Here is a 225913-nt window from a genome sequence, read left to right as displayed (position 1 = left end):
GCGGATCAGAGAAATAGTTCGGCGAGATCGCGGCATGCGCCATCGGATCGGCCGACTTGAGTGTGACTTGGCCCCGGCTGTAGGGCGCGCCATGGTTGAGCAACAGCGTGAAGCCATGTTCCCGCGGCAGGATACCGAGCACCCCAGGGCCACGGCGGATCACTGTGGCCGGTGCCATGCAGACCTGGATTTCGCTGCCGGGATCGCCCTCGACGGCGTGGAAATAGCCTGATGTTGGAAACAGCCCGCGGCTCAGCACGCCACGACGCTGGAACACATATTGCGCGCCGGCCTTCAATGCGCCCCAAGGCTTGACGTGACTGTAGGCGCTGACCGGCTTGGTCGTCGTGTACATCAACCGGTACATCGGGTGGTTCTGCAGGTTCTGTCCGACCTCGGGCCTGTCTGCGTTTACCTTGATGCCGAGACGCTGCAGGCTGCCCGCGTCGCCCACGCCCGACAGCATCAACAATTGCGGCGAGTTGACTGCGCCGCCGCTGAGGATCACTTCCTTTACCGCGCGCGCCACGCGTGGCCGGCCCTCATGGGCAAACACCACACCGGTGGCGATTCCCGCCTCGATCACTACCCGCTTGACCGGGGCGTTGACGATCAGCGTCAGGTTCGGCCGCTTCAGCGCCGGGTGCAGGAAGGCCGCCGCCGTGCTTGAACGCTTGCCCTTGCCAATGGTCAGGTCGACATGACCGAAGGCTTGGGCCGCGTCCTTGTTGAGGTCGTCGGTCAGCGGCAAGCCTTCGCCGGCCGCCGCATCGAGGAACATGTCGCAGACGGGGGCAGTGCCCTGCCCCTTCGACACCTGCATCGGCCCGCTGCCGCCATGAATGTCGTTGGCGCCACGCTCGTTGGTCTCGGATTTCTTGAAATAGGGCAGAACATCGTCATAACCCCAACCGTCATTGCCCAGCGCCTTCCAGTTGTCGTAGTCGCGCCGGTGGCCGCGCATGTACATCATGCCGTTGATCGAACTGGAGCCGCCGACGAGCTTGCCCTGGGCCCAATAGAGCTTGCGGCCGCCCAGCGCCTGCACCGGTTCGCTCTCGTAGCTCCAGTTGTAGGCCGGATGCGTGCCGGTCACGACATTGGCGCCCGGAATACGGATCAACATGTCCTTGTCCAGCCCGCCGGCCTCTATGACGGCAACCCGCACATTGGGGTTCTCGGAGAGGCGTGCGGCGAGCACGCAGCCGGCCGAACCTGCGCCGACGACAACATAGTCGAATTCGAGGTCGCTGAACGTCACGTCCTTGCCCTGAAGTCTCGCCGCGCCACGCCCTTGGGCCACGGCAGGCGCGCGTGCTCCTGGGCAAGCCTTGTCAGCGGATCGGCCACGGCAGCCTCGACGATCCTGGCTGCCTTGCGCAGGCGCAGGTCGACATGGATCGACAGGCCTTCGACCGTCGCGGCGCGGTAATTCTGGTCGACATTCCACAATTCGTGGAAGTGGTGGACGCGCTTCAGGTCGGTCCACAGCACGACGCTGCGGGCTTCCAGCTTTGCATCCGGCATCAACTCCCGTTCGTAGCGAACGCTTTTTTCCAGCCGAAAGAAGCTGTAGCTGGTGCGCCTGATGTAGTCGTCATGGATACCAAAGACCTCGAACAGGTCGCTTTCGGCGATATCGAACACGTGGTCGTACCAGGACACGTTCATGTGCCGGTTGACGTCGAGCCAGCGCGGCTCGACCTGCCCCCGGAAACTGATATAGGCACGCGGCCCGTTTTCAGGGTCTCCGGCATTCGCGCCCGAAACTTGGTCCCCGACCGCGCCCTCGTCGTTCATCAGCCCTTACTCCGCCGCGACAGCCGGAGCGTTCAGCTTCTCGTCCAGTTCGGAGGCGAGGCACGAAAACTTCACCTGGCCGCGCTCGATGATCATGGCGCGGTCGGCATAGGGCGCGGTTACCGCGAGATGCTGCTCGACGATGACCACTGCCGTGCCCGTCTGCGCCCAGCGGCGCAGGAAGGCGAGGATCGGTGGCAGCAGCGCCTGGGCGAGGCCCATCGACGGTTCGTCGCAGAGCAGCACCTTGGGCTGGGCGATGAATGCCTGTCCCAAGGCCAGCATCTGCTGCTGCCCGCCCGACAAATCGCGGGCGTAGAGCTTCTGCTTTTCCTTCAGGATCGGGAAGACCGAGTAAATCTCCTCGACCGCATTGTTGAAGCCGGCGCGATCGCCGCGACGCGCCGCAGCGCCCATGCGCAGATTGTCGAACACGCTGAGCTCGGGAAACACGCGGTGCCCGTCGAGTACCAGCCGCAGGCCCGACTGCGCCACCTTTTCTGGCGCGACCCCGCCGATCGGCCTGCCGTCGAGCAGGATGTCGCCGCTGTCGGGCTTGTTGAAGCCGGCGATCGCCCGCATCAGCGTCGATTTGCCGGCGCCGTTCTCGCCGCCGATGAGCAGGATTTCACCCGCCTTTGCGGTCAGCGACACATCTCGCAGCACCGGAATGGTGCCATAGCCTGCGACCAGATTCTTGACCTCAAGCATGGCGCGACCCCACGAACATATGCTGCACAGCCGGGTCCTTGGCGACTACGTCCGGCTTGCCTGAAGAAACCACCCGGCCCTGTTCCAGCACAGTGATGGTGTCGGCAATGCCCCACACCAAGTCGAGATCGTGCTCGACCAGGATGACGGTCTTGCCCATCTGGCGGCTCAGGAATTTGACGAGATTGGCGAAGTTGGTGCGCTCGCTCTGCGACAGGCCGGCAGCCGGCTCGTCGAACAGCACGATGGTTGCTTCCTTGAGCACCGTGCGCATTACCTCCACCAGGCGGCGCTGTCCGTGCGACAGCAGCGTCGCACTATCCTGGCCGAAGCTTTCTTCCATCGCCTGGGCGAGCGCCGTGATGTCCGTGCTGGCCGGACCCACACGTGCATCGATGCCGATCTTCAGATTGTCCCACAGCGACATCTGGCTGAAGATCCGCGGTGCCTGGAACGTACGGCCCAGGCTCATATTGGCGATGCGGTCGGCAGCCATATTGGTTGCATCGATGCCGTTGATCATGAACGAGCCGGTGTTCAGGCGCGACAGGCCACTCAGCACGTTGAGCAGGCTGGTCTTGCCCGAGCCGTTGGCGCCGATCAGGCCATGCACCTCGCCCTTGCGAACCTTGAGGTCGACGGCACTGACGGCCACCACCTCGCCGAACTTCTTGGTGCCGTTGCGCACCTCGACGGCGATCTCGTCACTCGGCTCGCGGACCGTCTTGCCGGCCTGCAGGTCGGCGAGAAACCCGTCGATGCGGAAGGCCTGCTCGCCGCCGCCTGATTGCTTGCGCTTGGCGCGCAGGCGCTCGACGGAGCCGACGATGCCATCGGGGAAAGCCATCACAGCGAGAAGCGTCAGGCAGCCATACATCAGCAGGCGGTATTCGACGAAACCGGCCAGCAGGATGTTCGGCAGGATGTAGACGATCCAGATGCCGATGATCGGCCCGAGCATCTGTCCGCGGCCGCCGACAACGACGGCGAAGAAGAAGACGAAGGACAGTTCGATGTTGAAGCCCTGGGGGCTGACGAAAGCCACCGTCGGCAGATAGAGGATGCCGCAGATGCCGGTACCAATAGAGGCGACGATGAAGGCAAGAAAGCGCATCACGCCCGGCTTGATGCCGAGTGAACGCGCCGCTTCCGGGCTCAGCGCCGCCACGAACATGCTGCGGCCGAGCTTCGAGCGGCGGATCCCGTAGTGCACGAACAGCGCGATCATCGGGAACACAGCGACGGCGATCGCCAGGGGAGACATGCTGCCCACGATGGGATTGGTCAGCGCCGGTACCGTGACGCTGATGCCGTTGATGCCGTTGGTCCACTTGTCCAGCGTCACCAGAAGCTGCGGGAAGACGATCGCCGCACTCATGGTAACGAAGCCGAGGTGGAAGCCCTGCACCCGCAAAGCCGGCAGCGCAAACAGCAGCCCGCCGAGGATTGCAGCAATCAGGCCGCCCATGGAGGCTGCGGCAAATGACCAGCCATGCAGGCCGAACAGGATTGCCGTCACATAGGCGGCCAAACCAAGGATGGCACCTTGGCCGAACGACTTCTGGCCGGCATCGACGAACAGCATGTTCTGGAAGATGGCGGCGGCAATATAGATGTTCACCAGCTGGAAGGTGTGGATCCAGTAGGAGTTGCCGGCAATCACCGGGCCGAAACCGGTGATTGCGATCAGCGCAACGCCGATCCAGACCTGCGTCAGGTCGGAGTTGAAGCGGCCTTTCGGCTTGGTTTCAGCCATGGAAACGGGTCCGGTTTGTACGTTTGCGGTCGCCTGCATGGTCACACCCGCCTTGCGCCGACGCGCCCGAACAGGCCTTGCGGCCGGAACATCAGGATGAGCACCAGAACCAGCAGCGATGCGAGGTCCTGATAGGCGCCGCCGACCTTGTAGGCCGTCAGCATCGCCACCACGCCCACAAGAGGCCCACCGATCAGCGTGCCGGCATTGGAGCCGATGCCGCCGACGACGGCAGCGACGAAGCCGTTGAGCACATATTTCAGGCCGGCATCGGGGCTGACCGAGATAACGGGCGCCACGAGGAAGCCGACGGTGCCGACCATCAGGCCGCTGATTGCAAAGGAGATGAGCTGCAGCCGGCGCACCGGCAGGCCGGCAGCACGCGCGGCGTCGAAATCCTGCGACAGCGCGCTGATGGCGAGACCGATGAAGGTGCGGCGCAGGAAGTAGCGCAATGCGAAGAACCAGAAGAACATCGCCGCGATCGCCAGCGCATAGGCACCTGGCGTGCGCGTCCCGAGGACACGGAAGCTCGGCACGATGCTCTGTACCGAATAGGCGAACGGCCCTTGCGTGATCATCAGCAATGCAGCGACGATGACCGACACCGACACAGTGGAGATCAGCCAGCTGTCCTGCTCGACCGACGAGCGCAGCGGCAAAAGCGTGATGTAGCCCTGGACGGCGACGACTGCGGCGATGCCCAAGCCAGTCAGCAGCAGCATCAGACTCCACTGGCCGAGCCCGACCTGGTTGGCCAGGAAATAGGCGGCGAAGCCGCCGAGGATGAACATGTTGCCTTGGGCGAAGTTGAAGATGTTGGTCGCGCCATGGACGATATTGAAGCTCATCGCGATGGTGGCAAAGATCGACCCGATGGCCATCCCGCGTATCACGATGATCAGTATTTCGCTGAGCATAAGCTCGCCTCCCTGACCTCACTTATGAACCCGCCCTGCCTGCACCGCGGGCAAGCCCGGAACGCTGACGAGGAAGGCGTATTTTGAGGTCAGCTTATGCGTGCCAGCGACGCCCGCAACATCGTTCGAACGGACTAACGACAATTGCAGGAAAACGGTGCGGTCGGTCGCCCCGTGCAAGGTCCGGACGCGGTTGTTCAGACGCCGACTTTGTCGACGTCATCCATGGCCGCAACCCTTTGGCCCCAATGGTCAGGAAAAGCAGTTCCGCGCCGCGTCGAACGAAATTTTCGCCGCCTCATTCAGGTCGAGAGCCGCGAGTTCGGGCGAAATCACCTCGACGCTGAACGGCGCGGCAACGCCCATGTCATCCAGCGTCGCCGCGAAGGCGGAAAGATCGAATGCGCCCTGCCCGCACAGGCTGCGGTTCATGGTCTCGGCCGAGCGCTGGCCGACCGGCACCTTGCCGGCATCGTTCACCTGCACGCACAGGATCCTGTTCGCGGCAATCCGCCTGAGATCCGCCAACGGCACGCCGGCGCGGAAGACATGCCACGAATCGATGACCAGCCCGGCATTGGGAATGTCGCCGATGATCGCCAGCGCCGTGTCTACGTCCCGTACATTGCCCCAGGCCACCAGTTCCAGCGCGATCGAAAACCCATGTTCGACCGCCCGGCCGCAGAGGTCGCGGAATTTCCGCTGCATCGTCTCGAGCGATATGCCACGTTCGCCAAGATCGGGCCCGACATTGATGACCTTGGCGCCGAACGCGGCCGCCGCCCGGAACGCCGTCTCTTCGTTGCGGCGGGAAACATGCCCCGCCTCGCCGTCCATGAACCAGTCGGTCAGAAACTCGACCGACACATGCTTCATGCCATGTGCATCGAGAATGGCGCGAAGCTCGCCATCGCCAAACCCACGCGCCCGCTGCTCGGCATAGTCGCGGAAATGCAGGCACATGCCGGAATAACCAGCCACCCCACAGGCCTCGATACGCTCGGCAAAGCCATGGCGCGAGGCAACCGGGCTTCCGGGCATCACCCCGCTGATGGTGTGCGAGCTGCAGATGAATTCGCGTGTCGTCATGATCGTCCCGGGGCTGGCTGCAATCGGCCCAAAATGTCCCTGCGGCATCAGGGATACAGGTCCATTCGGACTAGGCGCCAGCGGCTTGACGCTTGAGACAAGAAAGCCCCCGGGGTGACCAGGGGCTTTCCTTGGACCGCGAGACGTCCCGCAGCCGATACCGCTCCGCTTACTGCGGCAGCTTGTCGTCCACGCCCTTGACGTAGAAGTTCATGCCGAGCAGCACGCCGTCCTCGGCCACTTCGCCGGCCTTCAGCCATTCCGTGCCGTCCTGCTTGGTTACGGGACCGGTGTATGGGTTGAAGGCACCCGACTTGATCTTGGCTTCGGTTTCCTCGGCCAGCTTCTTGGTCTCGTCCGACATGTTGGCATAGGCCGCCATCACGACGTGACCTTCCTTCATGCCGCCCCAGATATCGCTCTGCTTCCAGGTGCCGTCGATGACTTCCTTGATGCGCTCGATGTAGTACGGGCCCCAGTCGTCGACGATCGAGGTCAGCTGCGTGGTCGGGCCGAACTTGATCATGTCGGAAGCCTGGCCGAACGCCTTGATGCCGCGCTCGGTCGCAACCTGCATCGGCGCGGTCGAATCCGTGTGCTGGGTGATGATGTCGACGCCCTGGTCGATCAGAGCCTTGGCGGCGTCGGCTTCCTTGCCGGCGTCGAACCAGGTGTTGGCCCACACCACCTTGACCTTGAAGTCGGGGTTGACCGACTGCGCGCCGAGCATGAACGAGTTGATGCCCATCACCACTTCCGGAATCGGGAAGGAGGCGATGTAGCCGGCAACACCGGTCTTTGATTCCTTGGCGGCGATCACGCCCTGGATGTAGCGGCCTTCATGGAATTTCGAGTTGTAGGTCGCGACATTCGGGTGCTCGCGCTTGTAGCCGGTGGCATGCTCGAACTTCACGTCGGGGAACTTGCCGGCGACCTTGTTGAGTGGATCCATGTAGCCGAAGGACGTCGCAAAGATGATGTTGCAGCCCGAACGCGCGAAACGTTCAATGGCACGCTCGGCGTCGGCACCTTCCGGCACGCTTTCGAGATAGGCGGTTTCGAGTTCGTCGCCGAACTTGGCCTTGGCTTCCAGCAGGCCCTGATGGTGCTGGTAAGAGTAACCGAAGTCACCGATCGGACCGACATAGATCCAGCAGGCCTTCACCTTGGCCTCGGCCGCCACGGTGCCGAACGACATGACGGCGGCAGCCGCTGCCAACGACAAAATTGTCTTCTTCATACTTTTGTTCCTCTAGTGGTTGCCCGGGGCACTATCCCATCCTTTTATAGTCCCACAGACATGATCTTTACTTCAAACCGCCATGCAGGTTCGAGTCGAAATCATGTCCTTAGCGATCTGGCACAAACGGCCGCCCCAATGAAGCCGGAGTGTTCACCATCGTCAGTCGCCTGTTGCGCGAAATCAGCACAAGGACAACGACAGTCGCCAGATAGGGTAGCGAAGAAAGCAGTTGCGACGGCACGCCGATGCCCAGTGCCTGGGCATGCAGCTGGCCGATCGAAACCGCCCCGAAAAGATAGGCGCCAGCAAGCACCCGCCATGGCCGCCAGGAGGCGAAGACGACAAGCGCCAGCGCGATCCAGCCCCGCCCGGCCGTCATGTTCTCGTTCCATTGCGGCGTGTAGACCAGCGACAGGTAGGCGCCGGCGAGACCGGCGCAGGCGCCGCCGAACATCACCGCCATGTAGCGGATGGCAATCACCTTGATGCCGAGCGCATGCGCCGAGCTATGGTTGTCGCCGATCGAACGCAGGGTCAGGCCGGCGCGGGTGCGGAACAGGAAGTAGGCCACGCCGGCGGTCAGCGCGATCGAGACGTAGAACAGCGGATCCTGGCCGAACAGAAGCTTGCCCACCACGGGCAGGTCGCTGAGGCCGGGAATGTAGAGATAGCTCATCTTGATGCCGGGCAGGCCGACGAAACTCTCGCCTAGCATGCCGGCAAGGCCGAGACCGAGCAGCGTCAGCGCGAGGCCGGTCGCCACCTGGTTGGTCACCAGCGTCAGCGTCAAGAAGCCGAACAGCAGCGAAAACAGCGCGCCGACGATGATGGCGGCGAGAACGCCGAGCCATGGACACTCAGTGGCGAGCGCCACGCCGAAGCCGGTCACCGCCCCCATCACCATCATGCCCTCGACGCCGAGATTGAGCACGCCTGAGCGCTCGACCACCACTTCGCCGACGGCTGCGATCAAGAGCGGGGTTGCCGCCGTCGCAATCGTTATCAGGATATCTTCAAACATTTTGCCTGGCCTCCACGGTCTTTGCAGCAGAGGCGCCAACAAAGCGGATGCGGTAAAGAATGAGCGTGTCGCAAGCGAGAACGAAGAACAGCAGCATGCCCTGGAAGGCGCGAACCACCTTGTCCGACACGCCGATCGATATCTGCGCCGCCTCGCCGCCCAGATAAGACAGCGCCAACACCAGGCCAGCGGCGATGATGCCGAGCGGGTTCAGGCGTCCGAGGAAGGCAACGATGATCGCGGCAAAGCCGTAGCCGGGCGAAATAGTCGGCCGGAGCTGGCCGATGGCGCCGGAGACTTCCGAGATGCCGGCAAGGCCTGCAAGGCCGCCAGAGACCAGGAAGGCGAAGAACACCATGCGCGATTGCGAGAAGCCGGCAAAACGTCCCGCACGAGGGCTCTGCCCGAGCACCAGCACCTCAAAGCCTTTCAAGGTACGCGACAGCATGAACCAAAGCGCGATAGCCGCGACGATGGCGAAGACAAAACCCCAGTTGGCACGGCCAGATGCCGACAAGATCTCGGGCAGCACGGCACTTGGGCTGAAGGTGCGCGTCTCCGGGAAGTTCATGCCTGCCGGGTTGCGCCAGGGTCCGCGAACCATCCAGTCGAGGAACAGCTGCGCGACATAGACAAGCATCAGGCTGGTGAGGATCTCGTTGGTGTTGAAGCGCACCTTGAGATAGGCCGGAATAGCGCCATAGGCGGCACCGCCGGCGACACCCATCAACAGCATCAGCGGCAGCACGATCCACGACTGGAAATCGGGGAACATGACCGGCAGAATCGAGCCTGTGATGGCACCGATGATGAACTGGCCCTCGGCGCCGATGTTCCAGTTGTTGGAGAGGTAGCAGATCGACAGGCCAACCGCGATCAGGATCAGCGGTGCCGCCTTGACCGCCAGCTCATGCAGCGACCAGACCTCACGCAGCGGATCGATGAAATAATAATAGAGCGCTTCGACCGGGTTCTTGCCGAGCAGCGAGAACATGATCGCGCCGGCGATCAGCGTCAGCCCGAGCGCGATGAAGGGTGAAAGTGCCGCGAACAACTTGGAGCGTTCGGGACGCTTGACGAGTTCGATACGCATCACGCCACCTCCTTCGCAGGGTCGAGGTGACCTGGTTCGGCGCCGCCCATCAACAGACCGATACGTTCTAGCGTGGCCTCCGCGATCGGGATCGGCTTGGACAGCTCGCCATTGTGCATGACAGCGATGGCATCGGAGATTTCAAACAGCTCGTCGAGATCCTGGCTGATCACCAGCACTGCCGAACCATTGCGGGCGAGTTCGATCAGTGCCTGGCGGATGCGCGCCGCAGCACCGGCATCGACGCCCCAGGTCGGCTGGTTGACCACCATCACCGACGGATGGCGATCGAGCTCGCGGCCGATAATGAATTTCTGCAGGTTGCCGCCTGAAAGGGCTGCGGCCTCCGGATCGGGCGCGCTCTTGCGCACGTCCATAACCTCGATGATGCGCTGTGCCGCCTTCTGGATAGCACCAGACTTGACCATTCCGCCGGTACCGACAAACGCCTTGCCGTCCGTGCTGTGGCGCGACAGCAGGAGATTGTCAGACAGCCGCATGCGCGGCGCAGCACCATGACCGAGGCGCTCCTCCGGGACAAAAGCCGCCCCCAGCAGACGCCGCGCCGAGATGCCCATGCGCCCGGCCGACTTGCCGCGAATGCGGACGGCGTCTGCGCTTTCCTGCAGCGCCTCGCCCGAAATCGCCTCGAACAGTTCTCCCTGGCCGTTGCCCGCGACACCGGCAATGCCGATGACCTCACCGCCGGCGACGCTCAGCCAGATGTTCTTGAGCGGCATCGAGAACGGCCCGGCTGGCTTGCGGCTCATGCCGCAGATGCTGAGCAGTTCCTCGCCGCGCACCGATGCCGTGGTGCGCTCGGCGTTCTTGACCTCGGTGCCGACCATCATGCGAGCCAGCGAGGACGGTGTTTCGACCCGGGGATTGCAGTGGCCCACAACCTTGCCGTGCCGCATGATCGTGGCGCTGTCGCAAAGCCGGCGGACTTCATCGAGCCGGTGTGAGATGTAGAGGATCGACTTGCCCTCGGAGCGCAGGCGCTCCAGCGTCTCGAACAGCTTGTCGGCTTCCTGTGGCGTCAGCACGGAAGTCGGCTCGTCGAGAATGATCAGGTCGGGTGTCTGCAGCAGGCAGCGGATGATCTCGATGCGCTGGCGCTCACCGACCGAGAGATCACCGACAAGCGAGTCCGGATCAAGCGGCAGGCCGTAGCTGTAGGACAGTGCACGCGCTTTGGCAGCAATGGTGCTGATCGGCGTGTCGTCGGCCAGCGATAGCGCGATGTTCTCGGCGGCCGTCAGCGCCTCGAACAGCGAAAAATGCTGGAAAACCATACCGATGCCGAGTTTCTTGGCGACGCCTGGGCTGGTGATCCTGACAGGCTGTCCGTTCCAGGCAATTTCGCCGGCATTTGGCTCGAGCGAGCCGAACAGCATCTTTACCAGTGTCGACTTGCCGGCGCCGTTTTCACCGAGCAGGGCATGGATTTCGCCCTTGGCGATGGTCAGGTCGACCTGGTCGCACGCCTTCAACGTGCCGAATATCTTCGTCAGGCCGCGAACCTCAAGCAGGTTCCGACCATTGGCTAAAGGGGTTGTGTCCACAACGCCTCCCATGTCAGTTCTTTTTTATGTTCCCAGGAGCATGGTAGGCGCGTCCTGCTCCCGGCGCAAAGCATGTCAGAAGTTGAAAGAGCTTCAAGAATTCTAGCGAAAACTCAAGGGATAAGAACCGTCGTCCCCGTCGTCTTGCGGCCTTCCAAATCGGCATGAGCCTGTGCCACGTCGCGTAGCGCATAACGCTGGTTGATCCTGATTTCGACGGCGCCGCTCAGCACCACATCGAACAATGCGTCAGCCGACCTTACCATATCTTCGCGCAGCGCATTGTAGACAAACAGCGTCGGCCGGGTGGCAAACAGCGAGCCCTTCTGGGCCAGGAGCGAAATGCTGAACGGCGGGATCGGCCCCGAGGACTGGCCGAAGCTGACGAATGTGCCGAGCGGCCTGAGGCAGTCGAGCGAGCCGGGAAAGGTGTCGTTGCCGACGGAATCGTAGACGACGTCGCATTTCTTGCCGCCGGTGATGGCAGCCACCTCGGCGACGAAATCCTGGCTGCGATAGTTGATGACGTGGTCGAAGCCATGCGCCTTGGCAAGCTCGCCCTTGTCGTCCGAGCCTACGGTGCCGATGACTGTCGCGCCGAGGTGCTTTGCCCACTGGCCGAGGATCAGGCCGACGCCGCCGGCGGCCGCGTGGTAAAGAACCGTATCGCCGGGCTTCACTTTGAAGGTACGCAGCAGCAGGTATTCGGCGGTCATGCCCTTCAGCATCATCGCCGCCGCCTGCTCGTCGCTGATGCCGTCGGGCAGCTTGACCAGCTTGTCGGCGGCAATCACGCGCTGCTCGCAATAGGCGCCCGTCGGAATGGAATAGGCGACGCGGTCGCCGACAGAGAGCCAGTTCACGCCCTCGCCGAGTTCGAGCACCACGCCGGCCGCTTCGCCGCCAGGCGTCAACGGCATGCCAGCGGGTGCAGGATAAAGCCCGGTGCGGAAATAGACGTCGATGAAGTTCAGGCCGATCGCGGTATGGCGGATGAGCGCTTGGCCAGGCCCCGGTCGGGCGATCTCAACCTCTTCATAGACAAGCGCTTCGGGGCCGCCGTGGGCGTGAACGCGTATGGCTTTGGGCACGTCGTCAGTCTTTCTCTGTCTCGATTGCCGGCTCGCCGCCGAGTTTGGGGAAAAATTGCATAACGCCACCGATGAAGAACAGGTAGATGCCGCTGATGGCGATGCCGATCTTGACCCATTCGCTGGCATCCATGGCCTGCCACAGCGCGACACCGCCAAACGCGCACCAGATCAGCGTCATCGGCAGGTTGATGTTGCGAAGCCTGACGACCCGCACCGGATGCAGGAAGTTCATCGGAACGAAGGTCAGTATGCCGGCGATGACCACCACTGCGAACGACACCCATTGCCCCGGCTCGATGACGAACAGCGTGAACACCACCATGTTCCACACCACCGGGAAGCCCTTGAAGAAGTTCTCCTTCGTCTTCATCCCGGTGTCGGCATAATAGATCGCGCTCGACACCACGATGATCGCGCCCGACAGGAACGACAGCCCCTCTCCCATGAAGCCGCTCTGGTAGAGCGCGAAGGCAGGGATCAGGACGTAGGTGACGTAGTCAATGATGTTGTCGAGCAGTTCGCCCGACCATGTCGGCAGGATCTCCTTGACCTCGAGCTTGCGCGCGATCGGTCCGTCGATACCGTCGACGAAAAGAGCGAGACCCAGCCACCAGAACATCGCCGTCCAGCGCTCCTCACTCGCCGCAACCAGCGACAGGAAGGCAAGGAACGAACCCGATGCGGTGAGAAGATGGACCGAAAAGGCCCGCGCCTGCGGCCATGTGACTTTCTTAGGCTTCACGTTTCCCGCCGATCATTTTGCAGAATTGAGCCGAGTGGATGAACATGACCAAGCATATGGAGCAAATCTGTTGCGGCATGATTGCACGAATTCTCTAGTCATCGTGCCTCCTGTTTGCCATCGGTAGTCTCCCTTGCCATTCCGGCACTTAATAGCAGCGTCGCTTTCCAGACAAGACGAAAGCCAAACCGAAAATGCCTTGTCACGGCGCCAACACTGCTTCATCCACTTCGGCGTGATGAGCCGGCAAGTTATCAGGCTGGCTGAAATTGCGCCGGGATCGACTGTTGCGACCGAATGGGATGAATCGCCGCGTTGATCAATGGCTTAGGCCTGCAATATACCGGGAAAACCGAGGTGCTGAGACAGCACTGGAACAGCATGGGCTGCCGATGAGCGTCGACACGAGAATTCTGGTGGCAGGCACCGGGCCCGTGGGGTTGATATCAGCCCTCGCCTTTGCCAAGGCCGGCTTCGACGTCGTGCTTGCCGGACCGTCGGCCCGGACCGACGATGGCCGCACCACAGCTCTGATGGTGCCGGCGCTGAAGTTCCTGGCCACGCTCGGCATGCTCGATTCGCTCGAGCCAGATGCTGCTCCCCTCAAGGTGATGCGCATCATCGACGGCACGTCGCGGCTGATCCGCAGTCCGATGGTCACCTTCCGCGCCGGCGAGATCGGCGAAGAGCATTTTGGGCTGAACTTCCAGAACCGCGTCTTCAATGCAGTCCTGGAAAAGGCGGTCGAAGCCCATTCGGGTATCGAGTGGCGCCGCGCCATGGTCGACAACTGGTCCCTTGAGCCCAGCAAGGTGATTGCCGCGCTTTCGGACGGCACGTTGGTTGAAGCGCCATTGGCGGTTGCCGCCGATGGCAGGAATTCACCGGCCCGCCAGGCCGCCGGCATTTCGGCCTCGGCGCAGTCGCTGCCACAGGCCGCTCTTGTGCTGAACTTCGTCCACAGTCGTGACCACGCCTTCACTTCGACCGAATTCCACACCGAAACCGGGCCATTCACCCAAGTGCCGCTACCCGGCCGCCGCTCCAGCCTTGTCTGGGTGCTCAGACCCGAGACCGCCAAGGAATTCGCCAGCGTCGGCGACGATGCGCTGTCGCAACGTGTCGAGCAGCAGATGCAGTCGATGCTCGGCCGCGTCACGGTCGAGGGCGGACGCCAGATCTACCCTTTGTCGACATCCTTGCCGCGGCGCTTCGCGCAGAACCGCATCGCCTTGGTCGGCGAAGCAGCGCATGTGTTTCCGCCGATCGGCGCGCAAGGGCTCAATCTCGGCATCAGGGATGTCGACCAGCTCGTTGAAACGGCAGCCAAACATCGCGACGATTCCGGGGCTCCAGAAGCGCTGGCAGCCTATGATGCCGCACGGCGTCCCGACATTGTTGCCCGCACCAGCGCGGTGAACCTGCTCAACAGGTCGCTGTTGTCCGACATGCTGCCGGCGCAGCTGGCGCGCAGCGCCGGCCTCAACGTTCTCGGCGGCTTCTCGCCACTCCGTGCCTTCTTCATGCGCGAAGGCCTGCGCCCGGGTAGCGGCTTTTCCTCGGCCGTCGCCGGGCTTCGTTCGCCGCGCCGCGGCGGCGACGCTGCCACCGACTGAGCTTACGGAAAGAGATCCGGCGGCAAAATGCCGTGCTGGATCGCGTAAAGCAGCCCGGTCACCGTCAAGACAGACAGACAGGTGGTAACCAGCACGCTGGCCGAAGCCCGCTCAACCCAGACGCCATATTGCTGGGCGATGACGAAGACATTGGTCGCCGTCGGCAATGCCGCCATGAGCATGGCCGAGAACAGCCAGACCGGCTCGAAATTGCCAACCCAACTCAGCACGACGTAGCACAGCAGCGGATGCAGGATCAGCTTGAGCAGCGCGATCGGCACCATCTCATGCGGCACCCGCTTCAACGGCCGCAAGGCCAGCGTCACGCCCATGGCAAACAATGCGCAGGGTGCTGCCGCGCGCGATAGATATTCAAGGAAGCGTTCGACAGGCAGGGGCGGCCGGAATTCGACATAGGCCGCGAGCACGCCGATCGCCGTTGCAATGATGAACGGATGAAAGGCGATCTTCTTGACCACGTCCAGAGCAACGCTCATCGGCGAGCGCGGCTCGTCGCCGGCCAGCGCCATCATCATTGGTGCTACGGTGAAATGCATGATGTTTTCGAAACAGAAGATCAGTGCGACCGGAACCGCCGCCTCCTCGCCGAAGGCCAGCAGCGCCAGACCTGGGCCCATATAGCCGATATTGCCATAGGCCGACGCCAGCCCCTTGATCGTCGATTCGGCGATCTCGCCCCGCCCTCGGATGCAGGAGGCCGTAAACATCAGCATGAAGATGACGAAGGTCGAGAACACAGCGCCTGAAATGTAGCTCCATTCGGTCAGCCGCTCGAACGGCGTCTTGGCCAGCAGTTGGAAAAACAGCGCCGGCAGGGCGACATAAACGATGAAGGTCGTCATCCAGCCGAGCGCTTCCAGCGGCTGCCGGGTGATCCGGGCAACGACGAAACCCATGAAAATCAGCCCGAAAAAGGGCAAGACCAGACCGATCACCTCAGACATCGGCGCTTTCCCGCTTCGCGTGCTGGAAAAGGCGCGTTCGCCGCCAAACGGCAACGGACGCGCGATGGAGCATTGCTGTCAGCCGGTATCGTGCCGCCGGACCGGCCGTCAAGCCGCTATGCCATTGAAATGGCTGCCTTGCTGCGCCAAATAGGAACTTGGAAGGGCGCAATCTCAGGGGCCGAACGGAAAGATCGACCTCGACTGTGTCCTAAGCGATTGAAAGCGCGTGTGAATTGGCAACTCTCACGCGGTGCAGGTGATCCATGAAGACGGCAAAATTCTCGATCGGACAGGTGGTGCGCCACCGGGTCTTCCCGTTCCGGGGCGTGATCTTCGATGTCGACCCCGAATTCGCCAACACCGAGGAGTGGTACGACGCGATCCCCGCTGCCGTGCGCCCGCGGCGTGACCAGCCCTTCTATCACCTCCTCGCAGAGAATGCGGAGACCGAATACGTCGCCTATGTCTCCGAGCAGAACCTGCTTGAGGACAGCTCCGGCGAGCCGGTGCGGCATCCGCAGGTCGGTGAGTTTTTCGACAAGACAGCGGATGGTCACTACGCCCCCAAGGCGCGTAGCAGCCACTAGACGCAACCAGTTGATATGCAACAAAAAAGCGGGGCCGAAACCCCGCTTTTTTCAATTCGATATGGTCAGGTCGATCAGTTGGCCGTCTTGGCCTTGTCCTGTTCTTCCTTGAGCTTCTTGGCGAAGTCCTCGTTGTTCTTCGACACGAACTCCTGGAGCTTCTTCTGGCGGTCTTCCAGGTCCGACTGCTTCAGCGGCTCGCCATCGAAGGCGCCGGTGAAGCCCGACAGCGAAACCTTGATCGGGTTCGGCTGGTTCTGGAAGTTGATCGAGGTCAGGGTCAGGTCGGTGCCCTTCTTGAACGAGCCGACGAGCGCGTCGGTCAGGGCGATCTCGGCCACGCAGCGGTCCGGGAAGCAGATCACGTATTCCAGCTTCTGGGCCTTGGCGCCATCGACCTGCAGGCCGATTCCCGGAGGGATGAGGCGGCCGCTCGGCACGGTGACCTGGAACACCTTGCGGTTGACCTTGCCCTTGAGCTCGATCATCGAGATGCCGGTGACCAGCTGGCCGTTGCTCGCGGTCAGGATGTTCTGCACGTTGCAGATATCGACGTCAGCCTGCTTGGAACAGGCCTTGAACCAGCCCTGCGGCACCTGCTGCTGCTGCGCAGCGGCCGGCGCGAGGCCCGACGCCAGCAGACCGGCAACGCCAGCCGCCAAGGCCGACAGGCGGAGACCGTCGAATTTCTGGCTCGTCATCTTCATGAATTCCTCTCAAACAATCCCGGAACCGGCCCTAGCCGTGTGTCGACGCTACCTGTTGGGCAAATGAGGCAACAGCATGACTTCGCCGCGCGTGTTACACTGCCGCGAGCCGCGAATCCAGCCTGTTTCCATGCATTTCTTGTGCCTTGAGCCAGCAATGGACGGGCCACATACGCCTGAGCTACGCTTCGAATCATCAAAGCTTCCCCGAATTCGTGGAGAATCGTCGTGAGACGCACTCTTTCGCTGCTGGTTGCCACTGCCGCCATCGCAATTCTGGCGCCGCGCGCCGCCCTGGCCGAGCCCGTTCATGGCCTTTCCATGCATGGCACGCCTGCCCTGCCCGCCGATTTCAAGAACTTTCCCTACGCCAATCCCGACGCCCCCAAGGGCGGCAAGATCACCTACTGCGTCATCGGCAGCTTCGACAATCTCAACCCGTTCATCATCAAGAGCCTGCGCACCACCGCGCGCGGCATGATAGATACGATCTACGGCAATCTCGTCTTCGAATCGCTGATGCAGCGCAGTGCCGACGAGGCCTTCAGCATCTACGGCCTGACTGCCAAGTCGGTCGACATCGACCCAGAGCGCAAATGGATCGAGTTCCACCTCGACCCCAACGCCAAGTGGTCGGACGGCCAGCAGATCACGCCCGACGATGTCATCTTCGCCTATGAGGTCTTCACCGAAAAGGGACGCCCGCCCTACAGCGACCGCATGGCCAAGATCGAGAAGATCGAAAAGACCGGGGACAACAGCGTCCGCTTCACCTTCAATGACAAGGCCGACCGCGAATTCCCGCTGATCATCGCGCTGACGCCGATCGTGCCCAAACACGCCTTCTCCAAGGACACGTTCGACCAGACCACGCTGAAACCGCTCGTCGGCAGCGGCCCCTATACGGTTGCTGAAGTGAAGCCCGGCGAGCGCATCGTCTTCAAGCGCAATCCCGAATATTGGGCACGCGACATCCCGTCCAAGCGCGGCTTCGACAATTACGACCAGATCACCATCGAGTATTTCCTCAACGCCGCGGCCCAGTTCGAGGCGTTCAAGAAGGGCATCTGCGACACCTTCACCGAAGCCGATCCGGTCAAGCGCGAGCGTGGCTTCGATTTCCCTGCCTTCAAGAACGGCGACATCGTCGCCGAGACCTTCAAGAGCGGCCTTCCGCCTGTCGTCACCGGCTTCGTGTTCAACACCCGGCTGCCGAAATTTGCCAACCCTGAGGTTCGCCAGGCGCTCGGCATGCTTTACGACTTCGAATGGGCCAACCGAAACCTGTTCGCCGGCAAATATGAGCGCACCGTCAGCTATTGGCAGGGTTCGGAGCTTTCCGCCTTTGGCGTGCCGGCCAACGACAAGGAAAAGGCGCTGCTGGCGCCCTTCCCAGATGCGGTGCGCCCCGACATCATGGACGGCACATGGCGTCCACCTGTCACCGACGGCTCCGGCCAGGACCGCAAGGTGATGAAACAGGCATTCGAGCTGTTCAAGGCCGCCGGCTACACCTTGCAGGGGGGCAAGATGCTCGATGCACAAGGCGCGCCCTTCGCCTTCGAGATCCTGACTTCGTCCGAGGCCGAGCAGCGGCTCGCCGCGCTTTACCAGCGCACGCTGGAAAAGCTCGGTATCGCGGTCACCATCCGCGCGCTCGAAGCCGACCAGATTCAGTCACGCAAGCAGGCTTTCGAATTCGACGCGCTGATCGGCGTCACAGGCTTCACCGGCACCCTGTCGCCGGGCATCGAACAGATCGGGCGCTGGGGCTCGTCGTCGGCCCAGAAGCCTGGCTCATTCAATCTTGCCGGCGTTTCCAGCCCCGCCGTCGACGCGATGATCGACGCAATGCTCAAGGCGCGCGAGAAGGAAGATTTCGTGGCTGCGGTGCGTGCCCTCGACCGTCTCTTGATCTCCGGCAACTACATGGTGCCGTTCCAACACAACTCCGAGCAGTGGATCGCATTTGCGAAGAGACTAAAACATCCGGAAAAAACACCCATATTTGGCTATCAGTTGCCGGTCTGGTGGAGTCAGGGCGGTTAATCGCACTGCTTGAGCTAAGGACTTTTCCATGACTGAACAGAACCGGATCACCATCGACGTCGTCTCGGATGTTGTCTGCCCGTGGTGTTTTCTTGGCATGAAGCGCCTCGAAAACGCGCTCGTCAGCCTGCCCGACATCAAGGCCGAGGTGCATTGGCGCCCGTTCCAGCTCGACCCGACGATCCCGCCCGAGGGCAAGGAACGCAAGGCCTACATGCTGGCGAAATTCTCGGACGAGAACCGGCTGAAACAGGTCCACGCCAATCTGGTCTCGCTGGGTGCTGTCGAAGGCATCTCGTTCGACTTCGACGCCATCACGGTTGCGCCGAACACGCTCGACGCCCACCGCCTCATCCGCTGGGCAGCGGCTTCGGGAGACGGCGTGCAGGACAAGCTCGCGCGTTTGCTGTTCAGCCTCTATTTCGAGCAGGGCAAGAACATCGGCGACCACGCCGTGCTGGTCGAAGCAGCGCGTGAAGCCGGCATGGATACGGCGGTCGTCGAATCGCTGCTCGCCACCGACGCCGACCGCGACGACGTCACCAACGAGATCGTCACCGCCTCGCGCATGGGGATCACAGGCGTGCCCTGCTTCCTGCTCGACGGCAAATACGCGGTCATGGGCGCCCAGGACTCGGCCACCCTTGCCGATGCCATTCGCCAGGTGGCAGCCGAAAAGGCTGCCGGCGAGCCGACGCTCAACTAAGCCCGCCCGGCCGCTGCGCCGGTCAGTGTGATACAATGTATCCAAAGCCCCCTTCGCTTCTGCGATCGGGGCTTTTTTTTGTGTTGGCGATGAGCAGTGCCAGAGATGGAGCATCAGTGCCCGTTGGGGCCGACATCGGGGGTTGATGGCTTCATCAACGCCACGGCATGGAGCGGCCAAGGGCCTTGTGTGAATTCGCGACGACGCGTGAGCGTGACACCCCTCGCCTGCTCAGGCCACTCTTGGCCAGAAACAGCAATTGGGCTACGCAAGTAACCGCGATCGTTCGAGGCAATTTCCGCAATGAAAGACATAACGTCCCGGCCCTACGTGGCCGAAGACTTTGCCGCCTGTCTGGCGATATTCGACAGCAACGTGCCGACCTTCTCTGCACCGGAAGAGCGCGCGGACTTTTGCCAATTTCTGGAAAGCATCGATACCGAAGGTTGGCCCTATCTGGTGCTCGCACGCAATGGGTCGGTCATCGCCTGTGGCGGGCTGGCAGTCGAGCCAGAACGCAAACGCGCCAGCTTGGCATGGGGAATGGTCGACAGGGTGTTTCACGGAAAGGGTCTGGGGACCAGACTGACGCAGGCCAGATTGGCGCAGGCACGCGCTATCCCTGGCATCGCAGAACTGATCCTGGACACCAGCCAACACACCCATGGCTTCTATGAGAAATTCGGCTTCACCGCCTCGAGAGTCACGCCCGATGGTTTCGCACCAGGGCTGGACCGCTGGAACATGACGTTGCGCCTTACGGACACCTGATCCAATCCAGCGGCTGCTCCGGCATCGCGCCCCTGGCGATGCCGGTCCCTATCCCAGGCGCACGGCGTCTCAAGCCGCCTGTTCGGCCAACTTCGCCAGTTGCGTCATGATGACGGCCGAGCCGGCCAGGCGCTTTTCAGGGTTCGGCCAGTCGCGGGCGAACACCACCGAGTGATCCGGCCTGATCTTGGCCAGCGAACCCTGCTCGGCGATGTAGCGCACCAGACCCGCCGGGTTGGCAAACTCCTTCTTGCGGAACTGCACCACCACGCCCTTCGGCCCGGCATCCAGCTTTTCGACATTGGCCTTGCGGCACAAAGCCTTGATGAAGACGATCTTGAGCAGGTGCTTGACCTCCTCCGGCAACGGCCCGAAGCGGTCGATGAGCTCGGCGCCAAAACCGTCGATCTCCTCGGTGTTTTCGAGATCGCCAAGTCGACGGTAGAGCGCCAGTCTGAGCTGCAGGTCGGGCACATAGCCTTCCGGGATCATGACAGCCGTGCCGACAGCGATCAGCGGCGACCAGCCGGTGTCGATCGCCTCACCGCTGCCGCGCAGCTCGGCCACTGCCTCTTCCAGCATCTGCTGGTAGAGCTCGAAGCCGACTTCCTTGATGTGGCCCGACTGCTCCTCGCCGAGGAGGTTGCCGGCGCCACGGATGTCGAGGTCGTGGCTGGCGAGCTGGAAGCCGGCGCCCAGAGTATCGAGCGACTGCAGCACCTTGAGCCTGCGGTCGGCGGTGGCAGTCAGCGTCCGGTTGGCGGGCAGCGTGAACAACGCATAGGCGCGCACCTTCGAGCGCCCGACGCGCCCACGCAGCTGATAGAGCTGCGCCAAGCCGAACATGTCGGCGCGGTGCACGATCAGCGTGTTGGCGGTCGGGATGTCGAGGCCCGATTCGACGATGGTCGTCGACAGCAGCACGTCGTACTGGCCGTCATAGAAGGCGTTCATGATGTCATCGAGCTCGCCCGGCGGCATTTGGCCGTGCGCCACCGCGACCTTCAGCTCCGGCACCGATTCCTGCAGGAACTGGTGGATTTCGGCGAGATCGGCGATGCGCGGCACGACATAGAAGCTGTGGCCGCCGCGATAGCGCTCGCGCAGCAGCGTCTCGCGAATGACCAGCGGGTCGAAGGGCGAGATGAAGCTTCGCACCGCCATGCGGTCGACCGGGGGTGTGGCGATCAGCGACAACTCGCGCACACCGGTCAGCGCCAGCTGCAGCGTGCGCGGGATCGGCGTCGCCGACAACGTCAGCACGTGCACGTCGCTCTTCAGCTCCTTGAGCCGCTCCTTGTGCTTGACGCCGAAATGCTGCTCCTCGTCGATGATCAGCAGCCCGAGGTTCTTGAACTGTATCGACGAGCCGAGCAGTGCATGTGTGCCGACGACGATGTCGACAGTACCGTCTGATATGCCTTGCTTGGTCTCGGCGAGTTCCTTGCTGCCGACGAGCCTGGAGGCCTGCCGCACCTTGACCGGCAGGCCGGCGAAACGCTGCGAGAAGGTCTTGAAATGCTGGCGCGACAACAAGGTCGTCGGCACCACGACCGCCACCTGGAAACCTTCCATGGCGGCAATGAAGGCCGCGCGGAGGGCAACCTCGGTTTTTCCAAAGCCGACGTCGCCGCAGATCAGGCGGTCCATCGGCTTACCGGCACCCAGGTCCTCCATCACTGAATCGATGGCGCTCTGCTGGTCGTCGGTCTCCTCATAGGGGAACCGCGCCGCGAATTCGCCATAGACGCCGTCAGGCGGGTTCATCGCGGGTGCTTCGCGCATATGCCGTTCGGCGGCAAGCTTGATCAGTTGCCCTGCCATCTCCAGCAGGCGCCGCTTGAGCTTGGCCTTGCGCGACTGCCAGGCGCCGCCGCCGAGCTTGTCGAGTTGGGCCTCGGCCGAGTCCGAGCCATAGCGCGACAGAAGCTCGATGTTTTCGACCGGCAGGAACAGCCGGCCGTCCGAGGCGTAGTGGATTTCGAGGCAGTCATGCGGCGCGCCGGCCGCCTCGATTGTCTTGAGGCCGACAAAGCGGCCGATGCCGTGGTCGGCATGGACGACGATGTCGCCCGACGACAGCGACGCTGCCTCGGCGATGAAGTCGGCAGCGCGCTTGCGCTTCTTCGAGCGCCGGATCAGCCGGTCGCCGAGAATGTCTTGCTCGGCAACGACGACCAGGTCGCCTGACTCGAAGCCGGCCTCGATCGGCAGCACCGCGAGGCCGGCTTCGCCCGGCTTCAGCGCCTCGACCTCGGCCATGTTCGCCACACGCTTGAGGTTGCCGAGCTCGTGCTCGTCGAGGATCTGCGTCAGCCGGTCGAGCGAGCCTTCGGTCCAGCCGGCGACAACGACGCGGCGCTTGGCCGCCCGCTGGTCGGCGATGTGCCGGGCCACCACGTCGAAGACGTTGGCGTTCGGGTCGGCGCGCTCCTCGGCAAAGCTGCGGCCGGCATGCGAACCGGCATGCAGCACCTTGCGTCCGCTCGAAAACGGCGTGTCGAACGGCGTAAGCTCAGCGTTGACCTGGTCGGCGAGCGCGGTGAACACCTCTTCGGGCGACAGATACATCTGATCTGGCGCCACAGGCTTGTAGGGCACGGCATCCTTGAGCCCCTTGCCCTCGCCCTGCTTGCGGCGGGCCTCGTAGTGATCAAGGATGAGCGCATGGCGCTCGCCCAAAGCCTCGCGCGCCAGATGGTCGAACACCACAGGCGCGTCGGGCAGGTAGTCAAAGATCGTTTCGAGATGCGAATAATAGAACGGCAGCCAGTGCTCCATGCCAGCAAAGCGCCTGCCTTCGCTGACCGCGGCGTACAGAGCATCGTCGCGCGACGGCGCGCCAAAGGCTTCGATGTAGCTGCGGCGGAACTTGCTGATCGTCTCCGGCGTCAGCGCCACCTCGCTCATCGCCTGCAGTACCACCTGATTGCGGCTGCCCGTCGTGCGCTGGCTGGCGACGTCGAAGGCACGGATCGTCTCCAGCGTGTCGCCGAAGAAGTCGAGGCGCAGCGCATCCGCGGCACCCGGCGCATAAAGGTCGAGGATGCCGCCACGCACGGCGAATTCACCGACGCCGCGCACCGTCGGCACACGCTCGAAGCCGGCCCGTTCGAGCCGCGCCACCAGTTGGTTCATCTCGACCTGGTTGCCCGGCTTGGCGCGAAATTCCTGCGCTTCGAGCGCAGCCGACGGCGGCATGCGCTGCAGAAGCGCATTGGCCGTCGTCAGCACGATTGCCCGGTGCGGCTCTTTCCTCAATGCGATCATCGCCGCCAGCGCATCAAGCCGGCGCGCTGCCGTATCCGACCCCGGCGACACGCGGTCGTAGGGCAGGCAGTCCCAGGCCGGCAGTTCGAGCACCGGCAGGTCGGGCGCGACGAAAGCCAGCGCCTCGACGATCTGCGGCAGCCGCTGTCCGTCGCGCGCGACAAACAGCAGCGGCTTGTCAGGCGCCGTCTCGGCGGCGGCAATGGCGAGCGCGAAGGCCTCGTAGCCGTCGGCGACGCCGTCGACGATGAACTGTCCGGCGCGACCCTTGGGCAGGCCGATTGCTTTGGTCAGGCTCATGATTTCACTCAGGCTGTGAATGCGCCGCGCGACGCCACGATCTGGCGATAGACGTCATGGTCGACAGCTTCCGGCACCGGGTGCTCGCCGATGATCCAGGACAGCAGCTCCTTGTCGGTGATGTCGAGTAGCACCTCGTAGAGGTCGAGCTCCGCATCGCTCAGCCTGTCGATGTTGGCGTCGGCGAAACTGCCGAGGATCAGGTCCATCTCGCGCATGCCGCGATGCCAGGAGCGGAACAAAAGCTTGCGCCTGCGCGTATCAAGCCCTTCGCTCGAGCGTGTCGATCCGGTCATGTCAGCAATCCTCTGATGTCGAGGCGCATATAGCGTGGATAGCCGGCCATGTCAGCCTTTGCCCGGGCTGCAGCAGCGCATAAGCTGACACGATGCGTCCATCCGTTCTCGATCCCCTGTTCTCCCCCATCACTTCGCTCACCGGCATCGGACCGAAGGTTGCCGTGCTGATCGAGAAGGTCGTGCCTGCCGATCTCGGCGACCGGTCCGCCCGCGTCGGCGACCTCGCTTTCATATTGCCCAACAGCGTCATCGACCGCCGCAACCGACCTGGTATCGCGCTCGCCGCCGAAGGTGCCATCGTCACGCTGGAGGTCCGCATCGACCGCCACCAGCCGGCGCCGCGCGGCAACCGCTCGGCGCCCTACCGCGTCTTTGCCCATGACGACACAGGTGAGATCACGCTGACCTTCTTCCATGCGCATGCCGCCTATCTCGAAAAGGCGATGCCCGAGGGCGAGAAAGTCATCGTCTCGGGCCGCATGGAGTGGTTCAACGGCCGCCCCTCGATGGTTCATCCCGACCACATCGCGCTTGCCAGCGAGGCCGACAAGCTGCCGCTGGTCGAACCTGTCTATCCGCTGACGGCGGGCCTGTCGGCCAAGGTATTGCGCCGCGCCATCGGCCAGTCGCTCGAACGGGTGCCGGAGATGCCCGAGTGGCTCGACGCCGATGTCATGCGCCGGCAGAGTTTTCCCGCTTTCGCGGCGTCGCTGCAACGCGTCCACAATCCGGCCGATCCGATCGACGCCTCGCCCGAAAATGCCGCCTGGCGCCGCCTCGCCTATGACGAGTTGCTTGCCGGCCAGGTGTCGCTCGCCCTCGTCCGCGCCCGCGTGCGCAAGCTGCATGGCCGGCCGCTGACCGGCGACGGCCACCTCGTCAACGCGCTCCGCGCGGCACTGCCTTATCAACTGACTGGCTCGCAACAGGCCGCACTGGAAGAGATCGATGCCGACCTCGCCAAGCCGGAACGCATGCTGCGCCTGCTTCAGGGCGACGTCGGCTCGGGCAAGACGGTGGTCGCACTTCTGGCCATGGCTCGAGCCGTCGAGGCGGGAGGCCAGGCGGCACTGATGGCGCCGACGGAAATCCTTGCCCGCCAGCATCTGGCGACAATCGCGCCCTTGGCCGAACGAGTCGGCATGCGCGTGGCGATCCTGACCGGCCGCGAAAAGGGCCGCGACCGCGCCCAGACGCTGGCGGGGCTCGAAAGCGGCGAGATCGACATCGTAATCGGCACCCACGCCTTGTTCCAGGATACAGTCACCTTCCGCGACATGGCGCTGGCCGTCATCGATGAGCAGCACCGCTTCGGCGTGCACCAGCGCCTTGCCATGAACGCCAAGGGCCAGGCGCCCGACATGCTGGTCATGACCGCGACGCCGATCCCGCGCACGCTGGTGCTCACCGCCTTCGGCGACATGGATGTGTCGCGCCTGACCGAAAAGCCGGCCGGCCGACAGCCGATCCGCACTGTCACCATGCCGCTCGAGCGCTTGGAGGAACTCGTCGGCCGCATGCGCGACGCCGTCGCCGAAGGCCAGAAGGTCTACTGGATCTGCCCGCTGGTCGAGGAATCCGAAGAGATCAAGCTGATGTCTGCCGAGGATCGTTTCGCCTCGCTGCAGCCGGTCTTCGGTAGCAGAATCGGTCTCGTCCACGGTCGTATGAAAGGTGCCGAGAAAGACGAAGCGATGCGCGCCTTCAAGGAAGGCGAGACGCGGGTGCTGATCGCCACCACCGTCATCGAGGTCGGCGTCGACGTGCCCGACGCCACCATCATCGTCATCGAGCACGCCGAGCGCTTCGGCCTCGCCCAGTTGCACCAGCTGCGCGGTCGCGTCGGCCGCGGTTCGAAACCATCTTCCTGCGTGCTGCTCTACAAGGATCCGCTTGGCGAAACCGCCAAGCGCCGGCTGTCGGTCATGCGTGAAACCGAGGACGGCTTCCTCATCGCCGAGGAAGACCTCAAACTGCGCGGCGAAGGCGAGTTGCTGGGCACGCGCCAATCCGGCACGCCAGGCTTCCAGATCGCGCGCATCGAAGCGCACGCCGACCTCCTGGAGGTCGCCCGCGACGACGCGCGCCTGATCCTTGCTCGTGATCCAGAGCTCGTTTCACCGCGTGGCGAAGCGCTGCGCCTCTTGCTTTACGTGTTCGGCAGGGACGAGGCGGTACGCTTGCTGAGGGCCGGCTGAGGCAGCGTGCCCGCAGACGGATTGCCGATCAGGCCTTCGATCGCCTTGCCCTTGGCTGCCGCGCTCGGCAGTTCAGGAACGACAAGACCAGCCGAGACGATCAGCTTGGCGCCGTCCTCGATACTCATATCGAGCAGCACGACCTCGGAGCGGTGCACATACATAAGGAAGCCGGTGGTCGGATTTGGCGTACACGGCATGAAGACGGCGATCAGCGGATCGCCTTCCTTGTCGAGCTTGTCATTGATCTCGGTCCGCTTTTCATTGCCGACGAAAACGATCGACCACACACCCTTGCGCGGATACTCGACCATGCCAACGGTGCGGAACATATCGCTCTTGTTCGACAGCGCCGTCTCGAACAGCTGCTTCAGCGTCTTATACAGCCCGCGCACCAGCGGCGTCCTGTTCAACAGCCGCTCGCCAAAACCCACAATCGCGCGGCCGATAAAGTTGGCGGTCAGAAAGCCGATCAGCGTGATCAGCACCAGTGCCACGATCAGGCCGAATCCCGGCACCCGAATGGCGAGGTAGTTGTCCGGATTGTAGGTCGAGGGAATGTAAGGTTTCACCCACGAATCGGCCCAGCCAATGAACGACCAGACGATGTAGATGGTCAGCACCAGCGGTGCGGAAACGACAAAGCCGGTAAGGAAATAATTCCTCAGCCGTGCAATCGCTGAAGGTCTGTGGCCGTCCGACATCATTCACCGCCGCATATTTGCAGCGCAACATTAGTCAAGCACGCGACGCTTTGGAACACAGATCTTGGTAGGGGGGTGTCAGCCCTACTCCACTGTCACCGACTTTGCCAGGTTGCGCGGCTGGTCGACGTCGGTGCCCATGAACACGGCCGTGAAATAGGCCAGCATCTGGATCGGCAGGGCATATATGATCGGCGCGATGAACTCGGGCACATCGGGCAGCACGATGGTTTCCAGCGTCTTCACCGTCGCCTGCGCCGCACCCTTCTGGTCGGTTATCAGGATGATCTTGCCGCCCCGCGCCGCCACTTCCTGCATGTTCGACACCGTCTTTTCGAAGATGCGGTCATGCGGGGCGATGACGATGACGGGCATGTTCTCGTCGATCAGCGCGATTGGCCCGTGCTTCAGCTCGCCGGCGGCATAACCCTCAGCATGGATGTAGGAAATCTCCTTGAGCTTGAGCGCGCCTTCCATGGCGAGCGGGAAATTGGTGTCGCGGCCGAGATAGAGCACGTGCTTGTAGGAAGCCAGCTCACGCGAAACCTTCTCGATCTGCTTGTCGAGCTTGAGCACCTGGGCTGCATAGCGCGGCGTCTCCGACAGGCTGCGTACCAACGCCTTTTCTTCTTCCGCCGTAATCGTCCCGCGTTGCGAGGCCGCCCGTATGGTCAAAGCCGCCAGCACCGAAAGCTGACAGGTGAAGGCCTTGGTCGAGGCAACGCCGATCTCGGGGCCGGCAAGCGTCGGCATCACGACGTCGGATTCGCGCGCCATCGTCGACTCGCGCACGTTGACGATCGCGCCGATCGGCACGCCTTCCTTACGGCAGTAGCGCAGCGAGGCCAGCGTGTCGGCGGTCTCGCCCGACTGCGAGACGAAGAACGCAGCACTCTTCCTGGAGATCGGCATCTCGCGGTAGCGGAACTCCGAGGCGACATCGATGTCGACCGGCAGCCGTGCGTGGCGCTCGAACCAGTATTTGCCGACTAGCCCGGCAAGATAGGCCGTGCCGCAGGCCGAAACCGCGAGGCGGTCGATGTCGGCGAAGTTGAACGGCAGGTCGAGCGGCTTCGACGTTCCTTGCGTGAAGTCGAGATAATGCGCCAGCGTGTGCGAGATCACCTCCGGCTGCTCATGGATTTCCTTTTCCATGAAATGGCGGTGATTGCCCTTGTCGACGAGATAGCTGGTGCCGACCGACTGGCGCCGCTGGCGCTCCACCGGCACACGATCCATCGTGTAGATCTGAAATTCGTTGCGGCGCACCACCGCCCAGTCGCCGTCTTCAAGGTAAGTGACCGAGTTGGTGAAGGGCGCAAGCGCAATCGCATCCGAGCCCAAAAACATCTCGCCTTCGCCATGGCCGACAGCCAGCGGTGGCCCATTGCGGGCGCCGACGATCAGGTCCTCATCGCCCTTGAACATGATGGCGAGCGCGAAGGCGCCGTTGAGGCGCTTCAGCGCCGCATGCGCTGCATCAATAGGCTTGGTGCCACGCGCCAGTTCACGCGCAATCAGATGCGCCACGACCTCGGTGTCGGTCTGCGACGTGAACTCATAGCCATCGGCCATGAGTTCCTGACGCAGCTCGGCAAAATTCTCGATAATGCCATTGTGGACGATCGCCACGCCGTTGGAAAAATGCGGGTGCGCATTGGTCTCGTTCGGCACGCCGTGCGTCGCCCAGCGTGTGTGGCCGATGCCAATATTGCCATCCAGGGGCTCGGCCTTGAGCCGGCGCTCGAGATTGACAAGCTTACCCTCGGCGCGGCGGCGCGCCAGTTCGCCATTCTCGATCGTGGCGACACCGGCGGAATCATAACCGCGGTATTCCAGCCGCTTCAGCGCATCCACGATCAGCGGCGCAACCGGCGTCTGGCCGACGATACCAACGATTCCGCACATGATTTTGCCCCGTCCAATCCCTCAAAACCCTGTCGGCCTTTTAGGCAGCACAGCAGCCAAGCGGAAGTCACATTCCATTTCGCAACGTATCAGCCGCCCGACCGGGCAAGAAGGACCATCCATGGCACAGCAGGATTGAAATGCCGTTACTTTGCACCCGCCTTTCTCGCGGCGGCGGCAGAAGCGAAGCGTTCGCGCAATTCCTTGCCCTTGCCCGGCAAGGTCTTCTGGCGCGCCCGACCAAAGGCCAGTGCATCCCCGGGCACTTCCTCTGTTATGACGCTGCCCGAGGCGACATAGGCGCCGGCCCCGATGACAATCGGCGCCACCAGCGACGAGTTCGAGCCGATGAATGCGCCCTCGCCGATGTCGGTGAAGAACTTGGAATAGCCGTCATAGTTGCAGGTGATGGAGCCCGCCCCGATATTGGCGCCGGCGCCGACGCGCGCGTCGCCGACATAGGTCAGGTGGTTGATCTTGGCGCCCTTCTCGACCGTCGCCTTCTTGACCTCGCAGAAATTGCCGACCTTGGCTTTCTCATGCAGCTCCGCACCAGGGCGCAGCCGGGCATATGGCCCGACCTCGGCATGGGGGCCGACATCGGCGCCTTCGAGATGGCTGAACGCATGGATGACGGCGCCGTCGGCAACCTTCACATCAGGACCGAACCAGACGTTCGGTTCGACCAGCACGTCGGCGCCGATCTCCGTATCATGCGAAAAATAGACGGTTTCGGGCGCAATCAGCGTCGCACCGTCAAGCATGGCCTGCCGGCGGCGGCGCTTTTGCCAGATCGCCTCGGCTTCGGCGAGTTCCGCCCGGTTGTTGATGCCAAGCACGCTTTCGAAGCTCGCCTCGGTGGCAACAACCATGAGACTGGCCTTGTCGGCGATCTCGACGATGTCGGTAAGGTAGAACTCGCCCTTGGCGTTTGAATTGCCGACTTGATCGAGCAGCCTCAGCGCATCCTTGCCCGCAATTGCCATCAGCCCGGCATTGCAGAATCCGATCTTGCGTTCTTCGTCGGTGCAATCCTTGTCCTCGCGGATGGCGACCAGGCGCCCATCCTTCTCCAACAGGCGGCCATAACCTGCCGGGTTCGGCGGCCGGAAACCGATGACGACCACGGCAGCCCCCTCGGCAAGCTTCTGACGCGCCAAGGCAAGCGAATCGGCCTCGACCAGCGGCGTGTCGCCGAACATCACCAGAATGTCGTCATAGCCCTTGGCGATTGCCGTCCGTGCCGCCAGCACCGCATGAGCCGTACCCAACCGCTCAGCCTGGACGAATGCATCCGCCTTTGGCGCGAACGCCTCCGCTGCCTTCTTCACCGCGTCGCCGCCATGCCCCACCACCAGCGCGACTGCGTCGGCGCCTGCGCTCTCGGCGGCCCTGGCGACATGCGCCACCATCGGCAGATTGGCAATCTGGTGCAGCACCTTGGGTGTCGCGCTCTTCATCCGAGTGCCCTCGCCGGCGGCAAGGATGATCGACAGGCAGGTTCTCGAGGTCATGGCGTCGTCCGGATTGGCAAGAAGCGGCGGGATTCGCCCGCCTTTCTAGCATTGCTGGCAATCGCCTCCAATGCACAGGCTATCAGGACGTTTTTGGAGCTAGCCGAGCTGGCCGAGCACCGGAAAGCGCTCCAGCAACCAGTAGGATGCGGTCTGCACGCCACCGGTCAGGAACAGCACGCCTGCAACCACCAGAAGCGCACCGATGGCCTTTTCGACCTTGCCGAGATGGACGCGGAACTTCTGCAGGAACCGCATGAAAGCGCCCGAAAACAGCGCCGCGATCAGGAACGGAATGCCAAGGCCGAGCGAATAGACAGCCAGCAGGGCAGCGCCCTCTCCCACCGTCTCGCGGCCGCCGGCCAGCGTCAGGATCGGCCCCAGCACCGGTCCGATGCACGGCGTCCAGCCAAAGGCAAAGGCTAGGCCCATCAGATAGGCGGCGAGATTGCTCGCCGGCTTGCCCTGCGACTGGAAGCGCGCCTCGCGCGAAAACAGCGGAATGCGCAGGATGCCGAGGAAATTCAGGCCCATCAGGATGATCAGCACGCCAGCCGCCATCGCCAGCGGTTCCTGCCAGGTTCGCAACAGCTGCCCGATCGTCGAGGCGCCAGCACCCAGCGCCACGAAGACGGTGGAAAAACCGAGCACGAAGCAGGCCGACGCGGTCAAAAGCGCGCCGCGGGCGCGGGAAACGGTTGCGGCCCCGCCCTCGGCCCGGAAGTCGTCGACCGAAACGCCCGCCATGTAGCAGAGGTAAGGCGGCACCAGCGGCAGCACGCAAGGCGACAGGAACGACAGGGCGCCCGCCCCCAATGCGCTGAGATAACCGACGTCCAATGCCATTCAATGCCGCTCCACAATGTGCAGGGCCGCTATAGCGGCAGCGGCAATCAGGTACCAATCACCATTTTGTGGCAGACGGGCCGGTTGCTTCCGGCCCGGTGCGGTTTTCTTCGGCGTTCCTGCGACGTGCATTGCCGATAGCCACTCTATTCGAGGTTCGGCGCAAAAGGTGCCGAATCTGTTCCCGGCGTGACCAGCCCGGGCTTGCTCGAAGCCAGCCCTATTCGTGGATCGTGTATTCGCCGAGTTCGCAGAGGTTCTGCTTGTCCTCGGTGGTGTCGAGGTCTGAGCCTTCCTCGAATTCGAAGCGCATGTCGTATTCGCAGACGCTGCGGCCATCGGCGATGGTGATCTGCATGCTTTCGCCTGCGCCCAGCGTGTCGCGGCCGAAGATGTCGTCTTCCCACTGGTCAACGCCAACCGGCGAGGCGTAGAAATTCGTCAGCACCGATTTCGTGCCGTTCTTGAGCGTGAAGACGAGGTCTTCTGACTGTGCGACGGCGGGAATGACGGAAGTTGCGAAAACGGAAGCAACGGCGAGTTTCAAAAGAATACGCATCTATCAAATGTCCAAAACGATAAGCCCGATATTGGGCCTCCGATGTCTAGCAGCGCTGCCGGATGCCAGCAATATCACCAAGAGGTAATATTACGCGCGTGAGCGGTTGCCAGGAAATGCCGAGCGAGTTGAGTTGCAGGGTCGAGAGCCAATTGCCGGTCGCCATTCGACAGCCTGTTTGCAATGATGTTTTTCCGGTTGACCCGCCGGGACACTCTCCCTATGTTCCGCCGCAATTTCGGGGTCGCCAAACGGCCTCCGGGAGCGCGTAGCTCAGCCGGTAGAGCAACTGACTTTTAATCAGTAGGTCCAGGGTTCGAATCCCTGCGCGCTCACCATTTTGCCTCACAGCATCTTCCCGCCGAACTGCCAAAGCCGCTGCGACGTCTGGCCGCTCGCAGGAACAATTTTCCCGGCGCATCGTTATGCTCGTGAAGGAACGATCCGTCCTACGAGGAGAAGACAATGAACAAGATGATTTCAGGCTTGATGGCCACGGCTATCGCGGCATCGTTTGCGATAATGCCGGTGGCCGAGGCAGGCGCGGCCTCAGCTTACATGCCCAAGGCTCCGCAGGCCGACACGGCCATGCAGCAGGTCCAGTATGACGGCTATTGGAAGAAACGCCGAGTGATGCGCAGCGACAGCGCCAGCCATTTCCGCGCACCGCGCAGCGGTTTCTATCGCGAACGTGGCGACGTGGTGTATTTCAACGGTCATCGCGGTTATCGCGACTACCGACCCGGCTATCGTCGCCACAACAACTTCTGGTTCCCGGCAGGCGCCTTCATAGCGGGTGCGATCATCGGCGGCGCAATCGCCAACCAGCCGCAGCCGCGCTACGTCCAGCCGAGCCGCTATGGCAATGCGCATGTGCAGTGGTGCTACGACCGTTACCGTTCGTATCGCGCGTCCGACAACACCTTCCAGCCCTATAACGGGCCGCGCCAGCAGTGCTATTCGCCCTACTGATTCCGGGCTCTACTCAGTCTGTATTGATAAGGTCGGTGACCCGCGCTCATGGCGCGGGTCTTTTCGTTTCGACGAGCTGCACGTCCGATTCCGCACAGATCTTGCGGATGCTCGGAATATCGCAATGGTCGGTGATGAAGGTGTCCATCTGTGACAGATGCGCGATGCGCACCGGTGCGGTGCGCTCGAACTTGGTCTGGTCCGACACCAGGATGACGTGGCGCGCATTGGCGATGATCGCCTGCGCCACCTTGACCTCACGGAAGTCGAAGTCGAGAAGCGCGCCATCGTGATCGATAGCCGAGGCGCCGATCACCGCATAGTCGACCTTGAACTGGCGGATGAAGTCGACCGCCGCCTCACCGACGATACCGCCATCCGATCCGCGCACCACACCACCGGCGATTACCACTTCCATATCAGGATAGACGCGCATCCTGTTGGCAACATTGATGTTGTTGGTGATGACCATCAGCCCCTTATGGTCGAGCAGCGCCTTGCCGACGGCCTCCGTGGTGGTGCCGATATTGACGAACAAAGAGGCGTTGTCGGGAATGATGCGCGCCGCCGCCTGGCCGATCGCGTCCTTCTCGTCGGCGGCGATCTTGCGCCGCGCCTCGTACTCCAGGTTCTCGATGCCAGAGGGGAACAGCGCCCCGCCATGGATGCGGCTCAACAGCCGCTGGTCGCAGAGATCGTTGAGATCCTTGCGGATCGTCTGCGGCGTCACCTGGAAATGGCTCGCCAGGTCGTCGACCAGCACGCGGCCATTGTCCTTGGCAAGCTGGATGATCTCGGACTGGCGCGGCGACAGATACATTGTGAGCGTTCCCCAGAATTTCGTTTTGAGCAACGATAGGCCAAAACGAAAGCAGTGAAAAGGCACTTGAAAGTCACATCGAAGCCGCAATCGCAGATTATCCGGCAATATGCCGGATGGGGAACAATTGCTGTTTCGACCTTGAAATCCGCGCCGCGATCGATTAGGAACCTGCCACCCAGGCCGGGCCCCTCTGGCAGCCACCATGGCTGCGATGTCGGACTGGAGTTTCCAATCCGGCGGCCTGGCTCAAATGTACTCACCGATCAGCACGTCCTGATTCTAGCCCACGCGGAACCACCCCGCCACGGCAGATCATGTCTGCAAGCCTTGCCGCCCTTGCTGAAAGCAAAGGGTGCCATATGACAGAATTCTTTACTCCCGAGGCCTTAACCGCCCTCTTCCAGGTCATCATGATCGATCTGGTGCTGGCCGGAGACAATGCCATAGTCATCGGCCTTGCCGCGGCGGGCCTTCCGAAAGACCAGCGTACCAAGGCGATCGTCGTCGGCATCATCGCTGCGACGGTGCTGCGCATCGGCTTTGCCGCCGCCACGACCCAGCTCCTTCAGATCGTCGGCCTGTTGCTCGCCGGCGGCGTCCTGCTGCTCTGGGTGTGCTGGAAGATGTGGTACGAACTGCGCGCCAACCACGCTCAGGAAACCCAAGCCGTCGAAGCGCTGAGCGAGACGGACATCGACAAGGACGGCAAGGTCGCGGGCACTGCGCCGACCAAGACCTTCCGCCAGGCTGCGTGGCAAATCCTCATCGCCGACGTCTCGATGTCACTCGACAACGTGCTGGCGGTTGCCGGCGCCGCGCGCGACCACCCGAACGTCCTGATCTTCGGTCTGGTGCTGTCGATCGCGCTGATGGGCGTCGCCGCGAGCTTCATTGCCAACCTGCTGCAGAAGCACCGCTGGATCGCCTATGTCGGCCTGGTCATCATCCTCTATGTCGCCGGCGAGATGATCTATCGCGGCACGATCGAGGTGCTGCCCCACATCCAGGGCGCCTGACACATCGCCTGAACAATAAAGCCAGCCGGAACGTCCTGTTCCGGCTGGTCTTTCCTACGATTGATGCCTATCCCGCAGCCCGTGCGATCTCGACGATCACCTCGAAAGCCGTGTCGACATCGGCTTCCGTCGCCTCGAACTGCCCGGCCTGGAAGCGGATTACGGCGCGCCCGTCAAGCCGCGTCTGCGTCAGGTAAATGCGTCCGTCGCGATTGATCGCCTCGACAAGCGCCAGATTGTGGTCGTCGAGATCGCCAACGCCGGGCGGCGTATGGCGGAACGAAAACAGCGACAGCATCGGCTCGCTGGTGATCTCGAATTCGGGCTCGTCGCGCAGCCGCTGCACCAGCTTGCCGCTCCACGAAACGTGATTGCGGATCATCATGCGCAGGCCTTCCAACCCATGCGCGCGCAGCAGAAACCACAATTTCAGCGCCCGGAAGCGTCGGCCAAGCGGCACCGACCATTCCGAATAATTGGTGATGCCGTCGCGGCCATGCGTCTTCAGGAACTCCGGCCGGATCGCCAGCGTGCGTACGAGGCTTTCCGGATCGCGGATGAACTGGATCGAACAGTCGAACTGCGCCCCCAGCCATTTATGCGGATTGAAGACGATGGAATCCGCGCCCTCGACACCTGCCCAGAAATGGCGGAACTCCGGGCAGATCATCGCCGAGCCAGCCCAGGCGGCGTCGACATGAACGTAGAGGCCGTGGAGCTTGGCAACCTCCACGACCGCCGCCACGTCGTCAGTGCCGCCCACGCTGGTGCCGCCGACACAGGCAATGATGCCAGCCGGCAGCAAGCCATTGTTGCGGTCCTCGACGATTGCTGCATCCAGTGCCTCGGGCGACATGGCACGAAAGCGCCCCTCGCTCGGAATGCGTACCAGATTGTCATCGCCAATGCCTGATATCCAGATGGCGCGATCAATCGACGTGTGCACGTGCTCCGAGCAGTAGACGCGGATCCGGGGCGCAGCCGACAGACCAGACTTGTTTCCCTGCCAGTCGAGTGCGCGTTCGCGCATCGTCAGCACGGCGGCAAGCGTCGCCGACGAGGCCGAATCCTGGATCACACCGGTAAAGCTTTCAGGCAGGCCGAGGGCCTGGCGCATCCAGTCGACGACGCGGGTCTCGAGTTCGGTCGCCGCGGGCGAGGTCTGCCACAGCATGCATTGCGCGGCCATTGCGCTCACCAGATACTCCGCCACCACAGACACCGGTGCCGCATTGGCCGGAAAATAGGCGAAAAAGCGCGGATGCTGCCAATGCGTCATGCCCGGCACGATCTTGGCCTCGAAGTCGGCGAAGATCTCGTCCATCGGCTCGGCGGTCTCAGGCGGGCTGGCGGCAATCGTGTTCAGCACCTGGCCCGGCTCGAGGCGCGGTCGTACCGGCAGGTCGCGCAGGCCGTCGCGATAGTCGGCGCCCCATTCGGCGGCCTTCTGCGACCAATGGCGAAACGCCTCGCTATCCATGGCAATTCTCCCTCCGCCATCAGCCTCAGGACCGGCCAGGCATTCGATTATTCGATGAAATCGGGCAAGCTCTGGAACGCGGCCTTCAAGGCATCCGACCAGCCTTCGGACACACTCCGGTAATAGGGATCGTCGGGGCCGATGCGCCTCTTCAGCCCGATCTTGAAACTGTCCTTCTCGTAGAACGCCAGATCGAGCGGCAGGCCGACCGACAGGTTCGATTTCAGCGTCGAATCGAACGACACCATCAAAAGCTTCACGGTTTCAGCAAAGCTCATTGCGCGGTCATAGGCGCGCACGATGATCGGCTTGCCATATTTGGTCTCGCCGATCTGGAAGAACGGCGTGTCTTCACTGCATTCGACGAAATTGCCTTCGGGATAGATCATGAACAGTCGGGGTTCGCTGCCTTTGACCTGGCCGCCGAGAATGAAGGAGGCGTTGAAGGCCGCATCCGCCGTCTGGCCGGCCGGGGCCGACTGGGCGATCACTTCCTTGACCGTGTCGCCGACGATGCGTGCGATCTGGAACATCGAAGGCGCTTCGAGCAGCGTCGGCGCCCGCTCGGCGGCAGCCTTGGTACGCTCGTCGAGCAGGCTGACCACGGCCTGCGTGGTGGCCAGATTACCGGCCGACATCAAGACGACCGCGCGCTCGCCCGGTTGCTCCCAGATGCGCATCTTGCGAAAGGTAGAGATATTGTCGACCCCGGCATTGGTCCGCGTGTCCGACATGAACACCAGGCCACGGTCAATTTTCATGCCGACGCAATAGGTCATCGATTCCAGTTCCGGCGAATGTTCTTATGCCGGATTACTGCTCTACCGTGATGTGGACTGCAAGCCGTTCCTGCGCATGCCCGATCAGAATGCCGGCTATCGGCATCGCCTCGCGATAGTCGCGGCCGACAGCCACGCGCACATAACGTTCGTCGGGCGACATGCCGTTGGCTGCATCGAAGCCGACCCAGCCGAGGTCGCTGACATAGGCCTCCGCCCAGGCGTGCGTAGCAACCTGGTCGACCCGGTCGTTCATCATCAGGTAGCCGCTGACATAGCGCGCGGGAAATCCAAGCAGCCGGGCCGAAGCGGCAAATACATGTGAGTGGTCCTGGCAGACGCCGGTCCCTTTCACCAGTGCTTCCTCGGCGGTCGTGCGCGAGTCAGTCGTGCCGGTGACATAAGCTATCCGCTGCTGGATGAGCGCCATCAACCCGTGCAGCCGCTGCAGGTCGCCGCCATCGCCGACGCTAGCCGCCAGATCGCGGATCGCTGTGCCGGGCGCCGTCAGCGGCGTCTGGTGTTCGAAGAGCCAGAGCGGCGCAAAACCGCGATGCGGTCCCGAAACACCAGCCGTATCGTTGGTCTCTATCTCACCTTCAGCCACCACGCTGATCGTATGCGGATCTCCATCGATGGACAGAAGCCGCGTGTCGTTGCCGAACTGATCGAGGAAACGCACCTCTTCCCGCGCGCCTTCGATGTGCAGCGCCCAGGTCAGCATCGTCTGTGCCGGTCCGCTCGCCGGCCACAGCCTCAGCCGCTGCAGGCCGTAGCGGATCGGCTCGTCATAGCTGTATTCGGTGCGGTGGCTGACCTTGAGCCGCATCATCCTATCCGATCAATAAAAGCCGAAATCCTGGGCGACCTGATCGCCCAGCCGGTTATTGTCCCTGATGAAGTCGGCCAGGAACTCGTGCAGACCGGTTTCGAAGATGTCCTTGATTTCGGTGCCACGCAGACGGGCATAGATCCGCTCGGCAATCTCCTGCGCCGGATGCCGGGCGCCATAGTCCTCGCCGAGGAACTTCAGATGCTCGGCAAGGAAGCGATAGCTGAACGACAGCGAACGCGGCATGCGCGCATTGAGGATCAGATACTCGGCGATGTTGGTCGGCTTGTATTCGGCCTCGTAGACCCAGCGATAGGACCGGTGCGCCGCAACCGACCGCAAGATCGATTCCCACTGGTAGTTGTCGAGCGACGAGCCAACCCAGGAGACCGAAGGCAAAAGCACGTAATACTTGACGTCGAGGATACGCGCGGTGTTGTCGGCGCGTTCCATGTAGGTGCCGAGCTGGGCGAAATCGAAGATCTCGTTGCGTAGCATCGTTCCATAGAACGAACCGCGGATCAGCGCGGTTTCGCGCTTAATGGCGTCGAGCACGCCGGGCAATTCGCGCTGATCGATCGGAGACGCCAGCATGCGCTTCAGCGCCATCCACGCTTCGTTGATGCTCTCCCAGGTCTCCCGCGTCAAAGCCGTGCGCACCATGCGCGCATTGTTGCGCGCGGTCTCCATCGCCGCCACGGCACTCGACGGGTTCGACATGTCGCGCAGCAGGAAATCGGCAACGTTTTCTGCCGTGTAGTCTGAGTGTTTCTCGGCAAAAGAGCTGGCAGCACCGGCGGAGAGCAGCACCGATTTCCATTCCTCGGAGGCATCCTGGCTGCGGGTCAGCGCGATGCGCAGGCCGGCATCGATCAGCCTTGCCATGTTCTCGGTCCGCTCGATATAGCGGTTCATCCAGTAAAGGCCGTTGGCGGTGCGTCCCAGAAGCATGAAAAATCAACGTCCCCCTAGTCGTCCAGAACCCAGGTATCCTTGGTCCCGCCGCCTTGCGATGAATTCACCACCAACGACCCCTCCTTGAGGGCCACACGCGTCAACCCGCCCGGCACAATGCGGATACGGTCGGAGACCAGCACGAACGGCCTGAGGTCGACATGCCTGGGGGCAAGCCCCTTCTCGGTCAGGATCGGGCAGGTCGACAGCGACAGCGTCGGTTGGGCGATGTAGTTCGACGGCCGGGCAGCGAGCTTCTTGGAAAACTCCTCGCGCTCCTTCCTGGTGGCGGCAGGGCCGACCAGCATGCCGTAGCCGCCCGAGCCGTGCACTTCCTTGACCACCAGCTCGGCCAGATGCTCCTGGACATATTTCAGGCTGTCTGCTTCCGAGCAGCGCCAGGTCGGGATGTTGCCGAGGATCGGCTTGCGGCCGGTGTAGAACTCGATGATCTCGGGCATGTAGGAATAGATCGCCTTGTCGTCGGCGATACCGGTGCCTGGGGCATTGGCAATCGTGATGTTGCCGGCGCGGTAGACGTCCATGATGCCGGGCACGCCGAGTGCCGAATCCGGCTTGAAAGTCAGCGGGTCGAGATAGGCGTCGTCGACACGGCGGTAGAGCACGTCGATCTGCTTGTAGCCCTCGGTCGTGCGCATCGCGACATGGCCGTCGACGACGCGCAGATCCTGTCCCTCGACAAGCTGCACGCCCATCTGGTCGGCCAAAAACGCATGCTCGAAATAGGCCGAGTTGAAGCTGCCCGGCGTCAGCACGGCAATTGTCGGCGCACCGTTCACACCGTTCGGCTTCACCGCCGCCAGCGACTGCCTGAGCAACTGCGGATAGTTCTCGACCGGATGCACCTTGATGCGCTGGAACAGCTCGGGAAAGAGCTGCAGCATCGTCTCGCGGTTCTCCAGCATGTAGGAGACGCCCGAGGGCGTGCGCGCATTGTCCTCGAGCACGTAGAACTCGTTTTCGGCGATGCGTACGATGTCGACGCCGATGATGTGGGTGTAGACGCCTGCCGGCGGCCTGACCCCGATCATCTCCGGCAGGAAGGCCTCATTGGTGGCGATCAGCTCGCGTGGCACGCGCCCTGCCCTGAGGATCTCCTGGCGATGATAGATGTCATCGAGAAAAGCGTTGAGCGCCTGAACGCGCTGCTCGATGCCCTGCGTCAGCCGGCGCCATTCATTGCCTGAAATGATGCGGGGGACGATGTCGAACGGGATCAGCCGTTCCGATGCTTCTTGCTCGCCATAGACGGCAAAGGTGATGCCGGTCTTGCGAAAAACGCGCTCGGCATCGCGCATCTTTTCAGTAAGTCGGGCGGGGTCCTGGTTTTTCAGCCAGCCGTCATAGGCCTCATAGGGTCTTCTCAAACCGGCTTCTGCCGGCAGCATTTCATCGAACGCAACCAATGGCAAACTCCCCTCTTGGCCAGTGAAATGACCTCGGGAGAGAAAATCAAGCGCAATCGCCGGTTTTGGCGACAGCCGGCTTATTTATCGGAAAATTGCCTGTATTTTCGGCAGTATGCAGGCGATATGAGCAGATCCCTGCCCTTGTCCCGCTCAGAACGCGCGGAACGTCACCGTGGTGAAGGTATCCTTGATGTTGCCGATGGCATGGACTCGTTCGTTGACGAAGTGGCCGATGTCCTCTTCGTCATCGACGTAGAATTTGACCAGCAGGTCGTAGTTGCCGGCAGTCGAATAGATCTCCGAGGCGATTTCGGCGTCCGCCAATGCGCTCGCCACCTCATAGGCCTTGCCGAGCTCACATTTGATCTGCACGAAAAAGGTCTTCATCGCTTCGTCCGTTCCATCGTTGCCCGTCTTGTCGCAGAACGGACCATGCCTTTCAAGCGACAGCTGCGTTGTGACCACGGCAAAGAGATTTGATTACAGATGCGACGACTGTCCCGAACCTGCGAACGGAGCTGCAGCCTGTCCTCCCAACAGCACCGGAATGCCAGATGCGCAACCGGCTGATCCGAAAAACTCCTTGCCAATGCAACCATTTTGCGCGAACCAGCGTGTCTGCTGGCATCGCCCATGGTTGGCGACCGGAGAACCTCATGCGCCGCGCCGCCCTTTTTGCCTGCCTGCTCATGTCCCTCCCGGCCTATGCCGGTGAGGCCGAAATCAAGGCAGCACAAGACAGCATTTCGGGCCAGCTCCATGCCTTCCGCTCGGGCAACGACGCCACTGCCTACAGCTACGCCGCCCCCAATGTGAAGCGCATTTTCCCGACCCTCGACACGTTCATGAGCATGGTCACGGGCGCGTACAAGCCAGTGCACAAGCCGCAGAGCTTCTCCTTCGGAAAATTCCAGGAAACGAGCCCGACATCGATCGTCCAGCAGGTGATCATCGTCGGTGCCGACGGAAAGGACTACGAAGCCGTCTACACGCTCGAACTCCAGCCCGACGGCGTCTGGCGCATCACCGGCGTCAGCCTGCGTGCCTCAAACTCGCTCAGCACCTGATCAGGGCCGCGACCGACGATCGCCCGAACGCATCCGGCTCCTGTCAGCCAAGTTCGACCCGCCTGGTGATCCCGATCGCCTCGAGGAATGCCTGGTCGTGGCTGACCACCAGCAGTGCCCCGTCATAGGCACGCAATCCGGCCTCCACTGCCTCGATGGCGTCGATATCAAGATGATTGGTCGGCTCGTCGAGGATCAGCAACGCTGGCGGCGCCTTGCCGCCGAGCACGCAGGCGAGCCCGGCCCGCAGCAACTGGCCGCCGCTCAGGCTGCCCGCGACCTGCAACGCCGCATCGGCACGGAACATGAAGCGCGCCAGCGCCGCACGGCAGGCATTTTCGTCAGCCTCGGGATTGATGCGGCGGAAGTTGTCGCGGATCGAAGCCTTGGCGTCGAGCAAGCCGACCTGCTGGTCGAGCATGGCATAGGCGGTCAGTATGGAGACACTGCCCGCCCATGGCTCGAGTTCACCCGAGATCGCCTTGAGCAGCGTTGTCTTGCCGCTGCCGTTCCCTCCCACCAGCGCGACACGCTCCGGCCCGGTCACATCGAGGAAAAAGTCCGAAATGACCGGCCTTCCCGGCTCGTAGCCAGCCGTCAGCCGATCAACGCGCAGCACCGACTTCGTGGGCGGCAGGCCCGTCGACGGCAATTTCAGCGAGATGGGCTGCAGCACCTCGATCCGCTCGCGGGCGGCGGCGGCATCTGCTTCCGTCTGGGCGCGCCGGCGCTCGGCCAGGCGGATGTTTTCGCCTGATGTGTTCTCGGCGCGGTTCTTCAGCCCGCCTATCAGGATGCGCGGCATGTCACCCTTGGCCGCTTTGCGTTTGCCGGCCCCGTCTTTGCGTGCCTTGCGCTCGGCCGTCGCCTGGCCTTTCACGGCAACCTCCGACACACGTCGTTCGGCGTCGAGCAGATCGTGCTCGGCCGCGGCCAGTTCGATCGCCTTGCGCTCGCGATAGAGACTCCAGTTGCCGCCATGACGCGTGGCTCCCAGCGGCGTCAGCTCAACGATGGCGTCCATCGTGTCCAGCAACTCTCGGTCGTGGCTGACGACGATAGCCCCGGTGCGCCAGCCGGCCAGCAAGTCGATCACCGCGCTCCGCCCATCCCGGTCGAGATTGTTGGTCGGCTCGTCGAGCAGGATGAAATCGGGCTCGCCAAAGACCAGCGCGGCGAGCCCCGCACGCGTACGCTGGCCGCCCGACAGGGCATCGAGCGCCGTGGCAGGCTCCGCGCTCAACCCGACGCGGGCGAGTGCAACCTCGATGCGTGCCTCCAGCGTCCAGTCGGCATTGGCCAATTCCTCGACACTGGCAAGTCCGGCCTCAGCACGCCGCAGCAGGTCGAGCCCCTCAGATGCCCCGAACAGGTCGGCCACGGTTTCGCCTGGCGAGATCTGCGCCGCCTGGCGCAGTAGTCCTAGCGTGCCAGCAACGGATACCTTGCCGGTCTCCGGTAGCAAGGAGCGCGATATCAGATGCAGAAGCGTCGACTTGCCAACGCCATTGCGTCCGACAAGCCCCGAACGGCCTGCTTCGAAGTTCAGCGATAGATTGGAAAAGAGCGTCCGGCCGTCAGGCGTGGACCAGGCAATATTCGACAGAGAGATTGATGCAGGCATGGAATTCCCCAATGGCAAGGCGGTTCGGCGTTGCTGTCGGGCAAAAATCCATTGAGGCACACATCCTGTTGAAATTACTGATGGCGGCTAGATAGTCGAGCTGCCGCCTTGGTTCAAGCTATTGATTTCATTCCGGCCGGCGCGCCTCGACGCTGATCGTCTCGCAGCCAGTGGCTGGCGCCTGGCCGTAACGATAGTCACCAGAGGCGACGACGTCGACGAAACCCGTTTCACGCAGCGCCATGGCAAATTCCTCGACGCCCCACCAACGCAGGCTGAACAGCTCCAGTTCGGTGTCGACGAGCTTGGTGTCCTTCCACAGTTCGTAGCGCAGATGCGTCACGGTGGTCTGCGCGACATAGTCGGTTGAAACGCGCGCATCGGTCAGCGTCATCAGATCGCCGTCCCAGGTGGTCCAACTCCGCACCCGGCCGCCCTCACCCAGGAAGCCGCCGATGGCGTCCAGGTCGATCATCAGCCGCCCGCCCGGCGCCAGATGATCGAAGAACCGCCGCAGAACGGCCTTCGCCACAGCCATGTCGGTGATCAGCTGGAACGAGCCAAGCGGCACGACGATTGCCGCAAAGCGGCGATCGTAGGCAAAGGTCTCGAACGTCCCATGGCTGATCCGCCCCTCGTCGAGCGAGCGCTCCGCACAGGCCCTGCGACAATAGCCAAGCATCTCGTTCGAGGGGTCGAAGCCGCTGATGTCGAAACCGGCTTCCAGCATCGGCACGAAAAAGCGACCATTGCCGACAGCAGGCTCCAGGATGGAGCCGGCACAATCCGCAAGACGCCCACGATAATATTCGATGTCTCCGAAAGAGCGCCCAACCGGCTTGTCGAGATTGTAGACCCAGGAGGCGAGCGTTCCGTATCTGTTGTTCATGCGCGCCTGCCCCGTCTGATCTACAGCAATTTCCGCTGACCTTCGCGCGGCCAAGCATGTCCGCGCCATAGGACGGACTTGCTTGCCGCGTCCAGCCACTAAATCTTCGGGAACGAGCGTTGCGTGGTCGCTGTGGCGCGGACACAACGCCTTCAGGCGGAGAGTTGCGCGCCACAGGCTCAGGTCAGACGTCAGGCGTCGGCGAAGAACCCACTCAATGCCTTCAAGTCGACATTGCCGCCGCTGAGCACGATACCGACGCGTTTGCCCGCACAGCCGACGACGCCGTTGAGCGCTGCCGCCGCCGCCAGACAGCCGGTCGGTTCGACAATCAGCTTCATGCGTTCGGCAAAGAAGCGCATCGTCGCCACCAGTTGCGCATCGCTGACCGTGACGATGCCGTCGACCTTGGCCTGCAGGATCGGAAAATTGTGGTCGCCGACATAGGTGGTCAGCGCCCCATCGGCGATCGACTTCGGCGGCGCGATGCGAACCACCTCACCCCTCTGCAGCGACTGCTGTCCGTCATTGCCGGCCTCCGGCTCGACGCCGATGACGCGACAGCCAGGCGCCAGTGCCTTGGCGCTCAGCGCACAGCCGGCAAGCAGGCCGCCGCCTCCGAGCGGCGCGATGAGGATGTCGAGCTGTCCAACCTCGTCGATCAGTTCAAGTGCCGCCGTGCCCTGGCCGGCAATGATGTCGGGGTGATCAAAGGGCGGGATGACGGTCATGCCGCGTTCCTCGGAAATCCCGCGCGCCATCGCCTCGCGATCATCCTTGTAGCGGTCGAAGAACACCACCTCGGCGCCATAGCCACGGGTCGCCGCAACTTTGATCTCGGGAGCGTCCTTAGGCATCACGATAACAGACGGCGCGTCGAGCAGCGTCGCCGCATAGGCGAGCGCCTGAGCGTGGTTGCCGGAGGAAAAGGCGACGACGCCCTTCTGCCTGGCTTCCGGCGACAGCGCGGAAACGGCGTTGTAGGCACCGCGGAACTTGAAAGCACCGGCGCGCTGCAAATTCTCGGCCTTGAAGAACAGCTCGCCGCCAATCTTGGCATTGGCAGCGCGCGAGGTCAGCACCGGGGTCCTATGCGCCTCGCCAGCGATGCGCGAAGCCGCAACCTTGACGTCTTCAAATGTTGGAACGCGCAGCGAAACAGTCATGGGATTCTCCTTGGATTGCGGCACCATAGTCGACGCCAGCGATTTCCATAAGCCCGCACCGGACGCCACCGCTTGCGCCAGCGCGCTTGACTTTTCGCATGTATGTTCCCTTTATGTTCTAAACACTCTCGACAGATCGCCTCTATGGAAAGCGCAGCCACCATCCTGCATGCCGACCTCGACGCCTTCTATGCGTCGGTCGAACAGTTGCTCGACCCGAGCCTGCGCGGACAGCCCATCGCCGTCGGCGGCGGGGTGGTGCTCGCTGCGTCCTACGAAGCCAAGGCGTTCGGCGTCCATGGCGGCATGCCAGGCCGGCGCGCCCGCGAACTGTGCCCCGGCCTCATCTTCGTCGGTGGCAATTTCAGGGAGTACCAGCGTCTGGGTGACGCAGCGATCGCGGTGCTCGGCGATTTCACGCCGCTGGTCGAGCGCATCTCCATCGACGAGGCTTTCGCCGACGTCGCCGGCTGCACCCACCTGTTCGGTTCGCCCGAGGAGATCGCGCAAAAGATCAGGAACAGGGTCCGGACCGAACTCGGCCTGCCGATATCAGTCGGCGTCGCCCGCACCAAGCACCTCGCCAAAATCGCCTCGCAGGTCGCCAAGCCCGACGGCATCGTCGTGGTCGACGACAGTGCGGAAATCGCATTCCTGCACGGCCTGCCCGTCGGCCTGATGTGGGGTGTAGGCCCAGCGACCGAAACGCGCCTGGCGGACGCCGGCATCACCACCATCGGCCAACTGGCCAACGCCAACCGGCATGTGCTCGAACGCCTGCTCGGTCACGCATCAGGCGAAAAGCTGGCGGCACTTGCCTGGAACCGCGATCCACGCCGCCTCCAGCCGCATCGCCGCTCCCATTCCGCCGGCGCGCAGTCCGCGCTCGGTATGAAACCGGCGCGGCCCGATATCTACGTGCCTGCCCTGCGCCACCTCGCCGACCGCGTCGCTTCGCGCCTCCGGGCCAAATCACGCCCCGGTCGCACCATCACCGCCCGCGTCCGCTTTGCCGACCTGCGTTCGGTGACGCGGTCAATCACACTCGACGCGCCGATCTCGGCCACCGCAATGATCACGGAAGTCGCCGAAGAACTGGTGCGCGGCGTGCTCGCCCAGTACCCGAGCGAACGCGCCATATCGCTTCTGGCAATCTCTGTCTCGCATCTCGAGGAACATTCCGGCCTGCAGCTCGAACTGCCGCTTGGCCTCGCCGACGAAAAACACCGGCCAGGCACGCGAAAAGGCCAGGCGCGCTGGGGCGCTGACCGTGCCATGGACGCGATCCGCGAACGTTTCGGCTGGGGAGCGGTCGGCTACGCCTCGGTCACGCTCGGGCACGCGGGGTCCGTGCCCGATACCTTCCGCGAACTGGCCGAGAAAGAGCTGTGAGCGGCTGACCTCAGCCCTTGTGCAGCGGGATGTCGCCGCGCGCCCATCCTTCGCTGATCTCGGCGGTACGGTCGGCAAAACGCCCGGCCTCGATCGAGGCACGGATCTCGCTCATCAAGTGCTGGTAATAGGACAGGTTGTTCCAGGTCAAAAGCATCGCGCCCAGCGCCTCGCCCGAGCGCACCAGGTGGTGCAGGTAGGCGCGGCTGTAGTCGCGCGCCGCCGGGCAATCGCTCTCTTCGTCCAGCGGCCGCGGATCATCGGCGTGGCGGGCGTTGCGCAGATTGACCTTGCCGCGCCGGGTATAGGCGAGACCGTGGCGGCCGGCGCGCGTCGGCATCACGCAATCGAACATGTCGATGCCCCGCGCCACCGACTTGATGATGTCGTCTGGCGTGCCGACACCCATCAGGTAGCGCGGCTTCTCCTGAGGCAGTTCCGGACAGGTAATGTCGAGCATGTCGAGCATCACCTCCTGCGGCTCGCCGACGGCGAGGCCGCCGACGGCATAACCCTTGAGCTCCAGCGCCTTCAGCGCCTGCGCCGAGCGCACACGCATGTCAGGAATATCGCCGCCCTGGACGATACCGAACATGGCCTTGCCCGGCTGGTCGCCGAAGGCGGTCTTGCAGCGTTCGGCCCAGCGCAGCGACATTTCCATGGCGCGCTGGATTTCCTTCGGCGTCGACGGCAGCGCCGTGCATTCGTCGAGCTGCATCTGTATGTCGGAATCGAGCAGCCCCTGGATCTCGATCGAGCGCTCCGGCGACATCTCGTAGGGCGCGCCATCGATATGCGAGCGGAAGGTCACGCCCTTTTCGCTGATCTTGCGCAGCTTCGACAGCGACATCACCTGGAAGCCGCCGGAATCGGTCAGGATCGGATGCGGCCAGCGGGCAAAGTCGTGCAGGCCGCCGAGCTTGGCCACCCGTTCCGCGCCGGGACGCAGCATCAGATGATAGGTGTTGCCCAGGATGATGTCGGCGCCGACGCCGCGCACCTGATCCATATACATCGCCTTGACAGTGCCGCCGGTGCCGACAGGCATGAAGGCCGGCGTACGGATGGTGCCGCGCGGCATGGTGATTTCGCCGCGCCGCGCCTTGCCGTCGGTCGCGAGCAGCTTGAAGGTGAACTCAGAACTCATCGGTCGTCCCTGAACAGCAGGCTTGAATCGCCGTAGGAATAGAAGCGGTAGCCGCTCGTAATGGCATGCGCATAGACATCGCGCATGCGCTCCAGTCCGGCAAAGGCCGAAACCAGCATGAACAGCGTCGAGCGCGGCAGGTGGAAATTGGTCATCAGCGCATCGACGAATTTGAAGCGGTAGCCGGGTGTGATGAAGATGTCGGTCGGGCCTGACCAGGCGGCCAAGGTACCGTCTTCGCGCGCGGCACTCTCCATCAGGCGCAGCGACGTGGTGCCGACGGCAACCACCTTGTTGCCCCGCGCCCGCGCCGCATTCAGCACGGTTGCAGTCTCGGCCGAAACGTATCCGATCTCCGAATGCATCTTGTGGTCGGCGGTGTCATCGGCCTTTACGGGCAAAAAAGTGCCGGCGCCGACATGCAGCGTCACGAACTGCTTTTCGATGCCGCGCGCCTCGAGCGCCGCAAACAATTCCGGCGTGAAATGCAGGCCGGCGGTGGGCGCAGCGACAGCCCCCTCTTCGCGGGCATAAACGGTCTGGTAGTCCTTGCGGTCGCGCTCATCATCCGGGCGCTTCGAAGCGATATAGGGCGGCAGCGGAATGTGGCCGACGGCATGCAGCGCCTCGTCCAGCGCCGGCCCGGCGAGGTCGAATGCCAAAAGCGCCTCGCCGCCCTCGCCCTTCTCCAGCACCGTGGCGTCGAGTTGGCCAAGCATGCAGGCCTCCGCATCATGGCCGAACCGGATGCGGTCGCCTATGGCAACCCGCTTGCCTGGCCGCATGAAGGCAAGCCAGCGGTCGGGTGCGGTGCGCATGTGCAGTGTCGCATCGACATGCGCCACGGCCTCGCCACGCACCCGAACACCCTTGAGCTGAGCCGGAATGACACGCGTGTCGTTGAGCACCAGCACATCGCCGGGCTCGAGCAGCGTCGGCAGGTCGCGCACCGACAGATCGGCCAATTCCGCGCCCGGGCGAACGGTCAGCAGCCGCGCCGTGTCGCGCGGCTCTGCCGGACGCAGCGCAATGTTCGCCTCCGGCAGGTCGAAATCGAAAAGGTCTACACGCATCAGTAGATACGGATCATCAGCGCGCCGGCGAGCAGCAGCACGGCACCGACGATACGGCCCATGGAGATCTCGCGCACGGCAACACCCAAAATGCCGGCCTTGTCGACAAGCATGCCGGCCAGAAGCTGACCCGCCACCAGGAAGGCCATCAAGGCGGCGGCACCGATGCGTGGGGTCAGCAGCACCGTGGAGGTGACATAGACCGCTCCCAGCACGCCACCGGCCACGAACAGCCACGGCGCCGGCGCCTTCCAGTCGATGACCAGCCCTTGCGTGCGGGTGGCTAGGAAGGTGATCACGCCGAGCACGATCGCGCCAGACAGAAACGAAATAGCAGCCGCCGCGACGGGCACGCCGAGCCCGCGCGCCAGCTGCGCATTTATCGGAGCCTGAATGGCAATGAAGGCGCCCGCCAGAACGCCGAGAAGCGACCAGAGAGCGCCAGCCATTGTCAGTTATTCCGCGACGTCGGCCGCAACCTTCAGCGACACGATCTTGTCGGGATCCTGCACCGGCTCGCCGCGCTTGATCTTGTCGACATTGTCCATGCCTTCGATGACCTGGCCCCAGACCGTGTACTGGCGGTTCAGGAAGCCGGCGTCCTCGAAGCAGATGAAGAACTGCGAGTTGGCCGAGTTCGGGTTCTGGGCGCGCGCCATCGAGCAGGTGCCGCGGGCGTGGTTCATGTTGTTGAACTCGGCCTTCAGGTCCGGCTTGTCCGAACCGCCCATGCCGGCACGGCCCGGGTTGAAGTCCTTGCCGCCCGACTTGCCGAACTTGACGTCTCCGGTCTGGGCCATGAAGCCGTCGATGACGCGGTGGAACACCACGCCGTCATAGGCGCCTTCGCGCGCCAGTTCCTTGATGCGGCCGACATGGCCGGGCGCCAGGTCCGGGAACAGCTCGATGACCACATTGCCCTTGGTCGTTTCCATGATCAGCGCGTTTTCGCGATCCTTGATCTCGGCCATGATGAAATTCCTTCTCTTCGTTTTCGTTTACTTGGCGTCCGCGGCGATGCGGACCTTGATCATGCGGTCGGGGTCGCTGACCGACCCGTTATTGGCCGCGTCACCCTTCTTGATGGCGTCGACCAGTTCCATGCCGCTCTCGACGTCGCCGACGATGGTGTACTGGCCGTCGAGTGAGGAGGCGGTGTCGAACATGATGAAGAACTGCGAATTCGCCGAATTCGGGTCCTGCGAGCGTGCCATGCCGACGACGCCGCGCTTGAAGTTTTCCTGTGAGAACTCGGCCTGGATGTCGGGCAGCTTCGAGCCGCCCATGCCGGCGCGGTTGGGATCAAAGCCATCCTTCATGTCGCCGAACTCGACGTCGCCGGTCTGGGCCATGAAGCCGCCGATGACGCGATGGAACGCGACGTTGTCATAGGCGCCTTCGCGCACCAGCGTCTTGATCTGGGCGACGTGCTTGGGCGCGAGGTCGGGACGCAGCGCGATGGTCACGTCGCCACCCTTCAGCGTGATGACCATCGTGTTCTCGGGCTCGGCAGCAATGGCTGCAGCCGATCCGGCCAAAAGGCCGGCGAGGACGACGAAGGACGAGGCAAGCTTCCTGAGCTGCATGTTTCGATACTCCGGAGAAATTATTTCGCGAATTTGGCGTTGAGCGCGCCGGCAACCGCCGCCGGCACGAACGGACGTATGTCGCCGCCCATCGAGGCTATCTGGCGGACAAGTGTGGCGGTAATGGTGCGAACCGAAGGGCTCGCCGGCAGGAAAACGGTCTGCAGTTCGGGCGCCATGGTCTCGTTCATGCCGGCCATCTGCATCTCGTAGTCGAGGTCGGTGCCGTCGCGCAGGCCGCGGATCATGATCGAAGCGCCTTCCTTGCGCGCCGCGTCGATCACCAGCCCGTCAAAGGCCACCACCTTGATGCGTCCGCCATCAGCGCCGAATTCCGCCTGCGTCGCTTCCTCGATAAGCGTCACACGCTCTTCGAAGGAAAACAGAGGCTTCTTGCCGGGATGAATGCCGATAGCGGCATAGACGACGTCGGCAACGGCCAGCGACGCCTTGAGCACGTCGAGATGGCCGTTTGTGAGCGGGTCGAACGACCCGGCATAGATGGCGATGCGATCAGTCATGGGCTGCTTCTAGAACATCGGCGCCAAAGGTGGAAGCGCGCATTGCCGCCAACCCGCCCCGTGTCCGACCGGAAATTGGTTTACGAGATGAATGCGAGATGAACGGCAATCTCAGGATCAGTTCAAGCGGATGTGAATAGAACGTCATTATAGTGGGTGAAACCAAACAGCGTCTCGTCCGTTGTTTCCAGCAGGAGAACAGCGCCATGATGATCTACATGCTCGCCGCGGCCATGACTCTGGCCATGCTCGTCGCCACCGCCTTCAGCCTCCACCAGGAGGCTCACCGCGTCCGCACCAAGGTCCAGACCGCCCGCGTGCAGCTTCCGGGCTGGCGCAATCCGCGCGCCCCGCGCTGAACAGTTTCTGCCCCTCCAGGCAAAAGCGGCGCCACGGCGTCGCTTCTTTCTCTTCCTGATTGTCTGATCTCAAGCTCTTGAACAGACGCTATTTTCAGGCGCCCGCAAAGATCAGCCCTGTTCACCCTCGGGTGCAGGGTCTGCGCTCAGTGCTTCGCCGGCAGCGCCGTCGCCGTTGACCGCCTCGTCGGCCTCATCCTCGCCCTGCGGCTCGGAAATCCGCTCGACCGACACCACCTTCTCGCCGTCGGCGGTGTTGAAGATCGTCACGCCCTTGGTGGCGCGGCTGGCCGTGCGGATGCCGTCGACAGGCACACGGATGACCTGGCCGCCGTCGGAGACGAGCATGATCTGGTCGTCATTGCCGACCGGGAAGGTCGCCACCAGCTTGCCGATCTCCGCCACCTTCGACACGTCGGTTGCGCGGATACCCTTGCCGCCGCGGTTTGTCAGGCGGAAATCATAGGACGACGAACGCTTGCCATAGCCATATTCGGTGACCGTCAACACGAACTGCTCGTGCTCGCCAAGGAACTGGTAGCGCTCCTCGGTGATGTCGGCTTCCTCGCCGACATCCTCGTTGGTCAACGCGATATCCTCGTCCTCGCCGGCGGCGACTCCGGCGGCCAGTCGCCGCTCGGCGACCGAGCGCTTGAGATAGGCGGCACGCTCGGCCGGGCTTGCCTCGACATGCTCGATGATCGCCATCGAGATGACGCGGTCGCCGTCAGCCATGCTGATGCCGCGCACGCCGACCGAGTTGCGGCTCTGGAACACGCGCACGTCGTCGACGCGGAAGCGGATGCACTGGCCGGAATCGGCGGTCAGCAGCACGTCGTCATTGTCGGTGCAGGTCTCGACGCCGAGGATCTCGTCGCCTTCCTCCTCCAGCTTCATGGCGATCTTGCCATTACGCTTGACGTCGACGAAGTCGCTCAGCTTGTTGCGGCGCACGGTGCCGCGCGTGGTGGCGAACATCACGTCGAGCTCGCTCCAGCTTGCCTCGTCCTCGGGCAAAGGCATGATCGTGGTGATGCGCTCGCCCTGCTGCAGCGGCAACAGGTTGATCAGAGCCTTGCCACGCGACTGAGGATTGCCGATCGGCAGGCGCCAGACCTTTTCCTTGTAGACGATGCCGCGCGACGAGAAGAACAGCACCGGCGTGTGCGTGTTGACGACGAACAGGCGGGTGACGAAATCCTCGTCCTTCGTCGACATGCCGGAGCGGCCCTTGCCGCCGCGACGCTGTGCCCGGTAGAGCGACAGCGGCACGCGCTTGATGTAGCCGGAGTGGCTGACGGTGACGACCATATCCTCGCGTGGGATAAGGTCCTCGTCTTCCATGTCGGAGCCGGCGTCTGTGATCTCGGTGCGGCGCGGCACGCCAAACTCGTCACGCACGGCAACCAGTTCGTCCTTGACGATCTGCTGAATGCGGGCCCGCGACGACAGGATGTCGAGATAGTCAGTGATCTCGGCGCCGATCTTGTTCAGTTCGTCGGCGATTTCGTCGCGGCCAAGTGCCGTCAGGCGCTGCAGGCGCAGTTCGAGGATGGCGCGGGCCTGCTCTTCCGACAGGTTGTAGGTGCCGTCATCGTTGATGCGGTGGCGCGGATCGTCGATCAGGCGGATCAAGGATTCGACGTCGGATGCAGGCCAGCGCCGCGTCATCAACTGGTCGCGCGCCGTCTGCGGATCGGGCGCGGTACGGATCAGCTTGATGACCTCGTCGATATTGGCAACCGCGATCGCCAAGCCGACCAAGATGTGGGCTCGGTCGCGCACCTTCTTGAGCAGGTACTTGGTGCGACGGCTGATCACCTCTTCACGGAAGGCGACGAACGCCTTCAGCATGTCGAGCAGCGTCAGCACCTCGGGCTTGCCGCCGTTGAGCGCCACCATGTTGGCGCCGAACGACGTCTGCAGCGGCGTGAAACGGTAGAGCTGGTTGAGGATGACCTCGGCATTGGCATCGCGCTTGAGCTCGATGACAACGCGGTAGCCCTGGCGGTCGGATTCGTCGCGAATGTCGGAGATGCCTTCGATGCGCTTGTCGCGCACCAGTTCGGCCATCTTCTCGATCATCGTCGCCTTGTTCACCTGGAAGGGAACTTCGGTGATGATGATCGCCTCGCGGTCGCCGCGGCTTTGCTCGATATTGACCCTGCCGCGCATCATGACCGAGCCACGGCCGGTCGAATAGGCGTTGTAGATGCCCGAACGCCCGAGGATCAGGCCACCGGTCGGGAAATCCGGGCCGGGAATGATCTCCATCAGGTCAGGCAGGTCGATCGCAGGGTTTTCCATGACGGCGATGGCGCCGTTGCAGACTTCGACGAGATTGTGCGGCGGAATGTTGGTCGCCATGCCGACGGCGATGCCGCCGGCGCCATTGACCAGCAACGCCGGGAAACGCGCCGGCAGCACACGCGGCTCCTGGCCCGACGCGTCGTAAGTATCCTGGAAGTCGACAGTGTCCTTGTCGATATCCTCGAGTAGCTCATGGGCGACCTTGGTCAGGCGCGCTTCGGTGTAGCGCATCGCCGCGGGCGGATCCCCGTCGATCGAACCGAAATTGCCTTGCCCATCGATCAGCGGCACGCTCATCGACCAGTCCTGCGCCATACGCACCAAGGCGTCATAGATCGAGGCGTCGCCGTGCGGGTGATATTTACCCATCACGTCGGCGACCGGACGCGCCGACTTCACATATTTGCGGTTCCAGTGGTAGCCGCTCTCATGCGAGGCGAAGAGAATGCGGCGATGCACCGGCTTCATGCCGTCGCGCACGTCTGGCAGCGCGCGACTCACGATCACGCTCATCGCGTAATCGAGGTAGGAGCGCTGCATCTCCTCGATGATGGAAATCGGCTCGATGCCGGAGGGACCGTCAGGTCCACGCGGTGATTTCTGGTCGGTCAACTCGGATCACGCATGTTGGGAATCATTTACCTTATATATAGGAACGGTCGTCGAAAGACCAATTTCGGCCTCGCTTTTCCAATGCTGATTTGGGACGCGATTTCAAAAGGATAGCTTATCCTTCCAACATTGCGGCGAGATGTCCTGCCTGTTCTTGCCGCCCTTGCACCCGGCGACTCCACGATCCGGCAGCGGCAACTGCCGGCCATGGCCAAATGACGGCCGCTCGATCTGATTTTGCCACTGGCGCGGCAACTGTCGTCAGGTTAGCCTGCATTCGCCGGGGAGATGCCTGATGCCGCTTTTCGACACTGTTTTCAATGCCTTCGTCACCATCCTCGTAACCATCGACCCGCCGGGCCTGGCGCCGCTGTTCCTTGCGGTGACGCGCGGCATGAACCGCGAACAGCGCCTGCAAGTGTCGGTGCGCGCCAGCGTCATAGCCTTTGTCGTGCTGGCGGTCTTCGCCGTTGCCGGTGCGGCCATCCTCACAGTTTTCGGCATCACCCTGCCCGCCTTCCGCGTCGCCGGCGGCTTCCTGCTGTTCTTCATCGCCTTCGAGATGGTTTTCGAGAAGCGCCAGGACCGCAAGGAGAAGATTTCTGATGTCGCGATCACCCGCGACCACATCCACAACATCGCCGCCTTCCCGCTCGCCATTCCACTGATCGCCGGTCCCGGCGCGATCTCGGCGACGGTACTGCTCTCCGGCTCATTTCAGGGCTGGGCCGGCCAACTGGCGCTGGTCCTGATCATCCTCGCCTGCCTCGCCGCCACCTATCTGGTCTTCGTGCTCGCCGAACGCATCGACCAGTTCCTCGGCCAAACCGGCCGCTCGATCCTGACTCGCCTCCTCGGTGTGATCCTGGCAGCCCTCGCCGTGCAATTCGTCGCCGACGGCATCAAGGCACTGATGGCGGCTTAAGGCGCGAGAGCCCACTAGGCCGCTCTGACCCCGTCGATCCAGACCACCGGTCTTCGTCACCTGCGCAACCGGCTGCAGGGGCCTGAAGTCAGCCGTTCGTCGCACGAAGCGGCCTTGACCCGGGCCTCGATACGGTTAAGGCAGCGCAAAAGGACAGCCCCGCATGAAACAGCCCGATGCGCCGGACCATGACGCGTGGTGCGCCTGGCATCCAACCGAGTTGGCACGTCGCCTGACCGGCGTCTCCGTGCCATGGTGCGTCGCCGGCGGATGGGCGCTCGACCTCTGGCACGGCCATCAAACACGCGAGCACGAAGACCTCGAATTCACGGTCCTGCGCAGCGACGTACCCGTCTTCCGCCGCGCACTGGCCGACATGGAATTCCACACTGCCGGAGACGGCATCGTTAAACACCTGCCCGCGCAAAGTGCTCCGCCTGCTGAAATCTCCCAGGTCTGGTGCCTGGACGTTGTGCAACATTGCTGGCGGGTCGACATGATGATCGAGGAGGGGTCGCCGGATCTGTGGGTTTACAAGCGAAACCCCGCCATATCAGTGCCGCGCGCAGACATTGTCGCCACGACACCGGCCGGCATCTCCTACCTCAAGCCGGCAGCCGTCCTGCTGTTCAAGGCGAAACACGGGCGCCCCAAGGACGAAGTAGATTTCGCCAACGCCCTGCCGAAGCTGCAGCAATCGGAACGCAGCTGGCTGAAGGACTGCCTCGACCTATGCCACCAGGGACATCGATGGGCGGAAAGGCTGTAACCTCGTCCATCTCGAATTTTCGTGCCAGCACGCCCGACCTATTGCTTGAAGCAATGCTCGCGATGCCAGTGCAGGAAGTGTGGATGAGGACGATCGGACAGACGCTGGGGGCCGATTGCTCGGCCGCTGCTATTGACGATGCCCTTAATACCATCGGGATCGTTTGCCTGGCGGGAAATCAGGATCTCAAGATCATCCGATAGGCTGACAAGGCCGCGATCAAACATCCAGTGGGCTGTTCCGGATAACGCGATGCCGTTGCTGACGACGTCCGGTCCGTCGGTCTCGACAGGGCGAATATGTGCCGCCGCAACTTCCGCCCTTCCGCCACCATTGATGAGCTTCAATCCCGTGATCGCACAGCGCTCGTCATAGGCACGCAGGACGATCTTTCGGAAGACGCGGTCACGCACGATGCGGGATGTCAGGAACTGCGTACGCTCTCGGCTCTCCTCAAACACAAAAGGCGCCTGGTCTTCGAAGAAGCCGCCGGCTGGCGCCACCGGATCGACCCTCGGAAGCGTAGATTCTGCCTGATCCAGCCCCAACGTTACGATGCGACTGAAATCGGTTGGAGAAAGCGGCCTTACCGCCGCCTGGGCGCGCCCGGAAATTCGCCCGTCGTCGTTGAGAAGCCCGCGCTCGATCACACCGTCAGCATCACTGAAGGGAACTGGATTGGCAAAATCGAGATAGCTGCCTGGTTCGATAAGCGCGAGAAACATGCCCTTCGCGCTGGGATCCGGGATGACCTGCTGCACCTTGGCAACTGCGAAGTATCCCTTGGTGTCGGCTACCTTACGTGGCTCGTAGTAGACGATCCAATCGCCGACACACGCCTGCACCCGGCCGAAATATTGCGGCGGGAACTGATACCGTTCGGCAGGACTGTCGTCGTAGATCGAATCCGATCGGTGAATGAAGACCCCGTACCCCATTCACCTTAGTAACGCGAAGCAGAAAGATTCGCGAGAACAGTCATTCACGAATCCAGCAACCAACTCTTGCCTTGTCGCAGGCCGTCAGCGTGCAACTGCAAAGCCAGCCTGCCCATGTAGTCCTGCCGACGCCGCGCATCGCTTTCGCAACGGCGTTGGCACAGCAGTTTTGTAATGGCCTTGACGCAGAAAGGCTTTCACCTCACGGCCCGCGTCGCCCAGGCAGACGATCAACGACCTCGATCGCTCGCCTCCTTGGCTACACTCAGAACGGGATTTCGTCGTCGAGGTCGCGCGAACCGCCACCGCCCATGCCGCCACCGCCGCCCTGGCCGCCGCGATTGCCACCGCCGCCGCCACCAAAGCCGCCGCGGTTGCCGCCGCCATAGCTGTCGGTCGGGCTCGACTGACCGAAGTCAGAACGGCCGCCGCCGCCATAGCCGCCACCCTGACCGCCGCCGTAACCGACCTGGCCGCCACCGCCGCTATAGCCTGCGTCACCGCCCTGGCCACGCGCGTCGAGCATCTGCAGTTCGCCGCGGAATTTCTGCAGCACGATTTCGGTGGTGTAACGCTCGATGCCGTCCTTCTCCCATTTGCGGGTCTGGAGCTGGCCCTCGATGTAAACCTTCATACCCTTCTTCAGGTACTGCTCGGCAACCTTGGCGAGGTTGTCATTGAAGATGACGACCTGATGCCACTCGGTCTTTTCCTTGCGTTCGCCCGAATTCTTGTCGCGCCAGCTTTCCGAAGTCGCGATCCTCAGATTGACGACTGGCTCGCCCGAATTGAGCCGGCGGATCTCAGGGTCAGCGCCCAGATTGCCGACCAGAATGACCTTATTGACGCTACCTGCCATGACACCGCTCCGCGCTCGTCCGAAACCAAATTCCAAGAAAATGTGAGGGCGCACACTAGCCCATTGCACCCTCCGCCCGCGCCCCCTGGCAGCGGAAAAGCTGGTGCCGTCCACAAGTCATTTATGTTCTTATTTTGTTCTATCGCCAACAATTGAAAATGGCAAGAGGCATCGTGCCGAATGCCAGCGGGCCGCCCTTCCGGACGGCTCGCCAGCTTATCGGTGTCAGGAACAGGATTACGCTTCGCCCTGCATCCGTTCCTTGAAGAAGTCGAGATGCTTGCGCTGCGCCTCGATCATCTTTTCGCGGTAGAGGCCGTAGATCACGTCGGTATCGTGCAACGTCACGCCTTCGATTGTCGGCGAGGCAAAGGTCGGCAGCTCGATGCCGCGGTCGGCAAGCTTTTGCGCCGTGCGCGCGATCAGCTCATGCGTCATGATCATTGCGAGCACCGTCGACGAGCCGGCCACAGGGCGGCTCCAGCCCTTCACCGGCACGATGGCGTCCTCGATCGGTGAAGTCGTGTCGATGACGACGTCGGCGGCATCGGCCAGGCGCTTGCCGGAGGAATGGCTCGCCGGCTTGTCCAGATTGTTCTTGCTGGTGATGGCGACGACGAACAGCCCGCGCTTCTTGGCGTAGAGCGCGGTGTCGATGCCCGACGCGTTGCGGCCGCTATGGCCATAGATGATGATGGAATCTCCAGGGTTGAGCGGCTGGTGGTCGAGGAATTTTTCCGCGTAGTTCTCGGTGCGTTCGAGCCACAGGAGTTCGCGCACGCCGCCCGAACCCAGCACGTTGTGCCACATCACACGCGGGTCGGTCAGCGGATTGAAGCCGACATAGGAGCCGTAGCGCGGAAACGCCTCCTGGCACGGCAGCACCGAATGGCCCGAGCCGTAGAGATGCACCAGCCCCTTGTTGGCAAGCGTCTCGGCCAGCCGTGCCGAGACGGTCTCGAACGCGGCCTCGTTGGCGCTTGCGGCCCCGTCGATGAGCTTGGCCAGCCGGCTGATGTAGGAAGTCGTCATGGGAAAGAACCTTTCAGATGGTCAGAGATGGAGAACGGAACGGATTTCGTAGCGGTCGCCGCGCATGGTCGAGACCGTGAATTCGAACGGGCCAGAGCGGTCGAAGGCGATGCGTTCGACCATGAAGGCGGAGCTGCCGGCCTTTAGCTGGATCAGCTCGGCATCCTCCGGCTTGACCTCGCCGATGCGGTAGATTTCGCGTGCCTCCTGGGGCACGATGCCGTAGCTCGCCTTCAGCGTCTCATAGAGCGAGGAGACGCTTGCCGCCGTTTCCAGCAGGCCCGGCACGCGCGCCGCCGGCAGATGCGCGGTCTGGATACCGATCGGCTGGTCGTTGCCAAGCCGAAGGCGGCGCAACCGGAGTACCGGCGTGCCTTCCTCGATCTCCAGCGCGCCGGCCACCTGAGCGTCGGCGGCAATGATCCGGGCGTCGAGCAGCCTGGTGCCCAGATTGAGCCCGAGATTGGCCATCTCCTGGGTGAAGCTGGTCAGGCCGCGCACGCCGGCAATGACGGTCGGGCTGCGCACGAAGGTGCCGCGCCCGTGTTCGCGGCTGAGCAGGCCGGAATCCTCGAGGTTGCGCAGGGCATGGCGCACGGTGATGCGGCTGACTCCCAATAGGTCGCACAGGCGCTCCTCATTGGGGATCTGCGCGCCGGTGGCCCACTCGCCGGACGAAATCAGCGTCCGCATCGCCTGCTCGGCCTGGTGCCACAGCGGCTCCGGCCGATTGCGGTTGGGTTTTGCAAAGATTCCGCTCATCGGATTTCGTCCCATTGTTGGCCGCGCGCGCCGGCGAATGCCGCCCCCACAAGGCTGGCGCCCTTGCCGAAGCTGCCGGCCTCGATGCGCACGCGTCTCAGATGCGGCGGCAATTGCTTCTCCATCGCGGCTCGCACCATCGGCACCAGCACGTCGGCCGCCTCGGCCATGCCACCGGCCAGGATCACTATTTGCGGGTCGAGCAGCGCCACGGCGGTTGCCAGGCTCACGCCCAGCGCCTTCGCCGGCCGCGCCAATGCATCAATCGCAGTCGCATTGCCCGCACGCGCCGCTGCCACCAGCCCGCGACCGTCACTGAAGCCGGCCTGCCGCCCGATAGCATCGAACGCCCGACCCGATGCCTGCCGCTCCAACCAGCCGTCGCGGTCGTGGCCTTCATCGTCCAGATCGGCGCAGGCCCAGCCGAAGGAACAGGCAGCTCCCTGCCCGCCACGCATGATACGCGAACCCGACAGCACGGCGGAACCGATGCCGGTGCCGATCGCCACCAGCATCGCGTCCGACAGCCCCTTGGCCGCACCAGCTGACACCTCAGCCAGCAGCGCCAGCTGCGCATCCTGGCCGAGTCCGATCAAGAGATTGGGGAACAGCCCGGCGAGATCGACGCCGTCGAGCCAGGGCAGATTGGGGATCCATAGGCAGCGCGTTCCGCGCGCCGTGCCTGGCACCGACACACCGATCCGCTCGGCACCATGGTCGTGCGTCATCCGGGCGATCGCCTCGCGGAAACCGTCGATCCCCTTGGGCGCCGGCCAGGCGCCAATGTGCTCGACGGCGGCAGGCGCTGTGGCAGCGCAAAGCCCTGCCCTGAGCAGCGTGCCGCCAAGGTCGACGGCCAGAACCTTGCTCATCCCTTCACTCCGGAGCTTACGATGGAATCGACGAAGAAGCGCTGCAGGAACACGAACAGCACCAGCGGCGGCAAAACGGCCAGCGTCGCACCCGCCATGACCAGGTTGGTGTTCATCGCCCCCCTGTTGTAGCTCAACAGCCGGCTGAGGCTGATGACGATCGGGTATTGGTCGGCGTTGCCCTGCAGCACCGTCAGCGGCCAGAGATAGCTGTTCCAATGATAGACGAAGGCAAACAGCGCGAGAGCTGCCACCGCCGGCGTCACCAGCGGAGCCACGATGACGAACAGGATGCGCATCTCCGAAGCGCCGTCCATGCGCGCCGCATCGATCAAGTCGTCGGGCACGCCGGCAATGAACTGCCGCATCAGGAAGATGCCGAAGGCATTGGCCAGGTTGGGCAGGACCACGCCTGCCAGGCTGCCGTCGAGCCCGATGGTGCCGATCATCCGGTAGAGCGGGATCAACGTCACGATCGGCGGCAGGAACATGGTCGCGATCAGCAGCGCAAACAGTGCATTGCGACCATGGAAGCGGTGCTTGGCAAAGGCGTAACCTGCCATCAGGCTGGTTACGATGATGCCGGCTGTGGTGATGGCGGCGATGACGGCCGAATTCAGCATCGAGCGGCCGACATTGATGACGCCAGACACCTTGCCGAAGGCCTCCAGGCTCGGGCTCTCGGGTAGCCACACCGGCGGCACCTGCATGGTTTCGGCCGGCGTCTTCAGGCTCGACAGTACCATCCACACCAGCGGAAAGGCCGAGGCAACGGCGACCACAAGCATCAGCGTTGCCACGATATAGTCGCCGCTGGTTGGGCGTGACCTGAAGAAAAACAAGCCGCGGCGCGGCCGCCATTCGCCAGCCGCGCTCATTCGTCGTCCCCCTTCCGAGCGAAAGCGAACAAAGCCAAGATCACGACGATCAGCGACAACATCAGCGTCACCGCCATGGCGGAGCCCAGGCCACCCTGGGCGCGTTCGATGCCGACACGCCTTATGTGATAGGTCAACACGTTGGTCGAGCCCACCGGCCCGCCCTGCGTAATCAGCGCCACCGGCTCGAACACCTGCACGGCATTGATGATGGCAATGACGGCGCTGAACAGCAGCGTCCGCTTCAGCAGCGGCAGGGTGATCGCCGTGAACTGCTGGCGCCCGTCCGCGCCGTCGATTGTCGCGGCCTCGTAGAGGCTGGTCGGGATCTGGGTCAGCCCGGCCACGACAAGCACGGTGAAATAGCCGACCTGCTGCCAGACATTGAGAACAACGATTGATACCAGCGCGGTGCTGGGCGACGACAGCCAAGGCTGCGGGCCGATACCCAGCCAGCTGAGCATCTGGTTGATCGGCCCCTCACTCGGCGAATAGAGTTTCGACCACACCAGCGCCACTGCGATCATCGGCACCATGTAGGTCGAAAACAGGATGGTCCTGAGCGCGTTGCCGCCGGCGACATTACGCTGGTAGACGAGCAGCCCGAGGCCAACCGAAACAGGCAAGATCAGCGCCACCGACATCAGCGTGTAGAGCGCCGTATTGACCAACGCGCCCTTGAAGTCGCGCCCCACCGAGGTTGCGCCAAAAATCTCGCGGAAATTGTCGAGCCCGACGAATTCGGCCGTCTGGAAACCGGTCTGCGTCGACCAGTGCTGCAGCGACAGCCACACCGTCAGCACCATCGGCACGACGATGAAGGCGCCGATCAGCGAGACGGCCGGCGTCAGCATCATCCAGACGGAATGTTGGTGGGTTCTGGTCATGAGATGGATCAGTTACAGTCAAGGGTGCGCGAGACGGTGACACTGCGTGCTTCTCCCCGTTCACGGGGAGAAGATGCCGGCAGGCAGATGAGGGGCAGAGCTTACCTCTCCGAACTCGGAGCCGCCCCTCATCCGGCCCTTCAGACCACCTTCTCCCCGTGAACGGGGAGAAGGAAGTGAGCCGCTACTTCGCAGCTTTCTCCAGGATCGCAGCCGCGTCGGCCTGCGCATCGGTCTGCGCCTCGGTGGCTGAAACCTTGCCATATTGCAGCGCCTCGATGGTCTGCTGCAGCGACTCCGAGAACTCCTGGCCGCCGAGAACGACCGGGAACGGTTTTGCATCGTCCAGCACGCTGACATAACCAGACAGGAATTCCGAACCAAGCTTGTCCTTGAAGGCATCGACGTCGGAACTGCGCGACGGCAGGATGCCCATCGACATCAGGATGTTGGCCATGGCCGAAGCGCCGTTCGGGCCCGACTTCGGGCTGTTCAGCCAGGCGAGGAAATCCCACGCCGCCTTCTGCTCGGCCTCCGCCGCGCCCGCATTCACCACGGTCATCCACGAATAGGAGATCGAGCGCGGCTTGTCGCCTGAGGGCCCGACAGGGATCGGCGCCGTGGCGATATCGGCGAACTTGTCGCCCATGCCTGCCTTAAGCGCACTCTCCCACCAGTTGGCCATGATGATCATGCCGGTCTTGCCGGAGACGAAATTGTCGAGGAACGGCCCTGTCGTGTTAGCGTCGGCCGTGCCCATGGCCGGATCGCTGGAGCCCGACCTGATCAGCTCCTCATAGAGCTGGAAGGTCTCGCCGGCGTTCTTGCTGTCCAGCACCGGCTTGCCGCCGGTCACCAGTTCGCCGCCATTGGACACCAGCAGCGACGAAAACGGATGCACCACGCCCGCCGCCCAGCTGTTGATCATGCCAAACCCCTGCTGTCCCGCATCCTTCTTGGTCAGCTTGGCGGCGGCGTCCTTCAGCTCGTCCCAGGTTTTGGGCGCCGCTTCGATGCCCGCCTCCTTGAACAGCGCCTTGTTGTAGTTCAGCGCATAAACATCGATCTCGTTGGGCACGCCGTAGAGCACCCCACCGACGCTCGCCGCCGTCACCACGCCTGCCGGCCAGGCACTTTTGACCTCGCCGGCAACGGTCTCGGGTGCAGGGGCAACGAGCTTGTCGCGCGCCAGTTCCGGCAGCCACAGATCGTAGATGCCGGCGATGGTGGCAGCCTGCCCGCCGCCCTGCGAGCGCAGCGTCGTCAAAAGGTCGCCGAACGGCACGGCGCGCACTGTTACCGCCACGTCGGGATGGTCCTTGGCAAAATCCTTGGCCGCCTGTTCCAGCAGCGCCACCGTTTCCGGTGACCAGTGGGTCAGGTAGGAAATATTGACTGACTGCGCCCATAAAGCGCTCGGCAACAGGGCGATGCCGGCGGCCAGCGCGCCCTTGATCCACGCGAGTTTCATAAAATCGTCCTCCACATGCGGGGTCACGTTCCCGGCTTGGCCCGCGCCAATAGGTTATAACGTCATACTGACCTGTCAAGCAGGCAAACTTCAACTTCAGGGGGCATGCACAAGGCTGTCCCGGGGCGATATGTCAGGAGACCTGCCGCCTCAGCTTGCGGTACCTGCCATCGTTCGCGACAACTGCCCTCGGCAACGATACCCTTGGGGAGAATCCGTTGATCGCCGCCTATATCGACGAGTTCATCATGCTCTGTGCCGGCGCCTGGATGACGGCCGTCGGCTTCGGCTATGTTGACTTTCCGGCGCGGCCCGATCAGCCATGGCTTGGCAACCTGGTCCGTCAGTTCAAATGGATGGGACCGCTGCTGATGTTGATCGCCGTCGTCCTCGCTGTCGCGGCTCCGTCCTGAACGCACCGCCATGCGCATCATCGAAATCCGCGAAGCCTCGATCCCGATCTCGCGTTATGCCGACCCGGCCATCGCCTCAGGCGGCCTGACGACGAGCATCGTCGCAGTCGTCCCCGATGTCCTGCGCTCCGGCAGGCCGGTTATCGACTGGGGTTACGCTCAGTTGGACGCTTCGCCCAAGGCGGACTGATCCGCGAACAGGCATCGGCTTCGAGCCCAACGCAGCAACCCGCGCTGTTCAAGGCAAAGCTCGGCGTGCCGTGATCGCGCACCTCCGGCTTGCCACCCCCGCGCCCGCCTGCTCTTATTTGCAGCGGGAAACGGAGAGAGGCAGGGCATGGGTTTCATCAAGGTCACCGCGGTTTCGCCCTCGGGGGCAACATCCTACATCCGCATCGCCGACATCGTCGGCGTGGCCGCCGGCACGAGCAGTCCGAACACCGGCAAGGCAGTGGTGCAGGTCCGCTCCGGCGGCGACAGGCCCTACCCCTGGCAGGTCATGGAGACGCCCGACGAGGTGATGGCCCTTATCGCGGCCGGATCGTAACAGCAGCGACGGTACAGCCGGAACTCCACGCCCTGCCCAGCAGGCATGGCGGTGCGCGGCGGCGCTGGCCTAATACTCCTGCTGCCCCTTCGACACGTTCATTCCGGTGATGTTGAAGCGGCGCGGCGCACCGAGCGCCCAGAACAGATCCCCTCCAGCGGACGGCGCCGTCTTAACGTCGAGATCCACCGCGGTGAAAGTGCCGGTGGTCGCGACCGCCTCTCCCGAGACGAACACCTGCGCCGCACCTGCAGGCAGCGTGAACGCCGTGGGTGAGCGCAGGTCTGTAATCTCACCGATGGTAACCGTCTCGATCTTGCCGTCCTTCTTGACCTCCGCCGTAACCGGCAGCGACACCCTGGCCGGTATCCCGCCGCTCACCGAAGGCGAGACGACGAGCGCCCATTGCTTTGCCGCATCAAGCCCGCCCGTATTGACCTGGATGTCTTCGGCATGGGCCGACAGCCCGAACATCGCCGCTGCCTTTTCCACTCCGGACTGGCTGGTGGCCCCGGCGACGATATTCAACAGGATTGCCGGTGCCGCAACCCCGGCGAAGATGGCTTGCCTGGCCTCATAACTGGTATTCGTCAGCGCCACCCCACCGCCAACCACCGCCCATAACAATAAGCCGAGGTAAATCCCGTATTCCGGCATCGGAGTCGCCGGCACTGAAACATAGGTACTTGCCATGTTGGCAAGTGTCGGCAGTACGCCGCCAAACCCGCCGAATGCGAATGCTGCCGTTCTGCTGTCCATGGACATGTCCCCCGCCCGTTGAAGCCGCGGATGATAGCACATCGGAAACATCTAAGTTTAGCGATCTTCCTTGACACCTCGGCAACTGGGCGGGTTGACGACGCACGGCGCCACATGCTCGGTCGTCCCGTCCCCGACCGCCTTCAGACGGCGCTGCCGAACTCTCTCGGCCTCGATCAACGCCAGGTATGCCTCCCACAGCACATTGCCGTACCGCGCCTGGCAGATCGCCTCCGATCGCTCCTCGCTGTCGGTTGCCGAGCGCCCAGACGCTCCCTCACCCCGCCAGTGCCAGCTCCACCGCCGCCTCGGCATGCAGCTTGACCACGTCGAATGCCGGCATCGGATAGGCATCCACGCCGAGCAGCAGCGGCAGCTCGGTGCAGGCGACGACGGCGGCTTCTGCCCCGCGCGCGCCGAGATCGCCGGCCAGTTGCTGCAGCACGGCAGCCGACACCGGCTTCACCACGCCGAGGGTCAGCTCGTCGATGATGATCCGGTGGAGCGCGGTGCGCTGTTCCTCAGGAGGCACGATCACCTCGATGCCGAAGCGCTGTTTCAGCCGCTCGGCGAAGAACCCAAGTTCCATCGTGTAGCGCGTGCCCAGAAGCCCAACGCGCCGGATCCCCGCAGCGCGGATCGCCTCACCGGTTGGGTCGGCGATGTGCAGCAGCGGAATACCGATCGCCTCTTCCACCTGGTCGGCCACGGTATGCACCGTCACCGCGGTCAGCATGGCGAAGGCGGCACCAGCCTGTTCCAGGCCGCGCGCCGCCTCAGAGATTACCGCGGCGACGCGAACCCAGTCACCTGCAGCGGCGAGCCGGTTGAGTTCGTCGAAATCGAGCGTGAACATCAAAGAGCGCGCATTGTGATGCCCGCCCATTCTGGCATGCGCCGCCTCGTTGATCAGCCGGTAGTAGAGCGCACTAGACTCCCAGCTCATTCCGCCCAAAAGCCCAATCAGCCTGGTTTGATCAACAGTCACAATCGTCTCCCCCGTTCGGCCGTGCCTGCAGCCCCTCGACGCTAGGTCGGAACGATCTGGCTGTAATGCAAGGGCAAACGAGATGGCGTTTCCGGCAATCTGCTTCGCCATGGAAGGAATCCGGAGGCAGCAAGCAAGGACGGAGTATTGGCGGCAATCGGCCACACGCAAAAATATGGCCCCGCCGCTCCCAGGAGCGCACGGGGCCTGTTGTCGGGTTATACCCTTGCCTGCCGGGAATGGTTTACCGGCTTTTCTCTCTCGGATGCTTCGTGGCTTACGGCCAACGATCCGACCATGGTCTCAAATTGTCTGAGGGAACAACAGGTCGGGGTTTGCGTGAGGCTTTTCGCTAGGGGAAAGCCAGGCACCTGCGCCTGCTGTGGTTCCGTCCTGTTAGCGGAACCCTTTGGGACTGTCCGGTGGAGTCATGCTCTGCTCCTACGTCAGTTGCGCCATGTGTTCGCCTGCTGCTCAACTCGCGTGTCTGCGGCGTCTCGCAGACCGACCGTAGCATGGTGAGGAGCCCTCAAGGAGGCTCGGCTTCAGGCGACATATGCACTCTGCATCCCTGATTCGGCCGCGTCAACCACAACATTGTTAGTCGGGAAAAATGTGATCGAAGGCCGGTTTCGCGGCCCCGGATTCGCGTGATGCTCCTGCCATAACGTTGTCAGGAGCGCGTTCAGCCTTTGTTCTTTCCACTTGCCCCTGCGCGCCAAAGGCGCTTAAACGCATTTGGTTGCCGCACCTCTCGACCGGGCGGCGAAATTACCTACATGAGGGGATGGTTGGGCTCGCCCGCCACTCCAGGCAATTCCAGATTTGAGGCGGCGGCGCGGCAATGGCCGATCACAAGTACATTTCCATTCGCGGTGCGCGCGAACACAATCTCAAGAACGTCGATCTCGACCTGCCGCGCGACAAGCTGATTGTCATGACCGGCCTGTCCGGCTCGGGCAAATCCTCGCTCGCCTTCGACACCATCTATGCCGAGGGGCAGCGCCGCTATGTCGAGAGCCTGTCGGCCTATGCCCGCCAGTTCCTCGAGATGATGCAGAAGCCCGACGTCGACCAGATCGACGGTCTGTCACCGGCGATCTCGATCGAGCAGAAGACGACGTCGAAGAATCCGCGCTCGACGGTCGGCACGGTCACCGAGATATACGACTACATGCGCCTCTTGTTCGCGCGCGTCGGCGTGCCCTATTCGCCGGCGACCGGCCTGCCGATCGAGAGCCAGACTGTCAGCCAGATGGTCGACCGCGTGCTGACGGTCGACGAAGGCACCCGACTGTTCATCCTGGCGCCCATCGTCCGCGGCCGTAAGGGCGAGTACAAGAAGGAACTCGCCGAGCTCCAGAAGAAGGGTTTCCAGCGCGTCAAGATCGACGGCGCCTTCTACGAGATCGCCGAGGCGCCTGTTCTCGACAAGAAGTACAAGCACGACATCGAGGTCGTCGTCGACCGCATCGTCGTCCGCCCCGACCTCGCCACGCGTCTCGCCGACTCGATCGAAACCGCGCTCAAGCTGGCCGAAGGCCTGGCGGTTGCTGAATTCGCCGACAAGCCGCTCGACGCCAGCCAGACCGGCGCGGACGCGATCAACAAGTCCGCCAACGAAACCCACGAACGCATTCTGTTCTCGGAGAAATTCGCCTGTCCGGTGTCGGGCTTCACCATCCCCGAAATCGAGCCGCGTCTGTTCTCCTTCAACAACCCGTTCGGCGCCTGCCCGGCCTGCGACGGACTCGGCAACCAGCGCGCTATCGACCCGGCACTCGTCGTGCCGGAAGAGCATGTTTCACTGCGCGAGGGTGCGGTTGCGCCCTGGGCCAAGTCGACCTCGCCCTACTACACCCAGACGCTGGAAGCGCTCGGCAAGGTCTATGGCTTCAAGATCGGCGACCGTTGGCGCGACCTTTCGACGGAGGCGCAGGAGGCCATCCTGCGCGGCACAGGCTCGAAGGAAATCACCTTCAATTATGACGACGGCCTGCGCTCCTACAAGACGACCAAGACCTTCGAGGGCGTGATCCCCAATCTCGAGCGCCGCTGGAAGGAAACCGAATCCGCCTGGATGCGCGAGGAGATCGAGCGCTTCATGTCGGCCACGCCCTGCCCGACCTGCGCCGGCTACCGCCTCAAGCCGGAAGCATTGGCGGTCAAGGTCGGCGGCAAGCACATCGGCGAAGTCACCGAGCAGTCGATCCGCAAGGCCAATGCCTGGTTCGAGGAATTGCCGGCCCTGCTCAACGACAAGCAGAACGAGATCGCCGTCCGCGTGCTCAAGGAAATCCGCGAACGCCTGCGCTTCCTCAACGACGTTGGCCTCGAATATCTGACGCTGTCGCGCAATTCCGGCACGCTGTCGGGCGGCGAAAGCCAGCGCATCAGGCTGGCCTCGCAGATCGGCTCGGGGCTGACCGGCGTGCTCTACGTGCTCGACGAGCCGTCCATCGGCCTGCACCAGCGCGACAATGCCCGCCTGCTCGACACGCTGCGTCACCTCAGGGACATCGGCAACACCGTCATCGTCGTCGAGCATGACGAGGACGCGGTGCTGACCGCCGACTATGTCGTCGACATGGGCCCGGCCGCCGGCATCCATGGCGGCCAGATCATCGCCGAAGGCACGCCGCAGCAGGTCATGGCCAACCCCAACTCGATCACCGGCAAGTATCTGTCGGGCGAACTCGAGATCGCGGTTCCGGCGCAGCGCCGCGAATTGAAGAAAAACAGGCGCATCAAGGTCGTCGGCGCGCGTGGCAACAATCTCAAGAATGTCAGCGCCGAGATCCCGCTGGGCACCTTCACCGCCGTGACCGGCGTGTCGGGCGGCGGCAAGTCGACCTTCCTGATCGAGACCCTGTTCAAGGCAGCGTCGCGCCGCATCATGGGCTCGCGCGAGCATCCAGCAGAGCACGACCGCATCGAGGGCCTCGAATTCCTCGACAAGGTCATCGACATCGACCAGTCGCCCATCGGCCGCACCCCACGCTCCAACCCGGCCACCTACACAGGAGCCTTCACGCCGATCCGCGACTGGTTCGCCGGCCTGCCGGAAGCCAAGGCGCGCGGATACCAGCCCGGCCGCTTTTCGTTCAACGTCAAGGGTGGCCGCTGCGAAGCCTGCCAGGGCGACGGCGTCATCAAGATCGAGATGCACTTCCTGCCCGACGTCTATGTCACCTGCGACGTCTGCCACGGCAAGCGCTACAACCGCGAAACCCTCGACGTGTTGTTCAAGGGCAAGTCGATCGCCGACGTGCTCGACATGACGGTCGAGGAAGGTGTCGAATTCTTCGCTGCCGTTCCCGTGGTGCGTGACAAGCTGATGACGCTCAACCAGGTCGGCCTCGGCTACATCCACATCGGCCAGCAGGCAAACACGCTGTCCGGCGGCGAAGCCCAGCGCATCAAACTGGCCAAGGAGCTGTCGCGCAAGGCAACCGGCAAGACGCTCTACATCCTGGACGAACCGACCACCGGCCTGCACTTCCACGATGTCGCCAAGCTGCTCGAGGTGCTGCACGAGCTCGTCGACCAGGGCAACACTGTGATCGTCATCGAGCACAATCTCGAGGTGATCAAGACCGCCGACTGGGTGCTCGACCTTGGCCCTGAAGGCGGCGACGGCGGCGGCGAACTGGTCGCCTCGGGCCGCCCCGAAGACATCGTCGCCGAACCGCGCAGCTACACCGGCCAGTTCCTCAAGGAACTCCTGGAACGCCGCCCGCGCGGCAAGCAGGAGGCGGCGGAGTAGTCCGCCGCCGTGGCAACGAGCGAGCCACCTGGGTCAGCGGCAGCACGAAGCGACGCCTTCGTGGAGATACCGGGTGCTCGTGAGCTGGTCGGTTGGTTTGGTTTCGTGCCACATTTCCACGATGCCGAGATATTCGACATCGACCTGTCCTCCAGCCGGTCCGGATACCTCAAGATCCGCGCGTTTCGGATGACCGATGAGGTTGATGACCTGGGCTATTTTGTCCTTGATCGTCATGTTGTCGTGACACTGACACTTGAAACGATCAGCGAAATCTCGCTGTCCGACTTTCACCTACCAGGCTGGAGACCTCGTGGTCGTGCGATCCGGCAACAAGTTTCGAGTTGAGTGGGACTCGTCCTATGGCGTGGCCGGCCACGTCGCGGCGGCAAGGATGCGCTTCTATTTCGAAGTGTGACTTCTCGAACCAACATCATTGACCGCCATGCATCCAGCCTGGGCGCCAGGCCCGGGCAGGTCGACAGACTATCAAGCCTGCGTGGCTCGCCGCCTACCCCGCCACGGCCTGCCGCCGCAGCAACCACAGGCCATAGACCAGGATGACGCAGGCGATCAGGAACTCGCGGATTTCCGACAGCTCGTAGCCGTCGGCCATCCTGTGCCCGCCGAAGACGAAGAGCAGTTGCGATGCGGGCAAAATCGCGGCGATGACAATTCCCGCCGCGCGATACGCCGCAGGCGCCTGCCGCAGTTCGATCGCCAGCCGCAACGCGATCACCACGCCCATGAAAAACCACAGCTGGTAGGGCACGATGTTCCACTCCTCATAGAGCAGCCCGGCAAGCGGCAAGGCCGCAAGCGCAAACAGCCGCGGCGGAACGAACGGCCGGACCGGCCGCAGCCAGGCTGCGACATGCAACGGCCAGGCGACCGGCAGCACGACGAACAGCAGAAACGCCGCTGAATAGTAGACCGCCTCGAACCTGTGGGTGGCGAAATTGTGCAGATTGGTCTCGTTCTGGACGTTGCCGGCAAACATCGGCCCGGCCGTCCAGCCGACCCAGTGCTGGCCCCAGGACATCTCCTCCATCAGGATGAGGAAGGTCACCAGCATCAGTGTCGCATGCATGGCCCAGCGCGGCAGGCCGAGCACGCTTGTGCGGTTGCTGCGGTCGCGCCAGGCGGCAGTGCCAAGTGCTGCCAGCGCGCCCATGAAAACCGCCTCGGTCAGGATGCTCAGCACCTGCCCTTCCCGCACCGTCTCGTTGAGGATCGTCGGCACCAGGGCCACCGCCGCCGCCGCTGCCAGCAGCGCACCAGCCATCAGATAGGCCGCCCTGAGCAGCAGCAGCGCCTGGCCGTCATCCGCAAGCGTGCGGCCAGGCGCGGGCTGGAATAGTGCCGCGGCCAGCAGGCAGGCCGAGACCAGGGCAAAAAATGGCCTGACCAGCCCGAACATGGTCCAGTCGACCCGATCCTTGGCCAAAAGGTCACGGTCGTTGATCGCGAAGTCATAAGCGATCAGCGATACGATGATAGTGCCGGCAGCAGCCATCATGCCCATCCGCACCGCCCCGAATGGCAAATCCGCCCGCGTCCCTGGAACCGTCGACATCAAGCCCACACACATGTTTGCATTTGTATGAGCTTCGCTAGCCGTCTACCCGCCAACAAACAGTAAATCCGGCGCCAGTCTGATGCGATATATTGCCGTCCATCTCCGCTGTCGGTCAGTTTGCTGTCAGGATGCTTCCGCCTGAATTCGTTCGCGGCTTTGACGCTCCTGCACCTTCGGCTAGAAAAGACCGCACTGACGCAGCAAGGGATAGAGCGATGAGTGGAAACATCCGGGCAGGCATGGGCGGCTGGACGTTCGAGCCCTGGGAAGGCACGTTCTATCCGGAAAAGCTCGCCAAGGCGAAGCAGCTGCAATTCGCCAGCAGCCACGTGCCGACCATCGAGGTCAACGGCACCTATTATTCATCCTTCAAGGAACCGACCTTCCTGAAATGGGCCAGCGAGGCCCCTGATGGTTTCGTCTACGCGCTCAAGGGCAACCGCTTCGTCACCAACCGCCGCGTACTTGGTGAGGCTGGCGAATCGATGATGCGGTTTCTCGGCTCCGGCGTTGCCGCGCTCGGCGACAAGCTCGGACCGATCCTCTGGCAATTTGCGCCGACAAAGAAATTTGACGAGGCCGACTTCGGCGCCTTCCTCAAGCTTTTGCCCGAAAAGCAGGATGGCGTGAAACTGCGCCACGCGGTCGAGGTGCGCCATGATTCCTTCATCGTGCCCGAGTTCGCCGCGCTGGCCCGGAAGCACGAAGTCGCCATCGTTTATGCCGACCACGCCAAATATCCGGCAATTGCCGACATCACCGGCGATTTTGTCTATGCGCGGCTGCAGACCGGCAGCGACGACAATCACGATTGCTACACATCGGAGGCACTTGATGCGTGGGCCGAACGCGCCAAGGTCTGGGCTGACGGCGGCACACCCGCCGACCTGCCCCGCGCAAATCCCGGCACCGAGGCGGAGGTCAAGCCGCGCGACGTGTTCGTCTACTTCATCACCGAGGGCAAGGTCCGCGCGCCCTTCGGCGCCATGGCCTTCATGAACAGGATCAACGGGTAAAGCAATTCCAGGAAAACCGTGCTGCGGTTTTCCGTCCGGAATTGCGCAAGAAGGCCTATCAGGCGCGGGCGCCGCGTTCGGCGCCTGCCGTCAGCGCCCCCCACGCAGCTATCGCCCCGTCGGCTACCGCCAGCAGCGCCTCACGCGAGGCACCGTCGCGTGCCTGCACCGACATGCCTTGCTGAACGGCGAGGTAAAACGCAGCGATGGCGTCGCAATCGGCAGAGGCAGGCAGCTCCCCCTCGGCGACGGCCTGTTTCAACCGGCCGGCCATATCGCGCGCGCTCGACATGCGGCGTTCGCTGAGATCGCGGAACACCTCGACATTGGTTTCGCTGACATTGAGCGCACCCAGCACGATCAGGCAGCCCCTGGGGTCACCCGGCTCGCTAAAAGCGCGTGCCGAAGCGCGCAGGAAAGCGGCGATCGCCTCCTTGGCGCTGCCTGGCCGCTCGAATGCGCCCCAGATCTCGAAACCTTCGGTTGCCCCGTAGAGATCGACTGCCTCGCGAAACAATGCCTCCTTGCTGCCAAAGGCGGCATAGAGGCTGGGAGAGTTGATGCCCATCGCCGTCGTCAGCTCCGCCAGCGACGCCCCGTCATAACCCTTTTTCCAGAACACCCGCATCGCCTGCCGCAACGCCGCATCGCGGTCGAAGCTGCGCGGACGACCCTTCTGAGACATCACAAACCTTTCTGTTATGATCGATACATAATGCCCTTGACGCCTCCAGGCAAGGCTGCCATCTATTTTGTATCGTTCAATACAGAAAGATAAATCATGTCCTCCCTCAGCGATACGAAACAACACTCCGGGCTCAGACTGTCCGGACTGGAGCTGGCCGGCAAGGTCGCCCTCGTCACTGGCGGCAGCCGCGGCATCGGTGCTGCCATCGCCATCCAGCTCGCCGCGTCAGGCGCCGACGTTGCCCTGACCTATGTCCGCTCGATGGAGAAGGCCGAAGCCGTCGTCGCGCAGGTCGAGGCGCTTGGCCGACGCGGCCTGGCGATCCAGGCCGACAATGCCGACGCCGCGGCCGTCGAGGCGGCAGTCGCGGCCACCATCTCGGCGTTCGGTCGTCTCGACATCCTGGTCAACAGCGCCGGCATCTGGCACCACGGCCCCATCGACATGGTTTCGCTGGAACAGCTCGACGAGGTTATGTCGGTCAATTTTCGCGCTCCCTTCATCGCCTCGAAGGCAGCCGCAGGCATCATGCATGAAGGTGGCCGGATCATCTCGATCGGCAGCAACCTCGCCGACCGTGTTCCCTTCGAGGGCATCGCGCTTTATTCGGCCAGCAAGGCCGCGCTTGTCGGCCTGACAAAGGGCCTCGCGCGCGACCTCGGCCCGCGCGGCATCACCGTCAATGTCGTCCATCCCGGCTCGACCGAAACCGACATGAACCCCGCCGAGGGCGATGTCGCCGACTACCAGCGCAGCCTGATGGCGATCCCGCAATTCGGCTCGCCCGACGACATCGCCAGCCTGGTAACCTGGTTGGCCGGCCCGCAATCGCGCTTCGTCACCGGCGCTGCACTTACCATCGACGGCGGCACCAACGCCTGAGCACGTCCCACGCCTTCTGCCTTGCACCAGCGCTGCGCTGGCAGCGGAGCGTGGAGAGCTTGGCCCTTGGCAGCATTCGTGGTTTGTCGCGGCGCCGATGAAAGCGGGATCTCCCTCCTTGTGGGGGAGATGGCCGGCAGGCCAGAGGGGGGTGCGCGGGATCACGTGACGTCACGGTTGGCTTCGTAACGAGCCGGCAGTCCCGCCACCATCCATCACCGCCCAGCCCGATTGCCCAAGCTCTTACCCCGACGCGGAGCAGGCACACAGCCTTACCCACTCAACCGCGCCACCACCTCCCGCAACGCCAGCGGCAGGTCTTCGGCGATCAGGCCCGGTCCGATGTGCCGTGCCGCCTCGGCGTGCATCCAGACGGCAGCGCATGCCGCCTCGAAAACCGGCATCCGCTGCGCCAGGAGGGCTGCGACGATGCCCGACAGCACGTCGCCCGACCCGGCGGTCGCCAGCAGCGGCGTGCCATTGGCATTGATCGCAGCACGTCCATCGGGTGCGGCAATCACGGTATCGGGCCCCTTGTAGATGATGACGGCATTGGCTCTTGCCGCCGCTGCCCGCGCCCGCTCCAGCTTGGACAACGACGCATCGGCCACAATGTCGGGGAACAGCCGGCCGAACTCGCCGTGATGCGGTGTCAGCACAAGCTCCGGTTGCGACCGCTTTCGTGCCTCGAAGAAGGCGGCGCGGCGATGCGAAAGCGAAGTAATGCCGTCGGCATCGAGCACAAGTGCTGCGAAGCGGCCCTCGGCGACAGACATCAGCTCCAGCGCAAAACGCCCGATTTCAGGCTCGGAGCCAAGGCCGGGCCCATAGACCAGCGCCTCGGGCCTGCGCGCGTCGAAGAAAGCCAGCGCGTCCTGGAGCGTGTCTGCACGCCTCAGGATGATCGAGGTCAGGTGCGCCGCATTGGCAGCCAGTGCCGCTCCGGGCGACAACACCGTCACTGCACCAGCCCCAGCCCGGGCGGCTGCCATCGCCGACAACCGTGCCGCACCGGTGGCCGCTGGCCCGCCCGAAAAGACCCCGACATGGCCGCGGCTGTATTTGTGGGCGTCGTTCGCCGGCGACGGAAAATACTGCTGCCACCACGCCGGTTCGTTCTCGAAGCAGCGAGCGGACGTCGCGGCGACGGTGGCATCGCGGATGCCGATGTCGGCAACGACCACCTCGCCGCACTGCAACCGTCCGGGAAAGAGCAGATGACCGGGCTTCTTGCGGGCAAAGGTCACTGTCACCGTCGCCCGGAAGGCGCTGCCCAGAATCTCGCCGGAAGCACCCGACACGCCGGAGGGCAGATCGACTGCAACCACCGGAACTCCGGCCGCCGCCGTTCGCTCGATCGCCTGACCAATCTCGCCGTCGAGCGGCCTGGACAACCCGGCGCCATAGAGCGCATCGACGACGACGGCATCTGCCTGGGGAGCAAAAACGGCCAAGGGCTCAACCACGACGGGGCATTCGGCAACAGCCAGCGCCGCATCGCCGCCGCTGCGCGGCGCAGCGGTCGCGAAAAGCCTGACGGCAACGCCGCTTTCGGCAAGCAGGCGCGCCGCGACATAACCGTCGCCGCCATTATTGCCCGGACCACACAGCACATGGACAGACTTCGCGCCGGGAAACCGCTGGAGCACCACATCGGCAACTGAGCCGCCCGCCCGCCGCATCAGGCCGATGCCGTCCACTGGCCCGGCAGCGATTGTCAGCCTGTCGGCCTCAGCCATCTCGCTGGGGGTCAGCAGTTCAAATGCCATGGCAGTCATCCCGGATGAATCCTGCTACCGAGTTAGCACGCCGCAGCCACTCGGCCCAAACGGCATGCCTTAATTCAACCACGCACAAATCGAAGGCATGTTGCCGCATTTTTGTGCACCACCAACTTCGCCAAAACGATGAATTTTTGTGCGCATCTCGACCGAACGCTGGAAATCGGTTCCAATCGCCCACGTCTTCGGCTGCCTCCTGGGCAATCCGAACAAAGTTGCCGCACCCACTCGACTTGGCACGCTTCGTGCTTGAAGTTGCGCGAGTGGGTGCATCACCCCTGAGTTACGGCAGTGGAGGCCATATCCGCATGAAAAAAATCGAAGCGATCATCAAGCCGTTCAAGCTCGACGAAGTGAAGGAAGCGCTCCAGGAAGCCGGGCTGCAGGGCATCACCGTCACCGAGGCCAAGGGTTTCGGCCGCCAGAAGGGCCATACCGAGCTCTATCGCGGCGCCGAATATGTCGTCGACTTCCTGCCCAAGGTGAAGATCGAAGTCGTTCTCGGCGACGAATCGGTCGAGGCGGCCATCGAGGCGATCCGCAAGGCGGCCCAGACCGGCCGCATCGGCGACGGCAAGATCTTCGTCTCCAACATCGAGGAAGTCGTTCGCATCCGCACCGGCGAGACCGGCGTCGACGCCATCTGACCTCGCAAAGAATTCTCGTTTCAACGTCATCAAGACAGGAAAACCCCACATGACGACAGCCAAAGACGTAATGAAGCAGATAAAGGACAACGACGTTAAGTTCGTTGACCTGCGCTTCACCGACCCCAAGGGCAAGCTCCAGCACGTCACCATGGACATCGCCGAGGTCGAGGAAGAGATGTTCGCCGACGGCGTCATGTTCGACGGCTCGTCGATCGCCGGCTGGAAGGCCATCAACGAGTCCGACATGGTGCTGATGCCCGACCTGGACACGGTCCACATGGACCCGTTCTTCGCCCAGTCGACCATGGTCATCCTGTGCGACATCCTCGATCCGGTTTCGGGCGAAGCCTACAACCGCGACCCGCGCGGCATCGCCAAGAAGGCCGAAGCCTACCTCAAGGCCGAAGGCATCGGCGACACCGTCTATGTCGGCCCGGAAGCCGAATTCTTCGTCTTCGACGACGTCAAGTACAAGGCCGATCCCTACAACACCGGCTTCAAGCTCGACTCGACCGAACTGCCGTCGAACGACGACACCGACTACGAGACCGGCAACCTCGGTCACCGTCCGCGCGTCAAGGGCGGCTACTTCCCGGTCCCGCCGATCGACAGCTGCCAGGACATGCGTTCGGAAATGCTGACCGTGCTGACAGAGATGGGCGTGCGTGTTGAAAAGCACCACCACGAAGTCGCTGCCGCCCAGCACGAGCTCGGCGTCAAGTTCGACACACTGGTCCGCAACGCCGACAAGATGCTGATCTATAAGTACGTTGTGCACCAGGTCGCCAACGCCTATGGCAAGACGGCAACCTTCATGCCGAAGCCGATCTTCGGCGACAACGGCTCGGGCATGCACGTCCACCTGTCGATCTGGAAGGGTGGCAAGCCGACCTTCGCCGGCAACGAATATGCCGGTCTGTCGGAAAGCTGCCTCTATTTCATCGGCGGCGTCATCAAGCACGCCAAGGCGATCAATGCCTTCACCAACCCGCTGACCAACTCCTACAAGCGGCTGGTCCCCGGCTATGAAGCCCCCGTCCTGCTCGCCTATTCCGCGCGCAACCGCTCGGCCTCCTGCCGCATTCCATTCGGCAATTCGCCGAAGTCCAAGCGCGTCGAAGTCCGCTTCCCCGACCCGGGCGCGAACCCCTACCTCGCTTTCGCGGCCCTGCTGATGGCCGGCCTCGACGGCATCAAGAACAAGATCCATCCCGGCCAGCCGATGGACAAGGATCTGTACGACCTGCCGGCCAAGGAGCTCAAGAAGATCCCGACCGTCTGCGGCTCGCTGCGCGAAGCGCTCCAGAGCCTCGACAAGGACCGCGGCTTCCTGAAGGCCGGTGGCGTCTTCGACGACGACCAGATCGACTCGTACATCGAGCTCAAGATGGCCGAGGTCATGCGCTACGACATGACCCCGCACCCGGTCGAATACGACATGTACTACTCGGTGTAAGAGACGGATTATAATAGAAAAAGCCCCGGATCGCTCCGGGGCTTTTTTGTTTGGCGGGAAAGCCGTCGGCAGGTCGACGACGACTGCGGAGGATGCGCCGCCAAACGATCAGATGCTCTTCGCGCTCATCTGTTCGGCGATGTAGTCGGCCTGGCGGATGGCCAGGGTGACGATCGTCAGCGTCGGGTTCTCGGCAGCGCCGGTGGTGAACTGGCTGCCGTCGGAGACAAACAGGTTCTTGATGTCGTGTGTCTGGCCCCATTTGTTGACCACGCCATCGGACGCCTTCTCGCTCATCCGGTTGGTGCCGAGATTATGGGTCGAGGGATAAGGCGGCGTCGGGAAGGTCCTGGTTGCGCCGACGGCGTCATACATCGCCATGCCCTGCTTATAGGCATGGTTGCGCATGGCGACGTCGTTGGGATGGTCGGTGAACCAGACGTCGGGGATCGGCATGCCGTATTTGTCCTTGAGCTCGCCATGCAATTTCACCGCATTCTGCTCCTGCGGCATGTCCTCGCCGACGATCCACATGCCGGCCATCTTGTCGTAGTGGTCGAGTGCCGTGGTGAACGAACGGCCCCAGCCGCCGGGATCGAGGAACGCCGCCATGAATGGCAGGCCGAGCGCCAGGGTTTCGAGCTCGTAGCCACCGACGAAACCGCGTGTCGGATCGTGCTTCGCCTCGTCCCTGACGATTCCGGCCATGGTCGTGCCGCGCCAGAAATGCACCGGCTTGTCGAACACCGCATAGACCGAGCCGGTGGTGTGGCGCATGTAGTTCTTGCCGACCTGCCCTGACGAATTGGCCAAGCCGTCAGGGAATTTCGACGATGCCGAATTGAGCAGAATCCGCGGGCTTTCGATCGAATTGCCGGCGACGCAGACGATGCGCGCCTTCTGGCTCTGCAGCTTGCCGTCCTTGTCGGCATAGACCACTGCCGTCGCCTTGCCGCTGTCGTCGTGCTCGATCTTGAGCACGTGGCTGTTTGCCCTGACTTCCAGCTTGCCGGTCGCCTCGCCCTTGGGGATTTCGGTGTAGAGCGTCGACCATTTGGCGCCCCACTTGCAGCCCTGGAAGCAGAAGCCGGTCTGCTGGCAGCCCATGCGGCCGTCGCGGTCGGCGGAATTGATGGCCATCCGCCCGGTGTGGCACTCCTTGTAGCCGAGCTTGTCGGCGCCGGCCTTGAACACCTTGAAGTTGTTGTTGCCGGGCAGGCCCTCGATGCCGTTGGTGCGGGTCACGCCCATCTTGTCTTCGGCCTTGGCGTAGTAGGGATCAAGGTCGGCCAACGTGATCGGCCAGTCGAGCAGATTGGCGCCTTCGACCTTGCCGTAGTTGGTCAGCGCCTTGAACTCATGCTCCTGGAAGCGCAGCGATGCGCCGGCCCAGTGCGTGGTGGTGCCACCGACCGCCTTGACGATCCAGGCCGGAAGGTTGGGAAAATCCTTGTGCACGCGCCAGCCGCCGCCTGTCGTGCGGTTGTCGAGCCAGGCGAGCTGGCTGAAAGAATCCCATTCGTCGTTGATGAAGTCCTCATATTCGATGCGCGGGCCGGCTTCGAGAATGACGACGTCGATGCCCTTCTGGGCGAGTTCGTTGCCGAGCGTGCCGCCACCGGCTCCGGAGCCGATGATGACGACGACGCTGTCGTCGTTGAGACCATATGGTGCAGGCATGTTTTCCTCCCGGGGAATGCTGAAAAGGCTGGGTTCGCGACAGGGCCGGTCAGAGCCACTCGATGTCGTCGAAGCCGCGCGCGATGTATCCGCCCTTGGAGTAGGACTCGCCTTCATAGCCAAAGATCGGCCACAGCTCCTTCTGGTTGTAGAGCCCAACGACAAGCCCGCCGCGGATTGCCTGGAAGAACGGAGTGCTTTCGATCTGCCGGAGAATGGCGACACGCTGGTCTTCCCAACCGAGGCCGGCATAGCCGCCGGCACCCGCCTTCTGGTCGAGATCGGCGATGCCTTTCTCGATCAGCTCCTTGTGGGCCGGATCCTTGCCGGCGAGCTCGTCATGGCTCTTGATGGCAATGGCGTAGAACTTGTCCGGCACCTGGTCGTGCGGATAGACATCGCGCGCCATCTGGATCAGCGTCGCCACGGTTTCGGGCTTCAGCGCCGTGCTCTCGAGCCCCCAAGCCTCGCCCGTGCTGAGTACGGCAGAGCCACTGATGATGAGCAGCGCGCCGGCGGCTGTGCCGCGCTTGAGCAGCTCACGCCGCGACAGGCCAGGCCTGCCTTGATAGATCGTCACCATGATTTCCTCCCTTGCTTGCTATGCGCGCTGGGCGCTTGGCTGGCGCGGCGCTCCTCCGCCGCGGCATGTCACTTGAAACGGCCGCTCCTCTGCAAAACCTCGATCTTGTAGCCGTCAGGATCCTCGATGAAGAAGAAACGGGCCAATGGCGTACCGCCCGGCGCGAAGTCGACGATGTCCTTGGGGGTGAGCCCGGCGGCAACCATGCGGGCGCGCTCGGCGTCGAGATCGGCCACCGACACGGCGAGATGGCCGTAGCCGTCGCCGAGAGAATAGGGCTCGGCCCTGCCCTTGTTGACCGTCAGCTCGACTTCGAACTCGGTCTCGGGATTGCTGAGATAGATCAGCGTGAAGGTCTCGAAGTCGAGCCTGTCGGCGATCTCGAGGCCGAAAGCCGCGCGATAGAATGACAGCGAGCGCGCTTCATCGAGCACACGCACCATGGAATGGATTGCCTTGGCCATTCGCCCTCCTGGCAGTTGGAACAGGACGATTATGAATCCGTGCAAAGCCAAGTGGTGGCAGCCCGTTACCACGCTTGCCTAGGCATAGTTTGCTACCCAGGAACGAATGCATGGTTGCGATGGCGTGCTGTTGGGTCGATGATGGCGTTCAAGAGCCAGCACCGGCGCAATCGGCCGGGGCAAGCCATCGGGAGGATTGATATGTGCAAGGTATTTGCCGGACAGGATCCGAAGGGCTATCGCCAGATCAACCGGTCGATTCGGATCGCCGGACATTCTACCAGTATCCAGTTAGAGGCGACGTTCTGGGACCTGCTCGACGAGATCGCGTCCTCGCAGGGCCTGACGACGCCGAAATTCATCTCGAAGCTTTATGACGAGGCGATCGAGATCAACGGCGAAATCCCCAACTTCGCTTCGATGCTGCGCACCACCTGCGCGCTCTATCTGCGCGGCCACAAGCCGGCCGCTGACGAAGTCGGCGCGCTGAAGCGCTACGCAGCGTGACCTTCATCAGCTTCCATCGATAACGCTTAGAAAACACAAACAAAAAAAACCCGGGGTCGCCCCCGGGTTTTTGATTTGTGACCCATATGTTGCCTAGAAACTAGGCAGCAGCCCTGGTCTCGACGCTGGTCGGCACCGAATTGATGGTCTTCAGGATCTGCGAGGCGATCTGGTAGGGGTCGCCCTGCGAGTTCGGGCGGCGATCTTCGAGATAGCCGCGGTAGTCGTTGCGCACGAAGCTGTGCGGCACGCGCACCGAAGCGCCACGATCGGCAACGCCCCAGGTGAAGACATCGATCGAAGCCGTCTCGTGCTTGCCGGTCAGGCGCAGGTGGTTGTCGGGACCGTAGACGGCAATGTGCTCTTCGCGGGCATCGGCGAAGGCCTCCATGAGCGCTTCGAAGTACGCCTTGCCGCCGACGTCGCGCAAGTAGTCGGTCGAGAAGTTGGCGTGCATGCCCGAGCCGTTCCAGTCGGTGTCACCAAGCGGCTTGCAGTGATACTCGATGTCGATCTCGTACTTCTCGGTCAGTCGCTGCAGCAGGTAACGGGCAAGCCACATCTCGTCGGCAGCCTTCTTCGAGCCCTTGCCGAAAATCTGGAATTCCCACTGGCCCTTGGCCACTTCGGCATTGATGCCTTCATGGTTGATGCCGGCCTCAAGGCAGAGGTCGAGATGCTCTTCGACGATCTGGCGGGCGATGCTGCCGACATTCTTGTAGCCGACGCCGGTGTAGTACTCACCCTGCGGCGCCGGGAAACCGTTTTCCGGGAAGCCGAGCGGGCGGCCGTCCTTGTAGAAGAAATATTCCTGCTCGAAGCCGAACCAGGCGCCCTCGTCGTCGAGGACGGTGGCGCGGGTGTTGGACGGATGCGGGGTGATGCCATCGGGCATCATCACTTCGCACATCACCAGCACGCCGTTCTTGCGGGCGGGATCGGGATAGACAGCGACGGGCTTCAGCACGCAATCCGAGCTCTTGCCTTCGGCCTGGCGGGTCGAGCTGCCGTCAAAACCCCAGAGCGGAAGCTGCTCGAGCTTCGGGAACTCCGCGAATTCCTTGATCTGGGTCTTGCCGCGGAGATTGGCTGCCGGGGCGTAACCGTCCAGCCAGATGTACTCGAGCTTGTACTTCGTCATGCTATCCTCTCAGTGTCGTGCCTGCCGGCCCTGGGATGGCCGGCGCGTCACAAGAGAGAAAGCAAGCCCCGTGCCAACTCGAAAATCCCACATTCTTAGCAGGGAAGGCAGTTGTACGGAAAAGCCACTGCTCAAAAAATAGGCAGACTACGGCAGCATGGCTGACATTTTGCCCAAGACTCGGGCTGATCTGCCTTGCCGGCTGACTAAGCTGCCTTGAGCGCCTCAAGCAGGGCGACAGCAGCGAGCATGTCGCGCTTGCGGGCGGCGCGGCGCGCAACGGCCTCGGAGTCCTGGCCCCAATGCTCGATCTGCCAGTCTTCGTCGACATGCGCTGCCGCCCAGGAGTCCTCGACAGACATTTCGCCGGTCTCGACGGCGAGGGCCAGAAGCGCCGAACCGGTCAGCGTGGTCATCACATGGAGCGCGGCAAGCTTCATCGGCTCCGCGCGTTGCGACAGGTGCACACCGAGCGCTGCGATCGCCTCACGCGGCTGTTCGACATGCATTACACCCTCGGCCAGCACGAAGCGCGCGCCGAGCGAGGCGCGTGCCCAGTCCAGCACCGGATCCCAGGCTTCGGCCTGGCGCTCGACGAGCTTTTCCGGGCTGTCGACGCGGTAGCAGAGCAGGTCGCTGGACGAGAAGCGCAGGATATCCTCGAGAACGGCCTGCGGATCGGTGGCGACGCCGTCGATTGCCGTGTTGACGAGACGCAGCACCGGCATGGTGAAAGGATCGATGACTTCGACCTGGGCTGCGAACTCGTCGGCAACCAACTGTGCCGCAGCAGCCGTCGGCAGCGCGAGCAGGGCCCTGCCCGGCGTTCGCACCGACTTGCCGTCGAGCAGAACGGCGTGGCCTTCTTCGAACGCAGCTATCGTTGCAGCTTGGTAAAACCGCTTGGGCAGTTGCTTGCGCAGCGTGCTTTGCGCGCGACGGATCGGATCTGGATCAGACAGGCCGTCGCTGTTTTCGAGGTCGCTCAGGATTTCTCGCATCTTTACTCCGCTCCGGCCGTACGTCTGCGCGATGGCCGGTTTACAATGATCAGCCCGGTCGCGATGAGACCGAGCGCCAGAAAAATGTTCCAGGTCAGGGCTTCGCCAAGCACCAGCCAGCCGCATATCACGCTGAATGCCGGCGACAGGAAGGCAAAGCTGGAGAGGCCCGCCGCAGGATAGCGCCGCATCAGCCAGAACCACAGAATATAGGTGAAGGCGACGACATATACAGCCTGAAACAGCAACGCTCCGGTGGCGACCGTCGATACGTCGCGGAATGCCGGACCGGCGAGAGAGACGAGCGGGATCGCCATGAGCGCTGAGACGACAAGCTGGTAGAGCAGCACCTTCTCGGCCCCGGCGCTGGCAAGCTTGGTGCCCTTGATTGCCAACGTGGTCAGCGCCCAGAGCAGTCCGGCGACGAGTGCGAGAAGATCGCCGAACAGCGTCGGACCGCCGGCATCGCCGAGCTTGTCGGCAAAGACCACCGCAACGCCGCCGAAAGCCAGGATCAGGCCGAACAGCTTTTGCAGCGACATACGCTCGCCAAGCCAGAAATGCGCGCCGATCAGAACCCAGAACGGCATCGTGTTGACCAGGAGCGAGTTGCGCGCAACCGTCGTGTGTTCAAGGCTGACGAAAACCAGAATGAACTCGGTGCCGAACAGAAGCCCGGCCAGGATGCCGGCCCACAAGGTGCCGTCGCGGGTAAACAGCGGAACACGGCGGTAGAGGCACCAGAGATAGACCAGCACGCAGGCAATGCCCGAACGCGCGACATTGAGGAAGATCGGGTTGTAGCCCGACGTCGCCAGCTTGGCCGCCACACCGTTCATGCCCCAGGACATGGTCAGCATGAGCATGAACACGACGGCTGCCGTATCGATCGCGTCGCGACGTTCCAATGGCTGTGTGACGGCTGTCATGAATTCCTCCACGCTCACCGAGCGCGATGCTGATGGACAAGGGCTGGCCGGACCGCATTGCGAGGCAGGCTGGCAACGTGGCACGAACAAGAACCCGGCGGCGGTGCGTGGGCCGCAACCTAACGCACGACGCTTGCCGCCACTTGGGCCAGCTAGTCGATAAGAGGTAGCAATTCGCCAGGTCTGTCGATGACAGCGTGCGCGCCGGTGGCAAACAGGCCCTCGCGATTGTGGTACCCCCAGGCCACGCCTATGGCACGGGCACCGGCACTGCGTGCCATCTGCATGTCGTAGATGGCGTCACCAATGACGAAGGTCGACGCCGGATCGACACCCATCTCGGCGCAGCACTCCAGCACCATCGCCGGGTGCGGCTTGGACGGGCAGTCGTCGGCGGTACGGATGGTCACGAAATGGCCAGCAAAGCCGTGCGTTTCCATCACCCGCTCGACGCCACGGCGCGATTTGCCGGTGACCATGCCGATCAACACGTCATCGCGGCGCGCGAGCGCTTCGATCAATTCGGCGATGCCGTCATAGAGCGGCTCCTTGAAGCTCGGCAGGTGCCGCGAGGCGATGAAGTGTTCCTTGTACCGTCCCGCAAGCCTTGTGCTTTCGGCGTCCGGGGCGCGCTTCAGCAAGGTCGCGATGGCAATGTCGAGCGTGAGCCCGATGATGCCCTTGGTCGCTGCCTTGTCGGGCTCCGCCAGGCTCGCCTCACGGAACGTCGCCACCATCGAGGCATGAATGATGTCGGCGCTGTCGACCAGCGTGCCGTCGCAATCGAAAAGAACGAGCTTCAGGGCGCCTGCATCGCGCCCCGACGATGCAACAGATGTCACGCCGGCTCCCCGCTCTCGTCGTCGAAGCCGATCAGGTTCCAGCTCTGGCGCATATGCGGCGGCATTGGCGCGGTGACATCGATAACGCCCTGGTCGGGATGCGGAATGACGATACGGCGGGCATGCAGATGCAGCTTGTTCTGCAGGCCACCGGGAAATTCCCAGTTGGTGTCATGCTCGAAATACTTGGGGTCACCAATGATCGGGCAGCCAATATAGGCGGCGTGCACGCGCAGCTGGTGGGTACGGCCGGTATAGGGCTCCATTTCCAGCCAGGTCATGGTCTGGGCGGCCTGCTCCAGCACGCGGTAATAGGAAACGGCGTGGTCGGCACCCTTTTCGCCATGCTTGGCGACACGCATGCGGTCGCCGTCGGGTGTCTGCTCCTTGATCAGCCAGGTCGAAATCTTGTCTTCGCGCTTGGGCGGCGCGCCCTTGACTAGGGCCCAATAGGTCTTCTTGGTCTCGCGGGCACGGAAAGCCTCGGCGAGTTTCATTGCTGCCAGGCGCGTACGCGCAACGACCAGCACGCCCGAGGTGTCGCGGTCGAGCCGATGCACCAGACGCGGCTTCTCGCCCTTCTTGTTGCGCCAGGCTTCGAGCATGTCATCCAGATGACGCACCACGCCCGAACCGCCCTGGACGGCAAGGCCGGCCGGTTTGTTAAAGACGAAGACCTTGGAGTCTTCATAGATCAGCATCCTGGCCAGCACGTCGCCATCGTCCTGATCGCGCATGGTGCGGGCGGTCAACGGACCGTCGTTCTTCTTGTCGACTTCAAGTGGCGGGATGCGGATGACCTGGCCCGGCTCGACGCGCGTGTCGGCCTTGACGCGGCCGCCATCGACACGGATCTGGCCCGAGCGCAGCAACTTTTGCAGGTGGCCGAAGCCGAGCCCCGGATAATGGGACTTGAACCAGCGGTCGAGCCTCATGCCCGTTTCGCCGGCTTCCACCGTGATCTGTTCAACGCCTGCCATTGTTCAATCGTCCTTTTCGAAGCGGCCCAATAGCATCAGCCGATGCTTCTTGCGAGCCACATTCCCAGGAACAGCGCCAGTATGGCTGATATGACGCTGGCAAAAGCATAGCCGAAGGCCGAAATTGTCGCTCCACGCTCCCACAGAGTGGCGAAATCGAGCGAAAATGCCGAAAAGGTGGTGAAGCCGCCGAGGATGCCGGTGGCAACGAACAGCCTGAGTTCGGTCGAGCCGCCGAACCGGCGGGCCAGCAGTCCAACGAACAGCCCCATCGCCAGCGATCCCAGCACATTGATTGCCAGCGTGCCCCAGGGAAAGTTCGGCCCGACCAGCCTGAGCGCCAGAAGATTGGCGAGATGGCGCAGCGCAGCTCCAATGGCGCCGCCGATTGCAACGAGTAACAAGTGCAGCATGTACAAGCCCTGTCTGCGCGCGAATGTCCGGTCAATAGCACGGAACCGCCGGCGGACCGCGCGGTGGTCGGCTGCTGCCGCCGAATTGGTTGTGGACAAGGCTAGCCGGCAGCAGGCCATTGTTGGGAGGGCGGCAACGGGGCTATAGCATCGCCCCATGCAACCTTCCAAAGACATCGCCCGCCTGATCGAGATCATGGCCGCCCTGCGCGAGCCGGAAACCGGCTGCCCCTGGGACATCGAGCAGAATTTCGCGACGATCGCACCCTATACGATCGAGGAGGCCTATGAGGTCGCCGACGCGATTGCCCGCAACGACATCGACCACCTCAAGGAAGAGCTCGGCGATCTCCTGCTGCAGGTGGTGTACCACGCCCGGATGGCTGAAGAGACCGGTGAATTTGCCTTCGGCGACGTGGTGCAAGGCATCACCACAAAGATGATCCGCCGACATCCGCATGTATTCGGCGATGCCAAGGCGCGCGAGGCCCGATCGGCCAAGGGCATGTGGGAAAAGATCAAGGCCGAAGAGAAGGCGGAGAAGCGCGCCGCGCGCATTGCCCGCGGGCTCGACCCCGAGGATCACGGCAAGGGGTTTCTGGACAGCGTGCCGGTGGCGTTGCCGGCGCTGACGCGGGCACTGAAGCTGCAGGAAAAAGCCGCGCGCGTCGGCTTCGACTGGGGCGAGGCAGCGCCGATCCTCGACAAGATCGAGGAAGAGATAGGCGAATTGCGCGAGGCGATGGCCAAGGGCGACCAGGCGGCCGTCAAGGACGAGTTCGGCGACATGCTGTTTGCGCTGGTCAATCTCGGTCGCCACCTGGAACTGGACTCGGAGGCGGCGCTGGGCGGTACCAATGACAAGTTCCGCACACGTTTCCACTATGTCGAAAAGGCGCTCGATGACGCCGGCCACAGCCTGGAAGCGGCGACGCTCGATGAGATGGAAACGCTGTGGCAGCAGGCCAAGACGGCGAAGTAAGCCGTCTTAGCCCTTGTTCTTGCGCAATATTTTCGCTGCAATCTCGTCACGGGCGGAGGCGGTTGCCTTGAGCGTCATCGACACGCTGCCATCGTCATTGTCGGTTCGCGAAACGACGTCGCCATTGCGGTAGAGCCAGTCCATCTGGCCGAGTTGGCTCGGCTCCAGAGTGACGTCGATGCTCTCCAGTTCGCCCGAAACCCGCTGCTCTATCAGGCTGGTGAGCGCGGAAATGCCCTCGCCCGTAATAGCCGAAATGGCAATCGGCGGCGTCTTGCGGCCGTCGCTGCTGTCGGCAAGCAGACGCTCGCGATTGCCTTCGTCGAGCTGGTCGATCTTGTTCCAGACCTCGACGACCCGGTCGGTGTCGGCCGCATCGACGCCGAGATCAGACAGGATGCGCTCGACATCGTCGGCCTGGGCAGCCGTATCGGGATCGGAAATGTCGCGCAGATGGATGACGAGGTCGGCTTCGACCACCTCCTCCAGCGTCGCCCTGAAGGCGGCGATCAGGTGCGTCGGCAGATCCGAAATGAAGCCGACGGTATCGGACAGGATGATCGGCGTGCCATGCGGCAACCGGACCCGGCGCAAGGTCGGATCCAGCGTTGCAAACAGCATGTTCTCGGCCAGCACGCTGGCGCCGGTCAGCCGGTTGAACAGCGTCGACTTGCCGGCGTTGGTGTAGCCGACAATGGCAACCACCGGGAACGGCACCTTGCGGCGCTTCGAACGGTGCAGGTCGCGGGTCCGGACGACGGTTTCCAGCTCGCGCTTGAGCTTGATAATCTTTTCCTGCAGCGCGCGCCGGTCGGATTCGATCTGCGTCTCGCCGGGGCCGCCGAGGAAGCCGGCACCGCCGCGCTGACGCTCGAGATGGGTCCAGCTGCGAACCAGCCGGCCCTTCTGGTAGTTGAGATGGGCAAGCTCGACCTGCAGCGTGCCTTCCTTGGTACGGGCGCGCCGGCCGAAGATTTCGAGAATCAGCCCGGTGCGGTCGAGCACCTTGGCGTTCATCTCTTTTTCGAGGTTGCGCTGCTGCACCGGCGTCAGCGGATGGTCGACGATGACCAGTTCCGCCCCGCGCTCCTTCACGATCGTCGCGAACTCCTCGACCTTGCCGCTGCCCAGCAGCGTTGCCGGACGCGGATCGTTGAGGGTCACGATCGCGGTGTGAACGGGTTCGAGATCGATGGCGCGGGTAAGCCCGACCGCCTCGTCGTGGCGAGCCTCGGCCGAACGCTGCAAACGCGGACGCGCGCTGTCGTCGTCATTCTTAGGCTGGCGCGTCAGCACCGGCACGATGACGACCGCGCGCGTGGGGGCCTTATCGCCCCCTACCGATTCGGGTCCATTGCTGTCGCCGGCCTTGGCGCCGGCAGTCCTGTCGCGTGCCAATCAGCCGCCCTGGCTTTCCTCGCCATCGAACATCTGAACCGGCTGGCTCGGCATGATCGTGGAGATGGCATGCTTGTAGACGAGCTGCGAATGCCCATCACGGCGCAACAAAACACAGAAATTGTCGAAGGAGGTCACTACTCCGGTCAACTTCACGCCGTTAATCAGGAAAATGGTGAGTGGGTTTTTGCTCTTGCGAACTGAATTCAGGAAAAGGTCCTGAAGATTCTGCGATCGTTCCGCCATTGTTTTTTTCTTTCGCCGATCCCTGTCTGCTGCCAATGCGCCAAATTACCGGGCCCATGTCAAGCCAGCAAACACCCCCTTGCCACAACGTGTAGCAAGCTGAACGAGATGAATTTAACCATTTACGCCCAAGCGGTTATCAGGCTTGGATTTTTTCCGCAACGTCAAAAAATGCCTCACGCAGCGAAAGCGCGACCGATCCCGGATGCCCGTTGGCCACCGGCTGCCCGTCAATGGCGACGATCGGCATGATCACCGTGGTCGCAGCCGTCATGAACGCTTCGCGCGCCGACTTGGCTTCCTCGACGGTAAAACCACGCTCCTCGACCTTCAGGCCGAGCTTCTTGGCGACATCCATCAGCGTCGTGCGGGTGATGCCGCGCAGGATGCCGCTGTCGGCGGGCCTGGTGACGAGATGGCCGTCCTTGGTGACGATCCAGGCGTTTGTCGCCGCCCCTTCCTTGACGGTTCCGTCCGGGTCGACGAACCAGGCTTCCTGGGCGCCGGCCTCCTTGGCCTGCTGACGCGCCAGCACGTTGGGCAGCAAACCGACCGACTTGATGTCGACACGCTCCCAGCGATTCTCCGGCACGGTGATCACCTTGATGCCGGCCGCCGCGCGTTTGGCCGATGCCACCGGGTCGGTGCGCTTGGCTGTCACGACAAGCGAAGAAAGTGTTGTGCCAGCCGGGAAGACGTGGTCGCGCGGCGCAACACCACGCGTCACCTGGAGATAGACCATGCCGTTGTGGACACGATTGCGGGCGATGACTTCGCGCATGATGTGGACCAGCGCGGCGCGATTGACCGGCCAGGCGATCCTGAGTTCCGAAAGCGAGCGATCGAGGCGGTTGAGGTGGCCGACGCTGTCGACGATGAAGCCGCGCGCCACTTCGCAGACCTCATAGACGCCGTCAGCGAACTGATAGCCCCGGTCCTCGATATGCACACCTGCTTGGGCATGAGGGAGATAGCGGCCATTGACGTAGGCTATGCGCGGCATGGTTTTCGTGTCCCCGAAAATTCAAACGGAGTTCTAGTCGATTTGTGCCACGCGGCAATCCGCAAAAGGCTGGTCCAGGTCAGAAGAATTCGAGGCTCACGCGGAACATCTGCTCGACCTGCTTGACCGCCTTATCAAGCGCGAAGATGACGACACGATCCCGAGGCTTGATCTTCACCGACCCGCTTGGCTTGACGACATGGCCATCCCTGTAGATGGCACCGATGCGCATGCCATCGGGAAGTTCCAGGTCGCGCAGCAGCGTGCCGACCAGCGGCGAGGTTTCGAGCGCCTCGGCCTCGATGATCTCGGCGGCACCGCGCTGGATCGAGTGCACCTGCCGGATGCGGCCGCGCCGGACGTGCTGCAATACGCGCGAAATGGTCACCGCACTCGGATTGACGTGCGCGTCGATGCCGAGCGGCTTGGTCAGGTCGTGATAGGCCGGGTTGTTGATCAGCGCCAGGTTGCCCTTGCAGCCCAGGCGCTTGGCCATGACCGAGGACAGTATGTTGACCTGGTCGTTGTTGGTCAGCGCCACCATCAGGTCGGCATCCTGGATGTCAGCTTCCATCAAAAGCTTCTGGTCGAGCGCACTGCCGTTGAGAACGACCGTGCGGCGGAGCACGTCGGCGACCTTGACCGCCCTCTCCCTGTTGGCCTCGATGATCTTGATCTTGGTGCGGCTCTGGCGCTGTTCGAGCGTGCGGGCAACAAACAGGCCGATATTGCCGCCGCCGGCGATGACGATGCGTGTCGCTTCCTGTTCGTCATGGCCGAACAGGCCGAGCGTGCGCCGGACCTGCTCCTTGGTGGTCACCACATATGCAAGGTCGCCCGCCACAAGCTGGTCGGCCGAATGGGGGATGAACAGGCGGTCGTTGCGGGTCACGCCGACAACGGTTGAAGGCAGATCGGGGAACAGCTCGCTCAACTGCGCCAGCGGCGTGTTGATGACGGGGCAATCCTCCAGGCATTCGATCGCCACCATGATGATGTGGTTTTCGGCGAAGCGGACGACATCGACGGCGCCGGGCAGCGTGATGCGCCTGAGCACCATTTCGCCGACTTCCAGCTCCGGCGAGATGATAACGTCGATTGGCAGGTGTTCGCGCGAGAACAGGTCCTGGTAGTGCGGCTGCAGATAGGACTGCGAGCGGATGCGCGCGACCTTCATCGGCACGTTGAACAGCGCGTGCGCCACCTCGCAGGCGACGATATTGACCTCGTCGAACAGCGTCACCGCGATGATCATGTCGGCGTTCTGCGCACCGGCGGCTTCGAGCACCTCCGGATGCGAGCCGTGGCCGACGAAGCCGCGCACGTCGAGCTGGTCACGCACCGCCTGGATCAGCTCGGGCGCGGTGTCGATGATCGAGACATCGTTCTTTTCAGCCGCCAGCCGCTCCGCAATGCCGTAACCGACCTGCCCCGCCCCACAGATGATTACGCGCATGTCATCGATCGATCCTGCCTGTCCGCCATCTCAGCTGAAACCCCATCGAGCATGCTAGACGCCAAGCGATTTGAGCTTGCGATGAAGTGCGGAGCGCTCCATGCCTATGAATTCGGCCGTCTTCGAGATGTTGCCGCCGAAGCGGTTGATCTGGGCGATCAGATACTCCTTCTCAAACATCTCGCGCGCCTCGCGCAGCGGCAGCGCCATGATGTGCTGGTCCGACTGGTTGGGCGCGCGCGGCATGACGTCGCCGATTTCAGACGGCAGCAAGTCGGCCGTGATCGGCGCTTCGGGGTTGTCGCTGCGGGCAAGGATCAGCAGGCGCTCGACATTGTTGCGCAGCTGGCGGACGTTGCCCGGCCAGTTGTGGGCTTGGAGCACGGCGAGCGCGTCGTCGCCGATGCGGCGCGGCTTGATGCCGGCCTGCTTGGCCATCTGCTTCATGAAGTTGTCGACGAGGTAAGGAATGTCCTCGCGGCGCTCGGCAAGCCCCGGAACCATGACCGGCACGACCGCCAGGCGGTGATAGAGATCCTCGCGGAAACGCCCCTCGGCGATCATCGCCTCGAGATTCTGCGCCGTCGACGAGATGATGCGGACGTCGACCTTGACCCGCTTGGTGCCGCCGACGCGCTCGAACTGCTGCTCGACGAGCACGCGCAGGATCTTGTTTTGCGTCTCACGCGGCATGTCGGCGATTTCATCGAGGTAGAGGATGCCCTGATGCGCCTCTTCGAGTGCTCCCACCTTGCGTTCGCCGCCGTTTGATTCGGTGCCGAACAGCTCGATCTCCATGCGCTCCGGCGTGATCGTCGCGGCATTGAGCGCGACGAACGGGCCGTTCTTGCGTGACGACAGCGCATGGATGGCGCGCGCGGCCATTTCCTTGCCCGAACCCGACGGGCCGATGATCATGATGCGGCTATTGGTCGGCGCAACACGGTCGATGGTCTGGCGCAACTGGCTCATCGCCGACGACATGCCGATCAGGTCGTGGGTTTCGCCACTACGCATCTTGAGGTCGGAAACCTCGCGCCTAAGCTTCGAGGTTTCGAGCGCGCGCTCGGCGATAAGGATCAGCCGGTCGGCCTTGAACGGCTTCTCGATGAAGTCGTAAGCGCCGCGGCGGATCGCCGAAACGGCCGTTTCGATGTTGCCGTGGCCGGAGATCATCACGACAGGCAGATTGGGGTGCAGCGTCTTGATTTCGTCGAGCAGCGCCAGGCCGTCGAGCCGGGACCCCTGCAACCAGATGTCGAGAAAGACAAGACGCGGCGCACGATCCGCTATCGCGGCAAGCGCGCTGTCGGCGTCGAACGCCGTACGGGTTTCGTGGCCTTCGTCGCTCAGGATGCCCGCGACCAGTTCGCGGATGTCTTCCTCGTCGTCAACGATAAGAATATCAGACGCCATTTCCGACCTTTTCGGTTTCTCTGCCCTGCACTGCGTCGTCGGCACCCTTGGGTGCCGCGGCCTCTTCGGCCGCCGCAGGCAGGATCATGCTGATCATCGCGCCGCGCCCGCCATGGAAATCGGCTGGTGCGTCGTGAAGTTCCAATCTTCCGCCGTGGTCCTCGACAATCTTCTTGACGATAGCGAGGCCGAGCCCCGTGCCTTTCTCGCGTGTCGTCATATAGGGCTCGAGCAGCCGCTGGCGATTCTCGCGTGGCAATCCCTTGCCATTGTCGATCACATCGATGCGGATCGAGTTGCCGTCCCGCCGCGCCCGGATTTTGATGACCCCGGCCTCACCGGTCTGGCGCTCCGCCGCCTCGATCGCCTCGGCGGCATTCTTGATGACATTGCCGAACGCCTGGGCCATCAGGCGGCTGTCAAACGTTCCCTTGAGCGGTCCCGGCGTGATCTGGCGCTCGAAGGCGATGTCGGCGCGGCTGACCTCGACGAGGAACGACGCCTCGCGCAGCGGTTCGCGGATGTCGATCACCTTCATCTCGGGCTTCGGCATACGCGCGAAGGCCGAGAATTCATCGACCATACGGCCTATGTCGCCGACCTGGCGGATGATCGTTTCTGTGCACTGGTCGAAGACCTCGCGGTCCTCGGTGATGACCTTGCCGTAGCGCCGACGGATACGTTCCGCCGACAGCTGGATCGGCGTCAGCGGGTTCTTGATCTCGTGGGCGATGCGGCGCGCAACGTCGGCCCAGGCGGAGGTGCGCTGCGCGGTCACTAGGTCGGTGATATCGTCGATCGTGACGACATAGGACTTGTCGCCAACCTCGCTCTCGCCCTCCTCGACCGTCACCTGCACGTTGAAGGTGCGCTCGGCGCCGGCGCGATAGAAGGTGACCTGCTCGCGGTAGACGGCGCGGCCCGACTTACGGCCGATCTCGAAGACGCGACCGACATGCGGCAACAGGATCGACAGGTTCTGGCCAAGCGACTCGGAAGCCGAGATTGCCAGCATCGCCTCCGCCGACGGATTGACGATGGTGATGCTGCCATAAGGGTCGACGCCGATGACGCCGGCGGTAACGCCCGACAGCACGGCCTCCGAGAAACGACGGCGCTCGTCGATGACGTCCTTGGCGGTCAGGATCTCGTTGCGTTGCGACTTGAGCTCGAGCAGCATGTTGTTGAACGTGTCACTCAGCGCGCCGACGTCGCCATCCGACTGCCGCACCGGCACCGAGACGTCGAGATTGCCTGTGGCAACCTCGTCGGCGGCGCCGATCAGCTGGCGGATCGGCCGGACGATGCGGTCAGCGACCGCAATACCGGTCCAGATCGCCGACAGCACGACGATCAGCGTCAGGCCGAGATAGAGCAGCGCAAAGGCGATCTGCGTGGTACGCCGGTTGGCGCCGAGGTCGCGATATTCCTCGGTGTTGGCGGTAACGATCTGGCGCGCCTTGATCACCTCCGGATCGACCAGCCGGATCGTGTAGAGGTAGAGCCCTTCGATCTCGCGCAGCTTGATGATGGCACCGACGATGTTGCGCGTCTTCGGCTCGATCAGCACCGGCTTGCCGTCCGCCGCCGTTTGCACCGCAACGGCCGGCGGTTCGGGCATGGCGAAATCGGCGCCGGTCTTGGCGCTCATGACGAAGGAGCCGTCGGCGCTGATCAGGGCCGCGTGGGCCAGCGCCCGCAATTGCGCTTGCCGGCCCATGAAGTCGAGGAAGCCGCTGCGGTCGAGACCGTAGAGCGGACGGTTGTTGTCGAGGTCGTTGGCCATCGACAGCGTCGTACTCTGCAGGTTGCGGGCGTTTTCCTGGACATAGGCTTCGGCGATCGACAGCGATGAATTGACGATCGTCGTGGTGCGGATCTGGAACCAGCGGTCGAGGCCGATGTCGAGCGTGATCGAGGCGACGACGGCGACAAGCAGCGCCGGCAAAGCTGCCACCAGCGCGAACATCGTGACAATGCGCACATGCAGTCGCGACGCGGCCTTGCCGCGCTTGCGGGCCATGACGATGCGCTGGATCTCGAAGGCGATCAGCCCGACGAGGATCAGCACCAGCACGGCATTGATGGCGATCAGCGCCAGCGTCGTCGTCGAATCAGGCGTGATCGGGGTGACGCCGATCAGAATGGCGAACGACACCGCTGCCGAAACCAGCGCGGCGGCGATAGCCAGCACGCCCGGAAGCGCGAGAAGGCGGCGACCTTCCTGCCGGGGGTGTACGGGCGTCTTGTCGTTTAGAGGTTTTGCCTGGCTCGCCATGCTGCCGTGTAGAGACATTGATTGCGGCGCATCTATGCAACGCATTGTGGCGATTATGCAACATTTTCGCCCGAAGCGAAAATGTTTAGACGGGCTATCGACAGATAAGCGTGTTCAGTCCCGACGCGATGTTCGCGCGTCAGGCCGGCCGCGACGATTTGTAGACGTTGACGCCGAGTTCGCGGATCTTCTTGCGCAGCGTGTTGCGGTTGAGGCCCAGAAGTTCTGCGGCCTTGATCTGGTTGCCGCGCGTCGCCGTCATCGAAGCGAGCACCAGCGGGTATTCGACCTCGGCAAGGATGCGCTGGTAGAGCCCGGGCGGCGGCAGGTCGCCGGCGAACATCGCGAAATAGCGCTGCAGGAAATGTTCGACCGCTTGGCCGACCGACAGATCGTCGGGGATGAGATTGCCACCTGGGACAACCGGCTGCTCGCCGGTCTTGAGTTCAGATTCGATGATTTCGGCCGAAATCTCGTCCTGCGGATAGAGTGCAGCCAGCCGGCGCACCAGATTTTCCAGCTCGCGCACATTGCCCGGCCAGGGATAGCGCTTCATCAACTCGACGCCGCCGGCCGAGATACGCTTGGCCTGAAGCCCTTCGCTGACGCCGAGCTTGAAAAAGTGGCGGACGAGGTCGGGGACATCTTCCGAACGTTCGCGCAGCGCTGGAAGGCGAAGCGGCACGACATTGAGACGATAGAACAAATCTTCGCGGAACAGGCCCTGGTTGATGAGCGTGCGCAGATCCTTGTTGGTGGCTGCGACGATACGCACATCGGTCTTGATCGGGGTACGGCCGCCAACGGTGGTGTATTCGCCCTGCTGCAGCACGCGCAGCAGCCTGGTCTGCGCCTCCATCGGCATGTCGCCAATCTCGTCAAGGAACAAAGTGCCGCCGTCGGCCTGCTCGAACCGGCCGGTGGAGCGGTTCTGCGCCCCGGTAAAAGCGCCCTTCTCATGACCGAACAGCTCGGATTCGATCAGGTCGCGCGGGATGGCGGCCATGTTGATGGCAACGAACGGTCCGTTGCGGCGACGCCCATATTCATGGAGCGCGCGCGCCACCAGCTCCTTGCCGGTGCCCGATTCGCCCGAGATCATGACGGTCAGGTCCGTCTGCATCATGCGGGCGAGCATCCGGTAGATGTCCTGCATCGCCGCCGAACGGCCGACCAGTGGCATGGCGTCGGGCTGCTCGTCATGGCGCTGGTCGCTCTTCGGCCGCCGTGGCTCGGACAGCGCACGATTGACGATGCTTAGCAGCTCGGTGAGATCGAAGGGTTTGGGCAGATACTCGTAGGCACCGGTTTCCGACGCGCGGATGGCGGTCATGAATGTGTTCTGCGCACTCATCACGATAACCGGCAGCTCCGGGCGCGCCTTCTTGATGCGCGGCAGCATGTCGAAGGCGTTCTCGTCGGGCATCACCACGTCGGTAATGACAAGATCGCCCTCGCCGGCCGCCACCCAGCGCCACAGCGTCGCGGCGTTGGAGGTGACGCGAACCTCATGACCCATGCGCGACAGCGCCTGGTTGAGCACCGTGCGGATCGCCGCATCGTCGTCGGCGACAAGAATGTTTCCGCGCACGCTCATCGATGGGCTCCTTCACTGTCGTCGTCGAGATGCACGGGCAGTTCCTTCCAGGCAGGCATCAGGATGCGGAAGGTGGTGCCGCGCGGGGTCGAATCGCACTCGATCACGCCGCCATGGTCGCCGACGATCTTGGCGACAAGCGCCAGACCGAGACCCGAGCCATTGGGCTTGGTGGTGATGAAAGGGTCGAACAGGATCGGCAGGATGTCCTCTGACACGCCCGATCCGTTGTCGTGGACGCAGAATTCCAGCGGCAACGAGACACGATCCTGTGTGCCAGGGATCGACATGCGGATGCCGGGCTTGAAGGCGGTCGACAGCGTGATTTCGCCATGCGGGTCGTGGCCGATCGCCTCGGCGGCGTTCTTGACCAGGTTGAGAAACACCTGGATCAGCTGGTCGCGGTTGGCATAAACCGGCGGCAGCGACGGATCGTAATCCTCCAGGATCTTGATTCCATTGGCAAAGCCGTTCCTGGCCAGCGCCTTCACATGGTCGAGCACGACGTGGATGTTTACCGGATAGCGGTCAACAGGTCGCTCATCCGAAAACACCTCCATGCGGTCGACGAGCGAAACAATACGATCGGTTTCATCGACGATCAGCCGCGTCAGCGCGCGGTCTTCGTCGGAAGCGGAGAGCTCCAAAAGCTGCGCGGCCCCCCTGATGCCGGAGAGCGGGTTCTTGATCTCATGCGCCAGCATCGCGGCCAGGCCGGTGACGGAGCGCGCGGCACCGCGATGCGTCATCTGGCGGTCGATCTTGTCGGCCATCGAGCGCTCCTGGAACATCACCACCACCGATCCCGGCAACTCGGATGCAGGTGCGACGTAGAGATCGACCATCTTCTCGATGCCCAGCCGGGGCGACGAAACGTCGACGCGGTACTCGTTGACGGGCGTGTTGCGCTCGCGCACCTGCTCGACCAGCGTCAGGATGGGGCTGCCGAAAGGCACGAAGCGCGACAGCTCGCTGCGCGACAGCATGGCAGCACTGGAACGGAAGAAGTCCTCGGCATCGGCATTGGCGAAGGTGATGAAATTGTCCGGCCCGATCATGATGACCGGGCGACGGATCGTGTTGAGCACGATCTGCGCGGCATCAACCGACTGGGGCGCCCGGTCGAAACTCATGCCGCATTCCTTTCGAACATGCATTCGCCGAAAGCCGCAAGTGCTTCACGCAGCAAAGAAATCACCTGCTGCGGCTCGAACGATGTCATCACCCGGCGGCGCAGCTCGTCAGGCAGTGAAGCGGTGTGGCGATCAAGATACCAGCCGAGATGCTTGCGCGCCTGGCGCAGGCCACTCTCGATGCCATAGAGCGCCAGCATGTCCTCGTAATGGGCAACGACATAGTCGGCCAGTTCGGACGACGACCTGGGCACATCAGTTGCACCGCTCCTGCCTGCGGCAGCGGCGATCACGCCAGCGGTCCATGGCGCACCATAATGCGAACGCCCCGCCATGACGGCATCGGCACCCGACTGCTCGAGAATGCCCATCGCATCTCCCGGTGTCGCCACATCGCCATTTGCGACGACGGGAATGCTGACTGCCTGCTTGACGCGCGCGATGGCGCGCCAGTCGGCTTTGCCCTGATAGAACTGGCAGCGCGTGCGGCCATGCACGGTGACCATCCGGACGCCCGCCTGCTCCGCACGGAGGGCCAATTCGGGGGCATTGAGCACGTCGTCGTCCCAGCCCAGCCGCATCTTGAGCGTCACGGGCACGTCGACTGATCCAACGACGGCATCGATCAAGGTCAGCGCGTAGTCGAGGTCGCGCATCAGCGCCGAGCCGGCATAACCGCCAGTCACCTTCTTGGCCGGGCAGCCCATGTTGATATCGATTACATCGGCGCCTTCGCCGACGGCGATGCGGGCGGCCTCGGCCATATGCGCTGCCTCGCGGCCGGCCAACTGCACCATGTGCACGGGCAGGCCGGAATGGCGGATGCGGAAGCCGCTGGAGCCGCGCCCCTTTGCCAGTTCGCCGCTCGCCACCATCTCCGACACGACAAGGCCGGCACCATGGGCATAAGCGCGCGTGCGGAAGGCTTCATCGGTGACACCCGACATCGGCGCCAGGAACACCCGATTGCGGATCGTCACATCGCCGATCGAAAGCGGCTCGCCGAGTTTTTCCAGATCAGTCATGCACAAAAACAAAGCACCATTCACTGCTGCACAATGAGTAGCCACTGTCGGGTCATTGTGCAACTGCGAAATGACAGCCGAATGCGGCGCTTTCTGGATTCCTCTGGCCTTCCTGAGGGCCCGCGGCTAAGCCTCTGCTCATGAATCCGAAGCCGTTGCCGAACCAGCAGAATTCGAAGGTCGCCGTCGTGGTCGTGGCGGCCGGGCGCGGTGAACGCGCCGGCCAGGCTGACGGTCCGAAGCAATATCGCCGGATCGGCGGCAAGGCGGTGATCTGGCACACGCTGAAGGCATTTCTCGACCACCCCAAGGTTGGCCCGATCGCGGTTGCCATCCACGCCGACGACAGCGAGCTTTTTGCCTCAGCTGCCGGCGAACTGGCCGCGCACGTCACCACTGTCGTCGGCGGCGCCACGCGCCAGGATTCGACGCGCTTTGCGCTCATTGCCTTGCAGGAAAGCAGGCCACAGGCCGTGCTGATCCATGATGGTGTCAGGCCGTTCATCAGCCCTGAAGTCATCGATCGCGCCATTTCGGGCATCGACGCCAGTCACGGCTCACTGCCGTCGCTGCCAGTTTCCGACACGCTCAAGAAAGAAGCCTTCGACCGTACCGTGGCCGAAACAGTGCCGCGCGCGGGCCTGCATTCGGCGCAGACGCCGCAAGGCTTTCCCTTCGATCCGATCTTTTCCGCGCACCAGCGCGCCTTCGAGGCCGGCCGCAGCGATTTCACAGACGATTCCGCCATCGCAGAATGGGCAGGCATCCCGGTTCGCCTCGTGCTCGGCTCGCCCGACAACGTCAAACTCACCTGGGCTAAGGACATCGCCATGGCCGATCAGCGCCTTTCCGGCCAAGCAATCAGCTTTCCCGACGTCCGTACCGGCAACGGTTACGACGTGCACTCATTCGAAGCAGGCGACCATGTCTGGCTGTGCGGCGTGAAGATCGCGCATTCGAAGAAGCTGAACGGACATTCCGATGCCGATGTGGGACTGCATGCGCTGACCGACGCACTACTGGCCACCTGCGGCGCCGGCGACATCGGCACCCATTTCCCGCCATCCGACCCGCAGTGGAAGGGTGCCGCGTCACGCCAGTTCGTCGAACATGCGGCGGCGATCGTGCGCTCGCGCGGTGGCCGCATCGCCAATGCCGACGTCACGCTGATCTGCGAGGCGCCAAAGGTCGGTCCCCATCGTGCGGCAATGACGGCGGAACTCGCGGACATGCTGCGCATCGCGCCCGAGCGCATCTCGATCAAGGCAACGACCAACGAGAAGCTCGGCTTCATCGGGCGTGAAGAGGGCATCGCCGCGATCGCAACCGCAAGCGTGGTCTATCCCGGAGAACTGCCGGAATGAGCGACGTCACCGCCCTCGCCTCGGCCCTGCTCGACGCCTGCCTTGCCCAAGGCATGATGATTGCAACGGCCGAAAGCTGCACGGGCGGCATGATCATCGCGGCCCTGACCGACATTGCCGGCTCCTCGGCCGTCGTCGACCGCGGCTTCATCACCTATTCCAACGACGCCAAGATGGCGATGCTCGGCGTCTCCGAGGCGACGCTCAAGGCGCATGGCGCGGTGTCGCGGGAAACGGCACTTGAAATGGCAGCGGGTGCGCTTGCCCATTCGCGCGCCAGCCTGGCGCTTGCGGTAACAGGCGTCGCCGGCCCCGGCGGTGGCTCGGCCGAAAAGCCCGTCGGCCTGGTCTGGTTCGGTGTCGCGCGAAAGGGCGCGCCCGTGGAAGCGGAGTTTCGCATCTTCGAAGACAAGGGGCGCGACTTCATCCGCCGCGAGACGGTGAGGACGGCGCTGGGATTGGGCCTGCGGGCCGTCGGTCAGGCCGGTTTCGCGGGGCCGTAGATCGCGTCGGCGCGCTTCTCGAAGGCTTCGGCGAACATGCGGAAGGCGCGGTCGAACATCGTGCCCATAAGCGCGCCGAGGATCCGGTTCTTGAATTCGTAGTCGATGAAGAACTCGACGCCGGAGCCGCCGTCGGGCGCCGGGACGAATTTCCATTCATTGGTGAGATAGCGGAACGGGCCATCGAGATATTTGACGTCGATGGTGTTTTCGTCAGGCGTGAGCAGAACCTGGGTGGTGAAGGTTTCGCGGAATGCCTTGTAGCCGACAGTCATGTCGGCCACAAGAATTTCACGTCCATCGCGCTCGCGCCGCGAGCGGACGTTGAGTGCTTCGCACAGCGGCAGGAATTCTGGATATTTCTCCACGTCGGCAACCAGGGCGAACATCTTGTCTGGCGGATGGCCGACGTGGCGGGTGGTTTCGAATTTCGGCATCCGGCGCTGATCAGGCCTTTTTCGCGAGCAGCGCTTCGCGTGCGGCGCGCAGCTTGGCGAAATCATCGCCGGCATGGTGCGACGAGCGCGTCAGCGGGCTCGATGCAACGAGCAGGAAGCCCTTGGACTTGCCGACCGTGGCGTAGGACTGGAATTCATCAGGCGTGACGAACGTCTTGACCGGATGGTGCTTCTTCGACGGCTGCAGGTACTGGCCGATGGTCATGAAGTCGACATTGGCGCTGCGCAGGTCGTCCATCAGTTGCAGCACTTCATTGCGCTCCTCGCCGAGGCCGACCATGATGCCGGACTTGGTGAAGATCGAGGGATCGAGCTCCTTGACCCGCTGCAGCAGGCGGATCGAATGGAAGTAGCGCGCGCCGGGGCGAACGGTCAGATAGTTCGACGGCACGGTTTCAAGATTGTGGTTGAAGACGTCGGGGCGCGCGGCAACGACGATCTCCAGAGCCCCTTCCTTGCGCAGGAAGTCGGGCGTCAGGATTTCGATGGTCGTGGTCGGCGTCAGCCGGCGGATGGCGTGGATCACGTCGGCAAAATGCTGGGCACCGCCGTCGGCGAGATCGTCGCGGTCGACCGAAGTGATGACGACGTGGGTCAGGCCCATCTGGGCGACGGCCTTGGCCACGCTCTCCGGCTCGTTCGGGTCGAGCGCCGTCGGGATGCCGGTGGCGACGTTGCAGAATGCGCAGGCGCGGGTGCAGATTTCGCCCATGATCATGAAGGTGGCGTGCTTCTTTTCCCAGCACTCGCCAATGTTGGGACAGCCGGCCTCCTCACAGACGGTGACCAGCTTGTGCGACTTCACGATCTCGCGCGTTTCCTGATAGCCGCGCGACACCGGCGCCTTGACGCGGATCCAGTCTGGCTTGCGCAGGACTTCCTGGTCCGGCCGGTGGGCCTTTTCCGGGTGCCGCGCGCGCGGACGGTCTTTGAGATCGAGCACAGTGACCATCAGTCTATCCTATCAAGGCCGACGCGCTTGCGAGCGGCCGAAAATCCAGAGCACGACGACCGCACCAGCGATGGCGACGATCAGATTGCCCATGAATCCGTAATAATTGATACCGAGCAGCGCTGCCAGAGTGCCGCCGACAAACGATCCAGCGATGCCGACGAGGATGTTGGTCAGGAAGCCATGGTCGCGGTTCATCGTGCGCTCGGCGACGTAGCCGGCAAGGAAGCCGATGATCAGCATGCCGAAGAAGCCGACGCCCGGCATGCCCATGATCCCGTAACTCTGTTCCATCAGTCGTCTCCGGCCAGTCGCGGACGTTCTGCGCATATAATGGCATCGGGCGCGCCGCGAAAGACGCGCCGATGCGTATCGGTCATGCGTTGAGCGCACGCCCATAGGCGTCGAGCACGCTTTCCTTCATCGTTTCCGAGATCGTTGGGTGCGGGAAGATGGTGTGCATCAGCTCTTCTTCCGTCGTTTCGAGGTTCATCGCAACGACAAAACCCTGGATCAGCTCGGTCACTTCGGCGCCGACGAGATGCGCGCCGAGCAGCTGGCCGGTCTTCTTGTCGAAGATGGTCTTGACCATGCCCTGGTCTTCGCCGAGCGCGATCGCCTTGCCATTGGCGACGAAGGGGAAGCGGCCGACCCGAATGTCCTTGCCTTCGGCCTTGGCCTTGGCTTCGGTCAGGCCGACGGAAGCAACCTGCGGGTTGCAATAGGTGCAGCCTGGAATCTTGAGCTTGTCCATCGGATGCACGTTGGGCAGGCCGGCGATCTTCTCGACGCAGATGACCGCCTCGTGCTCGGCCTTGTGCGCCAGCATGGGCGGCCCGGCGACGTCGCCGATGGCATAGATGCCCGCCACGTTGGTCTTGCCGTAGCCATCGATGACGATGCAGCCGCGGTCAGTCTTCACGCCGAGCGCTTCGAGGCCGATGTTTTCGATGTTGCCCTGCACGCCGACGGCCGAGATCATACGGTCGGCGGTGATCTTCTCTATCTTGCCGTCCTTCATCTCGACATGGGCGGTGACCGAATTGGCGCCCTTCTCGACCTTGGTGACCTTGGCCTCGAGATGGATCTTCATGCCCTGCTTTTCGAACTGCTTCTTGGCGAAGGCCGAGATCTCAGCGTCTTCCACCGGCATGACGGCCGGCATCACTTCGACGACGGTCACCTCGACGCCCATCGTACGGTAGAACGAGGCGAATTCGATGCCGATGGCGCCGGACCCCATGACCAGCAGCGACTTTGGCATCTCCGGCGGCACCATCGCCTCGAAATAGGTCCAGATCAGCTTGCCATCCGGCTCGATGCCGGGCAGCGCGCGCGGACGGGCACCGGTAGCAACGATAATGTGCTTGGCCGAGTAGGTGCCCTCGCCCAGCGTGTTCTTGGGCAGCGGCGCCTGCGGCTCCATCGGCTTCTTCGACGACTTGGAAACGACGATCTGACCGGGCTTGGTGAGCTTCGCCTCCCCCCAGATGACGTCGACCTTGTTCTTCTTCATCAGGAAGCCGACACCGCCATTCATGCGCTGGGCGATGCCGCGCGACCGGTCGACGATGGCCTTGAGGTCGGGCGAGATCGAGCCTTCGAGCTTCAGGCCGTAATTCTTGGCGTGCTCGGCGAGATGCAGCACTTCGGCCGAGCGCAGCAGCGCCTTGGTCGGGATGCAGCCCCAGTTGGAGCAGATGCCGGCGAGGTGCTCGCGCTCGACGACTGCAGTCTTGAGACCGAGCTGGGCGGCGCGGATCGCAGCGATATAGCCGCCGGGGCCGGAGCCGATAACGATGACGTCATAATTGTCAGCCATGAGTGTGCCTCTTGTTCAGGTCGCGCTGCGCGTGAGCAGCACCCAGTCGTGTTGTTTGCTGTAGGTGTCGGTCGATACGGATGGCTGGCGCGCGATTTCCTCAAACCCGCAGGATTTGTAGAGGCCAAGCGCCACGTCGTTGTCGCTTTCGGTGATCAGGCTGACCGGCCGGGCGCCGGCACGCTCGAGTTCATGATCGACGAGCTTTCTGCCGATGCCATTTCCGCGATGGTGCTGGTAGACACCGACGCTGTCGATGAACCAATGGCCGATGGTCTGTTGCTGAAGCACGAGGATCGGCTGGAACACCGGGTGAGGCGCTTCCTCTTCGGCAAAGGACGGTTCGACGACATGGCCGATCACCAGACCGGCGATCTCGCTATCGACCTCGGCCAGGCTGGCATTTTTCCAGCCGGAACGGTCGTCGTCACAACGCAACTGGTTGCGGCCATGTTCGAGAGCCGTCTGCGTCGTGCCTTCCAGCACCGCACCATACCATAGCCATGACGCCAGCCCGTGCGATGACAGGTCGACGAGGATGGCGAGTTCGGCGGCATCGCGCCGCTCGGCCCTGCGGATGGTGATAGCGCCAGCCAAGCTCTAGAGCTCCAGCATGACGCGCACGATCGGCGCGAGTGCCGTGCCGATCGCCCGCGTGTTCTGAGCATCGAGATGCACGCCGTCGAGCGGTGTCGTCTCGGCGATGGACCCGGCGTCGAAGAAACCGCAGCCGACCTCGTCGGCTAGCGCTGCATAAAGCGGGGCCAGCTGCTTCGAAGCTGCGTCGCCGCCGGCGAACATGTCCTTGTATTCGGCATTTTCGGTGCGACTAACAGCTGGCGGCGAAACCAGCAGGATTTCTGGCGCGGCATAACCCATGCCGTGGTCGTAGGAGCGCACGATGGAGACGAGGCGCGCCATACCCTGCCTCGCGGCCAGCGGGTTGCCGTGGATCCAAGGCTTCATGTCGTTGGCGCCGAGCATGATGACGACCACATCGATCGGCGCATGAGTGCCGAGGATGGCCGGCAGAAGCCGCGCACCGTTACGGTCGGCAGCGGCGAGGTTGTCGTCGAAGGCAGTCGTGCGGCCGTTCAGCCCTTCCGCGATAACTTCGACGCCCTCGCCCAGTTCGGCCTGCAACACGCTTGGCCAGCGGTCTTCAAGCGCGTGACGGCCCGGACCCGCGGCATCGTAGCCCCAGGTCAGCGAGTCGCCATAACAAAGCACAGTCTTCATGATTGAAGTCCTCGAATCCCCTCCCTTGGCAGGGAGGGGAAATGGGGAAACTACACCAGCATGCCCATCGGGTTTTCGATGAAGCGCTTGAAGGCCGAGAGCAGTTCGGCGCCAAGCGCACCGTCAACGGCGCGGTGGTCGGTCGACAGCGTCACCGACATCACATTGGCGATCTTGATCTCGCCATTCTTGACGACCGCCCGTTCCTCGCCCGCGCCGACCGCCAGGATGGTGGCGTGCGGCGGGTTGATGACGGCCGAGAAGTCCTTGATGCCGAACATGCCGAGGTTGGAGACGGCACTGGTGCCGCCCTGATATTCCTCAGGCTTGAGCTTGCGGTTGCGGGCCCGGCCGGCAAGGTCCTTCATTTCATTGGAAATGACAGACAGCGTCTTGATGTCGGCCTGGCGGATGATCGGGGTGATCAGACCGCCAGGGATCGACACGGCGACACCGACATCGGCGTGCTTGTGCTTGACCATGGCCTGGTCGGTCCATGACACATTGGCATCAGGAACGGCCGTCAGGGCCAGCGCCATCGCCTTGATGATCATGTCGTTGACCGACAGCTTGTAGGCCGGCACGTCGCCCTTTTCAGTCTTGCGCACCGGCGCCGCCGCGTTGAGCTGGGCGCGGAGCGCCAGCAGCGCGTCGATCTCGCAGTCGAGGGTCAGATAGAAGTGCGGGATGGTGCTCTTGGCCTCGACAAGACGGCGCGCGATGGTCTTGCGCATGTTGTCGTGCGGGATGAGCTCGTAGCTGCCTTCTTCGAACAGCTTGAGCACCTGTTCGTCCGACATGCCCTTGGCAGCGGGTGCTGCAGCCGGAGCACCGGCAGGAGCCTTGGCAGCAGGAGCAGCCTTGGCGCCGCCACCCGAGATCGCAGCCTCGACGTCGGCTTTGACGACACGGCCATGCGGACCGGTGCCGGTGACAGCCGAAAGGTCGACGCCCGCCCCCTTGGCGATGCGGCGGGCGAGCGGCGATGCAAAGGTCCGGCCGTCGAGGGAGGGTGCAGCGCCGTTGGTCGCATCCGGCTTGGCTGCCGAAGCAGCAACGGGCGCGGCAGCGACCGGAGCAGCAGTGGGCGCCGCAGTTGCCGCGGCAACAGGTGCTTCCGCCTTCGGCGAGTCTGCCTTGGCAGGAGCGGCATCGCCGCCCTTGGCTGCAGCCGCGACATCTTCGCCGTCGCCGGCGAGAATGGCGATCAGCGCATTGACCTTGACGCCTTCGGTGCCGGCCGGAACCAGCAGCTTGGCGACGGTGCCCTCATCGACGGCCTCGACTTCCATCGTTGCCTTGTCGGTTTCGATCTCGGCGATCACGTCGCCAGGCGAAACCTTGTCGCCTTCCTTGACCAGCCACTTGGCCAGATTGCCCTCTTCCATGGTCGGCGAAAGGGCAGGCATGGTGATATTGATCGGCATGATGACCTCCCGCCCGTGTCAGCGATACGTGACTGCTTTGACCGCCTCGATCACTTCGCCGACATTCGGCAGAGCAAGCTTTTCGAGATTGGCGGCGTAGGGCATCGGCACGTCCTTGCCGGCGATGGTGATGACAGGCGCGTCGAGGTGATCGAAGGCGCGCTGCGACACCTGGTTGGCAATGTGGTCGCCGACCGACGACTGCGGGAAGCCCTCTTCCACCACGATCAGCCTGTTGGTCTTCTTCACCGAGGCAATGATGGTGTCGAAGTCGAGCGGACGGATGGTGCGGAGATCGATGATTTCAGCATCGATGCCCATGCCGCGCAGTTCTGCCTCGGCCTTGATCGCATAGGTCATGCCGATACCGAACGACACGATGGTGACGTCCTTGCCGGTCTTGTGGATGCGCGCCTTGCCGATCGGCAGAACGAAATCATCGAGCTTCGGCACGTCGAAGGAATGGCCGTAGAGGATTTCGTTCTCGAGGAAGATGACCGGGTTCGGGTCGCGGATGGCAGCCTTGAGCAGGCCCTTGGCGTCGGCTGCCGAATACGGCATCACTACCTTGAGGCCCGGAATGTGGCTGTACCATGCGGCATAGCACTGCGAGTGCTGGGCCGCGACGCGGGCAGCCGCACCGCTTGGTCCACGGAAGACGATCGGCGCGCCCATCTGGCCACCCGACATGTAGAGCGTCTTGGCAGCCGAGTTGACGATCTGGTCGATCGCCTGCATGGCGAAGTTGAAGGTCATGAACTCGACGATCGGCTTGAGGCCCGTCATCGCAGCACCGACGCCGACGCCGGCGAAGCCGTGCTCGGTGATAGGGGTATCGACGACGCGGCGCGGGCCGAACTCCTGCAGCAGGCCCTGGGTGATCTTGTAGGCGCCTTGGTACTCGGCGACCTCCTCGCCCATGATGAAGACGTCACCGTCGCGGCGCATTTCTTCGGCCATGGCATCGCGCAGCGCTTCACGCACCGTCGTCGACACCATCTCGGTGCCGGCGGGAATGTCGGGGTCGGCAGCGACTTCAGTCTTGGGCGCGGCAGCGACAGGGGTGGCGGCAACCGGAGCAGCGGCAGCGGCCGGTGCTGCCGCGGCAGCGGGCGCCTCGGCCTTGGCAGGCGCAGCACCCTTGCCGATGTCGGCAGCGCTTTCGCCATCCTGCAAAAGCACCGCGATCGGCGTGTTGACCTTGACACCTTCGGTGCCGGCGGCGATCAGGACCTTGCCGAGGGTGCCCTCGTCAACAGCTTCCACTTCCATGGTCGCCTTGTCGGTTTCGATTTCGGCGATGACGTCGCCGGCGACGATCTTGTCGCCTTCGTTCTTCAACCACTTGGAAAGATTGCCCTCTTCCATCGTCGGCGAGAGCGCAGGCATGAGAATTTCGATCGGCATGTTCGCGCCCTTCCTTAGATCAAGATGTCGGTCCAGAGCTCGGAAGCATCCGGCTCGGGATCGGTCTGAGCAAAGTCTGCGGCGTCGGCCACAATGTCGCGAACATCCTTGTCGACCGCCTTAAGGTCGTCTTCGCTGGCCCACTTCTTGGCGATGAGGCGCGCCTTGACCTGTTCGATCGGGTCGTGCTCGGAGCGCATCTTCTGCACTTCGTCCTTGGAGCGGTACTTGGCCGGATCAGACATCGAGTGACCGCGATAGCGGTAGGTCTCCATCTCGAGGATCATCGGACCGTTGCCCGAACGGCACCATTCCGTGGCGAGATCGCCGGCGGCCTTGACCGCGCGCACGTCCATGCCGTCGACCTTGATGCCCGGAATCTTGAAGGACACGCCGCGCTGCGAGAAATCCGTCTCGGCCGAAGCACGCGTAACGGCGGTGCCCATGGCGTAGCGGTTGTTTTCGATGACGTAGATCACCGGCAGCTTCCACAGCGCGGCCATGTTGAAGCTCTCATAGACCTGGCCCTGGTTGGCAGCGCCGTCGCCGAAATAGGTCACCGAAACATTCGGGTTTTCGCGATAGCGGTTGGCGAAGGCCAGGCCGGTGCCGAGCGACACCTGGGCGCCGACAATGCCATGGCCGCCGTAAAAATGCTTTTCCTTGGAGAACATGTGCATGGAGCCGCCCTTGCCTTTCGACAAGCCGCCCCGACGCCCGGTCAGTTCCGCCATGACGCCACGCGCCGACAGACCCATGGCAAGCATGTGGCCGTGATCGCGATAGGCAGTGATCATCTGGTCGCCTTCGATCAGCGACATCTGCAAGCCGGTGACGACCGCTTCCTGACCGATATAGAGGTGGCAGAAGCCGCCGATGAAGCCCATGCCGTAGAGCTGGCCGGCCTTTTCCTCGAAGCGGCGGATCAGAAGCATCTCGCGATATGCCGCGAGGTCCTGTTCCTTGGTGAAATCGACCGGCTTGGGTGTTACCGGCGCTGAAAGGGATTTTGAATCGGATCTAGATTTGGCAGGCGCTTTTTTGGCTGCGGTGGCCATGCATCACTCCCTAGTGGCGTCTCTTTGCGGACAATGAGGAGATCATGCATAATCTCTCCTCTCCATGTCCAAACGCTAGCATGGTGAGTGACGCTGCGCCATGCGGAAAAATGCATAGCAGGCATGCGGTTAAGCGTCTAAAAACGTTGGATTTCTTGTTGATTAACTGGAATTCAGTTAATACGGCGCCCGGATGGCCGCATTATGGTCAGTTCATCAGCATGGGACATATTCAAGGCGTTGCGCGCCTGTTCGTCAAGCATGTCCTTCTCCAGCGAGCCGTCGTGGAGCATGTGGACGCGGCGCTCGACATCGAGGCGTTGCGCCCTGACCGTGTCCAGCCGGGTCTGGAGTTCGACGGCGCGCGCCTCGAGCCTGTACTTGGAATAGATACCGAATTCGCCATGATAGGCGTGGAAGCCGAAATAGGACAGGAACATCACCGCCAGCGCCGGCACGATCAGGCGCCCGGTGTTTGTCTGCTTATGCTGGCGTGTCCACATGGTCAGAACCTCTTTCAGGCTCTTGTCGCTCCATTGTGCTTAATGGAGCGTTACGGTCTGTTGCTCACCCGCTTCCAGAACCAAAAAAGGCGGGAAACATCCCGCCTTTTTCAATCATCTATGCAACAAGCGATCAGCCGCGCAGGATCGACCTGCCGGCGAAGCGCGCCTGCTTGCCGAGCTCTTCCTCGATGCGGATGAGCTGATTGTACTTGGCGGTGCGATCCGAACGGGCGAGCGAGCCGGTCTTGATCTGTCCGCAGTTGGTGGCAACCGCGAGATCGGCGATGGTCGAGTCCTCCGTCTCACCCGAACGGTGCGACATGACGGCGGTGTAGCTTGCCTTGTGCGCGGTCTCGACGGCGTCAAGCGTCTCGGTCAGCGAGCCGATCTGGTTGACCTTGACCAGGATCGAGTTGGCGACGCCCATCTTGATGCCGTCGCGCAGGCGGGCCGAATTGGTAACGAACAGATCGTCGCCGACCAGTTGCACCTTGTCGCCGCACAGATCGGTCAGGTACTTCCAGCCTTCCCAGTCGTCCTCGGCCATGCCGTCCTCGATCGAGATGATCGGGTAGTCGGCGGCGAGCTTGGCCAGGTACTTGGCCTGGGCCTTGGGATCGCGGGTCTTCTTCTCGCCTTCATAGACATAGTTGCCGCCCTTGAAGAACTCGGTCGCGGCACAATCGAGCGCCAGTGCCACGTCCTCGCCCGGCTTGAAGCCGGCCTTCTCGATCGATGCCATGACGAAGTCGAGAGCAGCCTGCGCGCTCTTGAGGTTCGGCGCGAAGCCGCCTTCGTCGCCGACATTGGTGTTGTGGCCGGCTTCCTTCAGACCCTTCTTGAGGGTGTGGAAGATCTCCGAGCCCCAGCGCACGGCGTCGCGCAGCGAAGGCGCACCGATCGGCATGATCATGAATTCCTGGAAGTCGATCGGATTGTCGGCATGCGCGCCGCCATTGATGATGTTCATCATCGGTACCGGCAGGACGCGAGCGTTGGGTCCCCCGACATAACGATAGAGCGGCAGCCCCGACGACTCGGCGGCCGCCTTGGCGACGGCGAGCGAAACGCCGAGGATGGCGTTGGCGCCGAGGCGGCTCTTGTTGGGCGTGCCGTCGAGCTCGATCATCGTCTGGTCGATGTGGATCTGGTTCTCGGCTTCCATGCCGCCGATTGCCTCGAACAGCTCGCCATTGACGGCTTCGACGGCGCGCTCGACGCCCTTGCCGAGATAGCGCGGGCCACCGTCGCGCAGTTCCATCGCCTCATGTGCGCCGGTCGAGGCGCCGGACGGAACGGCGGCGCGGCCCATCGAGCCGTCCTCAAGAACCACGTCCACCTCGACGGTGGGATTGCCGCGGCTGTCGAGAATCTCGCGGCCGACGATATCGATGATTGCTGTCATGTGAGGCATCCCCGGGAGCTGATCGCAGATGGATCGGTTGGATTTCCGCGCCCGTCTTAGCCAAAGATCAGGAAAACGCAATCGCGGGCGGCCAAATATCACGCTGCGTCAGCCGCTGGATTCACTTTAGACAAAACGCTGTCATCATAATTCATCCGAACAGGCAGGCATCGGCCAAACTTTCGGGTAAACTGCGGGCGCGCGGGGCGAAACAGAGGGAGTTTCGCCATGTCCGAGTTGAGTGGTATCTTGAGTTTGTTCTTCATCGCCGCAGCGTTTCTGACCTCATGCGACAGTCAACCGCCCCCGCAAGGCGTGTCGCAGGTGCGGATACTACCGACACCAAGGTAAGTCCCCGGCACAAAAGAAAAGCCCCGCTTCGGCGGGGCTTTTTGCTTGTCAGGCATTCGCCACCAGCACGCCTAGTGCCAGTAAGGCTCGACGCGATAGTGCTCATAGGATGCATCGCGCGCCAGACGGCCATCATCCTCGGTCAGTTCGTTTACCGAGTAGGAAGGTGCCGCCTTGAGCTGCTCCTTGGAGAACGGAACGACATAGCCGCCGCGACCCTTGTCGAAGTCCAGCGTCGACCACGGTATGGCGTGGTAGCGCTCGCCAATGCCCAGGAATCCGCCGAAACCGATGACGGCAAACATGATGCCGTTCGACAGCTTGTCGAGCATCACGTCCTCGATCGTTCCGATGGTCTCGCCCGCCGTGTTGTAAACGTTGGTGCCGATGACCCTGGATGCGGGAATGGCTTTGGTGTGACCAGTGACTGTCGTCATGATCCTGCTCCTCGTTGGTTTGTGGATGCAGGACTAACGATCCCCCGGCGTGGAGGTTCCCCGATTTTCCCGGCGACAGGAATGCCGGCGGTTCAGTCGTTGAGGATGAAGGTCACTTTCATGTTGACCCGGTAGGCAACGATCTTGCCATCCTCGACGACGACCTTCTGGTCCTGAATCCAGGCGCCTTCGACATTCTTGAGCGTCTTCGAGGCGCGCGCGATGCCCTCTTCGATGGCGTCCTTGAAGCTCTTGGTCGACGACGAGGTGATTTCGGTAACGCGGGCAACAGACATGGAGGCTCTCCGGCTGATACGCTCAGTCACGGAGGCGAGCCTACGCCCGGCGCAAGCCGGGCTCAAGCTGGAGTTGCAGACAGCCTGCCGTCAGCCCTTGGCGATACGGTCGAAGGCCATCAGGCGTTCGAGCAAGGCCGGCATGTCCTTGAACGGCACCATGTTGGGGCCGTCCGACGAGGTCGAGTTGTCGGGGTCTTCGTGTGTTTCGATGAACACGCCGGCGACGCCGACGGCAACGGCCGCCCGCGCCAGCGTCTCGACGAAGCGGCGCTCGCCGCCCGAGGTGGCGCCCTGCCCGCCCGGCTGCTGCACCGAATGGGTGGCGTCGAAGATCACGGGTGCGCCGATGTCGGCCATGACAGGCAGGCCGCGCATGTCGGAGACCAGCGTGTTGTAGCCGAAGGAGGTGCCGCGCTCGGTCACCAGCACGTTCGGATTGCCCGAGCCGGTCACCTTGGCGACAACGTTCTTCATGTCCCAGGGCGCCAGAAACTGGCCCTTCTTGACGTTGACCACCTTGCCGGTTTTTGCGGCAGCAATCAGCAGGTCGGTCTGGCGGCTGAGGAAAGCCGGGATCTGCAGCACGTCGACAACTTCGGCGACGATGGCGCACTGCTCCTCGGTGTGGACGTCGGTGACGATGGTGACACCGAGTTCCTTGCGCAGGTCGGCGAAGGCGGGCAGCGCAGCTTCAAGGCCCGCGCCGCGCGTGCTCGACAGCGAGCTGCGGTTGGCCTTGTCGAAGCTCGACTTATAGACGAAGCCGATGCCGAGCTTCTGGGTAAGTTCCTTGAGCTTGCCGGCCATGTCGAAAGCATGCTGGCGCGATTCGAACTGGCAGGGGCCGGCGATCAGCGACAGCGGCGCATCATTGGCGAAGAGGGTCTTGCCGACCGTCACATTTGCATTCGGCTTGGTCATTTCTGTTCCTCGAAAATGAAGGTTGCACCCTGCCCCGGCGCAGCCGGCACCACAAGGCGCTGGCCGTCCAGATCGTGCGTGACCGCGTGTTCGACAAGAAGCGCCTTTGTCGCAGCAAGGTCATCGACAGCAAAGACGATGGCTTCAAGGCGGATGTCCATGGCATTCGGTTCGTTGCGGATGGTTAGCCGTGCATTTGCGAGCGTCACGCCGGCATCGCCGGCCACACTCCGTGCGACGGTCGCAAGCAACTTGCCCGCCGCCGCAACATTTCCGGCAGCAAGCTCGATCGCCAGGACGCGTCCGGCGCCATTGGCATGTGCCTGAAGCGCCGACCGGTCGACGGCAGGTACGTTTGCGCGCTCGCAGGTGAAAAAGAATGCGTCGGCAGCGACGCTCGGCTGTGCGGCAAAGGCCAGCCGAAACGATGCCACGTCGGACTTGCCCGATGCGTCGACGAAAGGACGCGAAAAATCGAGCCGGCTGCCTGCAGATACGCCTGCAGCCACGAACGCGGTATGGTCGGCGTCGGCGTCATCGGTTCCGAACACAACGGCCGAAAAGCCCTCCTCGCCATGCGCGTCGCGGAAGACACGATCGCGCGCAACAAACGCGTTGCCTTCACGAACCGCCTTGTCGGCCGCGACCCGGTCACCGACGGCAAGCGGCTCCAGGAAGGTGCCGTCGCTGAGATAGACGCAGCAATTGATGGTTCCGAACGGGTGCGTGCCTTGCGGCGAAACGCTGAAGCCAAGTGCGGCAAGCCGGTCGCGCGCCAGCGTCAGGTCACCGGTCGGCAGGACCACGTGGTCGAGCGGCCGTGGGCTGTTGGTTTTCGTCATGGCTGCGCTGTGCCCGAAATCCCGATGTGAAGCAAGACTGCCCCCGCTCGCGCTACGACGCCACCATGTCGCCCAGCCGGCGGACCGTGTTCCAATTGCGCGACGTGCCGACACCACCGGCGCGCTTGGGCGTCAGAGCGCCAAGCAGCCGCGACGACGCCATATTGCGGGAAAAATAGAGCCAGATGTCGCCGTCGACAGATGTGAGCTTTTCGTCGGCGGCATAGGGGCGAAGCCGCTCGATCACTTCCGAAGTCACCGGCTCGCGCATCACACGGACACCGACCTGATCGGCGTGCAGTTCGGATTCCGCGGGAAAAGGGTTGGCAGCGACGAGCTTCAGCCAGGCGGCGGCATCGCGGACGATGATATCGACATGCTTGCCGAATTTTGGCGCGAACGCCGCTTCGAGTTTGCGCTCCAGTGCCGAAACCGTCTTGCCTTCTGCCTCGAAGACGAGGTTTCCGGTAGCAACCAACGTGCGCGGATTTTCGAGGCCGAGATCCGTCGCCATGTCACGCAAGTCGGACATGACGAGGCGACGGCCGGGTCCGAGAACGATGCTGTAGAGCAGCGCGACATAGGTGGTCATGCGGCCGGCCACCCGGGAAAAGAAATGCGCGCCGGCGAGTCCACGTCGGCGCGCATGGATATCAGACCAGCCGGCTCTGTTCGACGGCGGCCTCGATGAAGCTCGCAAACAGCGGGTGCGGCTCCAGCGGACGGCTCTTCAGCTCCGGATGGTATTGCACGCCGATGAACCAGGGATGGTCGGGATACTCGACGGTCTCGGGCAGCACGCCGTCGGGCGACATGCCGGCAAAGACCAGGCCGCACTCTTCGAGGCGGTCCTTGTAGTCGATGTTGACCTCGTAGCGGTGGCGGTGACGCTCGGAGATGTCGGTGTCGCCATAGATCTCGGCGATCTTCGAGCCTTCGGAAAGCTTGGCGTCAAACGCGCCGAGACGCATCGTGCCGCCGAGATCGCCCGAAGCCTTGCGCTTCTCGAGCATGTTGCCCTTGAGCCATTCGGTCATCAGGCCGACGACCGGCTCCTTGGTCGAACCGAACTCGGTCGACGAAGCAGCCTCGATGCCGGCCAGCGAACGGGCCGCCTCGATGCACGCCATCTGCATGCCGAAGCAGATGCCGAAATACGGCACCTTGCGCTCGCGGGCGAACTTGGCCGCCAGGATCTTGCCTTCCGAACCCCGCTCTCCGAAGCCGCCGGGAACCAGAATACCGTGGACCTTTTCGAGGAATGGAGCCGGATCTTCCTTCTCGAAGACTTCGCTTTCGATCCAGTCGAGCTTGACCTTGACGTTGTTGGCGAGACCGCCATGCGACAGCGCCTCGATCAGCGACTTGTATGCGTCCTTGAGGCCCGTGTACTTGCCGACCACGGCGATGGTGACTTCGCCTTCCGGGTTGTGGATCAGCTGCGACACATTCTGCCAAGGGTCGAGACGCGGCTTGGGTGCCGGATCGATGCCGAAGGCGGCCAGGACTTCCGAGTCCAGACCTTCCTTATGGTAGGCAAGCGGCACGTCGTAGATGTGGCCGACGTCGAGCGCCTGGATGACGGCGGATTCGCGCACATTGCAGAACAGCGACAGCTTGCGGCGTTCTTCCTTCGGGATGTCGCGGTCGGCGCGCACCAGGAGGATGTCGGGCGCAATGCCGATCGAGCGCAGTTCCTTGACCGAATGCTGGGTCGGCTTGGTCTTGAGCTCGCCAGCGGTCGGGATGTACGGCATCAAAGTCAGGTGGACATAGACAGCGTTGTTGCGCGGCAGGTCGTTGCCGAGCTGGCGGATCGCCTCGAGGAACGGCATCGCCTCGATGTCGCCCACCGTACCGCCGATCTCGCAGAGCACGAAGTCGTACTCGTCATTGCCGTCGAGGATGAAGTTCTTGATCTCGTCGGTGACGTGCGGGATGACCTGGACGGTTGCGCCGAGATAGTCGCCGCGCCGCTCGCGCTCGATGATGTTCTTGTAGATTCGGCCGGTGGTGATGTTGTCGCTCTGGTTCGCCGAACGCCCGGTGAAGCGCTCATAGTGACCCAGATCGAGATCGGTTTCCGCGCCGTCGTCGGTCACGAACACCTCACCATGCTGGTAAGGCGACATCGTTCCCGGATCGACATTGAGATACGGATCGAGTTTTCGGATGCGCACGCGATATCCGCGTGCCTGCAGAAGAGCCCCAAGGGCCGCTGCGGCTATGCCTTTTCCAAGGGAAGAGACCACGCCGCCGGTAATAAAAACATATCGCGCCATGGGATTCATCGCTTAACGCGGCCAAATCGATTCCGCCAGAGAAAAATCCGCCGCGTCGGACTTTTCCCTATCTGGCTGTTCAGTGTTGCTGCCGCTAGGCCATGCAAACAAAAAGGCCGGCGTGACCGCCGGCCCGCTATCAGCGTTTTGAAAACGCCTTACATGACGATGACTTCAGAGCCCATCCTCACGCGGTTGTAGAGATCCATGACGTGGTCGTTGACCATACGGAAGCAACCGTTCGAAGAGTTTGTGCCGATCGTCTGCGGCTGGTTGGTACCATGGATACGGATATGGGTATCCTTCTTGCCCTGGTAAAGGTAGATGGCACGCGCTCCGAGCGGGTTTTCCGGCCCGCCGTTCATGCCGTCCTTGTACTGGCCGTACTTCTTCGGCTCGCGTTCCTGCATTTCCTTGGTCGGAATCCAGCGCGGCCATTCCTGCTTGTCGCCAATCGTCGCCTTGCCCTTGAACTCCAGGCCTTCGCGGCCGACCGCAATGGCGTAGCGGCGCGCCGTCGACGACGATTCGATCAGATAGAGGTAGCGCGAGCCGGTATCGACGACGATCTGGCCACGCTCATAGCCGGGGAACGTCACTTCCTGCGGCTCGAAGTCGGACTTCACCTTGAACTGCTTCTTGGCCTGCTTGGCCTGCAGCACAGCGTCGAGCGCGCGCGTCTGCGGCAGCATCGACTGCTGCGGCGCGCTACCGCCAAAGATGCCGGCGAGCAGTCCGGTCTGGCGTGGGCGATCCTGGCCCTCGCTGCGCAGCTCGCCATTGTTGCCGGCAGAAGCCACTTCCGCGACGTCGGGCGTCAGTGGCTCGATCGGCTTCAACACAGCGAGCGGCTGGAGATTGCGCTTGGGAGCCGGAGCTGCGGCGGTGGCAACCTGGGCGGTTGCCTTTTCAGACTTCTTCAGGCGGGCGAGTTCGCGGGCCTGTTCGGCCTTCGCCTTGGCCGCAGCCCGCATCGCCATCTTCTTGGCCTCGAGCATCTTCAGCCGGGCGACTTCCTTATCGGCCTTGATCTTGGCTTCGAGGTCCTTGATTCGCGACAGGTCCTCGTCGGTCGGCTTCTTCTTTTTCTTGAGCAGCTTGAGTTCAGTAGCATCGCTCTTGGCGGCGACAGTGATGACGTCGCTTGCGGCAGGCTGCGGCGCCGCAACGGTGCCGGCCGAGGTGGCGGCAAAGGCTGTCGAGCTCATGAAAGTGGCGCAAAGGCCAGCAAGAAGGATGCGGCGGAGCTGCATGGCGAAGGGATCCCGAACGTTCAACGCGAAATTTTCTTGCGACCAAACGCGGTGCCCCCAAGGCTCCCCCGCCGAATGCCGCAACCCTGCTATAATAGATTAGCCGGAGGCGCCTCAAGGGAGGCACCACCGGCTGACCAATCGAATTGTCGTGATTGATGCGGCATTTGCCGCAACTGTGTTCAAACAACAACAGGTTGCGGCAAAGGGTAAATAGTTAGTTAGGAACCTGCGGCGTCGCAGGGGCTACCGGCGTGGCCGGAGCTGGCTGCTCGGTGCCCGAAGCGGCAGGCGCGGCGGGCTGAGTCGCGGGAGCCGCAGGTGCCGTGGCGTCCGACGCCGGAGCAGCCGGCGCGGCAGTACCGGGTGCTGCCGGAGCGGTCGAGCCGCCGAGCTGGTCGAGAACGCCGTTGCCGCCGGTGGTTCCACTCTGGGTAGTCGGCACGCGGTCGAGGATGTCGGTCGGCTTGGCGCCGTAACGGGCAACGATCGACAGCGTCAGCGACGTGACGAAAAACACCGTCGCGAGGATGGCGGTGGCGCGCGTCAGCGCGTTGGCAGCGCCGCGCGCCGTCATGAAGCCCGATCCGCCACCGATACCGAGGCCGCCGCCTTCAGAGCGCTGCAGGAGCACAACGCCGACAAGGGCGAGCACGACCATCAAGTGGATGACGATGAGGACGGTTTCCATTGCGCTTCCTGGGATCTTTCCTGACGTGGGAGGGCCGCGCGCAAAAGCGCCCGGCACTCCGGAGGCGGCTCAATACAATGCTTTCTAGGCATTTCCAAGCCCGCCGGCCGAATATGGGGTGACACGTTGCCTTTGCAACGGTCACGTGTGGTGAATCAGAGCTTGCGATAGGCGTCGGCAATGCCGAGGAAATCTGCAGCCTTGAGGCTGGCGCCGCCGACCAATGCGCCATCGACGTTGGCGACAGCCAGCAATTCGTTGGCATTGGATGGCTTGACCGAACCGCCATAGAGAATGCGCATCTTGGCAGCCGACGTACCCAGCTTCGCGGCAAGGCATTCGCGGATATGGGCATGCGCCTCGGCGACATCGGCAGCCGTGGGCGTCAAGCCGGTGCCGATCGCCCAGACCGGCTCATAAGCGATGACAGCATTGGCAGGCGTTGCCGTCGTCGGCACCGAGCCTTCGATCTGGCGCGACAATACCTGCAACGTCGTTCCGCCTTCCCGCTCGGCATGGGTTTCGCCGACACAGATGACGGCAACCAGCCCTGCACGCCAAGCCGCTTCCGCCTTGGCGCGCACGATCTCGTCGGTTTCGCCATGGTCGGTGCGGCGCTCCGAGTGACCGACGATGACGTGGCTGGCACCGGCGTCCTTGAGCATCTCGGCGGAAACGTCGCCGGTATGGGCGCCGCTCTCCTTGGCATGGCAGTCCTGGCCACCCATCTTGACCGGGGTGCGGTGCAGGATCTCGGCAGCACGCGAAAGCAGCGTCGCCGGCACGCACAGAAGCGCGTCTGTCTCGGCATCGAGGCCGCTCATGAAACCGCCGGCAATGTTGCGCAATTCGTTGAGCGAGTTGCTGGTGCCGTTCATTTTCCAGTTGCCGGCAACGAGTGGGCGGATTCCTGGCGTCATAGTGCTCTTCCCTCGAAATCGATGTTCGCTCGGGCAACCTCACTACCAAAAACAAGCCACAAAGCAATCGACACTGGCAGCGAAGGGCGCTATTGCGCTTCGTTCATGCAGGCGCATGCGACAATGCGCGTATACGGGATCTGTTACATGCTCGAATCGATGCGAAGTGCTGCTGGAACCTGGGTTGCGAAGCTGTTGCTTCTGCTCCTCGTCGTCAGCTTCGCGATCTGGGGCATCTCGGGTCAGATGATGAGCCAATTCGGCGGCGACCAGGTGGTCACGGCCGGCGGCACGCATGTTACAGGTGTCGAATACCGCCTCGCCTATGACCGCCAGCTGAACGTCATGTCGCAGCAGTTCGGCCAGCGCCTGACCCGCGACCAGGCCAACGCGCTCGGCATCGACAACCAGGTACTTTCGCAGCTCGTCGCCGGTGCGGTGCTCGACGAACAGGCACGCAAGCTCGGCCTCGGCCTCTCCAAGGACCGCCTCGCCGAACTCACCTGGGACGACCCGACCTTCCGCGGCGCCGACGGCAAGTTCGACCGCCAGGCTTTTGAATACATCCTGCGCCAGATCGGCATGCGCCCCGAAGACTATCTGAAGAACCGCGCCCAGGTTGCGGTCCGCCAGCAAATCGTCGAAGCCGTGTCCGACGGCCTCGAGGCTCCCGACACCTTCCTGCGCGCCGTCGCACTTTACCGCGGCGAAGATCGCACCATCGACTACCTGCCGCTGCCCAAGTCGCTCGTCGAGCCGATCGCGGCACCAGGCGACGACGTGCTCAAGGCCTGGTTCGAGGAAAACAAGAAGAACTACGCCGCCCCTGAATTCCGCAAGCTGAGCTACGTCAAGCTCGAGCCGGAAGACATCATGGATGCCGCCGCCGTGACCGAAGAACAGGCGCGCCAGGACTACGACAAGAACAAGTCGCACTTCACCACCGCCGAGACGCGCAAAATCGACCAGCTTGTGCTGAGCGCCGATGCGGCCAAGGCTGCTTCCGATGCGATCAAGGGTGGTGCGACCTTCGACAAGGTTGTCGCCGACCAAGGCAAGACCGCGGCTGACGTTGCCCTCGGCTCGCTGACCAAGGACAGGATCGCCGACAAGGCTGTCGCCGACGCCGCCTTCGCGCTGCAGGCCAACCAGGTCAGCGACGTCGTCCAGGGCGCTTTCGGCCCAGTGCTGGTCCGCGTCAGCGAGATCACGCCGGAAACCGTCAAGACCTTCGACGAGGTCAAGGACCAGATCCGCAAGGAGCTGGCGCTGGCCGAAGCCAACCGCATCCTGCTCGACGTGCACGACTCCTACGAGGACGCCCGCGCCGCCGGTGAGTCGATGAAGGCTGCCGCCGACAAGCTGAAGCTCAAGATGGTGACCATCGATGCCATCGACCGCGCCGGCCAGCAGCCAGACGGCACGATCGTCAACGACCTGCCGGACTCGCGCAACCTGATCCAGGCGGCCTTCACCGCCGAATCCGGCACCGAAAACCCGCCGCTCAATGTCGGCACCAATGGTTTCGTCTTCTACGAGGTCGACGAGATCACGCCTGCCCGCGACCGCACGCTCGACGAGGTCCGCGAGAAGGTCGTCGCCGACTGGACCGCTGCCGAAGCGACGAAGCGTCTCAAGGCAAAAGCCGACGAGTTGGAGAAGCGCCTCAAGGACGGTGCCTCGCTCGACGTGATCGCCGGCGAACTCAAGCTCGAAAAGCAGACCAAGCGCGGCCTCAAGCGCGAGGCCGACGATGCCGATTTTGGCCGCGAAGGTGCCTCCGCGATGTTTGCAATGGGCCAGGGCGGCACTGGCATCATCACCGCCCCTGCCGGCGATGCGCAGATCCTGTTCAAGGTCGCCGAAGTGTTCGAGCCGGCCGGTGCGGACAAGAGCGCGGTGCCAGAGGACGCGCAGAAGCAGTTTGCCTCCGGCATGTCGGACGACCTGCTCGACCAGATCGTCGCCCAGCTCCAGGGCGAGTATCAAGCAACGATCAACCAGGCGGCGATCACCCGCGCACTCGCGGTGGGAACGCCATGAGCGCACTCAAGCCGCATATTGCCAAGGTCGCCGCGGGCACCCCTCTCACCTTCGAGGAGGCACGCGAGGCCTTCGACATCATCATGTCGGGCGAAGCCACGCCCGGCCAGATCGGTGGCTTTCTCATGGCGCTGCGGGTGCGCGGCGAGACCGTCAGCGAGATATCGGGCGCCGTCGCCACCATGCGCGACAAGATGCTGCGCGTCGAAGCCCCTGCCGATGCCATCGACATCGTCGGCACCGGCGGTGACGGTTCGCACAGCGTCAACATCTCGACTGCCTCGGCCTTCGTCATCGCGGGCGCAGGTGTGCCTGTCGCCAAGCACGGCAATCGCGGCCTGTCCTCGCTGACCGGCGCCGCCGACGTTCTGACCGCTCTTGGCGTCAACATCGACCTCACGCCAGAGGCGATCGGCCGCTGCATCCATGACGCCGGCGTCGGCTTCATGTTCGCGCCGGCGCATCACCCGGCGATGAAGCATGTCGGCGCGACCCGCGTCGAACTTGGCACCCGCACCATCTTCAACCTGCTCGGCCCGCTCTCCAATCCCGCCGGCGTCAACCGCCAGCTGGTTGGCGTGTTCTCGCCCGAATGGGTGCGTCCGGTGGCCGAGACGCTGAAGGAACTTGGCGCCCAGCACGTCTGGGTCGTCCACGGCGACGGTTATGACGAGATCACCACCACGGGTGAGACCCATGTCGCAGCCCTCAAGGACGGTGTGATCACCACGTTTACGCTGGCGCCCGAACAAGTCGGCTTGAGCAAGCATACGCGCGAAGAGCTGCGCGGCGGCGATTCCGCCTACAATGCCGCTGCCCTGCGCGGGGTTCTCGAAGGTGCCAAGGGTGCCTATCGCGACACGGTGCTGATGAATGCCGGTGCCGGCCTCGTCGTTGCCGGCAAGGCTGCAACGATCGGCGAAGGCGTGGCGCTTGCCGCCGAGGCAATCGACAGCGGCCGCGCCAAGGCAGTGCTCGACCGACTGGTCGCCGTTTCGAACGGATAGAGACATGGCCGATATCCTGCGCCGCATCGAAGCCTACAAGCGCGACGAGATCGCCGCAGCGAAGGCGCTGCTGCCGCTCGCCGAGCTCAAAGCGCGCGCCCGCGACGTCACCAGGCCGCGCGGCTTTCTCGCGGCACTCGAAACCAGGCACCGTGAAAGCCGCTTTGGCCTGATCGCCGAGATCAAGAAGGCGAGCCCGTCCAAAGGCCTGATCCGTCCCGACTTCGATCCGCCGGCGCTCGCCAGGGCCTATGCCGACGGCGGCGCTGCCTGCCTGTCGGTGCTGACCGACACGCCGTCCTTCCAGGGCGCACCGGAGTTCCTGACCGCCGCGCGGGACGCCTGCGCCTTGCCGGCATTGCGCAAGGACTTCATGTTCGAGCCTTATCAGGTGCACGAAGCACGTGCATGGGGCGCGGACGCGATCCTGATCATCATGGCGAGCCTGAGCGACGACGATGCCAGGCGCCTCGAGGATGAGGCGTTCGAAATCGGCATGGACGTGCTCGTCGAGGTCCATGACGAAGAAGAGACAGAACGCGCACTGAAGCTTCAGTCGCGCCTGCTCGGCATCAACAACCGCAACCTGCGCACATTCGAGGTCAGCCTCGACACGTCAGAGCGCCTGGCGCCGATGGTGCCGGCAGACCGGCTGCTGGTCGGCGAAAGCGGCATCTTCACCCATGCCGATTGCCTGCGTCTGGAGAAATCCGGCATCTCCAGTTTCCTCGTCGGCGAAAGCCTGATGCGGCAGGCCGACGTGACCTCGGCGACGCGTGCGCTGCTCGATGGCGCAGCCCTGGCAAGCGCCTGACATGGCAACCACCCTCACCCATATCGGCGCCACCGGCGAGGCCAACATGGTCGATGTCGGCGACAAGGCCGAGACAACACGCACGGCAATTGCCGAAGGCCATGTCGTCATGCGTCCGGAAACGCTTGATCTGATCCTGTCGGGCAACGCCAAGAAGGGCGACGTGCTCGGCACCGCCCGCATTGCCGGCATCATGGCGGCCAAACGCACGCATGAGCTCGTGCCGCTCTGCCATCCCATTCTTTTGACCAAGGTTTCGGTCGAGATCGAGCCAGATGAGGCGCTGCCCGGCCTGCACGTCACGGCGCTTGCCCGCGTCACCGGCAAGACCGGCGTCGAGATGGAAGCGCTGACGGCTGCCTCGGTCGCCTGCCTTACCATCTACGACATGGCCAAGGCCGCCGACCGCGGCATGGTGATCTCCGGCATCCGATTGGTCGAGAAGACCGGCGGCAAGTCGGGCGACTACAAGGCTGCCGAATAGATGGCGCTGCTGCCCGTCGCCGACGCCCTGGCGCGCCTGCTCGACGCTGCCGAACCACGCGGCACGGAAACTGTCGGCCTTGCCCAGGCATCGGGCCGCGTGCTGTCGGCTCCACTACACGCCCTGCGCACCCAGCCGCCCTTTGACGCCTCCGCCATGGATGGCTACGCCGTCCAGGCCGCCGACATCGCTTCACTGCCGGCGCAGCTCAAGGTCATCGGCCAGGCACCCGCCGGCAAGCAGTTCACGGGCACCGTCGGGGCGGGCGAGTGCGTCCGCATCTTCACCGGCGCACCGGTGCCTGAGGGCGCGGATACCGTCGTCATTCAGGAAAACGTTCGCGATATCGGCAATGGCGAGATCGCGGTGCTCGAGCCAACGCTTGCTGGCCGTAACATCCGCGCCAGGGGCCTCGACTTCAAGCAGGGTGACCTCATCCTTGATGCAGGACGTGTGCTCGACCCGGCTGCGCTCTCGCTGATCGCAGCTGCCAATCATCCCAGCGTCGAAGTGCTGCGGGCGCCCCTGGTCGCCATCATCGCCACCGGCGACGAGCTGTTGCCGCCGGGCAGCAATCCCGGGCCCGACCAGATCATCGCCTCCAACGCCTATGGCGTCGCGGCGATCGTTCAGTCGGTTGGCGCGCGCGTGCTCAATCTCGGCATCGCCGCCGACCGCACCGAGGCAATCTCCGCACTGGTCGCCAAGGCGCTCGCCGCCGACGCCGATGTGATCGTCACGCTGGGCGGCGCTTCGGTCGGCGACCACGACCTCGTTCACCGTGTCCTGACCGATCTCGGCATGGATCTCAACTTCTGGAAGATCGCGATGCGCCCGGGCAAGCCGCTGATGTTCGGCCGGCTCGGCGACAGCCGCTGCGTCGGCCTGCCGGGCAATCCGGTCGCCAGCCTGATCTGCTCGCAGATTTTCCTGAAACCTCTGCTGGCGAAGCTTGGCGGCCGCCCTTATTCGCCCGATATGCGCAACGGCATTCTCGACATGGCAATGGCGGCCAACGACCTGCGCCAGGACTTTGTCCGCGCGATTGCGCGCGAGACCGCTGAGGGTCTCGTCGTCACACCCTACCTGATCCAGGACTCTTCGATGCTGCGCACGCTGGCCGACGCCAACTGCGCCATCGTGCGGGTGCCCTTCGCGCCTGCAGTCGAAGCCGGCAGCGCCTGCCAGGTGATGATGTTGCGCTGAGCAGCACCTTCCACCCTTCACGAAATATCAACAGTTGCGGAACACAACTGGAACAGATAGTGTTTGTTCTGGGTTTGTTTTTCTTCTGATTCCTCGGGGGTGGCGATGCTGACGCGCAAACAACACGAGCTTTTGCTATTCATCCACGAGCGGCTGAAGGAAGCGGGTATTCCGCCGTCCTTCGACGAGATGAAGGAAGCACTCGACCTCGCCTCCAAGTCCGGCATCCATCGCCTGATCACGGCGCTCGAAGAACGCGGCTTCATCAGACGCCTGCCCAACCGGGCGCGCGCGCTTGAAGTGCTGCGCCTGCCCGATTCGATCGCGCCTGGCCTCAACGCAGCGAAGAAGTTCTCGCCCAGCGTCATCGAGGGTAGCCTCGGCCGCAAACCCGAGCCGTCACGCAGCATGTCGGCCGGCAATGACGACGATGTTGCTTCGGCGGTTGCCATTCCCGTCATGGGACGCATCGCTGCCGGTGTGCCTATCGACGCCATCCAGCACAAGACGCATTCGATTTCGGTGCCGCCAGACATGATCATGGGCGGCGAGCATTACGCGCTCGAGGTCAAGGGCGACTCGATGATCGAGGCCGGCATCTTCGACGGCGACACTGTGGTCATCCGCAGCTCGACCACGGCCAATCCCGGTGAGATCATCGTCGCCCTCGTCGACGACGAAGAAGCGACGCTCAAGCGTTTCCGCCGCAAGGGTGCCTCGATCGCTCTTGAGGCCGCCAATCCGGCCTATGAAACCCGCATCTTCGGACCCGACAGGGTCAAGGTGCAGGGCAAGCTTGTCGGCCTGATCCGCCGCTATTGATTGCCGGGGCTGCGTTCCGCCACCTCGGCCTGTCCATACTGCTGCAATCTGTATAAGCCGGACCTGCCCTGTTGCTATCGTGCCGTATCTGACGGCTCTGCGACGGCGGGTACAGATCTCGGACTCACCGTGTGGCCGCAGTCGGCGCTTTTGGGTGCGCCTTGGTTGCCCCGGCAGGTGTCTTCGGGGGCATCTCCGTTCGCTTGTAGGGTGGCAGGCCCCTCGCCTCGCGCGAAAATTGGCGCTGCGCATGCCACGGGCGGTACGGTTCCGCCACAGCGTGGCGTATCTCGACCGCCTGATCTATGCCAACCGCCTCGGCTGTGATGAATATCGACGCACTGCCAAGGCGCGCCAGCTCGCGTTTGGTGAGCACGGTCACGCCGGGGCAGACGTCGCTTGCCGTGGCATCGTCGACGACGATGAGATCCGCGTTGTCGCAGGCTCGTGCAGCGGCGCTCGCATTCGCCGCATGAACGATCCGTGCACCCTCCGATTGCTGAACCGTGCACAGCCCGCTGTCACATACGAAGGCGTCCGCGCCGGCGGCGTTTAGCTCTCCAGATACTGGTTTGCCGGGTATCGTACCGGCGACATCTGCCTCGGCTGCTGGCTGTGAGCCGGTCTCGCTGGGCATACGGACAGTCCCGTTCGTTGCATTCGCCGCCGAACGGGCCGGGGTGATGAGTGTTTCCGACGCCAGCGCGCGCTGCCAGTTGTCGACGGTGAACTGGTTCGGCCGGACGCGATTGACGGCCAGTTTGCCATCGCCGACCGGGACGCCGACGAGGCGGCCATCTTCCGAAACGAGAACGTTGGGCGTTTCCGTTTCCACGACCGTCAGCAGCCCAAGGGCCGCGAATGGCAGTGCGGCGGCGCGCAGCCAGGTCGTTGCCGTCGACGCGATGACGAGTGCTGCAGTGAGCAACAATACCGCATGTGACGAGACAAGGCCGACCGCATCGACCGGCGAGCGCTCGGAGAACCAGGTGGCGATGCCAATCATTGCCTTCAGGCCGAAGCCCATCGTGTCGAGGAAGGGGCCGTCGAGTCCAAGCGGCATGAAGATGCCAGCCATGACGGCAAAGGGCATGACAAGGACAGACACAAACGGGCTGACTGCCAGATTGGCGAACAGACTGAGGGGCGAGACACGTTGGAAATGCCATGCACCCAAAACGCTGGTCGCGAGCCCGGCAATCACCGACGTCGCGGCGAGACCTATAGCAACTGTCGCAAGCCAGCGCCAGATTTTGGACGGCAGCGATCTCTGACCGACCGGCAGCGCCTGCTCCTCCCGCCGGTCCGACCACCAGGCATATGCGCCAACGAGGGCTGCCGTTGCGGCGAACGACATCTGGAAGCTCGGCCCGACGACTTCGTGGGGCGAGATCATGATCACGAGGACGGCCGAGATCGCCAGGTTGCGCATGGTGAGTGCTGCGCGGTCGAACAGCACGGCCGTCAGCATCACCGCCAGCATGATGAAGCTGCGTTGCGCCGCGACCTCGGCGCCTGAAATGAACAGATAGCCGCCGGTGGCGAGCAGTGCTGCGCCTGCCGCGTACTTCTTGACCGGCCGGTGCGAGGTGAAGCCGGGAAAGGCGGCGAAGCATAGCCGCATCAAAAGCATGACCGTGCCTGCGACCATCGCCATGTGCAGACCCGAGATCGAGATGATGTGGTAGAGCCCGGTACGCCGCAGCGCCTCGTTGACATCCTCGGGAATGCCGCCGCTCACGCCGACGACCAGGGCAGCCGCGATTTCGCCCTCCGGACCGCCAATGCGGTCGCGAATGCGCTGGGCAATCTTCTGGCGCACATTCTCGATCGACGCGAATGCACGATTACTGGCCGACAGCGGCTGGGTGGTTGCAGCAAACTCTGGGCCTTTCATGAAAAACCCGCTGGCGCCGATGCCGTCGAAATAGCTTTCGAAGGAAAAATCATAGCTGCCCGGCCGCACAGGCCCGGACGGCGGCATCAGCCTGACATACCCCGTCAGCTCGGACCCCGCCATGACGCCGTCAGGAAGCTTGCGGGCAACGAGCCGCACCCGATCGGGCGTGTAACGCAAGACCGGGCGGGCGGTCGCCAGAACGTCGAGCGTCAGCCGCACCCTGCCCTTGTCCAGATTGTTGATCTCGACGACGCGCCCGGTGATGGCGGTCGAGATCTCGGCGCCCAGCATCTTCGTAGCCATGCGTTCCGTCTCGAACTTTGCAACCGCCATGCCGAGCATTGAGGCGGCGAGTGCGGCGAGCGCGTAGTGAACAAGCCGCCGTCCGCGCGTTAGGAAGGCGAGGACGGCCGGTGTCGCTGACACAACGACGAGCGGCGCGACATGCGGCTCGTTCGGAAGCGCGAAATACACCAGGGCACCAGCGGCTAGAAAAACCGGAAGAAGCAGGAACGCCGCACCGCGGTCGAGTTCCGTTTCGATCGCGGCCAGGGTGGATCGTACGGTGATCCGGTGACCGACCAGCAATTGCGATCCTTGCCGTAGCCAGGCCTTGTGTCCTCGCTGAAACGGCGATGCATCGGCGTCAGGAGCAGCATCTCTCTCGGGCAGAGCTGGTGGTGTCCACGCAACGGCAGGCACGGCTGGAGAGGTCAGCAAGTCGCGCTCGCTGGCTTCGACCACCGGATTGTTACCGGCCTGCCCCTCCCGCACGTGGTCGCCCATCGGGCCTGCCTCTTGCGCCCCAGACCTTCTATGCTACATCAACCGCACACAAACGCCATGCGCCGCCGGTTTTCGGCCAAGCGCCCTGCTTCCCTTGGAAATCGTCATGCCTGTCGTCACCCGCTTCGCCCCCTCGCCCACCGGCTATCTGCACATTGGTGGCGCGCGTACCGCTCTCTTCAACTGGCTTTATTCCCGCCACACCGGCGGCACCATGCTGCTGCGTATCGAGGACACCGACCGCGAGCGCTCGACCGACGCCGCAACTGCAGCGATCCTCAAGGGCCTGACCTGGCTCGGCCTGACCTGGGAGGGTGAGCCGATCTCGCAGTTCGAGCGAGCGCCGCGCCATCGCGAGGTGGCCGAAGAACTCGTGCGCATGGGCAAAGCCTATTATTGCTACGCCTCGCAGGAAGAGCTGACCGAGATGCGCGAGAAGGCGCGCGCCGAGGGCAAGCCGCCACGCTATGACGGCCGCTGGCGCGACCGCGACCCGTCCGAGGCGCCGGCTGGTGTCAAGCCGGTCATTCGCATCAAGGCGCCGCAGGACGGCGAGACGCTGGTGCTCGACCGCGTGCAGGGTGATGTGCGCTTTCCCAACAAGGATCTCGACGATTTCATCATCCTGCGTTCGGACGGCGTACCGACCTACATGCATGCTGTCGTCGTCGACGATCACGACATGGGCGTCACCCACATCATCCGTGGCGACGACCACCTGACCAACGCCGCGCGCCAGACCGTCATCTACAACGCCATGGGCTGGGACGTGCCGGTGATGGCGCATATTCCGCTGATCCATGGTGCGGACGGCGCAAAGCTGTCCAAGCGCCATGGCGCGCTCGGCGTCGATGCTTATCGCGCCATGGGCTATTTGCCTGAGGCCCTGCTCAACTACCTCGCCCGCCTCGGCTGGAGCCATGGCGACGACGAGGTGATGAGCATCGAGAACATGATCAGCTGGTTCGAGATCGAGGACGTCAACAAGGGTGCGGCACGCTTCGACTTTGCCAAGCTCGAGGCGCTGAACGGCGTTCACATGCGCCAGATGGACGACAAGAAGCTGTTCGACATCTTCGTTGCCACCTTGCCCTATCTGCCCGGCGGCGACGCCATCCTCGGCGGGCTCGACGACACGCGCAAGGCACAGCTGCTTGCCGCCATGCCGGGCCTCAAAGAGCGCGCCAAGACGCTGATCGAACTGGCTGACGGCGCAGGCTTCCTGTTTGCCCAGCGTCCGCTGCCGCTCGATGAGAAGGCCGCCGGCCTGCTCGCCGGCCCAGCCAAGGATATCCTCAAGGGCGCGCATGCGGCGCTCGCGACGGTCGCTGCCGCCGACTGGACGGCGGCCAATGCAGAGGCCGCGATCCGCGAGTTTGCCGGCCGCGAAAATCTGAAATTGGGCGGCGTGGCGCAGCCTTTGCGGGCCGCCCTGACGGGCAGGAGCACTTCCCCCGGAGTGTTCGATGTGCTCGCCGTTCTAGGGCGCGACGAAAGTCTAGCCCGCATTTTTGATCAAATCGATTAGGTCAGCAGTGCTTTCCTAGTTTTGCATTGAAATGAGGCTGTTGCGGTGCAACATTGCGGCAACAGGTCAATTTGAAAGCAGCGGGAAAGCTGGGAAGCGAGTTCAAGCGTTCCGGTCCTAATGGGTTGCCTTGTTATGACGATTGCGCCGCGCAAGGCGGCAACTCAGCACTAAGGAGTATGCGATGACTGATTCGACCGCCAAACTGGAGTTCCGCGGCCAGACCCACGAGTTCAAGGTCCGCGGCGGAACGGTCGGACCGGATGTGATCGACATCGCATCGCTCTACGCAACGACCGGCGCATTCACCTACGACCCGGGCTTCACCTCCACCGCAAGCTGCGAATCGGAAATCACCTTCATCGACGGCGACGCCGGTGTCCTGCTGCACCGCGGCTATCCGATCGACCAGCTCGCCGAGCACGGCGACTTCCTCGAAGTCTGCTACCTCCTGCTCTACGGCGAACTGCCGACCAAGGCGCAGAAGGACGACTTCGACTACCGCATCACGCGCCACACCATGGTGCATGAGCAGATGTCGCGCTTCTTCACCGGCTTCCGCCGCGACGCACACCCGATGGCGGTGATGTGCGGCGTGGTCGGCGCGCTGTCGGCCTTCTATCACGACTCGACCGACATCTCCGATCCGCACCAGCGCATGGTCGCCTCGATCCGCCTGATCGCAAAGATGCCGACGATCGCCGCGATGGCCTACAAGTACCACATCGGCCAGCCGTTCATTTACCCCAAGAACGAGCTGAACTTTGCCGCCAACTTCCTGCACATGTGCTTTGCCGTGCCGTGCGAGGAGTACAAGGTCAACCCGGTGCTGGCCCGCGCCATGGAGCGCATCTTCATCCTGCACGCCGACCACGAGCAGAACGCCTCGACCTCGACCGTGCGCCTCGCCGGCTCGTCGGGTGCCAATCCGTTCGCCTGCATCGCCGCCGGCATCGCCTGCCTGTGGGGCCCCGCACATGGCGGCGCCAATGAAGCAGCGCTCAACATGCTCAGCGAGATCGGCCACGTCGACCGAATTCCCGAGTTCGTCGCCCGCGCCAAGGACAAGAACGATCCGTTCCGCCTTATGGGTTTCGGCCACCGCGTCTACAAGAACTACGATCCGCGCGCCAAGATCATGCAGAAGACCACGCATGAAGTGCTGGGCGAGCTCGGCATCAAGGACGATCCGATGCTCGACGTGGCAATGGAACTCGAGCGCATCGCGCTGACCGACGAGTATTTCATCGAGAAGAAGCTGTATCCGAACATCGACTTCTATTCAGGCATCACGCTGAAGGCGCTGGGCTTCCCCACCACCATGTTCACCGTTCTGTTCGCGCTCGCCCGCACTGTCGGCTGGATCGCGCAGTGGAAGGAAATGATCGAGGATCCGCGCCAGAAGATCGGCCGTCCGCGCCAGCTCTACACCGGCGCCACCGAACGCGACTACGTGCCGATCGCCAAGCGCTGAGCCTTTCAGCGCCGCGTTCGTTCAGGCGCGCGGCGCTGTCGCAGCTCGAAGCTGCGAACGACTTGAAAAACACCCGCCAGGCCATCGCCTCGGCGGGTGTTTTTCATTTCGTGATGTGTTTGAGAACCGTTTCGGCAGCGATCTCGCCTGACGGCCGTTCGGTCGCCATGCGTCTGGCAATTTCGGCAAAACCGTCTTTCTGCCAGCGTCGAAGGGCGCCATCCTCGAACAGGCCTTCGACATAGCGCGCCATCCATTGCGGGCGCACATATTCGTTGTAATTTTCCTGCACGACCGGCCTGTCGGCAATCAAGTTGGGCAGTGCAGCACTCCACACCGTGACCATGCTCTGGATCATCCGCGCCAGCGTGTCGAGTTTGTAGGACGACAACATCGGCACACCCGCAAGCGCGAGTTCCAGCGACACCGTGCCCGATGCGATCAGGGCAGCATCCGCCTCACCAAAGGCCTGCCACTTGTGCTGCGGATCGAGGATAATCTCCGGCTTTTGCTGCCAGGTGGAGACAGCCTCTTCGACGAGGCCGGTGACATGCGGCACCGTCGGCAAGAGCAGCCGCATACGATGGCCACGTGCGCGCAGGATCGCAACGGTCTCGCCGAACGGGCCGATCAGGCTGCGCACCTCGCCACGACGCGATCCCGGCAAAAGCAGAAGCGTTTTCTCGCGGTCAGCCGCAAGCTCAGCCTTGCCTTCCTGCATCGCCGCCGCAATGGCGACGCCCGGGTCGGTCGTCAACCGATGGCCGACAAATGTACCATGCGGGCCGCCCAGGCGCGCAAGCTCGGCCGGCTCGAACGGCAGGATGCACAGCACCTCGTCGACATCAGGCTTCATTGCCTTGGCCCGTCCCGACCGCCAGGCCCAGACGCTCGGGCAGATGTAATGGATGATAGGAATGGTCGGATCGAGCGCCCGCACCTTCCTGGCAACGCGCAGCGAAAAATCCGGGCTGTCGATGGTTACGAGGCAATCCGGCTTTTCGGCCGCGACGAAACGGGCGGTCTGAGCGATCCGCCTGATCAGGCGCGGCAGGTCGCGGATGACCGCCGTCAGTCCCATCAATGCGATCTCGCTGGCATTGAACAGCGGCGACAGGCCAAGTTCCTGCAGATGCCGGCCGCCAGTGCCGACAAGCCTGACCTCACGCCCACTCAAGCGCTGCAGCGCCTGCACCAGATCGGCGCCGAGCAGGTCGCCCGACTCCTCGCCTGCGACGATGGCAATCTTGAGTGGTGGCTGGGTCATGGCTCGTTTCCCTCGCCAGACAGGCCGATGACGAACAGGCCGAGCCTGTCGGCGCGTTCGACCACCTCGCCATAATCGAGCACCAGCGAGCGTCCGGCCTCAATGCCGATCCCGGCAAGCCCCGCTGCATGCGCAGCATCGACCGTTGCCGGACCGATTGTCGGCAGGTCGGCGCGCAGTTCCTGGTTCGGCTTGGCGCATTTCACCAGAACGCCGCGTGTGCGACCGGCGATGCGGCCGTTGTTGCGCAGGTCGCGCACGCGTTCGAGCAACAGGTCGGTGCCCTCGATGCCTTCGAGCGCGATGGCGCGCCCGCCGATGGCAACCGCCGCTTGGCCGATATCAAGCGCACCGATCGTGCGTGCGGCCTCCTGGCCGGCCCGAAGGTCGGCCCAGTCACTCTGCTGGGGCGCCAGCCCCCCCATGCTGCCAGTCATCGCCAGAAGCTCCGGAACGACCTGATGTGCCCCGACGACCTTGATGCCGTTGTCCTCGATCGTCGTGACCAGGATGCGCAGCAGGCCGTCGTCGCCGCGGGCAAGCGCTGCAAGCGCGCGCGGCAGGACACGCAGCAGGGCTATGCTGGGGCGAATGGCCCGCCACACCGGGCGACGACTGATGCCACCGGCCAGCACGCAGTGGGTGATGTCGTGACGCCTGAGCAAAGGCACCAGCGAGGCGAACTGCTCGATGGCAAGCCGCTCGCCGGCATAGCTCCAGAGGCTGGTACCGGGATCGGTCTCACCGTCAATCAGAACGATGAAGGGCTTGTGCCCGGCCTCGGCGAGACTGTCGGCGACATTGACCGGGAGCCGACCGCTGCCGGCGACGACAGCAACCCGGTCAGTCGCGGAAAGGTTGATCCTCTTTCCGCCCTCAGCCTTCGTCATCGGCGGCGTCTTCGGCGACGGCGTGTCTCAGCGGCGGTACGGTGAAGTGGCGCTTGCCGCGCGCCTGGATGAAATCCAGAACATCGCGCACGATGGGCGAAGCAGCGAACTCGCGTTCAACAAGCGGGATGCCTTCGGCCACCGAACGGGTGGGATCGAAAATCATCTTGTAGGCTTTGCGCAAGGCAAAGATTTCGGCGCGCGGCAGGCCGGAGCGGCGCATGCCGATGACGTTGAGTCCGCGCAGGCGAGCGCGATTGCCCATCACCATGCCATAGGGGATGATGTCGCCATCGATGATCGCGCCACCGCCGGCAAAGGCATGGTGACCGATACGCGTCATCTGATGGACGGCACACAGGCCACCAAGCGTGACGTTGTTGCCGACTTCGACGTGGCCGCCGAGGGTCGCGACATTGGCCATCGTGACGTTGTCGCCGACGATGCAGTCATGGGCGATATGCGCATAGGCGAGGAACAGCCCGTTGTCGCCGACGGTGGTGGCGCCACGGCTGGTGTCGGTGCCGACATGCATGGTCACGCCTTCGCGGATCGTGCAGTTCTTACCGACAGTGAGCGTCGTCCGGCCACCCTTGTGCTTGTTGTTCTGGGGCGCAGCGCCAAGCGTTGCCTGCGGAAACACCTTGCAGCCTTCGCCAAGCGTCGTTGCGCCCAGGATCGCGACATGACTCATCAGTTCGACGCGGTCACCGATGACGGCATCAGCGCTGACATGGCAGAAAGGACCAATGCGAACGCCCGCACCCAGTTGTGCACCGGCTTCGACGACAGCGGCAGGATGGATAAAGGTTTCAGTCATGGAGTTGTTGCTTATTCCTTGGGCACCATCATCGCTGCCACCTCTGCTTCGGCTACGGTCGCACCATTGACCTGCGCGTCGCAGGCGAACTTCAGGATGTTGCCGCGCTTCTTGATCTTCTTGACGTGAATGCGGAGCTGGTCTCCCGGCACGACCGGCTTGCGGAACTTGGCTCCGTCGACCGTCATCAGGTACACCAGCGACGGCGTTTCGTCGACGACGAGCCGCAGGCAGATGGCGCCCGCCGTCTGTGCCATGGCCTCGATGATCAGCACGCCGGGCATGACCGGATGGCCCGGGAAATGCCCTTGGAAGTGCGGTTCGTTGAAGGTGACGTTCTTGATGCCGACAGCGGAATCGTCGCCATCGATGTCGACGATGCGATCAATCAGCAGGAACGGGTAACGATGCGGCAGCAGCTTGTGCAGGCCGAGGATATCGACGGCTTCGAGTGTCCTGGTCGCCTGGTCAGTCACTGCTCCCACCCCCCTTTGGTTTTCCCATGGCCATTTTTCTGATCAACGCGAACTCGCGCATTGCCAATTTCATTGGTTTTGCAGGAAATCCTGCCCAAACTTCGCCTGCGGGCACGTCGTGCATCAGGCCGCTGCGCGCTGCCAGCTGCGCCCCCGATCCGATGGTCAGGTGATCGGCCAGGCCAACGCCGCCGCCCATCATCACGTTGTCGCCGACGACAACCGAGCCCGAAATACCCGTCAGCCCCGCAATAACGCAATTGCGGCCAATGCGCACGTTGTGGGCGATCTGGACGAGATTGTCGATCTTGGAGTTTTCGCCGATGACCGTGTCGGACATGGCGCCACGGTCGACAGTCGAATTGGCGCCGATCTCGACATTGTCCTGGATGATGACGCGGCCGATCTGCGGAATGCGTTCCGGACCGCGCGCGCCTCCGGCAAAACCGAAACCGTCCTGGCCGATGCGGGCGCCGGCATGAATGATGACGCCATTACCGATAAGCGCATATTGGATCGAGCTGTGCGGGCCGACATAACAATCGCGGCCGATCTGCGTCGAACGTCCGATGACGGCATTTGCCGAAACCACAGTGCCGGCGCCGACAGCCGCGTTCGGCCCGATGACGACACCAGCCTCAACGACAGCGCCAGCCTCGACATATGCGGTCGGGTCAACATGAGCGAATGGTGACACGCCCAAAACACCGGTCACGCCGACCGGACGTTCGGCATCTGGATAAAGCAACCGGCCAATGCGGGCAAAAGCCTGCTGCGGACGTGGCGTAATGAGAACCGCGACACCGGCTGGCACCAAATCGGCAACATCGGGCGTGCAAAGCACCGCCGCCGCATGCAATGCCTTGAGTGGTCCAGCATTGCGCTTGCCATCGACAAACACCAAAGCGCCCTCGCCACCGCTGCTTGCCGCTGCGATGGTCGAGATGGCGATATCGGAATGTTTGGGGTCGACAAGCGTCGCGCCGGTAAGGCCGGCCACCTCGCCCACCGTGTAGCGGCGTGACGGCACAAAAAATACCGGATCCGTCATGAAATGCTGTTCCAGCCAAGCCGGGCAAAGAGTTTCCGGGCCGTGACGGCCCGGAAACGTTGTACCACGCAATTAGAAGCGGGTCGAAATGCCGAAGTTGAATTCCTGCGTATTGTCGGTGTCCAGCTTCTTGACCGGTACCGCATAGTCGATGCGCAGCGGACCGAAGGGCGAAGCCCAGAGCAAGCCGACACCGACCGAGGCACGCAAGTCCATGCCAGTGCCAGCAATAGCAAATTCCTGAGCCGTACCGACGTTCCGATCAACCTTGCTGCCATAAAGAGTTGCAGCATCGGCGAACACTGCACCTCGCAGGCCAAAGCTCTCTGGCACAACTGGGATGGGGAACTGCGCTTCAACCGACGCATTGAAATAGGTGGTACCGCCAAGGTGATCCTTGCTCGCCGGATCGTATGGCCCAATACCGTTGTATTCAAAGCCGCGGATCATGCGATCATTGTTCTTGAAATGATCGAAGACGCGCAGGCCATCGTCGCCGAAGCCCTGGATATGACCAGCGCCAGCCGATACGAGACCAACGATATCAAGCTCTTCCGACAGCGTCTGATAGTAGCTCGCACGGCCCGTGAACTTGACGAACTTCGCGTCGCCGCCGAGACCTGCCACTTCAGTCGTGAAGTTCGCGTAGATACCGTTACGTGGATTCTTCATGTCATCGATGGTGTTATAGACCAGCGTGCCACTGACCGACGACTTGATCCATGGACTGTTGGCAATACCATCAACGATTGCTTGCGAAACCGCGCAGCCGGCATCTGGAATTCCGTTGCCGTCAGTATCGCACTTTTCGTTCAGCTCATACTTCTCCTGAGAGAGGTTGTAAGCGAGCTGCGTCGAAATGTTGTTGGTGATCGGCAGACCGAAGCGGATGGTGCCGCCGGTAATATCGCTGTCGTACTTGTCATTGTACTTGCGGGTCTGGCGATAGACGTCGAAACCGGCAGCGATACGACGACCGAGGAAATACGGCTCGGTGAACGAGAAGCTGTAGTCGCGCGAGTTCTTGCCGCCGCCGGCGGAGAACTTGATGAACTGGCCGCGGCCGAGGAAGTTGCGCTCGGTGATCGAGCCTTCCACCGACGGGCCGGCATTGTCGCCACCGGTCGAATAGCCGGCGCCGATCGAGAACTCGCCGGTCGACTTCTCGACCAGGTCGACAACCAGCACGACCTGGTCAGGCTGCGATCCGGGAGCGGTCGACACTTCGACACGCTCGAAGAAGTTCAGCGCCTCCAGGCGCTTCTTGGCGCGCTGGATCAGCACCTGGTTGAAGGCATCGCCTTCGGAGACGTCGAATTCGCGACGGATGACGAAATCGCGGGTGCGTTCGTTGCCGCGGATTTCGATGCGCTCGACATAAGCCTTGGCGCCCTGGTCGACGGTGTAGACGACCGAGATGGTGCGGTTTTCGAAATTACGATCGCCGCGCGGCGTTACCTTGGCGAAGGCATAACCAGCGCCGGCAACGTTCTCGGTGATCGCGATGATCGAATCTTCGACGTCCTTGGCGTTGTAAACATCGCCTTTGCGCGTCTCGACGAGACGCTGCAGGCTCGCGCCGTCGACCTCGGGGATGCTGCTTTCGACCGACACATCGCCGAACGTGTAGCGCTGACCTTCGTCAACGGTGATCGTGATGGTGTACTGGTTGGTCGCCTCGTCAAGTTCGCCGAAGGCGGAGACAACCTGGAAGTCGGCGTAGCCGTGATTGAAATAGAAGCGACGCAGCGCTTCCTCGTCGGCGCGCAGGCGGTCTTCGTCATAGATGTCGTCACGCAACATGAACGACAGGAACGACGAGCGCTTGGTCGAGATGACGTCTGCGAGGCGGCGATCGCCATAGGCGTCGTTACCGACGAAATTGATCGCGGCGATCTTCGTGCGGCCGCCTTCATTGATCTCGAACACCACGTTCACGCGATTTTCGCCGAGATCCATGATCTGGGTGCCGACGGTGACGTCGTCACGGCCGACGCGCTTGTAGGCTTCCTTGATCGCCTGGGTGTCAGCCTCAAGCGCTGCCTGCGAAAATGCGCCGCGCGGCTTGAGCTGGATGGCGCCACCGAGTGCCGCGTCCTTGAGCTTCTTGTTGCCCTGGAACAGCACGTTGTTGACGACCTGATATTCGGAAACCTGGACGACGAGCGTCGAGCCGACCTGATTGATGCGGACGTCGGAGAACAGGCCGCTGCCGAACAGCGCCTTCACAGCGTCGTCGATATCGGTATTCGAGAACGACTTGCCGGGTTTGATGGTGATGTAGTTGCGGACGGTTTCCGCATCGACGCGCTGATTGCCGCGCACTTCGACCCGGTTGACCACCGCCGCCTCAGCGGCAGACACGGCAACAAACTGGACCGCCACTGCGCCTGGAATGGCCAGAGCGGCGGAAAGAGCAACCGCGGACGCGGCGCTCGCAAACTTAAGTGCTGCCTTCATAGTCGGCCTTTACAACCTTTTCTCGAAGTCCCCACGGCGAGAAAACCGGACGTCGCGGTAATTCTCGTACCGTAATAACTGGATTTTCCCTACACGCAAGGCTTCTGGTTAATTTGCGCTTACTTCCTCAGCGAGCGTGACTTTCGCGTCACGCATACCGCCCCAGATGGTAAACGCCCTCTCAACGGACCCCTTGCCGGCCCCAAATTTCTTCATGATTTCAGCAGCCAAACAGGTCGTTCCAGAAAACGAAACCCATAAACGCCAGCACGAGAATCATCCCCACTCGATATACAGCCTCCATCGCCCGCTCGGAAACAGGGCGCCTGATGACAGCTTCAACTGCATAGAACGCCAAGTGGCCGCCGTCGAGTGGAGGAATCGGCAGAAGGTTCAGAAAACCGATGCCGACCGACAAAAGAGCCACCAATTGCACCAGCCAGACGAAGCCCAGTTGGGCCGCCTTGCCGGCCATGTCGGCGATCTTGACCGGCCCACCGAGCTGACACTTGTCCTCCCGGCCAACGACGAATCGCTTCAGGAACTGACCGGTACGCTCGATGATGTGCCCGGTTTCGGAAACCGCCTGCACAAATGCGCCGCCTGGGCTGTAGCTGATGAGCCTGGGCTGCCCCAGCTCCTCATTGTTGACGACGCCAATGACCGCAACCTTGACCGAATTGCCGAGCGCGTCCTTCTGCTCCATCATTTCGGGCGTCGCCGTAACAGAGACTTCCTTGCCGTCACGCATCATCACGAAGGTAAGCGGATCGCCACCGCGTCCCGAGACGATGCGCTGGACGTCGGAGAAGGTTTCCACCGGCTGGCCGTCGACACTGACGAATCGGTCTCCCGGCTGGATACCGGCATTCGCCGCCGGGCTCGCAGCGCGCACCTCGGCAACCGTCGGCTCCATGACATAGCGGCCATAAGCCGAAAACAGCACAGTGAAGACGGCAATCGTCAGCAGGAAATTGAACAGCGGTCCGGCGAACACGGTCGCCGCGCGCTTCCACACTGGTTGCGTATGGAACGCGATCTTACGTTCGGCGGCACTGAGATTGTCGTCCCCGCTGCCCTCCGGCTTGCTGGTGACGCTCATGTCGCCGACGAACTTGACGTAGCCGCCCAAGGGAACGGCGCAAAGCTTCCAACGCGTACCGCGACGATCGTTGAAGCCGAGCAGTTCGGGGCCGAAGCCAATCGAAAAGGCCTTCACACCGATACCGCACCAGCGGCCGACCAGATAATGGCCCATCTCGTGCACGAACACGACGATGGTGAGCACGAACAGGAACGGCACGATGGTGCCGATCAGGAGACCATCCGTAGTCAGGAACGCGGGAAGATACTCGCTCAATTCAAGCCCTCAACCAGATACCTTGGCGCTTCAAGTGCAGCACCGCGCCTTGCCCGAGGCTTGCGCCCCTGAACTTGGTCGCTCAGGCCGGAAACAATCCCTGAGCCGGATGGTCGGCGGAACCGGACATCCAGCCGATGACGTATAGGGCAAATGCAGCCGCGACAAGCCCATCGACGCGGTCCATCACGCCGCCATGGCCGGGAATCAGCGACCCCGAATCCTTGTAGCCATGCCGACGCTTGACCCATGATTCGAACAGATCGCCGGCCTGCGAGATCACCGAAAGCAGCAGGCCTATCACGGCCAGGAGGAACAAGTTGCCCGTACCGGCAAAGTTGGCGAGCAGCAGTCCGGCAACCACACCACCGACAGCGCCGCCAACAGCGCCGCTGCGCGTCTTGCCAGGCGAAATGGCCGGTGCCAGCTTGGGGCCGCCGACCTTGCGGCCGACAAAATAGGCAAAAATGTCCGTCGCCCAGACAACCGCGAACAGAAACAGGATGGCGACGAGGCCCGACGCGTCGTCGCCGCGCAACAGGGCAAGGGACAGGCCGGAGAGCGCAGAATAGCCAAAACCAGCAGCTTCCCACGCCCCTGCCCGGCGCAGCTTGCCCAGCCCCCACAGGATGAGGGTGAAAACCGCAGACAGGATGATCAAAGCGAGTGCCGGAATGCCCGCGACCAAGGCGCCGGCGAACATCAGGATGAACACTTCCGGCAGCATGTTGAGGTTGCCGCCGGCCCATCCTGTTTCGCTGTTAGGCCGCGACATGCGCGACCATTCGTAGAAGATGGCAATTGCTATCGCCGCGGTCAGCATCCTGAACGGCAGCCCGCCCAGCCATGTCAGCAACAGCACAGCAGCTGCCAGCACGATCGCTGAAATTGTCCGGAGCTGGAGATTGCTCATGGCAAGGTCACGAAGCGACGTCGCGCGCTGCAAGCCCGCCAAAACGGCGTTCGCGGCCGGTATATTCGCGCAAGGCCTCCGACAGATGCTCGCGGGTGAAATCCGGCCAGTAGCAAGGCTGGAAGATCAGCTCGCTGTAGGCCGACTGCCAGGGCAGGAAATTGGAGAGCCGGATTTCGCCGCTGGTGCGAATGACCAGGTCGGGATCAGGAATGCCCGATGTGTCGAGTTCCTCGGCAAACAGCTCCGGCGTGATCTGCTCGCTTGAAATGTCGCCACGCTTGACCGCTTCCGCCAGCCGGCGCGCGGCGCGCGCGATCTCGTCGCGTCCGCCATAGTTGAACGCGATGACCAGTGTCAGCGCATCATTGCCCGATGTCAGCGTTTCGGCCTCCTCGAGCAGGCTACGGATATCGGGCTGCAGCGTGGCCCTGTCGCCGATGATCTGGACGCGCACACCGCTGTTGTGGAGTTCGGCAAGATCGCGCCGAATGAAGATCTTGAGCAACCCCATGAGGTCGGTGACCTCGGACTTGGGCCGCGACCAGTTCTCCGAGGAGAAGGCGTAGACGGTCAGCCAGGAAATACCGAGGTCTGCGGCGGCACGAACGGTGCGGCGCAACGCCTCGACACCGGCCCGGTGGCCCGCAACGCGCGGCAGGCCGCGGGCTTTTGCCCAGCGACCGTTGCCGTCCATGATAATCGCGACATGCGCGGGCGTAGTCATCCGTTCGCTTTCGGGCCGGCCGTATGCCTGCCTTAGACTTGCATGATCTCGGCTTCTTTGCCTGCGAGCAGGCTGTCGATCTGGCTGATCGTATCGTCGGTCAGCTTCTGCACCTTGTCGGACTGGACGCGCTGGTCGTCCTGGCTGATGTCGCCATCCTTCTCGGCCTTCTTGAGTGCGTCCATGCCGTCGCGGCGAACGTGGCGGGTGGCGACCTTGGCGTTCTCGGCGTAGGTGTGGGCGATCTTGACCAACTCCTTGCGGCGCTGCTCGTTGAGCTCCGGCAGCGGAATGCGCAGGTTGGTGCCGTCGACGATCGGGTTGAAGCCGAGGTTGGATTCGCGGATGGCGCGATCGACAGCACCGACCATCGACTTGTCCCAGACCGAGACCGAGATCATGCGCGGCTCAGGCACGGACACGGTGGCCACCTGGTTGAGCGGCATCGACGAGCCATAGGCCTGGACGTGGATCGGATCGAGCAGGTTGCTCGAGGCACGGCCCGTGCGCAGCGAGGCGAGGTCGTGCTTGAAGGCGTTGATGGCGCCTTCCATGCGGCGCTGAAGATCGCTGTAATCCGTGCTCATTGCAGTCTCCTTGGTCCCGATTTCGGGGCCATCGTTCCAATCGTCAGGCGTCCGCAACAATCGTGCAGCGGCCGCCACCTTTCAATATTTCGCCGAACCCGCCTTTTTCATGGATCGAATAGACGATTATCGGGATGTTGTTTTCGCGCGCAAGAGCAATCGCGGCCGTATCCATGATGGATAGGCCTTTTGTGATGACTTCCGCATGCGTGATGCGTTCGAAGCGCGTCGCAGCTGGGTCCTTCTTGGGATCGGCCGAATAGACACCATCGACCTGGGTGCCCTTGAACAGCGCGTCGGCGCCAATCTCGGCGGCACGCAGGGCCGCTGCCGAATCGGTCGTGAAGAATGGATTGCCCGTGCCGCCGGCAAAAATCACGACCTTGCCGGCATCCATGTAAGCGGTTGCCTGGCGCTGCGAGAAGCTCTCGCACAGTTCGGGCATGGCGATCGCCGAAAGCACCACGGCATCGACGCCAAGCTTGTGCAGCGAGGTGCGCAGAGCCAGCGAATTGATGATGGTGGCAAGCATGCCCATGTGGTCGCCGGTGACACGATCGCCACCCTTGGATGCCACTGCCACGCCGCGGAAGATGTTGCCGCCGCCGATGACCACGCCGACCTCGACGCCGAGCGCCCTCGCCTCGGCGATGTCGCTGGCAATACGGTCGACAACAGAAACATCGATGCCGAAATGCTGCTCGCCCATCAGGGCTTCACCCGACGCCTTAAGCAGTACGCGCCGGTAGAGCGGCTTGTCGGTCATGGGTTCCTCGCGGCTGTTGAATTTGGGTTCCGATACACGAAGGGCGCCGCGATGTCACGCGGCGCCCTTCGGCTATCCTCAGGAAGCGCTTGATGCAGCGCTGCTTTTTAGCCCTTGACGGCTGCAGCGACCTCAGCGGCAAAGTCGCTCTCTTCCTTCTCGATGCCTTCACCGAGCGCGAAGCGAACGTAGCCGGTGATCTTTGCCGGCGCGCCGATCTGCTTTTCAGCGTCCTTCAATGCCGCCTCGACCGTCAGGTCGGGGTTGAGCACGAAAGCCTGCTTCAACAGCACGACTTCCTCGTAGAACTTGCGCATGCGGCCTTCGACCATCTTCTCGATGATGTTCTCCGGCTTGCCCGACTGGCGGGCCTGATCGGCGAAGATCGACTTTTCGCGCTCGACGGCAGAAGCGTCGACTTCGTCGGGCGTCAGGGCCAGCGGGTTGGTCGCAGCAACGTGCATGGCGACCTGACGCGCGAAGGCGCGGGCCGCGTCATGATTGCCGGCGGTCTCGATAGCGACCAGCACGCCGAGCTTGCCGAGGTTGTCGGCAACCGCGTTGTGGACATAGGTCGCAACGACGCCTTCGGAAACCGACAGCTTGACCGAACGGCGGAAGCTCATGTTCTCGCCAATGGTGCCGACAGCGTCCTTGATGGTGTCGGCAACGGACTTGTCCGAACCCGGATACTTCGCAGCGGCAACAGCGTCGGTGTCGCCATAAGCGAGAGCGACCTTCGACACGTTGGCGACGATTTCCTGGAAGGCGGCGTTGCGCGCAACGAAGTCGGTCTCCGAGTTGACTTCGACGACGACGGCTTCGCGCACGCCGGCATCGACGCCAACCAGGCCCTCGGCCGCGGTACGGCTGGCCTTCTTGTCGGCCTTGGAGATACCCTTCTTGCGCAGCCAGTCGACCGCGGCTTCCATGTCGCCGCCGGTCTCGGTGAGAGCCGCCTTGCAATCCATCATACCCGCGCCCGAGAGTTCGCGGAGTTCTTTAACCTGTGCTGCCGAAATGCTCATTGTGGCCTCTTTGCTTCAAAATGCGCGAGCGCACCACCGAGGGTTCGATGATGCGCCGAACGCCGGCGCTGGTGGCGCCCAATCCTGAAAAGGAAGGCCGGTCTCCCGGCCTTCGTGATTACGCCTGGGGCGCTTCAGTCGATGGAGTCTCGTCGAGCGCAGGCTCAACCGGGGCTTCGGCCGATGCGCCGATGTCGACACCGAGCGCGCCCTGCTGGCGAGCGATACCGTCGATCGCAGCCTTGGCAACCAGATCGCAGTAGAGCTGGATGGCGCGGGCAGCGTCGTCGTTGCCGGGGATCGGGAAGTCGATCTTATCCGGATCGCAGTTCGAATCGATGATCGCGACAACCGGAATGCCGAGACGCTTGGCTTCCTGGATGGCGATGGCCTCCTTGTTGGTGTCGATCACGAACATCAGGTCCGGCGTCGAGCCCATGTCCTTGATGCCGCCGAGGGCCTTGTCCAGCTTCTCGCGCTCGCGCTCGAGGTTCAGGCGCTCCTTCTTGGTGAAGCCGTGGGCTTCGCCAGCGAGCAGCTCGTCGAGCTTGCGCAGGCGCTGGATGGAGTTCGAGATCGTCTTCCAGTTGGTCAGCATGCCGCCGAGCCAACGCGAGTTGACATAGTACTGGGCCGAACGCTGAGCAGCGTCAGCAACGATGTCCGAAGCCTGACGCTTGGTGCCGACGAACAGCACGCGGCCGCCGCGCGAAACGACGTCCGAAACCTGCTTGAGAGCCTGGTGCAGAAGCGGAACGGTCTGCGACAGGTCGATGATGTGGATGTTGTTGCGGGCGCCATAGATGTAGGGCGCCATCTTCGGGTTCCAGCGGTGGGTCTGGTGGCCGAAGTGAGAACCAGCTTCAAGAAGCTGGCGCATGCTGAAATCAGGCAGTGCCATCGTTATTTCCTTATCCGGTTGGCCTCCACGGACAATGACGCTTTTCGCTGGATGCTCGAAACGCCACCGGGGGGTCTCAGCCGGATTTCTCCCGGGCAGAAACCGAAGTCCGTGTGTGGAATGCGGCGGCATATAGACGTATTGGCTGGTGAGCGCAACCCCGCGACCGGCCCGATTGCCCGGGAAATCGAGGCTTTCCGTGCTTGTGGGCCTCAACCAAAGCCTCCCGAAGCGCACGATCGCCACTGGTCAGGCAGAGGATTCCTGGCAGCGATTCCCTTCGGAACAAAAGATCAGCTGCCAGCTGCCCAGCGCGACATGCCGGGCTCCTGTTCCGCCGGTTCCTGCACCACCTTGGGTTCGCGGCGCTTGAAGTTGCGCACGCGCACGCGGCGAAACACCGCCACGATCTCGTCGCGGCTGCATTCGATCGCGCCAAGACGCACGGCACGATCACGCTCGAAGCCGGTGATGTCGTAATGCGGCGCCGAGGTCTTGGGCGGGCCCTGATAGGACGAACGCTTCAGGCCGAGCTGGGCGGCGAAACGATGCAACTCGTCGGTGTCGTCGGCGAGCAGGTGGCACCAGCGATGGCCCACCCACTTCCAGATTGCCGCGTCGACATAGACCGCCACGACAGCGACCTAATGCTTGCAATCGCCTTGCGGCACGGGAAACAGCGATAGATTGACCAGCTTGCCGGTCATCGAGAAATCGCCGTAATCCATCACCAGGTCGCGCGTCAGGCCGTTCTCATGCAGCTTGAAGCTGATGCGATACTCCGGCACTTCCTCGCCGCCGCCCTTGCTTTCATCGAAATAGGCAATGTCGACCGGCCAGAACTTGTCCTTGGCGAGTGCCGCAAGCGCAGGGCGCTCCGGATCGGCCTCCGGCGCCTCGCTCTTCTTGCCGACGATGACGGTGGTGGTCATCACCTTGTCGGCGTCTTCGGAGCCGTCGAACAGGCTCGTTTCATAAAAGGTCTCGCCCTTCTCGGCCTTGTCGATCAGCTCGACGAGATGCTGGGTCGGGAACTGCGTCTTCGCGAGGTCGACGGAACCCGCCGACGGTTTTTCCAAAGCGACCTTGAGCCCGTTGGCCTCGCGCGTCGCCGTGCCCTTGACCTCACGATCGAGATTCTGGTCGACGAAGGATTTTGTGACGAACGAGAAGGTCTTGCCCTCGCCGTCCTCGAAGGTGGTCGTCTGCTGATCGGTCAGCCGGGTGTTCTCGCTGGTCGCGATCTGGGTCACGAAGCGGAACTTGACCGTGTAGCCTTCGCAAGCTGAGCCATTGAACTCATAGACCATGCGCCCGGAAAGGCCTGTTATCCCTGACCGGTCGGAGGCCTGGTCGAGCACCAGATCATAGACGGCGCGATGTGGCGCAAGCACGGGAGCCGCAAGAGCTGGCGTCAGGGACAGCAGCGAGGTGGACAGGGTGGCTAGAAGAACAAGGCGCTTTGCGCGCATACACTGGCTCCGATCGGCGCGGCCATGACAAGCCGCCTTGAATGATGGTCCACCTTAAAAAAAGTCGTGGCGGAAGCGAGGCAAACATAGCAGTTTCGGCGCAGCCTCACCCGCCACCCGAGACTCAGAGATAAGGAAAGACGATGGGCGAAACAATCGAAAAGCGGCTAAGCGATCTTGGCATCACCTTGCCCGTAGCCGCAGCCCCCGCCGCCAACTACGTGCCCTTCATGGGCTCGGGCAATCTCGTCTTCACCGCCGGTCAGCTGCCGCTCAAGGAGGGCAAGCTCACCGCCACCGGCCTGCTTGGCCGCGATGTCGACGTTGCAGGCGGCAAGGAGGCGGCCAAGCAGTGCGCCGTCAACATCCTCGCCCAGGCAAAGGCAGCTCTTGGCGATCTCGAAAAGATCCGTCGCATCGTCAAGATCAACGTCTTTGTCGCCTCGTCCTCCGACTTCACCGAGCAGCATCTCGTCGCCAATGGTGCGTCCGACTTACTGGTCGCGGCACTTGGCGACCGCGGCAAGCATGCGCGTTCGGCCGTCGGCGTCGCCTCGCTGCCGCTGAATGCCGCCGTCGAAATCGAAGCCATCATCGAGCACGAATGAGCGGCCTCATGACCGACCTATCCTGGCTGACCGCCCGCCCGATTGCTCATCGCGGCCTGCACGACCTCAACAAGACCTGCTGGGAAAACACGCTATCCGCCTTCGAGCGGGCGGCCCAGCGTGGCTACGCCATCGAATGCGACGTACATCTGACCGCCAACGGTGACGTCGCCGTGTTTCATGACGACGTGCTCAACCGGCTGACGGGTACGGATGGCTTCATCTGGCAGCGTACGACACGCGAGCTTGCGGCACTTCGGGTCGGCGGCACCACTGACCACGTGCCGACCCTTGCCGAAATGCTCAAGCTGGTCGACGGGCGCGTACCCCTGGTCATCGAACTCAAGGGCATTCCCGGGCATGATGGCGAACTCGTCGAACGCGTGGCGGCAGCCTTGCGCAACTACAAGGGCAAGGCTGCGATCATGTCCTTCGATCACTGGCTGATCCGTGACTTCTCCCGCCACGCGCCGGGCATTCCGGCCGGACTGACCGCCTGGGGTGATCTGGATCACGAGCTCGAAGCACATTTTTCGATGCTGGCGCACGGCATCTCGTTTGTGTCCTACTCGGTCACGCACCTGCCGAACAGGTTTGTCGGCTTCGTGCGCGACAGGCTCGCCATGCCCGTCATCACCTGGACCGTGCGCGATGAGGAAGCCGTGCGGACGACCTTCGCGCTGGCCGACCAGATGACCTTCGAGGGGTTTGATCCCGACGCGCTGGCGGTGGCCTGACCCTTGCAACGGCTGTTATCGAGCGTAAGTAACTACGCATGAGCAATGCGAGCGATGTCGGGGCGACGAGTGCGGATGGCGGCTACGCCGTCCGCGTCGTCTCAAGCATCAGCGAATTCGGACGCGACGACTGGAACAGCCTTTCAGGCACGTCAAAGGCCACAAGATCGGCCTATAACCCGTTCATTTCATTTGATTTTCTGAGCATCCTCGAGGAATCCGGTTGCGCCGTCCGCAAGACCGGCTGGCAAGGCCACCATCTCCGGCTGGAAAAGGCCGACGGCAGTTTCCTCGGCGCCCTTGCGTGCTATGCCAAGTCACACAGCCAGGGCGAATATGTCTTCGACCATGGCTGGGCCGACGCTTTCGAGCGCGCCGGCGGGCGATATTATCCCAAGCTCCAGGCTTCGATACCGTTCACGCCGGCGACCGGCCCTCGGCTGCTGGCTGTTCCGGGCGCCACGGCCACTGCGACAAAGGCGGCGCTGGCAACGGCGCTGCGCAGTGTCGCCGAGGGCGTCGGCGTATCGTCGGCACATGTCACCTTCGCCGAGCCGGACGAAGTCGACATCCTCGCCGACACCGGCTTCCTTCGCCGCACCGACCAGCAGTTCCATTTCTTCAACGAAGGCTTCGGCACCTATGACGACTTTCTCGCCACGCTGGCCTCGCGCAAGCGCAAGGCGCTGAAGAAGGAGCGGCGCGAGGCGCTGACCGAAGGCATTTCGATCGAACGACTGACCGGCAAGGACATCACCGAAGCGCACTGGGACGATTTCTTCACTTTCTACATGGACACCGGCGGCCGCAAATGGGGTCGGCCTTACCTCAACCGGACATTCTTCTCGCTGATTGGCGAGCGCATGGCCGACGACGTGCTGCTGGTCATGGCCAGGCGCGGCGGCCGCTACATCGCCGGCGCGATCAACTTCATCGGCTCCGACACGCTCTACGGCCGCAACTGGGGCTGTATCGAGGACCACCCCTTCCTGCATTTCGAGGTCTGCTATCACCAGGCCATCGACTTCGCCATAGAACGCAAGCTGCGCGTCGTCGAGGCCGGCGCCCAAGGTGAACACAAGCTGGCGCGCGGCTATCGCCCCGTCACGACGCAGTCAGCCCATTACATCGTCCACCCCGGCCTTCGCCGCGCCGTCGCCGAATATCTCGAGCGCGAACGCCGGGAGGTCGCCCAGATCGGCGAGTATCTCGATGATCACGGGCCGTTCCGGCGCGGCTGAGGTTCAGTGGGCTATCGACTTCGAGAAGAGGTTGATCACGATGACGCCCGCCATGATCAGTCCGATGCCGAGAAGTGCGGGCAGATCGAGCGTCTGGCGGAACCAGATCCAGGCGATCGCCGTGATGAAGACGATGCCGGCACCGCACCACATCGCATAGACGATGCCGACCGGCACCTGGCGCAGGACCAGGGACAGGAAATAGAAGGCGCAGGCATAGCCAGCCAGCGCGATGACCGACGGCCACAGCCGCGTAAAACCCTTGGTTTCTTTGAGGGCGGAGGTGGCGACGACCTCGAAGGCCACCGCCACGATCAAATAGATGTAGTTCAACTCAGCTCCTTGCAGCCTTCCGCAGCTTGACGTTCCGCTCGCCAGCGCCGAAACATCCACCACGAAATTGCAGCAAACGGGATAGGCCATGTCGAGCGCCGCTTACGATCCAAACAACATCTTTGCCAAGATCCTGCGCGGCGAGATCCCCTCGCATCGGGTCTACGAAGACGATGCCGTGGTGGCGTTCATGGATGTCATGCCGCAGAGCACCGGGCATACGCTCGTGGTGCCCAAGATGCCCTCGCGCAATCTGCTCGATGCCGAGCCCAAAACATTCGACCGGCTTTTTTCAGCGGTTCAGAAGGTGGCAAGGGCCGCTCAACAGGCCTTTGACGCCGACGGCATCGTCATTTCCCAGTTCAACGAAGCTGCGGCCGGCCAGACGGTGTTCCATCTCCACGTCCACATCGTGCCCCGGTTCGAAGGCGTCGCACCCAAGGGCCACGCGGCGGTGATGGAAAAGCCGGAAGTACTGGCTGAGAACGCTGAGAAGATCAAAGTTGCGTTGGCAGGAGCATAAGCGGCGCAGCACATTTCAGGCCGGCGACAGCGTCACACTGGTTGCCGGCCTGTCGAGTGCATCATAGATCGCCAGCCCCACGCGCCAAACCACGAAGGTGATGGCAATGCCAGCGATCAGGTCGACGAGATTGTGGCCGCCCTGGACCAGGATAGCGGGCGCGAGCAGCAAGTTCATGCCGATCAGTCCCAGGCGGAAAACATGATAAGGCCACGCGGCAAGAAGCGTGATCAGCCCCATGACCGCGTGGAAAGACGGAAAGCCGATCAGCCCCGTAACCTCGATGGTTGCGACATCGACGACACCTTCGGCATACAGCCGATAGAGCTCGGCCCCGTACCGGGAATCGACGACCGGGCGGACGATCTTGTCGATTTCCTCATCCAGCTTCCAATGGGCGGATGCGCCTCCCGATGGGAACAAGGCCCAGATGAATATCCCTGTCAGCGACCCGAGCACCGTTCCAAATGCCATGCCAAGCAACCGCCGGCGGTCCAGCAAGACACCGAGTAGGATCATCGTCCCGACATATTGCGGCGTCGTCATCAGATAGATGGCGCGCAGAAGATCGTTGAAAGCCGGATAGTTGGCGATCCAGGCGCACAGCACCGGCCATGAATAGCCCAGCCATCCATCGATCCGAACCAGGACCGAGTCTATCGGTACACTCGGCCTTGGCAGGAGAACCAGATTGAACAGCGCGCAGGCAACCGCATAACCGACAAACAGGGAAGTCGCCGTAGTTGTATCGCCAACCCGCTGCCATCCATAACGGCGTCCAATCTGGCCAACGACGGCCAGCAGAAATCCAAGAATTGTCGAAGCAAGGAAAAACTCCAACCCTACGACAATACCTTTCCAGAAGATAAGGAAAACGTCGACAAAGATCAGAGCGCCGATAATCGTCATGATCACGCGCTCAACAGGATGCAATACCATAATGGGCCTCTCCAAGGAGAGATAACCTAGCCGGCTACAATTAAATCAAGATGAACTGTGTTAGGAATCCAATCCGTAGCTTACAAGTCATAGCGCCCCATTCGGAAGCCTGGGTAGGCTCGGATGCCATGGCCGGGATCGGAATCAATCGTCAATGCGACGGCAATTGGCGCGCCATTTGGATGGGAGCTCTCAGACCCTGCTGGCGAGCAGGCGATGGCTTCTACGGCCTCCAACAGTCGCAGAGAGCGTCTCAGCCATCTTCCAGGCAATAAACGCCACAAGGATGCCGGCCAAGGCGTCGGCAAGATGATGCCCCCCATCGATCGGCGTCGACAAAATAACGGCAAGGTTCAGTACCAGCACCGGCCAGAACCAGATCCTGACCCTCCGGAAAGCCATCACGATCAACGCTGACAGTGTGCAGTGATAGGACGGGAACGCAATCAGTCCTTGCGGTTGGTCGAGTGATATCAAGCGCGACGCGCCGTCGCGAATGTCAAAAAACGCCTGCTTGTATGCGAGATCGATGATTGGCCTGTTCAAAGCCATGAAATCGGCGGATGGACGGATGGTCCCGAGAGCTCCGGCCGCCGGCAAGAGGGAAGAGACCAGAATGCACAACAGCGCACCGACCATAACCGCCGTCACGAAATTCTGAACGCGTCGGATTCGGCCCGATAAGCTAAGTGCAAGTATCGTCAATGCCACCTGCGACAGCGATGTGACATAGACCATTGAAGAGAGTTGACCGAGCCAGGGTCTGGTGTTGACGAATTCGACATAAGCGCGCCAGTCGAAACCCAGCGCGGCGTCGAACGTGATCAACCGGTCGTCGATCAGTGGCATGTTGCTTGAGATCGCCAAGACGCTGAGTACGGCCGCAGCCGCAGAGAATGCCAAGAGCACAGCTGTCTCGGCGCACAAGACCTGGAATCGTTCGACCGGGCGCCTCACGGCATAGAACCAGGATATGAACGTCAGCCCCGATACCACGACAACAACTTTGACCGCACTGACTGGGTCAAAAGCAAAGTCCGTTGCCCATATCCACTGCGCGTCGATTGCGATCAGCATGCCGACGAGCGTCATTTTGACTGACAGGACGACGTCAGTCCGCTGCCTGTGTACAGGCGTTGTCGCTTCCAGTTCAGCCATTTGCGGATCCCCCAACCCTTGGGGACATAATAGGCTTCGGCAATTAAGCTGTCGTGAATGCGCCGCTACAGAATGGAAACAAAGCTGAGCCTCCGGAAGATTCGGAATGTCTCTTTGGCTCAGAAACTCCACATCCCGACCAGCAGGATCACTTCGGCGGCAACGATGCCGACCAGAATCTTCCGCCCGAGCCAGATATAGGCAACGAACCCAGCGCAGGCGGCACCTATGCGCAGGGCAAGCGCGGTGTCGACAAGCGCCCCGCTGGGAAAAACAATCAAATTGCCGATGACGGCGGCGACAAGTGCGGTGGCAAGCGCGCGAACCAGGACGAGAAGGTCGGAATCCTCGCTGAGACGGTCGCCGAGATAGACTCCGAGAAACCGCCAGGCGTCGGTGGCGAGCCAGCCACCGACGAGGATGAACAGGAACGGCCACCACCAGTTGTCAAGCGCATCGAAGGTCATGCTGGTGCCCTCCGCTGCGCCAGCTTGTGGAAGGCAAAGGCGACGCCTCCACCAACAATACCGGCGCCGAGCAGGTCGAACCCAGGAACGACGAGATGCAGCAGCGGACCGAGGATGAGGCCGAGGACCATGGCGACGTGCCCTGCCCGTTCGCGCGCCGATCCCCAGAGCGAGGTCAGGAAATACATCGGCGTGAGCAGGAACAATGCCGCAGACACGATCGGCGGCAGACTATCTGCGACGAGATAGACGACGGCCGTAACCACCATGTTGAACAGCACGAGCGTCGACCCGAGCCCGGCATAGTAGGTGGTGCGCAGGTCGCGCGGGATGCCGCGCAGCCGCTCCATCGCCAGCACCCAGGAGGTGACGGCGACGAAATGCGACAGGAGATAGAGCACCCAGCGTGGTGTCTTCGGCCCGCGCAGTTCGGGCACCAGCGCCACCACCATCGGCGTCAACCGGATCGATGACAGCGCTACGGCGAAAGCCGCTGCCGGAAGCGAAGCGCCTGAGAGAATGGCGCCGATCAGGACCACCTTGGCCGGAAGAGCCCAGACCATGCCGACCATGAAGACGGTCTGCGCCAGCGTCAGCCCGGCCTCTTTCGCAAGCCCGGCAAAGCCGATGAAGGCGCTGGCGAGGATCAGGCCGGGGATCGAGAAGGCAGCGCGAACGCCCCTGAGATACCAGAGGCGGCGTGTCGACAGACTCGGCGTCGGAGATGCGTGGTCAGCAGGCATTGAAAGGCGCATAGCATGGCCTCCCAGCCAAGTCAGCGCCTCACTCCGCCTGGCGCAATGGACCTGCGCCTCGTGACCGCCGCCCGGACCGGGCAATATCGTGCCGACCGGCGAAACAGACGGCATATTAACGGTTTACGTACCGCGAATGTGTAGGTAGGCCTTTGGGTGGAAAGTGAGGAACAGTCAGGTCATGACAGGTGCATTGCTGCTCGTCCTGCAAGCGCTGATCTACTTCGTGACCATGGCCGCGGTTTTCCATTCACGCCACAGATTCGGCATCGGAATCTTTGTTTGCGTGCTTGGGGTCATGCACTTCCTCGAGACCTATCTTGCCGCCGTCTTCTTCGTTCAGCTGCCCTTTGGTATGATATCCCCCGGCTCTACGGTGATGTTTTCCGGCAAGCTGCTGATGTTCCTTCTGCTCTACATCAAGGAGGATGCCGAGACAGTGCGCCAGCCGATCTACGGGCTTTTGATCGGCAACTGCCTGATGGTGGCTCTGGCCCTGATCCTGCGCCTCTACGGCGATGTCGCGGAAATGCCGGGTTATCAACCCGACCTGACGTTCCTCGACGACATGGGCGTATTGATGGTCTGGGGCACGGCCCTGCTGTTCCTCGACAGCATCGCCTTGATCCTGACCTACGAGAAGCTCGGACAGCGCATCGCCAACACGCTGTTCAAGCGCATTTTTCTCAGCGCCGCACTGGTCCTCACCTTCGACCAGCTGATGTTCTTCCTGGGCCTGCATCTCGTGTCGGGCGTGCCGATCAGCGCGCTTTACGGCGGCTGGATCGCCAAGATGGCGGCAGCGGCACTCTACAGCGCAATGCTCGTCATCTACCTCAGATATGTCGAGACACGTCCGGCACTGGCCGGCCCCGAGCCGCTGCTCAAGGTCTTCGACCGGCTGACGTTCCGCCATCGCTACGAGGACCTGCTGGAAAAGAGCGGCAAGGACACGCTGACCGGCACCAGTGACCGTGGCCATTTCGAAGCGGTGGCACAGTCGCTGATCGACCGGCCACTGGCCGACCGCAAGCCGGTGAGCATGTTGATGATCGACATCGACCACTTCAAGAGCATCAACGACCAGTATGGCCATGTCACCGGTGACAAGGTGCTCAAGGATGTTGCACGCGCGTTGGACGGCGCTTTGCGCAGCGGCGACCGTCTGTTCCGTTATGGTGGCGAAGAGTTCGTCGCCATCTGCCAGGACTTGAACGCCGGCGACGCGACGATCCTCGCCGAGCGCCTGCGCGCTGCGGTAGCGAGCATGACCCTGGCTGAGCCCGGTCTGAGCACTACCGTCAGCATCGGGGTGACGACCGCCAGAAGCGGTCCAGTTTCGGTCGAGCAGATGATCAGGGATGCCGACACCTGGCTGTATCGTGCCAAGCGACTCGGCCGGAACCGCGTCGAGAGCCCCGTCATCGCCTGAAGCAAGCCGCCGGCCAGTTTCGATCAGCCAAAAAGGAAGCCCCGTTGCCGGGGCTTCCTTGTTTTTCCCATCAGCCCTTTCGAGGCAATTGGGGAACGAGGCTGCGCTTGCCGCCATCCTTGCCCTTCGGCTCGGACTTCGGCTTCGCCGACACGACCTTCTTGGCGACCGGCTTCTTGGCAGCAGCCTTCTTGGGCTTCGGACGATCGGCCGGATCTTCCTTCTTCGGCTTCACCGGCACTTCGTCGGCAACCGTCTCGAGTTTCAGGCCGGATTCGCCCGTTTCCTTCTTCTCGACGGTGACGCGCACCGTGCCGCCCTTCTTGAGCTTGCCGAACAGCACCTCGTCGGCCAGCGGCTTCTTGATGTGCTCCTGGATGACGCGGCCGAGCGGCCGCGCGCCCATGCGCTCGTCGTAGCCTTTCTCGGCCAGCCAGGCGATTGCATCCGGCGACAGGTCGAAGGTGACGCCCCGCTCGGAAAGCTGGGCTTCCAGCTGCATGACGAACTTCTGCACGACCTGATGCACCACCGGCACCGGCAGCGAGCCGAACGGGATGATGGCATCGAGACGGTTGCGGAACTCCGGCGTGAACAGCCTGTTGATCGCCTCGACATCGTCGCCTTCGCGTTTTGTCGATCCGAAACCGATCGCCGCGCGCTGCGCGTCGGACGCGCCCGCATTGGTGGTCATGATCAGGATGACATTGCGGAAGTCGATCTGCTTGCCGTTGTGGTCGGTCAGCTTGCCGTGGTCCATGACCTGCAACAGGATGTTGAACAGATCGGGATGGGCCTTTTCCACTTCGTCGAGCAGCAGCACGCAATGCGGATGCTGGTCGACACCGTCGGTCAGCAGGCCGCCCTGGTCGAAGCCGACATATCCGGGCGGCGCGCCGATCAGGCGGCTGACGGTATGACGCTCCATATATTCCGACATGTCGAAGCGGATCAGTTCCACGCCCAGCGACAGTGCAAGCTGCTTTGCCACTTCGGTCTTGCCGACGCCGGTCGGACCCGAGAACAGGTAGGAGCCGATCGGCTTCTCCGGTTCGCGCAGGCCGGCACGCGCCAGCTTGATGGCCGAGGTAAGCGCAGTGATCGCCGTGTCCTGACCATAGACGACGCGCTGCAGCTCGACCTCGAGGCCAGCCAGCACCTTTTCGTCGTCGGCCGAGACGGTCTTCGGCGGAATACGCGCCATCGTGGCGATCGTCGCCTCGATCTCCTTGATGCCGATCGTCTTCTTGCGCTTGCCTTCCGGCAAGAGCATTTGCGACGCGCCCGTCTCGTCGATCACGTCGATCGCCTTGTCGGGCAGCTTACGGTCGTTGATGTAGCGTGCCGAAAGCTCGACGGCCGCCTTGATCGCCTCGTTGGTGAACTTCACCTTGTGGAAATCCTCATAATAGGGCTTGAGGCCCTTCATGATCTCGATGGCGTCGTCGACGGTCGGCTCGTTGACGTCGATCTTCTGGAAACGACGGACAAGCGCCCTGTCCTTCTCGAAGAACTGGCGGAACTCCTTGTAGGTGGTTGAGCCGATGCAACGGATGGCACCCGACGACAGCGCCGGCTTGAGCAGGTTGGAGGCATCCATCGCGCCGCCCGACGTCGCACCGGCACCGATGACGGTGTGAATCTCGTCGATGAACAGCACAGCGCCCGGATACTCCTCGAGTTCCTTGACCACCTGCTTCAGGCGTTCCTCGAAGTCGCCGCGATAGCGCGTGCCGGCAAGCAGCGTGCCCATGTCGAGCGCGAAGATGGTGGCATCCTCGAGCACTTCGGGAACGTCGCCCTCGACGATACGCTTGGCGAGGCCCTCGGCAATCGCAGTCTTACCCACGCCGGGGTCGCCGACGTAGAGCGGGTTGTTCTTGGAGCGGCGGCACAGCACCTGGATGGTGCGGTTGATCTCGGACTCGCGGCCGATCAGCGGATCGATCTTGCCGGCCCGCGCCTTGACGTTGAGATTGACGCAATAGGCCGTCAGCGCATCCTGCTGCTTCTTGCCCTTGCCTGTCTCTTCGTTTGCCTCATTGTTCGAGCTGCCCTGCTCCTCGTCGGCGCCGCGCGGGCTGCGCGTTTCGGTGGCGCCGGGACGCTTGGCGATGCCGTGCGAGATGTAGTTGACCGCGTCGTAGCGTGTCATCTGCTGTTCCTGCAGGAAATAGGCAGCATGGCTCTCGCGCTCGGCGAAGATCGCAACGAGCACGTTGGCGCCTGACACTTCCTCGCGGCCGGACGACTGGACGTGGATGACGGCGCGCTGGATGACGCGCTGGAAACCGGCGGTCGGCTTCGAATCCTCGTCGTAGCCGGTGACGAGATTGTCGAGCTCGGTGTCGATATAGGTCAGCACTGTCTGCTTGAGTTCGTCGAGATCGACGTTGCAGGCGCGCATGACCGCTGCTGCCTCATTGTCGTCGATGAGAGCGAGCAGCAGATGTTCGAGCGTCGCATATTCATGGTGACGCTCGTTGGCGAGCGTCAACGCCTGATGCAGCGCTTTTTCGAGGCCCTGGGAGAAAGCCGGCATTCAATACCTCACTTCTTCTCCATCACGCATTGCAGCGGATGCTGATTTTGTCTGGCGAAATCCATGACCTGGGACACCTTTGTCTCGGCCACTTCGAACGTGTAGATCCCGCATTCGCCGACGCCATGGTTGTGGACATGCAGCATGATGCGGGTAGCGGCCTCCCTGTCCTTCTGGAAGAAGCGTTCGAGCACATGCACGACGAACTCCATCGGGGTGTAGTCGTCGTTGAGGATGAGCACCCGGTAGAGGCTCGGCCGCTTGGTCTTGGTCTTCGTACGGGTAATGACTGCGGTGCCGCGGCCTGGGCCGTTGCCTCCCTCGTCACCGTTCTGCATCCGCGCCACGTCGAAGTTCGTGGCTTCCAAGCCGGTCGTCAATCTGGTCCTGCCCTTCATCAATTCCGACACTTCGTCATGTAGGTGTCATTAGGGGGATTTTAAGCCCTTCTGACGTGCTGACAATATGGTGACGGGGGCGGCATGGCCCGAATTGCCATAAACGTGAAGCACTTGTGCAAAAGAAAAACAAAAAACCCGGCTGCGCGGGCGCAACCGGGTCTTCTCTGCCGGATCTTTCGATCCAGCCCCCTGAAATCGGGGATCAGTCGATCACTTCGCCTTGGCGACGAGCGACTCAAACGGCTTGTAGGCGTCCTTGGCGAGTTCGGCATACAGTTCGCCGAGCTTGGTCGCCTCGGCGACAAAACCTTCATAAGCCTGCTTGGCATAGTCGGTCTGGATTTCGACGGCCTTCTCGAGCGACTTGACGCCGAGCAGCTTCTCGAAGGTGGCAGCACCTGCCTCGAAGCTCTTCTTGGTGTAGTCGGTCGTCTCGGTGGCGATCGCCTGCGCGCCCTTGGAGAGCGAAGCGAAGCTCTTCAGGCCGGTGTCGACGAAGTCCTTGCCGTATTTGCTGAAATCTTCATAGGTCTGGGTCATCGCTGCATCCTTTCGGGTTCCGCGCGCTGCGCTATGTGATTGTGCGATGCAGCCTAGATATTGTGCAGCGCACAAAATGTCAACTGACCCGGCGTCATTCCATACCGCCCAAAGCGACGATCCCGTTCGGTAAAGTTAGACTAAAGCCCAAGCAAAAGTGTGAACGAGCCGGTTACCATAAACGGATTGGTAACGCTGTGACCCTACTGTGCATCGATACGGGGCAGGAACCTTTGCCGCCCCACATGCAACAATAATTCAAGGGTGTAACAGTGCGTCAAGCGTTGCCGGGTAAAGTGCTCAAGTCGGCCATCTCCATCAAATCGTTCATGGTTTTCACCCTCGCCGCAGCCATAGGGATGGCGTCGGCGGCTCCTGTTTCTGCAGCCAAGGCGACCAGGGACAGCCGCTACGCAGCGATCGTCGTCGATGCGAACACCGGTGAAACCCTTCACTCCTCGAGTGCCGATTCCCGGCGCTATCCGGCGTCGCTGACCAAGATGATGACGCTCTATCTGACCTTCGAAGCGCTTTCGAAGGGTCGAATCCAGAAAGATTCCAAGGTCGTGTTTTCCAAGAACGCGGCCGCCGAGCCGCCGACCAAGATCGGCGTCAAGGCAGGCGGTTCGATCAGCGTCGAAGCAGCGATTCTCTCGCTCATCACGCGCTCGGCCAACGATGCCTCGACGGCGCTCGGCGAAATGATCGGCGGCTCGGAGGAAAACTTCGCGCGCATGATGACCGCCAAGGCACGCAGCTTGGGCATGCAGGGCACCGTGTTCCGCAATGCCAACGGCCTGCCCAACACCGCCCAGTTCACCACCGCGCGCGACATGGCCAAGCTCGGCATCGCGCTGCGTGAGCATTTTCCGCAGTATTACAGCTATTTCTCGACGCGCTCCTTTGCTTTCGGCCGCCAGCGCATCGCCAACCACAATCGCCTGCTCGGCCGCATCAAGGGCGTCGACGGCATCAAGACCGGCTACACCCGCGCCTCGGGCTTCAACCTGGTCTCCTCGGTGCAGGACGGCAACCGCCGCATCGTCGCCGTGGTTCTCGGCGGCACCAGCGGCGCCAGCCGTGACAACAAGATGGCTGAACTGATCAAGACCTACATGCCGCAGGCCTCGAAGCGCGGCGGTGGCGACCTGATCGCCAAGACCGATACGCCGATGCCGGCCGTCGCGGTCGCCAGGGCTCAGCTGCCCAAGCGCAATGCGCCGATGCCCGACATGCGCCCGGAAGCCGAGGAGATCGTCGTCGCCGACGCTTCCGCCGATGAAGCCGTCGAGAGCGACGAGGTTGTCGTGGCTGCTGCCGTGCCCGCTCCAAAGCCGGTCATCGCACGCACCACCGAGCCGAAGATCGCCATGGCTTCGACCGAACGTTTCGGCGGCAAGATTCCGTTCCAGATCCGCAAGGCCAAGGATCGCGCTCCCGCTGAGGGCGTCGAGCAGGCCTACGCAGAAGAGCGGGCTCCGGCCGTCCAGGCCCTCGATCAGATGAAAACCGCATCAGTCCCGTCGGGCTGGGCGATCCAGGTCGCTTCGTCGCCGAGCGACGGCGAGGCGCGTGCCATCCTCGACAAGACGGCAAAGCAGGCTGGAGCAGCACTTGCCAAGGCTTCGCCCTTCACCGTGCCCTTCGAAAAGGGCGGCGTGACCTACTTCCGTGCCCGCTTTGCCGGCTTTGAATCCAAGGACTCCGCCTGGAATGCCTGCAACGCACTGAAGAAGAAGAAGATCGCCTGCTACGCAATCGCGCAGTAGGCGCCCCCAACCTCCTGGAAAGTTCTGTGTCGAAGGAGAGTCTAGTGATGATCGGAGAGAAGGACGTCCTTGGCTTCGTTGATCCTCGCCGCGAGGAAAGACGAGCCTCCGAGATCGGGATGCAGGCGCTGAATCAGTCGTCGATGCGCCTTGCGGACATCCGCCGCGGCGGCCCCCGCTTCAAGACCAAGGACCTTGTAGGCCTCCTCCTTAGTCATGGCGCCAGAACTTGGCGCAACACGCTGCCCGTCGTCTCGGTCAGGTTGCGCGTCTTCTCGCCAAACGGGAAAGCGGCCGTCAAGATAGGTCTCAAGTAGCTGTAGGCTTTCCGGATCGCCGGACAGCTCCTTGTAGAGTGCCTTGAGTTCAGTAAGGCCGAGTGAGGCGAGTGACTTGCCTTCCTGGCGGCCGGCCAGGACGAACCCCTGCAGGCCACCTGTGTCGTGATCAAGCTCCATTTCGAGCGCCGCGGTCCTTACGGTCGAACGCCGCCCCGGCGTTCGACTGGTAGAAGCCCCCCTCCTGCTGGCCGCATACCAGGCCAGGGCCGCGGAGATCAGGCCGCCGCCGACGGCTGCCCGGCCCAACAGCAACAGAACCACGCCAACCAGCCCCAGCGCCAATGGCCCTGCCATCTTCAGCGCCCTGGCAAGCTGGGTCGCATCGGCGCGCAGGAAGATGGTGACGGCCAGCGTCGAAAATACCAGGACAGCGGCGAGGACGGCGAGAACTGTCATGGTGCCTTGCCGCTCCTCAAATGCTCGATCATCAGAATGTCCTCGGGACGGCCCCTCGCCTCCAGCGCCTTGATGCCGCCCGTGGCAAAGACGGCGACCGCGGACAAAAGCTTCGACAAGGTCGCCGCGGCCTTGCTGTCAAAGCGGAACCAGGCGCCCTTGCTGAGTCGCGCGATCTCCTTGAAGGCGCGCTCGGCGTCTGCGTCATGGCCTTCCTGGAAGACGAAGGCCGGAACGCCTAACAAGCCAAGTTTGCCGGCCTTTTCGGCAAGTTCGTCGATGTTCTCTTCCATCGCATCGCCGATGTAGACCAGCGCATCGACCTTGGCGGACGACGTCTCCTTGAGCGCATGCGCCAACACCTTGCCGACCTGCGTCTGACCGCTGCGGCACTGGATGGACGTCATCAGCTGCTTGAGTGAAGCCGTCTCGGCAACAAATTTGGACGCCCGGCATTCGCCAAGCCCGCGGAAATAGACAAGCTGCACGTTCAGCCTGCCGGTATTGCCGACGGCGTCGAACATCTGGCCCTGCAATTCACAGGCGAGATCCCAGGTCGGCTGCCGGCTCATCGTGGCGTCGAGCGCCAGCACCAGTCGACCATTGGCCTTGCCGGTGGCCAGCGCGCGCGCCTTTCGCACGAATGCGTCGATCGCCGCGGAATCCGAACGGCGCTCGACCGGCGGGTGATTGGCTGACGTAGCCGGAGGCTTGCTTTGGTCGCTCATCACCAAAGAAGATGTGGCGGCGCGCGATAGCTTGCAAGCCCGTCGTTGCGGGCTTCGGCACCCGAGCTAGAGTAGCCCGAGTTCGGCAAGTTCGAGCCGCAGCTTTGGCGGCATTTCTGCCAGCGCTGCATTGCCCTGGCCGAGATCGGCCGGCGCATCTACTGGCTTGAGGTAGCGCCAGCCCTGGAAGGCGCGGCGCGGCTGCCAGTCGGTGCGCACAACGGTCGGCTCGAGAATGAGATGGCAACGGCCGATGCCTTCTGCATCGGTGAAGGGCCGGATTTCCAGCAAGCGCTGGCGGCACTGAACGTTGCCCTTGATAACCCAGTAGAGCGAGCCACCCGACGTCAGTTCGGCACCGCGGGTCGGCACCATGCGCGTGGTGTGGAACTGCTCCACCGGCTCGCCATTGCGCCTGCGCTCGTCCAAGCGGAAGGCGATCCATTCCTCGAGATCCTCGACGCTGTCGCAGCCGACGCAGAGCTTTAGCATGTTCAGTGACATGGGCTGAAAACTAGCGTCTCCGCCAGACGCATTCAACGCCGCCAGTGGTTTTGCACAGGCTGGCCTGTTGGGCCAGCCCGTCGGACACCCTCAGCACTCGACGACGTTGACCGCGAGACCGCCAAGGCTGGTTTCCTTGTACTTCTCGCTCATGTCCATGCCGGTCTGGCGCATGGTTTCGATGGCGGCGTCGAGCGGCACGAAATGCTTGCCGTCGCCCTTGATGGCGAGCGAGGCCGCGGTGACCGCCTTGACCGCGCCGAGCGCGTTGCGCTCGATGCACGGCACCTGGACAAGGCCGCCGACGGGATCGCAGGTCATGCCGAGATGGTGTTCGAGCGCGATCTCGGCGGCGTTCTCGACCTGCTCGGGTGTACCGCCCATGACGGCGCACAGCCCGGCCGCCGCCATCGCCGACGCCGAGCCGACCTCGCCCTGGCAGCCGACCTCGGCGCCGGAAATGGAGGCGTTGGTCTTGATGATGCCGCCGACGGCGGCTGCAGTCAGCAGGAAGTCGCGGATGCTGTCCTTGTCCGCCTCGACATGGAAATGCAGCCAATAGCGCAGGACGGCCGGCAGTGTGCCGGCAGCACCGTTGGTGGGCGCCGTGACGACGCGGCCGCCGGCGGCATTCTCTTCGTTGACGGCCATGGCGTAGATCGACAGCCAGTCATTGGCGAGCAGCGGGTTGGGCCGGTTCTGGCTCCACTGCTCCTGCAGCTTGTCGTGCAGCTGGCGGGCGCGACGACGAACCTTGAGGCCGCCCGGCATGATGCCGTCCTGCGACAGGCCACGGTCGATACAGCGGCTCATTGCGTCCCAGACGGCATCGAGACCGGCATCGAGATCGGCGCGCTGCATGTGGATTTCTTCATTGGCGCGCTTCATCTCGGCAATGGAGAGCCCGCTCCGCGACGCCATGGCAAGCATCTCGACGGCATTCGCAAACGGATAGGGCACACGCTTGCCCGCCGCCGGAGCCGCGGTCTTGGCCTTCATGCGCTGCAGCTCTTCCTCTGAAACGACGAAGCCGCCGCCGATGGAGTAATAGATGCGCTTGAGCAGCAGGCGGTCGCTCGCGTCATAAGCGTAAAACGCCATGCCGTTGGCGTGGCCGAGCAGCGGCGTCTTCTTGTCGAGCACAAGATCGATGCCCGGATCGAAGCGGTAGGACGGATGTCCCTCCGGCGACACATGCTTGTCGCGAGAGATCTGCTCGACGATGCCGTCCGTCTTGTCCGGATCAACGGTGACAGGTGTCAGCCCGTAGAGGCCGAGCATGACGGCGCGGTCGGTTCCGTGGCCGACGCCGGTATAGGCGAGCGAACCGTGCAGGCTGGCGCCGACGCGGTCTACCTTGGCGCCAGCCGGACGCGGCCAGTCGCCGGTCAGGATCTCGTCGAGAAAACGTGCAGCCGCAGTCATCGGCCCCATCGTGTGCGAGCTCGACGGACCAATGCCGATCTTGAACAGGTCGAATACCGAAAGAAACAAATCTCACTCCCTGCGACGTCGGCGGCTCATGTCGCGTATGTATACGATCATTCCGCCCTTTTCACGTCTGTAGCTAGGCGCGATCCGACGTGGTTTGCTCAGCGCGCGACATTTGAAAAAACCGCCTGATAAGGCAAGGCCATATCGCAAAGAAGCGCGGCCCAGCCGCGCTTCTTGTATCCAATCCAGGCAATTTTCGATCAGCCGGCGGCCACGACAGCTGCCGTTTCGGCACCGCTCACCAACCAGGCAATAAGAAGAAAACCTGCAAAGCCAATCACTGCCTTGGCCGTGAGGCCCCAGCAGGATTTCTGAACGCCGTCATCCATGATGTGTCGCAAGATCCTTGTGGTTCGGTCAGCGGGCGGTAGGTCCGCCTCAGCGCGTGGCCGAGTTGCCTGCTGGATACGCCTTTGCGTGCGCCTTCGCAATTGCAAAAAATGGCCAAAGCAAGGCGAATTCTGCATGGCTGCCATGCGGCCATCAATCCATTTTTAATCAAATCAGGCACTTATGCCGAATTCACGATTCACGCTTTCTAAACACCTGTGACACTGCCGTGGCACGCAGATGATCTCGAAATAGGTGCGGCGCGCATGCTAGCCTGCACGGGATGATCAACGATTCCGTTTCCATGACCGGCCCTTTGGGCGCCCTCGACATCGCGGCACTTGCGTTCTTCCTCGCCGGCTGGGTGTTTCATGCCCTTGGCGCCGAAGGCCATATCGTCACGCGCATGTCGCTGACGCGGGCGATGAACGCCCAACGCGCCGCCTGGATGGCGACGATGGCTCGGCGCGAGGTCAGGATCGTCGACACCTCGATCATGAACGGGCTGCAGCAAGGCACCGCCTTCTTCGCCTCCAGCTCGCTGATTGCCGTCGGCGGCTGCTTTGCCCTGCTCGGCGCCTCCGATCGCGTTCTGGCCATCTTGAGCGACGTGCCGCTTGCAGGCGCCACCGCACGGCCACTGTTCGAGATCAAGGTCATCGGCCTGATCGTCATCCTGGCCTATTCGTTCTTCAAGTTCGGCTGGGCCTACCGGCTGTTCAACTACTGCTCGATCCTGATCGGCGCCGTTCCCCAGCTCAGCCCCGGCAGCGAGCCCAACGCGGCGATCGACGTCGCAGTCATGCGGGCGACCCGGATGAACCAGCTGGCCGGCAAGCATTTCAACGCCGGCCTGCGCGGCGTGTTTTTCTCGATCGGCTATCTCGGCTGGTTCGTCGACGCGCGCGTCTTCTTCGTCACCACAGTGGTGCTGCTCGCAGTGCTGATCAGACGCCAGTTCTTTTCCGAGGCTCGCAAGGCGGTGCTGGTTCAGGATTTCGGACCTGGGAACGGATCGTCGATCCGTCCCGACAGCCAGTAGGCGAGAAGGCCGATCCACTCACGCATCGCCATGGTCGTGTTCTGGAGCGAATCGGCCGGATTGTCGGTGAACAGGCCGACGCCCTCCTCGCCCGATGTCCGGTAGTCGACAGGCCAGGCGGTGACATCGAAACCAGCCTTGGCAAACAGCGCCATCGAACGCGGCATGTGGAAGGCCGAGGTGACCAGCAGCCAGGTCTCGCCAGGCTTCGGCGTCACCATCTCCTTGGAGAACAACGCGTTCTCATAGGTGTTGCGGGAGCGTCCTTCGAGGATCATCCGCTCGCGCGACACGCCGAGGGCTTCCAGCAGGCGCGGCGCCGTATCGGCATCGCCTTCGCCTTCGAGCACCAGCGTTCCTGTGCCGCCTGAAATGACGACCTTCGCATCGGGATAGCGCCTGGCAAGGATCGCCGTCTCGACCATGCGGTCGCCACCGCTGTTAAGCTCATAGCCGCCCCGCGCCAGATTGATCGCGCCCTCGAAGCCGCCACCGAGCACGATGATGCCGTCGACCCTGGCCGGCTGGGCTGGTCGCTGGAACCGCTCTTCCAACGGATTGAGCATCAGCGAGCCAAGCGAGGTCCAGGTCGCGAGGGCCAGAATCATCAGCGAGGCGAAAGTCGCCATGCGGAAGAGGCGCCGGCGCCCGAAGAAGCTGGCAACGAGCCCGGCCGCAAGCAGGAAGATTGCGAAATTGAGCGGCTGGGCGAAGAACCAGAAGATCTTGGAGAGATAGAAGAACAAACCGATATGCCGTCCGTAATGGAATGGAGCCCCCTCCAATCCACTACTATGTCAGCCCGCAAAGTACGACCCCGGACTTGCTCGACTGGACAGCTGACACGTGCCCGGCTTCGGCTGATAGGCGCTATGCGCCTACCACCATTTCTCCGGCTGGAAACGGCCAGCGGCCTGCTCGATGACATGAGCGGTCTGGAACAGCGTCTCTTCGTCGAACGGGCGCCCGATCAGCTGCAGGCCGAGCGGCAGGCCGTGGCCGTCGAGACCGGCGGGGACGGCGATGCCAGGCAGACCGGCCATGTTCACCGTCACGGTGAAGATGTCGTTGAGGTACATCTTGACCGGATCGGCGGCCATGTCCTCGTCGGCGACGCCGAACGCGGCCGACGGCGTTGCCGGTGTCAGGATGACGTCGACGCCGGCGGCGAAAGCCAGCTCGAAGTCACGCTTGATCAGCGTTCGCACCTTCTGCGCCTGGAGGTAATAGGCATCGTAATAGCCGGCCGACAGCACATAGGTGCCGATCATGATGCGGCGTTTGACCTCGCGGCCGAAACCGGCGGCACGGGTGTTCTCGTACATCTCGATGATGTCCTTGCCCGGCACGCGCAGGCCGTATCGGACACCGTCATAGCGGGCGAGGTTCGAGGACGCTTCAGCGGGAGCCACGATGTAATAGGCCGGCAGCGCGTATTTGGTGTGGGGCAGCGAGATGTCGACGATCTCAGCGCCGGCATCCCTGAGCCAGGCAATGCCCTTCTGCCACAGCGCCTCGATATCTTCGGGCATGCCGTCGACGCGGTATTCTTTTGGAATGCCGATCTTCATGCCCTTGACCGACTTGCCGATCGCCGCCTCGTAGTCCGGCACCGGCAGGTCGACGGAGGTGGTGTCCTTGGCGTCGACAGAGGCCATCGACTTGAGCAGGATCGCAGCGTCGCGCACGTCGCGGGCGATCGGACCGGCCTGGTCGAGCGACGAAGCGAAGGCAACGGTGCCCCAGCGCGAAACACGGCCATAGGTCGGCTTGATGCCGACAGTGCCGGTAAAGGCCGCCGGCTGGCGGATCGAGCCGCCCGTGTCGGTGGCCGTCGCACCGGCGCAGAGGAAGGCCGAAACGGCTGCCGCAGAGCCACCCGAGGAGCCGCCTGGCACGAGTTGCATGTTGTCATATCTGCGCGCGGTCTTTGCGCCGCCTGATGCAACGAAGCCGCCGTCGCCCTGATGGGTCGTCGGCATTACCACCGTGCCGACGCGCGAGCGCCGCCACGGGTTGATCACCGGGCCGTAATAGGAAGTCTCGTTGGACGAGCCCATGGCGAACTCGTCCATGTTGAGCTTGCCGAGCATGACAGCACCGTCGGCCCACAGATTGGCCGTAACCGTCGATTCGTAGCGCGGCTCGAAACCGTCCAGCACGTGGCTGCAGGCCTGGGTGTGCACGCCTTCGGTGGCGAACAGATCCTTGATCCCGAGCGGGATTCCCTCCAGCGCACCGCCCTCACCCCTGGCCAGTTTGGCGTCGGACACCTTGGCCATCTCGCGCGCCTTGTCAGGCGTGGTGGCGACATAGGCGTTGAAGGTGGAATTGGCCTGATCGATCGCCGTGACATAGGCGTCGGTCAGCTCGGTGGCGGTGATCTCCTTGCCGCGCAGCTTCTCGCGCGCTTCGGCAATCGTCAGTCTGGTCAGGTCGGTCATGGCGAATTCACTTCGGGGTCACGCAGCCGAAAGCTGCTTTTGATGAGACGACGGACTGGCCGGCAGGGCCTATTCCACCACTTTCGGCACAAGGAAGAAATTCTCGTCGGTGGCAGGCGCGTTGGCGACGATGTCGGCCGCCTTGTTGCCGTCGGTGACGGCATCGACGCGCTTCTTCATCTCCATCGGCGTGACCGACGTCATTGGCTCGACGCCCGTGACGTCGACCTCGTTGAGTTGCTCGACGAAGCCGAGGATAGCGTTCAATTCGCCGGTCATGCGCTGGGCATCGTCCTCGCTCACTGCGATACGGGCGAGATGCGCGACGCGCTTGACGGTCTTGAGATCAACGGACATCGAAAAACTCCGGAAAGCCGGTAAATTTGGTCAGGTCGGGCTATAACGGCGCGGCGCGCGCGGTGCAACATCGATGATCATGCTCATGGCATGGCGACGCCATCGCACAGCACGTAGGTGCCGCCATTGTCGGTCTGGCCGCCCTCGGGATCGACCTGGCGCACCGAAACGAGCTCGAGTTGCGTCGGGCTGAGTTCGAGGATGGAGAGCGTGTCTGGGAACAGATGCCCGGGCTCCTGGCACACGGCGGTCACGACCCATGCAGGCGCCCGCGTCGCGCGCGTGACGTTGAGGAACTCACAATTGTACTCGACGCTTTCGAGGCCGTTCGACGACAGGATCAGGCTGCCGGCGTCGATGACCGACTGCAGCGAATCCTTCTTCGCCTGGGCGCAGAGCTCCTCGGACTGGAGATAGACACCCTTGATGAAATCGGCGGCATGGGCCGACGTGCCGAACACTGCCAGCGAGGACATCGAAAGAATTCGCAAGAACTTCATGTCAAACCCCACTTCGCGGCACAGCCGCCAGCTCAAATGTCGGTCGCCACGCCAACCCTGGGCAACACCACCTCGACGCCAGAGCCTTCGAGACCGGCGACGAACTGGTCCGCCGTCTGGTCGATGATCGGGAAGCTGGCGAAGTGGCATGGCACTACGGTTTCGAACTTGAAGAAGCGCCGGCAGGCAAGGGCCGCCACAGCACCGCCCATGGTGAAGCGGTCGCCGATCGGTACGATGCCGATGGCCGGTTCGTGCAACTCGTTGATCAACGCCATGTCGGAGAAGATGTCGGTATCGCCCATGTGATAGAGCGTGCGCTCCTCGGCGAAATGCAGCACCAGGCCACCGGGATTGCCGAGATAGACGTTGCCGCCATTCGGCCCGCTGACCGACGACGAATGCAGCGCCGCAACGAAGGTGGTGGTGAAGCTGCCGCAGTCGACGGTGCCACCGATGTTGCCGGGATTGATCTGCTTGTCGCCGACACCCTGGCCGACGAGATACATGCAGATCTCGAAATTGGCGACGAGCATGGCGCCGGTCTTCTTCAGGATCGCTGCGGCATCGCCGATATGGTCGTCATGGCCGTGCGTCAAAAGCACATGGGTGACACCCTCGACGACCTCCTCCCAGGATTTGCCCCACGACGGATTGCCGGTCAGGAACGGGTCGATCAGAATGGTGGCGCCAGCGACTTCAACGCGGAACGCCGAATGTCCGTACCAGGTCAGCTTCATCGTTTCGGCACTCCTCGCAATTTCGTTGGCCAAAGGATAGAACGCGCAAGGCCCCTTTCAAAGAGGCCGATACGCGAATTCAAGGTGTTAGGCCGTGTCCTGTTCATCGGGGCGGACACAGCTAGCAAGTCATAGAGGAAAGCCACTTGGCCATCGTTACGATCGAACAACTGCCCGCGCTGCTGGCCGGTGGCAAGACCCTTGCCGGGCTCGACCTCGGCGACAAGACCATCGGCGTGGCGGTCTCCGATCGCGGCCTGTCATTCTCGCATCCGCGCCAAGTCATCATCCGCAAGAAGTTCACGCTCGACGTGGCTGCCCTGCTTGCAATGCTCACCAAGGAAAACACCGGCGCGATCGTCATCGGCCTGCCGATCAACATGGATGGCTCGGAAGGCCCGCGCGCCCAGAAGTCCCGCGCCTTCGTGCGCAACGCAGCCAACCTGACCGATTTGCCGTTCCTGTTCTGGGATGAGCGGCTATCGACGGTCGCCGCCGAACGTGCGCTGATCGAGATGGACGTCTCGCGCAAGAAGCGCGACGGCCGCATCGATTCGGCGGCGGCGGCCTTTATTCTGCAGGGTGTACTCGACCGGCTTCAGACACTCGACGCATCTCCGGCCGCGGGCTAGCGCGCCAGCCCCGCACTTTCTCGGCAATCAGCTTGCGGCGCCGGAACGCCCAGATGCCCAAGAGGATGAATGTGTCGATGATGCAGGCCTTGCCGATCATCCACGGGATTTTGGCCGCCTCGACGCCGAGCAATTCGCCATAAAGGTCGAAGATCGCCAGATTCAGGGCGCGGCTCAGGATCGGGAATCCGAAATTGAGGTCGTTGATCGACAGGAAGTACCAGCCCCAGAACAGGACCAGCGGCGCAGCCCAAACGGCGAGGACATAGCGCATCAGACGCTACCTCTAGCCGACGGCGTGGCGGCTTCATGGCCATGGAACTGGTTCGAACGTGCCGGCATCGGGTTTCCTGCTTCCTTGCAAAGACAGTGAGCCCTGCACCGAGCCAGCGCAATGTAAACCATTTGTTAAGGTTAATTTGCAGCTCGCCGTCCAGAAATGGCACGGTACCTGTTCCGGAACGTGTCAGCCGACCTGTGGATAGAGCGTGTCGATGATCAGGCGCGAATCGTGACGCGCGTCGAGCATGCCGTAGGTGCCGCGCCACTGGCCGGCGAGACGGGTCTCGATGAAGGCGTCGGCAATCCGCCCTGCCCCCATGCGGCGCAGTTCGGCCGCGGCAGCCGAGATCGCCAGCTGCTCGGTCAGGATGCGCGCCGAGCCCTCGTCCGACGACGCGACCTGCATGGCGGCACGCAGCACGCCGAGCACGCTGCGTCCGCCAGGACCGAGGTCGCGCTCAAGCGTTGCCAGCACGTCCTCGAACAGGCCGGGCGCCCGTTGCAGCACGCGCAGCACGTCGAGCGCCATGACGTTGCCCGAGCCTTCCCAGATCGCATTGACCGGCGCCTCGCGATAATAGCGGGCCAGCGGCGCTTCCTCGACATAACCGTTGCCGCCCAGGCACTCCATCGCCTCGTAGAGCAGCGCCGGCGCGATCTTGCAGACCCAGTACTTGACGACCGGCGTCATGGCGCGCGCAAAGGCCGCCTCGCCGCGGTCGGATGCAGCTTCGTCGAACGACCGCGCCAAGCGGAAGGCGAGTGCGGTAGCCCCCGCGACGTCGAGCGCCATGTCGGCCAGGACACGCTGCATCAGAGGCTGGTCGACGAGGTTGGCGCCGAACACCTGGCGGTGACGGGTGTGGTGGACTGCTTCGGCGAGGCCGGCGCGCATGATCGCCGACGAAGCGACGGCGCAATCGAGCCGCGTCAGCGTCACCATGTCCATGATCGTCTTGATGCCGCCGCCGGGTTCACCGACCAGATCGCCGATGGCGCCCTGGATCTCGACCTCGGACGAGGCGTTGGAGCGGTTGCCGAGCTTGTCCTTCAAGCGCTGGAACTGCAGCCCGTTGGCCGAGCCGTCGCTCAGGATGCGCGGAACGAGGAAGCATGACAGCCCCTCGGGCGCCTGCGCCAGCATCAGGAAGGCATCCGACATCGGCGCCGACATGAACCATTTGTGACCGGTGAGCCGGTAGAAACTGCCGCCGGCACGCTCGGCCTTGGTGGTGTTGGCGCGCAAGTCGGTGCCGCCCTGCTTCTCGGTCATTCCCATGCCGAGCGTCAGGCCGGTCTTTTCGACCGGCGGCTTCTGCGCCTGGTCATATTTGCGCGTGGTGACGCGCGGCGCCCATTCGCGAAACAGCTTCGGGCTCGCCATCAAGGCAGCAAGCGAGGCATTGGTCATGGTGATCGGGCACAGATGCCCGCATTCGAGTTGTGCTGTCAGATAAAAGCGCGCCGCGCGCACCTGGTGGCGGCGGCCGGTCTCGGTGCCGCCATTCTCCCAGACGGAGGAATGCAGGCCGCCCGCGATCGAGCGGCGCATCAGCGCGTGATAGGCGGGATGGAACTCGACCTGATCGATACGGCGGCCCTGGCGGTCATGGGTCCTGAGCTTCGGCACTTCGCTGTTGGCGAGCCGCGCCAGGTCCTGCGCTTCATGAGTCAGCACGAAGCGGCCGAGCCCGTCGAGGTCACGGCGCACGGGATCGGAGAAGCCTTCCGCGATCTGGATCAGCAGCGGGTCACCGCGCCAGGCATTGCTGCCCGTCAGCGGAGGGGGCTGGTTCGGCACGTCCTGCGTCACGCCTTGTCCTTCATCGGTGTGGGCGACGGGCACGAATCCGCAGCCATGGCCGGCTTTATAGCCGAAATGCTTATCGATAGCTTATGGCTCAGCTTGGAGGCGACGAAAATCCCGTGGGAGAACTTTCATCGATGAAATGCCGGCTTGCGGGTCACCTAAGCACAGCCTATAGCAGCGCCTTGAGATGACAGACCTATCGTCCCTGCCGCCCTACCCGCACCGCCATCTTCTTGGCATCCGCGACCTTTCTCCATTCGACATCGAAATCTTGCTCGACCGCGCCGACGCGGCCGTCTCCATTTCGCGTCAGTCGGAGAAGAAGACCTCGACGTTGCGGGGCAGAACCCAGATCAATCTGTTCTATGAAGCCTCGACGCGCACGCAATCGTCGTTCGAGCTCGCCGGAAAACGCCTCGGCGCCGACGTGATGAACATGTCCGTGGCGAGCTCTTCGGTGAAGAAGGGCGAAACGCTGATCGACACGGCGATGACGCTGAACGCGATGCGGCCCGACATCCTGATCATTCGCCACCAGTCGGCGGGTGCCGCCGCACTGTTGGCGCAAAAGGTTGGCTGCTCGGTGGTCAATGCCGGCGACGGCGCGCATGAGCACCCGACGCAGGCGCTGCTCGACGCACTGACCATCCGCCGCGCCAAGGGCCGCATTGCTCATCTTACGGTGGCGATCTGCGGCGACATCCTGCATTCGCGCGTCGCCCGCTCCAACATCCTGCTGCTCAATGCGCTCGGCGCCCGCATCAAGGTCGTGGCTCCTTCGACGTTGCTGCCTTCCGGCATCGCCCAGATGGGCGTCGAGGTGACGCAATCGATGGCCGAGGGCCTGAAGGACGCCGACGTCGTCATGATGCTGCGCCTGCAGCGCGAACGCATGGCCGGCGCCTTCGTACCGTCGGTACGCGAGTACTTCCGATACTACGGACTGGACGCAGAGAAACTGAAGGCGGCCAAGCCCGACGCGCTGGTGATGCACCCCGGCCCGATGAACCGCGGCGTGGAAATCGCCTCGGAGATCGCCGACGGCCCGCAGAGCGTGATCCAGGAACAGGTGGAAATGGGCGTCGCCGTGCGCATGGCGGTGATGGAAGCGCTGCTCGACCCGCGCCGCAATCGCGACGGAAAGAACGCATGAGCATCACCGTTTTCCAGCGCGCCCGCGTCGTTGACCCTTCGCGCGGCATCGATGAGACCGGCACCGTCATCGTCGACGGCAAGAAGATCGTCGCCGCAGGCGCCGACGCGCTCAACCAGGGTATACCAGGCGGCGCCGAGGTCATCGACTGCGCCGGCAAGGCGATCATTCCCGGCCTGATCGACGGTCGCGTCTTCATCGGCGAACCCGGCGGCGAACATCGCGAGACGATTGCCTCGGCCAGCATCGCCGCTGCAGCCGGCGGCGTCACGTCAGTCGTCATGATGCCCGACACCGACCCGGTCATCGACAATGTCGCGCTGGTCGAGTTCGTGCTGCGCACCGCCAAGGAAACCGCATCCGTCAACATCTTCCCGGCGGCGGCCATCACCAAGGGGCTCGACGGCCATGAGATGACCGAGTTCGGCCTGCTGCGGGAAGCCGGTGCCGTCGCCTTCACCGACGGACGCCACACCATCGCCAGTTCGATGGTGATGCGCCGGGCGCTGACCTATGCCCGCGACTTCGACGCAGTGATCGCCCACGAGACGCAGGACGCCGACCTCGCCTCGTCAGGCGTTATGAACGAAGGCCTTTATGCCAGCTGGCTCGGTCTCTCCGGCATTCCGCGCGAGGCCGAGACCATCCCGCTCGAGCGCGACCTAGCGCTTGCCCGGCTGACCCGCGGAAACTACCACGCCGCCAAGATCTCGACCGCGATGGCGGCAAATGCCGTGTCGCGCGCCAAGACCGACGGTGCCAGGGTCACAGCGGGCGTCTCGATCAACAGCCTGTCGCTCAACGAAAACGACGTCGGCGAATACCGCACCTTCTTCCGGCTGGCGCCGCCCTTGCGCGCCGAGGAAGACCGCATCGCCATGATCGAGGCGTTGAAGGACGGCACGATCGACCTGATCGTTTCTTCGCACGACCCTCAGGACGTCGATACCAAGCGCCTGCCCTTCGCAGACGCAGCCGTCGGCGCGATCGGCCTGGAGACGCTGCTGGCCGTGGCCTTGCGGCTGCACCACAATGGCGAAGTGCCGCTGCTGCGCATCATCGATGCACTTTCGACTGCGCCTGCAAAGCTGTTCGGCCTGCCCGGCGGTACGCTGAAGCCCGGCGCCTTGGCAGATCTGGCGCTTGTCGATCTTGGCGAGCCGTGGCTGGTGCGCGAGGCCGACATCCGCTCGCGCTCCAAGAACACCTGCTTCGAAGGCGCGAGGCTGCAAGGCAAGGTCTTGAAAACCTTGGTCGGCGGACGCACAGTGTATTCGGCCTGATAGGCCACGGGGGAGACCACAGACCTTGATGCCGGATGACATTTTTCCGACGGCCATGCACGTGCTCATCGCGGCCGCCGTATTCGGCTATGCCCTCGGCTCGATTCCGTTCGGCCTGCTGCTGACCCGCGCTGCCGGCCTCGGCGACGTGCGCAAGATCGGCTCCGGCAATATCGGCGCCACCAACGTGCTGCGCACCGGCAACAAGAAGCTGGCGGCAGCAACGCTGCTGCTCGACGCGCTCAAGGGCACGGTGGCTGTGCTTGTCGCTTCGCGTTGGAGCCACGACGCGGCCCTTGCGGCCGGCCTCGGCGCCTTTATCGGCCATCTCTATCCGATCTGGCTCGGCTTCAAGGGCGGCAAGGGCGTCGCCACCTATCTCGGCGTGCTGTTCGGCCTGTCGGGGCTCGGCGCGCTTGCCTTCGCCGTTACCTGGCTGCTCGTCGCCTTCGTCAGCCGCTACTCGTCGCTTGCAGCGCTGACCGCCGCCATCGTCGTGCCGATTGCTCTTTATATGATCGACATGCCCAAGGCCGCCGGCCTGCTGGCCCTGATGAGCCTGATCGTCTTCATCCGCCACCGCGCCAACATCTCGCGTCTGCTTGCCGGCACTGAATCGCGGATCGGGTCCAAGGGATGACCCGCGCCGCCGCCGGGCCGCATCTCAGCGACCGGCAGCGGCTTCATTGGCTGCGCCTGATCCGTACGCCAAATGTCGGCCCCGCAAGTTTTCGCGACCTGATCAATCGCTTCGGATCCGCCGAAACGGCAATTGAGATGCTGCCCGAAATCATGATGGCCGGCGGCGCAAACCGCGCGGTTCGGGTTCCCTCGATGGCCGAGGCAGAGGCGGAGATGCAGCTGGCGCGCAGATGCGGCGCGCGCTTCGTTGCGCTTGGCGAGCACGACTACCCGCAGACGCTCACGCGCATGGACAACCCACCGCCGCTGCTCGCCGTCAAAGGCACCGCTGCCGTCTTCGGCTTGCCGCCTGTGGCCATCGTCGGCGCACGCAACGCCTCGCTCGCCGGCATCAAGATGGCGCGCATGCTTGCCTCGGAGCTTGGTCGCAACGGCTATGGCGTGATCTCGGGACTGGCCCGTGGCATCGACACCGCGGCCCATCAGGGCAGCCTCGACACAGGCACGGTCGGTGTGCTGGCCGGCGGCATCGATCGCCCCTACCCGCCCGAGAATGTCGGCCTCTGCGACGAGATCGCCGAACGCGGCGCCATCGTCTCCGAAATGCCGTTCGGCTGGGACCCACGCGCCCAGGACTTTCCGCGCCGCAATCGCATCGTCGCCGGCCTTTCGCTCGGACTTGTCGTCGTCGAGGCGGCTCAACGTTCGGGTTCGCTGATCAGCGCGCGGCTTGCCGGCGAGATGGGACGCCTGGTCTTCGCCGTACCCGGCTCGCCGCTCGACCCGCGCGCCGCCGGCAGCAACGGCCTGCTCAAGGATGGCGCGACGCTCGTGACAGAGGCTGCCGACGTGCTGGAAGCTCTGGCGCCGCTGGTTGGACGCCAGCCTTTTGCACCGGCCAGGCTCGAGGAACCGCCTGATTTCACCGCGACGCCGCCACCCGTCGACGGCGACCGCGCCCGGGTGATCGAGGCGCTCGGCCCGGTTCCCGTCGAGGTCGATGAATTGATCCGCCACACCGGGCTTCATCCGGCGCAGATCTTCATGATCCTTCTGGAGCTCGACCTCGCCGGTCGGCTCGAGCGCCATTCAGGCGGGCGTGTTTCGCTCGTTGAGCCCGACATGTGACGGGCGCTCGGGGGGGGGAGACACCGGCGGCTTCCGACATAGGCCATATCGATCAGACAAGCGGGTATGCCGCGAGGCGTCGACCAGGATGCCGAGTTGGCCGGGCATCGACAGTATGGAATCAAGAGTTTTGGCCCGCCTACGCGCAGGCGCCTGCTTGTCCGGAAGTGGGCCCTCTGCCGCCCCGCGTGAGTCGCGTGACCAAGGCCGATTTCAACGCCAATAGCCGGCTCAACCGGCGATGGTGGACATGCAGCAAATCTATCAAGGATTGCAATAGGGCGAATTAATATACTCAGGATTGCAATCCGGTTCTTCACCGTCGTTTTTGCCCCGTTCCCCTTGACCGGACCGAAAAGCGCGGCCATGTGACGAGCGAATTGAAAATCTTCGCCACGCGCCGTTTGCCGTTGTTTGGGCGCTTCACTGGAAAATCAGCCACATATGGACGTCGTTGTCGTCGAGTCACCGAACAAGGTGAAAAGCATCAACAAGTACCTGGGCCGGAACTACAAGGTTCTCGCCTCGTTCGGCCATGTCCGCGATTTGCCGGCCAAGGACGGCTCGGTGAAGCCGGAAGACGATTTTGCCATGTCCTGGTCGGTCGACACCGCATCGGCCAAGCGGCTCAGCGATATCGCCAAGGCGGTCAAGGAAGCCGACGGCCTGATCCTCGCAACCGATCCGGATCGCGAAGGTGAAGCCATCGCCTGGCACGTACTCGAGGTGCTGAAGCAGAAGCGCGTGCTGAAGGACAAGACGATCAAGCGCGTCGCCTTCAACTCGATCACCAAGCAGGCAGTGCTCGAAGCCATCTCCAATCCGCGCGAGATCGACCCGCCGCTGGTCGATGCCTATCTGGCGCGCCGCGCGCTCGACTATCTTGTCGGCTTCACCCTGTCGCCTGTGCTGTGGCGCAAACTGCCCGGCGCCCGTTCGGCTGGCCGCGTGCAGTCGGTGGCCTTGCGCTTCGTCTGTGACCGCGAAGCCGAGATCGAACGTTTCGTGCGTGAGGAATACTGGCAGATCGCCGCCATCCTCGGCACGCCGCGTGCCGAAAACTTTGAAGCCAGGCTGACCGCCTTCGACGGCAAGAAGCTGCAGAAGCTCGACATTTCGTCGCAGGCCATGGCCGATGACATCAAGGCGATGCTCGATGGCGCGAGCTTCAAGACACTGTCGGTCGAGGCCAAGCCGACCCGACGCAACCCAAGCGCGCCCTTCACCACCTCGACCTTGCAGCAGGCTGCGTCGTCGCGCCTCGGCTTCTCGGCAAGCCGCACCATGCAGGTCGCCCAGCGCCTCTATGAAGGCATGGAGATCGGTGGCGAGACCGCCGGCCTGATCACCTATATGCGTACCGACGGTGTCCAGATGGCGCCGGAGGCGATCGAAGCCGCACGCAATGCCATCGCCAAGGAATTCGGCGCAAAGTACCTGCCCGAAAAGGCGCGCCAGTACACCACCAAGGCCAAGAACGCCCAGGAAGCGCACGAAGCCATTCGGCCGACCGACTTCAATCGCACGCCGGCCGAGATGCGCAAATTCCTCGATGCCGACCAGGCCCGGCTCTATGAGATGATCTGGAAGCGCGCCATTGCCAGCCAGATGCAGCCGGCCGAGATCGAGCGCACCACGGTCGAGATCGAGGCGCGCAACGGGTCAAGAATCGCCGGCCTGCGCGCCGTCGGTTCGGTCACCCGTTTCGACGGCTTCATCGCCGCTTATACCGAGCAGAAGGACGAGGATTCGGACGACGAGGAAAGCCGTCGCCTGCCCGAGATCCGCGCCGACGAAACGCTGAAGCGCGAGAGCGTCGACGCCAGCCATCACACCACTGAGCCGCCGCCCCGTTACTCCGAAGCCAGCTTCATCAAGAAGATGGAAGAGCTCGGCATCGGCCGGCCCTCGACCTATGTCGCCACGCTCAAGACGCTTGAGGACCGCGACTATGTGAAAATCGAGAACCGCAAGCTCGTGCCCCAGGCAAAGGGCCGGCTGGTCACGGCCTTCATGGAGAGTTTCTTCCGGCACTATGTCGAGTACGATTTCACCGCCTCGCTCGAGGAAAAGCTCGATGAAGTCTCGGACGGCAAGCTCGCCTGGCGCGACGTGTTGGCCGATTTCTGGAAGGACTTCTCGGGTGCGGTCGACGAGATCAAGGAACTGCGCGTCACCAACGTGCTCGACGCGCTGAACGAGGAACTCGCGCCACTGGTCTTCCCGGAACGCGAAGACGGATCGAACCCGCGTATCTGCCCGAAATGCGGCACCGGCAACCTGTCGCTCAAGCTCGGCAAGTACGGCGCCTTCGTCGGCTGCTCCAACTATCCCGAATGTGGCTTCACCCGCCAGCTCGACGGCCCCGGCGGCAACGGCGACAATGGCGGCCTCGAAGACGGCACCAAGGTTCTGGGCAGCGATCCCTACACCAATGAAGAGATCACGCTGCGCAGCGGCCGCTTCGGCCCCTACATCCAGCGTGGCGACGGTAAGGACGCCAAACGCTCCAGCCTGCCCAAGGGCTGGGCGGCTGCGTCCATCGATCACGAAAAGGCGCTCGCCTTGCTGGCACTGCCACGCGATGTCGGCCAGCACCCCGAGACGGGTAAGATGATCTCGGCCGGGCTTGGCCGCTACGGCCCGTTCGTGCTGCATGACGGTGCTTATGCCAATCTCGAAAGCATCGAGGACGTGTTCTCGATCGGCCTCAACCGCGCGGTCACGGTGCTTGCCGAAAAGCAGGCCAAGGGCAAGGGCGGACGCGGCGGCGGTACGCCGGCGGCGTTGAAGGATCTCGGCGAACACCCCGCCGGAGGCGGCAACGTCACCGTACGCGACGGCAAGTACGGCGCCTATGTCAATTTCGGCAAGGTCAACGCTACCTTGCCGAAGAACACCGATCCGGCCACGGTTACGATGGAAACGGCACTCGCGCTGATCGCCGAAAAAGAGGCGAAAGGCGGTGGCGCCAAGAAGCCTGCCCGAGCCGCCAAGAAGCCGGCGGCCAGCACAACCAAGAAAGCGGCCGCCAGCAAGGCCAAGAAGAAGGACTAGGCGACCGTGGCGCGAAAGATTTCCGGACGAAATGCCGGCACCAGACGCGCCGCAAGCGACGAGGTCCGTGGCAAGGACGTCTACCGGCCGTCGCGGGACGAGATTCTGCGCTACATCGCCGAGAATCCTGACCGCAGCGGCAAGCGCGACATCGCCAAGGCCTTTGCGCTCAAGAACGACGACCGCATCTGGCTGAAGCACCTGCTGCGCGAGTTGCAGGACGAAGGCCTGCTGGAAAAGAGCCGCAAGCGCCTGACCCGCGCCGGCGCGCTGCCGCATGTCGCCGTGCTCGACATTTTTGGCCGCGACGCCGAAGGCACGCTTTTGGCCCGTGCCTCCGAACAGCCTGACGGCCCGATCGTTGCCATCAAGCTCTCGCGCAGCGGCAATGGACCTTTGCCCGGCGTCGGCGACCGCGTGCTGGCCAAGACCTTCCCCGTCGAGGATCATATCGACGACAACGAGCCGGCCTACACCGCCCGCGTGATGAAGATGTTCGAGAAGCGCGCCGACACGGCGCTCGGCATTTTCCGCATCCTCAAGGACGGCAGCTTCCGCATCGAGCCGGTTGAACGCCGCCAGCCCGAGCTGGTGATCGACAAGGACCACCACAACGGCGCCAAGGACGGCGATCTGGTCGAAGTGGTGCCGGAACGGGCCAGCCGTTACGGCCTGCCGCGCGCCAAGGTGGTCTCGGTCCTGGGTTCGTTGACCAATGAGAAGGCGGTCTCGATGATCGCCATCCATGCCCACGACATTCCCCACATTTTCCCCGCGGACGTGATCGCCGAAGCCGAGGCCGTGAAACCGGCGACGCTAGACGGCAAGCGCGAGGACTGGCGCGAGCTGCCGTTGGTCACCATCGACCCCGCCGACGCCAAGGATCACGACGACGCCGTCTATGCCGTCGCCGACAGCGACGAGAAGAACCCCGGCGGCTTCATCGTCACCGTCGCTATCGCCGACGTGGCAGCCTATGTTCGTCCGGGCACGGCGCTCGACAACGAGGCACTGAAGCGCGGCAACTCGGTCTACTTCCCCGACCGCGTCGTGCCGATGCTGCCCGAGCGCATCTCCAACGATCTGTGCTCGCTGCGCGAAGGTGTCGACCGCCCGGCGCTGGCCGTGCGCATGACGTTTTCGGCCGAGGGCCGCAAGATCAGGCACGCCTTCCACCGCATCATGATGCGGTCATCGGCCCGCCTCGCCTATCCACAGGCCCAGGCCGCAATCGACGGTTTGCCTGATGACAAGACCGGGCCGATCCTGGAAAGCATCCTCAAGCCGCTCTGGGCCGCCTATGACGTGCTCAAGCGCGGCCGCGACAGCCGCCAGCCGCTCGAACTCGACCTGCCGGAACGCAAGATCCTGCTCAAGCCTGACGGCACGGTAGATCGCGTCATCGTTCCCGATCGCCTCGATGCCCACAAGCTGATCGAAGAGTTCATGATCCAGGCCAACGTCGCCGCGGCCGAGACGCTGGAAAACAAAAAGCAGAAGCTCGTCTACCGCATCCATGATGGCCCCTCGCTTGCCAAGCAGGAATCGCTGCGCGAATTCCTGCAGACGATCGGCCTGTCACTGGCGCGTGGGGCCGCGATGCGTCCAAGCCAGTTCAACGGGATCCTCGAGCAGGTGCGCGGCGGCGACAATGAGCAGCTCGTCAACGAGGTGGTGCTGCGTTCGCAGAGCCAGGCTGAGTACAATCCCGACAATATCGGTCATTTCGGCCTCAATCTGCGCCGCTACGCACATTTCACCTCGCCAATCCGCCGTTATGCCGACCTCATCGTCCATCGCGCGCTGATTGGGTCACTCGGCCTGGGCGCCGGCGGGCTGACACCGCAGGAGGAAGCGCGGTTGGAAGAGATCGCCGGCCTGATCTCGCAGACCGAACGCCGCGCAATGGCGGCAGAGCGTGAGACCGTCGACAGGCTGGTCGCGGGTTTCCTAGCCGAACGCGTCGACGAGACATTCGAGGCGCGCATCTCCGGTGTCGTCAAGGCGGGACTATTTGTCCAATTGCCGCAATATGGCGCGGATGGTTTCATCCCCGTGTCATCCCTTGGGGACGACTATTACCATTTCGACGAAGCCGCCCGCGCCCTGTTCGGCGAACGCTCCGGCAAGGGCTATCAGCTCGCCGATCGCGTCGAGGTCAAGCTGGTCGAGATCGCGCCGCTGGCGGGTGCCATGCGCTTCGAGATGCTGACCGAACCGAAGCCCCTGCCCGGTTCCAAGCGGTCCTTCCACAAGACCAAGGGGCAACGAACACGTGCCCGCGCCTCCCAGCCACGGCGAGGACCTCGCGGCAGGAGATGACGATGGAAGAGCAGGTATTCGGCGGCAACCACCACAAGGTTGCGCGTGAACCTCGGCCGGTCTGGCAAGCAATCAAGCGGGGCCTGCTCTGCAAGTGCCCGAACTGCGGCCAGGGCCGGCTGTTTGCGTCGTTCGTCAAGACTGTCGACAGATGCGACGTCTGCCACGAGGAGATTTTCCATCATCGCGCCGACGACCTGCCCGCCTATCTCGTGGTTGTCATCGTCGGCCACATCGTCGTCGGCGCCTTCATGGGCGTCGAGGCGACCAGCAAGCTGGCCCTATGGCAGCATCTGCTGATCTGGGTACCGCTGACCATCGTTTCCGCGCTCGCGCTGCTGCGCCCGATGAAGGGCGCCGTGGTCGGCATGCAATGGGCGCTCTACATGCACGGCTTCGGCGGCGAAGAAGACGTGATCGAAACGCATCCCGAGGCCTGAACCCGCGCTGGCGCAATGCCCAAGAGCAAGCAAGTGCTTCCGTCCAACCCGACATTCCGTTAGGACAGCCGCGATGGATGGCATTAGCAAAGCAGACCTCGACAGGCTCGAAGCCCGGGAAATGGCCAAAGGACCAGCCCCCTTGCGTCCGCGCGACGCGGCGACGTTGATCCTGCTCGACCGCAAGGGCGACGACGTGCTGGTGCTGATGGGCCGGCGCCACATGAAGCATGCCTTCATGCCCGGAAAGTTCGTCTTTCCCGGTGGCCGCACCGACCCGGCAGATAGCCGCATCAAGGTGGCCGAAGAGCTCCATCCCGACGAGCAGGACAAGCTGCGCGCCGGCACCGGCCGGGTCAGCGTCGCGCGCGCCCGGGCGATTGCGCTTTCGGCTGTTCGCGAAACCTACGAAGAAGCAGGGCTTCTGATCGGCCGGCGCGGCCCGTTCTCGACCACCAAGGCCGACTGGCAAGGCTTTGCCGAGCATGGCGTCGCGCCTGCGCTCGGCTGCCTGCGCTTCATCGCGCGCGCGGTGACCCCTCCCGGCCGTGTCAGGCGTTTCGACACACGCTTCCTCTCCGCCTGGCGCAGCGACGTCGCGGTCGAGTTGCCTCAGGGCGGACCGACAAACGAGCTCGAGGAACTGATCTGGTTGCCCTTGGCAGATGCCATGCAGGCCGACATTCCGGCGATCACCCAGTCGGTGCTTGGCGACCTGAGGCAGCGGCTAGCTGTCGATCCCGGACTCCAGCCGGGTGGCGAGGTGCCATTCTACCGCATGCTCGCCCAACACTTCCGCCGCGACATCCTGTAGGGCTTTGCATGACCGATACCGTTCAGGAGGCTGAAAACGTCGAACGCGTGCACTGGCGCGCGATTTCAGCGGCCATTGCCTCGATCAGCGTCGTCGGCATCGCCATTGGGCTGGGCATACCGCTGTTGAGCGTGATTCTCGAATCGCGCGGCTATTCCTCCTCGATGATCGGCCTCAACACGGCGGTCGCCGGCATCGCCTCGATTGCCGCCGCCCCGCTGGCGACGCCGATCGCCATGCGCTTCGGCGTCGTCTGGACGATGCTGGCGATGATTCTCGCCGGCGCCGTGGCCTTCGTCGGCTTCTATTTCGCCCAGTCCTTCTGGATGTGGTTTCCGTTGCGGGCCGTGCTGCATTTCGCGCTGACGGTGCTGTTCATCCTGTCGGAATTCTGGATCAGCACCTGTGCTCCGCCACATCGGCGCGGCCTGGTGCTCGGCATCTATGCCACAGTGCTTTCGCTCGGCTTCGCCGCCGGCCCATGGCTGTTCTCGCAGATCGGCAGCAGCGGCTTCCTGCCGTTCGGCCTGACCTTCGCCTTCGTCATGATAGCCGCGATTCCCGTCTTGCTGGCGCGCAGCGAAAGCCCCAGGATCGTCTCCGAAGGCGGCAAGGGTGGCTTCTTCCGCTACATCTGGATCGTGCCGACAGCGACCGCCGCCGTTCTCGTCTTCGGTGCGGTGGAAACAGGCGGCTTCGCGCTGTTCCCGATCTACGGCCAGCGCATCGGCTACAGCGAGGGCGAGGCAGCGATGCTGCTGACCATGATCGGGCTCGGCAATTTCCTGCTGCAGATTCCGATCGGCATGCTGAGCGACCGCATCGGCGATCGCCGCATCCTGCTGCTCATCTGCGCCCTCGTCGGTCTGGGCGGAACGCTGGCGATGCCGTTGTTGACGGTCAACTGGCACCTGATGGCGGGGATGCTGTTTGTGTGGGGCGGCGTGGTGGCGGCACTCTACACAGTCGGCCTCGCGCATCTCGGCGCACAGCTATCAGGCCGCGACTTGGCCTCGGCGAACGCCGCCTTCATCTTCTGCTACGGCCTCGGCATGATCCTTGGGCCGCAGGTGATCGGCATCTTCATGGACGTCTTCGGCCCGAACGGATTCGGCTGGGCGCTGGCGGTGTTCTTCGGCGGCTACATCGCCATCGGACTGGGCCGAATTGCCGCGAAAGCGAGCCGATAGCGCTCCAAGGCTTGACTTTCCGGGCGCGTTCTTTATGTGTCCCGCAGGTTTTCCGCGTCCGGGTTGTTTTCCCGTCCTGAGGCGGGTGCAACTCCAGACGATTAACGGACGAGAATCATGGCCAAGGCTGCAAACATCAAGATCAAGCTTCTGTCGACCGCCGACACCGGTTTCTTCTACGTGACGAGCAAGAACAGCCGCACGAAGACGGAAAAGCTGTCGTTCCGCAAGTACGACCCGGTTGCGAAGAAGCACGTCGAATTCAAGGAAACCAAGATCAAGTAATCTGGTTGCCTCCAGGAATTCCAAAACGCCGCCCATCGGGCGGCGTTTTTGTTTTCAGGACTGTCTAGAGCCTTTCACGTTTTGACGGAAGCGTATCCGGCGTTTGCGAAATAGTTCTCGCATTCGCCGGGTTCGATGGTCGCAACGAGTTGACCGACGTGCCGCCACGTTTCTTCGACGGTGCGCTTCTGGGCTTGGCGCATCCAGTGTTTGATCTTGGCGAAGGCCTGCTCGATCGGATTGAGGTCGGGTGAGTAGGGCGGCAGGTACCAAAGCCTGGCGCCAGCGGCCTTGATCATCTGCCTGATGGCGACCGATTTGTGACTTCCCAGATTGTCCATGATGACGATATCGCCGGGTTTCAGCACGCCAACGAGTTGCTGCTCGACATAGGCGCGGAAGCACTGGCCGTTGATTGGTCCGTCAAAGACACAAGGTGCCGCAAGCCGGTCCCAACGCAATGCCCCCAGGAAGGTCAGGGTTCGCCAATGGCCGTGCGGGGCCAAGCCGCGCAGGCGCTTGCCCCTTGGCCCCCAGCCCCGAAGTGGAGCCATATTGGTCTTGATCCAGGTCTCATCGATGAAGACCAGGCACCGCGGATCCAGGCTGGCCTGCCAAGACCGCCATCGCCGACGCCTGCGAGCAATATCGGCTCGGCCCTGCTCAAGAGCGAGCAGTGTTTTTTTTGAAGCTCAGGCCCTCGCGCCTCAAGAACATCCAGACCGCATTGTGCGAGACCATCACCCCGCGTGCGGCCAACTCGTCCTTCAGCCGATGCAGCGTCAGTTCAGAGGTCTGGTTGATCCGCTCCACGATGAAGGCACGATGCGGCTCCAAAATCCGCTTGCGGTGTCCGCCCATCTTGCCCGGCGCAACCGACCCGGTGGCACGGTAACGCTGCGACCACTTCACAACCGAGGAAACGGCAACGCCGAAGCGCGACGCCACCGCACGGCAGTTCTCGCCGGCGCAAACCGCTTCGACAACACGCTCACGAAGATCGTTCGAAAGGGCTCGCGTCATCAGATGCTGGCCTCCATCCAGCCAGCATCTTGAATCACAAACGCCAATCTTTGGGAATCCTACGATTCTCTCAAAAAATGAAACGCTCTAGCGCACGACGGCTTGCGCCAACGCATCGAAGGGCACGCGGAAAGTCGCCTGCCCCATACTCAGTCAAAACGGGATGATTTCGAAATAGGGGGCCGGTCGGCGTCTGGCAGCGGTACGAGGAGGCCACTATGTGCCAGTGCCGGCCGGCCGACCCCACGGACCCAGGAGATGCGGCGGACCTGAGCATCATGGGGTATCGATAGGGCTATCCGGCCTGTGCTCCTCGTGCCGGCGCCCGTCCTTCTTCTCGATCTCACAGTCGCGCAAGATCGCTTGAAAATCAACACTTTCTTAACCACGGCTCGCGAATCGCTCGGGTTAAGGTAAACGATTGAGCTTAACGCGCTCGACCGTGAAGCCGTTCTGCGGCTTAGGCCGCTCTCGCCACCACGCGATTGCGACCACGTGTCTTGGCGTCGTAAAGCGCCAGATCCGCGCGCTTCATCAGCCCGGCAACTGTGTCACCTTCCATGACCAGCGCCGAGACGCCGACGCTGACCGTCACCGACACGCCCTGCTCGGTTCCGCCGACCTTGAACGGCGTCCTGGCGATTTCGGAGCGGATGCGTTCGGCAACGATCTCGGCCAGCGCGCCTTCCGTATCCGGCATCACGATGACGAATTCCTCGCCGCCGAATCGGCAAGCGAGATCAATGCCGCGCACGCTCTTCTTCACGCGTCGTGCAAATTCACGCAGGACCTCGTCGCCGCCGTCATGACCAAACGTGTCGTTGATGCGCTTGAAGCGGTCGAGGTCCGTGATCATCAGCGACAGCGGTCGACGACGGGCAGCCGCACGTTCGACCAGCCGCGGCAGGTGGCTGTCGAGGTAGCGGCGGTTATGCAGACCGGTCAGGCCATCCGTCACCGCCATCTCGATGGTCTGGCTGACGCTTTGCCTGAGCTCGTCATTGTAGCGCTTGCGCCGCACCTGGGTGCGCAGGCGCGCGATCAGCTCCTGCCTGTCCAGCGGCCGCACGAGATAGTCGTTGATGCCGAGTTCGAGTCCGCGAACGGTAAGGTCATCCTCTTCCTTGTTGACCAGCAGCACGATCGGCAGCGAGCGCGTGCGGTCGAGCGACCTGAGCTGCGAGCACAGTCTGAGCGGATCGAACGCGGAAAACCCTGACGACACGATGATGCACTCATAGGCACCTTCGGCCGCGTTGAAGAGCCCCGACTGCGGATCGGCGGCCAACTGCACGTCGGCGGCGCCATCCAGCAGCGCGCAGATATGAGCAGCGGAAGACGTTTGCTCATCGATGAGCAGGACCTTCGGCAGTTCCCCCCGGACCAGGTCGGATCGGGCCAGAAGCTCGTCCATGCCGATGCTGTGGGTGGTCGAGGCGCGCAGCCTGAGCTCGTCGGTCAGCACCTTGAGACGGACGAGACTCTTGACGCGGGTGATCAGTTGCAGGTCGTTGACTGGCTTGGTCAGGAAATCGTCGGCGCCGACGTCAAGGCCGCGCACGCGGTCGGTGACGTGGTCGAGCGCAGTGACCATGACGACGGGAATGTGGGCGGTTGCCGGATCGGCCTTCAGGCGGCGGCATACCTCGAAACCGTCCATGCCGGGCATCATCACGTCGAGCAGCACGACATCGACCTTGCCGTCCTCGCAGGCGGCGATGGCATCAGGTCCATTGAAGGCGGTCAGCACCTCGAAATACTCGGCGAGAAGCCGGACTTCGAGCAGCTTCACATTGGCCGGTATGTCGTCAACGACGAGGATGCGCGCTGTCATGCTAGTCCCTCGAGCGAGCCGGCGAGCACATCAGGCATCGCCCAGATAGGATTTGATCGTCTCGATAAAGCGCGGCACCGAGATCGGCTTGGAAATGTAGGCTTCGCAACCGCCCTGCCTGATCCGCTCCTCGTCGCCCTTCATGGCGAAAGCGGTGACGGCAATGACGGGGATGGTGTGGAGGTCGTCATCCTCCTTCAGCCATTTGGTGACCTCGAGGCCCGAGACCTCGGGCAGTTGGATATCCATCAGGATGAGGTCCGGCCGATGCTTCCGGGCAAGATCGAGCGCTTCGAGCCCGTTGCGCGTGCGCACGGTCTCGTAGCCGCTTGCCTCGATGAGGTCGCGAAAGAGCTTCATATTGAGCTCGTTGTCCTCGACGATCATCACCTTCTTGACCATAGAAATTCCGTCCCGATTGCTCGCCACAGGCCCGCGGCAATCCTGTTGCGCGCCGGATGCGCACACCAACCCCGAATCCGACCGTAACTCAAGAACATTACGAAACGTAAAACACCGAAGCCAAATCACGGATGGTTGCGCGACCGCTTTAGCGGTTGCCGCGATGGCTGCTTGCGGTTACTTCCGACAGAGGTCGATCGGGGCGAACACCAGATGCAGAAGAACCAGCAATCGCAGGAAAGCGCCGAAGCGCTGGCAGTCCAGGCACTTGGCTTCGTCGCCTCCGACGCGGAACTCCTGCCGCGCTTCTTGGCCATATCAGGCATCGAGGCGCACCAGATCCGCCGAGCTGCGCAGGAGCCCGGCTTCCTGGCCGGCGTCCTGAACTTCATTCTCGCCCATGAGCCGACACTGCTGCGCTTCTCGCAGGAAGTGGGCATCGCCCCGGGCGAAATAGGCAGCGCCCTGCGTGCCCTTCCCCTTGGCAATGACGATCACGAGCGGTCCGCATGAGCGAAGATCCCGAAACGGCACGGCAGATCGCCGAACTGGCCCGCGACACCAGGCCGTTGCTGGTGCTCGACGTCGACGAGGTGCTGCTCGAATTCATGGTGCCCTTCATGCGCTTCCTCGATGCACAGGGGCTGGCCTTCTCGGCCAGGTCGTTCAAGCTAACCGGCAACATCATCAACGTGAAGACACAGATGCCGCTGGACCAGGAAGCGGTTTCGGCGCAGCTCGACGGTTTCTTTCATGCTCAGAGCGAATGGCAGACGGCGGCACTTGGCGCGGCCGATGCGGTGGCGGGGCTCGCGGCAGGCGCGGAAGTGGTGCTGTTGACCGCGATGCCGCATCGCCACCGCACCATCAGGCGCCGGCATCTCGATGCGTTGGGTTTCCCCTACCCGCTTCTGACCACTGAAAGGGCCAAGGGCCCCGCGCTGCGGCTGTTGCGGGGCGAAACCAGCCGCCCGGTCGCCTTCGTCGACGACATTCCGCACAATCTGGTCTCGGTGCGCGACGCCGTCGCCGACGCGCATCTGTTCAATCTGATGTCCTACCGTGAAATGCGTGCATTTCTGCCGCCGCTGCCAGACGGAATCGTCATCGAGGACGATTGGTCCCAGGCCGCGCCGAAGATCGCCACGGCCTTGGGTCTCTAGTCTCACTGACTATTCGCCGAGATCGCGCCACCAGTTGCGGCCGGTGTCGAGCCTCTCGATGCCTTCGCTGTCGAGCCCGGCGGCCCATTCGGCCGCCGACTTGCCGGCCAGAACGAGATTCGGCGCGATTTCAGCCAGCGGGACCATGACGAACGCACGGTCGAGCATGCGCGGATGCGGTATCTCAAGTCCGACATCGCTGACATTGCTGTTGCCCAGCAGGAGCACGTCGATGTCGATGAGGCGCGGGCCCCAGCGCTCGATGCGCACGCGCTTCAGCCGCCGCTCGAGCTCCAGGCAGAGCTCCAGCAGTTCGAGCGGCGCGAGCGTGGTAGCGACTTCCGCGGTGACGTTCAGGAAATCGGGCTGATCGACCTTGCCCCAAGGCGGCGTGCGGTGCAGAGACGAGACTTCCACAACGCGCGTGCCGCCGGAACCGTCGAGCATGTGCAGCGCCGACGCCATCGACTTCGCAGGGTCGCCCAGGTTGCCGCCGAGGCTGAGAAAGCCGCGCTCCTCAACCTGGCCAGACAACGGTCACCTCTACGTAATCGAGGACGCCGGGCACGGGCGCATTCGGCTTGCGGACCGTAATTTCGGCACGCTTGATCTGGGGGAAACGCGCTGCGAGCGCGCGACCGCACTCCTGCGCCAGCGCCTCGATCAGGAAGCGCCGCTGGCCGGTGATGATCTTTTCGATGACCTGGAAGGCAACGCCGTAGTCAACGGTGCTGTCCATCGAATCGTCCTCCAGCGGACGCGACGGATCGACCGTCAGCTCGGCATCGACGTAGAAGCGCTGGCCAAGTGCCTCTTCTTCGTCGAACAGGCCGTGCCGGGCGAAGAAGGCGCAGTTTTTCATACGGATAAGGTACATCTGGGTCAGCGTCCCGGCAGGTTGGTCTGTCGCGCCAGCATAGCATCTGCGAATGCCAGCGCGTCCACGTTGATTGCGACATCATGGACGCGAAATATATCCGCGCCCTGCAGGCGGAGTATGACGCTCGTCGCCGCCGTCCCCGCGTCACGGTCGGCTGCTTCGCGCCCGGTGACATGGCCGACGAAGCGCTTGCGCGAGGTGCCGGCGAGCAGCGGATAACCGAGCCCTTTCAGCTCCGAAAAACGCGCCATCAGGTCGAGATTTTCGTCCGCATCCTTGGCGAAGCCGAAGCCCGGATCGAGCACGATCTGAGCGTCCTGGACACCGGCCTCCCAGGCGATCTCCAGCGAACGGCGCAGGAACAGCAACTGGTCGTCGATCACGTCGGGCAGCTTGTCGCGCTCGCGTCCGGTATGCATGAGCACCAGCCCTGCCCCGGTGTCGGCGGCGACCCGGGCAATACCTGGCTCGCGCTGGGCGCCCCAGACATCGTTGACGATGTGCGCGCCGGCGGCCACGGCGAGCCGCGCCGTCTCCTCGCGGTAGGTGTCGACGGAGATCAGTGTATCGCCAGATCGGGCGAGTGCGGCGATGATCGGCAGCACGCGATCCTGCTCTTCGGCTGAAGAAACAGGGGCTGCGCCCGGGCGGGTGGATTCACCGCCGACATCTATGATCACGGCCCCTTCGGCAACCATGCGGCGCGCCTGTTCGAGCGCGCGCTCGGGCGCATCGAACGCGCCGCCGTCGGAAAAACTGTCGGGCGTGACGTTGAGGATGCCCATCACAAGCGCCCTGTCGCCGAGGTCGAGTTGGCGCCCATGCGCCAGTTGCCATCGTTTGCCGGTCATGCCGTCGCCACAAAACAATTCCAGAGCACAGACCACGTCACGAAATATCAACGCTTGCAGCTTCAACTCGCTGCACGGTCACATCAGCGGCACGATCCGATTTCCGTTGCGCCGCCATCGCCCCTAACGCAAGGTAGGCCAAGAGGCAACTAATGAAGCAACTCTTCCTGGCCGCCCTACTCGCTGGAGGCATTTGCCTACCCGTTCAGGCGGCAACTGTGTCCAAATCCTACAGCTATTTCACCATCACCGGCAAAACGCTCGACGAGATCGAGCAGCAGCTGATGACGCGCGGGCCCGAGGTCAAGAGCACCGGCGGCAGGCACCCGGGCGCCACCCAGATGGAATTCACCAGCCGCATCGGCTACGCCGAGGTCAAGGGCGGCTGCGCCATCGTCTCGGCCCAGGTCACCGTCAAGGCCAAGGTGATCCTGCCGCGCTGGCGCCAGAACGGCAAGGCGGCCCAGGACGTCAAGCTGATCTGGAACACGCTGTCTTCCGACATCAAGCGCCACGAGGAAAGCCACGTCGTCATTGCCAAGAACCACGCCCGTGAACTGGAACAGGCGCTGAAGGCGATCGGCAAGCAGAAGAGCTGCGACATCGCCGCCACCAAGGCAAAGGCGACGAGCAACCGCATCCTCAATGCTCATGACCGGGCACAGGAGGAATTCGACCGCATCGAAGGCATCAATTTCGAAAGCCGGATTGTCAGGCTGCTGCGCTACCGGCTGGAGCGCATCGACGCCGGCAAGCTCAAGAACTGAGCGCCAGGCCTCTGCAAAATCAGTCAGGAACGCCGAGCTTCTTGTGCAGGCTCGTCGACGACGTCGTGTATTGAAACACGACGCGTTCTTTGGGGCTGATGATGTGTTTGGCAGCCTGCGTCATCAGCGCGGCTTCATGAAAGCCCGACAGGATCAGCTTGAGCTTGCCCGGGTACCAGTTGATGTCGCCGATGGCGAAGATTCCCGGCTCCGACGTTTCGAATTTTTCGGTGTCGACCGGGATCTGGTTCTCGTGAAGATGGAGGCCCCATTCTGCCACCGGCCCCAACTTCATGGTCAGGCCGAAGAACGGCAGCAGCCGCGTGCAGGCAACCTCGGTATCGGCATCCGCTCCCTTGACGGTGACGGAGCGCAATATGCCGTCCTCGCCTGACAGGCCTGAAACCTGGCCGATCACAAGGTCGATGGCGCCCGCATCGCGCAGCGCATGCATCTTGCCGACATTGTCGGGCGCGGCACGGAATTCCGGACGCCGATGGACCAGCGTGACGTGTCTGGCCACCGGCTGCAGGTTGAGCGTCCAGTCGAGCGCGGAATCCCCGCCGCCAACGACGACCACCTCCTGATCGCGGAAATCCTCGATGCGCCGAACCGCATAGCGGACGCTGGCCTGCTCATAAGCCTCGATGCCAGGGATCGGCGGGCGCTTGGGCTGGAACGAGCCGCCGCCGGCGGCAATCACCACGACCTTGGCGTCGAAGACCTCATTCTCGTCGGTCGTAACGCGGAAGCTGCCATTCTCGAGCCGCTCCAGCGCAGTCACCATCCGGTTGAAGGTGAAACCGGGCTTGAATGGCGCGATCTGTTCCAGAAGCTTGTCGACCAGCTCCTGGGCGCCGATCACCGGATAGCCGGGAATGTCGTAGATCGGCTTTTCCGGATAAAGCTCGGCGCATTGCCCGCCGGGGCGGTCGAGAATGTCGATAAGGTGGCAGCGCATGTCGAAGAGACCGAGCTCGAACACCGCAAACAGGCCGATCGGCCCGGCTCCGATGATCAGGACGTCGGTTGTGGTGATGTCGCTCAAGGCCACCTCGCCGCTGACGCACGCATTTCGGGAATGTGCATGACAACAGCTGTCATGCCAAGCAAGGCCAAGTTGGGAACGTCAGCCCTGCCGCTCGGGAATGGAGACGACCAGGCCGTCGAGTTCGTCGCGAACCTTGATCTGGCAGGACAGGCGCGACGACGGCCGGACCTCGTAGGCGAAGTCGAGCATGTCTTCTTCCATTGCCTCGGGCTCGCCGACGATCGCCGTCCATGCGTCATCGACATAGACATGGCAGGTCGCACAGGCGCAAGCGCCGCCACATTCCGCCTCGATGCCCGGCACGGCATTGCGGATCGCATTTTCCATCACGGTCGAGCCGTTCTCGGCCTCGACTTCGAAACGCGTGCCATCATGGGCGATGTAAGTCAGCTTGGTCATGCTCGTTCCCGAAATAGGTCACACGGCAGATAATCACTCCGCGGTGTGTGTCAACTGTCGTGCGATAGCGCCGCCGGCTGTCGGATTTACAATGCGCAGCGCATAATTGTTACTGCGGCCATTGCACGCCCCCACTCAGGCATCGCCAAATGTCAGCGGCTGAACGAGGCGATGAAGTCGCGCGCCTCGTCGATCAGCCGGGTAAGACGCGCGATCAAAGTCGCATTGTCCGGATCCGCTTCGATCGCCGCAACGCAATCTGCGATGGGAAATGCCCCGACGCCGCGCGCCGAACCCTTCAGGGCATGGCACAACATGAGCCTCTCGGCGAGATCCGCCTTGACGATCGCATCGCGAACCGAAAGCGCCTGGTGAACGAACATATCGAGCACCTCACGCTCGACGTCCCGGTCGCCGATCGTCTGCCGGGACAGGTGTTCAAGGTCGATGGGCCGGCCATGTACCGATGACGAGGATTCGCCTCCCGGCATGCCGAAAGCCATCGAAGCCGTCTCGCGCGTTACCATTCAACCCGTGCCCCGCCACTCGCCCTTGGGTTGGTAAGCTAGGGCGTCCGTGTGGATAACCCGTTAACCTGACAAAGCCCGGAAGCCCAAGGCATTGGGGCCAATAATCACTGCAGTGTTAACCTTATATTTAAACTTTTACGTATCGGGGCGAATGCATGTTTTCTTTACCCGATTGTGTCACTACGATACGGGCAGTCCATATTGAGCCTCGGCCGCGGACAAAAATAGGACAAAAAGTCCAGCAAATCCGCGTCTTTAGTACAGGGTAGCGAAGGCATGGCGAAGAAATCCACTCCGACAAAGAACCTCGATCTCGACGTGGCCAAGGAGCTCGAGCAGGCGCTCGACCTCGACCTGAGCGGCGACGAAGGCGGCCTCGACATGGCCGCGTCGATGGACGATCTCGAAGCACAGATTTCGCAGGCAGCTGAAGAATTGGCACGTGAAGGCCGCAAGCAGAAGGCTGCTGCGCCGAAGGCCGAGCCCGCCCCCGTGGCACGCGCAGCCGAGCCGCCGACCCAGTTGCGCCCCGTCGAAACCCGCCCGCTGCAGCCCGAAGGCTTCAAGCCCGCGAACGACGATCGCGCCAAGGATTACAAGTCGCTCCTGCACAGCCTCAACCGCCGCGCATCGAGCACCATCTATTGGATGGTCGGTCTGGTTTCGGTCGCATGGGTTGCCGGTGCCGTGGCGCTGGCCGATCGCATCGTCTCGCCCAGCATCTGGACCATCCGCTCGTTCGACGACGCGCTGGCACGTCCCGGCCTGCTGATGCTGCTCGTCGCCACCATCGTGCCGATCGCGCTGTTCTGGGCTTTTGCCGCGATGATCCGCCGCGCCCAGGAAATGCGCATTGCCGCGCAGTCGATGACCGAAGTCGCCTTCCGCCTCGCCGAGCCGGAAAACATGGCACAGGACCGCGTCATGATGGTCGGCCAGGCCGTGCGCCGCGAGGTGGCGGCCATGGGCGAAGGCATCGAACGCACGCTGGCGCGTGCCGTCGAGCTCGAAACGCTCGTCCACACCGAAGTCAACCAGATCGAGCGCTCCTATTCCGAGAACGCCGCCCGCATCCGTTCGCTCGTCGATGGTCTCGGCAGCGAGCGCGAGGCCGTCGTCTCCCATGCGGAGCGCGTCCGCGCCTCGATCTCCGGCGCCCATGAGACGCTGCGCGACGAACTCGGCTCGGCCAGCGACATCATCCGTGACAGCATCCTGAATGCCTCGACCAAGCTGTCGATGACGATCACCAATTCCGGTGACACGCTCATCGACCGTATCAACGAAGGCGGCATGGGCCTGTTCGAGGCGATCGACAACCGCATGGATTCGCTGAGCGACCGCCTGTCGACCTCAGGCGAAGCCTTCGCCAGCCTGCTCGACACCCGCATCGCCAAGCTGACGCAGAGCACCGACGAGGTGACCCGTTCGCTGACCGACCTACTCGACAACCGCACCTCGGGCATGGTCTCGCTGCTCGGCGGCGCTGCCAAGACGATCAACTCCGAGTTCGAGGCAAGCCTGCATGGCATCGAACGCACGCTGGCTGAACGCGGCCAGGCGCTGATCGGCGAATTCCAGACCCGCGCCGAAGCGCTCGACACCGGCACTGCCAAGCTCAACGCGGCACTCGAAGCCCGCGCCCGCCAGATCAACGAGACGCTGGTCGAGCGTGCACGCGAAATCGCCACCACCTTCGTCGAGGGCCGAGACTCGCTGTCGGCGATGATCGACCAGGGCAAGACCCAGATCGGCACCGACCTCGCCGACATCATCACCTCGACCTCGACCATGCTCGAAGCCCGCGCCAGCGATTTCGCCGGCCGCATGGAGGCAGCCCGCCATCAGGTCTCGCGCGCCTTCGACGGCGACATCCAGCGCCTCTCCGAAGCCCGCGTCGGCATCGAGCAGGCCGTGGAAGACCACACCACCAAGCTCTCCGAGGCACGCGACCGCATGGCCGCAGCACTTCGCGACGACCTCAGCAAGTTCGCCGAGGGCCGCGCCAGCATCGAGGCCGCCGTCGGCTTCCAGGTGCAAAAGCTTGCCGAAGGCCGCAGCCTGATCACCCGCGCCCTCGACGACGACATGCGTAAGCTGGAGCAGTCGCGCCAGGCCATCGACGACACGCTCACCGGTCAGTTCCGCCAGCTTGCCCAGGGCCGCGAACAGCTCGCCCAGGCGCTCGTCGAAGACTCCGAGAAACTCGTTCAAGCCCGTACGAATATTGATGAAATGGTCGCTGGCCACGTCGGCAAGCTGGCCGAAGGCCGCAATATTCTGTCACGTGCGCTCGAAGCCGACCTCGGCAAGCTCGCCGACAGCCGCGCCAGCATCGACGGCCTCGTCGCCGGTCAGGTCGAGAAAATCGCCGAGGGCCGCGCCATCCTGGCCAACGCCCTCGAAACCGACCTCGCCGGCATCAAGGCGCTCGTCGACGGCCATTCTTCCAAGATCGCGTCCGACCGCGCCGAGCTGTCGCGCAGCCTGGAAACCGACATCGCCAACGTCCACGGCCTGATTGAAGGCCATGCCGAAAAGCTTGCCGGCGAGCGCACCCTGCTCTCCAAGACGCTGGAAACCGACCTCGCCAAGCTGGCCGACAGCCGCGCCAGCATCGACGGCCTGGTCGCCGGACAGGTCGAGAAGCTGGCCGAAGGCCGCGACATCCTCAAGCGCGCGCTGGAAACCGACCTCGACAACGTCAAGGGTCTCGTATCGAGCCATGCCGAGCGTCTGGTCGCCGAGCGCAGCACCCTGTCCAAGGCCTTGGAAGACGACCTCGCCAAGCTGGCCGAAAGCCGCTCGGGCATCGACGGCCTGGTCGCCGGACAGGTCGAGAAACTGGCCGAAGGCCGCGACATCCTCAAGCGCGCACTCGAATCCGATCTCAACGCGATCCAAAGCACGATCACCTCGCAATCGGAAAAGCTTGCCGAGGACCGCGCCATGCTGTCGCGTTCGCTCGAGGCCGACCTCGACAGCGTCAAGGGCCTGGTGTCGAGCCATGCCGAGCGCCTGGTCGCCGAGCGCGGCACCTTGTCCAAAGCACTGGAAGATGATCTCGCCAAGCTGGCCGAAAGCCGCTCGGGCATAGACGGTCTCGTTGCCGGCCAGGTCGAGAAGCTGGCCGAGGGCCGCGATATTCTCAAGCGCGCCCTCGAAGCCGACCTCAATGCCATCCGAAACACCGTTGCATCCCAGTCGGAGAAGCTCGCCGAAGACCGCGCCATGCTGACCCGGTCGCTCGAAGCCGACCTCGACAGCGTCAAGGGTCTTGTTTCAAGCCACGCCGAACGCCTGGTTGCCGAACGCAGCACCTTGTCCATGGCGCTCGAAGACGACCTCGCCAAGCTGGCCGAAAGCCGCTCGGGCATCGACGGCCTCGTTGCCGGCCAGGTTGAGAAGCTGGCAGAAGGCCGCGACATCCTGCGCCGCGCGCTGGAGGCCGACCTCGCCAAGATCGACGGCATGATGCTCGGCCAGGTCGACAAGCTGGCCGCCGGCCGCGACACGCTGACCAAGGCGCTCGAAGCCGATCTCGCCATGCTGAACGACAGCCGCGCCACCATCGACAGCCTTGTCGCCGGCCACGTCGGCAAGCTCGCCGAAGGCCGCGATACCATGGCCCGTGCGTTGGACGAGGATCTCGGCAAGCTCGGCGATGCCCGCCGTGACATCGACCTCGCCATATCAGGTCACATCGACCAGATCGCGGCACGCCGCGTCGACATCTCCGACGCGATTGCCGGCGATATCGAGAAGATCGAAGAGAGCTTCCGCCGCCAGACCGGCGTCATCGAAGAGCGCACCTCCACCATGGAACGCGCCCTGTCGCTGGGTGTCGACAATGTCCGCGGCGTGCTCGAAAAGAGCGCCGTCTTCGTTGCCGGCGCCCTGCGCGAAAAGGTCATGGAAGTGACCGCAGCTCTCAACGAAGAGGCAGGCAAGGCCTTCAGTGACGCCGACCGCGTCATTGCCGAGCGTGCCGAGCAGACATCGAGCGCCCTGCTCGCGCGGGCCGAAGACATCGCCCGTGCCTTCGACGACGCCGACCGTCGCCTTGCCGCTCGCGCCGACGAAACGTCGAACGCGCTGCTGGCGCGTGCCGAAGAGACTGCCGACACGCTGTCGGCCAAGGCAGGCGAGATCGCCAGCACCTTCGACGCGGCCGACCGCTCGCTGATCGCCCGCGCCATCGAAACCGCGGATGCCCTGTCGGCTCGTGCCGGCGACATCCTGCGCAACTTCGACACCGCGGACGAACGCCTCGGCATGCGCATCGGCGAATCCGCTGACGCGCTTGCCGCCCGCGCCTCCGAGCTCGGCCGCATCTTCGACACTGCCGACGAGAAGCTGGCCGCCCGCATCGCGGAAGGTGCAGATTCGCTCGGCAGCCGCGCCGGCGAACTCAGCCGCATCTTCGATGCAGCCGACGAACGTATCGCCGCTCGGGTCGCCGACAGCTCGGCGACGCTCGGCAGCCGTGCCGGCGAAATCGTGCGCAACTTCGAGGAGGCCGACGAAAGGCTCGCGGCGCGTGCGGCCCAGACCGCCGACACGCTTGCCGGCCGTGCCGCCGAAATCGGCCGTACCTTCGAAGAAGCCGACGGCCGCATCGCCGCCCGCGTCGACCGTACGGCAGAATCGCTGCTTGGGCGCGCCGCCGAAATCAGCCGGACCTTCGAGGAAGCCGACGGCCGCATCGCGGCACGCGTCGACCAAACGTCGGAGGCTTTGCTCGGCCGCGCTGCCGAGATCAGCCGCGCCTTCGACGAAGCCGACGGCCGCATCGCGGCACGCGTCGACCAAACGTCGGAGGCTTTGCTCGGCCGCGCTGCCGAGATCAGCCGCGCCTTCGACGAAGCCGACAGCCGCATCGCTGCACGCGTCGACCAGACGTCGGAGGCCTTGCTCGGCCGCGCATCGGAAATCGGCCAGGCCTTCGACGAGGCAGGACGCCAGCTTGCCGCCCGCGTCACCGAGAGCACTTCGGGCATCGGCGAGCATGCGGCACTGATCGCCAGCGCCTTCAACGAAACCGAACAGCGCGTCGTTGCCCGCGCCCATCGCACCTCGGCCGATCTCGATGCCCGCGCCCGCGCCATCGAAGAGACGCTTGCCAATGTCGATGAGCGCCTGGCTGCCGGCGCCGAAAGCGTCGCAGCCCGTATCGGCGAACATCTGTCGAGCGCCGAGAACCGCCTCGCCTATGGCGCGGAATCGATGGGCCAGAAGCTCAACGAACAGGTCACCCAGGCCGAGGCACAGCTCGTCGCCCGTGCCAACGTCATCGCCGAGACCTTCACCGCCGTCGGCCAGCATATCGGCCAGAGCACCAACGAAGCCGCGCGCACCATCGGCACCAACACGCGTGAACTCAACGCGATGCTGACCGAACGCTCGAACGAGATCGCCAAGATTCTCGACGAGACGGCGCGCCCGCTGGTCGACCGCTTCGCCGAAAGCGGCAGCGAGCTTCACCGCTCGATGGAAGAAGCCACCGCACGTGCCACCGAAAAGCTGCGCTCGGAAAACGCAGCACTTGTCGACGCGCTCGCCAAACGCACGGCCGAGACGCTGTCGGCTGTCGAGGGTGCACGTTCGACGCTCGCCGAAAGCGTCGCCGACCTGATCGGCCGCATGACGACGTCGAGCGCGCAGTTGGGCAACCTCATCGACCAGGCGACGGCAAACCTCGCCAATGTCGACGAGCGCCTGACCAGCAGCACCTCGAACTTCGCCAACACCACCGAAAAGGCCGCTCAGACATTCTCGAGCGCCGCCCGCCTCGTCGACTCGAACACCAATCGCCTGACCGACCTGTCGTCCAGCACATTGCGTGAGGTGGCATCCATTGCCACCAAGTTCGATGAGCACAGCCGCCTGCTGTCGAGCGCGTCCAACCTGTTGTCCTCGGCACAGAGCAACCTCGAACACACGCTCGAGCGCCAGTCGTCGCTGGAGGACCTGGCGGTTGGCCTGGTCAAGAAGTCGGAAGACCTCGAGCGCGTCATGCAGTCGTTCGAGCGCCTGGTGGGCCAGACGCTGGAGAACGCCGAAGGCAAGACGATGGAGTCGGCGGACAAGATCCGTGCGGCGATCTCCGACGTCGTCGAGACAGCGACCAAGCGTTTCGCCGACGCCACCGAGGACATGCGCCGCACCGCAGGCTCGATCAAGACCGAGCTCGAAAGCACCCGCGCCGAGCTCAAGAAGGGCGTGCTCGACATGCCTGAGGAAGCCAAGGAATCGACGACGGCCATCCGCCGCGCGGTTTCCGAGCAGATCAACGCGCTCAAGGAACTGTCGGCGATCGTCGCCAAGTCCGGCCGCAACGTCGATGTTTCCGATGCCTCGCTGCGCCCTGCGCAGCAGCCGGCGCCGCGTCGCCCCGCGCCGCAGCCCGAGCAGCGTCGCGAAACGCCGGCACCCCAGGTGCCGCTTGGTGGCGCCGGTCTGCGCGGCACGCTCGACATCGAGCGCCCGGCCACTCCTGCCCCGCAGCAGCAGCCGGCACGTGAACCGGCCGCCAGCCGTGGCGGCCAGCAGCAGGGCGGTTGGGTCCGCGATCTGTTGACCGGTGCTTCACGCGAAGAGCAGCTGACCCGTGGCGCCGCCCAGGCAGAACCACGCGCCGTGCCTGCCCAGCGTTCGCCGCTGCACGTCGTCGAGTCGCTCAACTCGCTGTCGGTCGACATCGCCCGCGCCATCGACCACGACGCCTCGATCGAGCTTTGGGACCGCTATCGCCGCGGCGAGCGCGACGTCTTCACCCGCCGCCTCTACACGCTCAAGGGTCAGCAGACCTTCGACGAGATCCGCCGTAAGTATCAGTCGGATGGCGAGTTCCGCTCGGCCGTCGACCGCTATTGCGACGACTTCGAGAAGCTGCTGAAGGACGTCTCGCGCAACGACCGCGACAGCATCATGACCAAGACCTACCTGACCTCGGATACCGGCAAGGTCTACACCATGCTGGCGCATGCGGCCGGCCGCCTGAAGTAGGGCTGCTCCGCAACCGAGTTGGACAAAACACGAGAAAGGGCAGCAGGATCGACCTGCTGCCCTTTTTGCTGTCTCAGCCTACGATCCTGTGTCGATACACCAGTGACCAAGTCAGCCTGTCTGAACGGCCGGACGATGTGCTGCCGGATAAACGGCGAGAGCACGCCTGCTTGCAGGCATGCGAGGCAAAATGAGAAGGACGCGATGCGGGCGCCGTTACTGGCTGACCGGCAGCCCTGCCGAGGTTTAAGATCAGCGTCGCGGCCTCGGCAGCACTGACATACGGCTCCGCCGACCTGTCAGATCAGTGTTTCGGTCCATTTGACGATTTCGGTCGCGGCCTGGCCGAATGCGCCGTCGAGCGCCGCCGCATAGGCATCGTTGCCGCTACCGGAAACCGGGGCGCTGGACGTGAAGACCCGCGAGGCGCGCACCTGGCCGTTGCGGTCGTTGAGCAGCCTGACGAACAGTTCGACGTCGGCGCGTTCGCCGCCGCCGACCTTGATCTCGAAGCTGCGCAACTCGACGATCACCTGATAGTCGATGGCCAGGCCCTCGCCCGGCTTGCCGACACCGATGTAGCCGCCGGCGCGCTGGAAGGTCTCGGCAAGTCGTGCCTGGACGATGCGCGGCAGCCTGTCCGACCACTGCGCCCCCTTGAGGAACTGTATCGACCCGGGCGATGGCTTGATGACGATGCTCTGGCCGTCCAGCGATTTGAGCGCCGAAGGTTCGGCAATGAGGATCTGGCGGCGGCTCGGGCCGTTGCGGCCGTCGACTGCCGGCGCGGTCAGCTCGTAAGTGTCGAGCGGCGGCGGCGTGCTGACGAACAACGAGGTGCAGCCGGACAGCGCAAGCATGACTGCGGTCAGCAGCAAAGTTGATCTAGCAGCCTTCACGTGCTGTCCCCGAAACAGACTCACCCGCGCCGCGCGCGAACACCCCTCATTTGCCTTCATGCGATTGCATGCCGGCGATGTCAACGACGCACCCGGCCGTCAAACTCGCGCACCGAGCCCTCGCCGCCGGTGATGATGCGTTGCGGATTGCGCTCCAGGTCGGAAATGGCCTGTTCGATGCGGCTGATCGAACGCCTTGAGTCCTGCACCAGCGCGTCGACGTCGCGCAGTCCCTGCCCGGAGAAGCGCGACAGCCCGTCCATGATGGTTGCAAGCCGCGAATTCAGCGTGTCGGCCACCTGCTTGAACGACTTCAAGGTGGCGCTGGCGTCCGACATGACGCCCTCCGCCTCGCCCGAGCCGAGCAGCTTGTCGACCTTGACCATGACGCCGTCGACGCGCACGGAAGCGGCGTTGAGGCGAGACGCCAGCTGCTTGGCGTCCGTAATGATCTGGTCGATGTCGTCGGCACGGTCGCCGAACTTTTCGGTGACCTTGGCGACGTCGGCCGCGGCCTGGTTGGCGCTTTCGCTGGCCTTGCGGATGTTGTCGAGCGATTCGCGCACGCTGGCCGCATCGACGCCGTCGAGCACGCTGTCGACCTTGGTCAGCGTCTGCTGGGTCTTCTGGGCGAAGTCGTTGATCGAGGCGACCGCGGTGTTGACGCCCTTAACGATGCCGTCGAGCTGGTCGCTCTGAGCGCTCAGGTTCTTGGTGAAGGTGTCGACACTGGCAACGATGTTCTTGACCTTGTCGCGGTCAACCGACTTGAGCAGGCCTTCCGCCGCCTCAATGGTGCCATCGAGCTTGCCCGAGACCGCAGACAATTGCTCCGACAGCGCACTGACGCTCGCCAGGAACTTGTCAACGCCATCGGCATTGCGCGCCAAGGACTCCGAGAATTTCTGGGCATTGCTGACGGTCTCGGTCAGCGGTCCGCGCACGTCGTTGGTGAAACCTTCGAGATTGGTGAGCACCGTGTCGGCGCGCTTGAAGATGTCCTGCGCCGTCTGCAGCAGATTGGTCACGGCGGACGGATTGGCAACGATCTCGGCGATCTTGCCCTCCGCCTCGGCCTGGTCGAGCAGGTTGGGCTCCTTGATGTTGGCACCCTTGAGCTCGATATTGGCCTGTCCCGTCAGGCCGGCGAGGCCGATATCCGCCTGTGTCGACTGGGTGATCGGCGTCAGCTTGTCGATCTCGGCGTCGGCGATCGCCACCTGGGGATTGGAAATGTCGAGATAGACTCGCCGGACGTCGCCGACCTTGACGCCGTTGAACAGCACGAAGCTGCCCCTGGCCAAGCCCGATGCGGAACCGGGAATACGGACACGCAACGTTGCCGTCTCGCCACGCTCACCGATTGCCGCCGTCCAGTAGACGAATGCAAAGGCGGCCAGAACGGCAAATAGCGTGAAGATGCCGACAATGACGTAGTTTGCCCTGGTCTCCATCACATCATTCCATTCTATGCCCTTGCGGCAAGATCAAGCTGCCGCGCGCGTTTTCCGCGGAAATACGACCTTACCCACGGTTCTTCGCTCTTCAGCATGTCTTCGATCGTGCCTTCGACGAGCACCTTCTTGTTGCCCAGCACCGCAACCCGGTCACAGACCGAAAACAGGCTGTCGAGATCGTGGGTGACCATGTAGACGGTGAGCCCCATCGTATCGCGCATCTTGCCGACCAGTTCGTCGAACTCTGCAGCACCGATGGGGTCGAGACCCGACGTCGGCTCGTCGAGAAAGACGATATCAGGGTCGAGCGCCAGCGCACGCGCCAGTGCCGCACGCTTGATCATGCCGCCGGAAAGCTCGGACGGAAACTTGCGGGCCGCGTCAGGCGGCAGGCCGACCAGCTCGATCTTGAGCATGGCGAGCTCGTCCATCAGCTTTTTCGGCAGGTCGAGATATTCGCGCATCGGCACCTGGACGTTTTCCAGAACGGTCAGCGCCGAAAACAGCGCGCCGTGCTGGAACAGCATGCCGAGCCGCATGTCGATCCTGAGCCGCTCTTCCTCGCTGGCCTGTTCGAGATCGACGCCGAACAGCTTGATCGTGCCGGATCGCTTGCGGATAAGGCCGAGCACGGTGCGCAACAGCACCGATTTGCCTGCGCCGGACGCGCCGACGAAGCCGAGGATTTCACCGCGCCTGATGTCGAGGTCGAGATCTTCCAGAATGACCTTGTCGCCAAAGGCCACCGTCAGGTCGCGCACCGACAGCAGCACCTCGCCCCTGGCGTCCTGGCTTTGGCTCTCCGCCTCGATGGTCTTTGTGCGGCTTGCCATATCAGAAATTGATCGCTGCGTAGAACATGGCAAACAGGCCATCGAGAATGATGACGACGAAGATGGCCTTGACCACCGAGGCGGTGACGTGGCGACCGAGTGATTCAGCGCTGCCGCCGACCTTCATGCCTTCGACGGAGGCGATGGTGCCGATGATCAGTGCCATGAACGGCGCCTTGATCAGCCCGGCGAAGATGGTGCTGAGGTCGATTGCCAGGCGCAGGCGGTCGATGAAGGCGGCCATCGGGATGTCCGAATAGAGCCATGCCGCCAGCATGCCGCCGCCCAGCGCCGCAAAATTGGCTATGATGGTCAGACATGGCAACGCAATGACCAGGGCAACGAGGCGCGGGAACACCAGCACGCCGATGGGATTGAGCCCGATGACCGTCAGCGCATCGACCTCTTCGCGCATCTTCATCGAGCCGATCTCGGCGGTGATGGCGCTGCCCGAGCGGCCGGCGATCATGATCGCCGTCATCAGCACGCCGAGTTCGCGCAACACCAGCACACCGACCAGGTCGACGACGAAGATATCGGCGCCGAAATAGGCAAGCTGGTAGGCGCCCTGCTGGGCGACGATGGCGCCGACGATTGCCGACATCAGTACGACGACGGGAATGGCGCCGACGCCCATGCGGTCGATCTGGTTGAAGATGGCGGCCGGATTGACCGCATGGCCGCGGCCGAGCTTCATCTGGGCACCGCGAATTGTTGCGCCAAGGATGTTCATCGACGACAGGAAGTCGTCGCGCATCTCGTAGACGCGGCGGCCGACAGCCTCGAGCATGCGCATGACGATGTTGGGCGGACCGGCCGGGGCAGATTCGCCCTCGCGCCGCACGGCCTCGCTGACCGCGCCCAGCAGGATCTTGGCCACCTCGCTGTGGCCTTCCATCCTGACCTCGACGCCCTGCTTCTCATTGGCGCTGACGAGCCTGTCGATGACCCAGGCGCCGGCGGTGTCCATCTTCTCGATGCCACCGAGGTCGAGCGCCAGGGTCTTGAAGCCCTTGCGGGCTTCGATCTTGCGCATTTCGGCGTCGACGAAGGCAACGGTGCGGGTCGTCCAGATCCCGGTGAAGACGCAGGCGAGCACGCCTTCGCGCTCCGCCACAGCAACCTGCGGTCGGTGATCTCGGCCGTCGGCTGCCCCGCCGCTTGCTTCCCGTTTGCCGATGGTCAACATGGCACACTACTTAACGCGTCGGCTGCGGCATGTCGATTTTCACAGCCGCGCCAAGCAGTTGAACGGAGCAGATTTTCATGCCGCGTGTCCTTTCGGTCGTTGACGAGCGCTTTCCTATCGCCGGAACGTTCACCATCTCACGCGGTTCCAAGACCGAAGCCGAGGTCATCACCTGCGAAATCACCGAATCAGGCGTCATCGGCCGCGGCGAGTGCGTGCCATACAAGCGCTATGGCGAGACCATGGCTGGCGTGGCTGAGGCGATAGAACAGGCGCGGCGCGCCATCGAGGACGGAGCTTCGCGCACCGACCTTCTGACGCTGATGTCGGCCGGCGCGGCGCGCAACGCCGTCGACTGCGCGCTCTGGGACCTTGAAGCGAAGTTGAGCGGCGTGCCGGTCAAGGACAGGCTCGGCATTGCTGCGCCGCTGGCGCTCGAGACCGCCTACACGCTGTCGCTCGGCGAACCCGAGACTATGGCAGCCCAGGCCCGCGCCAATGCGGCGCGGCCGTTGCTCAAGGTCAAGATCGGCGGCGACAACGACATCGCCCGCATCCGCGCGGTCACCGAAGCCGCCCCCGACAGCCGCATCATCCTCGACGCCAATGAAGGCTGGACCGATGCCAACATCATCGAGAACCTTGCCGCTGCCGCCCAGCTCGGCATCGCGCTGATCGAACAGCCGCTGCCCGCCGGCGCCGACCAGATCCTCGGCCGCATCCCACATCCTGTGCCGATCTGCGCCGACGAGAGCGTCCACATCGCCGCCGATCTCGCCGAGCTCAAGGGCCTCTACGACGCCGTCAACATCAAGCTCGACAAGTCGGGTGGGCTGACGGCAGCACTCGAACTGCGCGACCAGGCCCGCGCGCTCGGGTTCCAGGTGATGGTCGGCTGCATGGTCGGCACTTCGCTCGCCATGGCGCCTGCGGTGCTGCTCGCCCAGGGCGCCGAGTTCGTCGACCTCGACGGCCCGCTGCTCCTGGCGCGCGACCGTTCGCCGGGGCTTGTCTACGAGGGTTCAATGGTGTCGCCGCCCCTGCCCCAACTTTGGGGCTGAGCGGGACGCCAGCACCACAAGCACGATGGCGCAGGCGGCGACCGCTGCCATGAAATAGAAGCCGTCGGCGCCGAAGCGCTGGTAGAGCGGACCGGACAGCAGCGTCACGATCGCCATCGACATGCCGTTGGCGAAATAGGCGACGCCCTGGGCAGCACCCGTGCGCTCTTCCGGAACCGACTCGGCGATCAGCTTCTGCACGCCAATCAGAACCAGCGCTGTCGACACCGCGTGCAGGCTCTGGACGGCAAAGAAGCCAGGCACACCCAGGCCGAGCGGCCAGATCAATGGGTATGCGACCCAGCGGACGATGGCGCCTGCGCCCGCCAGAACGAGCACCAGTGCCGTCGATCTGTTGCCGAACAGCCGCGTAAAAAACATGAACATGACGATTTCGGCCGCCACGCCCCAGCTCCACAGCAACCCGACGATCGTCTCGTTGATGCCGAGCGACTTCCAGTAGATCGACACGAAGCCATAGAGAAAGCCGTGGCTGCCGATGACGACGCCGGTGCCGCCGGCCATCAGCAGGAAATAGCGGTTGAACAGCTTTGGCGCCGCCTGCATGTCGGTCGCCGAGAGCGGTGAGGCCTTGCGCGGTCGACCAAGGCGCGGCGAGATGAACGACATCAGGAAGCAGCCGAGCAGGCCGACAGAGATGATCGCCGGCACCGCGTCCGCACCGGTCAGCGACAGGATGAAGCCTGCGCCAAGGCTGCCGGCGAGGAAGGCGATCGACCCCCAGATGCGCATCGCGGCATAGTCCGATCCGAAGCGGCGGACACCTGAGAGCGCAAGCGAATCGGCTATCGGCGAATGCGGCGTCCACACCACGGCCAGCGCCAGCGAGACGGCCAGGACGATGAGGTAGGTCGGCTCGAGGAAATAGCCGAGCGACAGCAGCAAGGACGATGCAGCCAGGAAGATGAAGACGTTGGCGCGGTCCTTGGCACGATCGGCCATGGCCGCGATCAATGGAGTTGTGATGACGCGCAGGAACATTGGCGCCGACAGCACGATGGCGATCTGCTCGGGATCGAACCCCTTGGCTTCGAGCCACAGCGGAAAATACGGCAGATGCACGCCCATCGGCACGAAAAGTGCTGCGAAAAGCAAAGAGATTCGCAGTTCAAAGCGTCGTGGCTTGACCTGCTGTTCTGGCGTGAGTGGCGGTAACGTCATGGTGGGTAAGCGTGTCCGGGCGCGACCCGAACCAACCAAGCCTCACCGATTTGCCTGATCCCTTACCATGGGTGGCCACGCCACGAAAGCCAACGGGGCCGAGCATTGACCCCAAGCTTGGGCCACCTGCCACGGCCTTATCGGCCAAGGCGTGGCATGGCCTGCGCTTCCATCGGCAAATGGTGCGCGCCGAGCCGCCGTGCCCGTCTTAGCAGCGTCTCGGCAACGCGCGGCGGGGCAATTGCCGCATGACCTGGTCCATCACGCCATGGGCGCGAGACATATCTGGAGTTGCACATCTATGTCGTTCCGTTCAGGCAGCTGCCTTGTCGACACGCTGATCGACGACCATCGGCACGAAGGGTTCGTTGACCAGCTTGCCGGCCAGCACATGCGGCCAGTGCAGGATGACGAAATTGCCGTCAAAATCCTCGGCGACCGCCGTGCAGTTTTCGACCCAGTCGCCGGTGTTGATGTACTGGATGCCGTCAAAATTCTCGATCGTCGGATGGTGGATGTGACCACAGATGACGCCGTCCACTTCCGAGCGCCGCGCTTCCTCGGTCAGCACGTCCTGGAAGGCGCCGATGAAGTTTACGGCCTTCTTGACCCGGACCTTGGCCCAGGACGAAAACGACCAGTAAGGCAGACCGAAGGTGCGGCGGAAGCGCGCCACCAGCCGGTTCGTCGCCATCGCCGCATCATAGGCAAAGTCGCCGAGATAGGCGAGCCAGCGGGCGTTCTGCACCACGGCGTCGAACTGGTCGCCATGGATGACCAGGAAGCGCTTGCCGTCGGCCGCCTCGTGGATGGCGCGGTCGGCAACGACGATGCCGCCGAAATGCACGCCCTGGAAGTTGCGGGCGAACTCATCGTGATTGCCGGCGATGTAGGTGATTTCGGTGCCCTTGCGCGCCTGCCGCAGCAATTTCTGGACGACGTCGTTGTGCGTCTGCGGCCAATGCCAGGACCGGCGCAGGCGCCAACCATCGACGATATCGCCGACGAGGAAGATCTTCTCGGCCTCGTGGTGACGCAGGAAGTCGATCAGGAAATCGGCCTTCGCTCCCTTCGATCCCAGATGCACATCTGAAATGAACAGCGTGCGAAAATTGCGTGTGCTCGTGCCGGACATGGCAATCGACCCGTTGCTTTTGCGCTGCCTATGCCCAGATTCATGCAACAGCCGTATGACGGTTGCGGCTTCGCCCGGGCAGTTCTAGGCTGGGTCATCACCGACAGGAGAACGATCATGGATCTCGGCATCAGCGGGAAGAAGGCAATCGTCTGCGCCTCGAGCAAGGGCCTCGGCAAGGGCTGCGCGATCGCGCTGGCCGAAGCCGGCTGTGAGCTGTTCCTCAACGGCCGCGACGCCGGCATCCTGAGCCGCACGGCAACCGAAATTCGTCAACGCTACGGCGTGCCGGTCACCGAAATCGTCGGCGACATCTCCGATCCGGCCGTGCAGAAGGCCCTGCTCGCCGCTTGCCCCGACCCCGACATCCTGGTCAACAACAATGGCGGTCCGCCCTACCGTGACTTCCGAGAGCTCGACCGCGAGAAGATCCTCGCCGGCGTCACCAACAACATGGTCACCCCCATCGAGTTGATCAAAGCCGTCATCGACGGCATGGCGACGCGTGGCTTCGGCCGCATCGTCAACATCACCTCGCTGTCGGTCTACACGCCCATTCCCGGCCTCGACCTCTCCTCCGGCGCCCGCGCCGGCCTGACGGCCTTCCTGGCAGGCGTTGCGCGCACGGTCGCCGACCGCAACGTCACCATCAACAACATGTTGCCCGGCAAGCTCGACACCGACCGCCTGCGCGGTCCCCACGAGCCCGGCAGCATCGAGAACCCGGCGGAAGGCACTGCGCGCCGCGCGCGCCTCAGCACCGGCATTCCCGCCGGTCGCCTCGGCACGCCGGAGGAATTCGGCCAGATCTGCGCCTTCCTGTGCTCGACCCATGCGGGCTACATGACCGGCCAGAACATCCCGGTCGACGGCGGGCTCTATGTCAGTTCTTTCTAGCGCGTTGATGGCCGGAACTCCCCCAAAGGCAGCCAACAGCGCGTCGTAAGGACACGCTGTTTCACCCAAGCCTCACAAAGGACCGAATCAATCTCTCAACCGCCACCCGCAAGCCGCTGGAATGATTGCAGTTCCGGCGCTTGAAAGTGATTCAACGTCCATTTGGCCGTTGAAGCCTCGAAAATCGTGCTGGCCGTGCTAATAACGGCCTTTGCTGTTGGATTCTGAAGGAGCGGGATATGGCTGGGGAAGACAAGAAGAAGGAAGCACTGTCCGATCTGGATCAGGCCGCGCTCTTCTTCCACAAGCACCCCATTCCCGGCAAGCTCGAGATTCAGGCGACCAAGCCGCTCGGCAACCAGCGCGACCTGGCGCTAGCCTATTCGCCCGGGGTCGCCGCCCCTTGCCTCGCCATCAAGGATGATCCCGAGACCGCCGCCGACTATACCGGCCGCGCCAATCTGGTTGCCGTCATTTCCAATGGCACAGCCGTGCTCGGTCTCGGCAATATCGGCCCGCTGGCATCCAAGCCGGTGATGGAAGGCAAGGCCGTTCTGTTCAAGAAATTCGCCGGCATCGACGTTTTCGACATCGAGATCGACGCGCCCGAGATCGCGCAGATGGTGAGCACGATCGCGGCGCTCGAGCCGACCTTCGGCGGCATCAACCTCGAGGACATCAAGGCCCCAGAGTGCTTCGAAGTCGAGGAGCAGCTCAAAGCCAAGATGCGCATCCCGGTCTTCCATGACGACCAGCACGGCACCGCGATCATCGTCGCGGCCGCCGTTCTCAACGGCCTGGAACTCGCCGGCAAGAAAATCGAGGACGTCAAGATCGTCACCTCGGGCGCTGGTGCCGCGGCACTCGCCTGCCTCAACCTGCTGGTGTCCCTCGGCGCCAAGGTCGAGAACATCTGGGTCACCGACCGTTTCGGCGTCGCCCACAAGGGTCGCGTCGAGGAGATGGACCGCTGGAAGGACCCATACGTCAAGGACACCAACGCGCGCGTCCTGGCCGATGTCATCGGCGGCGCCGACGTCTTCCTTGGCCTGTCGGCAGCCGGTGTGCTGAAGCCGGAGCTGCTGTCGGAGATGGCCGGAAAGCCGCTGATCCTGGCGCTGGCCAACCCGAATCCCGAGATCATGCCGGAAGTGGCGCGTGCCGCCCGTCCCGACGCGATGATCTGCACCGGACGCTCTGATTTTCCGAACCAGGTCAACAACGTCCTGTGCTTCCCCTACATCTTCCGCGGCGCGCTCGATTGCGGCGCGCGTGCCATCAATGAAGAAATGAAGATGGCCGCCGTGCGCGCAATTGCTGCACTCGCGCGCGAAGAACCGTCCGATGTCGCGGCGCGCGCCTATTCTGGCGAGACGCCGACCTTCGGCCCCGACTTCCTGATCCCCTCGCCCTTCGACCCCAGGCTGATCCTCAGGATCGCGCCTGCCGTTGCCAAGGCGGCCTGCGAAACCGGCGTCGCGACCCGCCCGATCGCCGACTTCAACGCCTATGTCGACAAGCTCAGCCGCTTCGTCTTCCGCTCCGGCCTGGTGATGAAGCCGATCTTCTCCAACGCCAAGCAGGCAACATCCAAGCGTGTCATCTACGCCGACGGCGAAGACGAGCGCGTGCTGCGCGCCGCCCAGGTGGTGCTAGAGGAAGGGCTGGCCAAGCCGATCCTGATCGGGCGTCCGCATGTCATCGAGGTCCGCATCAAGCGCTACGGTCTGCGCATCCGGCCCGGTGTCGACTTCGACATCATCAATCCCGAGGATGATCCACGCTACCGCCACTATGTCGACCACCTGATCGACCTCGGCGGCCGCCAGGGCATCACGCCCGAGGCGGCGCGCACCATGGTGCGCACCAACAACACGGTCATCGCGGCCATCGCGCTGAAGCGCGGCGATGCCGATGCCATGATCTGCGGCCTGGAAGGCCGTTTTGAGCGGCATTTGCGCAACGTCACGCTGATCGTCGGCGCTCGCGATGGCGTCAAGGATCGCGATCTGTCGGCGCTGTCGATGCTGATCTCGCAGCGCGGCGTGCTGTTCTTCACCGACACCTACGTGACCGTCGACCCGACCGCCGAAGAGATCGCCGAGATGACGATGCTGGCGGCCGACGAGATCCGTCGTTTCGGCATCGAGCCCAAGGCGGCCTTGCTGTCGCATTCGAATTTCGGCTCCCGCGACTCGCAAAGCGCCCAGAAGATGCGCGCGGCGGCGGCGATTCTGAAGCGCATTGCGCCGGAACTCGCCAGCGACGGCGAAATGCATGGCGATTCCGCCCTGTCGGAAGTGCTGCGCCAGCGTGTCTATCCGCATTCGACGCTGAAGGGCGAAGCCAACCTGCTGGTCTTCCCCAATCTCGACGCCGCAAACATCGCGCTGACCACAGTCAAGACGATGATGGACGCGCTGCATGTCGGGCCGATCCTGCTCGGCACCGCCCAGCCCGCCCACATCCTGACGCCTTCGGTTACCTCGCGCGGCATCGTCAATATGACGGCACTCGCCGTCGTCGAGGCGTCGCAGCGCGCAAGTGCTGCGTCCTGATCGGGCACGGGTTAGCCGTTTGCAAAGAAACGGTTAACCTCGTCGGCGCTAGGGTTCGAGCCGAGGCATGTTCCGCGCGTCGCGCGGCAGGTCGATGGAAAGCGGGATGTTCGGGCGCGGCAGAAGTAAATTCCCGGTAAACCGGCCAGCCATCGCCTTTCTGGCCGCGGTCGCCGTGTCGTTGCTGACCACCGGATCTGCATTCGCCGTCTCGGCGGAATGCCTTGAACTCGAGGTCCAGTTGGCCAACTTGCCGACGCGGGAGAGCGGGAGCTTCATCCAGCCGGATGAATTCGCCGCCGCTGCCACCACCCAGCAAGACCAGATCGACCTCGCCCGCATCAGGGCTTCCGACCTTGGCTGCGACAGGGCGATCTCGGGCGACGTCATCGCTCAGTGCGCCGCGCTGAATGCCAAGATCGCTGAGATGCAGGACAATCTCGGCAAGCTCGACGGCCAGACCGCGCAACCGAACAGGAACGTCCGGCGCGAGCGCATCCGCATTCTTGATGCGATGCAATTCGCGGGTTGCAACGACCAGGGCGAGAAGACGGAAGAAGGCGCAGCCAACGATCCCGCGACGGAGCAAGCCGGCGCGACCATCATCCGCGGCGGCGAGGCGACCAGCCTGAGCTTCAATGAAAGCTATCCGCAACACATCGTCATCGGCCGCAGCCAGCAACAAGGCTTGGGCGAATACCGCACCTTGTGCGTGCGCACCTGCGACGGCTACTTCTTCCCGATGTCGAATGCAGCCGACGTCTCGGATTTCCAGCGCGACGAGAAGAATTGCAAAGCCAGCTGCCCCGGAACCGAGATCGAGCTGTTTTATCACCTCAATGCCGGCCAGCCACAGGAAAGCATGGTGTCAGCCCGCTCCGGCCAGCCTTACCGCAATCTCGCGACCGCCTATCGCTACAAGCGCCTCGACCTGCCGCGCGTTCCGTCCTGCGGCTGCAATGTCAGCCTGAACAGGAGTTTTTCGGTCATCGCCGGCGAAGGACGCCCGGTACCGAGCGCCCCGCAGGCCAGGCCAGTGGAGGAACCGCAGGCGCCGGTGGTGTCTCGTCCGGCACCAGACCCCAACCGCAAGGTCAGGGCCGTCGGGCCAACGTTCCTTCCCGACCCACAAGCGGCAACAGATCTGCGAGTTCCGGGCCGGACTCAAGACCGGTGAGCGCCAGCCTGAGCGGCATGAACAGCGCCTTGCCCTTGCGGCCGGTCGCTTTCTTCACCTTGGCCGTCCAGTCCTTCCAGACATTGCCGTCCCACGGCTCTTCGGGCAGAAGGTCGAGCGCCTGGCCGACGAATTCGCGGTCCTCGTCGGCGATCTCGGCAGCCGGCTGCGGCCCTTCGCGCAGGATGCGCCACCACGCCACGGCGTCCGAGAGCCTGTCGAGATTGCCGCGCACAGCCATCCAGAACGCTTCGGCATGGTTGCCGCTGACACCGAGCACCATCAGGCGATCACGCACCTCGTCAAAGGACATGTGGTGCAGCAGCGCCCGATTGAGCACCACCAGCTCCTCAGGATCGAACTTCGCCGCCGATTTCGAAGTCGCGGCCGGATCGAACTTTTCGGCAAGGTCGCCAAGGTTGGGCACCGCGGTGACATTCTCCGACGTGCCGACAAGCACGGCGAGCGAGGCAACCGACATCGGTTCGATGCCGCCGTCGCGCAGGCTCTCGATCGACAGCGCGCCTGTGCGCTTGGACAGGCCCTCGCCGGAAGCCGTCGTCAGCAGATTGTGGTGACCGAAAACAGGAGGTTCGGCGCCGAGCGCGCGGAACAGCGCGATCTGAACACCGGTGTTGGTGACATGGTCGTCGCCACGGATGACGTGGGTGACCTCCATCTCGATGTCGTCGACAACCGACGGCAGCGTGTAGAGATAGGTTCCGTCCTCGCGCACCAGCACCGGATCGGACAGCGACGCCAGATCGACGGTCTCCTCGCCGCGCACGATGTCGGTCCAGTGGACGTCGGTGCGCTGGGTCTCGAACGGATCGGAGACGAAATTGGGCAGCAGGAAACGCCAGTGCGGTCTGCGCCCGTCATGTTCGTAGGACAGGCGCTCGGCATCGGTGAGCTTCAGCGCCTCGCGGCCATAGACCGGCGGCAGGCCGCGCGTCCGCCGCACCTTGCGGCGCAGGTCGAGCTCCTCGGGCGTCTCATAGCAGGGATAGAGCACGCCTGATGCCTTGAGCTTGTCGACGGCGGCGTCGTAGCTGGCAAAGCGGCGCGACTGGTATTCGGTCTGGTCGGGAAAGATGCCGAGCCAGTGCAGGTCGTAGAGAATGGAGTCTGCGAATTCCTGGCGCGAGCGCTCGACATCGGTGTCGTCGAAGCGCTGGACAAACCGCCCCTTGTGCTTGAGGGCGAAGAGCCAATTGAACAAGGCGGTGCGCGCATTGCCGATGTGGATGCGGCCGGTGGGCGAAGGGGCGAAGCGAACTGTAACTGTCATGATCGGGGCGTAGCGGATGGCTTTTGCGTTGACAAGGCGGCGCCCCCGCACCTCTGCACCAGAAATAAAGCAACCAGAGCGCGAATGGAAGCCGACCAATGGGGCTACATCTTCTTGCGGGCTACTTCAGCATGACGAACGGGCCGCGATCTCTCGCGGCCCGCTCCAGATTTAGACGAGCCCTTTGGTGAGCTCCAGCGCCTGGCGTTCGAACAGGCGGCGGTAGATGCCGCCTTCGCGGCGTACCAGCGCCTCGTGCCGGCCCTCCTCGACGATCTCTCCGCGATCGAAGACGAGCAGCCGATCGAGCGCCCTCACCGTCGACAACCGGTGCGCGATGATCAGCGTCGTGCGCCCGACCATCAGGCGCTCCATCGCCTGCTGGATCAGCACCTCCGATTCCGAATCGAGGCTGGATGTCGCCTCGTCGAGAATCAGGATCGGCGCATCGGCCAGGAAGGCACGGGCAATCGCCACGCGCTGGCGCTCGCCGCCCGACAGCTTGACGCCACGCTCACCGACCAGCGTGCCATAACCCTTGGGCAGACGCTGGATGAAATCGTGCGCGCTGGCGAGCTTTGCCGCGTGCTCGATCTCGGCCTGTGTCGCGCCCGGCCTGCTGTAGGCGATGTTCTCGGCCAGCGAGCGGTGGAACAGGATCGGCTCCTGCTGCACGATCGCGATCTGCGAACGCAGCGATGACTGTGTCGCCTTGGCGATGTCCTGCCCGTCGATGGTGATCTTGCCGCCGCCGACATCGTACAGCCGCTGGATCAGCTTGACGAAGGTCGTCTTGCCCGAACCGGAGTGGCCGACGAGACCGACGCGCTCGCCCGGTTTGATCGACACCGAGAAGTCCCGGTAGAGCGGGTTCGCATGCGTGCCGTAGTGGAACGTCACATGCTTGAACTCGATGCCGCCGTCGCCGATCTGGATCTGCTTGGCGCCAGGCCGATCGGCCACACCGAGAGGCTGGCCCTGTATGTCGACGAGTTCTTCCATGTCGTTGACCGAACGCTGCAGGTTGCGGATGTGCATGCCGACATCGCGCAGATAGCCTTGCAGCAGGAAGAACGAGGTCAGCACGAAGGCGATATCGCCTGCACTTGCCTGCCCGCTTGACCACAGGAACAGGGCGAAGCCGATGATCGCGGCGCGCAGCAGAACCAGCGTGACGTTCTGCGACGTACCGTTGATCGTTCCGCGCATCCAGGTGCGCCCCGTGCGGTGACGCCACTTGGCGATCACCTTGGCGAGACGCCCTTCCTCACGCTCCTCGGCGCCAAAGGCCTTGACCACCGAGTTGCAGCTGACGGCGTCGGCCAAGGAGCCGCCGAGACGCGTGTCCCAGCTGTTGGCAAGGCTGGCCGCCGGGGCGACGAAACCGAGCGACATCACCACCGTCTGGGTAATGAAGATCAGCGAGCCTGCGGCAATGATCAGGCCCATCATCGGCCAGTGCCATCCCAGCAGGATGGTCGAGCCGACAAGCATCACGAAGGACGGCAGCAGCGCCACCAGCAGCGTGTCGTTGAGCAGGTCGAGCGCCCACATGCCGCGTGTCACCTTGCGCACCGTCGAGCCGGCGAAGCTGTTGGCGTGCCAGTCGGTCGAGAAGCGCTGGACGCGGTGGAACGCATCCTGGGCGATGTCGGACATCATCTTGAGCGTCAGCTCGATGATGCCGGCAAAGGCGATGTGGCGGAACACCAGCGAGCCAGTGGCCAGCGCAAGCAAGGTGAAGAACGCGGCGAGCGCCGCATTCCATGCCACCTCGTCAGTCGCCGCGCCACTGGCGACGGCGTCGATCAGCCGGCCCGAATAGAGCGGCGTCAACACGTCGGCCATCGTCGAAATGAGCACGGCCGCCGAGATAAGGACGAGCCGGGCCGGTTGGCGTTGCCAGTGCCTGAAAGTGAAGCCTAAAACGCTACGGAAAGCGCCGCCGCGCAGGTCGATACGAAAACGAGCCATGATGCGTTGAGGCGCCGAAACCCGACGCCACCCCTGGAAAAAAGATGTTCAAAGGCGCGACGAATAATTCTTGCTGAATCAGGAAGTCGCGGTACGGCAGCGTCAGATAAAAGGGACGCCGAAGGCGGTTCGCGAGGTCAACGACCTCGGCGTGAACCCCGGGAGGACATGTCATATTCTGGCATTCAGACCTCCCTGTTAGTGGCCGCGAAGAATTTGCTTATATCGAAGCATTTTTGCTTAGCCAACCCCCGCGCTGGACCGAAGCCTGTTGTGCCAGTTTCGCAGGCATCATGGGGTGGCACTTGCGCAACAGATAAGTCCATGCTTATCTCATTTCCATGAACGAATCCGAGATATTCCGCGCCCTGTCCGATCCCACCCGCCGTGCCGTACTGGACCGACTGACAGCAGGCGAGAAAAACGCGACGGAACTACGCCAGGGGCTGGAGATTTCACAGCCAGCGATCTCACAGCACATCGCCGTGCTGCGCGGCGCAGGCTTGATCAAGGAAGCGCGTGCGGGCCGGCATGTGAACTACAGCGTCAACCCCGACGGGCTGCGGCCGCTTTTCGACTGGCTCACCCGCTATCGCAGCTTCTGGCCGGAACGTGTCGAGAGGCTGAAGACACTGCTCAAGGAGATGGACCAATGACGGACGCCCAAAGGCAGGAAGAGACGGACGACACCATCGTCGTCGAATGCGAACTGGAAGCCACGCCTGAAAAGGTCTGGCGCGCGCTGACGGTACCGGAGTTCGTCGCAACCTGGCTCGATGTGCCGGCGGCCGACAAGGTCACCGCTGATACGACCGGCCCGGCCTACCGCATCATCGAGGCTCTGCCGTTCTCGCGCGTTCGCTACGCCTGGAACGACGCAACGGTGAGCGAACCCGAAACGGTCGTGACTTTCGACCTCGAAGCGCAGCCGGACGGCGGCACATGGTTCCGCCTGACCCATAGCGTCGAGACGGCCAGAACCATTGCTTCGCCGGCGAATTCGAACAGCCCGCCGCTGATGCGCGCCGCCGCCTAAGCACAAACAGTCTCCATTGATGAAAGGAATTTCGCGCATGCGCGACACGATGCAACTTGTCCCTATGGTGGTGGAGCAATCGCCGCGCGGCGAACGCTCCTTCGATATTTTTTCCCGGCTGCTGCGCGAGCGGATCGTCTTCCTCAATGGCGAGGTCGACGACAATTCGGCCTCGCTGATCTGCGCGCAGCTGCTGTTCCTTGAGTCGGAAAACCCTACCCGCGAAATCTCGTTCTACATCAACTCCCCGGGCGGCGTGGTCACCAGCGGCTTTGCCATCTATGACACGATGCAGTTCATCCGCTGCCCCGTATCGACTTTGTGCATGGGCACGGCGGGCTCGATGGGCTCGTTCCTGCTGATGGCAGGCGCACCCGGCAGGCGCATCGCCCTGCCCAATGCGAGCGTGATCCTGCACCAGCCCTCCGGCGGCTTCCGTGGCCAGGCCTCCGACATCGAGCGCCATGCCGAAGACATCATCAAGCTCAAGCGGCGCATGACCAGGCTCTATGCCGAGCATTGCGGACGCACCGAGGAAGAAGTGGCGCGCGTGCTCGACCGCGATTACTTCTTCACGGCGGAGGAAGCCAGGGATTGGGGTATCGTCGACCACGTCTATGACCGCCGCGAGACCGTGGAGAGCATATCCGGGAAGTAATCGGCTAAACGCCAACCACGGCTGGTGCCGCCTGAACCTGGCTTCGCGCGCGGATCCGCCGCGAAGCCAGCAGCAGAACAAAGGAAATGGCGAAGCAGTAGACCGCCATCGCCACGATCTGGCCGGGGTAGCTGACGCCGCCGTCGATCAGGAACCCGGTCAGGCCCGGCCCGATTGCCGAAGCGAACACGCCGGCAGAAACGATCAGCGCCCTGATCGAGCCAAGATGCCTGAGGCCATAGACTTCGGGCCATATGGCACCGAACAGCGTCGTCGACAGGCCATTCGAAATGCCGAGCAGCGCCATGAAGCCGAAGGCGCTCCACTGCGCGTCGACAAGGCCCAGCACGAGGCAGGCCAGCCCCAGAGGCAAGAGCACGAAGGGCAGCAGCGAGACGCCGGCAAAGCGGTCGATGAGCTGGCCGACGACAAGCGTGAAGGCGGCGTTGACCACCGCCGTCACCAGAAAGGACGAGGCAAAGACCTCGAGCGACCAGCCACGCAATTCCACCAGATAGACCTGGTGGAAGAACAGGGTCGTCACGATCAGCCCTGGCGCCATGACGCCGAGCAGCAGCACGTAGAAGATCGGATCGCGAACCACCTCGGCGCGCGTCCAGTCGCGCGCGTCGATCTGGCGTGCCACGGGATCGGACGAGCGCGGCTTACGGTCCACGGCGACAAGCAGCACGATCACCGGCAGGGCGATAAAGGCAATCATTGCTGCCGCAAGCAGCCAGCCGCTGCGCCAGCCAACGGAGGCGGCGATCAGCACGAAACCCATCGGGATGATAGCGTCGCCGGCGTTGTGGCCGAGGATGACGGTCGACAGCGCCCGCCCCCTTTGCGCCGAAAACCAGCGCGCCGTTGCGGTGTAGGCGGTGTGCACCATCATGCCCTGGCCAAACAGCCGCAGCAGATAGATGGCGACGAACAGGATGACGAGGTGTTGCGACAGTGCCATCGATGCACTCGCCAGCGCCAGCATCGGCACGATGAACAGCGCCACCTTCTGTGCGCTGTAGCGATCGACGATCTGGCCGAGCCGCGGCAGGCTCAAGGCGCTGGCCAGCGTGGCGACCATGTAAAGCGTGCCGAACTCGCCATGCGACAGCCCATAATCGCGACGGATGTCACCGGCCGACAGCGCGATGAACGAGGTCATGCCGAAGGTCGAAAAGAAGGTGAGCAAGAACCCGCCGGCCAGCCAGCGCGGATTGTCCCGAACGAAGGAGATATAGGACACGCCTCTGGTCTATCCTTGGGCTGTCGGCTGCCTCGACAGGCGCATGTACATGCCGTCAGTCGAGGTCACGAAGCCGAATTGTTCATAGAGGCTGTGCGCGTCCGAGGTTCTGAGCGAGAAGCCGGTCACGGTCGCAAGCTCCGGATGGTCGATGAGCGCTTGGATCAGCTTCTTACCGATGCCGAGGCCGCGCCGCTCAGGCCAGACTATGACGTCGGCGACATAGGCAAAGCAGGCATGGTCGGTGATGGCGCGGGCGAAACCGACCTGCTCGCCGTCGATATAAGCGCCCAGGCACAGCGAATTGGCGAAGGCCCGGCGATGGATGTCGTCGGTCCGGCCCTCGCCCCAATAGCTCGCTTTGATGACGTCCGACGTCTTGTCGAAGTCGATGCGCGATACGTCGAAACTGATCTCGACCTCGGTCATGAACCCTCCGGTCTGCTGGCGGTTTTCAGTTCAGTTCCAGCGACTTAGCCACGATCCCTGAATCTGTTCGTGATCGGGTAGCGGCGATCGCGGCCGAAATTCTTCTTGGTGATCTTCACCCCGGGTGCTGCCTGTCGCCTCTTGTATTCGGCGATGTAGAGCAGGTGTTCGATCCGGTGCACCGTGTCGCGGTCGTGACCGCGCGCGACGATGTCGTCGACGCCCATCTCGTTTTCGACCAGGCATTCGAGGATGTCGTCGAGAACCGGATAGGGCGGCAGCGAATCCTGGTCGGTCTGGTTGGGCCGGAGTTCCGCCGAAGGCGCCTTGTCGATGATATTCTTGGGAATCACCTCGCCCGAGGGGCCGAGCGCGCCGGGCGGCACATGGGTATTGCGCCAGCGCGACAGCGCATAGACCTGCATCTTGTAGAGGTCCTTGATCGGATTGAAGCCGCCATTCATGTCGCCATAGAGCGTGGCATAGCCGACCGACATCTCGCTCTTGTTGCCGGTCGTCACCACCATCGAGCCGAACTTGTTGGACACCGCCATCAGGATCGTGCCGCGGGCGCGGCTCTGCAGGTTCTCTTCGGTGATGCCTTCCTTGGTGCCCTCGAACAGTTGCGTCAGCGCATGCGAGAAACCGTCGACCGGCTCATGGATCGGCACGATATCGTAACGACAGCCGAGCGCACGGGCGCAATCCTCGGCGTCCTTGAGTGAATCCTTGGAGGTGTAGCGATAAGGCATCATGATTGCCCGCAGCCGCTCCTCGCCGAGCGCGTCGACGGCGAGTGCCGCACAGATCGCCGAATCGATGCCGCCGGAAAGGCCAAGCACGACGTTCTTGAAGCCGTTCTTGTTGACGTAATCGCGCAGGCCCAGCAGGCAGGCGCGATAGTCGGCCTCCTCGCGCTCGGGGATCTTCGACATTGGCCCTTCGACGCAGGCCCAGCCTTCATCGCCGCGCTTCCAGGTGGTCATCGCCACCGTCTCTTCGAACTGGCTCATCTGGAACGCCAGCGAATGGTCTGCGTTGATCGCAAACGAGGCGCCGTCGAAGACCAGTTCGTCCTGGCCGCCGAGCTGGTTGGCATAGAGCAGCGGCAGGCCGCTCTCGATCACCTGGCGGATCGCCACCTGGTGGCGCACATCCATCTTGGCGCGGTAGTAGGGCGAGCCGTTGGGCACGAGCAGGATTTCGGCGCCGCTCTCGGCTAGCGTCTCGCAGACGCCGAGATCACCCCAGATATCCTCGCAGATCGGAAGGCCGATGCGCACGCCACGGAAATTGATCGGCCCCGGCATGTCGGGGCCGGGCTGGAACACACGTTTCTCATCGAACTCGCCATAGTTGGGCAGGTCGACCTTGAAGCGCTCGGCAATGATCTTGCCGCCATCGGCGACGACGACCGCATTGTGCACGCCGCTCTTGCGCTTGAGCGGCACGCCGATGATGACGCCGGGGCCGTTGTCTGATGTGTCCTTGGCGAAATCTTCCGCCGCACGCTCGCAGGCAGCCAGGAAGGCCGGCTTGAGCACCAGGTCCTCCGGCGGATAACCGGCGAGGAACAGTTCGGTGAACAACACCAGATCGGCACCCTGTCGCGCCGCGTCCGCCCTCGCCTCGCGCGCCTTGGCAAGATTGCCGTTGATGTCGCCGACCGTCGGGTTGAGCTGGGCCACGGCGATGCGCAGGATGTCGGGAGATTTTTTCGTCATGTCAGCGGTTTAGCCTGCGTTGTGAAGTCGGGCAATCGAGTTCGGTTGGGCCATCATTCGCCCATGTAGCTCGCCAATTCCTCGGCCGGACGGTTGACGCCGATCGACATGGAGAGGATGCGCGAGATATGCGCCCGCGGCAGCTTGGTCGCCTTTGCCCATTCGTTGATCTGAGCCTGCACCTTGGCCTGATCCTTCTTGGAGGACGCTGCCTCGCCGATGTCGAGACCCGCGTCGCGGAAGGCCAGGATCATGTCTTGTGACAGGATGAACGTGTCCCAGCCCAGCCAGCGCAACAGATATTGGCCGGTGTTGCCGCCGAGTCTGCTGCCGTGCTTGCCCAAATAGCCCGTCAGCCCGACCTGGTCGTCGGCCGGCCATGCCGCAAGGAACCTGCCGAAGCTGCCATGCTCCTGCGAGACGCGTTCGACGAAGGCAGCGTTGTCGCGCACCGAGCGGATCTTTTGCGGATTGCGCACGATGCGCTTGTCGGAGGCGAGGTCGTGCCAGAAGTCATCGGGCTGGAACAGAAGCCGCTTCGGCTCGAAATGAAGGAAAGCCTCCTCGAAGCCGGGCCATTTCTGCTCGATGACACGCCAGACGAAACCGGCGGCAAAAACACGCTCCGCCATCGTCGACAGGATCCGGTCGTCAGGGACCTTTGCAAGCGTCCTGTTGTCGAACGCCGGCCCCAGCAGCGACTTCAGCACCGCATCGCCGCCCTTGCGCTCCTCGGCGCGCGCCCTGATCCTGGCGAAGTCCATCATTCCATTCCCCCGCAACCGCATCTTGGCGACATCGCCAGCCATCTTCATATAAGGATTCGTGGCTGCCAAGCAGCCGGTTGGAAAGCGGGGGCGTGCAAATGAACAAGACTGTGGCTGACCTTGCCGGAAGATGGCTGAAGCGCGCACCGGAGCATTTGAGCGAACTCGAGCACAAGGTCCTGCAGAGCGCGATCGATCGGCAGCCGGTTTCGCGCAACGTCAATGACAGTGTCGCTCACAATGAGAGCCTGGGCGAGCGACTTGCCGACGGCATCGCCCGGGTCGGCGGCTCCTGGAGCTTCATCCTCTGCTTCCTCGGTTTCCTCGTCGTCTGGACGGTGCTCAATGCCTGGCTGCTGGGATCCGGCTCGTTCGATCCCTACCCGTTCATCTTCCTCAACCTGATCTTGTCTATGCTCGCGGCAATCCAGGCACCGATCATCATGATGTCGCAGAACCGGCAGGCCGAGCGCGACCGCATCGATGCCTCGCACGACTATGCCGTCAACCTGAAGGCCGAGATCGAGATCATGGCGCTGCACGAGAAACTTGATGAGATCCGCTTCCAGGAGATCATTCTGCTGCGCGAGCAGGTGCAGCAGCTGACAGTCCAGGTCCAGCGCATTGCCGACTCCTCCGCACCTCAGTCGCCCGCTCGATGATCGAAACCCTTCACCACCTCGTCGAGCGCTTCGGGCTTCTCGCCGTCTTCATCGGCTGCATGGCCGAAGGCGAGAGTTTTGCCATCCTCGGCGGCTTCTTCGCCCATCAGCGGTTTTTCGAACCCTGGAACGCCTTTGCCGTGGCCGCGACAGGCGCCTTTCTCGGCGACACGCTGTTCTTCGTCCTTGGACGTCGGTTCTCCAACCACAAATGGGTGAGATTGCTGCGCCGGAGGCCTGGCTTCAGCCATGCCTTCCGCCTGGTGCAGGCGCATCCCAACCTGTTCGTGCTAGGCAACCGCTACGTCTACGGCATGCGACTGGCCGGCGGTATCGCCGCAGGCCTGTCGCGCATCCCGGTCTCGCTGTTTCTGGCCCTCAACGGCCTGTCGGCGCTCGTCTGGGCCGGCATCTTCGTCAGCCTCGGCTACGTATTCGGCCTCGGCGCCGAGCACATCCTCGGCGACACGCTGAAGGCACACCACCGGCTGTTTCTCGGACTTGGCATTGGCATCGCCGTGGCGCTGGGAACCTGGCTCCTGGCCCGCCACATCGCCCGCAGGCAGCCGAAGGATTAGTCCGAGCCCACCAGTTCCCGGTCGCCGCGATCGAGAATGAGCGGGATGATCAGGTCTTCCTCGTCATCCAGATGCCGCGTCAGCATGGCGACAAGCCGCGCATTCTCGTCGGCATAGGCGTCGGCGGCAAAGCGTTGCTTGTCCTCATTTTCCTGCAGCGCCTGGATGAACGCGTTGGCCGAGCTTGCATTGCGCTCCAGCGCCTCATGGATCAGGTGATGGTCGGCGTCGAGGATCTCGAAGCCTCGCTTCAGCCGGCTTTCAGCCTTGGCGAAGACAGGAAAATAGTGATGATCCTCGACATTGTGGTGGCCATCGAGATTGCCGAGGAAATGGTTCAGCCGCGGCGCGAACCAGCGGGCGAATTGCTGCGCGTCCATGCGGCCCTCGCGATAGTCCCCAATGCCTGCGGTCAGCATGCCGCCCAGCTCGCGGAACATGTCGTGACGCTGCAGCCACATCGAGGCCATGCCATGGACGTTGTCGTGGGCGCGCCAGTCCTCGCGCGGATACTTGGCGACCAGCCAACGCAGGTCCTCCGGCAGGCCGGCGCGCGTCTCGAGGTGGTGGATATCGGCCTTGTCAGCCATGTCGGTCTCCTTTGGTAACCGACATGTAGGTACGCGACCTTCAGATCGGAAGCCCGGCCAGGCGCTCGGCGATGGCGTAGACCCAGACGCCCAGCACGATGGCGATCGAGATCAGCACGGCGAGCGAGCCGCAGTCCTTGGCAAGTTGGATGTCGATGTTGAATTCGCGGCTGACGGCGTCGCACGCCGCCTCGATGCCGGTGTTCAGCACCTCGACTGTGATCAGGAACAGGATCGATCCGATCAGCAGCGCGTAGCCGCCCCAGGTGCCTGCCACGAACCAGCCGATCGGCAGGGCTGCGACGAGCAGCATGATTTCCTGCTGGAATGCCGCCTCCGAGCGGATCAGTCGCGAGAATGCCCGCACCGAGTTCTGGAAAGCCTTAACCAGCCGCTCCATGGAATGCCCTTTCAATTCAACCGAAGCGGCATCATTTAGCGGCTCGACGCTCAGTCGAACAGATATGAATCGTTGGCAAAGAAGCCATGATCGACCGAATCGTGCACGCGACGGCCCTTCGCACCCTCACCTGCCGCACCGTAAGCGAAGAAGATCGGCATCAGATGTTCGTCGGTCGGGTGGTTCTCCCCAGGGAAAGGCGCCTTGTCCTTCCAGTGCAGCAGCGCTTCGGTATCGCCGAGCGCCAGCCTGTCGGCGAACCATTCGGTGAACGCATGCACCTTGCCGGCCAGCGCGGGATCGGGTTCGGCACCGCGCCGAAGCCGACTGAAATAGGCGCGCAGATTGTGGGTGATGTGGCCTGAGCCGATCAGCAGTACGCCTTCGTCGCGCAATGGTGCCAGCGCCTTGCCGATGGCATGATGCCAGGCGGCATCGCGACTGGGGTCGATCGACACCTGAACCACGGGAATGTCGGCGTCGGGGAACGCCAGCTTGAGCGGCGTCCATGTGCCGTGGTCATAGCCGCGCTTCTCGAACGTATGCGGCTTCAGGCCGGCTTGATCGAGCATGCCGAACACTCTTTCGGCCAGGGCGGGTTCGCCGACGGCCGGATAGATCATCTTGTAGAGCTCGGGCGCGAAGCCGCCGAAATCGTATATCATGCCCGGCTTGGGGTCCGTCACGACGGCGACGCCGTCGGTCTCGAAATGCGCCGAGACGATCACAATGGCTTTGGGCTTCTCGACGAGACGCGAGAGGGCTTCGAGATAATGGCGCGCCGGTGTGTCGGCCAAAACGATGTCGGGGCCGCCATGCGAAATGAAAAGTGTGGGCAACGAGGTCATGTCATGTCTCCTTGCCCTGAAATATACGCGCTCCTCACTGTTTCGAGCAGAGCGCCGAACCATGACGAAGCGTTCAACAATTGAGAACGATCGTCAGTCTCCGTTCAATCCTCCAGCACTTTGAGCGAAGGCGACGACCGTTCGTATCGCGGCAAGTCGTCATCGATCTCGTAATACGAGCCTTTGTCGGCGATGAAGATGTGATAGCCGCCAACCAGCGACGACGGCTCCTCGAACGAACCGGCCATGATCGAAACGTAGCCTTCGTCGTTCGGCTTCCAGAACATCACCGAGCCGCAACGACTGCAGAAGCCGCGCCGGGCGAAGCTTGACGCGGCAAACCACGTCACGTTCTCACCGCCTTCGATATCGACCATGTCGTCATTGACATTGGTTGCAGCGTAGTAGTGGCCGCTCTGCTTCCGGCACATGTTGCAATGACAGTAGATGACCTCGCGCAGCGCGCCTTTGGCCGTGAAGCGCACCGCCCCACACAAACATGAGCCCTTGTGCAGATTATCCATTGCATACTCCTCCAATTGACCGACAGCCATATTGATCTTGACCGGGGCACAGAACATGAATGTTTGCGACATGATCGATGCTGGCCAATGTTGCGGCCTCGTCTGGCACAGTGGAAATTACACCCTCTGGTAGAAAAATACCGGCAACAAGGCTGGAAATTAAGGAAACCTTAGCCAGCCTAAATTAGAGCTGATTACAAGTGATGGGCGCAGAGGGGACCTGCGCCGCCGCAAGCATTTTATCTCACGCCGCTCGCGCCCCCGTCCGATTGCACGTCAGCCTTCCGGCTGGCCATGCAGACGGCCGTCTGGCCAACTGAAACGGGACATACATGCAGTCTGCAGCCGCCCCGACAGAACGAGGCAACGATATTGCGAGTACTGTCGTGGCGACGATGAGCCAGATGGGCGTCATTGGACTGCCGCGCAATTACGAGATCTTCTACGAAGCGCTGACCGGCACCAACGCGGCCCTCAGCCTGGAGGTCATCGCACTCGGCAATCGTCCGACACAGGAGCAACTCGACCTGATCGGCCAGAAGTTCTTTGCCCAAAACCATGGGCAAGGCATCGTCGAATATGCCCGCGAAATCCTGGCGCGAGAGCTGGAAGGCGTCGCCAACCTGCTGCGCAACGAGCAGACGCATCTGGAGCGTTATGGCAAGGTTCTCGATGAGACGTCGAGCGGCCTGAACAGCCGTACCGCCATGTCGCAGGAACTGCTGCAGAAAATCGTCGGCGTGATGGCGGTTGCCACCGCCTCGAAGATCGATCACGGCAAGCACGTGGCAACCGCGCTGAGCGACAAGTCGAGCGAACTCGAAAGCGTCAAGTCGAAGCTCGAAGAGTACAAGAAGCTTGCCGATACCGATCCCCTCACCCACATCTGGAACCGGCGCGCCTTCGACCGGCGGATCGCCAAGATCTATAACGACAACAGGGGCGTGCTGTTCAGTGCGCTGATCCTGGCCGACATCGACCGTTTCAAGGACATCAACGACCGCCACGGCCACCCTGTGGGTGACAAGATCCTGCGGATCATCGCCAGCATCTTTCAGTCCAGCGTCCACCGCGACATGTTCGTTGCCCGGACCGGCGGTGAGGAGTTCGCGCTGATCGTCGAAGGCACCACTGAGGAAGCCACGTTCGAGATCGCTGACCGCGTTCGCCTTTTGGTTGCGCAGACGCAATTCAAGGATATCCAGCCGGGCGTGAACTGCGGCCAGGTCACCGTTTCGATGGGTGTTTGCATGGCCTCGGATGCCGATAGCGCCGAGGACCTCTACGCCAAGGCCGACCGGGCGCTCTACCGCTCCAAGCTGATCGGCCGCAACCGCGTTACACGCTACTCGACGATCGCCGAGCGCCAGGGCAAGAACTGGATGCTGTACAAGAAGGACTGAGGCGCATCGCCATCCGTTCAAATGAAAAAGGCGCCGGTCAGACCGGCGCCCTCAGACTGCTGACGAACCCCGACGAATTTCGGCGGGGTTTTGTTTTGTGGGTTGATTGAGCTTTTGGCTTGATTTCGGGGAGCAGATGCCAGGGCCGT

Annotated in this window: 215 protein-coding genes, 1 tRNA gene and 1 pseudogene (1 of these 217 running past the window's edge); 67 read left to right on the top strand and 150 right to left on the bottom strand. The window is 63.1% G+C overall.

Annotated features, from left to right (window positions below):
• The 12 genes from SLT36_RS15635 to pcsA form a co-directional block, all read right to left on the bottom strand.
• Positions 1-1261: the 5' portion of a GMC family oxidoreductase gene (locus tag SLT36_RS15635; protein ID WP_432283442.1), read on the bottom strand. The gene continues 353 nt to the left of window position 1, outside the view; the window shows 1261 of its 1614 coding nt (coding positions 1-1261); its start codon is at positions 1259-1261; its stop codon lies beyond the left edge, outside the window.
• A complete protein-coding gene (locus SLT36_RS15630; protein ID WP_286288295.1) occupies positions 1258-1800 on the bottom strand; it encodes a thioesterase family protein in 543 nt (180 codons plus the stop codon). The genes SLT36_RS15635 and SLT36_RS15630 overlap by 4 nt, the downstream gene beginning before the upstream one ends.
• Positions 1801-1806: 6 nt before the next feature.
• On the bottom strand, positions 1807-2511 hold the full coding sequence (locus SLT36_RS15625) for an ABC transporter ATP-binding protein (protein WP_432283441.1): 705 nt from the start codon (positions 2509-2511) through the stop codon (positions 1807-1809).
• Positions 2504-4267, bottom strand: coding sequence for a branched-chain amino acid ABC transporter ATP-binding protein/permease (locus SLT36_RS15620; protein WP_432283440.1), 1764 nt, complete (start codon positions 4265-4267; stop codon positions 2504-2506). The genes SLT36_RS15625 and SLT36_RS15620 overlap by 8 nt, the downstream gene beginning before the upstream one ends.
• 41 nt (positions 4268-4308) lie before the next feature.
• On the bottom strand, positions 4309-5187 hold the full coding sequence (locus SLT36_RS15615; protein WP_432283439.1) for a branched-chain amino acid ABC transporter permease: 879 nt from the start codon (positions 5185-5187) through the stop codon (positions 4309-4311).
• A 252-nt stretch (positions 5188-5439) separates the two neighbouring features.
• Positions 5440-6276, bottom strand: a complete 837-nt coding sequence (locus SLT36_RS15610; protein ID WP_432283438.1) for a sugar phosphate isomerase/epimerase family protein — start codon at positions 6274-6276, stop codon at positions 5440-5442.
• Positions 6277-6445: 169 nt separating this feature from the next.
• Positions 6446-7516 carry a BMP family ABC transporter substrate-binding protein gene (locus SLT36_RS15605; RefSeq protein ID WP_432283437.1) on the bottom strand — a complete coding sequence of 357 codons (1071 nt, stop codon included), beginning with the start codon at positions 7514-7516 and terminating at the stop codon, positions 6446-6448.
• Between the two features lie 109 nt (positions 7517-7625).
• Complete coding sequence (locus tag SLT36_RS15600; protein ID WP_432283436.1) at positions 7626-8540, bottom strand: ABC transporter permease; 915 nt, start codon at positions 8538-8540, stop codon at positions 7626-7628.
• Positions 8533-9633, bottom strand: coding sequence for an ABC transporter permease (locus SLT36_RS15595; protein WP_432283435.1), 1101 nt, complete (start codon positions 9631-9633; stop codon positions 8533-8535). Before SLT36_RS15595 ends, SLT36_RS15600 begins: the two co-directional genes overlap by 8 nt.
• Positions 9633-11210, bottom strand: coding sequence for an ABC transporter ATP-binding protein (locus SLT36_RS15590; protein ID WP_432283434.1), 1578 nt, complete (start codon positions 11208-11210; stop codon positions 9633-9635). Before SLT36_RS15590 ends, SLT36_RS15595 begins: the two co-directional genes overlap by 1 nt.
• A 101-nt stretch (positions 11211-11311) precedes the next feature.
• Positions 11312-12289, bottom strand: a complete 978-nt coding sequence (locus SLT36_RS15585; protein WP_432283433.1) for a quinone oxidoreductase family protein — start codon at positions 12287-12289, stop codon at positions 11312-11314.
• A 4-nt stretch (positions 12290-12293) separates the two neighbouring features.
• Complete coding sequence (pcsA, locus tag SLT36_RS15580; RefSeq protein ID WP_067962191.1) at positions 12294-13034, bottom strand: phosphatidylcholine synthase; 741 nt, start codon at positions 13032-13034, stop codon at positions 12294-12296.
• A gap of 392 nt (positions 13035-13426) precedes the next feature.
• Here pcsA and SLT36_RS15575 point away from each other — a divergent pair, with 392 nt between their 5' ends.
• Positions 13427-14650 carry a UbiH/UbiF family hydroxylase gene (locus SLT36_RS15575; RefSeq protein WP_432283432.1) on the top strand — a complete coding sequence of 408 codons (1224 nt, stop codon included), beginning with the start codon at positions 13427-13429 and terminating at the stop codon, positions 14648-14650.
• 2 nt (positions 14651-14652) lie between these two features.
• Here SLT36_RS15575 and SLT36_RS15570 read toward each other — a convergent pair whose 3' ends face one another.
• Positions 14653-15615: an AEC family transporter gene (locus tag SLT36_RS15570; RefSeq protein ID WP_432283431.1), complete on the bottom strand. Its 963-nt coding sequence runs from the start codon at positions 15613-15615 to the stop codon at positions 14653-14655.
• A gap of 266 nt (positions 15616-15881) precedes the next feature.
• On the opposite strand from SLT36_RS15570, the gene hspQ reads away from it, so the two are divergent.
• Positions 15882-16205, top strand: a complete 324-nt coding sequence (hspQ, locus tag SLT36_RS15565) for a heat shock protein HspQ (RefSeq protein ID WP_067962194.1) — start codon at positions 15882-15884, stop codon at positions 16203-16205.
• A gap of 74 nt (positions 16206-16279) precedes the next feature.
• Here hspQ and SLT36_RS15560 read toward each other — a convergent pair whose 3' ends face one another.
• Complete coding sequence (locus SLT36_RS15560; protein ID WP_067966575.1) at positions 16280-16906, bottom strand: invasion associated locus B family protein; 627 nt, start codon at positions 16904-16906, stop codon at positions 16280-16282.
• Between the two features lie 234 nt (positions 16907-17140).
• On the opposite strand from SLT36_RS15560, the gene SLT36_RS15555 reads away from it, so the two are divergent.
• From SLT36_RS15555 to SLT36_RS15545, 3 genes are all read left to right on the top strand, one after another.
• Positions 17141-18961: an extracellular solute-binding protein gene (locus SLT36_RS15555; RefSeq protein WP_432283430.1), complete on the top strand. Its 1821-nt coding sequence runs from the start codon at positions 17141-17143 to the stop codon at positions 18959-18961.
• A 28-nt stretch (positions 18962-18989) separates the two neighbouring features.
• A complete protein-coding gene (locus SLT36_RS15550; RefSeq protein ID WP_192316555.1) occupies positions 18990-19667 on the top strand; it encodes a DsbA family oxidoreductase in 678 nt (225 codons plus the stop codon).
• A gap of 303 nt (positions 19668-19970) precedes the next feature.
• Complete coding sequence (locus SLT36_RS15545; protein ID WP_432283429.1) at positions 19971-20438, top strand: GNAT family N-acetyltransferase; 468 nt, start codon at positions 19971-19973, stop codon at positions 20436-20438.
• Positions 20439-20507: 69 nt separating this feature from the next.
• Here SLT36_RS15545 and mfd read toward each other — a convergent pair whose 3' ends face one another.
• The gene (gene mfd / locus SLT36_RS15540) at positions 20508-24008 is read right to left on the bottom strand and encodes a transcription-repair coupling factor (protein WP_432283428.1); all 3501 of its coding nucleotides are present in this window, start codon (positions 24006-24008) and stop codon (positions 20508-20510) included.
• An 8-nt stretch (positions 24009-24016) separates the two neighbouring features.
• Entirely contained in the window at positions 24017-24304 is a 288-nt protein-coding gene (locus SLT36_RS15535; RefSeq protein WP_182574191.1) for a succinate dehydrogenase assembly factor 2, read from the bottom strand.
• 92 nt (positions 24305-24396) lie between these two features.
• On the opposite strand from SLT36_RS15535, the gene recG reads away from it, so the two are divergent.
• The gene (gene recG / locus SLT36_RS15530) at positions 24397-26505 is read left to right on the top strand and encodes an ATP-dependent DNA helicase RecG (RefSeq protein WP_432283427.1); all 2109 of its coding nucleotides are present in this window, start codon (positions 24397-24399) and stop codon (positions 26503-26505) included.
• Here the strand turns inward: recG and SLT36_RS15525 are convergent.
• The 5 genes from SLT36_RS15525 to SLT36_RS15505 form a co-directional block, all read right to left on the bottom strand.
• The gene (locus tag SLT36_RS15525) at positions 26457-27209 is read right to left on the bottom strand and encodes a DUF502 domain-containing protein (protein WP_432288354.1); all 753 of its coding nucleotides are present in this window, start codon (positions 27207-27209) and stop codon (positions 26457-26459) included. The genes recG and SLT36_RS15525 overlap by 49 nt on opposite strands.
• An 84-nt stretch (positions 27210-27293) precedes the next feature.
• Positions 27294-29117 (bottom strand): glutamine--fructose-6-phosphate transaminase (isomerizing), encoded by a 1824-nt coding sequence (gene glmS, locus SLT36_RS15520; RefSeq protein ID WP_067962207.1) that lies wholly within the window; start codon positions 29115-29117, stop codon positions 27294-27296.
• A gap of 146 nt (positions 29118-29263) precedes the next feature.
• On the bottom strand, positions 29264-30631 hold the full coding sequence (glmU, locus tag SLT36_RS15515; RefSeq protein WP_432283426.1) for a bifunctional UDP-N-acetylglucosamine diphosphorylase/glucosamine-1-phosphate N-acetyltransferase GlmU: 1368 nt from the start codon (positions 30629-30631) through the stop codon (positions 29264-29266).
• A gap of 99 nt (positions 30632-30730) precedes the next feature.
• Entirely contained in the window at positions 30731-31477 is a 747-nt protein-coding gene (locus SLT36_RS15510; protein ID WP_067962212.1) for a cytochrome c biogenesis CcdA family protein, read from the bottom strand.
• A 220-nt stretch (positions 31478-31697) separates the two neighbouring features.
• On the bottom strand, positions 31698-32036 hold the full coding sequence (locus SLT36_RS15505; RefSeq protein WP_432283425.1) for a hypothetical protein: 339 nt from the start codon (positions 32034-32036) through the stop codon (positions 31698-31700).
• A 262-nt stretch (positions 32037-32298) separates the two neighbouring features.
• Here SLT36_RS15505 and SLT36_RS15500 point away from each other — a divergent pair.
• A tRNA-Lys gene (locus SLT36_RS15500) sits at positions 32299-32374 on the top strand.
• Positions 32375-32501: 127 nt separating this feature from the next.
• Entirely contained in the window at positions 32502-33008 is a 507-nt protein-coding gene (locus SLT36_RS15495) for a BA14K family protein (RefSeq protein WP_432283424.1), read from the top strand.
• Between the two features lie 46 nt (positions 33009-33054).
• On the opposite strand, the gene SLT36_RS15490 is transcribed toward SLT36_RS15495, so the two are convergent.
• A complete protein-coding gene (locus tag SLT36_RS15490) occupies positions 33055-33828 on the bottom strand; it encodes a DeoR/GlpR family DNA-binding transcription regulator (RefSeq protein ID WP_067962218.1) in 774 nt (257 codons plus the stop codon).
• A gap of 362 nt (positions 33829-34190) precedes the next feature.
• On the opposite strand from SLT36_RS15490, the gene SLT36_RS15485 reads away from it, so the two are divergent.
• Positions 34191-34847 carry a TerC family protein gene (locus SLT36_RS15485; RefSeq protein ID WP_432283423.1) on the top strand — a complete coding sequence of 219 codons (657 nt, stop codon included), beginning with the start codon at positions 34191-34193 and terminating at the stop codon, positions 34845-34847.
• A gap of 67 nt (positions 34848-34914) precedes the next feature.
• On the opposite strand, the gene SLT36_RS15480 is transcribed toward SLT36_RS15485, so the two are convergent.
• The 6 genes from SLT36_RS15480 to SLT36_RS15455 all read right to left on the bottom strand — a co-directional run bounded on the left by SLT36_RS15480 (position 34915) and on the right by SLT36_RS15455 (position 40709).
• Positions 34915-36327: a pyridoxal phosphate-dependent decarboxylase family protein gene (locus SLT36_RS15480; RefSeq protein WP_432283422.1), complete on the bottom strand. Its 1413-nt coding sequence runs from the start codon at positions 36325-36327 to the stop codon at positions 34915-34917.
• 47 nt (positions 36328-36374) lie between these two features.
• Positions 36375-37106, bottom strand: a complete 732-nt coding sequence (locus tag SLT36_RS15475) for a peptidase (RefSeq protein ID WP_432283421.1) — start codon at positions 37104-37106, stop codon at positions 36375-36377.
• 34 nt (positions 37107-37140) lie between these two features.
• Positions 37141-37935: a transglutaminase family protein gene (locus tag SLT36_RS15470; RefSeq protein WP_067966579.1), complete on the bottom strand. Its 795-nt coding sequence runs from the start codon at positions 37933-37935 to the stop codon at positions 37141-37143.
• 12 nt (positions 37936-37947) lie between these two features.
• Positions 37948-38889, bottom strand: a complete 942-nt coding sequence (locus tag SLT36_RS15465) for an alpha-E domain-containing protein (protein ID WP_432283420.1) — start codon at positions 38887-38889, stop codon at positions 37948-37950.
• Between the two features lie 17 nt (positions 38890-38906).
• Positions 38907-40319, bottom strand: coding sequence for a circularly permuted type 2 ATP-grasp protein (locus SLT36_RS15460; protein WP_192316656.1), 1413 nt, complete (start codon positions 40317-40319; stop codon positions 38907-38909).
• 153 nt (positions 40320-40472) lie between these two features.
• Positions 40473-40709 (bottom strand): Lrp/AsnC ligand binding domain-containing protein, encoded by a 237-nt coding sequence (locus SLT36_RS15455; protein ID WP_067966581.1) that lies wholly within the window; start codon positions 40707-40709, stop codon positions 40473-40475.
• Between the two features lie 167 nt (positions 40710-40876).
• Here SLT36_RS15455 and SLT36_RS15450 point away from each other — a divergent pair, with 167 nt between their 5' ends.
• Complete coding sequence (locus tag SLT36_RS15450; RefSeq protein ID WP_432283419.1) at positions 40877-41389, top strand: DUF4864 domain-containing protein; 513 nt, start codon at positions 40877-40879, stop codon at positions 41387-41389.
• Between the two features lie 43 nt (positions 41390-41432).
• On the opposite strand, the gene SLT36_RS15445 is transcribed toward SLT36_RS15450, so the two are convergent.
• The 3 genes from SLT36_RS15445 to SLT36_RS15435 form a co-directional block, all read right to left on the bottom strand.
• Positions 41433-43013: an ABC-F family ATP-binding cassette domain-containing protein gene (locus SLT36_RS15445; protein WP_432283418.1), complete on the bottom strand. Its 1581-nt coding sequence runs from the start codon at positions 43011-43013 to the stop codon at positions 41433-41435.
• A 127-nt stretch (positions 43014-43140) separates the two neighbouring features.
• Entirely contained in the window at positions 43141-43902 is a 762-nt protein-coding gene (locus SLT36_RS15440) for a class I SAM-dependent methyltransferase (RefSeq protein WP_432283417.1), read from the bottom strand.
• Between the two features lie 191 nt (positions 43903-44093).
• Positions 44094-45068, bottom strand: coding sequence for a threo-3-hydroxy-L-aspartate ammonia-lyase (locus SLT36_RS15435; RefSeq protein ID WP_432283416.1), 975 nt, complete (start codon positions 45066-45068; stop codon positions 44094-44096).
• A gap of 144 nt (positions 45069-45212) precedes the next feature.
• On the opposite strand from SLT36_RS15435, the gene dinB reads away from it, so the two are divergent.
• A complete protein-coding gene (gene dinB, locus SLT36_RS15430; RefSeq protein WP_432283415.1) occupies positions 45213-46460 on the top strand; it encodes a DNA polymerase IV in 1248 nt (415 codons plus the stop codon).
• Between the two features lie 10 nt (positions 46461-46470).
• Here the strand turns inward: dinB and tgt are convergent, their stop codons facing one another.
• From tgt to coaD, 6 genes are read right to left on the bottom strand one after another with little or no spacing between them, the layout of a single operon-like run.
• Positions 46471-47607: a tRNA guanosine(34) transglycosylase Tgt gene (gene tgt, locus SLT36_RS15425; protein WP_432283414.1), complete on the bottom strand. Its 1137-nt coding sequence runs from the start codon at positions 47605-47607 to the stop codon at positions 46471-46473.
• Positions 47604-48680 (bottom strand): tRNA preQ1(34) S-adenosylmethionine ribosyltransferase-isomerase QueA, encoded by a 1077-nt coding sequence (gene queA / locus SLT36_RS15420; protein WP_432283413.1) that lies wholly within the window; start codon positions 48678-48680, stop codon positions 47604-47606. The genes tgt and queA overlap by 4 nt, the downstream gene beginning before the upstream one ends.
• Positions 48680-49129, bottom strand: coding sequence for a DMT family transporter (locus SLT36_RS15415; protein WP_432283412.1), 450 nt, complete (start codon positions 49127-49129; stop codon positions 48680-48682). Before SLT36_RS15415 ends, queA begins: the two co-directional genes overlap by 1 nt.
• A 6-nt stretch (positions 49130-49135) precedes the next feature.
• Positions 49136-49651, bottom strand: coding sequence for a peptidylprolyl isomerase (locus SLT36_RS15410; protein ID WP_432283411.1), 516 nt, complete (start codon positions 49649-49651; stop codon positions 49136-49138).
• Positions 49652-49678: 27 nt separating this feature from the next.
• A complete protein-coding gene (locus SLT36_RS15405) occupies positions 49679-50266 on the bottom strand; it encodes a peptidylprolyl isomerase (RefSeq protein ID WP_432283410.1) in 588 nt (195 codons plus the stop codon).
• 20 nt (positions 50267-50286) lie between these two features.
• On the bottom strand, positions 50287-50787 hold the full coding sequence (gene coaD, locus SLT36_RS15400) for a pantetheine-phosphate adenylyltransferase (protein WP_432283409.1): 501 nt from the start codon (positions 50785-50787) through the stop codon (positions 50287-50289).
• A 206-nt stretch (positions 50788-50993) separates the two neighbouring features.
• Between coaD and SLT36_RS15395 the strand changes: the two genes are divergently transcribed.
• A complete protein-coding gene (locus tag SLT36_RS15395) occupies positions 50994-51146 on the top strand; it encodes a hypothetical protein (protein WP_165915867.1) in 153 nt (50 codons plus the stop codon).
• Between the two features lie 111 nt (positions 51147-51257).
• Here SLT36_RS15395 and gyrA read toward each other — a convergent pair whose 3' ends face one another.
• Entirely contained in the window at positions 51258-54068 is a 2811-nt protein-coding gene (gene gyrA / locus SLT36_RS15390; protein ID WP_432283408.1) for a DNA gyrase subunit A, read from the bottom strand.
• Positions 54069-54363: 295 nt separating this feature from the next.
• On the opposite strand from gyrA, the gene SLT36_RS15385 reads away from it, so the two are divergent.
• Positions 54364-54993, top strand: coding sequence for a MarC family protein (locus SLT36_RS15385; protein ID WP_154387050.1), 630 nt, complete (start codon positions 54364-54366; stop codon positions 54991-54993).
• Between the two features lie 163 nt (positions 54994-55156).
• Complete coding sequence (locus tag SLT36_RS15380; protein WP_432283407.1) at positions 55157-55762, top strand: nucleotidyltransferase domain-containing protein; 606 nt, start codon at positions 55157-55159, stop codon at positions 55760-55762.
• Between the two features lie 38 nt (positions 55763-55800).
• Here the strand turns inward: SLT36_RS15380 and SLT36_RS15375 are convergent, their stop codons facing one another.
• The 8 genes from SLT36_RS15375 to SLT36_RS15340 all read right to left on the bottom strand — a co-directional run bounded on the left by SLT36_RS15375 (position 55801) and on the right by SLT36_RS15340 (position 63461).
• A complete protein-coding gene (locus tag SLT36_RS15375; protein WP_432283406.1) occupies positions 55801-56700 on the bottom strand; it encodes an HNH endonuclease in 900 nt (299 codons plus the stop codon).
• 265 nt (positions 56701-56965) lie between these two features.
• Positions 56966-57559, bottom strand: coding sequence for a single-stranded DNA-binding protein (gene ssb / locus SLT36_RS15370; RefSeq protein ID WP_192316677.1), 594 nt, complete (start codon positions 57557-57559; stop codon positions 56966-56968).
• A 237-nt stretch (positions 57560-57796) separates the two neighbouring features.
• A complete protein-coding gene (locus tag SLT36_RS15365; protein WP_286288190.1) occupies positions 57797-58591 on the bottom strand; it encodes a sugar isomerase domain-containing protein in 795 nt (264 codons plus the stop codon).
• 21 nt (positions 58592-58612) lie between these two features.
• Complete coding sequence (locus SLT36_RS15360; RefSeq protein ID WP_432283405.1) at positions 58613-59353, bottom strand: GntR family transcriptional regulator; 741 nt, start codon at positions 59351-59353, stop codon at positions 58613-58615.
• Entirely contained in the window at positions 59350-60225 is an 876-nt protein-coding gene (locus SLT36_RS15355; RefSeq protein WP_432283404.1) for an ROK family protein, read from the bottom strand. The genes SLT36_RS15360 and SLT36_RS15355 overlap by 4 nt, the downstream gene beginning before the upstream one ends.
• Entirely contained in the window at positions 60222-61103 is an 882-nt protein-coding gene (locus tag SLT36_RS15350) for a carbohydrate ABC transporter permease (protein ID WP_154387056.1), read from the bottom strand. Before SLT36_RS15350 ends, SLT36_RS15355 begins: the two co-directional genes overlap by 4 nt.
• Complete coding sequence (locus SLT36_RS15345; RefSeq protein WP_432283403.1) at positions 61100-61990, bottom strand: carbohydrate ABC transporter permease; 891 nt, start codon at positions 61988-61990, stop codon at positions 61100-61102. Before SLT36_RS15345 ends, SLT36_RS15350 begins: the two co-directional genes overlap by 4 nt.
• A 184-nt stretch (positions 61991-62174) precedes the next feature.
• A complete protein-coding gene (locus SLT36_RS15340; RefSeq protein ID WP_432283402.1) occupies positions 62175-63461 on the bottom strand; it encodes an ABC transporter substrate-binding protein in 1287 nt (428 codons plus the stop codon).
• Between the two features lie 218 nt (positions 63462-63679).
• Here SLT36_RS15340 and SLT36_RS15335 point away from each other — a divergent pair, with 218 nt between their 5' ends.
• From SLT36_RS15335 to SLT36_RS15325, 3 genes are all read left to right on the top strand, one after another.
• A complete protein-coding gene (locus SLT36_RS15335) occupies positions 63680-63874 on the top strand; it encodes a hypothetical protein (RefSeq protein ID WP_432283401.1) in 195 nt (64 codons plus the stop codon).
• Between the two features lie 10 nt (positions 63875-63884).
• Complete coding sequence (locus SLT36_RS15330) at positions 63885-64064, top strand: hypothetical protein (protein ID WP_432283400.1); 180 nt, start codon at positions 63885-63887, stop codon at positions 64062-64064.
• Positions 64065-64211: 147 nt separating this feature from the next.
• Positions 64212-64421: a hypothetical protein gene (locus SLT36_RS15325; protein ID WP_154387060.1), complete on the top strand. Its 210-nt coding sequence runs from the start codon at positions 64212-64214 to the stop codon at positions 64419-64421.
• Between the two features lie 69 nt (positions 64422-64490).
• On the opposite strand, the gene SLT36_RS15320 is transcribed toward SLT36_RS15325, so the two are convergent.
• Positions 64491-65180 (bottom strand): hypothetical protein, encoded by a 690-nt coding sequence (locus SLT36_RS15320; protein ID WP_432283399.1) that lies wholly within the window; start codon positions 65178-65180, stop codon positions 64491-64493.
• Between the two features lie 277 nt (positions 65181-65457).
• On the bottom strand, positions 65458-66279 hold the full coding sequence (locus tag SLT36_RS15315) for an aspartate/glutamate racemase family protein (RefSeq protein WP_432283398.1): 822 nt from the start codon (positions 66277-66279) through the stop codon (positions 65458-65460).
• Positions 66280-67012: 733 nt separating this feature from the next.
• On the opposite strand from SLT36_RS15315, the gene uvrA reads away from it, so the two are divergent.
• Together uvrA and SLT36_RS15305 are read left to right on the top strand one after the other, a co-directional pair.
• Positions 67013-69934, top strand: a complete 2922-nt coding sequence (uvrA, locus tag SLT36_RS15310; RefSeq protein WP_432283397.1) for an excinuclease ABC subunit UvrA — start codon at positions 67013-67015, stop codon at positions 69932-69934.
• A gap of 9 nt (positions 69935-69943) precedes the next feature.
• On the top strand, positions 69944-70282 hold the full coding sequence (locus tag SLT36_RS15305; RefSeq protein ID WP_432283396.1) for a hypothetical protein: 339 nt from the start codon (positions 69944-69946) through the stop codon (positions 70280-70282).
• A gap of 163 nt (positions 70283-70445) precedes the next feature.
• Here SLT36_RS15305 and SLT36_RS15300 read toward each other — a convergent pair whose 3' ends face one another.
• Positions 70446-71459, bottom strand: coding sequence for a hypothetical protein (locus tag SLT36_RS15300; protein WP_432283395.1), 1014 nt, complete (start codon positions 71457-71459; stop codon positions 70446-70448).
• A 269-nt stretch (positions 71460-71728) separates the two neighbouring features.
• Between SLT36_RS15300 and SLT36_RS15295 the strand changes: the two genes are divergently transcribed.
• On the top strand, positions 71729-72529 hold the full coding sequence (locus SLT36_RS15295) for a DUF72 domain-containing protein (protein WP_432283394.1): 801 nt from the start codon (positions 71729-71731) through the stop codon (positions 72527-72529).
• 58 nt (positions 72530-72587) lie between these two features.
• Here SLT36_RS15295 and SLT36_RS15290 read toward each other — a convergent pair whose 3' ends face one another.
• A complete protein-coding gene (locus SLT36_RS15290) occupies positions 72588-73214 on the bottom strand; it encodes a TetR/AcrR family transcriptional regulator (RefSeq protein ID WP_432283393.1) in 627 nt (208 codons plus the stop codon).
• Between the two features lie 138 nt (positions 73215-73352).
• On the opposite strand from SLT36_RS15290, the gene SLT36_RS15285 reads away from it, so the two are divergent.
• On the top strand, positions 73353-74099 hold the full coding sequence (locus SLT36_RS15285; RefSeq protein ID WP_432288352.1) for an SDR family NAD(P)-dependent oxidoreductase: 747 nt from the start codon (positions 73353-73355) through the stop codon (positions 74097-74099).
• 272 nt (positions 74100-74371) lie between these two features.
• Here the strand turns inward: SLT36_RS15285 and SLT36_RS15280 are convergent, their stop codons facing one another.
• Entirely contained in the window at positions 74372-75868 is a 1497-nt protein-coding gene (locus SLT36_RS15280; protein WP_432283392.1) for an NAD(P)H-hydrate dehydratase, read from the bottom strand.
• A 320-nt stretch (positions 75869-76188) separates the two neighbouring features.
• Here SLT36_RS15280 and SLT36_RS15275 point away from each other — a divergent pair, with 320 nt between their 5' ends.
• Entirely contained in the window at positions 76189-76527 is a 339-nt protein-coding gene (locus tag SLT36_RS15275) for a P-II family nitrogen regulator (protein ID WP_055976860.1), read from the top strand.
• A 49-nt stretch (positions 76528-76576) separates the two neighbouring features.
• A complete protein-coding gene (glnA, locus tag SLT36_RS15270) occupies positions 76577-77986 on the top strand; it encodes a type I glutamate--ammonia ligase (protein ID WP_115731910.1) in 1410 nt (469 codons plus the stop codon).
• Positions 77987-78094: 108 nt separating this feature from the next.
• Here the strand turns inward: glnA and SLT36_RS15265 are convergent, their stop codons facing one another.
• The 3 genes from SLT36_RS15265 to SLT36_RS15255 form a co-directional block, all read right to left on the bottom strand.
• Positions 78095-79666 (bottom strand): GMC family oxidoreductase, encoded by a 1572-nt coding sequence (locus SLT36_RS15265; RefSeq protein ID WP_432283391.1) that lies wholly within the window; start codon positions 79664-79666, stop codon positions 78095-78097.
• Positions 79667-79715: 49 nt separating this feature from the next.
• Positions 79716-80249: a twin-arginine translocation signal domain-containing protein gene (locus SLT36_RS15260; RefSeq protein ID WP_432283390.1), complete on the bottom strand. Its 534-nt coding sequence runs from the start codon at positions 80247-80249 to the stop codon at positions 79716-79718.
• A 68-nt stretch (positions 80250-80317) separates the two neighbouring features.
• Entirely contained in the window at positions 80318-80713 is a 396-nt protein-coding gene (locus SLT36_RS15255; RefSeq protein WP_432283389.1) for a VOC family protein, read from the bottom strand.
• A gap of 201 nt (positions 80714-80914) precedes the next feature.
• Between SLT36_RS15255 and SLT36_RS15250 the strand changes: the two genes are divergently transcribed.
• Positions 80915-81220: a ribbon-helix-helix domain-containing protein gene (locus tag SLT36_RS15250; protein WP_432288350.1), complete on the top strand. Its 306-nt coding sequence runs from the start codon at positions 80915-80917 to the stop codon at positions 81218-81220.
• A 100-nt stretch (positions 81221-81320) separates the two neighbouring features.
• Here the strand turns inward: SLT36_RS15250 and SLT36_RS15245 are convergent, their stop codons facing one another.
• The 6 genes from SLT36_RS15245 to crcB form a co-directional block, all read right to left on the bottom strand.
• Positions 81321-82361 (bottom strand): glutamine synthetase beta-grasp domain-containing protein, encoded by a 1041-nt coding sequence (locus tag SLT36_RS15245; protein ID WP_432283388.1) that lies wholly within the window; start codon positions 82359-82361, stop codon positions 81321-81323.
• Positions 82362-82567: 206 nt separating this feature from the next.
• Entirely contained in the window at positions 82568-83362 is a 795-nt protein-coding gene (locus SLT36_RS15240) for an ATP12 family chaperone protein (protein WP_432283387.1), read from the bottom strand.
• A gap of 2 nt (positions 83363-83364) precedes the next feature.
• A complete protein-coding gene (locus SLT36_RS15235) occupies positions 83365-84291 on the bottom strand; it encodes a DMT family transporter (RefSeq protein ID WP_432283386.1) in 927 nt (308 codons plus the stop codon).
• Positions 84292-84443: 152 nt separating this feature from the next.
• Entirely contained in the window at positions 84444-85094 is a 651-nt protein-coding gene (locus SLT36_RS15230) for an HAD family hydrolase (protein ID WP_432288349.1), read from the bottom strand.
• A 35-nt stretch (positions 85095-85129) separates the two neighbouring features.
• The gene (locus tag SLT36_RS15225) at positions 85130-86113 is read right to left on the bottom strand and encodes an RluA family pseudouridine synthase (RefSeq protein ID WP_115731902.1); all 984 of its coding nucleotides are present in this window, start codon (positions 86111-86113) and stop codon (positions 85130-85132) included.
• A gap of 35 nt (positions 86114-86148) precedes the next feature.
• Positions 86149-86526: a fluoride efflux transporter CrcB gene (crcB, locus tag SLT36_RS15220; RefSeq protein WP_115731901.1), complete on the bottom strand. Its 378-nt coding sequence runs from the start codon at positions 86524-86526 to the stop codon at positions 86149-86151.
• 157 nt (positions 86527-86683) lie between these two features.
• On the opposite strand from crcB, the gene mazG reads away from it, so the two are divergent.
• On the top strand, positions 86684-87508 hold the full coding sequence (gene mazG, locus SLT36_RS15215) for a nucleoside triphosphate pyrophosphohydrolase (protein ID WP_432283385.1): 825 nt from the start codon (positions 86684-86686) through the stop codon (positions 87506-87508).
• Between the two features lie 6 nt (positions 87509-87514).
• Here the strand turns inward: mazG and hflX are convergent, their stop codons facing one another.
• From hflX to dusB, 9 genes are all read right to left on the bottom strand, one after another.
• Complete coding sequence (gene hflX / locus SLT36_RS15210) at positions 87515-88906, bottom strand: GTPase HflX (RefSeq protein WP_432283384.1); 1392 nt, start codon at positions 88904-88906, stop codon at positions 87515-87517.
• Positions 88907-89152 carry an RNA chaperone Hfq gene (gene hfq, locus SLT36_RS15205; RefSeq protein ID WP_018428055.1) on the bottom strand — a complete coding sequence of 82 codons (246 nt, stop codon included), beginning with the start codon at positions 89150-89152 and terminating at the stop codon, positions 88907-88909.
• A gap of 139 nt (positions 89153-89291) precedes the next feature.
• Positions 89292-90155 carry a D-amino-acid transaminase gene (locus tag SLT36_RS15200; protein ID WP_432283383.1) on the bottom strand — a complete coding sequence of 288 codons (864 nt, stop codon included), beginning with the start codon at positions 90153-90155 and terminating at the stop codon, positions 89292-89294.
• Between the two features lie 79 nt (positions 90156-90234).
• Positions 90235-91611, bottom strand: a complete 1377-nt coding sequence (gene trkA, locus SLT36_RS15195; RefSeq protein ID WP_432283382.1) for a Trk system potassium transporter TrkA — start codon at positions 91609-91611, stop codon at positions 90235-90237.
• Between the two features lie 54 nt (positions 91612-91665).
• Positions 91666-93027: a sigma-54-dependent transcriptional regulator gene (locus tag SLT36_RS15190; RefSeq protein WP_067962312.1), complete on the bottom strand. Its 1362-nt coding sequence runs from the start codon at positions 93025-93027 to the stop codon at positions 91666-91668.
• Positions 93017-95350 (bottom strand): ATP-binding protein, encoded by a 2334-nt coding sequence (locus SLT36_RS15185; RefSeq protein WP_432283381.1) that lies wholly within the window; start codon positions 95348-95350, stop codon positions 93017-93019. Before SLT36_RS15185 ends, SLT36_RS15190 begins: the two co-directional genes overlap by 11 nt.
• A 94-nt stretch (positions 95351-95444) precedes the next feature.
• A complete protein-coding gene (gene ntrC / locus SLT36_RS15180; RefSeq protein WP_067962314.1) occupies positions 95445-96902 on the bottom strand; it encodes a nitrogen regulation protein NR(I) in 1458 nt (485 codons plus the stop codon).
• A complete protein-coding gene (locus SLT36_RS15175; RefSeq protein WP_067962316.1) occupies positions 96899-98035 on the bottom strand; it encodes a two-component system sensor histidine kinase NtrB in 1137 nt (378 codons plus the stop codon). Before SLT36_RS15175 ends, ntrC begins: the two co-directional genes overlap by 4 nt.
• Entirely contained in the window at positions 98032-99060 is a 1029-nt protein-coding gene (gene dusB, locus SLT36_RS15170; protein ID WP_432283380.1) for a tRNA dihydrouridine synthase DusB, read from the bottom strand. The genes SLT36_RS15175 and dusB overlap by 4 nt, the downstream gene beginning before the upstream one ends.
• Positions 99061-99200: 140 nt before the next feature.
• Between dusB and SLT36_RS15165 the strand changes: the two genes are divergently transcribed.
• Both SLT36_RS15165 and SLT36_RS15160 read left to right on the top strand, forming a co-directional pair.
• Complete coding sequence (locus SLT36_RS15165; RefSeq protein ID WP_432283379.1) at positions 99201-100424, top strand: bifunctional 2-C-methyl-D-erythritol 4-phosphate cytidylyltransferase/2-C-methyl-D-erythritol 2,4-cyclodiphosphate synthase; 1224 nt, start codon at positions 99201-99203, stop codon at positions 100422-100424.
• Positions 100421-100927, top strand: coding sequence for a CinA family protein (locus SLT36_RS15160; RefSeq protein WP_432283378.1), 507 nt, complete (start codon positions 100421-100423; stop codon positions 100925-100927). The genes SLT36_RS15165 and SLT36_RS15160 overlap by 4 nt, the downstream gene beginning before the upstream one ends.
• Here the strand turns inward: SLT36_RS15160 and SLT36_RS15155 are convergent.
• The 20 genes from SLT36_RS15155 to tpiA form a co-directional block, all read right to left on the bottom strand.
• Positions 100903-101364, bottom strand: coding sequence for a type II toxin-antitoxin system RatA family toxin (locus tag SLT36_RS15155; RefSeq protein ID WP_067962323.1), 462 nt, complete (start codon positions 101362-101364; stop codon positions 100903-100905). The two genes, SLT36_RS15160 and SLT36_RS15155, sit on opposite strands and share 25 nt — an antisense overlap.
• 10 nt (positions 101365-101374) lie before the next feature.
• Positions 101375-102337, bottom strand: a complete 963-nt coding sequence (gene lipA / locus SLT36_RS15150; protein ID WP_432283377.1) for a lipoyl synthase — start codon at positions 102335-102337, stop codon at positions 101375-101377.
• Positions 102338-102349: 12 nt separating this feature from the next.
• Complete coding sequence (locus tag SLT36_RS15145; RefSeq protein WP_432283376.1) at positions 102350-102631, bottom strand: GlsB/YeaQ/YmgE family stress response membrane protein; 282 nt, start codon at positions 102629-102631, stop codon at positions 102350-102352.
• A gap of 82 nt (positions 102632-102713) precedes the next feature.
• A complete protein-coding gene (gene lpdA, locus SLT36_RS15140; RefSeq protein ID WP_432283375.1) occupies positions 102714-104159 on the bottom strand; it encodes a dihydrolipoyl dehydrogenase in 1446 nt (481 codons plus the stop codon).
• A 15-nt stretch (positions 104160-104174) separates the two neighbouring features.
• The gene (locus SLT36_RS15135) at positions 104175-104756 is read right to left on the bottom strand and encodes a GNAT family N-acetyltransferase (protein WP_432283374.1); all 582 of its coding nucleotides are present in this window, start codon (positions 104754-104756) and stop codon (positions 104175-104177) included.
• 3 nt (positions 104757-104759) lie between these two features.
• Complete coding sequence (locus tag SLT36_RS15130; protein WP_432283373.1) at positions 104760-105398, bottom strand: SGNH/GDSL hydrolase family protein; 639 nt, start codon at positions 105396-105398, stop codon at positions 104760-104762.
• 50 nt (positions 105399-105448) lie between these two features.
• Complete coding sequence (locus SLT36_RS15125; protein ID WP_432283372.1) at positions 105449-106825, bottom strand: pyruvate dehydrogenase complex dihydrolipoamide acetyltransferase; 1377 nt, start codon at positions 106823-106825, stop codon at positions 105449-105451.
• Positions 106826-106843: 18 nt separating this feature from the next.
• Positions 106844-108232: a pyruvate dehydrogenase complex E1 component subunit beta gene (locus SLT36_RS15120; protein ID WP_067962333.1), complete on the bottom strand. Its 1389-nt coding sequence runs from the start codon at positions 108230-108232 to the stop codon at positions 106844-106846.
• Positions 108233-108246: 14 nt separating this feature from the next.
• Entirely contained in the window at positions 108247-109290 is a 1044-nt protein-coding gene (pdhA, locus tag SLT36_RS15115; RefSeq protein ID WP_067962334.1) for a pyruvate dehydrogenase (acetyl-transferring) E1 component subunit alpha, read from the bottom strand.
• Between the two features lie 173 nt (positions 109291-109463).
• Positions 109464-109793, bottom strand: coding sequence for an FtsB family cell division protein (locus SLT36_RS15110; protein WP_432283371.1), 330 nt, complete (start codon positions 109791-109793; stop codon positions 109464-109466).
• A 133-nt stretch (positions 109794-109926) separates the two neighbouring features.
• The gene (gene eno, locus SLT36_RS15105) at positions 109927-111201 is read right to left on the bottom strand and encodes a phosphopyruvate hydratase (protein WP_432283370.1); all 1275 of its coding nucleotides are present in this window, start codon (positions 111199-111201) and stop codon (positions 109927-109929) included.
• A 422-nt stretch (positions 111202-111623) separates the two neighbouring features.
• Complete coding sequence (locus SLT36_RS15100; protein WP_432283369.1) at positions 111624-111989, bottom strand: PRC-barrel domain-containing protein; 366 nt, start codon at positions 111987-111989, stop codon at positions 111624-111626.
• Between the two features lie 92 nt (positions 111990-112081).
• Complete coding sequence (locus tag SLT36_RS15095; protein ID WP_067962338.1) at positions 112082-112285, bottom strand: dodecin family protein; 204 nt, start codon at positions 112283-112285, stop codon at positions 112082-112084.
• A 90-nt stretch (positions 112286-112375) separates the two neighbouring features.
• On the bottom strand, positions 112376-113209 hold the full coding sequence (kdsA, locus tag SLT36_RS15090; RefSeq protein WP_432283368.1) for a 3-deoxy-8-phosphooctulonate synthase: 834 nt from the start codon (positions 113207-113209) through the stop codon (positions 112376-112378).
• Positions 113206-114051 (bottom strand): VOC family protein, encoded by an 846-nt coding sequence (locus SLT36_RS15085; protein ID WP_432283367.1) that lies wholly within the window; start codon positions 114049-114051, stop codon positions 113206-113208. The genes kdsA and SLT36_RS15085 overlap by 4 nt, the downstream gene beginning before the upstream one ends.
• 52 nt (positions 114052-114103) lie before the next feature.
• Positions 114104-114643, bottom strand: coding sequence for a DUF1697 domain-containing protein (locus SLT36_RS15080; RefSeq protein WP_432283366.1), 540 nt, complete (start codon positions 114641-114643; stop codon positions 114104-114106).
• 61 nt (positions 114644-114704) lie between these two features.
• Positions 114705-116342, bottom strand: coding sequence for a CTP synthase (locus SLT36_RS15075; RefSeq protein ID WP_432283365.1), 1638 nt, complete (start codon positions 116340-116342; stop codon positions 114705-114707).
• 149 nt (positions 116343-116491) lie between these two features.
• Positions 116492-117541, bottom strand: coding sequence for a L,D-transpeptidase (locus tag SLT36_RS15070; protein WP_432283364.1), 1050 nt, complete (start codon positions 117539-117541; stop codon positions 116492-116494).
• Between the two features lie 262 nt (positions 117542-117803).
• Complete coding sequence (secG, locus tag SLT36_RS15065; protein WP_432283363.1) at positions 117804-118277, bottom strand: preprotein translocase subunit SecG; 474 nt, start codon at positions 118275-118277, stop codon at positions 117804-117806.
• Positions 118278-118432: 155 nt separating this feature from the next.
• Positions 118433-119197 (bottom strand): triose-phosphate isomerase, encoded by a 765-nt coding sequence (gene tpiA, locus SLT36_RS15060; RefSeq protein WP_432283362.1) that lies wholly within the window; start codon positions 119195-119197, stop codon positions 118433-118435.
• Positions 119198-119344: 147 nt separating this feature from the next.
• Between tpiA and SLT36_RS15055 the strand changes: the two genes are divergently transcribed.
• From SLT36_RS15055 to lexA, 6 genes are all read left to right on the top strand, one after another.
• A complete protein-coding gene (locus SLT36_RS15055; protein WP_432283361.1) occupies positions 119345-121240 on the top strand; it encodes a SurA N-terminal domain-containing protein in 1896 nt (631 codons plus the stop codon).
• Positions 121237-122247, top strand: a complete 1011-nt coding sequence (trpD, locus tag SLT36_RS15050; RefSeq protein ID WP_432283360.1) for an anthranilate phosphoribosyltransferase — start codon at positions 121237-121239, stop codon at positions 122245-122247. Before SLT36_RS15055 ends, trpD begins: the two co-directional genes overlap by 4 nt.
• A 4-nt stretch (positions 122248-122251) precedes the next feature.
• Complete coding sequence (trpC, locus tag SLT36_RS15045; RefSeq protein WP_432283359.1) at positions 122252-123061, top strand: indole-3-glycerol phosphate synthase TrpC; 810 nt, start codon at positions 122252-122254, stop codon at positions 123059-123061.
• Between the two features lies 1 nt (position 123062).
• Positions 123063-123545, top strand: coding sequence for a cyclic pyranopterin monophosphate synthase MoaC (moaC, locus tag SLT36_RS15040; protein ID WP_432283358.1), 483 nt, complete (start codon positions 123063-123065; stop codon positions 123543-123545).
• Positions 123546-124751 (top strand): molybdopterin molybdotransferase MoeA, encoded by a 1206-nt coding sequence (locus tag SLT36_RS15035; protein WP_432283357.1) that lies wholly within the window; start codon positions 123546-123548, stop codon positions 124749-124751.
• A gap of 105 nt (positions 124752-124856) precedes the next feature.
• Positions 124857-125573 (top strand): transcriptional repressor LexA, encoded by a 717-nt coding sequence (lexA, locus tag SLT36_RS15030; RefSeq protein WP_067962367.1) that lies wholly within the window; start codon positions 124857-124859, stop codon positions 125571-125573.
• Positions 125574-125697: 124 nt separating this feature from the next.
• Here the strand turns inward: lexA and SLT36_RS15025 are convergent, their stop codons facing one another.
• Entirely contained in the window at positions 125698-128259 is a 2562-nt protein-coding gene (locus SLT36_RS15025) for a ComEC/Rec2 family competence protein (protein WP_432283356.1), read from the bottom strand.
• Between the two features lie 106 nt (positions 128260-128365).
• On the opposite strand from SLT36_RS15025, the gene gltX (SLT36_RS15020) reads away from it, so the two are divergent.
• Together gltX (SLT36_RS15020) and gltA are read left to right on the top strand one after the other, a co-directional pair.
• Entirely contained in the window at positions 128366-129787 is a 1422-nt protein-coding gene (gene gltX / locus SLT36_RS15020; protein ID WP_432283355.1) for a glutamate--tRNA ligase, read from the top strand.
• Positions 129788-129971: 184 nt separating this feature from the next.
• Positions 129972-131261, top strand: coding sequence for a citrate synthase (gltA, locus tag SLT36_RS15015; protein WP_115731863.1), 1290 nt, complete (start codon positions 129972-129974; stop codon positions 131259-131261).
• 103 nt (positions 131262-131364) lie between these two features.
• Here the strand turns inward: gltA and lpxB are convergent, their stop codons facing one another.
• The 15 genes and pseudogenes from lpxB to SLT36_RS14940 all read right to left on the bottom strand — a co-directional run bounded on the left by lpxB (position 131365) and on the right by SLT36_RS14940 (position 145979).
• Entirely contained in the window at positions 131365-132528 is a 1164-nt protein-coding gene (gene lpxB / locus SLT36_RS15010) for a lipid-A-disaccharide synthase (protein WP_432283354.1), read from the bottom strand.
• Positions 132525-133418 (bottom strand): LpxI family protein, encoded by an 894-nt coding sequence (locus SLT36_RS15005; RefSeq protein WP_432283353.1) that lies wholly within the window; start codon positions 133416-133418, stop codon positions 132525-132527. Before SLT36_RS15005 ends, lpxB begins: the two co-directional genes overlap by 4 nt.
• Entirely contained in the window at positions 133405-134238 is an 834-nt protein-coding gene (lpxA, locus tag SLT36_RS15000) for an acyl-ACP--UDP-N-acetylglucosamine O-acyltransferase (RefSeq protein ID WP_432283352.1), read from the bottom strand. The genes SLT36_RS15005 and lpxA overlap by 14 nt, the downstream gene beginning before the upstream one ends.
• A gap of 11 nt (positions 134239-134249) precedes the next feature.
• The gene (gene fabZ / locus SLT36_RS14995; protein WP_067962382.1) at positions 134250-134714 is read right to left on the bottom strand and encodes a 3-hydroxyacyl-ACP dehydratase FabZ; all 465 of its coding nucleotides are present in this window, start codon (positions 134712-134714) and stop codon (positions 134250-134252) included.
• Positions 134707-135765 carry a UDP-3-O-(3-hydroxymyristoyl)glucosamine N-acyltransferase gene (lpxD, locus tag SLT36_RS14990; protein WP_432283351.1) on the bottom strand — a complete coding sequence of 353 codons (1059 nt, stop codon included), beginning with the start codon at positions 135763-135765 and terminating at the stop codon, positions 134707-134709. The genes fabZ and lpxD overlap by 8 nt, the downstream gene beginning before the upstream one ends.
• A 72-nt stretch (positions 135766-135837) precedes the next feature.
• Positions 135838-138225 carry an outer membrane protein assembly factor BamA gene (gene bamA / locus SLT36_RS14985; protein WP_432283350.1) on the bottom strand — a complete coding sequence of 796 codons (2388 nt, stop codon included), beginning with the start codon at positions 138223-138225 and terminating at the stop codon, positions 135838-135840.
• A 220-nt stretch (positions 138226-138445) separates the two neighbouring features.
• Entirely contained in the window at positions 138446-139585 is a 1140-nt protein-coding gene (rseP, locus tag SLT36_RS14980) for an RIP metalloprotease RseP (RefSeq protein WP_432283349.1), read from the bottom strand.
• Positions 139586-139667: 82 nt separating this feature from the next.
• Positions 139668-140498, bottom strand: a complete 831-nt coding sequence (locus tag SLT36_RS14975; protein ID WP_432283348.1) for a phosphatidate cytidylyltransferase — start codon at positions 140496-140498, stop codon at positions 139668-139670.
• A 7-nt stretch (positions 140499-140505) separates the two neighbouring features.
• Positions 140506-141225 carry an isoprenyl transferase gene (locus SLT36_RS14970; RefSeq protein ID WP_083948597.1) on the bottom strand — a complete coding sequence of 240 codons (720 nt, stop codon included), beginning with the start codon at positions 141223-141225 and terminating at the stop codon, positions 140506-140508.
• Positions 141226-141257: 32 nt separating this feature from the next.
• A complete protein-coding gene (gene frr, locus SLT36_RS14965) occupies positions 141258-141812 on the bottom strand; it encodes a ribosome recycling factor (protein WP_067962393.1) in 555 nt (184 codons plus the stop codon).
• Between the two features lie 43 nt (positions 141813-141855).
• Complete coding sequence (pyrH, locus tag SLT36_RS14960) at positions 141856-142578, bottom strand: UMP kinase (RefSeq protein ID WP_067962395.1); 723 nt, start codon at positions 142576-142578, stop codon at positions 141856-141858.
• 107 nt (positions 142579-142685) lie between these two features.
• A complete protein-coding gene (gene tsf, locus SLT36_RS14955; protein WP_067962397.1) occupies positions 142686-143606 on the bottom strand; it encodes a translation elongation factor Ts in 921 nt (306 codons plus the stop codon).
• 118 nt (positions 143607-143724) lie between these two features.
• Positions 143725-144507: a 30S ribosomal protein S2 gene (gene rpsB, locus SLT36_RS14950; protein ID WP_067962398.1), complete on the bottom strand. Its 783-nt coding sequence runs from the start codon at positions 144505-144507 to the stop codon at positions 143725-143727.
• Between the two features lie 362 nt (positions 144508-144869).
• Positions 144870-145142 (bottom strand): annotated as a pseudogene (locus SLT36_RS14945) (DUF4031 domain-containing protein); the annotation flags it as partial.
• A 9-nt stretch (positions 145143-145151) separates the two neighbouring features.
• The gene (locus SLT36_RS14940; RefSeq protein ID WP_067962414.1) at positions 145152-145979 is read right to left on the bottom strand and encodes a cell envelope integrity EipB family protein; all 828 of its coding nucleotides are present in this window, start codon (positions 145977-145979) and stop codon (positions 145152-145154) included.
• A 143-nt stretch (positions 145980-146122) separates the two neighbouring features.
• Here SLT36_RS14940 and SLT36_RS14935 point away from each other — a divergent pair, with 143 nt between their 5' ends.
• The 3 genes from SLT36_RS14935 to SLT36_RS14925 are packed head-to-tail and all read left to right on the top strand — an operon-like array spanning position 146123 to position 148565.
• The gene (locus tag SLT36_RS14935; RefSeq protein WP_432283347.1) at positions 146123-146587 is read left to right on the top strand and encodes a RidA family protein; all 465 of its coding nucleotides are present in this window, start codon (positions 146123-146125) and stop codon (positions 146585-146587) included.
• 8 nt (positions 146588-146595) lie between these two features.
• Positions 146596-147324: a glycerophosphodiester phosphodiesterase gene (locus SLT36_RS14930; RefSeq protein ID WP_432283346.1), complete on the top strand. Its 729-nt coding sequence runs from the start codon at positions 146596-146598 to the stop codon at positions 147322-147324.
• Positions 147325-147362: 38 nt separating this feature from the next.
• Positions 147363-148565, top strand: a complete 1203-nt coding sequence (locus tag SLT36_RS14925; protein WP_432283345.1) for a GNAT family N-acetyltransferase — start codon at positions 147363-147365, stop codon at positions 148563-148565.
• Positions 148566-148568: 3 nt separating this feature from the next.
• On the opposite strand, the gene SLT36_RS14920 is transcribed toward SLT36_RS14925, so the two are convergent.
• Positions 148569-148898: a DMT family transporter gene (locus SLT36_RS14920; RefSeq protein ID WP_432283344.1), complete on the bottom strand. Its 330-nt coding sequence runs from the start codon at positions 148896-148898 to the stop codon at positions 148569-148571.
• 88 nt (positions 148899-148986) lie between these two features.
• Here SLT36_RS14920 and SLT36_RS14915 point away from each other — a divergent pair, with 88 nt between their 5' ends.
• Positions 148987-149421, top strand: coding sequence for an HIT family protein (locus SLT36_RS14915; RefSeq protein WP_432283343.1), 435 nt, complete (start codon positions 148987-148989; stop codon positions 149419-149421).
• Between the two features lie 15 nt (positions 149422-149436).
• Here the strand turns inward: SLT36_RS14915 and SLT36_RS14910 are convergent, their stop codons facing one another.
• The 4 genes from SLT36_RS14910 to SLT36_RS14895 all read right to left on the bottom strand — a co-directional run bounded on the left by SLT36_RS14910 (position 149437) and on the right by SLT36_RS14895 (position 152728).
• Positions 149437-150360 (bottom strand): phosphatase PAP2 family protein, encoded by a 924-nt coding sequence (locus tag SLT36_RS14910; protein ID WP_432283342.1) that lies wholly within the window; start codon positions 150358-150360, stop codon positions 149437-149439.
• Between the two features lie 192 nt (positions 150361-150552).
• A complete protein-coding gene (locus tag SLT36_RS14905) occupies positions 150553-151518 on the bottom strand; it encodes a phosphatase PAP2 family protein (protein WP_432283341.1) in 966 nt (321 codons plus the stop codon).
• Positions 151519-151637: 119 nt separating this feature from the next.
• A complete protein-coding gene (locus SLT36_RS14900) occupies positions 151638-151985 on the bottom strand; it encodes an AzlD domain-containing protein (RefSeq protein WP_432283340.1) in 348 nt (115 codons plus the stop codon).
• The gene (locus SLT36_RS14895; RefSeq protein ID WP_432283339.1) at positions 151982-152728 is read right to left on the bottom strand and encodes an AzlC family ABC transporter permease; all 747 of its coding nucleotides are present in this window, start codon (positions 152726-152728) and stop codon (positions 151982-151984) included. Before SLT36_RS14895 ends, SLT36_RS14900 begins: the two co-directional genes overlap by 4 nt.
• A gap of 193 nt (positions 152729-152921) precedes the next feature.
• On the opposite strand from SLT36_RS14895, the gene SLT36_RS14890 reads away from it, so the two are divergent.
• Positions 152922-154172: a diguanylate cyclase gene (locus SLT36_RS14890; protein ID WP_432283338.1), complete on the top strand. Its 1251-nt coding sequence runs from the start codon at positions 152922-152924 to the stop codon at positions 154170-154172.
• 70 nt (positions 154173-154242) lie between these two features.
• Here the strand turns inward: SLT36_RS14890 and clpA are convergent, their stop codons facing one another.
• The 3 genes from clpA to SLT36_RS14875 all read right to left on the bottom strand — a co-directional run bounded on the left by clpA (position 154243) and on the right by SLT36_RS14875 (position 157655).
• Positions 154243-156714 carry an ATP-dependent Clp protease ATP-binding subunit ClpA gene (clpA, locus tag SLT36_RS14885; RefSeq protein ID WP_067962443.1) on the bottom strand — a complete coding sequence of 824 codons (2472 nt, stop codon included), beginning with the start codon at positions 156712-156714 and terminating at the stop codon, positions 154243-154245.
• Between the two features lie 8 nt (positions 156715-156722).
• Positions 156723-157052 carry an ATP-dependent Clp protease adapter ClpS gene (clpS, locus tag SLT36_RS14880; protein ID WP_055977693.1) on the bottom strand — a complete coding sequence of 110 codons (330 nt, stop codon included), beginning with the start codon at positions 157050-157052 and terminating at the stop codon, positions 156723-156725.
• A gap of 273 nt (positions 157053-157325) precedes the next feature.
• A complete protein-coding gene (locus SLT36_RS14875) occupies positions 157326-157655 on the bottom strand; it encodes a phasin family protein (RefSeq protein WP_067962446.1) in 330 nt (109 codons plus the stop codon).
• A 329-nt stretch (positions 157656-157984) separates the two neighbouring features.
• Here SLT36_RS14875 and SLT36_RS14870 point away from each other — a divergent pair, with 329 nt between their 5' ends.
• Positions 157985-159424 (top strand): D-alanyl-D-alanine carboxypeptidase, encoded by a 1440-nt coding sequence (locus tag SLT36_RS14870; RefSeq protein ID WP_432283337.1) that lies wholly within the window; start codon positions 157985-157987, stop codon positions 159422-159424.
• A 41-nt stretch (positions 159425-159465) separates the two neighbouring features.
• On the opposite strand, the gene SLT36_RS14865 is transcribed toward SLT36_RS14870, so the two are convergent.
• From SLT36_RS14865 to SLT36_RS14845, 5 genes are all read right to left on the bottom strand, one after another.
• Positions 159466-160161: a DnaJ domain-containing protein gene (locus tag SLT36_RS14865; protein WP_432283336.1), complete on the bottom strand. Its 696-nt coding sequence runs from the start codon at positions 160159-160161 to the stop codon at positions 159466-159468.
• Positions 160158-160889, bottom strand: a complete 732-nt coding sequence (locus SLT36_RS14860) for a VWA domain-containing protein (RefSeq protein WP_432283335.1) — start codon at positions 160887-160889, stop codon at positions 160158-160160. Before SLT36_RS14860 ends, SLT36_RS14865 begins: the two co-directional genes overlap by 4 nt.
• A gap of 66 nt (positions 160890-160955) precedes the next feature.
• The gene (locus SLT36_RS14855; RefSeq protein ID WP_154386046.1) at positions 160956-161393 is read right to left on the bottom strand and encodes a DUF1489 family protein; all 438 of its coding nucleotides are present in this window, start codon (positions 161391-161393) and stop codon (positions 160956-160958) included.
• 90 nt (positions 161394-161483) lie between these two features.
• Positions 161484-162887, bottom strand: a complete 1404-nt coding sequence (locus SLT36_RS14850; protein ID WP_432283334.1) for an L-serine ammonia-lyase — start codon at positions 162885-162887, stop codon at positions 161484-161486.
• 200 nt (positions 162888-163087) lie between these two features.
• A complete protein-coding gene (locus SLT36_RS14845; RefSeq protein ID WP_256438414.1) occupies positions 163088-163216 on the bottom strand; it encodes a hypothetical protein in 129 nt (42 codons plus the stop codon).
• 305 nt (positions 163217-163521) lie between these two features.
• Here SLT36_RS14845 and SLT36_RS14840 point away from each other — a divergent pair, with 305 nt between their 5' ends.
• Positions 163522-164259 (top strand): DUF599 domain-containing protein, encoded by a 738-nt coding sequence (locus SLT36_RS14840; RefSeq protein ID WP_067966626.1) that lies wholly within the window; start codon positions 163522-163524, stop codon positions 164257-164259.
• Here the strand turns inward: SLT36_RS14840 and SLT36_RS14835 are convergent.
• The 5 genes from SLT36_RS14835 to SLT36_RS14815 all read right to left on the bottom strand — a co-directional run bounded on the left by SLT36_RS14835 (position 164208) and on the right by SLT36_RS14815 (position 168300).
• Complete coding sequence (locus SLT36_RS14835) at positions 164208-165005, bottom strand: YdcF family protein (RefSeq protein WP_432283333.1); 798 nt, start codon at positions 165003-165005, stop codon at positions 164208-164210. The genes SLT36_RS14840 and SLT36_RS14835 overlap by 52 nt on opposite strands.
• A gap of 132 nt (positions 165006-165137) precedes the next feature.
• A complete protein-coding gene (locus SLT36_RS14830; RefSeq protein ID WP_432283332.1) occupies positions 165138-166703 on the bottom strand; it encodes an amidase in 1566 nt (521 codons plus the stop codon).
• Between the two features lie 69 nt (positions 166704-166772).
• On the bottom strand, positions 166773-167060 hold the full coding sequence (gatC, locus tag SLT36_RS14825) for an Asp-tRNA(Asn)/Glu-tRNA(Gln) amidotransferase subunit GatC (protein WP_067962472.1): 288 nt from the start codon (positions 167058-167060) through the stop codon (positions 166773-166775).
• Between the two features lie 83 nt (positions 167061-167143).
• On the bottom strand, positions 167144-167560 hold the full coding sequence (locus SLT36_RS14820; protein ID WP_432283331.1) for a hypothetical protein: 417 nt from the start codon (positions 167558-167560) through the stop codon (positions 167144-167146).
• Between the two features lie 32 nt (positions 167561-167592).
• On the bottom strand, positions 167593-168300 hold the full coding sequence (locus SLT36_RS14815; protein ID WP_432283330.1) for a metal-dependent hydrolase: 708 nt from the start codon (positions 168298-168300) through the stop codon (positions 167593-167595).
• Between the two features lie 146 nt (positions 168301-168446).
• Between SLT36_RS14815 and ruvX the strand changes: the two genes are divergently transcribed.
• Entirely contained in the window at positions 168447-168932 is a 486-nt protein-coding gene (gene ruvX / locus SLT36_RS14810; RefSeq protein WP_432283329.1) for a Holliday junction resolvase RuvX, read from the top strand.
• On the opposite strand, the gene SLT36_RS14805 is transcribed toward ruvX, so the two are convergent.
• Together SLT36_RS14805 and SLT36_RS14800 are read right to left on the bottom strand one after the other, a co-directional pair.
• Complete coding sequence (locus SLT36_RS14805) at positions 168871-169206, bottom strand: DUF6105 family protein (protein ID WP_432283328.1); 336 nt, start codon at positions 169204-169206, stop codon at positions 168871-168873. The genes ruvX and SLT36_RS14805 overlap by 62 nt on opposite strands.
• 192 nt (positions 169207-169398) lie before the next feature.
• Entirely contained in the window at positions 169399-171027 is a 1629-nt protein-coding gene (locus SLT36_RS14800; protein WP_432283327.1) for an acyl-CoA dehydrogenase family protein, read from the bottom strand.
• A gap of 184 nt (positions 171028-171211) precedes the next feature.
• On the opposite strand from SLT36_RS14800, the gene SLT36_RS14795 reads away from it, so the two are divergent.
• From SLT36_RS14795 to rpmG, 10 genes are all read left to right on the top strand, one after another.
• Entirely contained in the window at positions 171212-172177 is a 966-nt protein-coding gene (locus tag SLT36_RS14795) for an aspartate carbamoyltransferase catalytic subunit (protein ID WP_067962480.1), read from the top strand.
• Positions 172174-173460 carry a dihydroorotase gene (locus tag SLT36_RS14790; RefSeq protein WP_432283326.1) on the top strand — a complete coding sequence of 429 codons (1287 nt, stop codon included), beginning with the start codon at positions 172174-172176 and terminating at the stop codon, positions 173458-173460. The genes SLT36_RS14795 and SLT36_RS14790 overlap by 4 nt, the downstream gene beginning before the upstream one ends.
• A 28-nt stretch (positions 173461-173488) precedes the next feature.
• Positions 173489-174100: a glycerol-3-phosphate 1-O-acyltransferase PlsY gene (gene plsY, locus SLT36_RS14785; RefSeq protein ID WP_263007290.1), complete on the top strand. Its 612-nt coding sequence runs from the start codon at positions 173489-173491 to the stop codon at positions 174098-174100.
• Positions 174097-175230 (top strand): DNA-processing protein DprA, encoded by a 1134-nt coding sequence (gene dprA, locus SLT36_RS14780; protein WP_432283325.1) that lies wholly within the window; start codon positions 174097-174099, stop codon positions 175228-175230. Before plsY ends, dprA begins: the two co-directional genes overlap by 4 nt.
• Positions 175231-175674: 444 nt before the next feature.
• Positions 175675-178287 carry a type I DNA topoisomerase gene (gene topA / locus SLT36_RS14775; protein WP_432283324.1) on the top strand — a complete coding sequence of 871 codons (2613 nt, stop codon included), beginning with the start codon at positions 175675-175677 and terminating at the stop codon, positions 178285-178287.
• 6 nt (positions 178288-178293) lie between these two features.
• Entirely contained in the window at positions 178294-180609 is a 2316-nt protein-coding gene (gene rnr / locus SLT36_RS14770; protein WP_432283323.1) for a ribonuclease R, read from the top strand.
• A 2-nt stretch (positions 180610-180611) separates the two neighbouring features.
• Positions 180612-181049 carry a DUF983 domain-containing protein gene (locus SLT36_RS14765; protein WP_432283322.1) on the top strand — a complete coding sequence of 146 codons (438 nt, stop codon included), beginning with the start codon at positions 180612-180614 and terminating at the stop codon, positions 181047-181049.
• 73 nt (positions 181050-181122) lie between these two features.
• The gene (locus tag SLT36_RS14760; protein ID WP_067962500.1) at positions 181123-181863 is read left to right on the top strand and encodes an NUDIX hydrolase; all 741 of its coding nucleotides are present in this window, start codon (positions 181123-181125) and stop codon (positions 181861-181863) included.
• Between the two features lie 47 nt (positions 181864-181910).
• On the top strand, positions 181911-183053 hold the full coding sequence (locus SLT36_RS14755) for an MFS transporter (protein ID WP_432288348.1): 1143 nt from the start codon (positions 181911-181913) through the stop codon (positions 183051-183053).
• 117 nt (positions 183054-183170) lie between these two features.
• Entirely contained in the window at positions 183171-183338 is a 168-nt protein-coding gene (rpmG, locus tag SLT36_RS14750; RefSeq protein WP_019173400.1) for a 50S ribosomal protein L33, read from the top strand.
• Between the two features lie 74 nt (positions 183339-183412).
• Here rpmG and SLT36_RS14745 read toward each other — a convergent pair.
• From SLT36_RS14745 to SLT36_RS14735, 3 genes are all read right to left on the bottom strand, one after another.
• Positions 183413-184361 (bottom strand): IS630 family transposase gene (locus SLT36_RS14745; RefSeq protein ID WP_432283321.1). Its coding sequence is split into 2 segments (ribosomal slippage): positions 183413-184024 and positions 184026-184361, totalling 948 coding nucleotides; the frame shifts between segments, so codons are not numbered across the junction.
• 460 nt (positions 184362-184821) lie between these two features.
• The gene (locus SLT36_RS14740) at positions 184822-186195 is read right to left on the bottom strand and encodes a PleD family two-component system response regulator (RefSeq protein WP_154386057.1); all 1374 of its coding nucleotides are present in this window, start codon (positions 186193-186195) and stop codon (positions 184822-184824) included.
• A 30-nt stretch (positions 186196-186225) separates the two neighbouring features.
• Complete coding sequence (locus tag SLT36_RS14735) at positions 186226-186597, bottom strand: response regulator (protein WP_067962504.1); 372 nt, start codon at positions 186595-186597, stop codon at positions 186226-186228.
• 213 nt (positions 186598-186810) lie between these two features.
• Between SLT36_RS14735 and SLT36_RS14730 the strand changes: the two genes are divergently transcribed.
• Positions 186811-187110: a DUF3572 domain-containing protein gene (locus SLT36_RS14730; RefSeq protein ID WP_154386058.1), complete on the top strand. Its 300-nt coding sequence runs from the start codon at positions 186811-186813 to the stop codon at positions 187108-187110.
• A complete protein-coding gene (locus tag SLT36_RS14725; protein ID WP_432283320.1) occupies positions 187107-187760 on the top strand; it encodes a hypothetical protein in 654 nt (217 codons plus the stop codon). Before SLT36_RS14730 ends, SLT36_RS14725 begins: the two co-directional genes overlap by 4 nt.
• A gap of 9 nt (positions 187761-187769) precedes the next feature.
• On the opposite strand, the gene folK is transcribed toward SLT36_RS14725, so the two are convergent.
• Genes folK through folP form a run of 3 tightly spaced genes read right to left on the bottom strand, consistent with a single transcriptional unit; the run spans position 187770 to position 189491 of the window.
• Complete coding sequence (folK, locus tag SLT36_RS14720; protein ID WP_432283319.1) at positions 187770-188294, bottom strand: 2-amino-4-hydroxy-6-hydroxymethyldihydropteridine diphosphokinase; 525 nt, start codon at positions 188292-188294, stop codon at positions 187770-187772.
• The gene (folB, locus tag SLT36_RS14715) at positions 188278-188637 is read right to left on the bottom strand and encodes a dihydroneopterin aldolase (protein WP_154386061.1); all 360 of its coding nucleotides are present in this window, start codon (positions 188635-188637) and stop codon (positions 188278-188280) included. Before folB ends, folK begins: the two co-directional genes overlap by 17 nt.
• 5 nt (positions 188638-188642) lie before the next feature.
• Positions 188643-189491: a dihydropteroate synthase gene (gene folP, locus SLT36_RS14710; protein WP_432283318.1), complete on the bottom strand. Its 849-nt coding sequence runs from the start codon at positions 189489-189491 to the stop codon at positions 188643-188645.
• Positions 189492-189643: 152 nt separating this feature from the next.
• Between folP and SLT36_RS14705 the strand changes: the two genes are divergently transcribed.
• Positions 189644-190258, top strand: coding sequence for a DUF922 domain-containing Zn-dependent protease (locus SLT36_RS14705; protein WP_115731819.1), 615 nt, complete (start codon positions 189644-189646; stop codon positions 190256-190258).
• 19 nt (positions 190259-190277) lie between these two features.
• Here the strand turns inward: SLT36_RS14705 and SLT36_RS14700 are convergent, their stop codons facing one another.
• The 3 genes from SLT36_RS14700 to SLT36_RS14690 all read right to left on the bottom strand — a co-directional run bounded on the left by SLT36_RS14700 (position 190278) and on the right by SLT36_RS14690 (position 192235).
• Positions 190278-191306 carry an NAD(P)/FAD-dependent oxidoreductase gene (locus SLT36_RS14700; RefSeq protein ID WP_432283317.1) on the bottom strand — a complete coding sequence of 343 codons (1029 nt, stop codon included), beginning with the start codon at positions 191304-191306 and terminating at the stop codon, positions 190278-190280.
• Between the two features lie 81 nt (positions 191307-191387).
• Positions 191388-191708 carry a 2Fe-2S iron-sulfur cluster-binding protein gene (locus SLT36_RS14695; RefSeq protein WP_067962523.1) on the bottom strand — a complete coding sequence of 107 codons (321 nt, stop codon included), beginning with the start codon at positions 191706-191708 and terminating at the stop codon, positions 191388-191390.
• Positions 191709-191860: 152 nt separating this feature from the next.
• Positions 191861-192235 carry an Hpt domain-containing protein gene (locus tag SLT36_RS14690; protein ID WP_432283316.1) on the bottom strand — a complete coding sequence of 125 codons (375 nt, stop codon included), beginning with the start codon at positions 192233-192235 and terminating at the stop codon, positions 191861-191863.
• Between the two features lie 279 nt (positions 192236-192514).
• Between SLT36_RS14690 and SLT36_RS14685 the strand changes: the two genes are divergently transcribed.
• On the top strand, positions 192515-199246 hold the full coding sequence (locus tag SLT36_RS14685; protein WP_432283315.1) for a kinesin: 6732 nt from the start codon (positions 192515-192517) through the stop codon (positions 199244-199246).
• Between the two features lie 299 nt (positions 199247-199545).
• Here the strand turns inward: SLT36_RS14685 and SLT36_RS14680 are convergent, their stop codons facing one another.
• From SLT36_RS14680 to SLT36_RS14665, 4 genes are all read right to left on the bottom strand, one after another.
• Positions 199546-200106: an ABC-type transport auxiliary lipoprotein family protein gene (locus SLT36_RS14680; protein ID WP_432283314.1), complete on the bottom strand. Its 561-nt coding sequence runs from the start codon at positions 200104-200106 to the stop codon at positions 199546-199548.
• Positions 200107-200225: 119 nt separating this feature from the next.
• Entirely contained in the window at positions 200226-201599 is a 1374-nt protein-coding gene (locus tag SLT36_RS14675; protein WP_432283313.1) for an MlaD family protein, read from the bottom strand.
• A gap of 14 nt (positions 201600-201613) precedes the next feature.
• On the bottom strand, positions 201614-202435 hold the full coding sequence (locus SLT36_RS14670) for an ABC transporter ATP-binding protein (protein WP_432283312.1): 822 nt from the start codon (positions 202433-202435) through the stop codon (positions 201614-201616).
• Position 202436: 1 nt separating this feature from the next.
• Positions 202437-203624, bottom strand: a complete 1188-nt coding sequence (locus SLT36_RS14665; protein ID WP_432283311.1) for an ABC transporter permease — start codon at positions 203622-203624, stop codon at positions 202437-202439.
• Positions 203625-203701: 77 nt separating this feature from the next.
• On the opposite strand from SLT36_RS14665, the gene dgcA reads away from it, so the two are divergent.
• Complete coding sequence (gene dgcA, locus SLT36_RS14660; RefSeq protein WP_432283310.1) at positions 203702-204685, top strand: N-acetyl-D-Glu racemase DgcA; 984 nt, start codon at positions 203702-203704, stop codon at positions 204683-204685.
• Here the strand turns inward: dgcA and SLT36_RS14655 are convergent.
• Both SLT36_RS14655 and SLT36_RS14650 read right to left on the bottom strand, forming a co-directional pair.
• Positions 204647-205867: an MFS transporter gene (locus SLT36_RS14655; protein WP_432283309.1), complete on the bottom strand. Its 1221-nt coding sequence runs from the start codon at positions 205865-205867 to the stop codon at positions 204647-204649. The genes dgcA and SLT36_RS14655 overlap by 39 nt on opposite strands.
• Positions 205868-206180: 313 nt before the next feature.
• Complete coding sequence (locus SLT36_RS14650; protein ID WP_432283308.1) at positions 206181-207002, bottom strand: UDP-2,3-diacylglucosamine diphosphatase; 822 nt, start codon at positions 207000-207002, stop codon at positions 206181-206183.
• A 117-nt stretch (positions 207003-207119) separates the two neighbouring features.
• On the opposite strand from SLT36_RS14650, the gene SLT36_RS14645 reads away from it, so the two are divergent.
• The 3 genes from SLT36_RS14645 to SLT36_RS14635 all read left to right on the top strand — a co-directional run bounded on the left by SLT36_RS14645 (position 207120) and on the right by SLT36_RS14635 (position 211634).
• Complete coding sequence (locus tag SLT36_RS14645; RefSeq protein WP_432283307.1) at positions 207120-207899, top strand: SDR family oxidoreductase; 780 nt, start codon at positions 207120-207122, stop codon at positions 207897-207899.
• A 239-nt stretch (positions 207900-208138) separates the two neighbouring features.
• Positions 208139-210457 (top strand): NADP-dependent malic enzyme, encoded by a 2319-nt coding sequence (locus SLT36_RS14640; protein WP_432283306.1) that lies wholly within the window; start codon positions 208139-208141, stop codon positions 210455-210457.
• A gap of 106 nt (positions 210458-210563) precedes the next feature.
• A complete protein-coding gene (locus SLT36_RS14635) occupies positions 210564-211634 on the top strand; it encodes a DUF2865 domain-containing protein (RefSeq protein ID WP_432283305.1) in 1071 nt (356 codons plus the stop codon).
• On the opposite strand, the gene gltX (SLT36_RS14630) is transcribed toward SLT36_RS14635, so the two are convergent.
• Positions 211552-212925, bottom strand: coding sequence for a glutamate--tRNA ligase (gene gltX / locus SLT36_RS14630; protein ID WP_432283304.1), 1374 nt, complete (start codon positions 212923-212925; stop codon positions 211552-211554). The genes SLT36_RS14635 and gltX (SLT36_RS14630) overlap by 83 nt on opposite strands.
• A gap of 171 nt (positions 212926-213096) precedes the next feature.
• Positions 213097-214899: an ABC transporter ATP-binding protein gene (locus SLT36_RS14625; RefSeq protein ID WP_432283303.1), complete on the bottom strand. Its 1803-nt coding sequence runs from the start codon at positions 214897-214899 to the stop codon at positions 213097-213099.
• 341 nt (positions 214900-215240) lie between these two features.
• On the opposite strand from SLT36_RS14625, the gene SLT36_RS14620 reads away from it, so the two are divergent.
• From SLT36_RS14620 to SLT36_RS14610, 3 genes are read left to right on the top strand one after another with little or no spacing between them, the layout of a single operon-like run.
• Positions 215241-215555 (top strand): ArsR/SmtB family transcription factor, encoded by a 315-nt coding sequence (locus SLT36_RS14620; protein WP_067962565.1) that lies wholly within the window; start codon positions 215241-215243, stop codon positions 215553-215555.
• The gene (locus SLT36_RS14615; protein WP_067962567.1) at positions 215552-215935 is read left to right on the top strand and encodes an SRPBCC family protein; all 384 of its coding nucleotides are present in this window, start codon (positions 215552-215554) and stop codon (positions 215933-215935) included. Before SLT36_RS14620 ends, SLT36_RS14615 begins: the two co-directional genes overlap by 4 nt.
• Before the next feature lie 37 nt (positions 215936-215972).
• Positions 215973-216593: an ATP-dependent Clp protease proteolytic subunit gene (locus SLT36_RS14610; protein ID WP_067962570.1), complete on the top strand. Its 621-nt coding sequence runs from the start codon at positions 215973-215975 to the stop codon at positions 216591-216593.
• A 4-nt stretch (positions 216594-216597) separates the two neighbouring features.
• Here the strand turns inward: SLT36_RS14610 and SLT36_RS14605 are convergent, their stop codons facing one another.
• From SLT36_RS14605 to SLT36_RS14590, 4 genes are read right to left on the bottom strand one after another with little or no spacing between them, the layout of a single operon-like run.
• Complete coding sequence (locus tag SLT36_RS14605; protein ID WP_432283302.1) at positions 216598-217839, bottom strand: MFS transporter; 1242 nt, start codon at positions 217837-217839, stop codon at positions 216598-216600.
• 9 nt (positions 217840-217848) lie between these two features.
• Positions 217849-218268, bottom strand: coding sequence for a GNAT family N-acetyltransferase (locus SLT36_RS14600; RefSeq protein ID WP_432283301.1), 420 nt, complete (start codon positions 218266-218268; stop codon positions 217849-217851).
• Positions 218269-218312: 44 nt separating this feature from the next.
• Positions 218313-219992 carry an NAD+ synthase gene (locus SLT36_RS14595; RefSeq protein WP_432283300.1) on the bottom strand — a complete coding sequence of 560 codons (1680 nt, stop codon included), beginning with the start codon at positions 219990-219992 and terminating at the stop codon, positions 218313-218315.
• Between the two features lie 53 nt (positions 219993-220045).
• A complete protein-coding gene (locus SLT36_RS14590; RefSeq protein WP_432283299.1) occupies positions 220046-220759 on the bottom strand; it encodes a DNA-3-methyladenine glycosylase I in 714 nt (237 codons plus the stop codon).
• A 98-nt stretch (positions 220760-220857) separates the two neighbouring features.
• Here SLT36_RS14590 and SLT36_RS14585 point away from each other — a divergent pair, with 98 nt between their 5' ends.
• A complete protein-coding gene (locus tag SLT36_RS14585; protein ID WP_432283298.1) occupies positions 220858-221421 on the top strand; it encodes a DUF1003 domain-containing protein in 564 nt (187 codons plus the stop codon).
• On the top strand, positions 221418-221999 hold the full coding sequence (locus SLT36_RS14580; protein ID WP_432283297.1) for a DedA family protein: 582 nt from the start codon (positions 221418-221420) through the stop codon (positions 221997-221999). Before SLT36_RS14585 ends, SLT36_RS14580 begins: the two co-directional genes overlap by 4 nt.
• On the opposite strand, the gene SLT36_RS14575 is transcribed toward SLT36_RS14580, so the two are convergent.
• From SLT36_RS14575 to SLT36_RS14560, 4 genes are all read right to left on the bottom strand, one after another.
• Complete coding sequence (locus tag SLT36_RS14575; protein ID WP_432283296.1) at positions 221996-222589, bottom strand: hemerythrin domain-containing protein; 594 nt, start codon at positions 222587-222589, stop codon at positions 221996-221998. The two genes, SLT36_RS14580 and SLT36_RS14575, sit on opposite strands and share 4 nt — an antisense overlap.
• 40 nt (positions 222590-222629) lie before the next feature.
• Complete coding sequence (locus SLT36_RS14570) at positions 222630-222989, bottom strand: diacylglycerol kinase (RefSeq protein ID WP_432283295.1); 360 nt, start codon at positions 222987-222989, stop codon at positions 222630-222632.
• A gap of 50 nt (positions 222990-223039) precedes the next feature.
• Positions 223040-223837 carry a DODA-type extradiol aromatic ring-opening family dioxygenase gene (locus SLT36_RS14565; protein ID WP_432283294.1) on the bottom strand — a complete coding sequence of 266 codons (798 nt, stop codon included), beginning with the start codon at positions 223835-223837 and terminating at the stop codon, positions 223040-223042.
• Between the two features lie 104 nt (positions 223838-223941).
• Positions 223942-224361, bottom strand: a complete 420-nt coding sequence (locus SLT36_RS14560; protein WP_432283293.1) for a GFA family protein — start codon at positions 224359-224361, stop codon at positions 223942-223944.
• Positions 224362-224756: 395 nt separating this feature from the next.
• On the opposite strand from SLT36_RS14560, the gene SLT36_RS14555 reads away from it, so the two are divergent.
• Positions 224757-225764 (top strand): GGDEF domain-containing protein, encoded by a 1008-nt coding sequence (locus SLT36_RS14555; RefSeq protein WP_432288346.1) that lies wholly within the window; start codon positions 224757-224759, stop codon positions 225762-225764.
• Positions 225765-225913: the final 149 nt, after the last annotated feature.

Origin of the sequence: Aminobacter sp. BA135, from assembly GCF_050859125.1 — a bacterium.
Classification (GTDB): domain Bacteria; phylum Pseudomonadota; class Alphaproteobacteria; order Rhizobiales; family Rhizobiaceae; genus Aminobacter; species Aminobacter ciceronei.
The sequence above is the reverse complement of the archived record's forward strand: the minus strand, read 5'-3'. Positions and strand labels throughout refer to the sequence as shown.

Excerpts from the sequence above, each read along its gene's own strand:
- SLT36_RS15630 (WP_286288295.1), bottom strand. The coding sequence starts at position 1,800 with ATGAACGACGAGGGCGCGGTCGGGGACCAAGTTTCGGGCGCGAATGCC.
- SLT36_RS15625 (WP_432283441.1), bottom strand. The coding sequence starts at position 2,511 with ATGCTTGAGGTCAAGAATCTGGTCGCAGGCTATGGCACCATTCCGGTG.
- SLT36_RS15620 (WP_432283440.1), bottom strand. The coding sequence starts at position 4,267 with ATGGCTGAAACCAAGCCGAAAGGCCGCTTCAACTCCGACCTGACGCAG.
- SLT36_RS15615 (WP_432283439.1), bottom strand. The coding sequence starts at position 5,187 with ATGCTCAGCGAAATACTGATCATCGTGATACGCGGGATGGCCATCGGG.
- SLT36_RS15610 (WP_432283438.1), bottom strand. The coding sequence starts at position 6,276 with ATGACGACACGCGAATTCATCTGCAGCTCGCACACCATCAGCGGGGTG.
- SLT36_RS15605 (WP_432283437.1), bottom strand. The coding sequence starts at position 7,516 with ATGAAGAAGACAATTTTGTCGTTGGCAGCGGCTGCCGCCGTCATGTCG.
- SLT36_RS15600 (WP_432283436.1), bottom strand. The coding sequence starts at position 8,540 with ATGTTTGAAGATATCCTGATAACGATTGCGACGGCGGCAACCCCGCTC.
- SLT36_RS15595 (WP_432283435.1), bottom strand. The coding sequence starts at position 9,633 with ATGCGTATCGAACTCGTCAAGCGTCCCGAACGCTCCAAGTTGTTCGCG.
- SLT36_RS15590 (WP_432283434.1), bottom strand. The coding sequence starts at position 11,210 with ATGGGAGGCGTTGTGGACACAACCCCTTTAGCCAATGGTCGGAACCTG.
- SLT36_RS15575 (WP_432283432.1), top strand. The coding sequence starts at position 13,427 with ATGAGCGTCGACACGAGAATTCTGGTGGCAGGCACCGGGCCCGTGGGG.
- SLT36_RS15570 (WP_432283431.1), bottom strand. The coding sequence starts at position 15,615 with ATGTCTGAGGTGATCGGTCTGGTCTTGCCCTTTTTCGGGCTGATTTTC.
- hspQ (WP_067962194.1), top strand. The coding sequence starts at position 15,882 with ATGAAGACGGCAAAATTCTCGATCGGACAGGTGGTGCGCCACCGGGTC.
- SLT36_RS15560 (WP_067966575.1), bottom strand. The coding sequence starts at position 16,906 with ATGACGAGCCAGAAATTCGACGGTCTCCGCCTGTCGGCCTTGGCGGCT.
- SLT36_RS15550 (WP_192316555.1), top strand. The coding sequence starts at position 18,990 with ATGACTGAACAGAACCGGATCACCATCGACGTCGTCTCGGATGTTGTC.
- SLT36_RS15545 (WP_432283429.1), top strand. The coding sequence starts at position 19,971 with ATGAAAGACATAACGTCCCGGCCCTACGTGGCCGAAGACTTTGCCGCC.
- mfd (WP_432283428.1), bottom strand. The coding sequence starts at position 24,008 with ATGAGCCTGACCAAAGCAATCGGCCTGCCCAAGGGTCGCGCCGGACAG.
- SLT36_RS15535 (WP_182574191.1), bottom strand. The coding sequence starts at position 24,304 with ATGACCGGATCGACACGCTCGAGCGAAGGGCTTGATACGCGCAGGCGC.
- recG (WP_432283427.1), top strand. The coding sequence starts at position 24,397 with ATGCGTCCATCCGTTCTCGATCCCCTGTTCTCCCCCATCACTTCGCTC.
- SLT36_RS15525 (WP_432288354.1), bottom strand. The coding sequence starts at position 27,209 with ATGTCGGACGGCCACAGACCTTCAGCGATTGCACGGCTGAGGAATTAT.
- glmS (WP_067962207.1), bottom strand. The coding sequence starts at position 29,117 with ATGTGCGGAATCGTTGGTATCGTCGGCCAGACGCCGGTTGCGCCGCTG.
- glmU (WP_432283426.1), bottom strand. The coding sequence starts at position 30,631 with ATGACCTCGAGAACCTGCCTGTCGATCATCCTTGCCGCCGGCGAGGGC.
- SLT36_RS15510 (WP_067962212.1), bottom strand. The coding sequence starts at position 31,477 with ATGGCATTGGACGTCGGTTATCTCAGCGCATTGGGGGCGGGCGCCCTG.
- SLT36_RS15505 (WP_432283425.1), bottom strand. The coding sequence starts at position 32,036 with ATGCGTATTCTTTTGAAACTCGCCGTTGCTTCCGTTTTCGCAACTTCC.
- SLT36_RS15495 (WP_432283424.1), top strand. The coding sequence starts at position 32,502 with ATGAACAAGATGATTTCAGGCTTGATGGCCACGGCTATCGCGGCATCG.
- SLT36_RS15490 (WP_067962218.1), bottom strand. The coding sequence starts at position 33,828 with ATGTATCTGTCGCCGCGCCAGTCCGAGATCATCCAGCTTGCCAAGGAC.
- SLT36_RS15485 (WP_432283423.1), top strand. The coding sequence starts at position 34,191 with ATGACAGAATTCTTTACTCCCGAGGCCTTAACCGCCCTCTTCCAGGTC.
- SLT36_RS15480 (WP_432283422.1), bottom strand. The coding sequence starts at position 36,327 with ATGGATAGCGAGGCGTTTCGCCATTGGTCGCAGAAGGCCGCCGAATGG.
- SLT36_RS15475 (WP_432283421.1), bottom strand. The coding sequence starts at position 37,106 with ATGACCTATTGCGTCGGCATGAAAATTGACCGTGGCCTGGTGTTCATG.
- SLT36_RS15470 (WP_067966579.1), bottom strand. The coding sequence starts at position 37,935 with ATGCGGCTCAAGGTCAGCCACCGCACCGAATACAGCTATGACGAGCCG.
- SLT36_RS15465 (WP_432283420.1), bottom strand. The coding sequence starts at position 38,889 with ATGCTTCTGGGACGCACCGCCAACGGCCTTTACTGGATGAACCGCTAT.
- SLT36_RS15455 (WP_067966581.1), bottom strand. The coding sequence starts at position 40,709 with ATGAAGACCTTTTTCGTGCAGATCAAATGTGAGCTCGGCAAGGCCTAT.
- SLT36_RS15450 (WP_432283419.1), top strand. The coding sequence starts at position 40,877 with ATGCGCAACCGGCTGATCCGAAAAACTCCTTGCCAATGCAACCATTTT.
- SLT36_RS15445 (WP_432283418.1), bottom strand. The coding sequence starts at position 43,013 with ATGCCTGCATCAATCTCTCTGTCGAATATTGCCTGGTCCACGCCTGAC.
- SLT36_RS15440 (WP_432283417.1), bottom strand. The coding sequence starts at position 43,902 with ATGAACAACAGATACGGAACGCTCGCCTCCTGGGTCTACAATCTCGAC.
- SLT36_RS15435 (WP_432283416.1), bottom strand. The coding sequence starts at position 45,068 with ATGACTGTTTCGCTGCGCGTTCCAACATTTGAAGACGTCAAGGTTGCG.
- dinB (WP_432283415.1), top strand. The coding sequence starts at position 45,213 with ATGGAAAGCGCAGCCACCATCCTGCATGCCGACCTCGACGCCTTCTAT.
- tgt (WP_432283414.1), bottom strand. The coding sequence starts at position 47,607 with ATGAGTTCTGAGTTCACCTTCAAGCTGCTCGCGACCGACGGCAAGGCG.
- queA (WP_432283413.1), bottom strand. The coding sequence starts at position 48,680 with ATGCGTGTAGACCTTTTCGATTTCGACCTGCCGGAGGCGAACATTGCG.
- SLT36_RS15415 (WP_432283412.1), bottom strand. The coding sequence starts at position 49,129 with ATGGCTGGCGCTCTCTGGTCGCTTCTCGGCGTTCTGGCGGGCGCCTTC.
- SLT36_RS15410 (WP_432283411.1), bottom strand. The coding sequence starts at position 49,651 with ATGGCCGAGATCAAGGATCGCGAAAACGCGCTGATCATGGAAACGACC.
- SLT36_RS15405 (WP_432283410.1), bottom strand. The coding sequence starts at position 50,266 with ATGCAGCTCAGGAAGCTTGCCTCGTCCTTCGTCGTCCTCGCCGGCCTT.
- coaD (WP_432283409.1), bottom strand. The coding sequence starts at position 50,787 with ATGACTGATCGCATCGCCATCTATGCCGGGTCGTTCGACCCGCTCACA.
- SLT36_RS15395 (WP_165915867.1), top strand. The coding sequence starts at position 50,994 with ATGATGATCTACATGCTCGCCGCGGCCATGACTCTGGCCATGCTCGTC.
- SLT36_RS15385 (WP_154387050.1), top strand. The coding sequence starts at position 54,364 with ATGCCGCTTTTCGACACTGTTTTCAATGCCTTCGTCACCATCCTCGTA.
- SLT36_RS15380 (WP_432283407.1), top strand. The coding sequence starts at position 55,157 with ATGAAACAGCCCGATGCGCCGGACCATGACGCGTGGTGCGCCTGGCAT.
- SLT36_RS15375 (WP_432283406.1), bottom strand. The coding sequence starts at position 56,700 with ATGGGGTACGGGGTCTTCATTCACCGATCGGATTCGATCTACGACGAC.
- ssb (WP_192316677.1), bottom strand. The coding sequence starts at position 57,559 with ATGGCAGGTAGCGTCAATAAGGTCATTCTGGTCGGCAATCTGGGCGCT.
- SLT36_RS15365 (WP_286288190.1), bottom strand. The coding sequence starts at position 58,591 with ATGACGACTTCCTACATCAGCCGGCTGGCCAAGCTCATCGACGGGGCC.
- SLT36_RS15360 (WP_432283405.1), bottom strand. The coding sequence starts at position 59,353 with ATGAGCGGAATCTTTGCAAAACCCAACCGCAATCGGCCGGAGCCGCTG.
- SLT36_RS15355 (WP_432283404.1), bottom strand. The coding sequence starts at position 60,225 with ATGAGCAAGGTTCTGGCCGTCGACCTTGGCGGCACGCTGCTCAGGGCA.
- SLT36_RS15350 (WP_154387056.1), bottom strand. The coding sequence starts at position 61,103 with ATGAGCGCGGCTGGCGAATGGCGGCCGCGCCGCGGCTTGTTTTTCTTC.
- SLT36_RS15345 (WP_432283403.1), bottom strand. The coding sequence starts at position 61,990 with ATGACCAGAACCCACCAACATTCCGTCTGGATGATGCTGACGCCGGCC.
- SLT36_RS15340 (WP_432283402.1), bottom strand. The coding sequence starts at position 63,461 with ATGAAACTCGCGTGGATCAAGGGCGCGCTGGCCGCCGGCATCGCCCTG.
- SLT36_RS15330 (WP_432283400.1), top strand. The coding sequence starts at position 63,885 with ATGCGCATCATCGAAATCCGCGAAGCCTCGATCCCGATCTCGCGTTAT.
- SLT36_RS15325 (WP_154387060.1), top strand. The coding sequence starts at position 64,212 with ATGGGTTTCATCAAGGTCACCGCGGTTTCGCCCTCGGGGGCAACATCC.
- SLT36_RS15320 (WP_432283399.1), bottom strand. The coding sequence starts at position 65,180 with ATGGACAGCAGAACGGCAGCATTCGCATTCGGCGGGTTTGGCGGCGTA.
- SLT36_RS15315 (WP_432283398.1), bottom strand. The coding sequence starts at position 66,279 with ATGGCGAAGCAGATTGCCGGAAACGCCATCTCGTTTGCCCTTGCATTA.
- uvrA (WP_432283397.1), top strand. The coding sequence starts at position 67,013 with ATGGCCGATCACAAGTACATTTCCATTCGCGGTGCGCGCGAACACAAT.
- SLT36_RS15300 (WP_432283395.1), bottom strand. The coding sequence starts at position 71,459 with ATGGGCATGATGGCTGCTGCCGGCACTATCATCGTATCGCTGATCGCT.
- SLT36_RS15295 (WP_432283394.1), top strand. The coding sequence starts at position 71,729 with ATGAGTGGAAACATCCGGGCAGGCATGGGCGGCTGGACGTTCGAGCCC.
- SLT36_RS15290 (WP_432283393.1), bottom strand. The coding sequence starts at position 73,214 with ATGTCTCAGAAGGGTCGTCCGCGCAGCTTCGACCGCGATGCGGCGTTG.
- SLT36_RS15280 (WP_432283392.1), bottom strand. The coding sequence starts at position 75,868 with ATGGCATTTGAACTGCTGACCCCCAGCGAGATGGCTGAGGCCGACAGG.
- SLT36_RS15275 (WP_055976860.1), top strand. The coding sequence starts at position 76,189 with ATGAAAAAAATCGAAGCGATCATCAAGCCGTTCAAGCTCGACGAAGTG.
- glnA (WP_115731910.1), top strand. The coding sequence starts at position 76,577 with ATGACGACAGCCAAAGACGTAATGAAGCAGATAAAGGACAACGACGTT.
- SLT36_RS15265 (WP_432283391.1), bottom strand. The coding sequence starts at position 79,666 with ATGCCTGCACCATATGGTCTCAACGACGACAGCGTCGTCGTCATCATC.
- SLT36_RS15260 (WP_432283390.1), bottom strand. The coding sequence starts at position 80,249 with ATGGTGACGATCTATCAAGGCAGGCCTGGCCTGTCGCGGCGTGAGCTG.
- SLT36_RS15255 (WP_432283389.1), bottom strand. The coding sequence starts at position 80,713 with ATGGCCAAGGCAATCCATTCCATGGTGCGTGTGCTCGATGAAGCGCGC.
- SLT36_RS15250 (WP_432288350.1), top strand. The coding sequence starts at position 80,915 with ATGTGCAAGGTATTTGCCGGACAGGATCCGAAGGGCTATCGCCAGATC.
- SLT36_RS15245 (WP_432283388.1), bottom strand. The coding sequence starts at position 82,361 with ATGACGAAGTACAAGCTCGAGTACATCTGGCTGGACGGTTACGCCCCG.
- SLT36_RS15240 (WP_432283387.1), bottom strand. The coding sequence starts at position 83,362 with ATGCGAGAAATCCTGAGCGACCTCGAAAACAGCGACGGCCTGTCTGAT.
- SLT36_RS15235 (WP_432283386.1), bottom strand. The coding sequence starts at position 84,291 with ATGACAGCCGTCACACAGCCATTGGAACGTCGCGACGCGATCGATACG.
- SLT36_RS15225 (WP_115731902.1), bottom strand. The coding sequence starts at position 86,113 with ATGGCAGGCGTTGAACAGATCACGGTGGAAGCCGGCGAAACGGGCATG.
- crcB (WP_115731901.1), bottom strand. The coding sequence starts at position 86,526 with ATGCTGCACTTGTTACTCGTTGCAATCGGCGGCGCCATTGGAGCTGCG.
- mazG (WP_432283385.1), top strand. The coding sequence starts at position 86,684 with ATGCAACCTTCCAAAGACATCGCCCGCCTGATCGAGATCATGGCCGCC.
- hfq (WP_018428055.1), bottom strand. The coding sequence starts at position 89,152 with ATGGCGGAACGATCGCAGAATCTTCAGGACCTTTTCCTGAATTCAGTT.
- SLT36_RS15200 (WP_432283383.1), bottom strand. The coding sequence starts at position 90,155 with ATGCCGCGCATAGCCTACGTCAATGGCCGCTATCTCCCTCATGCCCAA.
- trkA (WP_432283382.1), bottom strand. The coding sequence starts at position 91,611 with ATGCGCGTAATCATCTGTGGGGCGGGGCAGGTCGGTTACGGCATTGCG.
- SLT36_RS15190 (WP_067962312.1), bottom strand. The coding sequence starts at position 93,027 with ATGGCGTCTGATATTCTTATCGTTGACGACGAGGAAGACATCCGCGAA.
- SLT36_RS15185 (WP_432283381.1), bottom strand. The coding sequence starts at position 95,350 with ATGCGTTGCATAGATGCGCCGCAATCAATGTCTCTACACGGCAGCATG.
- ntrC (WP_067962314.1), bottom strand. The coding sequence starts at position 96,902 with ATGAGCGTGCGCGGAAACATTCTTGTCGCCGACGACGATGCGGCGATC.
- SLT36_RS15175 (WP_067962316.1), bottom strand. The coding sequence starts at position 98,035 with ATGAGTTTCGACCGGGCGCCCCAGTCGGTTGATGCCGCGCAGATCGTG.
- dusB (WP_432283380.1), bottom strand. The coding sequence starts at position 99,060 with ATGACTGATCTGGAAAAACTCGGCGAGCCGCTTTCGATCGGCGATGTG.
- SLT36_RS15165 (WP_432283379.1), top strand. The coding sequence starts at position 99,201 with ATGAATCCGAAGCCGTTGCCGAACCAGCAGAATTCGAAGGTCGCCGTC.
- SLT36_RS15160 (WP_432283378.1), top strand. The coding sequence starts at position 100,421 with ATGAGCGACGTCACCGCCCTCGCCTCGGCCCTGCTCGACGCCTGCCTT.
- SLT36_RS15155 (WP_067962323.1), bottom strand. The coding sequence starts at position 101,364 with ATGCCGAAATTCGAAACCACCCGCCACGTCGGCCATCCGCCAGACAAG.
- lipA (WP_432283377.1), bottom strand. The coding sequence starts at position 102,337 with ATGGTCACTGTGCTCGATCTCAAAGACCGTCCGCGCGCGCGGCACCCG.
- SLT36_RS15145 (WP_432283376.1), bottom strand. The coding sequence starts at position 102,631 with ATGGAACAGAGTTACGGGATCATGGGCATGCCGGGCGTCGGCTTCTTC.
- lpdA (WP_432283375.1), bottom strand. The coding sequence starts at position 104,159 with ATGGCTGACAATTATGACGTCATCGTTATCGGCTCCGGCCCCGGCGGC.
- SLT36_RS15130 (WP_432283373.1), bottom strand. The coding sequence starts at position 105,398 with ATGAAGACTGTGCTTTGTTATGGCGACTCGCTGACCTGGGGCTACGAT.
- SLT36_RS15125 (WP_432283372.1), bottom strand. The coding sequence starts at position 106,825 with ATGCCGATCAATATCACCATGCCTGCCCTTTCGCCGACCATGGAAGAG.
- SLT36_RS15120 (WP_067962333.1), bottom strand. The coding sequence starts at position 108,232 with ATGCCGATCGAAATTCTCATGCCTGCGCTCTCGCCGACGATGGAAGAG.
- pdhA (WP_067962334.1), bottom strand. The coding sequence starts at position 109,290 with ATGGCCACCGCAGCCAAAAAAGCGCCTGCCAAATCTAGATCCGATTCA.
- SLT36_RS15110 (WP_432283371.1), bottom strand. The coding sequence starts at position 109,793 with ATGTGGACACGCCAGCATAAGCAGACAAACACCGGGCGCCTGATCGTG.
- eno (WP_432283370.1), bottom strand. The coding sequence starts at position 111,201 with ATGACAGCAATCATCGATATCGTCGGCCGCGAGATTCTCGACAGCCGC.
- SLT36_RS15100 (WP_432283369.1), bottom strand. The coding sequence starts at position 111,989 with ATGACGACAGTCACTGGTCACACCAAAGCCATTCCCGCATCCAGGGTC.
- SLT36_RS15095 (WP_067962338.1), bottom strand. The coding sequence starts at position 112,285 with ATGTCTGTTGCCCGCGTTACCGAAATCACCTCGTCGTCGACCAAGAGC.
- kdsA (WP_432283368.1), bottom strand. The coding sequence starts at position 113,209 with ATGACCAAGCCGAATGCAAATGTGACGGTCGGCAAGACCCTCTTCGCC.
- SLT36_RS15085 (WP_432283367.1), bottom strand. The coding sequence starts at position 114,051 with ATGACGAAAACCAACAGCCCACGGCCGCTCGACCACGTGGTCCTGCCG.
- SLT36_RS15080 (WP_432283366.1), bottom strand. The coding sequence starts at position 114,643 with ATGACCACCTATGTCGCGCTGCTCTACAGCATCGTTCTCGGACCCGGC.
- SLT36_RS15075 (WP_432283365.1), bottom strand. The coding sequence starts at position 116,342 with ATGAATCCCATGGCGCGATATGTTTTTATTACCGGCGGCGTGGTCTCT.
- SLT36_RS15070 (WP_432283364.1), bottom strand. The coding sequence starts at position 117,541 with ATGAGCTCGACAGCCTTTGCCGCCACCTCGGCCGGCACCGTTGCGGCG.
- secG (WP_432283363.1), bottom strand. The coding sequence starts at position 118,277 with ATGGAAACCGTCCTCATCGTCATCCACTTGATGGTCGTGCTCGCCCTT.
- tpiA (WP_432283362.1), bottom strand. The coding sequence starts at position 119,197 with ATGACGCCAGGAATCCGCCCACTCGTTGCCGGCAACTGGAAAATGAAC.
- SLT36_RS15055 (WP_432283361.1), top strand. The coding sequence starts at position 119,345 with ATGCTCGAATCGATGCGAAGTGCTGCTGGAACCTGGGTTGCGAAGCTG.
- trpD (WP_432283360.1), top strand. The coding sequence starts at position 121,237 with ATGAGCGCACTCAAGCCGCATATTGCCAAGGTCGCCGCGGGCACCCCT.
- trpC (WP_432283359.1), top strand. The coding sequence starts at position 122,252 with ATGGCCGATATCCTGCGCCGCATCGAAGCCTACAAGCGCGACGAGATC.
- moaC (WP_432283358.1), top strand. The coding sequence starts at position 123,063 with ATGGCAACCACCCTCACCCATATCGGCGCCACCGGCGAGGCCAACATG.
- SLT36_RS15035 (WP_432283357.1), top strand. The coding sequence starts at position 123,546 with ATGGCGCTGCTGCCCGTCGCCGACGCCCTGGCGCGCCTGCTCGACGCT.
- lexA (WP_067962367.1), top strand. The coding sequence starts at position 124,857 with ATGCTGACGCGCAAACAACACGAGCTTTTGCTATTCATCCACGAGCGG.
- SLT36_RS15025 (WP_432283356.1), bottom strand. The coding sequence starts at position 128,259 with ATGGGCGACCACGTGCGGGAGGGGCAGGCCGGTAACAATCCGGTGGTC.
- gltX (WP_432283355.1), top strand. The coding sequence starts at position 128,366 with ATGCCTGTCGTCACCCGCTTCGCCCCCTCGCCCACCGGCTATCTGCAC.
- gltA (WP_115731863.1), top strand. The coding sequence starts at position 129,972 with ATGACTGATTCGACCGCCAAACTGGAGTTCCGCGGCCAGACCCACGAG.
- lpxB (WP_432283354.1), bottom strand. The coding sequence starts at position 132,528 with ATGACCCAGCCACCACTCAAGATTGCCATCGTCGCAGGCGAGGAGTCG.
- SLT36_RS15005 (WP_432283353.1), bottom strand. The coding sequence starts at position 133,418 with ATGACGAAGGCTGAGGGCGGAAAGAGGATCAACCTTTCCGCGACTGAC.
- lpxA (WP_432283352.1), bottom strand. The coding sequence starts at position 134,238 with ATGACTGAAACCTTTATCCATCCTGCCGCTGTCGTCGAAGCCGGTGCA.
- lpxD (WP_432283351.1), bottom strand. The coding sequence starts at position 135,765 with ATGACGGATCCGGTATTTTTTGTGCCGTCACGCCGCTACACGGTGGGC.
- bamA (WP_432283350.1), bottom strand. The coding sequence starts at position 138,225 with ATGAAGGCAGCACTTAAGTTTGCGAGCGCCGCGTCCGCGGTTGCTCTT.
- SLT36_RS14975 (WP_432283348.1), bottom strand. The coding sequence starts at position 140,498 with ATGAGCAATCTCCAGCTCCGGACAATTTCAGCGATCGTGCTGGCAGCT.
- SLT36_RS14970 (WP_083948597.1), bottom strand. The coding sequence starts at position 141,225 with ATGACTACGCCCGCGCATGTCGCGATTATCATGGACGGCAACGGTCGC.
- frr (WP_067962393.1), bottom strand. The coding sequence starts at position 141,812 with ATGAGCACGGATTACAGCGATCTTCAGCGCCGCATGGAAGGCGCCATC.
- pyrH (WP_067962395.1), bottom strand. The coding sequence starts at position 142,578 with ATGACCGACAAGCCGCTCTACCGGCGCGTACTGCTTAAGGCGTCGGGT.
- tsf (WP_067962397.1), bottom strand. The coding sequence starts at position 143,606 with ATGAGCATTTCGGCAGCACAGGTTAAAGAACTCCGCGAACTCTCGGGC.
- rpsB (WP_067962398.1), bottom strand. The coding sequence starts at position 144,507 with ATGGCACTGCCTGATTTCAGCATGCGCCAGCTTCTTGAAGCTGGTTCT.
- SLT36_RS14940 (WP_067962414.1), bottom strand. The coding sequence starts at position 145,979 with ATGCGCGCAAAGCGCCTTGTTCTTCTAGCCACCCTGTCCACCTCGCTG.
- SLT36_RS14935 (WP_432283347.1), top strand. The coding sequence starts at position 146,123 with ATGGGCGAAACAATCGAAAAGCGGCTAAGCGATCTTGGCATCACCTTG.
- SLT36_RS14930 (WP_432283346.1), top strand. The coding sequence starts at position 146,596 with ATGACCGACCTATCCTGGCTGACCGCCCGCCCGATTGCTCATCGCGGC.
- SLT36_RS14925 (WP_432283345.1), top strand. The coding sequence starts at position 147,363 with ATGAGCAATGCGAGCGATGTCGGGGCGACGAGTGCGGATGGCGGCTAC.
- SLT36_RS14915 (WP_432283343.1), top strand. The coding sequence starts at position 148,987 with ATGTCGAGCGCCGCTTACGATCCAAACAACATCTTTGCCAAGATCCTG.
- SLT36_RS14910 (WP_432283342.1), bottom strand. The coding sequence starts at position 150,360 with ATGGTATTGCATCCTGTTGAGCGCGTGATCATGACGATTATCGGCGCT.
- SLT36_RS14905 (WP_432283341.1), bottom strand. The coding sequence starts at position 151,518 with ATGGCTGAACTGGAAGCGACAACGCCTGTACACAGGCAGCGGACTGAC.
- SLT36_RS14900 (WP_432283340.1), bottom strand. The coding sequence starts at position 151,985 with ATGACCTTCGATGCGCTTGACAACTGGTGGTGGCCGTTCCTGTTCATC.
- SLT36_RS14895 (WP_432283339.1), bottom strand. The coding sequence starts at position 152,728 with ATGCCTGCTGACCACGCATCTCCGACGCCGAGTCTGTCGACACGCCGC.
- SLT36_RS14890 (WP_432283338.1), top strand. The coding sequence starts at position 152,922 with ATGACAGGTGCATTGCTGCTCGTCCTGCAAGCGCTGATCTACTTCGTG.
- clpA (WP_067962443.1), bottom strand. The coding sequence starts at position 156,714 with ATGCCGGCTTTCTCCCAGGGCCTCGAAAAAGCGCTGCATCAGGCGTTG.
- clpS (WP_055977693.1), bottom strand. The coding sequence starts at position 157,052 with ATGCAGAACGGTGACGAGGGAGGCAACGGCCCAGGCCGCGGCACCGCA.
- SLT36_RS14875 (WP_067962446.1), bottom strand. The coding sequence starts at position 157,655 with ATGACCCAGACCTATGAAGATTTCAGCAAATACGGCAAGGACTTCGTC.
- SLT36_RS14870 (WP_432283337.1), top strand. The coding sequence starts at position 157,985 with ATGGTTTTCACCCTCGCCGCAGCCATAGGGATGGCGTCGGCGGCTCCT.
- SLT36_RS14865 (WP_432283336.1), bottom strand. The coding sequence starts at position 160,161 with ATGACAGTTCTCGCCGTCCTCGCCGCTGTCCTGGTATTTTCGACGCTG.
- SLT36_RS14860 (WP_432283335.1), bottom strand. The coding sequence starts at position 160,889 with ATGAGCGACCAAAGCAAGCCTCCGGCTACGTCAGCCAATCACCCGCCG.
- SLT36_RS14855 (WP_154386046.1), bottom strand. The coding sequence starts at position 161,393 with ATGTCACTGAACATGCTAAAGCTCTGCGTCGGCTGCGACAGCGTCGAG.
- SLT36_RS14845 (WP_256438414.1), bottom strand. The coding sequence starts at position 163,216 with ATGGATGACGGCGTTCAGAAATCCTGCTGGGGCCTCACGGCCAAGGCA.
- SLT36_RS14840 (WP_067966626.1), top strand. The coding sequence starts at position 163,522 with ATGACCGGCCCTTTGGGCGCCCTCGACATCGCGGCACTTGCGTTCTTC.
- SLT36_RS14830 (WP_432283332.1), bottom strand. The coding sequence starts at position 166,703 with ATGACCGACCTGACCAGACTGACGATTGCCGAAGCGCGCGAGAAGCTG.
- gatC (WP_067962472.1), bottom strand. The coding sequence starts at position 167,060 with ATGTCCGTTGATCTCAAGACCGTCAAGCGCGTCGCGCATCTCGCCCGT.
- SLT36_RS14820 (WP_432283331.1), bottom strand. The coding sequence starts at position 167,560 with ATGAAGTTCTTGCGAATTCTTTCGATGTCCTCGCTGGCAGTGTTCGGC.
- SLT36_RS14815 (WP_432283330.1), bottom strand. The coding sequence starts at position 168,300 with ATGAAGCTGACCTGGTACGGACATTCGGCGTTCCGCGTTGAAGTCGCT.
- SLT36_RS14805 (WP_432283328.1), bottom strand. The coding sequence starts at position 169,206 with ATGCGCTATGTCCTCGCCGTTTGGGCTGCGCCGCTGGTCCTGTTCTGG.
- SLT36_RS14795 (WP_067962480.1), top strand. The coding sequence starts at position 171,212 with ATGACAGACCTATCGTCCCTGCCGCCCTACCCGCACCGCCATCTTCTT.
- SLT36_RS14790 (WP_432283326.1), top strand. The coding sequence starts at position 172,174 with ATGAGCATCACCGTTTTCCAGCGCGCCCGCGTCGTTGACCCTTCGCGC.
- plsY (WP_263007290.1), top strand. The coding sequence starts at position 173,489 with ATGCCGGATGACATTTTTCCGACGGCCATGCACGTGCTCATCGCGGCC.
- dprA (WP_432283325.1), top strand. The coding sequence starts at position 174,097 with ATGACCCGCGCCGCCGCCGGGCCGCATCTCAGCGACCGGCAGCGGCTT.
- topA (WP_432283324.1), top strand. The coding sequence starts at position 175,675 with ATGGACGTCGTTGTCGTCGAGTCACCGAACAAGGTGAAAAGCATCAAC.
- SLT36_RS14765 (WP_432283322.1), top strand. The coding sequence starts at position 180,612 with ATGGAAGAGCAGGTATTCGGCGGCAACCACCACAAGGTTGCGCGTGAA.
- SLT36_RS14760 (WP_067962500.1), top strand. The coding sequence starts at position 181,123 with ATGGATGGCATTAGCAAAGCAGACCTCGACAGGCTCGAAGCCCGGGAA.
- rpmG (WP_019173400.1), top strand. The coding sequence starts at position 183,171 with ATGGCCAAGGCTGCAAACATCAAGATCAAGCTTCTGTCGACCGCCGAC.
- SLT36_RS14740 (WP_154386057.1), bottom strand. The coding sequence starts at position 186,195 with ATGACAGCGCGCATCCTCGTCGTTGACGACATACCGGCCAATGTGAAG.
- SLT36_RS14735 (WP_067962504.1), bottom strand. The coding sequence starts at position 186,597 with ATGGTCAAGAAGGTGATGATCGTCGAGGACAACGAGCTCAATATGAAG.
- SLT36_RS14730 (WP_154386058.1), top strand. The coding sequence starts at position 186,811 with ATGCAGAAGAACCAGCAATCGCAGGAAAGCGCCGAAGCGCTGGCAGTC.
- SLT36_RS14725 (WP_432283320.1), top strand. The coding sequence starts at position 187,107 with ATGAGCGAAGATCCCGAAACGGCACGGCAGATCGCCGAACTGGCCCGC.
- folB (WP_154386061.1), bottom strand. The coding sequence starts at position 188,637 with ATGTACCTTATCCGTATGAAAAACTGCGCCTTCTTCGCCCGGCACGGC.
- folP (WP_432283318.1), bottom strand. The coding sequence starts at position 189,491 with ATGACCGGCAAACGATGGCAACTGGCGCATGGGCGCCAACTCGACCTC.
- SLT36_RS14705 (WP_115731819.1), top strand. The coding sequence starts at position 189,644 with ATGAAGCAACTCTTCCTGGCCGCCCTACTCGCTGGAGGCATTTGCCTA.
- SLT36_RS14695 (WP_067962523.1), bottom strand. The coding sequence starts at position 191,708 with ATGACCAAGCTGACTTACATCGCCCATGATGGCACGCGTTTCGAAGTC.
- SLT36_RS14690 (WP_432283316.1), bottom strand. The coding sequence starts at position 192,235 with ATGGTAACGCGCGAGACGGCTTCGATGGCTTTCGGCATGCCGGGAGGC.
- SLT36_RS14685 (WP_432283315.1), top strand. The coding sequence starts at position 192,515 with ATGGCGAAGAAATCCACTCCGACAAAGAACCTCGATCTCGACGTGGCC.
- SLT36_RS14680 (WP_432283314.1), bottom strand. The coding sequence starts at position 200,106 with ATGCTTGCGCTGTCCGGCTGCACCTCGTTGTTCGTCAGCACGCCGCCG.
- SLT36_RS14675 (WP_432283313.1), bottom strand. The coding sequence starts at position 201,599 with ATGGAGACCAGGGCAAACTACGTCATTGTCGGCATCTTCACGCTATTT.
- SLT36_RS14670 (WP_432283312.1), bottom strand. The coding sequence starts at position 202,435 with ATGGCAAGCCGCACAAAGACCATCGAGGCGGAGAGCCAAAGCCAGGAC.
- SLT36_RS14665 (WP_432283311.1), bottom strand. The coding sequence starts at position 203,624 with ATGTTGACCATCGGCAAACGGGAAGCAAGCGGCGGGGCAGCCGACGGC.
- dgcA (WP_432283310.1), top strand. The coding sequence starts at position 203,702 with ATGCCGCGTGTCCTTTCGGTCGTTGACGAGCGCTTTCCTATCGCCGGA.
- SLT36_RS14655 (WP_432283309.1), bottom strand. The coding sequence starts at position 205,867 with ATGACGTTACCGCCACTCACGCCAGAACAGCAGGTCAAGCCACGACGC.
- SLT36_RS14650 (WP_432283308.1), bottom strand. The coding sequence starts at position 207,002 with ATGTCCGGCACGAGCACACGCAATTTTCGCACGCTGTTCATTTCAGAT.
- SLT36_RS14645 (WP_432283307.1), top strand. The coding sequence starts at position 207,120 with ATGGATCTCGGCATCAGCGGGAAGAAGGCAATCGTCTGCGCCTCGAGC.
- SLT36_RS14640 (WP_432283306.1), top strand. The coding sequence starts at position 208,139 with ATGGCTGGGGAAGACAAGAAGAAGGAAGCACTGTCCGATCTGGATCAG.
- SLT36_RS14635 (WP_432283305.1), top strand. The coding sequence starts at position 210,564 with ATGTTCGGGCGCGGCAGAAGTAAATTCCCGGTAAACCGGCCAGCCATC.
- gltX (WP_432283304.1), bottom strand. The coding sequence starts at position 212,925 with ATGACAGTTACAGTTCGCTTCGCCCCTTCGCCCACCGGCCGCATCCAC.
- SLT36_RS14625 (WP_432283303.1), bottom strand. The coding sequence starts at position 214,899 with ATGGCTCGTTTTCGTATCGACCTGCGCGGCGGCGCTTTCCGTAGCGTT.
- SLT36_RS14620 (WP_067962565.1), top strand. The coding sequence starts at position 215,241 with ATGAACGAATCCGAGATATTCCGCGCCCTGTCCGATCCCACCCGCCGT.
- SLT36_RS14615 (WP_067962567.1), top strand. The coding sequence starts at position 215,552 with ATGACGGACGCCCAAAGGCAGGAAGAGACGGACGACACCATCGTCGTC.
- SLT36_RS14610 (WP_067962570.1), top strand. The coding sequence starts at position 215,973 with ATGCGCGACACGATGCAACTTGTCCCTATGGTGGTGGAGCAATCGCCG.
- SLT36_RS14600 (WP_432283301.1), bottom strand. The coding sequence starts at position 218,268 with ATGACCGAGGTCGAGATCAGTTTCGACGTATCGCGCATCGACTTCGAC.
- SLT36_RS14595 (WP_432283300.1), bottom strand. The coding sequence starts at position 219,992 with ATGACGAAAAAATCTCCCGACATCCTGCGCATCGCCGTGGCCCAGCTC.
- SLT36_RS14590 (WP_432283299.1), bottom strand. The coding sequence starts at position 220,759 with ATGATGGACTTCGCCAGGATCAGGGCGCGCGCCGAGGAGCGCAAGGGC.
- SLT36_RS14585 (WP_432283298.1), top strand. The coding sequence starts at position 220,858 with ATGAACAAGACTGTGGCTGACCTTGCCGGAAGATGGCTGAAGCGCGCA.
- SLT36_RS14580 (WP_432283297.1), top strand. The coding sequence starts at position 221,418 with ATGATCGAAACCCTTCACCACCTCGTCGAGCGCTTCGGGCTTCTCGCC.
- SLT36_RS14575 (WP_432283296.1), bottom strand. The coding sequence starts at position 222,589 with ATGGCTGACAAGGCCGATATCCACCACCTCGAGACGCGCGCCGGCCTG.
- SLT36_RS14570 (WP_432283295.1), bottom strand. The coding sequence starts at position 222,989 with ATGGAGCGGCTGGTTAAGGCTTTCCAGAACTCGGTGCGGGCATTCTCG.
- SLT36_RS14565 (WP_432283294.1), bottom strand. The coding sequence starts at position 223,837 with ATGACCTCGTTGCCCACACTTTTCATTTCGCATGGCGGCCCCGACATC.
- SLT36_RS14560 (WP_432283293.1), bottom strand. The coding sequence starts at position 224,361 with ATGGATAATCTGCACAAGGGCTCATGTTTGTGTGGGGCGGTGCGCTTC.
- SLT36_RS14555 (WP_432288346.1), top strand. The coding sequence starts at position 224,757 with ATGAGCCAGATGGGCGTCATTGGACTGCCGCGCAATTACGAGATCTTC.